The following is a 230,686-nucleotide window of genomic DNA, read 5'->3' as shown; positions in this document are numbered from 1 at the left end:
CACCTTTACCTGGACCTCTGCCCAGGGAGTTGTTGTTGAAAAGATCTTCACGTTTTCGGCAGACAGCTACCTCATCGGGTTTGACCTTGTGCTGAAAAACAGTTCAGGTATGCCCATGAAGGATTCTTTCATGGTCGAAATTCCCGGCATCATTGATGAAAAAAACGCCCGTTTCTCGTTTGAAGGCCCCACAACGCTCATCAACGATAAATTAGAAGAAATCAAAGCCAAAAAGATAGCGGAGAAAGACACCTACGAGGGACAGATTCAGTGGGCGGGCTATACCGACCGTTACTTCATGTCCTGCCTGATTCCCCAAGCCCCCACCGAGGCAAAGGTGAAACTGTCATTTGACAGCCCCGTTGTAACAACCCGCTATGTCCAGTCCATGGAACGCCTTGACCCTGGAAAACAGGTCACCTACTCGTTCTCTCTTTTCATGGGGCCCAAGAGCCTAAAGCTCCTGAGCAGCTATGGCAACAACCTCAAAAAGGCGATCAATTTCGGCTGGTTCGACATCCTGGCCAAGCCCTGCCTCATGGGTATGAACCTCATCCACGGGCTTATTCCCAACTACGGCATCGCCATCATGCTCTTAACCCTGCTCATAAAGCTGATCTTCTGGCCCCTTGGCACAAAGAGTTATCGATCCATGAACGACATGAAAAAACTCCAGCCCCTGATGATGGAAATGCGGGAGAAGTACAAGGGTGACAAGCAGCGCATGAACCAGGAAGTGATGGGACTGTACAAGACCTATAAGGTCAACCCCATGAGCGGCTGTCTGCCCATGATCGTCCAGATGCCCATCTTTTTTGCCCTGTACCGGATGCTCTACCAGGCCATTGAGCTTCGACATGCTCCGTTCATGTGGTGGATCAACGACCTTTCAGCCCCGGACCGGCTATTTCATTTTGATTTTGCCATTCCCTTTATGCAGGCACCCTATGGCATACCCGTGCTGACCATCATCATGGGTGCAACCATGTTTCTCCAGCAGAAGATGTCTCCATCCACGGGCGATCCCACCCAGGCAAAAATGATGATGCTCATGCCCCTGTTCATGACCTTCATCTTCATCAACTTCCCTGCTGGACTTGTTCTTTACTGGCTTGTCAATAATGTGCTCTCAATCGGACAGCAGTATTACATTCAAAAGAAATTTGCGTAACCCCTTGGAGGTAGAATGAAACAGACACAGGAATTTGAAGGAAAGAATGTTGAACAGGCCATTGAAAACGCCTGCAAATCCTTGAATGTGACCAAAAAAAAACTATCCTATGACGTAATATCCTCAGGCTCCTCCGGTATTTTCGGCATAGTGGGTGTCAAAAAAGCCAAAATTCGCGTTTCCCTGCCCGACAAAAAGGGTGGGTCAACCGGGGTTGGCTGGGATTCTTTTGAGGGTGATGACCTCGAGGGGGTGATGTCCATTGTGGATGAAGCCTTTGCTGAGACACCAGCAGCACCGGCTGAAAAACCAGCCGAAAAGCCCCAGCAGCCCCCCCGGAAAAAGCCTCAGAAAAGCCGGTCCGTGAAAGCCGCCCCACCGGAAGAGGAAAAAGGTGTGCAGTCTCTGCCTGAAGAATCCGATGCCGTTGAAGCCGCACCCCCTGCAGAAGAAAAGGTTCAGCCGCCAAAAAAAGAAAAAGCCCGACCCCAGAAAGCCAGGAAACCCCGGGCTCCCAAACCTGCCACGGAAGATCTCCCAAAGATAAACACCGAGACGGAAACGGATGAACCTGAAACGGAAGACAACGATTTTAACGAAGATTTTGACGAAGAAATCGACGACCGGGATGAAGGATATCCCCCCAAATACAAGGATGAAATCCCGGTTGACGTATCAGAAGCGTCCACTGCCCTTGGCGTTGAGACCCTCCAGCGGATGGTTGATCTCATCACCACGGACTCAACGGTTGTTGCCACCACCGACCAGGACCGACTGCTCTTGAGGGTTGAAGGCGGCAATTCCGGTGTTCTCATAGGCAGAAGGGGCCAGACCCTTGAGGCAATGCAGTTTCTTACGGACAAAATCATCAACCGCAAGAGCGAATCCAGGGTGAGACTCAAGGTCGACATTGAGGGGTACATGGAGACCCGCAAAGCCAACCTCCAGAGCCTTGCCCACAAAATGGCGGACAAGGCAAAGAAAACAGGCAAACCCGCGACCATTAACCAGATGACAGCCCAGGACCGGCGTATTGTTCACATTGCCCTCAAGGACGACACCCGGGTCAGAACCCAGAGCATGGGTGACGGCTACTACAGACGGCTGGTAATCTTCCCGAAAAAAGGGACCTTTAAGAAACGGCGGCCCCCCAGAAAACAACCATGAAACCGGATACCATAGCCGCCATTGCGACCCCGCCGGGAAGGGGCGGGATCGGAATCATCCGGATATCGGGTCCGAAAGCTCTGGGCCTTGTGCCCCGGTTTTTCGGAACAACCCCCGTGGGTCCGTCACCTGATCTCACCCTGGTCTCCCACACCATGGTTCACGGCTATATTTTTGACATCAAAACCGGCTATGTCATTGACGAGGTGCTCCTGGTCACCATGGAGGCACCCAGGTCCTACACAGCCGAAGATGTTGTCGAAATCCAGTCCCATGCCGGTCACCTTGCCATGGCCACCATTCTTGACCAGGTCGTGTCAGCCGGCGCCAGGATTGCCGAACCCGGTGAGTTTACAAAACGGGCTTTTTTAAACGGCCGCATTGACCTTACCCAGGCCGAGGCCGTGGCTGACATCATTAATGCCAGGACCGCCGGCGCCCTTAAAATTGCCGCAGCCCAGGGAACGGGGGAATTAAAGGATGCCATCCATGGAGCAAGGGAAATCCTCATCGAACTTCTCGCCCTTCTGGAAGCAGCCATTGACTTTCCCGATGAAACCCAGGATCTGGTTCCCAGTGACCAGGGAATCGTCCGGGTAAAACAGGTGTTGACCGCCTGTGAAAAGTTCATTCAAACCTACGAAGAGGCCCACTTTCTAAGGGACGGCATTAAGCTTGCCATCTGCGGACCGCCCAACGTGGGAAAATCGAGCCTGATGAACCGACTCCTTCAAAAAGAGCGGTCCATTGTCACTGAACTTCCCGGAACCACCCGGGATCTCATTGAAGAGACCCTCAACATCAATGGCATCACCTTTCTTGTCTCGGACACGGCAGGTATGCACCAGACCGATGATCTGGTGGAAAGAATCGGCATTGAACGGGCCAAAAAACACATTGCCGCTTCAGACCTGATCCTGTTCATGAAGGGCGCAGACAAGGAAATTTCCGAAAGCGAGCTTCAGTCCATTGTTCCCAAGGATAAAAAGGTGATCCTGGTCATCAACAAGATCGATCTAATTGAGGGAAAAACAGCAGGCAGTGCAGGGGTTGAAAAAAGCCTTCCCCCTACCCTTGCCCAACTTCCCCAGGTGAGGATTTCCGCCCTTAAGAACACGGGAATTGATCATCTTCGCAAAACCATCACCAGACTCTCCATGGAAAACATTGGAGAGGCCTCGTCGGTGGTGCCCAACCTGAGACACAGAACGGCCCTTAAACGGGCCATCAAGAGCTTGAAAACCGCAGAAGCAGGCTTTTTGAACGGCCAGAATGAAGAAACCCTCGCCCTTGACATCAGAAGGGCCGCCGATCTCCTGGGTGAGATCACCGGCAACACCGCGGGCATCGACATCCTTGACACCATCTTCAGCAACTTCTGCATAGGAAAATAGAGGAAAAAGACATGGCTATTGATTTTAAAGAGCATTTTGAACGATATGAAGAACTGGTCGCAACCGTTGACAAAATTTTTGCACAGGTAAAAGAACAATTTCCCAAGGAGGTTTTCTGCAGGGAGCGTTGCAGCGACTGCTGCTACGCCATGTTTGACCTGTCGATCATCGAGGCTATATACATAAACCACAAATTCAGGGAAAAGTTCAAGGGTACCGAAAAGAGCGCCCTGATCGATGAGGCGGCAAAGACCGACCGAGCCATTGTAAAGATCAAAAGGGATGCCTACAAGGAGTTCAAGAGTGGAAAAAACGAGGTGGACATCCTTGGCAAAATATCCATGGAGAGAGTTCGCTGTCCCCTTCTGGGTGCCAACAACATGTGCATCCTCTACGAGTCAAGGCCCATCACCTGCAGGCTTTACGGCATTCCCACCTCAAGCGCCGGCATGAGCCATATCTGCGGCAGAACCAACTTCAAGGAAGGGGAAAAATATCCCACCGTAAACATGGACGCTCTCTATTCAAAACTCCAGCTCATTTCAGCTGAAATGACCCGGGCCATCAAATCCGAAAACATCAAAATGTGTGAAATGCTTGTTCCGGTTTCCATGGCCCTGATCACGGATTTTGATGAAGAATACCTTGGGGTGAAAAAAAATGGATAACTTCACCCCTGAAGAGATAGAGGCAAGAAAAAAATTCATCTATGACACCATGGGCAAGCGAGGCAAGCGGCAGATCGACAAAATCGGCTATGAAAACTGGGACCCCACCCAGACCCCCAAGGACCCCATCGAGATCCGCAGGGACGGCACCAAACGGACCTCCCAGCAGCTCATCCAGGAGTTCCTCCAGCAGGCAAGCCACGACGATTATTCCAACTCCTTTGCCCAGGGTGCCTTTGAGATGTGCCTTGGCATCATCAACAAGGAGGACAAGATCCGGGGCATGTACGAGTTTGCCCAGTGGTACACGGAACTGCTGAAAAAAGAGGGCCATGACCCGGTCTTTTGACTCCTGTAATGACCCCTGTGTCATGCAAAGGGCAAAACAGATAGCAACCGAGTCGGAATTCAGAATTACCCCCAGGGATTTTACCCGCCGCCTTTCCACGGATACGGGCATCACCCCTGGGCAGGCAAAAAAGGTTCTCAAACATCTGGTTTCCACCAACGAACTGACCTACTCCTACAACTTTGGAGCCACCCATGTGGAACCCTCGTTTGCAAAGCCAGTAAAGGTCACTGCCCACTTTGTCCTGAGCCCATGGGAAACTGAAAATCACTCGCCCCCAGACCAAGACACCCTGGTGGAGATCGTTATTGCACCCGGCATCTCGTTTGGGTCGGGCAGTCACCCCACAACCAGACTCTGCCTTGAAGCCATTGACCATGCGCTTTTGAGTTCCCCCAATGCCAGCCCTTCCGGCAGGGCGGCAGATGTGGGCACAGGATCAGGGGTCCTTGCCCTTGCCCTGGTAAAGGCAGGATGCCATTCCTGTCTTGCCCTTGATACGGATTTAAACTGTGTGTCTGAAGCCCTTAACAACGTGACCCTGAACCACCTTGATGACAAAATAACGGTAACCCCCGAACTTCTTAATGGTTCCCATGGCAACTTCAGCATCATTGCTGCCAACCTGAGATTTCCCACCCTGAAAGATCTTGCCGGCCTTTTTCTCACCATCACTGACCCCCATGCCCTCCTGATCCTATCGGGCGTCAGAGCCACGGAGCTTGACGATCTCATCCACCACTACGGTGACCAGGGCTTCACTGCCACCTGGACCAACAGCGAAAAAAACTGGTCGGCCGCTGTCTTTAAAAAGACATGGAAGCCCTGACCCAATATGGCCTTGCAGGGCTTTTTATTGCTTCATTCCTTGCGGCAACAATTTTACCCATGGGTTCTGAAGTGGTGCTGGTGGTGCTCATTGCCGGCGGTCAGGATCCAATCCTTTCTCTGATCGTTGCCACCACGGGCAATGTGCTGGGCGCTGTTGTGAACTACCTCATGGGTTTTTGGGGTGGCAGGTTTTCCATGGAAAAAATTTTCCACACCTCGGAACAAGCCTTTGAAAGGGCAACCCGCCGGTTTAAACGCTACGGCCCCGCCACCCTGCTCTTTTCCTGGGTGCCTGTGATCGGCGATCCCCTGACCGTTGTTGCAGGGGCACTCAAGATCAATTTCACACTGTTCCTTGTCATTGTGACCACTGGAAAAGCCCTTCGCTATCTTGCCATTGCCGTCGCCCTGGCTAGCCCATTCAAATAGGCGTTGACTTAAAAGAATACGAGGATAGTTTCTCCTTGCAAAGTACCAGAACAATCAATATAAAATCCATGTCAGGAATAAACGTTATTCCCCTTTTTACGGGGAATTATTGACAAAACCCTTTTGGCCATGCAGATAAAGAGTCCCCATGATAAACGATTATTTTCTTGACCCTGGTGCCATGCCGCACCATTTTAGATTGCCAGTTCCTCTGAGTTCAGCACCGACCACCCTCTTTTTTTTCCAATCAGTAAAAATACTGCGTTGGCCCTGATATCCGCATAAAGTTTTTTTGACCCGATTAGATTTTGTATAAGTTTTTCTGGAATACACCGCCTGTTTATATGGTATTGCTTAACCTGTGGCAGTCTTTTATCATCAATCTGAATTTTTCATACCGCAGATCCAAATTATTAATCTCTATTTTCCCAATCATGCTTTTCCCCCTATGCTCTATAGCTATGCTCCATATTTTTGAACCTGGCCATAACAAAAACACCCAAAACATAGATTGCAGGCCAGTGTGAAAAACATATTCCCTTCGCTGGTTTCTGCAACGAGAAGGTGAGAGAGAAGAGAACTTGACATAAGCTCTTCCTTTCTCTTCAGAACTGCTTTTATTAATAAGTCCAGCCCCCGAACAGTTGCTGTTCCCGTTGGATGGGCGGATCCAAAAGATCCAGGGGCTGGTCTGCATGGGTTGCCGCAACGTCAGCATGTTTTTGTTGGATGGGGTATGATTTTCCGCTCTATGTTTATATTTTTCATCACATTATTGCATTTTTTCAACAAATATTTTATCCTTTATTCCCAACCAGACGTTAATGATACATTTATCTTCATCGTAGAGTTAACTATGCCCCAGCCAACAACACATAAACTCGGAATCTATCAGCCGCGTAATCCTAAGGCAAGCGCATATTACAAGTGTGTTGAGAGTCATTTTGAAGAACTGGAACGGGCATGGGATGACATGTATGCTTCCCGGTATGGTTTCTGGCGGACATACGTCATGACTGTGATTTTCAAATACCTTGACTGTGGTGATCTTCATATGGGGTTTGCCAGGGTCCGTTGTGAAGAATGTGGCCACGAGTATCTTCTGGCGTTTTCTTGTAAGCGCCGCCAATTTTGTCCATCTTGCCATCAGAAAAGGGTTGTAGAATATAGCGAATGGCTGTTTACCAATGTCTTGAAAGATGTTCCCCACCGGCAATGGGCCCGTTTTATATAATTTGGCAGCATCCCCAAACGATTACGGATCTATTTTCTCTATGACCGCAAATTATTGGCAAAACTCAGCATCTGTGGATGGAAGGTGCTCAGTGCCTATCTAAAATCAGCTGTTCCATATGATGGTGCTGTTCCCGGAGCCAGCATTGCTGTGCAAACTTACGGTGATTTTCAAAATTTCAATCCACATCTCCACGCCATAGTTTCTGACGGCTGTTTTATAGACGACGACAGTTTCCGAATGGCACCAGCATTCATGCTTAAAAACCTGGAAGAGGCCTTTCAGTATGAAGTATTGAAAATGCTCAAAAAAGAGGGAAAAATAAATGATGCTGTTATCGAAAACATGCTTTCCTGGCATCATACTGGTTTCCATGTATATATTGGTGACCGGATTTATCCAGAGAATAAAGCTGGTCTTGGTAATCTGGCTAATTACATTATCCGAGCCTGTTTCTCCCAGGAAAGAATGATCTATATTCCAGCAGAAAAATCAACAGACGGTATTGCCAAAGTGATTTATACCTCTAAGGACAGAAAGTCCCGGAAAATTTTCAATGCTCTGGACTGGTTGGCTCAACTGGTGACTCACATTCCCAATAGATACGAACAAACGGTTCGCTACTACGGTTTCTATTCAAACAAATCAAGAGGTTTAAGAAAAAAGGTTGATGCTGATGATAATATCCCGGCTATTGTGCCCAATGCGATCTCTTCCAAAGAATTTCGGCAAAATTGGGCTCGGTTACTTCAGAAAGTGTATGAATTTGATCCTTTAATTTGCCCAAAATGTCAGGGGCCTATGAGAATCATCAGCTTTGTTGAAGAAATCGAAATTATAGAAATAATTTTACGACACCTTGGGCTTTGGGATATACGCAATCATGACCCACCACAGCCTGATCCGGTTTATAGCTCTGAATTGATTTACGATGATTCAGACTCCCAGGTTCCAGCCTTTGACTATTAGAGCTGATTTTTAATGAAATTGAAATTTGGAATTACTGGTGAATTATGCCCAAAATCATCAGAAATTTGATGATTTTTGATCTTTTTCAATAAAATTCAGACTATTTTCATCCCTCCACTTAATGCCTATTTTTTATTTCAGGAATGTTTTGACCCAACCGGGTACTGGCACAACATGTTGTGCCAGTACCCGGTTGGGTGCATATCTCAACCTTTTAATAATTTTTCATACTTTTCTTGACTAAAAGCATCTTCCTATCTGTAACGATTTGGGGGTAAGGCGTTAGACTATTCGTATCTTAACAGTCGGTTAGTTGATATTCTTCTCATCCTGAATGGTGGAGATAACGTCACCACCATTCACCAGCTAAATAAAATGAGCCCCAGTCGCGATATTGAGGAAAGACTTTACGAGTGACCACCTGCGCCCCGTAGAAGGCGTCGCAACGGTTATAGCCGTTGGAAAGCTGCGTATAAAACGTAGTGAAAAAAACTTCTGATGCTCTTGATTCAACAGGCCACAAGGTGCCGACGACAGCAGCAACACCTGCACTGAACAGTGAAGTTATCATGCCACGCAAATTGTCTGCACGGTCAATACGCCCAAGCGCAGTTTCGCACGCACCGAGAGAGACGATCTCCAGACTGCGAAGATCCGTTTGTAGTATTTCATAGGCATACAGGCGGCCGTTTTCCTCATCCTCCACAGGATGGAGGACCAGCATTTGAAATGCCGGGGCATCAACATCCATCGCACCATGAGTGGCAATGTGCGTGTATCTGCTACTCTGCAAAGTATCGATGACCTTGGTCTTGGTGCATTGAGCATCAAGCAGTGGAACAGTATTCAGCACCTCGGCAACTGCACGAGCTTCTGCGACAGCCTCCGGAATAGCCTGCCAGCCTCCTGCTTCACCGACAAAGCCAATCCCGACAGATGCAGAGATCTCAGGATTCGCCGATCCAATGTGAGATCGTCTTGCAGTGGAAATTAAGGCAAGATTTGGCAGGTAAGTGACAGCGAAACTGTCAATAATAGGGGCACCTCCCACGCTGAACAAATGAAATGGCAGAAAATGAAGGGCGTCATGCGGTGCGACAATAAGGTGATTTTTTCCTTTTAATAATAACGACCCAAGCGTCTTTTCCGTTACTGCATAGAATGAGCTGAGGCCCTGCTGCAAAATAGCCCCCGCGCAAAGCCCCACATCGTTATCTCCCGGATCTTCCAGCAGAGCACTGCGCAGTTCGCCGACCTTGCAACCAAGCTGGGCGCGAACGGCGGTTCGTTCTCCGTCGAACCAGGATGTCTCGTCCTGCAAATCCTCGTGGACATGAACATGAGCTATCGCTTCCTCGCGGGTAACAGCGAGGCAGTAAACTGCATCCCGGCCGTCGGAAGACTTACCCAGGTAGACGATCAGCAGTGCCGATCTCGAGTCAAGTCGCTGTTGAATTTGAGGGAGTGCAACCGGGGTGGAGCAGGTCGGAGGCATGTGGGAAGCCATACTATCAAAGATTTTTCCATCAAAGGTCATTTTCAGATTTGCAAATCTCTCCCACGACTGATCCCCGTCGTAATAATCGCCCCTTATGTAACTCGACAACCACAACTCAAAGGAGGCATCACCACTGGTGAATTGTCCCTGGTATTTCTGATCGGCATGGAGTGCTTTTCGAGCTTCATCAACCTTTGCGAGGATTTTTCTGGATTCCGGTGTATCGCCTGTAACCACAGCGGAAGGTGATGTCAGAATCGCCGCGGAGCGCCTACCTTTGGCAATCTGCCAGACCAGCGTGAGAAGAGCGTTATCTCTTTCAAAGAAGACCAGCGTAAGATGATGACAGATCGACCTTAACACCGCCTGGCCTGGATATCCCATTGCCAGCTCCGCCTGTAAGGACTTGGTGACCAGAGCACTGAGTATGGCTTCTGAACTTTCTGAATCATGGACAGCAGCTATATCTTCCAACCGTTTCAGCAGGTCAAAAGCATGTTCCGAAAGCCCTGCTTCAAGCATGAATGCAAGTGCATTTCCATAAGCCGCGGCAGCGCAAGCCAACTTTGCCGGCATCGCCTTCATGGAGTTGCTGCCGATACCCAGCCACAGGTGCGCCTTGAGATACAACATTACTTTCAGAAAACGCTGATGCAGACCCGGGGCAAGCTCCAGACTGCGATCAAACATTGCAAGACCGGAAAGTTCATCGTCGGATCTCATGGAATCCGAAGCCAAACCAATGAGACACATGGCACGGACTTCAATGCTCTCGTCCATATTCAGCACACGCTCTACTGAGTGTATTCGCTCATTCGTATTCACTCCTGCACGTTTAGCAACCATCACAAACAAACTGAAAACTTGATTGTAGAATTTGCTTCTGTGTACTTCCACCGGTTCTTCCACCATGAGCTCATAGCCCTCTTCGGCTGTTTTCAATGCTGCTTGCGGATCGTAAAATCGCTGGAAATCGAGGAGTGGAATGACAATTTCAAAGGCTTTACTTTTCCCGAACTTTGCAATCCAGGCAGATAATGGTATGGAAAAGATCTCCTCTGCCTTTTTCGAATCAATCTCAAAATTCTGTCTCAAACCAGAAACGGCAAGGGCAAGCCAGCGGGCAGGGTCCTGCATGGGATCGAGAGTATTAAGGGCATCTGCCAGAAGCGATGCGTCAAAATCACCCTGTTGCAAGCCTTCTAACCAGCTCTTTGCCTGGTAAAGAGCCTTCATGCTGTCACTCAGCTGATTCCCTTCAGCCAGCTGTACCGCATTCTCCAAGAAATCCTGGGCAAGGACAAGGGCCTCCTCAATATTCGGAAGCCCTTCAATTGAGTCGGGACCGATTTCCTGAGCAGTACGGGCAAGCCACCTATGGTGCTCTATTTCACGATTTTCAAAAGTACGATGCGCTGTGAACGGGTCCAGATTGAGAACACCCAGGTCATGAAACGTCTCAGCCAGGAGGGTTTTCTCCCTGACGGGGTCGATTGTTTCCAACAACCAGTCACCTCCGTTCATAGCGTCGACATAGGCACGGCCTAACGCCATATGGAAGAGAACACAAGCAACGGTCACAATGCCTTCCTTTTCCGCCCGAATACGAGCCATCCGGGCTTCAGGTCCGGTGACGGCCCGGGCTGCGGCCAGCAGGATCCGGTGCTGCATCAATCCTTCGCGCCATCGGCCCCTGAGCGCATTTCGGGCGGCATGAAAACCGAAGGCATGCGCGTATACGGATGTTAAATGACTTGTGACCTCTTGGGAAGCGGCAATTTCCAACGCCCTGTCCAGACGAATCTCACCTGTTGCAGCAGCCTCATAGATTTTCTCCAGAGGGCCGTCACCGAGTGGATAATCACAAAAACTGGTTTTGGAATTCGACATTACCATTCCTCTCCGCCGAGTTTGATCAGGATGTTATGAGCTCATGTTTTCCATTGCGGACAGAACCAAACCTCTTATGTATGGGTTATTAAGCCCTTTCAACATATTGTTTTAGCCTGAGTCGAGTCACTTTCAGGTTAATAATTAATCTGTCGACAGAGTTGCATATGGATTCCCGTAGACAGTGTACGCAAGCCAGGTCGCCTCTCCTTCCTGTTTCGCTGCCAGGCGGGCGGCAGTCGCCGCTTTGCCGAGGTTGTCGTTCTTGAGCAATCTCTTATACAGCATCTCCGTGAACTTGCTTGCCGGCAAATCACCTACGGACCAGAGAGTCGCAACTAACATTCCGGCTCCCTGCTTGAGAAAAGCCCTGGAGAAACCGCCAATGCTGGTCATCTTGTAGCCAGCGCGACCAGCCTGGCAGGCATTCAATGTCACTATCGGCCGGCAGCCATTGTCGGCAACGATTCCTGAGAGTTGTTCTATGACAGAAACCCGCAACTTCTCCGTCACATAGTTGGCACCTTCGATGCGACCCTGCAGGAGGAGTTCAGCACGGTTGATATCCACTGAAGATGCGAAGCCATGGCAGGCGAAATGGAGCAGGTCGAACCCATCTTTTGACTCCAGAAATTTCCGCACCGGCGCGATATGGGGTTCAACCAGAGTGGCCTTGAAAGAACTTTCAAGAAAATCCACCTCCTTCTCGGCTTCATCAAGCTGGTATTCAGGATGGGGATAATATGGAATAACATAATGACAGCGGCCCTCCCGGGCTCGAAGCTGAACGGGCGGCCAACCGACATTATGCAGCCAGCGAATCAAACCGAATTCTCCCAAAAAACGTGTTTCGGGCGGAAGACCGCTTTTGGGCGGTTTAAAATGCACAAGCTCCCAGGGGATAAAAGGTTCCTCGGCCAGTACCATTATATTGTCAATCTGATCACGATATTCCCATAAGGTGTCCTGCAATTCCTCGGGAAACAGCTCGTCCCATAGCCCCGCCCCCACCTCCCGAAGCTCCTGTTGAAACTGTTCGTAATCCTCTTTATTGCTCAGATAGCGCTGTTCTATATCTTCATATATTTCGGCAATAAAGTCGCTGCGATCACCTTTGAATGGTTTCGATTCCCAGCTCCCGAGTACCCCGAGGTCGGGAGCCCTGAGAATGAACTGGTAGAGCCATTTTCCCCCGCGTTCGAGCTCGAAAATGCTCAATTCATGCTCTGGCTGCGGCCCCGGCTCCTCCTCGATTACCGTTGCCTCCTGCGGTCGACGGACAGGCGGACGTGTCCGAGCCGCGATAATAGTGGTCTTGAGAGAAAGATTTACCAGGGGCCTTACACCCTGCCTGACCCTCACGAGTATTTCTCCCTCCCCTGCGTCGGTAGCCTTGACATCAAAAATCAACTGTTCCGGCTGCATGTCCTCAGGGACGTCAATTTCAACGCGAGTTTCCCCGGCTGCCATGAAATTTTTCTTTGGAATCAGCTCAACCGTCAATTTGCGATCAGTCTTTACGGAAATCTCTCCCTGTGCCGCCACTGCTTTCGTTGCCCCGATAATTTCCCGCGACAGGGTGACATCTAAAGATGTAACCTCCCCAATCACTACCTCATCATCCATTTCCGCCAAGGCGTGGCAGGTCACTGCAGGAGGTAAAACTGGTGTCGGCTCGGAGATGATAGCTCCCGCATGTCCACTCGAATGGCCCCTTGTTCTTCTCACAGATACGCCATCTGAACGATCAAATGCAAAGTCAACTGGTAGGGAGACCGAGTCAATCAAATTTCTAAAGAGAGGCGGCTTGCTGTGAACAAACCTTGGCATGACCCGCCGGGCTACAACCAGGCCTTTGTCATCGATCGGAGAGCTGACTTGGTCAGCCAGTAGAACCAGATCATCAACCGACGTTGCCAAGACCTCTGATTCCGCGACACCGATCACCCTGCCGTCTTCCAACCCGATTACTCGCTTGCTGCAGGAACGTTGGGCGCCTTCATGAGATGGAGGCAAAGCATCAACAGGGCCCTCTGCCGAAGCCTCTGTTTCATGCAACCCTAGCGAATCCATCAGAATCGCCTCCGGCTGCTGGGAGGCCAGTTCGATCACTTCCTCCGCTGCAAAAGCGTAATGAAGTATTTGCTCATCCCACTGCCGCTCAATTACAACATAGCTTGGAATATTACTCTGGATCCGTTCGAGGGTATCCATACCTGAGTCTTCTGCTAGGGCCACCAATACATCGTGATCCAGACGGGCAAGGGTCTTTTCAGGTATTGCGACACCTCCCGCCTTGACACCCCTGATTCTGGCCGGGCTCGCAACTTGCGGAAATTCCAGGTCAAACCAGCGTGCCAACGCGTTCGTAACCTGCGGCTGCAAAAAGTAGTTGGTATGGAAGACGATGCCGTTTTGCCCAAAATCCAGTGAATCTTTGATGTAACGGCCAGACTGAGCATCAATATGTTTCATCGAACTGAGATTGACCACCAGGTCATTTGATGTTCCCATCAGCTGATCGACAACACCATCGGCAAGTGCGAGGAGCAACTGTCGCGGCAGCTCCTTGAGATTTTCCAGCGCGCTTTTGGCATCAAAGTCGGAGGTGACAGCGTAATACCTGCTCTCTATTGCGGTTGGCTGGCCAGGCTGGCTCTGATTTAACTGATGAATGAAATCCCCATCTGGTTCCATTGCGGCCAACCCAGGAACAGCCTTTTCCGTAATAGCTTCATCGACCAGGATTTTTGCAAGCGAACCGACACTCTTCAGCACCCCTCCCATCAGTTGTGCAGCAAACGTGGCCTGAGGAAACATTGCAATTGCCCGGCATGCACCCACGGCCAGATTTGTGTATAAATTGATCAGTGATTTCCAGTTGTCTGGCTCCGCCAGTTCAGTTCCCCCATTAACGGCACCAACGAACACCACCCGCTCAATCTGTATCGGTATGGTTGCAGCCGGTAAGAGATATTCAATTAGGCTGCGAACCGTAATGCCACCTCGACTGTGGCAGACTACGTCGATTTTCGCAGGTTGCAGCCAGGTTCTTGATTCGAGCCCCTGTAGTAGCGCGGTTGCGTTTGCGAGAGGATCGACACATAGGGTCTGGTGGTCAAAACCTATAACGGTGTCGTAATTGGCACGGGTAGCCTGCAAAAAACTGCGTCCCCAGGGCGTTGCCCCCAAAGCACCAAATCCACCTGTCGTGTTGCTGAATGTTCCATGGACAAAGAGAAGGATGCGTGCAGCACGGTGTTCCGGCAATTCAACAGTTGACAGATCAGGTAATTCCGGCCACTCCAAGGGATTGTCGCTATCTAATGCGACCCATCCTGTGCGCACTTTGCGTTCCAGGAACGCCGCACCGTGTTTCAGTAGAAACCGTCCCGCATACTTGAAAACAAAAGCCTGGACATTTTCCACAATCAAGTCGCCCAGCCAGCCACGCTTTTTCTTGCCCCCTGTGGAGGAAGTTCCAAGAGACAGCTGAAAAGTTACTGTTCGAGCGCCCCTTTTGCTACTGTGGTGACTAATTTTCGGTTCCGTCCCAGATAGAGGTGGTTCTACCCCGTCAAAATGCCAAGTGTAAAATCCATCCTGTTCAAGCAGGACCACCGCATTTTCATTGGTGTCCAGATCGACTTCAATTGTCGCATTATGCGAAGTGAATTTGCCGAATCTCCTTTTTACTGGCTGAGAAACTGGCGAAGTCGCAATGGGTACAGTACCAACCAGAGTCATATCCTGGTCAACGAGGGAATCGATGATTCCACTCGTCTCCTGATCGTCCATTGTATTCGCAGCACCAGGAAGAGGGACCACACCCGGTGTACGTTGCCTAACCCCTCGCCTTCCTTTCTTGCCAGGCTTTTTTTCTGAGAGGGTCAGTCCTTCCGATAAAGTAACACATAATCCTGATGGAAGTTTAATTGGACCACTCATAAGCTTTCCTCCTATTAGAGGAATTTAATATTTATGTCTTGGTTCAACGAGAATTGGAGTCTTCCACTAATTAGTGTTTGACCGAAAACTTCAAAACCCTTGTCTTTAGCGGTTTTATGAGCCACCGCATGAGTTAAAGTTCTTACTAAAACACAATTTTAACTTGACTTTTACTCGTTTATACTTTACAGTAAGCTACTTGAATAAATGAATTTAATTGAAGATATTACTAATTAATAAATATCTTGCTATTCTAATGTTTGCAAAACTTCGAGGTTCCTTTGCGTAAAATTTTCGATCCACAACTGACATTCGGACAAACTCCAATCGAGGATATCAAAATTGATATGAGATCCAGGGATGAGATCCCCAAGCTTCTTTTGGGTCTTAAACACATCTATTGTGACAAAGAACTTCGCCAAGCAGTTTTTGACATCCTTGAAACCGTGACTCCGGAAAGGGTAAATTCCAAAAACGGCCATCCCGGAATGGATTTATGGAAAATTCTTGTAATGGGAACCATTCGACTCAACTGCAACTGGGATTATGACAAACTTCAAGAAATTGCCAACAACCATAAAACCATGCGACAAATGCTCGGGCACGGGATGATGGACGATGACAAAACATACCCGCTTCAGACTTTGAAGGATAACGTCTCACTTTTAACCCCGGAAGTCCTTGATAAAATAAATACTCTGGTTGTCAAAGAAGGTCATAAACTCCTGGTAAAAAAAAAGACCAGACGTTGATGGGACGCTGTGATTCCTTTGTTCTTGAGACGGATGTACACTACCCTACCGATATCAACCTATTGTTCGACGCAGTCCGAAAAATGATTCAAATTGCCGCCATGATCAGCCAGGGACTGGGGATGACCCTTTGGCGACAGTACGATTATAATATACGCTCGTTTAAAAAACTCTATCGCATCGCCCAAAAACTAAAGCATTCCACTTCAAAGGATGAAAAGAAAAAGGCCCAACGGAAGCAGTTAATCATTGAAGCCCACGCCAATTATATCGAATCTGCAGAGAATTTTGTCAAAACGGCAAATTCTACCATCGAACACATTGTTTCAAACGATCCAGCCTGTCTGGCAAGGATAGAAGAGCTGAAAACGTATATCGATCATGCCAATCGGCAGGATTAGACAGCGTGTTATAAAGGGTAAAAAAATTCCGCATAATGAAAAGGTCCTCTCACTTTTTGAACCCCATACGGAATGGATCTCCAAAGGGAAAGCCGGTGTTCCCCAGGAATTGGGGCTGCGGGTTTGCATCCTGGAAGATCAATATGGCCTAATTCTGCACCACCAGGTTATGGAAAAAGAAACTGACGACAAGGTGGCAGTTGCCATGGTCGATGCCGCTCAAAGCAAGTTCCCAAACCTCAAAGGGTGCAGTTTTGACAAAGGTTTTTACAATCCTGGAAACAAGAAGGCTTTGAAAGACAATCTCACCCTTCTGGTGCTTCCAAAAAAAGGGAAGCGAAACAAAGCTGAATTTGAAGAAGAAACAGCCGAGGAATTCCGCCGATCCAAAAGAAAACACTCGGCAGTTGAGTCCGCCATCAACGGGTTGGAAAACCATGGTCTGGACCGATGCCCGGATCATGGTATTCATGGTTTTAAGCGGTATGTCAGTTTGTCGGTTCTGGCAAGGAACCTCCAGATTATCGGGCACCATATTCAACAAAAGAAGCTAAAACGAATTCAACGTAAATCCGGCTAAACCAAAACTGCAGAGAAAGAGGACAATTTGAATAAAAAAGAATAGTTACGTCCAAAATAAGTTTAAATTGTCAAAGATCATCAAAAAAGAACCACACCTCGCATAAAACTTTGATGAAGTGAACATCAAGGATTTATGAGGACACCCGAAGGCCTCTCAAAGGGGTTTTCGGTCAGACACTAATTAAATTAACATACTCGAGCGGAGGTAAGCAACATGAAAAGGAAGAGAAAAAGCTACACCCCGGAAAAAAAGTAACCATTCTGAAACGGCATTTGGTTAACAAGTTTGCGGTATCGGATCTGTGTGATAAATACAAATTGCAACCAACCGTGTTTTACCGGTGGCAGAAAGAGTTTTTTGAGAATGGAGCGTCGGCCTTTACCCGAGATACGATGCGACAAAAGAGCGAGGAGAATGATCGGATAAAGATGCATTCTGGCAGTATCAAGTAACTATCAGATAGGCTCGATGACGATATTTCCAGAGAGAAGGACTTGTCTGTTTTCACGGAATTATATGAGAATGGAGTAGTTGCAAACCATAGATTACCAAAGATCATCTTTCACAGCGGTAACGCACACCAACCTGAGACGCTACTGTTCTTAAAGCTATAACTTGCCTCAGAAACCTAATAATAATAACTCAACTTTCTGAGAAGTAAATTCATCTCTATTCCCCTTCCAATAGGGGCGTTTGCCGATTGGAAAGGCCGAAATATACAAGTGCTTCACCCATTATCAGGTCGAGCATGGAATTTATGATCTTCTCAGACAAGTTATGAACCTTTCGTAACGTAGCCATGGCTAATTGCATTATCCTCGTTAGTGCATCAAGGAAAGTTATGTTGGCCAATTCTTCATTGCAGGCTCTGAATAAATCTCCAAATGATCGTTGATCAACGCTTTTCCTTTGGAACAGACTCAGAATATTGTATCTGGCCATTACCAGGGAAGTGTGTCCGATCAAACCATCATAGTTCCGGATTTGGATCTCTTTAACCAGTTTTAGATGCTGTTTGCACATTTTAAAAAATACTTCGATATCCCAGCGTTTACCGTACAGCCTTATTATTTCATCATCTGCTTGTTAAGATGCGAATACTCTAACGCCTACCCCCCAAATCGTTCGCAAAATACTATAACGCTATGATTAGGGCAGCCCGCCGCAAATACCCCGCCAAATAGAAAATAAATCATACCCCGCTTACCCCGCCGCTTTTACGACAAAATCAATTTTTAGGGCTATATTTTCATCCAGATTTAAATTTGGAGAAAATATAATGGCAAAAAGTTCAAGTGGAAAACGCCCCTGCTGTATTTGCCGCAAATGGTTTAAGCCGGATGTCCGCCAAAAAGGACGACAGACAACATGTGGAAGGTCTGCCTGCAAAACTGAACAGCACCGAAGAAACTGTCAAAAATGGAACAAAAAAAACGGTGAATATTTTAAAAATAACTATCTGGGTAAAAAATTAGAAAAGATTGAGGAAGAATCTTCTAAGGAATTTAAATCCAGCATACCTCCCCATGAACACCCCCCGCCCAACTGCCTGGCAAAGCCCGTATTGCCATATGAAATTTTAGAAAACGAGTATGGAACAAGAAATATGATCGTCATCCAATATGTAGCTTGGCAGATTCTGAATCAGTCATACGATTCAAAAACTGCGTTCAGATAGGGGGGGGGTGTTTATGGATAAAAACCTCGACTAATCGAATCGGAGTTTCAAGACGCATCATAGACTTAACCAACTGTAATTCATTGATATCCCAACAAAGTAATCGACTTAGGGTTTTAAGACGCATCATTAACCTAAACCTCTGTAAATAAAGGAGATACGAACAGACTAATACATAAGGGTGTTTAAGACACAACAGACAAGGATGGGGCTATTATAGTAGTTTAAAAATAGGATTTTTACACCTTGCCTTGAGCTTAAGGCAAAGTGCCTTGATAACCCCGACAAATGTGAGGACTCATGCCAAAAAAATTTTCATCCCAAGAGTTGTTTGAATTAAGAAATTTTATCCCTGTGGAGATGTTGATAAGGGAGCAACTGGAAATGCCATCAAAAATCAGTGAAGGCTTTTTCCGTTTTCTGTGCCCGATCTGTAATGAATTCCAGACAGCCATAAACCCAGCCACCAACCTGGCCCGGTGCTTTCGATGTGAAAAAAACTTCAACACCATCGATCTTGTGATGACTGTTCAGAGAATCGGGTTTAAAGAGAGCGTTCTGTTCTTAAAACGCCTGATGGTCAAAGTTCCGAATCAGAACAAAGATGCCAGACAGGGGTTGCAAAATTTTATCGGAGGCATCGGCCAGACCATGCCGGGAGGATTAGGATAATGGAACAGGATCGGTTGACCCGTCTGGAGAATCTTATTGCCCGTAATCAGAGTCGTTTCCATGAAATAGGCAAAGCTCTGAAAGAGATAAAAGATACCCGGCTGTATAAACTCAATCTTTTCAGTAGTTTTGAAACTTATGCCAGAGTGCGCTGGGATATGGGCAGAGCCCAAGCTTATCGCCTGATAGAATCCTATAAGGTTATCAACAATCTGTCTCCAATTGGAGACATTCTTCCCAACAATGAATCCCAGGTGCGCCCCCTGGCCCCATTGGATCCCATCGAACAGCGTAAAATATGGAAGGCATTTTTAAAAACCGCCATGGAGATAACCGCACCAAACATCAAACAGTTCATTGATTCCGCAAAAGAAAACGACACCGGCAGTAAAGACGAACCTGTGGATTTAACCGATCAGGTCAGCAAAGCCTATATGGATGCTGTCCAGGCAATGCTTGACCAGGTTCGACTGGCCCAACAGGATCACTGGCAAAAGACATCTCGCCAGGCTGGGCTATTGTGGAACCGGGTCATTCGGGAAAAAATATTGACAAGGGAGAACGGCAATGGACACGGATAACCTGAAGGTCATACCTACTCTGACGCTTGATGACCGTTTCAATCTTTTGCTCCATAAAAAGATCATGAACAAAAAAGGCTCGGCCAAACGAGCAAGTAAAAAATATTACAAAGATCAATATCAAAAAACCGGCATTATTCCGGGGCCACTCCTACTTGTGGAAAAGAAGGTTATGGAAGGCCGCAAGTGCAGTGGACGTCCCCGTTCTTTCTCCGAACAGGTCCGCAGACGTTTTATAGAAATGGTAAAAGAGTCGTGTGATCCGTCAAGCCAACGGTTCATCTTTATTACCCATAAGGCAAGAACCATTAAAAATTATCACCACTGGCTTGAGAAAGAGTTCAAAAAGAGGATCTCCATCCATGCCCTCAGGCACTGTGTTTACCGTGAAAACCTCAAATCATATTTGAATAAACCAGATTTCGAGGACGATATTCCGGTCAAAAATAGTTTTAAACCAGAACCGGTGTTTGATCTGATCCAGATGGATGGCTGTATTTTTAGATATTTTAAGATCAGAAACGACAAGGGTCATTGGCAAAAGCCCCAGGTCATAGAATTTTATGATACGGGCTCTCGTTATATGTTTGTCCTGGATGCGTATTTTTCCGAAAGCAGTTGGAACTCCGTGAACCTGTTCACCAAATTTTTACTGGATAGGCCATTTCCCCAAAAAAAGATTCGTATCCGGCCGGATAATGCCAAGGGCTTTTTAAATCTTAAGCGCCCCATCAACGACTTGAATTTGAAACATTCCACCCCGAACGGGTTTTATATGGAACCTGATTTCTCAAGGATCCATGCTCCCAAGGATAAGGCTCACCTGGAATCATCCCACCGCAGCCTTCATAATTTTGAAATCCGAATCATCAAGGCGTTTGAAAAAAGGATCGTAAAGACAGAGCCCGGGTACATCTTCAAAAAAGGAAAACAAGAAAAAATCACCGTTACCCTCCTTGATATAAATTTGGATGAGTTAAAAACAAGCTCACTTATGGAGGAATATCGCCATGAACACAACTGTACACGCCACTATTTCTCTGAAAAAGGAAAAGTCAGTGCCTGGGTGCCGGATAAAAAGCTCACAGACTTTTTTAAAACATTTACCAGCACACTGACCTTTTGTACTGATCAGGTCAAGGAGCACATGAAATATGGATTTAGAAAAACAAAAGCCACGGTATCAAAGCAGAAGACCATCAGATTTGAAAATCAGGATTACTATGTGACCATGGGTGCAGACAAGTTCAGCTCCCATAAAAGTACACCCGTTCAGATATCCAGATACAATGACAAGCTTTTCCTTTTTGAGCCCAGGGAGGATGGTATTTTTTGGGGAGAAGCCCTTGCCCGAAAGCCCTTTGAAAAGCCGTTAAAAGTATTGACCATATTGCCGGACAAAAATGAGCTGGATCAGATCATCGCCTTTTTGGAGCACAACAGCATGGTCGTCGATCGGCCCCTCCTGATTAAAAATTATAAAAAAGGTCTTTCCATGCCCATGGCAAAGCAAATCCTTCAGCATAACCAGAAAAGATACACCACCTATATAAAAAAGATGCAGCAACCCACGAATATAAAAGGGGCAGTGCTGTTCAATGCTTTTATTCTCGATTGTGAAAGCCATTATCGAAGAATCCATGTGGCACCGTATGCGTTTTCTGGAGAAATATGACATGAAACGAAAAGAAGATTTTATAAATGACAAACGCCGCATTTCTTATCTGGGGGCCACATATAACCGAATCTATCGTAGGCAGAGCGTCTTGATCGAGGGTGATTATGGCGTGGGTAAAACCCGTTTCTTGAAATTGCTGCAACCGAAAAAACTTCATGCCGTCTGGGTGGAGTCACTGTTCAACATACATGAAACCCTGGCATCGATTTTAAAGAAGCTAAATTACGACACAATCGCCACCTACCGGCGAACCCCTCAATATTTGGAAATGATATGCAGTCTGTCCAACTGCTTTATTTTAATCGACGAGGCAAACGATCTTGATCCCCGGGTCTGGCCCTACCTCAAAAGGGTTATCGATGCCGGTGTTCCCATTGTATTTGCAGGATTACCAAAGGTGAGGACCTTTTTAACCCGCGAGCATCCAGACATCCTCAGCCGCTTGAAAACGCTTATTCTATACCCGATTGTGGTAGAAGATTTCATTGTCGAGTACAAGGATATTGAACAGGAGGCCATTGAACAGATTTATATGACGACCAAAGGCGATATGAGAAAATTCAGAGAAATTTGTACAGACTGCAGGGACAGAGCAAAGGAGTTGAAATACACCTTTGTTGACATCAATCTTGCCTTGGAATTTCTCTCTGATCTTCCTCCTCAATAACGAACATAAGGCACATGGAAAAATTTCACCAAGAAATAATGTGAGGCCAGAAAGGACTGATTTTGCTGTTCTAAAACTTTAGATCGTCCAGATTAGATACCTCGGACAAGATAATTAAATCAGGATAGACCATTACGCTTTTTTAGCGAATGGTCTATTTTTGTTTACAACTTCTCAAACTTCATTGACTGATTTTTGAAATACACATTCCGTGCAACACTGCTATAAAATAGCATTAACCTACTGTAAAAAATGATATTTATTTGAAGCGTTAGAGTATTTTGCGAAAACACGATTAGGGCCAATGCTATGCAAGTAGCTGATTATAAATGTTATTGAGGCCTTTTTTATAAAAACAGGGCAGATAAAAAGCGTTAGAGTATTTGCATCTTATCATCTGCTATGGTAATATCTGTTGATAAAAAGGCGAGCCATCCTCGTTTTTTATCACAGGGGACAAATATGACTCTGGCTTTGTTCCCGTCAGGTAACCGAACAAGGACACTGGCCTTAACTTTGGCCTTCCCTCTTTTTTTCTTTAATTTTCCATAAAGGTCACTTAACCTGAGTCTCTTTCCATTGTACTCGTAAAACCATTTTGGATGATCCTTAAGCATGCAGATAATGTGGATATGCTTGCGAAGGCTCGAAATCACCGAAGGCATTGAAAACCAACTATCCATTACAAGATACTTCGCCCTGATACCAGTCTTGAGGGCCTTTTTTACCATTGGTTCCAGATGCATTGTGGATTTTGTTATCGCTTCTTTGCGGCGTTGATAACCGCACGTTCTTTTATCAATATCTGGATTGATTTCATTGTATCGATTCTTTTTGTTTGCTGATGATAACAAGGCAAAATCAATCCCGAGAAAACTGTTACCATCTGACCAGCCAAGAGTAAGCAGCCTGAAGCCTTTTAGATATTTGTGAGTTGCATGATCATATACACGGGAAAGAAGTTCCACTTTTTTGGAACGGCTTCTGTCGTATGGCGAGTCATCAAAGATAAGAACCTCTTCAGAAGAATTATCCAGAAGACCCTTAATTATACAATAAATTCGGCTGCTAAGAAGAGTTGTAAACCGTCTCCAGTTATAGGTGGGCGAATTTAAAAAGTCATACACGGCATCTTTTCCGACTCCCACTTTTTTATTCCGCACTACGCCTTGGAAGAAGTTTTTGCCAATAAACGCCAGATTGAAAACGATAGTGAACAATTCCAGGGGAGAAGCACCTTTGGTTTTGACTATACCTGAATTGTTGAGCATGCTTCCAACTTTTAATTTGGAAAAATAGTTACCAAAAATTCCGAGCTTTTCAGGATTTATGGTTTGATTTTGATATTCTGTCGAGGTAATATGCATTTTGATGAGATTCCTATCTTTGATTGTTGTTTTTTAGGGGTAAAGAACACGTATCATAGGTAGTGAATCTCGTCAATATTAATAGTTATTTCAAATTGTTGTATTTTTAAAATTTAGAGTGACTAAACTCCGAAAGTTGAGATAATAATAAAAGGTGCTATTGACCTTTATGAAAGCCCAAATAACCTAACAAGAAAGAATCATCCCACAATCCGAGATTATTCCAGAGAATCAACCGTTATAGTTGCTCCATTTATACGATACTCGATAGTCTTTTTCTTTCGAATCTGATGACACTACGAATTAGCTCAAATAGCTCTGTGTAAAGTGACTCATTTATCGATGTGATCCATGAGAAGGCCGGCACCATTGTTGTGGCAACGGGCCTTGAACCCTATGACCCCCGGGCCATGGACGAGTACGGCTACACCCGGTTTGAGAATGTGGTGACAAGCGTTGAGTTTGAGCGCCTTGTCAATGCCGGCGGCCCCACCCGGGGAGAGCTTGTGCGTCCCACTGACAGAACCCTGCCAAAGGAGATCGGGTTTGTCCAGTGCGTGGGGTCCCGTTCCCGGCGAAGGGGTGGGGAGCACTGCTCGAACATCTGCTGCATGAACACCATCAAGAGTACCCTCATCCTCAAGGAGCATTATCCGGATATGGATATCAAGGTGTTCTACATGGATATCCGGGCCTTTGGAAAGGGGTTTGAGGCGCTCTACAACCGAAGCCACAAGCTTGGGGTCAAGTATTTGAGGGGCCTTCCCGGTTCTGTTGAGGAGCTTAGCAACGGATCCTTGCGGGTGGCCGTTGAGAACATGGCAACGGCTCGGGTGGAATTCCACGACCTTGGCATGCTTGTCCTGGCCCTGGGCCTGAATTCGGCCAGGTGCACCCAGCAACTCCAGGAGATCCTCGGTCTCCAGCTCACCCCGGACGGATTTTACCTTGAGGCCCACCCAAAGCTTTTGCCCCTACAATGCCATCACCGTGGATGTCAAGAAAAAAACTCCGGCCATTGTCAACACGGCGGCCTGTGCCGGGTGCGGCACCTGCGGGGCCGAATGCCGGGCAGATGCTATTGTCCTGAACCATTTCACCGACGCCCAGATCAACGCCCAGACCGATGCCATGCTCGATATCCGGCCTGCAGAAAAGATTGTTGTGTTTGCCTGCAACTGGTGCTCCTATGCCGGGGCTGATTTTGCAGGGGTGTCCCGACTACAGTATCCCCCCAATGGCCGGCTGATCCGCACCATGTGCTCGGGCCGGGTGGACGAGAAATTCATCTGGCGGGCCTTTGAACATGGTGCCCCCGTGGTGCTGGTGAGTGGCTGCCACATCGGGGATTGCCACTACATTGATGCCAACCACTGGACCGTCAAACGGGTGGAGCGGATTCATAAGAAAATGGTAAAAAAGGGCATTCGCCCCGAGCGGCTCCAGCTCTCGTGGATCAGTGCGGCCGAAGGGGTGAGGTTCGCAAAGGTATGGAACAGCTTCGCCAAAACTGGTCGGCCGCTGTCTTCAAAAAGACATGGAAGCCCTGACCCAGTACGGCCTTGCAGGACTTTTTATTGCTTCATTTCTTGCGGCCACAATTTTACCCATGGGTTCTGAAGTTGTACTGGGGGTGCTCATTGCCGGCGGTCAGGATCCAATTCTTTCTCTGATCGTTGCCACCACGGGCAATGTGCTGGGCGCTGTTGTGAACTATTTCATGGGTTTTTGGGGCGGAAAATTTTCCACACCTCGGAACAAGCCTTTGAAAGGGCAACCCGCCGGTTCAAACGCTATGGCCCCGCCACCCTGCTCTTTTCCTGGGTGCCTGTAATCGGCGATCCCCTGACCGTTGTTGCAGGGGCACTCAAGATCAATTTCACACTGTTCCTTGTCCTTGTGACCACTGGAAAGGCCCTTCGTTATCTCGCCATTGCTGCCGCCCTGGTTAGCCCATTCAAATAGACATTAACTTGAAAGAATATCAATGCTACATGATAATCATTACCATTAGAAAACGCCCCAACGCCTGGCCATCGTTAAAATTCTTGCCGTAAGTAACGGCCATCCAAGTGTTGAAGATATCCATGATCGGTTTAAACCTGACTTTCCGACAATGAGTCTTGCCACGGTATACCGAAATATTGTACAGATGGGCACTGATCCCTTTGCACGCATGGCCATGGACGACGAGGAAACCGTCGCACTCATCGCTGGCGGACACACCTTTGGCAAGTGCCATGGCGCAGGGGATGTCGCCCTGATCGGTCCTGAACCCGAGGCCGCCGGCCTCGAAGAACAGGGCCTGGGCCTCGGCATCCACCTTCCGCGGCTCAGACAAGCGCGGCAGGGCAAACAGTGCACGCATCCGTCTTGCACCCCAGAAGGATTGGACAGTCAGCCAGCCCGAGCAACTTGCAACGGTACTCCAGACCCTTGAAGGAATCCAAAAGGCGTTCAACAGCGCCCAGGCAGGCAAAACAAGGGTTTCCCTGGCAGATTTGATTGTCCTGGACGGATGCGCCGGTGTCGAACAGGCATCCCAGGACGAAAAAGCGCTACCTGAAAGTTTCAGGTACTATTTGGATATTGATCTTTATGATCTTGGGTTTCGCTCATTTTTGTACGCCTAATTTTTTTTTCCGACCACGAAGGAAAGGTCATAGGTTTTTTCTGGCAAATCCAGAAGCGTTAAGATTCTTTTCTGTAAAGCCGTCAATTCTTCAACCACGACACCGGAAATTTTTTCTCCCTTTTCTTCGATCAAAAGGTGAAGGCTGTCAAATTGTGAAAGCAATCGTTCTGCAGTGGGGCGTTTTGTCTTCATTTTTGGATTTCCGGGAACAAGCCCTGCAATAGGTTCATCTGCTTTGGATAACTCCCTGCGGACGACAAATTCCATCAGGGTCAATGCCTGAAGGGCAATGGTCAACATTACCATCAAGCCTTTGATTCTTTTCTGCAGACGTAAAAATAAAGGCAGTACAGGGATATGCCCTTTTTTTAGTCGATGGAAACCCCGTTCTACAAGCCACTCATCCCTGTAGTATTGTGTGCTTTGGTTAAGCGTCATACTGTTTTCGTCAACATTGGTTGCAAAGATCCGCCAACCAGCCAACGCTTTGAATTCTTCAATCGCCTCTTCATTTCGATTTACCATTAAGTCCAAATTCAGGACTTCCACCATTTTGAAAGGGGTGTTTGGCCCTGGGCGTCCTCTACCAATATATTTTTTCTGCAAGGTTACGGAGTCGTTGATTTCAAGATGAAAATAGGCCTCAACGTTACATGCCTGCAATATCTTTTCGGCTTTGAGCTTAAAAGAATCTACGGAGTCGTTGGTCTTTGCCTTAAGTTTAGCCAATTTGCTTTCGGCTTTGTCCAAACGATCTTGAAACGATTTTTTCCGACGCTGCGCATGGCTATTACTCAGGCTAACCATCCATCTTTCCTGCCATCGATGAACTGTTCCGCTTTCGAGCTGTTTTTCCATTTGCTGATTCACGACAAATCCCTTGCCTACCACCCGTTCGTTTTGGTCTTCATCTTTTGGGAGCAACACAATCTCTTGAAAGGCTTGCCCAGGGTTCAAAACCAACTCTTTGATAAGACGGGGAATCTCACCGGTCATTGGTAATGGAAAAAGGTAATATCCTTTTTCATGATCTATTGCAGCACGGGTTTCAAGGGCGGCTGCCTTGCAATCTGCAATATACAAAAAATCAGGGTTGCCGATGGTTTTCACCATACGCTGCCAGGCTGGGAAATAGCAGGGGTCATCAGCACGGTTCCCCGGAAGAGTTTCGCTTAAAATGGGAACCCCAGACGGGTCCAATGTTGCAAGGCCTTGTTTGAATTGAAGAAGATCTGGCCGATGATCTTTGCTGTGACCAAATTCCAAGATACCGTTCTTTCTGCTCTCTGGGTCATGGTACACATTGAAAGCCGTGGTGTCATAGCGAACAATTTTTGTCGGTAACTGGTAAGCACAGATAATGCCTTGCCCCATCTGAATCTGAAACTCTGATATGTATTCGTCGTTTTCTCCAAACACCTGTGCAAGTTTCCCCAGGCGGTCGTCTGTGGCATCTTTTTCACCCACGTTCCAGCCTGTCACACGTTCTATAACTGTTTTATGTTGATTTGCCCAGGATTCCACCCCGTAAAAATGATGGGTCAAGGAATGCAACACATAGGTTACGAACAAAACCGTCAACTGACCATAGCTGAGACCGATCCAGTTACCATGAGCAATAAAAATACTGTCAATTGTTTTTTGAACGTTCATCTTTTCAAGGGTTGCGATGATAAGCGGTATCGTATCGATTCTCTCAATTTTTGGGGCCATCATAAACCTCCAGGTAATGGGTTTTATGATGACCATGACACGGCTGGCCTTAATTGTCCAGTGCAAAGAGCCTCGTTAATTCAAATACCTCTAAAAAATAAGCGAAAGGTCAGTATGATGATATTGATTAATGAATAAAGTACCGAACTCACGTATAGGATACTTTCACCCCATACGCTCCAAATCAGATCCTTCTTTTACTGAAAGGAATTCAAACATGGCCTGTCAATTAAGTGAAATAAACATCCCCTCATCCACCCCCGGGGTGGACCTGTTTGCCAAGGCAAACCCGGTGACGTCACCCCGGGCTGCCGTCCTCATCGTTCATGGCCTGGCCGAGCATCTGGGACGCTACGACCATGTGGTGGATCAACTCAACAACTTCGGCTACACCGTCTACCGTTTCGACAACCAGGGACATGGCCGCTCTGGTGGTGAACAGGGATTCATAGACGATTTTAACCAATTCATTGATGATGCAGATATCCTGGTGGAAAGAATCATACGGGAGAATCCAGGGATTCCAGTCTTCATGCTCGGCCACAGCATGGGAGGATTTATCACTGCCGCCTATGGGGTTAAATACCCGGGTAAACTGACAGGTCAGATACTTTCAGGAGCGGCTGTCACTGTGTTGCCCCTGTTTAAACCTTTCCAGGAGATCGACTTTGAAACCGAGCCCCGGAACAAGGTTCCCAATGAGCTGTCCGTCTTGATCTGTCGGGACAAGTCCGTGGTCGAGGCCTATGACAATGATCCCCTGGTGCTAAAGGAAACCTGCCAGAAACTCCTGGGCGAAGTTTTTATCAACGGAGCCACCTGGCTGACCCAGGCCCTGGCCGGCTACCAGTATCCCTGCCTGATCCTCCACGGCGGCGACGACCGGATTGTAACACCGGAGGCATCCCAATACATGTACAACACCATTTTATCAACGGACAAGACACTCACCCTGTACAAAGGATTTTTCCACGAAATTCTAAACGAACCGGGAAATGCAAAAGTAATTGAGGATATCCATCAATGGATTGACCAGCGCATTCAATAGATCCGACCAAGGCCCAAAAGGCCAAGCACCCGGGCAGGGCTGCCCGTTCCCCCGTTCAGGGGCAGTCCCCCGATCACAAGCATCGCACCCACAGCGGGCAAACCATCAAGGCCTGCCAGGCATTCAAGGACAATCTTGTCTGCCCTGAAGATGGCACCACTTGCCTTGAATGCCCCGTCATTGCCCGGGTCAATGCCGTGGGTATCTGTGCCAAGGCCTGCAATCTTTCTCTCCTCGACCAAATGGATCACCGCATCCCTGCCAAAACCCGGCCAATGCATGGTATTTTCCCGATCCAGACCAAAAAACGAGCAGGAATCATTCCAGCGTTCCTGCCAGCCGGTAAAGAGAACCACCAGGCTACCCAGGGGAATTTCCCCGTACACAGCTTCCCAGGCCGTCACATCCTCAACTGTAAGACAATAATCCCTGTCCTGGCAGGTTTTGGCGCGGATATCCATGACCACGGCCGGAACCACCAGCTCTTGCGGGGTGAACATTCCAGCATGGCGGCCGCCTGGAACAAAGGTGTTGGGGGTTGACCAGTGGGTTCCACTGTGTTCTCCCACAGCCAGACTATGGGTCAGATACCCATCCTTTTCGTAGGATGCCCGGGCAGCAAGCTTGAATTCAGAATCCCCCGGCCAGATGGGAATATTTTCATCCAGGGGATGGGTCAAATCCACGACCTTTAGACCGGCATTTCCCCCCCTGAAAATATGTTTGAGAGATGTTTTCACTAGGCCTCTTTTACCCCTGCCGAATAAATTAAGGCAAACGGGTCACTGGATCATCGAGTTGCTAAGAATCCTGGTAGGCCCGGCATGGACATTCGGGTTAAAAAAACCCTAGGGTTAATCGTATTAACAAGGTTACCGTTAACACAAATACAGGCCGGAAACAATCAAAACCCTGTGGCGGTTATTTCTGCCGGTGTTGCAATCAAAGGGTACAGATCAGAGAGTTTCTCCTTGCAAAGTCCCAGAACAAACAATATAAAACCCATGTCAGGAAGAAACGTTATTCCCCTTTTTTACGGGGGATTATTGACAAAACCCTTTTGGCCATGCAGAGAAAGAGACTCCATGATAAACGATTACATGATTTATGTAACTATAGCGATTACAATAACCGCGATACCGGGCCCTGCCGTTGTCTTGACCATAAAGAACAGTATGAGATACGGATATAAAATCGCCATTTTAAATATCCTTGGCAATTTCATGGCCATGGTAATATTAGCAACCCTGTCTGCCGTTGGTCTGGGAGCGATCATACTTGCCTCTTCATCCTTGTTTTCTGCATTAAAAGTGCTGGGTTGCATTTATCTTGTCTATTTAGGCATTAAAGTGTGGAGAACACCCCATACAGATAAAAACATCCAACCCCAAAGTAAACGAAGGCAGACAAGGGCCCTTTTATCCGTGTTTAAGGAGGGGTTCGGGGTCGGCATCTCCAACCCCAAGGCCATAGCCTTCTTTACCGCGCTTTTCCCTCAATTCATCGACCCCGCAAGGTCGTTTATTCCCCAGTTTTTAATCTTGATATTGACCATCGAAGGAATCTCCTTTCTTGTATTATCAAGCTATGCGCTCTTATCCGCTGTTGCTTCACCCTATTTATCCCAGAAAAAACCAATGACTTTTTTCAATAAATTAACCGGCGCAGCCTTTATTGCATTTGGTCTTGCCTTGATATACGAAGATTGAAACCCAGGGGGTAAACCCGTTACCCCCCCCCACCAACGGAAATGGTTTTGGGCAACCTAACGTCAGCCATGGAGGAAAAACACCGTGGACTTTCAGCAAAAAGATTTAAGGGATTTAAGACGAGCAAAGGCCCTGCTTGAAAACCCGGGCATTGCGGCAAAACTTACAAATCTGATCGGCATACCCATTGAAAAGGGATTCAAAATGCTGCCTGCCAATTGGCATGCAAAAATTGGAGAGATCGCCCAGGTGGCATTGACTAAAGCGGCCCATGCAGCTATTTTCACAATGAAAAACACTCCGGGTGAAGCCTCCTCAGATTTCTGGCATAAATTTGCAGTCGCAGCAACAGGGGGGGTTGGCGGTTTTTTCGGATTGCCGGCAATGTCCATGGAATTGCCTGTTTCAACGACAATAATGCTGCGATCCATAGCGGATATTGCCCGAAGTGAACAGGAAGACATCGCCTCAGAGGCAGCAAGACTTGCATGCATAGAAGTTTTTGCTTTAGGCGGCCCAACCTCAAACGATGACGCCTCTGAATCAGGTTATTTTGCAGTTCGAGCCGCTTTGGCCCAATCAATCACAAGGGCAACTGAATATATAGCGGAAAAAGGCGTGGTTGAAGAGGGTGCCCCAGCCCTTGTCAGGCTTATCATCCTGGTGGCCCAGCGTTTCAGCATTCAGGTTTCAGAAAAGGCCGCCGCCCAGGCGATCCCGGCAATCGGTGCTGCCGGAGGTTCCATTATCAACACCTTGTTCATTGATCATTTTCAAGATATAGCCCGTGGCCATTTTATCGTACGAAGGCTTGAAAGAAAATATGGTGCTGAAATGGTGGCGACCGCCTATAGAAATCGATGTAAATAGACATGCATACCACCTAAAAGTTCCAAGGGCCCTTTGGCCGGATATGCTGCTGTAGTCGTCTACTGCAACTTTCAGGTACTAAAGAACTTCGCGAACCGGGCCCATCAATTTCAGGTCAGGATTGGGACAAAATTTTATTTGACTTTCCATTTTTATATTACTATACCCGAATATGCAGAAAAAAATTAAGGTCCGAATACCTGCAAAAATTTTCTATTTTAAGGACTTGAATCTCAATATAATCGGCACGGCCGGAACGAGGTATGGCTCAGGCCTCAACGAATTTTGAAACACCATCATTGACAATGCTTTGGCGAGTGTTTCATATGAAGCATATAAACATAAAATCGATGGCAATTAGTATTATGAAATACTTTCAGGTATCGATTCTGTTCTCTTTATAAATAGTCACATTTAATTTTTTAAAGGAGATTCATTATGTCAGATTTTTACATTAATATGTTTTTGGATGACGAAAAACTCAAAAAATTTGAAGCTGCTGGATTGACCGACCTCGTTCAAGAAATAGATGGAAAAAAAGCAGCCCAGGTCGGCATGACCAAGAAAGACCAGAAAAAATTAATAAAAGGCTTTGAAGGCTTAACTTTTGACGCGAACAATGCTTGCGTACTTCCTGAAGAAGGTGAGAAGACCTTAATGAATATTATATTGGACATGCAATCCTTGGATGTTATGAAATTTGCAATTACAAAGCTGTACAATCCTCTGGCGGGAAGGGGTATTTCCGGAAGGGGCATGAGTGGGCGTTAACGACTTATAACCACTCAAAATTCAGCCCCCTGTGATCGCCACAATGTTCCCCATTTTTACGAAATTTTCTTTAAATTATGGGGCGGCCATGGTAGTTTAAAATAAAATCCCTTTCAGGAGGCAAGCATGTCCGAAAACGTCAAACAGATCCTGGAACGGCTTCAACCAGATGCCTACGTGGATAGATATGGTCAGGTTTATACGGACACTGGCGATTTCATGCGGATTACCGGTGGGGATATAATTGTCCTGGGCAATGAACATTACCTGGTACTGCGGGACGAAGTGGAGCGCAGCTTCGGAATTGAAGATCCGAAATTCTGGGTCAAACGATGCCGTCACCTTGAATCTGGGAAGCGTCAAATTCTCAAGCTTGTTTTCCATGAAACATTTTCTCGCCAGCTGGGGGAAATAAAGATTACGTGTTACCGAAGCCCGCGAAAGGAGGCCCGTATCCTTGATCTTGTGCGGGAAGACTTTCGATTCATGCAGGGGTTTTCGACACAGGATGCTGCAGGTAATAACGTCCGGGTGCTGGATGTCATAAGGGGCAAACGACTTGATCAATGGATACACGAACTCGATCTGGACCATGAAACATATTTTCACCAGTACCTGCCCCAGATTCTGCCCAAATTTATTGTTGCCTGTGAGGCAATAGAATCTTTGCATGCCAGGGGGGAAAAACACGGAGACATCCGGCGGGATCATCTCTGGGTGGAAAGGAGTACAGGAAATTATGTCTGGATTGATTTTGACTATACCTTCAGCTTCCAGGAAAACCCTTTTGGGCTGGATATTTTTGGTCTGGGAGGGTTACTTTTATATATAGTTGGAAAGGGATTTTACTCCCAACTGGACATTGCAAATCTATGCGCCGATGGCAAAAAAGCCCCTGAATTTAATGGGGGTGATTTTTTGCTGGTCTTTAAAAACAGACTGGCCAATCTGCAGAAAATATTTCCCTACATCCCTGAATCGTTAAACTGGGTACTTATGCATTTTTCAGGCAGTACAACGGTTTATTATGAAACAGTGGACGAATTTTTAAGGGATCTGCGTCCTTGCCTGCAGCAAATGTCCTGATACGCCAGACTTTAACATATGCTATCCGTTACGCTGGCAGCAGGGCAGCAAACATTTTCCAGGAGGATAGATATGGGTATCAACAAAATTCTCGTTGCCATTGATGGGTCTCAAAATTCACGACGCACCATTGATTATGTGGCAGCTATCATAAAGGACTGCCCGTGGTTTACGGTGAAGTTGCTGTACATTGAGCAGTCGCCTGACCGCGATTTTTTCCCCGATGACGATGCCTGGAAACAAGCGTGTGTCAAACGGCGACAGGAGATGCATGCGTTTCTATCTGAAAGTCAACAGATGCTCATACAAAAGGGCGTTGCACCAGAAAATGTGCAAACAGATTATATTGAAAGCTGCCACTCACCCCTGGGGGAGACACCCCGTTACTGCAGCCAGGGAAACAGTATTGCCCTGGATATCCTGAACATTGTAAAGCAAGAAGGGTTCAAAACCGTGGCAATCGGCCGCCGGGGCGTATCCAAGGCAGAAGAGTTCATGTTCGGCAGTGTTTCCAACAAAATTATCCATGCAGGTAGGGACTTTACCCTCTGGGTGATACAATAGGACAGGTGTATCGCCAGCAAAAGGCATCTTTCAAACATTTTTTATTGAACGACCCCGGTAAACAAAGTTAACCGCACAGGTCGGAATTTTTCAATCACTGCAGAATGCTTGAAAAAAACATGATGCTGTAATGGTAAATAGGATTTAACGCTCCCCCCTTTTGTAGGGCTCACCAAGCATCTCAGGGGCGTTGAGTTTTTTGTTGCCCGTGAGGCTCATGGCCAGAAGAATCAAAAGTGTGGCAAGGTAGGGCAGCATGGCCAGAAAATTGGGCGATATGCCAAGGGGCTGGAGCAGGTACTGGAGAACAAAGATACCGCCGAACAAAAAGGCGCCAAGGATGGCCCGGCCCGGGTTCCACAGGGAAAAGATGGTAAGGGCTATGACGATCCAGCCCCTGCCGGCCGTCATCCCCTCAATCCAGGATTTGGAGTAGGAGGTGGACAGATGGGCCCCTGCCATGGCGGAGAAACCGCCGCCGATGATAACGCACATGTATCGGACAAGGGTGACGTTCACCCCCTGGGTTTCCGTTGCCCTGGGGTTTTCCCCGGTGGATCGGACCTTGATGCCAAGGCTGGTTCTTTCAAGGAAAAACCAGGCGCCAAAGGCAAGCAGAATTGCCATATAAAAAAATGGGGTCTGGTCAAAAAAGATGGGGCCAATCACAGGGATGTCCGACAGATAGGGAATGGCAAAGTCGTTCATCTTGATCTCAAGGGGTTTGCCCACATAGGGTTTTCCCAGCATGCCCGAAAGACCAAGACCGATCATGGTCAAGGCAAGGCCCGACACCACCTGATTGGCCTGGAGAGTAACCGACGCAAAGGCGTGGATTACCGATACCAGCATACCGGCCGCAATGGCGGCCATGAGTCCCAGCCAGGGATTCCCCGTAGTATAGGTGACGATAAAGGCCACCACTGCCCCCACACTCATCACCCCCTCAACCCCAAGGTTGAGAATCCCCGAACGTTCGCAGATCACCTCACCCACCGTCCCCAGAAGCAGGGGGGTTCCAGCTACCATGGTTCTCTCAACCACTGATATAATTACATCTTGCATCTATCTATCCCATTTTACGGTAATTTTGTTCTTGAAAAAAAAGTCGCCCATGATCAGGCAGACCAAAAGAATGCCGTTGACAATCTGAACCGTTGCCGCAGGCAGTCCAAGGGAGATCTGTATGGCGTCGCCCCCCACCAGGATTCCGGCAAAGAAAAGCCCGGATACAATGGCGTAGAGAGGATTGAGCTTGGCAAGCCAGGCCACGATAATGGCGGTGAACCCATACCCCGAAGAGATGGCAGCAGGATAGGTGAGATAGTGATGAATACCGGCCACTTCACCGACTCCTGCAAGCCCTGCCATACCGCCGCTCACGGCCATAACAATCAGCGAAGTTTTAAAAAAATTGATCCCGGCATATCGCCCGGCATCTGGATTTTCTCCGATCACCCTTACCTCATAACCGAACCGGGTCTTGAAGACAGCGATCCAGAGAATAACGGCAAAAGCCAGGGCCAGAATCAGGGTGACATAGTGGATTCTTGAACCGGGAATAACCCCAAGAATGGCCGATTCAGAAAGATTATCCGTGCCGGGAAACCCGAACCTTGATTTTCCCTTCCACGGCCCCACAATGAGCAGGGTGACAAGCTCAGCGCAGATATAGTTGAGCATCAGGGTGGAGATCACCTCATTGATGGAAAACCGAATCTTCAGAATGGCTGGAATCAATCCCCACAGCGCACCACCAACAAATCCTGCTGCAAACATCAGGGGAATGATCACAAACGAAGGCAGGTGGGGCCCCCAGGCAAGACCGACCCAGGTGCTTAAAATGGCACCCATGAGAAGCTGGCCCTCGGCCCCGATGTTCCAGAACCTTGCCCGGAAAGCAAGGGTCAACCCCCCGCCGATAATGACCAGGGGAATGGCTTTGGTAACCGTCTCCTTGAACCCATACATGGAACCAAAGGAACCAAGAAAGATCTTTGAAATGGCAAAAAAAGGATTGACCCCACAGGCAACAAACACAAGGCCGATGGCACAGAGTCCTGCCACAAGGGAGACGATGTTGGTCAACAAAGACCGTAAACCGGTGGTGGTTTCCCTGTCACTGACTTTTATTCTTAACATAAAGTTTTATCCTGAACGCTCAATTGGAGCTGCCGTGGCAATTGTTGATCAAATTCTCATGGATCCGGCCATCATGAGCCCGATGTCGGCAAGCCTTGGGTCGCCGGAATCAAGAACAGCCGTGAACTCACCATCAAAAATAACGGCAATCCTGTCGCACAGCTTCATAACCTCCTCAAGATCTTCTGAAAAAAGAAGAATGGCTCCCCCCTCCCGCCGCCGGGTCAAAAGCTCTTCCCGGAGGTACTCAGTGGCGCCCACGTCAAGGCCGTAGGTTGGATGGGAGGCCACAAGCAGCGGGGGTTTTTCACTGATCTCACGACCCAGAATCAGCTTCTGGATGTTGCCACCGGAAAGATTCTTGGTCTGGACATCAATGGAGTGGGTGGAAACCCTGTAGCTTTCCACAAGGGATCGCGCATGGTCCCGGATCTGGCTGTATTCAAGGAAAATTCGTGTGGAGAATTTATCCAAATGATGCTGCTTGAGGATGGCGTTATCGTAGACAAAAAGCCCAGGGGCAATGCCGAAGCGAATCCGCTCTTCGGGAATGTGGGCAAGGCCTGCATCATAAATGCGCCTCGGGGACATATTTGTGATGTCGACCCCCTTGACCAGCACCCGGCCAGACTCAATGGTCCGGATACCGGTAATGGCCTCGGCAAGCTCCCTTTGACCGTTTCCGGCAACGCCTGCCACACCGAAAATCTCGTTGGCGTACACCTCAAAACCCAAGTTCTTAACGACAAGGGGTCCCTTGTCCCCTTTGACACAGATATCTTCAACCTTGAGGATGGTATCGCCCCTTGGCAGGGGTTCTCTTTCCACATTGAAAAAAACCTCCCTGCCGATCATCATCCGGGCAAGCGAACGTTTGTCCGTGGAGGCCGTGTCTGCACTGCCGATAACCCTGCCCTTCTGGATCACCGTAACCCGGTCACAGATCTCCATGATCTCGTCAAGCTTATGGGAGATGATGATCACCATGTGACCCTGGGCCTTCATATTCTTCAGAAACTGGAAAAGATCGTCGATTTCCTGGGGAGTGAGCACAGAGGTGGGCTCGTCCAGGATGAGAAGGTCTGCCCCGTTTAACAATGCCTTGATGATCTCCACCCGCTGCTGCTCACCGGCGGAGAGCTGCCAAATTTTCTTGGTGGGGTCAATGGCAAAATTAAACTTTTCGGCAAAGGCAACCACCTGTTCCCGGATTCTGATCTTTGGAAAAAAAAACGGGGTTTTTTCATACCCAAGGGCAATGTTTTCAAGCACCGAGTGGTTCTGAATGAGCATGAAATGCTGGTGCACCATGCCGATTCCCTGGTGGATTGAATCCAGGGGGGAGCTGAGTTTCACCACCCGTTCGTTGATCAGGATCTCACCCCCATCCGGCTGGTACAATCCGTAGAGGATGTTCATCAACGTGGTTTTTCCGGCCCCGTTTTCACCAAGGAGCCCAAGGATCTCACCTGTCTCCACGGTAAGGCTGATGCCCTGGTTAGCCGGAATGCCTTGAAATGACTTACAGATATCCCTCATTTCAAGTTTTTTGATCTTTCTCATATGACTCCTGGGACAAAGGGGCTGAACGCATGTCTCAGCCCGTGGCCCTTTTTATATGAAACTCGTGCCATTCCACCGACCGGAGGCAGGTATTACCCTCCGCTCATTCTCGCAGCCCGTCCTGGGCTGCTCCGAGGGAAACGGCAGCTCTTTCAGCATCCATGCTGACCGCTGCCGTTTGATCCGCTTCGGGTAAAACCTCCCCCCGGTCGCCTCTGCTGTCGAAGATTCAAGCTTCAAATTTCGTTGTGGCCGGGACAGACACCCTGCTCCGGCCATGCCGGTTATTTGGGAATGGCACTTTTAACGTTGTCCACAAAATACATGATGCTGAGTATGTCGTCCTTGGAAGCCCGCTCTCCTTTCTTGACCTTGAGCACTCCTGTGTTGTCCGTAATCGGCCCGTCATAGGGATCAAACACCTCCACACCCTCTTTCATCTGGGCGTACCGTTTCAGGACAAGATCGTACACAGACAATTTGCCAAGATCCTCGGTGGTCACCTGGATGGCCTTGAGTTCTTCCACAAATTTGGGGTTGATGATTTCGGTCTTGCTGCCACCAAGGATGGCGGCATCTTCACCGGCAAGCCACCAGACATCCTCGTTGGTCCAGGTATTTTTGTAGATGTCCTTGAGGATCTTCACATACATGCCGCCCCAGTTCATGAGCTGGCCAGACACAACAGAATCCTTGCCATAGGGCTGCATGGGGCTGTAGTGACTGAAGGTATAAATCTGCTGTCCCTTTTCCGTGTGGTCCTGGCCTACCTCGATCACGGCCGGTGTGTCCTCTGTAAAGGCCAGGGTGTCACACCCTTCTCCGATGAGGGATTCTGCAGCCTCCTTGGCCTTGTCAGGTCCATACCAGGCATAGGTCCAGCGCACGTCCACCTGGGCCTTGGGATTCACCGCCTTGATACCCAGGGCATAGGCGTTGATGTGACGCACAAGCTCTGGAATGGGGAAGGCACCCACATAACCGATCTTGTTGGTCTTGGTCAGGGCGCCGGCCATGAGGCCGTTGAGATAATAAATCTGGTAAAGGTCGCCGAAATAGGTGCCCACGTTGTCGGCCCGTTTAAACCCGGAACAGTGCATGAAGGTCTTGTTGGGATATTTCTTCCCGGCCTTGATTGTATCGTCCATGTACCCGAAGCTTGTGGTGAAGACCACATCACACTTTTCTTCCTGGATCAACCGGTCGATGATCCTGGCGGAATCCGACTCGGACACAGACTCGATGTAGGTGGTCTCAAGCCAGGGAAGCTCTTGTTCAGCAAACAGCCGCCCCTCGTCATGGCCATAGGTAAACCCATAATCCCCAACAGGCCCCACATAGACAAATCCTGCCTTGATCTTCTTTTCGTTGGCAACTGCAACCCCGGAAAGAAGGGCAAGAGAACAACACAACACCAGCAAACGCTTGGCTAAATGCATTTTGTACACCCCTTTCTTATTTCGATTTAATGAACTTCCTTAGATGTAATAAATTTTCTTTAATACGATATTATACCGGTTTCCGTCAACCATTAATGATCTGAAATTGTGAGAACAACGCAAGCTGCTCCCATCCAACCCCCGGCCTGTTCATGTGCAGGGGTTCCATAGAAATCGATTATTTTTTTATCGACAAATCCTGCAATGTATGATTACTTGATGAATTCGCTTTGCAAAAATCTATCAAAAAAATGAAAGAAATGGGGAAACAATGTCTCAAGAATTGGAACTTCTGAAAAAAAACACTATTTTCAGCTCCCTTGAACCGGCCGATCTTAAACATCTGGGATCACTAATGGAGCCCTTTGACGTCCAAGAGGGAGAAACCCTTGCAAACAGGGGAGAGGAAGCTGCCCGGTTTTTTATCCTGGCTTCAGGCACCCTCCTCGTTGCCATGGATGGGGGCAAAGCCCTTGTTATGGAGCATCCCGGTGATTTCATCGCCATGGAGATCCTCTCATCCAAAGGAAAATACACAAGCACTGTCAAGGCCCTGGAACAGGGTCTGGTGTTTGCCATACAACGAAATGATTTCATTGCCCTGATCCAGGAAGATTCCCCCATGGCCGACCAGATCATGTATCAGTGGAGAATCTTTCTTGAAGATACGGCGCCGTTTGTGGAGCAGGAAGAGGCAACCGGGTTTGAGTATCATTATTAGACGGAGGTTAAGATCTTGTACGGTATAGAAGCTATTGCGGCAAACAACGGATGGGCGATCTCTGTGGTGGGCATATCCATCGTCTTTACAGGCCTTGTACTCCTTGCCCTGTCCATTTCCCGGATACATAAACTCCTGGGCATCTGGGACAACCGGGGCAATATCCAGTTGTTCAAAAAAAAGCCCCCCAAGACCACGGAACCATTGCCCCCACCCTTTACTGAACGAGAAAAGGGATCGGCACGCCAGTTTCATCTTTTGATCCAGACCATGGACGATCATTTCTCCCTTCAGCAACTTCTCCATCTGGCAGAAATCAGCGGCCTTGAACGTCCCCATTCTAACCTGAGCAGACTGATTAAAACCAAAATCATCACGCCAGACCTTCACGGTCTTTATCTTTTTGACAAAGAGACGTTCAACAGGTTCATATTCTGATCCAAGCAACCAAAAGATAGGAACAAATAGAGGAAGACATATGGAGACTCTTTTTTTAGATTTTTTTCACAACACAGGTTTCTTTTTGTGTGACTACCGCAACCTGATCATGATCATAGTGGGAATGATTTTCATCTATCTTGGTATTGCAAAGGATTATGAACCTTTGCTGCTGGTTCCCATCGGGTTCGGCATGCTTATGGGAAATATTCCCGTATTCAAAGGTTTAGGACTTGGCATCTATGAAACAAACAGTGTGCTTCACTATCTCTACTTTGGTGTCACCCAGGGGGTCTACCCGCCCCTGATCTTCCTTGGCATCGGTGCCATGACCGATTTTTCCACTTTACTGGCTCGGCCGGTGCTCATGCTCCTCGGTGCCGCGGCCCAGACAGGTATCTTCATCACCTTTCTCGGGGCGCTGGCCCTGGGTTTTGAACCCAACGAGGCGGCATCCATCGGTATTATCGGCGGTGCAAACGGACCCACGGCCATCTTTCTCACGGCAAAACTTGCCCCCACACTCATCGGGCCCATTGCCGTTGCCGCCTACTCATACATGGCCCTTGTTCCCGTAATCCAGCCGCCGATCATGAGGCTTCTGACCACCAGGAAAGAGCGACTCATCCGCATGGAAGAGCCCCGGGAAGTGACCAAACGGGAACGAATTCTCTTTCCCATCATCGCCTTTCTGCTCTGCTGCTTTCTGGCCCCTGCGGCCCTGCCCCTCCTGGGGATGCTCTGCTTCGGAAACCTGTTAAAGGAAGCCGTTGTGACCGAAAGGCTTGCCGTGACGGCCAGGACAGCCATTATTGACTCGGTAACCATCCTGCTTGGTGTAACCGTGGGTGCCAGCACCCAGGGCGACGTCTTTCTCACCACCAAATCCGTGGGTATCTTTTTCCTTGGTGCCCTCTCGTTCTGCATTGCAACTGCATGCGGGCTTCTCTTTGCAAAATTCATGAACCTGTTTCTCAAGGAAAAAATAAACCCCCTTCTGGGTGCCGCAGGCGTATCCGCCGTACCCGATTCCGCCAGGGTGGTTCAAATCGTGGGTCAGAGGGAGGATCCCACAAATTTCCTGCTCATGCACGCCATGGCACCAAACATATCCGGGGTCATCGGTTCTGCCATTGCAGCAGGCGTTCTCTGGAGCTTCATGTCCTGACATAAACATACACGGAGGATTACCATGCTTGAAACTCAAATTGAGGATCAGACGCTCATTGCAACGCTGGTCAACGGCAAAACCAACGCCATCACCCGGAAGACCCTGGACCGGCTCAAGGCCGCCGTGGAACAGGTCAAAACCGACGAAACCATCAAGGGTCTTGTCCTCACGGGCAGCGGGCGGTTCTTTTCCAGCGGATTTGATCTCAACACCTTTATGGGGTTTGAGACGCTGGACCAGGCCGTTAAATTTATCACCTATGCCGACGAGGTCCTTCTGGACCTGTTTCTCTGCCCCAAACCTGTGGTATGCGCCATGAACGGCCATTCAGCCGCAGGCGGACTGATCCTGGCCATGGCTTCGGATTACAGAATCATCACTGACCATCCTAAAATCAAGGTCGGCATGTCAGAAATCAAGATCGGGGTTCCCCTTTCCCCTGCCCAGAGTGCTGTCATGCGGTTTGGACTGGACAGTGACAAGCGGTTCAGGGATGTCATGTACTTTGGCGAGATGATCGATGTAAAAACAGCCCTGGACCGGGAAATGGTTGATAAAATTGTACCGGCAGACGAACTGATTAAAACAGCCAAAGCCATTGTCTCCCTGTGGATCGACACCCCGGCACGCCCCTTCTGCCGTCTCAAGGAAGAGCTTAGAATGGAGACGGGTAGTCATATCAGAGCAAGACTTGAAGACACGGGCTGGCACCATGCCCTGGACTGCTTTTCAAAAAAAGAAGTCCGGGATACCCTGGCCTTTGTCCAGTCTACCATGGAATAACCGGCATGGCCGGAGCAGGGTATCTGCCCTGGCCAAACCCCTGCTTTGCAACGCCTGCTGAAAGATCCCCCCCTTGCCATATTCAGTATCGGACCTATAATAGATAGTATTGTCTCCTGGAAACCGATGGCCGGTCTCCAGCCGAAAAACCAGAAACAAAACTGGAAATGTGGAGAATGCCTTTTTTAATGTTAGACAACGATATAACTCCCAGACACCACACAGACAAAGAGTTGTTTGCCCTTGGTCGCCAGCTTACCATAGAATATTACGATTGTGCCCCGGGTGCACTGCTGGATCCCGTTGAAATTGAAACCGCCTTTTTAAAGGCTGCCGATGAGAGCCATGCAACGGTGATCACTTCCTCGTTTCACAAATTTGAACCCCAGGGCGTCAGCGGAGTCGTCATCATTGCTGAATCCCACTTCACCGTCCATGCCTGGCCCGAGCACAATTATGCAGCCGTGGACATCTTTACCTGCGGCGACAGCATTGACATCAAACGAGCCGTGGATTCGCTTACCCTTTCCCTTGGTTCAGCCCATGTGGTTGTCTCGTCCGACCGAAACCGGGGACTCATCCCCTATGGACCCAGAAAAAAAACCGTGGATAAAATAATTGACACACCGGGTCTCTACCCCATCTCATGGAAACAGGAGGTCGAACAAAAGGCTCCCTGGGGGGTTCTCACCTCGGTGGATCTATACGAATGCGATCCAGACCTGCTTGAAGATGAAACCCGCATCAGCCAATTTGTCCATGACATGTGCAACCTCATGGCACCGGACAGCCCAGACGGTGATTGCGGCGTCACTTTTTTTGGCAAGGAAACCGATGTTTCCGGATTCACCATGACCCTTCCCAAGTCAACGGCCCTGGTTTCAGGCATTATTTCCAGGGCGTCCAGCGCAGCCTACATCGATCTGTTCTCCTGCAACTTCTATGAGCCCCGCCAGGTTGCCGAAGCCTCCCTTGCCTGGTTCAAGGCCTCAAACTACAAGCTGCACCTTGCCCTGCGGCAATAATTTTTCTTTCTGGAGCATGACGCCATGAATACGATAATGAACGGATGGTTTTCCGAAATCTGCCCCATGTGGCGGGGTATGGCCCTTTCCGTTGAAATTGAGGAAACCCTCTACTCTGCTGCAAGCAAGTTTCAGCAAATAGACCTGTACATGACTAAAACCTATGGAAAAATGCTTGTACTGGACAACATCATCCAACTCACGGAAAGGGATGAATTTGCCTACCATGAGATGATGGCCCATGTTCCCCTGTTCGCCCATCCAAACCCGGAAAAGGTGCTCGTGATAGGGGGTGGCGACGGCGGCATACTCAGGGAAGTTGCCCGCCATGAATGTGTCCGACAGATTGATTTTTGCGAGATTGATCCCGATGTAATCGCCGTTGCCAAACGTTTTTTACCAACCACGGCAAAGGGATTTGACGACCCACGGGTGACGGTTCACATTGGAGACGGCAACGCCTTTGTCAACGCCCGAAAAAAAAGTTACGACGTCATCATTGTTGACTCCTCAGACCCCATCGGTCCTGGCAAAGCCTTGTTTGAACTGCCGTTTTACAAGGCTCTCAAGGCTGCACTCAAAGACGGCGGCGTTGTTGCAACCCAGGGGGAATCATTTTTTATTCACACTGAGTGCGTCGACAACCTCACGGACATCACCCAACAGCTCTTTCCGGTCCAGGCTTACGCATACATGCTGGTCCCCTCCTATCCGGGCGGCCATCTCGGCATCTGCCTTGCCTCCCTTGGACCAAAATTGACGGTACCCGCAAGGCCCATCCCACAGGAAATTCAGCAGATGCTTGACTACTATTCACCGGAAATCCATCAAGCATCGTTTGTTCTGCCCCACTTCATGACCAAACGTTCCAAAGAACCATTTGCACCACCCCGGACAAAACAAGCCCCTGACGGACAGGAGTCCCCAGTTGAGATAAGAATCGTCCAGAGCGCCCCCCCCCTTGAGATCATGGCCCTTTACAAGGATGCCGGATGGTGGAAACAAGCCTATGACAGCGACACCTCGTTTCTGGACACCCTAGTCCAGAGTTCAGCCTGTTTTGCCGCAGCCTTTGACCATGGCACCATGGTCGGCATGGGCCGTGCCCTTTCCGACGGGATGAGCGATGCCTATATCCAGGACATGGTGGTTCTCAAACAATATCAACGACAGGGTATCGGCCAACGCATTGTCCGTGCACTCGTGGATCGTCTGACAGAACAAGGGGTTGACTGGATTGGCCTCATCTCCACCCCGGGCAACCAGAGTTTTTACAAGGGCATGGGATTTAAACCCATGGAGAACCACACCCCCTTTGAATTCAAAGGATAACCGGACCGAATTGACCATGGCACAGAATCTTTATCAGGAACAACCACTTCCTTCTTTCAAATCCGTTGAACTCCAGGACAGGAATACCATAACCAGCTATACCCATGCATTTGGCCCAATGAGCTGTGAGTACAGCTTTGCGAACCTGTTCGCCTGGAGAAATATCTATGACATTTCCTGGACCCTTGTCCACGAACGACTTGTCATCCACGATGGGGTAGAAGGATACACCCTCATGCCCATTGGACCGTCCATGGCGCCCACCGAACTTGTCGAGCTGTCCCTGTCCCTTGTTGCAGCCGGAATGCCCGGCGACATATCACTTGTACCGGCAGAGTATGTCATGGCCCATCCCGAGTTAAACCGCGACTACACCCTTGTTGAGGACCGAGATTTTGACGACTACCTCTACACGACAATGGCCCTTGCAGAACTCAAGGGAAGAAAACTGCACAAAAAGCGCAACCTTGTATCCCAGTTCAACAGGCAATATCCCGATGCCCGGATCAAGACGTTGACACCGCCGGTGAGAGCCCTTTGCCTTGACCTTGCTGAACATCTTTACCAGGCGAATGCCACCATCACCCGCACTGTTTCAGAAGAGCACCGGGCAATGAACGAGGCGTTCAACTATTTTGATGCCCTTGGCCTTGGGGGAATCGCCATCCTTGTCCAAGGCGCTGTCAGGGCCTTTGCCGTGTTCAGCCCCCTGAATGACACCACCTACGACATTCACTTTGAAAAATCAGACCATGAGTTCAAGGGTGTGTCCCAGGCCATCAACCATGCTACCGCCGTCCATCTCAAAGAAAAATGCCGCCTGATCAACCGGGAGCAGGACATGGGCATTCCAGGGCTCAGGCGGGCAAAGCTCTCCTATGGGCCCCAGAGGCTTGTCACAACCCTTACCTTAAAGCTGAAGCAAACCGGGGAGGCCCAACAACCAACGCCTGACCCCCGTTAAACATAGGCCAAAAGCCCTGGCCTGAAATGTTCAAATTCAGCAGCTCCCGCCAGGGCATCCTGTTTGTCCATGGGGGCATCCATGGTGGTTTCACCGATAAATCGATCAAAAAACGGCCCGATCATAGCGGGGGTTAGAATAACCTCCCCAGGTTGAATCTGACGTTCAATGAACACCTTTTGCCTGGGGTTGAGTCGAATCTCCTGAAAGGGGTGTCGATAGGAGATGGCCTGCCTGAGGCTGGTGTTCACATACCGCACTGCCAGACTTAAACCGGAAAAATCCAGGTATTCCCAAAGGACTGACGAGAACAAAAGCCGGTCCCTGTTCTGGGACACCTGCCAGAGCTGCGGGTCACAACCGGCCAGGATCAACCGTTGATCCATGTTTGCGATGGCCTCGCTTGTACCCAAAAGGGCCATGGAGCGGAGATAACCTGTCCGGGTCACATCCTCATACCCCTTTTTAACCATCAAGGCGTTTCGCCTGCGGCTGCCTGCCCCCTGGAACTGGTGCCGGTAGATAAACGAACAGTAATTCACAGGAAGACTGATCCTGTGCTCAAGGGTATAGGCCATGATCTCAAGGGCGGCAAGCTCGGTTTCAAGTACGGCCACACCCGGTCCGTGGACAAAGGTGTAGTTCCTCTGGATAAATTTCTCCCGGTTGAAACCGGTGCAGCGCAGCTGGTGAAGGTTGAGAAAGTTCACCCCCATGGCGTCAAGGTCCCTGACCACCCTTTTCAGGGTTTCAACATCTTCTGGCACCGCCGGGATCTCCACGGTCACCCGGGGAATGATGCCAACGGCCATCCTTACCTTTTCAAGGTTGTAACGGACAGCGCCAATGTCAAAACGGATCTCGTCAAGTCCCTCGTCCCTCAGAATTTTCAGCTTATCTTCGGTAATGAGGATGCCGTTGGTGTACATCCAGATGTACAGGGAGTTTCCGCTGCGGTGCCGCAGGGTCTTTAAAAAACGAACCACCCGGTCAAACGAGAGGGTGGGCTCTCCGCCGCTGAAACTAACCCCCTTTATGTCAAAGGCTGACACATAATCCGCATAGGCTTCAGGCGCATTGAATTCAAGGTTGCCCGTGCCGGGAATCGACCTATGTTTCTGGGCCGACGGACAGTAAAAACAGCTGGCATTGCACAGATTATTGACAAAAAGACAGGACCATGCCCCTTCGCCACAGAGTCGGCACCCCGGGGAAAGCTCACCGGTATGGGGTTTTGTCTGGGCAAACCGCCATTGGGCACGGTCACCGGTCCTGAAGATCGAATCAAGGATTTGCTCCCGTTTTCCTTTGGCCGCAACGGCTTGATCACGGGTCAGCCAGCGCATGGCATCATAGGTGTCCCCGCATTCCCGGCGATTTTTTTCGATAAACATGGATGGATCAAATTTCATGGTGTACCTTGTGGATTAAAGATTCAGGCAAAAGCGCATATGTCAAATCATACAACCTGTAACCCTTGGGGAGGAATGGGTACAAGTTTGCTCTGCTAACAGTTCCATGAAAAAAACGCAATCAAAAATCAGGGGTCCCTGCTGCCTGCAAACACTTGTGTTGAAAATTCAGTCAATTGGGGATATGATCATGGAAAATTATCCTCCAAAAAGCAGGAACCACCTAGAGGGAAACGCTGATATGGAAACGCTGATATGGAAACGCTGATATGGAAACGCTGATATGGAAACGCTGAAAATCGACAGGTTTGAATTCCTGGCAGCCCCATGGCCCATGGACACAGACAAACAGACCCTCATCCTTGTCCATGGGGCAGGTATGAACTGCCATTCCTGGGAGCCCCAGGTAGCAGGCCTCTCACCCCATTTCAACACCCTGGCCCTGAACCTTCCCGGCCGTGGCACCTCCCTTGGGAAGGCAAATGCATCCATTGAACAGAATGTGGACTTCCTTGTTGAGTTCATAGACAAAAACCAGATTAAGATGCCCATTGTCTGCGGCATCTCCATGGGCGGCGCCGTGGTACTCTCCCTGCTTGCCCGAAACCTCGACAACATCAAATCCGGTATTGTCATAAATTCCGGGGCAAGGCTGCGGGTCAACACCATGCTCTTGAAATCCATCCAAAAGAATTACACCCGATATCTCAGCACCCTGGGTCAGTTTGCCCTGTCACCGAAAAACAACTCGCCTGAACTCATTGACGCCCTTGGTCCAACCATGGTCCAGGACCCTGGGACAACCCTCAAAGACTTCATGGCATGCAACAGCTTTAACCTGATGGACGATCTCCATCGCATCACCAGGCCGGTCCTTATTTTAACGGCATCCGACGATGTCCTCACCCCGGCAAAATATGGAGAGCATCTGGAATCAACCATTACCGATGCCCGGCGCCACAGCATTGCAGATGCAGGGCATCTTTCTCCCATGGAACGCCCAGACGCCGTAAACCAGGAAATTAAAAGGTTCATCAATCACCCATGAAAAAACCCACTAAAACCAAAAGCCTGGTAATGACTGCCATTGCAGCAATGGTGGTCTGTTTTTATCTTTTTGATCTTAAAGCATATGTTTCCCTCGATTTCATGCGCGAAAGCCTTAATGCCTTCCAGGCCTATTACGTCAACCACCGGGTTGCAACCATAATGGCCTACATGGCGGTCTACATAGCCATGGCAGCCCTGTCCCTGCCCGGGGCCGTCATGCTCACCCTGCTGGGCGGCGCTTTGTTCGGCACCCTCCTGGGAACGGTTCTGGTGTCGTTTGCCAGCACCATCGGCGCAACCCTTGCGTTCCTGGTCTCACGATTTCTGTTCCGGGAGGCCGTACAGCGACGATTCAAGGAAAAACTTGACGCCATCAACCGAGGGGTGGAACAAGACGGCGGTTTTTATCTGTTCACCCTTCGCCTGGTACCTGTTTTTCCCTTTTTCATCATCAACCTTGTCATGGGCGTGACACCGATTTCTCTGCCCCTCTATTACGGTGCAAGCCAGATCGGAATGCTGCCGGCAACCTTTGTTTATGTCAATGCAGGCACCCAGCTTGCCGGGCTTGAATCCATCCAGGGCATTCTATCGTTCAACCTCCTGGCAGCCTTTGCCCTGCTCGGCATCTTACCCCTGGTTGCCAAAAAAGTCACAGCCATGGTCCAGGCAAGAAAACAGCTGGCCCCATACCCACGGCCCAAACAATTCATGTACAACCTTGTGGTGATCGGGGCAGGATCTGCAGGGCTTGTATCCTCGTACATTGCCGCAACGGTCAGGGCTAAAGTGGCCCTGGTCGAGGCGGACAAAATGGGCGGAGACTGCCTGAACACGGGATGTGTCCCCAGCAAAGCACTCATCCGAAGCGCAAAAATAATGGCCCAGGCAGCAAGGGCCCAGACCTACGGTTTTGAAAAGGCAGACATCACCTTTGACTTTTCCAAGGTCATGGAACGGGTCCATGATATCATCAGAACCGTTGAACCCCACGATTCTGTGGAACGCTACACCCAGCTTGGCGTGACATGCATCAAGGGAAGGGCCAGGGTGATCTCACCCTGGGAGGTTGAGGTCAATGGCTCCCGTCTCACCACAAGAAGCATTGTCATTGCAACGGGAGCCCGGCCCATGGTGCCGGATATCCCAGGGCTTTCAACCGTTGACTATCTCACATCGGACACAGTCTGGCAGCTCACAACCCTTCCCAGACGACTCCTGGTCCTCGGCGGCGGCCCCATTGGATGCGAACTCTCCCAGGCATTTGCCCGGCTTGGCTCAACCGTGACCCTGGTCCAGAGGGGCCCCCGGATACTCAACCGGGAAGATCCCGAGGTGTCTGAACTGATCAGGCAGACATTTAAACACGAAGGTGTTCAGGTACTCACAGACCATTCAGCCAGAGAAATCATCCACACAGACCAGGGATCTGTCCTGGTCTGCGACCATGGAGGTGTGGACAAAAAAATTGAGTTTGACACCATTCTCATTGCCCTGGGACGGGTAGCCAATACCCAGGGAATGGGCCTTAAAACCCTTGGGCTGGAGATGTCAGACACAGGAAAAATCAAGGCCGGAAATTTCATGGAAACCAATTTTCCCAATATCTTTTGCGCCGGTGACGTGGCAGGCCCCTATCAGTTTACCCATGTTGCGGCCCATCAGTCCTGGTATGCAACCGTCAATGCCCTGTTTGGGATGTTCAAACGATTCCGGGTGGATTACAGCGTTATCCCCTGGGCCACCTACACAGACCCTGAGGTGGCCCGGGTGGGCTTGAATGAAAACGAGGCAAAGCAACGAAAAATCGACCATGAGGTCACTGTTTACAAAATCGAAGATCTGGACAGGGCCATCACCGATTCCGAGGCCCGGGGATTTGTAAAGGTCATCACACCCCCTGGCAAGGACAGGATTCTGGGCGTCACCATTGTGGGCAGTCATGCTGGTGACACCATTGCCGAGTTTGTTCTGGCCATGCGACACGGTCTCGGGCTCAACAAAATTCTTGGAACTATCCACATCTACCCGACCATGGCCGAAGCCAACAAATATGCGGCAGGCCAGTGGAAAAAGGCCCATGCACCCGAAAAAATCCTTGCCTGGGTCAGGCGGCTCCATGATTTTTTGCGCACCTGAGTCTGCAATCTTTTGATATTAATGTTTGACGAATTAAACTTTCGCAGATACAAATAGGAGTATTGCTGGCAATAATATTTTATCAACCTAGATGTTTCTTTAACGTACGACAAAAGGAGACGGTCAATGAAAGTTAAGGTTACTGAACAGTGCATGGGCGACAGACACTGCAACGAACTCTGTGCAGAGGTGTTTGAGTATGATGAGGATCAGCTTCGTTCCACGGTTAAATTTGACGTAATCCCAAAACATCTGGAAGGGATTGTTCGCCAGGCGGCTGCTGAGTGCGGGGCCGACGCCATTGAAATCATAGAAGATTAAATCGGAGACACCCATGGTCGCATTTCGGGAAAGCAAAACAGCAAAAAATCTGCTTATCTCGTTCTCTTTGGAAACCCAGGCCCGAACCCGGTATAATTTTTTTGCAGACCGGGCCCGGACTGACGGGTACATCCAGATCGCCAGGATATTTGATGAAACAGCCGGGCAGGAGTGTGAACACGCCCTGCGTTTTTTTAAATTTTTCAACGGTGGAGATCTTGAAATCACATGGACCTTTCCAGCTGGGGTAATCGAGGATACCCGATCAAACCTCTTGTCTGCGGCAGTTCTTGAGCACCTTGTTCACACGAGCATGTACCCGGAATTTGCAAAAACAGCTGAGGACGAAGGTTTCCAGCGGGCCGCAGACACCCTGAACGCAATCAGCGTAGCCGAAAGGCAGCATGAAAAGATCTATCGCGGACTTGCCGCAAACCTTGCACGGGATCAGGCATTCAAACGTCCTGAACAAAAGAAATGGCGATGTTTGAGCTGCGGCTACATCCACCTAGGAGAAGAGGCACCGGACAAATGTCCTGCCTGCGTCAAGCCCGTTGGATATTTTGAACTCGTGTGCGAGAACTGGTAAATTAGGAGAAAAAATGAAAATAGTCAAAATAGTGATTATGGGCCTTGCCATGGTGGTATCAATTGCCGTGATCGGGGTTACTGCAAACACCATGGGAGCTGATAAATTTGCCCTGGACGGCGGTGGCAAGGGAGAGATTGATTTCCCCCACAAACTTCACCAGGAGACCCTGGGCGACTGCAAGGCCTGCCATGACGTTTTTCCCAAGGAACTTGGGGTCATTAAAAAAATGAAAACCCAGAAGACCTTGAAACGGAAACAGGTCATGAACGACACATGCATCGCCTGTCACAAGGCGTACAAGGCTGAAGGTAAGAAATTCGGCCCCATACGCTGCAACGAATGCCACAAAAGATAAGTTAAACAAATGAAAGGGGACAGATAATTGATCTGTCCCTGATCAATTAAATGCAACCATGTCTTTGCCCTCCTCATCCCAGAGTTTAACCCGGAGGCAGGCAAGACTTTTCATCATGGTTATCGGCTCTTTAGCCTGCAGGGCAGGAACAGAACCATAGCATTGCTTCAGGTTATAGTTTGGAATTCTGGGACTCAGGTGATGAATATGGTGATACCCGATGCTGCCTGACAACCAGTTCAAGATTGCCGGTAATTTATAGAATGAACTCCCCTGCATGGCCGCATCCAGAGGCGTCCAATCTCGCTTCCGGGCCCAGTAATTTCCCTTGAACTGGTGCTGGACGTAAAACAGCCAGATACCGCCTATTCCGGCAATCCACAGCACGGGGATCTGGATCATGAGATAGGTTTTCCAGCCCATCACCGCCCAGGCCCCACCCCCCACGGCAAGGATAAGAAGATCGGTCAGAATAACGCTCCTGAGCGCTCTGGCCCCTCCCCCCCGGGTGGGAAACCTGTTGCCCACAAGAAAACTCAACAGAGAACCAGCCACCATCAGCACAAGGGGATTGCGGTAAATCCTGTACTGGAGCCGAACAAGGGTGGATGCAGATTCATATTCCCTGACGGTCATGGTCCAGATATCGCCAAGCCCCCGGGCATCCAGATTTGCACAAGTTCCATGGTGACGAAGATGGCTGTAACGCCAGTCTTCATAGGCGGTGAACACCAAGACCCCCAGAAAATGCCCCCAAAAAGTATTGGCCCCCTTTGAGGCAAAAAAAGATCCATGGACACAGTCGTGGAACAAAATAAAAATCCGAACCAGAAACCCTGCAGCAACAACACCCAGGGCCAGGGTCAACAGATAAGAATACCCCTGTTGAATGGATTGAATCATCAAATACCACAACGAGAAATAGGGGATAATCGTTGAGATTAACTGCCATACTGTTTTTTTCTTGTCGCAATTGCGAAAAGCCTTGAGAAGTGGAAACCAGTCCGGCCAGACTCGACCGGATGGTGCTTTATTCCCATGGCTGTCAATAACTTCAGAAACAACCATTTTGGATCCCTCCGTTCTTTATTGTTTAAACGATCAGGCTATGGCTATCTGGGTCATGATTCTATCAGGTCATGGCCCTATCAGGGAAAATGCCGTTTCAAGATCGTTCATAATATCATCGGGGTGTTCAAGACCGATGCTGATGCGAACCAGGCCTGGGCTAATGCCGGCCGCCTTGAGTTCTTCGTTGGAATAAGTGGCGTGGGTCATTGTGGCCGGATGCTGAATCAGGGTTTCACAGTCCCCGAGACTCACGGCAAGAGTGCACAGGTTCACATTGTCCATAACGATTTTTCCCGCCTCAAGTCCCCCTTTTAGATCAAATCCCAGGATGCCGCTGAACTGTTTCATCTGTTTTTTTGCAAGCAGATGTTCGGGATGGGAGGCAAGCCCCGGATAGTACACCCGGTTAATCCGGGGATGTTTTTCAAGCCAGGATGCCACCTTTAAGGCGGTGGTGCTGTGGCGGTCCATTCGAATGGCAAGGGTTTTCAAACCCCTTAAAATCAGCCAGGCATTAAACGGGCTCATGCTCGGCCCGAAATGGTCCATGTAGTCTGCTTTAATCTGCTGGATCCACTTTTTTCCCCCCACAACAATCCCACCGATGATGTCGCCGTGGCCCCCAAGATATTTGGTAGCCGAATGAACCACAATCTCGGCTCCCAGGGCAAGGGGCTTCTGAAGATAGGGGCTTGCAAAGGTATTGTCCACCACAAGGGGAATGCCGTGCTGATCGGCAAGGTAGGCCCACAGCTCAATATTGATCACGTCAAGGGTCGGATTGGCCGGCGTCTCCATGAACAAAAAACGAGTCTGCCTGTCAATAAGAGCATCGACCCGGCCCAGGGTGTTGGCGTTACAGGGGGCTATGAACCGTGGCTCCATGTGATAGGTCCGCAGATGATTGTTGAAAAGGGCAAAGGTGCCACCATATACAGCGTTGCAGGCGACAAAATTATCACCCGGGCCTGCCAGGGCCATGGCGGTCCCTGCAATGGCTGCCATGCCGGACGCCGTTGCAACGGCGGCCTCACCCCCCTCTAAAAGGGCCAGTTTTTCCTGAAAAAGATCCACGGTTGGATTTCCTATCCGGGTATAAACGTATCCCCCTGCACTTCCGTCAAACACCCCTGCCCCATGGTCTGAATCCTCGAACCTGAAGGTGGATGTCATGTGGATGGGAGGTACCAGGTCCATGGTTGTGGTGTGGGAATGTTCAATGCCGTGGACAATGTGGGTCTCTTCTGAATATAGATGCTTTTTCTTTGACATAAGCCTCTCCTTTACTGTTGATTTAATGGAGACGTTACATCTTGTACCACTATCCGGAATTTTAAGGCTCAATGTCAATGAAAATTTTCAGCTTGATATGGAATCTGCAACGGTGGTATGTTTAAATTTTTTTGGGGAAGCCACAAATACCTTGGTTGATTACCCAGCTCATTATCATTTTTTCACAACAGGGGAAACAAAATAAACCCTCCCCGGACAAAGGAACTCTAATGAATGAATGCTCCCAGGGAAACGTGCTCGACGAACTTCTGACTCTGCTTGATCTCGAACCCATTGAACAAAACATATTTCGTGGGCAGAGCCAGGATCTTGGATTTGGCAATGTCTTTGGGGGCCAGGTACTTGGCCAATCCCTTTCAGCGGCCTCAAAAACCGTTGATCCTCTTTTCCAGGCCCACAGCATGCATGGGTATTTCATGCGGCCCGGGGATGCCACAAAACCCATTGTTTATACGGTGGACTGCATCAGGGACGGAAAAAGCTTTACCACACGAAGGGTGGTGGCCGTTCAAAACGGGCGGGCCATTTTCTCCATGTCCGCCTCTTTTCACAAGGAAGAAGCAGGCTTTGACCACCAGGAGACCATGCCCGATATTCCAGGACCCGACGGAATAGAGCCTGAGCTTGAAATGGCCAAACGGCTGGCCAAAACATCGCCGCCCAGACTGTTTGACCGGTTGCTTTGTGAAAAACCCATAGAAATCAGGGTGGTCAATCCCGTGAACCCCTTTGATCCCAAGATCATGCCCCCGGAGAAATTTGTCTGGTTCAGGGCCATCTCAACCATGCCCGAAGACATTGCAACCCACCGGTACATGCTGGCCTATGCCTCGGATTTCCACCTGGTATCAACCTCACTCTACCCCCATGGAAAGTCATTCTGGACAACGGACATGCAGGTGGCAAGCCTTGATCACGCCATATGGTTCCACAGATCATTCAGGATGGACGACTGGCTCCTCTACGTGATGAAGAGCCCCAGTGCCTGCAAGGGGCGGGGAATGAACATCGGCAAGGTGTTCACCCGGGACGGACACCTTGTTGCCACGGTGGCCCAGGAAGGACTGATACGCCGGATTAAACCTTGAACCGGCTTAACATCTCCGTAAGACCGGCTGCGAAATCGGTGAGTTTCATTGCATTGTCACTGACCTGACGACTGCTGTTTGTGACATCCTGAACATTCACGTTTACGCCGGCAACATCCACTGCCATCCGGGCAGAAGTCCGGGAAGACTCTGTAATGGTTTTGTTGGTGTCATTGACACTCTGGACAGCTTCGGCAATATTCTGTGCAATCTGGCTTGAGGTAACGGTCTGCTCCTCAATGGCATCGGAAATCGCCGATACAATCTCATCCACCTCCCTGATCACATTGGAGATCTCTCCTATTTCCGTGACTCCTCCCCTTGTTGATTGTTGAATTCTGGTGATTTTTTCCGCAATGTCACGGGCCGCCGCATCCGTCTGCCCGGCCAGGGCCTTAATTTCGGTTGCCACCACGGCAAAACCCTTACCGGCAGACCCTGCACGGGCCGCCTCAATGGTGGCATTCAGGGCCAAAAGGTTGGTCTGACCGGAAATCTCGGAAATCACCTCGGTCACCTGCCCTATTTCCTCTGCCTCGGTGCCAAGGGCATGAATCTTCAAAGAGGCACTTTCAGCCGCTTCCACGGCGGACCGGGTAATCGTTCTTGCTTTCCCTGTATTTTTTGCAATCTCATTGACCGTGGCGTCCATCTCCGCCATGGCGGCAGTAAGGATGGAAAGGTTGGTGGAAGACTGTGTTGCACACGATGAAATGGACGAAATACCCTCGTTCATGATTCTTGATCCAGTTGCCACGGACTCGGATTTTTTGGATAGATCTTCCGCACCAATCTTGAGTCTATCGGAAATAATAGAGAGATTTGAAACGGTTTCATTCAGGGTGAATACCCCTGTTGAAATATCCTTGAAAATACCGGAAAGGCCAGCTACCATATGGTTCATGGCAGCAGCCATGTCACCGATCTCATCTTTCTGCCTGATTTCAAGAACATTTGTAAGATCACCCCCGGCAATGGTCTGAGTAAACTGAGCAGCTTTTTTCACGGGACCTGAAACCTTTCCCGAAATAATGAGACCAAGAAAAAAAGCAACAGCTATTCCTCCAAGGGTTGCAGCCAGCAACAACGTCGCGGCCCTGGCCCTTTCCTTTTCAGCCCCCCTTTCAGCCCTATAAATCACCTTCCGGGCCGTGGTGATAACCTGATCCAACTGCCCGGAAAGTGTCTCTCCCATGGCGATAATTCGTTCGTCAATGGTATCGAGCAGTTCATAATCATAGGGTTCTGCCGATAACTGCTTCAACATCTGTTCATAGGCCACCTTAAATCCGGAACGAAAATTTTGTTCATGGAACACCCCTGCCTCAGTCACAATGGTACGCAACCCCGTATCTGTTGCCGGAAAAATAATTCCTGTTTCTAATTCAGCCCCCTGGAGAATGGCATTTTTATAAAGATCAAACCGCGCGAAATTGGCCTCATGCTCCTTCCACATGGCATCAAGCTCATCGGTATCAAGGGCTGCCATCATTTTCATGACAACAATGGTATCCTGGGCAACGGTAAGCTTCATATTCAGGCAGGACGCTATGAGGGGTGAGGATTCAATAACAACCCTGAACTTGTCTCCCAGGTTTTTCATGCCGCTGTAACTGACAAGGCTGACAAAGGCCGTAATAAATGCAATCACCATGAATCCAGCCATCTGTTTAGCCCTGATCGTATTGAATCTGTGCATCTACCCTCCTTAATATTATCAGTCCGTTACGGATCAATCCCTGATGATGATAATTCTCTACCCAGAACCTTGTTGGAAAGTCAAGAAAAGGGGCGATTTCCAATCTGGCAGGGCAACTAAAGGGCTATAAACATTACAAAAGAGGTGCAAACAGACGTGCCAGGGAGTTTCTCAACTGGCTGGGTCGGCTGATCTTGTCGTAATCTGCCCGGGTGAACTCCCGGCAGAACTCAAGGTCCTGGTGGAACATTGCAACGATCTTGCCCGCCAATATTTCATCATACATCAGCGCATTAATCTCATAGTTGAGCTGAAAACTGCGGATGTCCATATTGGCCGTTCCAACTGAACAGCACTTGTCATCCACCACAATGGTTTTGGCGTGCATGAACCCCCGGGTGTAATAAAAAAACCGAACCCCGGCCGTAAGAAGATCCCCGATAAAAGTCAGGGCTGCCCAGTAGGGAAGTCGTTTGTCAAGCAGGCCCGTCAAAATTATCCTCACGTCAATACCGCCCAGGGCGGCTGTTTGAAGTGCCATGACAATGCTGGCATCTGGAATAAAATAGGGCGTATGGATGTATATGGAATGCTCGGCTGAAGAGATGAGCAAAAAATAGAGCTGCTGGATCGACTCCCATGCGGAATCCGGACCTGAGGTTGTAATCTGAACATGGACCGGCTCTCCCTCCATGGTGTCAAAGGCGGTATCGCTCTCCATGGTGAGCTCTTCCCGGGTCGTGTTAAACCAGCTGACGTTGAATACCTCCTGAAGGACCGCCACAGCCTCCCCCTGTATCCTCAAGTGGGTGTCCCGCCAGTGGGGAAATCGTCTGCCCCCGTCAATATATTCTTCGCCCATGTTCATCCCACCAAGATAGCCGGTGGTCCCATCAATGACCACTATTTTTCGATGATTCCGGTAATTCAACGTATGAATCCGCAAGGGGGACGCAAAATTAAAATAGGGGTAAATTTTTATTCCCATGGCCCTGAGTTTCCGACGGTACCTGCTGTTAAGGTAATTTCCGATAACATCATAGAGGATACGCACCTCAACCCCCTGGGCTACCCGTTCTTCGAGTACCTGGACCACCTTTTGGGAAAGATAATCGTTTTTCCAGATAAAGTATTCCATGTGGATATACCTTTGGGCCTTTTCCAGGTCTTCCAGGAGTTGATCGAATTTATCCCGGCCGTTAAAAAAAACCTGAACCTTATTTTTCGAGGAGAGGATCGAATCGGAATTTCTATACATCAGGCGGATTATTTTTTTTTCCACAGGAGTGACATACCGGCCCAACAGCACATCCATCACCCATTTCTGCCGCTCGACCATGGCCCGTCCCTGCCCGGCAAGACGACCTTCAAGATTCTGTCGCAACAGGGTTTTCCGAACCTTTTTGCGCATCCCCCGACCAAACAGAAAGTAAAACACAATACCCACAAAAGGAAAAACCAGAAACACCAGAAGCCAGGAAAGGGTGGTTGCCGTTTCCCTGTTGTCCAGCAGCAGATAAAAAATGGTAATAAAAATATACACATACAGCAGGACGAGCAGCACAGCTCTCCAGTCGGCCATATGTCTATGCCTGATCTTTCAGGGAGAAATCACAAATTAACGGCAGATGATCCGACAGCCTGACCCTGGGCACATCAAGGTCATGGATGATGATTTCGGGGCTGTGGAGGATGAAATCAAGCTCCATCCGCGGCACCCTGCTGGGAAAGGTTCTAAGCCTGCCGGTATTGGCACTTTTAAGGCTGGTGGCCTCAAGAAAGGGGGCAAGTTCCCTCTGCCCCAGGAAGCTGTTAAAATCGCCGGCCACAATCACTGGTTTTTTCTGGCCATGGATGAGCACCTGGAGCTCCCTGAGTTGATTCTGCCTGTGGGCGTATTTGATGGAAAGATGAACCAGGAACACCACACAGGTATCGAGTTCCACCTCCATGACAAGACGCTTCACGCCCTGGTCAAAATACAGAAATTTTTGACTCAGGATACCGTTCTTTGAAAGAAAGGCATTGCCCTGCCATCTTACAATGGGCAGATGTTTTGAAAAAAGGGGTCGGGTATACTTGCTCTCAAACAGAAAAGAGTGGCCGAGGACACCGGCAAGCTGACTCGCCTGGTTAACCCCCCGGGATCGTCTGGAACCGCCGTCCACCTCAATGAGTCCCACAATATCCGGATCAAGGGATTCAATGAAATCGGTAATTGAACCAAAATGACGGTCTGTCCTGCGGGTGTAACCCCTATAGGGAAACGGCGTGTGAAACCGCCACCCTGAACCTGTGCCATACCGGATATTGTACAGTACGAATCTATATTTTTTTGACATATCTCCAGGTGTTTCTAAAAATCAGTTTTGTCAGGACGATCAAACATCATGGGAGGGCGCCCCTGTCTTCGCCTGACCCAGTCCAATGCCTTTCTCAAGCCTTTCACCATTAAGAGTCGACGTTGAAGGCGTCTCTTTCCTGGAAAACTCATGATAAGAAGCCCGACAAGAATTGTCAACAGGCCCTGTCCCGGGGTGACCAGCATGACCATGCCAGCCGCCACAAAAACAAACCCCAGGCCATTTCTTACGACCAGCATCAACAGGCTGACATGGCGCGGTCTGCTCCGAATGAAATAATCGGCCGGCATTTTGCCGATAATCCATGGCACCGCCACAAGGGATCCGAAAAAGGTCACAAGGGAAACGCCGGACATGACCATGAACAAAACCGAATGCCCGGCCATGGCCACTACCACCTGGTCCATGAACATCTAATTATTATTCCCCTCCCCCTATCCGATGATCGAATGGAGCACCTCATAATGGTTAAAGGGCGGCATGACACAGGCGCCAGCAAAGGATTCCCTGGCAATGGTGAGCATTTTTGAGGCATTGGAAGCCCCTTCAGCCACGGTATCTTCAGCCAAGGCCATGGCAGAACGAACCGATTCAGGCACGGCAATTCCGGCCACCCGATCATGGAGGAAAACGGCATGTTTCAAGGTCCTCAGGGGAAGGATCCCCAGAATGACCGGAATGCCCAGCCCTTGGGTTGCAACGGCAATGCGCTCGGCAGAAGCCCTGTCATACACAGGCTGGGTCACCACAAACCCGGCGCCTGCGTCAACCTTTTTCCTGAGCCTGTCAACGGCCAGGTCAAACCCGTTGATTTCAGGATGGCTGTCAAATACAACCCCGGTGTCCATGCCGGACTGAACGGCCATGGCGGCCAGCTGAAAAACGTTAAGGTCGGAAACCGTGGAGGTTATCTTCCTCTCCTTTTTAGCTACCATGTCTCCGGTGGCAGCCAGTACGGTATCAATGCCAAGGGCCTTTGCCCCCCACAGCTGGCCCTGGAGGCTGAGACGGTTATGATCCCGGGTTGTGCAGTGGAGAATGCTGGGTTTACCCGTGCGTCCCTGGATGAGCGAACACATGGCCATGGCACACATGCACGGCTTTGCAACGGGATTGGTGGCAACGCTGAATCCGTCAAATCCAAGGCCTGAAATGGAGACAAGCTGTTCCAGCAGGGGCTCTGGATCAAAACCTGCCGGGGGAACCACCTCCACTGTTATCTTGAATCCATCTTTGGCTGTCATGAAACGTTTTTCCATGCTATCCTCCATTTTTATATGAACTATCCACAGAAACATTGCAAATGCCCATCAACTCAAGACAAAATCTTATCATATTGTGAGCCATGGAAAAATACAACTCCTATGAAAAATTAAGCCAAGACCAGGTAGAGGGAAAGGATTACCGCATTCGTATCCACCAGGGGAAAACCTTGACAGCCGTCATGGCCCCCCATGGCGGGGGAATTGAACCGGGAACCACTGAAATTGCCGAGGCAATTGCAGCAGGCGACCATACCTTTTACACCTTCAGCGGCATCAAACCCAGCGGCAACCAGGTGCTGCACATCACGAGCTGCAATTTTGACGAACCACGGGCAGTCGCCATTGCCCAACAGGCCCAGACCCTTATAACCATCCACGGGTGCCGGGAAAATGAAAAAATAATTTTTCTGGGCGGCCGGGACAGAGCCCTTTTGGCGAACCTGGAACGGCAACTCGTCAAAGCAGGCTTCAATGCAAACGCATTCAGCCGCTTTCCCGCCGTCAGCCCCCGGAACATCTGCAATCGAAATCGCCGAAACAGGGGTGTTCAGTTCGAAATCTCCCTGGGGCTTCGCCGAACCATGTTCAAAAAAATTTCACGACTTTTTCGTAAAAAAACAACCCCGGTCTTTGACCTGTTTGTCAGGACGATAAGGACCTGCCTGAATCACCATCAGGATCACCATCTGTATCTTTCGGCCCCAGCAAACCACAACCCGGAAAAAGCGATATCAGCAAAGGTTAAGCCGATCCATTAAGCGTTCCAGAGCCTCAATGGGTATGGACTCGACCACGGCCTTACCGATACCCGCAAGCAGCACAAAATTGATGGATTCACCCTGGCGTTTTTTATCCCGCCGCATGGCGTCCATCACCTTGCCCCGGTCAATTGTAAACCGAGTGGGAAGGTGGAGATTGCCAACAAGATTTTCAATGCGCTGGGCCGCTTCAGCGTTTAAATAACCCTGTTCAACAGAAAGGGCCGCAGCCACCACCATGCCAGCAGCCACAGCCTCACCATGGGGAATCTTGAGAATTTTCTCAAAGGCATGGCCAAAGGTATGGCCAAAGTTCAACTTACGGCGCTCCCCGTGCTCGTGTTCATCCCGGTTGACAATGGCGGATTTGATCAGGACAGAATCATGCACCATGCGCTCCACAGCACCGGGGTCAAGTCCCAGAACAGCTTCACGTGAGGTTTCAAGGAATTCAAACAACGCCATATCCTCAATGCAGGCATGCTTTATAATCTCACCCAGTCCACTGGCGATCTCTCGTTGTGGAAGGGTTTTCAACAGCGCCATGTCGCAGACAACAAATTCAGGCTGATTAAACACCCCAACCATGTTTTTATATCCTGAGAAATTGACACCGTTTTTACCGCCCACACTGGCATCAACCTGGGAAAGCAGGGTAGTCGAAACAAAGCCAAACCTAAGACCCCTTAGATAGGTTGAAGCCACAAAGCCCGTGATGTCGCAGACAATGCCCCCGCCAATGCCCACAATGAATCCCGAACGGTCCACCTCAAGTTCCACCAGGCGTTGAAAAATAGTCTGAACCGTTTCAAGGGTTTTTATGGCCTCACCCCGTCCGATCTCGATCACCGGACAGGCGGGAAATTGATCACCGTACAGGGAGCGAACCTGGGAATCGGTGATGATGATGGTTTGTTCAGGAATATAGGCCCCGAGGTTTTCAAGGCGCTCGCCAATGGCAAGGCAGGAACTGCCGTTACGCCCTGTGATATCAATTTTTTTCATCAAAGGTCTCCAAAAGGATTGAAATTTATATTCCCACGCCTCAACCGTTCGTCTGTTTCAGCTGTTCATGGGCAAACAGGATGAGTTCTTCTGTGGTCGCCCATGAGATGCACTCGTCGGTCACCGACACCCCGTAGGCAAGCGCCTCAGGATCAGATGCACAGCTCTGGCTGCCTTCGTTGAGATTGCTTTCAAGCATCATTCCCACCAGGGAGTCATTGCCGCCCAGTCGCTGGTTCAGCACATCCTTCCATACCACGGCCTGGCCTTCAAATTTTTTCCGGGAATTGGCATGGGAGCAGTCCACCACGATGGCCTGGGGAAGTTTTCTTGCCTTGAGCTGGGTCAGGGCCTCGCCAATGCTGACACAGTCGTAGTTGGGTCGTTCCCCTCCCCTTAACACAATATGGACCCCGGGGTTGCCCTTGGTTTTAATGATGCTGGCCCGGCCCTCGGGATCAATACCGAGAAAACTCTGGGGTGATCTTGACGCCACCATGGCGTTAAAGGCATTGACAAGACCACCGTCCGTGCAGTTTTTGAATCCAACGGGCATGGAAAGCCCCGAAGCCATCTCCCGGTGGGTCTGGGATTCGGTGGTTCTTGCGCCAATGGCGGCCCAGCTGACAAGGCCTGCAACATACTGGGGGGTAATGTGATCCAGCATCTCGGTCCCTGCAGGCAGCCCCATGCCTGTTATGTCCAGGAGCAGCTTGCGGGCCCTTCTCAGCCCGGTAATCATATCACAGGAGCCATCCATGTTGGGGTCATTGATCAACCCCTTCCAGCCCACAGTGGTTCGTGGTTTTTCAAAATAGACCCGCATGACAAGATAAATCTGATCTGAAACCTTTTCGCTCAGCCGTTTAAGTTTGTCAGCGTACTCCAGGGCCGCTGTCTCATCGTGGATCGAGCAGGGTCCTGTCACCACCAGAAGTCGGGGATCCTCCCTGTTGAGTATCCTGCTGATGGTTGCACGGCTTTCAACCACTGTTGCCGTAGACGCATCCGTCATAGGCAGTTCTTCTTTAAGGTGGTCAGGGGAAATCAGGGGTTCAAAGGATAAAACGTTTACATCATGGGTCTGTGGCATGGTACGGTCTCCTGTCAAAGGTTAAGTTTAAAAGGGCCGTGGAGCAGGAGCTTCTCCACGGCCTGAAACAAAAAAGCCGTGGGAGTTATGCCCACGGCTTTGATCGCTTTGTTCAATTAAAAGAGTTCAGCGCACCCCGGGCAGACCTGAGCTATAAAAATAAAACCAATAATAGTCTACAAAAAAGTGAGCCACGGAATTCTTCCTGTCGTTTATATTAATGCCTGTACTCGGGGATCTTCCAAATTCTCTTCCATGATCCCTACATGAGGCGTTTGATGATGTCAAGGCCTTTTTTTTAACAATTTTAATTTTGGAAATCAGCATGGGATGGAACAAGGGGATACCGATTGCCCCAATAGAGCAAACCAAATTCATATAACCCACATGTCCTGCGGACACAACGAAATATGAAACACGATGATACAGGGCAGGCGATAGTACCATTCCGCCCCCTTTGGTTACCCTGACCGGAACGGTAAACGTCGGAGGGCTTTTTGCCCTTCCAGACTAAAGCGCAGGAACTGCGGGCTAAAGTCCTCAAACAGCCTGCGCTTCTTAACGCCTGGAAAGGCAAAAAACCTACCCCCTTTGGTTTACAATGTTCCGGTCAGGGAAACCAAAGAGGGCTCGAAAGTCGAGACTTTCATAATGATGTTTCGACATGAGTTTCTTATAAACCGGCACAGCCGGAACGATGAATCTGCTCTGGCCTCAACGAATTTTGAAACACCTTCATTGACAATGCTTTGGTGGGTGTTTCATATAACCCACATGTCCTAGCGGACACAACGAAGCATGAAACTCGATAGCAGTAGGTAGGTGGGAACGGGTGTTACCCTGAACGGGTTAAATGGCAACGGTGGGCATGGACGCCCAAGGAGTTGCCATTTTCCTCGGAGCAGCCCACGGACGGGCTGCGAGAATGAGAGAAGGGTAACACCCGTTTCCGCCTACCGGTTTGGATACAGGGCAGGCGATAGTACCATTCCGCCCCTTTGGTTACCCTGACCGGAACGGTAAACGTCGGGGGGATTTCTGCCCTTCCAGACTAAAGCGCAGGAACTGCGGGCTAAAGTCCTCAAACAGCCTGCGCTTTTTAACGCCTGGAAGGACAAAAATCCTATCCCCTTTGGTTTACAATGTTCCGATCAGGGAAACCAAAGAGGGCTCGAAAGTCGAGACTTTCATAATGATGTTTCGACATGAGTTTCTTATAAACCGGCACAGCCGGAACGATGAATCTGCTCTGGCCTCAACGAATTTTGAAACACCTTCATTGACAATGCTTTGGTGGGTGTTTCATATAAAAACCGGCACGGCCGGAACGATGGATGACATCCAGTCACGGTCCTGGTTCAGCCAACGGTCAAGGACGGTCCCATGGCGGAACGATGAATTTACACAGACCAGCCCTGGAGGGGCCAAAAGAAACCATTGAGATTACAGATGGTTTTATGATATATTTTTAATCTTTATTTCACAGGCAACCATTGCCGGCCGTCTTCAGTAACGCATGGGCCGGTTTAATAGCTATAATTAGGAGAACAAGTGCATGGGCCGTTTTGAGGAATTTGAGCTCCCCATCAGAAAAATCCGCAACCATCCATTAACCTTTGAGACCCTCATTCCACGAGATTGCAGTCTTTTCCAGGATGTGCGGCGTTACCAGAGCGTGACATCACACCTGGACGTCCGGGTTATCAATGTTGACGGCATCATCACCCTGGAACCGGACATGGCACCGGTTCCAATGTCCAAACTCACCCCGGTTGAAAAAAAAGAATTCGTTGACTACCTCAAGATCCGGGTGACCCGGGGGGACAATATCGGCTCCTTCTGGGCCTTTTTCAGACCCCAGGATAAAAAAGGTCCCGTTATTGCCTATGGTGCAAACATCGTCCACAGGGATGCGGGTACAGGTCAGGAAAGGGCCCGGGCACTTTTAACCCTGCTCCAGGGAAATAAAATCAAAGCCAGGAACCTCAAACAGATTCTGACCGTCCTGGCAACGGTGGCTGTTGTGGCGGCGGCCGGGCTGGGTGTATACAAATACCTCTATCTTGAAAAAAGATTTCCCTTTAAACCCATGGAATTTGCCCTTGACTCGCCTGAAATGTCATTTTACAGGACCGTGTTCCCCCAGGTTTTTGCGTGGAAGAACGATGAGAGACCCTTTACCAAAAAAATAGCCGACGACCTGCTGCGCCCCGAATATGTCACCCAGCTCCTGGCATCCATGGACCAGAAATTTTACCAGGAGGACAAGGCCGAGGACAACAACAGGGCCTATCGGCTTGCCCTGTTTGCCTATTTTAATTACAACCGGGACGTGGCAGCAGCCATGGAACGTTATGATCTAAAGCTTAAAGGGACCCAGTTTGAGATGCTCGCCCGCATCTATTCATGCAAACAGTCTGGATACTCGAGCAATATTTTCTACTTCAAGGTGGGGGATCTTGATCTCAAGCACGCTGAAATCTCTAAATTCCTGACAACAAACATGGTCACCTACCGGGACTACATCAAGCTGCGTGACACCAATGAATTTTCAGACCTCCTGGAAAAGGACGGGATAAGCTACAAGCTGAAAAATTTCCTTGAGGACGTCTACACCTTTACCCCCCTGAGGATCGCAACCCCCCTCAAGGACATGAGCTGGTACCTTCTGACCCGGGCGGAGGATGGCGGCCAGCTTGATTTTGCAGCATTTCTCAGGCAGGACAAGGCTACCATGATACCCCAGCAGCTGGGTGAAATGCTCCTCAACGGCAAACTGCCAAAGGATATCACCTGGTTCGGTCTTACCGAGGCCCAGGCCGCCGAGTTAAAGTTGTCAGACGCCTCCCTGACCTATTTCACAAAGACCATGGGTCAAACACTGAAACTTGAAGTGCTTAAAAATAAAATATCCAGCCTTGGCCTCAAGCCTGTCTCAAAACCAATGCCCGTCACCGTCCACCGTGAACTGCTCATGGGAGATTCAAAGGGGAAATACGGCATCCAGTGTTATGACCCCATCACAAGCCTGGTCCTTTCCAATCTGATCTCTAAATCCTCGTTTGAACGGAACAACAACCTGTCACTCAAGCGCGACCCCATCCAGGTTAACACCACCCTGGTCCAGCTTTCCAAGGATGATAGTTTCTCCACCCAGTCCATTAACATCACTCCTGGAAAATATGGAATCATCAAGCTGTTTGAACCCCAGGACAGCTTCCGGGGGAAATTAAACGACGGTCAGGCAGTAACTTTTGAAAAAGCCACGGTCAATCTTTTTAATCCCTTTTCATTTATGGTATTTAAAGACAGCATTACCTTCAGCTTTAAACACGACATCACGGACATGGAAATTGATCTGGGCAAGGATCAGCTTAAGATCATTAAATCCAGTGACGGGAATTATCAGATTGTCCAAATAAATTAGAAGAATCAAGGAGTACCCAATTAATCTCATGAACGCCGATCAAAATCGTTTAAAGGAGCTATACCAGGAAATCGAGTCCCTGGTTCATAAACTGTCCAGGGTGCCTGAAAACCACCTGGAAAAAACCAGGGAGATCGTGGCGCTTTGCCGTGGGGCCCTCAAAACAGTTCCGTCGGTGGACACCCCCGTGTACATCCACGTTACAGGTACAGACAAATCCTTTAAGACAAGCTTTCTGCTGGACCTTTTCGACAATGATGAACTCAGATCGCTCTTTTCCGTCAAGATGCGTAACACCTCTGAAAACACAGCCGTTCCCTGCCTTGTGACCCCCTCTTCCCAGGTGGACGGCGTGGTCATCAGCCAGTTATGCATCTCAACCGGTGCCATCATGCGCCAGAACCTCAACCAGAAACAGTTTAACCGCCTCTATGACCTCTCCAACGGTGCAGAACCCGACGACTATCTCCTCCAGGTCGAGGTGCCTGCCCGGGAAACCCCCATGACGATTCCCGTCATTGAATACCCCGGTATCAAAGAGGGCGCCGATGCCATGGACCGGCAGAAGAAACTCCACCAGACCTTCCAGGCCAACATGCTGGCAACCCTTGTGAAATTTCCCGGCATTCTCGTTGCCTGCTTTCAGCACAAAATCGCCATTCCCCCGGGCCACCCCATGGACGCCATCCTGAAAAAATATGGAACAGTTCTCAAAACCAGCTATGCCCACCACAAGCTCCCCCTGGTGCTCTCCATGCAGGGAGAAAGCGCCATTGCAAGCTATTGTGGAAATACCAATGTGGAAAACGATATTGCCGGAGACTTTAAGAGTTACAGGGATTTTGAAACCATTGTCCAGCTGGTCAACCCCTGCAACCAGGACTACCCCGTCACCTTTGGCGACCAAGGTCCCCATGTGGATGTCTGGATACGAAACCTCTCCCGATACCAGAACCTGGAAGAGATCAAAGAGCAGGTAACTGTTGACGGAGGAATCGCCTGGTCCAGGCACCTGCTCAAGGCGCTGTGCACCTCACCCCACATCCAGGAAGCCCTGAACAACCTGTTCTTAAAACCCTGGATCCTAGAGGCTTCGGCCATCCATGCCAGGGCCATGGACTGCTTCCATGACATCTCAAACTATGACGAGGTCGAAGAGATCAAAGAACGGATACGCCAGGCCATCCTCAACGACACCTACCAAAGCCTGCGGCAATTTTTCAAGTCGGAACTGGGTTATGCCCATGAAGGCATCATTTCAAACCACGACGAATTCTGGACAACCATATTCTCCCAGTACCTGGAGCAGTTTTTCCGGGAATCGGGCCGAAGCAAGGCCATTGCCGGAATCATCTGGGAAACCCTGCGCCAGCGCCTTGACCCCGACAACAAGGGTTTTCTGGGCACACGGGAGGCGGATCTTCCCTATATCATCATGAACATGGCAGAACTCTATGTGCCCAATGCACTACTCAGGGGGGACTATACCCTCATGGAAAGAAAGATGGAAGAAAAGACCATGGAAGAAGAGAACCTGGCGGAGGTAACCCATGCTGTTTAATTTATTCAAACGAAAAAAACCCGTGATTGACCCGTTCAACATTGAACTTGAAGACGATGACAAGCTTTACTACGAAACCATTGCCGGCAGGACCCCAAGGGACATAAAAAACCATGAGGAGTATATCCTGTTCATCGACTTCGGCTCCTACCGCACCTCGGTGCTCTGCTGGCCGTGCAGCTTTGGCCGGGACAAAATCACCGACTCCTGGCAATATGTGGTCCACTGCAACAACGGACTCCACGAAGGATTTCCATCGGCATTCATCAATCCCCCGTCCGGAGACGAACGCGATTTTGCCTTTATTTCAAACATGGGCGAAGAAAACGTAAGTTCAAGCCAGATCGTTAAAAGCGCCAAGTATGTGTTTGCCAGCAAGTTTGCCGCCTACAAAGGAAATGTGCCCCAGTTCAAACTATACATCCGCAAGGTCCTGGAAGAGAGTTTCAGATACATTACCGAGCCAAAGGAAGGCAGGCCCTGGAACGGACCTGCCGTGCCCATTATCACGGAAATCCGTGTCACGGTGCCGGATCTGTTCATTGAAAACCTCAGAAACGGCTACCGGGAAAACATCTATTCCGTATGCATGGACCTTGCCAACCATAAAAAATGGAACCAGCTATTTCCGGGCAACCTGCGCAACCTCAGAAAAACCTTTGTCAACATCTCAGCCGATGAAAACGGTGCCTGCGAACTGTACTTTCTCAACCTCATCAAGCATATGCCCTTTTGGGAACTTTCCAGCGACAAGGACCGCATCCCGGATTTAAAAGAGGTGGAGTTCCTCTTTTCCCAGGACCGGCTGAGACACCAGGACAAAAAGGACCTTAACTTTGTGGTGTGCCACATTGACATCGGCGGGCTCACAACCGATGCCAGCGTCCTTTTGATCAACTCCTACCAGGATTCCGACCTTGGCATCACAACAGCCCTGAAACGCAAAGAGTCTTTTTCAGAAAAAAAGGCCGGTGAATACTTTGCCGAACTCTATGCTGCAAATAGATTGCCCGAGGACGAGGACCCGTGGTGGGAATCAGAAAGGTTCATCGCAAAGGATTTTTCACGGTTCCTTGAAATCCTGTTCGGCAAGCAGGCAGCCCTTTTAACTGAATGGCGACGAGAAAAAAAGCTGGACGGCATCTATTTTCTCATTTCCGGACGGCCCACCAAGGCTAAACTTTTACAAACCACCATCCAGCGCCACATTCTCAAGGAATTCAACAAGAACGAGATGCTCCTTCTGCCGGAACACTGCCTGTTCATGGCAGACTACCACCATGTGGGCAAGAACCCGGATGGTGAACGGTACGCCAAAAAGATCGAGCATTTTGAAAAACTCATCACCCTTCTGGGCAATGTCTACACCCTGTACGACGGGTATGAAATCGACTTCGAAGACCACAAATACTATATTTCCCTGGATGTGGACACCCGGTCCACCAGACAGATGGAGGTGGTGCCGGGCAAAATTTACAACCTGGAAGAATTTGAAAACTACCAGAAGGCGGCCCAGCGGAACAACGTCAACCACCTTGCCTTTACCCGTATTCCGGCAGGGGAGAACAGCACCCGGTTCCTGACGGTCAAAAAAATTGCAAGGCAGACAGCCTACCCTGTTATCAAAGTTGCCGAAGCAAAGGATTATGACGCCCAGTCCTGGATCATGCCCTCCCTTGTGATCACCAACCTTGAACAGAACGAACAGGCCTTTGACCTTGCCTGGTCGTCCCACATATAAGGTTTGCATTGCCAACGGCTCTGGAAGGCTGAGAATCTAATCTTCCCCCTTGTAACGGAAAGGAGTAAAATCAAGAATGACCGAACGATCTGATAAAAAGGACAAAAAGCCACCCCAAAATATGCCCCCTGAAAACCTGCTGGAAATTTTGAACAGCACCCTGGGTGGATTCAACCTGGCCATGGGGCTTTATTTTACAGAGGCCACCCTGACCCGGCTGGTGGCCAGGGTGCCGGTCACCGACACCCTTTACCAGCCCTATGGCCTTGTCCACGGTGGGGTTTACGCCGCCATGATCGAATCCTTGTGCAGCTCAGGGGCTGCCCTCAATGTCTTTGACCAGGGTAAAAGCGCTGTGGGCATTGAAAATTCCACCTCGTTTCTAAGGGCCGTGCGATCGGGGGTGCTGACATGCACGGCCACCCCCCTGGTCATGGGACGGCGCTCCCATGTGTGGGAGGCATCGGTCTGCGACGACCAGGGACGGCTAGTGGCAACTGGCCGAGTCCGACTGATGATCCTTGAAAAAGGATCCCAGGCCGCAGGGGCAAAGGTTGAACTCGCGCCTGACCATGGGGGGTGACACAGACAGTTACCCCCCCAGGGAGGCCCCATGGGATTTACGGCCTATAATAATCTTTTTTTTCAACTCTCAGGCCTGGACCTTTAACGATAAAGTCTTCATCCCAGTCTCTGTTTAACAGCTTTTCAATCAAGACAAGGCTGCCGTCAATCGTTTTACAGGAAAGCCCAAGCACATCCTGGATTTCAGAGATATCTTCGTCTATTTCCTCAAGGCGGTAAGCCCCTGTGTCTATGATGTCAATATTGCGGTATCCCCTGTAAATTCTCCGGTACAGGTCTTTGCCCTGATCATCTCCGTATTTTTCCTTCAAGGATCTGATGTTGAGTCCTTCCATTTGATTGAAGGTTCTTATCCATCCCCTGGTTAAAAAAACAGCCATGTCCCTTTCATTCACATGGCTTCTGGAACAGTTTCCACCAAGTAGGATGGAAATGCAGTCTTCAGCCCTTGGCAGTATTAAAGAGGATGATTTAGTTTCAAGGTTCTCTGTTCCGCCGCCGCAGAAACCATAGACGAGAATTATATCTTCATATAGACCGTCGTGCTTGTTTATTTCTATTTGAAGATTCTCACGCAGATTTTTAGGTGAGGTATGAAGCCCGCCGTTCATCCACACAAGATCCATTTGTATCCCCGTATGCTGGATGAGCTTTTCAAGTTCTTCCCTTAGTGTTTCACATGCTATGAGTATTGATTTTTTCATTATTCCTCTCTTTGCTGCACCCACGGGCACTCAAGACAAAAGCCCACAGTGAGTAACCAAATATATTCCCTCAACATAAAGGGGTCAAAACAATTCCAACACAGTTCAAGCCCACAGACAGCCACTGCACTATCACTCAGCCATCAAAAGCCAGATACCTGCCACGGCAACCAGGGCACCTGCAAAGGCCCGCACTGAGACCCGTTCCTTGTGGAGATAAATGGAAAAGGGAATGATGCACACGGGGGTCATGGACAAAAAGGTTGACGCCACACCGGTTGACAGGTAATGAAGGGTCATAAGGGAAAGGGAAACCCCGAGGAAGGGACCGACAAATGCGCCTGTGGCGGTATAGACAAGGGCCCGGGTGTTTTTTACTGCCTGAAAGACCCGGCCCCATTGTCCTCTTAAGGTAAAGAACACAACAAAACAGACAAATGCGGCAATGGCCCGGATCTGGGTAGAGGCAAAGGCGTCCAGATATCCGGTATCCGTCTGCATGCCGGTTTTGCTCATGACATACCCACAGGCCTGGCCGAACATTCCGCCGACCCCGAACATGACACCCTTGAGGGTCACAACCCTTTGGTGCAATGAATTACCGGTAATACCCGACGGTTGTTTTTCAAGGATGACAAGGCCCACACCCGAAAGGGTAATGACCATTCCCACCCATTGATGGATCACATAGGTTTCATCCAGGAAGGCCCATCCAATAAGGGCTGACACAGGGGCGGCAAGGCTGAATATGAGCATGGACATTCTGGGACCGATTTCAACCAGAGCCTTGAAAAGAAAGATATCCCCGATAAAGAAGCCGATGATGCCGGACAGGCCCAGAAAAAACCAGGATCGCAGGGGAAAATCAAGGGGAATCAACGTGTTGTTTTTAAAAAACAGGAGCAGGCTGAAAAGAACCAGGGCCGTGACAATCCGGATGATATTAACCGGTGTGGCCCCCACCCGTTTGGATGCCGCTTCAAAAAACTGAACACTGATGGTCCAGCATAATACAGTACTGATGGCAATAAGCTCTCCGGTATAGGGCATGGACTTTTCCTGTGGTGTAAAATAAAAGGCATAGGTAGATGAGATACGGCCAAATTACAAGGAAAAAATAATGAACCCCACGAACAATAGTATGAACCCGTCGCTGATAAAAACAGATATTGATCTTTATGCGGGCCAGGAAAAACTCAGGGGGCAACGCCTTGACATGGCATCGGCCACCCCCCAGACATCGACCCTGGTTTTTCTCCATGAGGGACTGGGCAGCATTGCCCAGTGGAAGGCGTTTCCCGCAGCCCTGTGCAAGGCAACAGGCTGCCCTGGTTTTTTATACGAACGGCGTGGCTATGGCATTGGGGCCCCTCCCCCAGACCCGGATTCACACCAGTGGCCCATGGATTACCTTGAACAGGAGGCCCGGATACTGGATGGAATCCTGGAACAATGCCAGGTGGAACATCCTGTTTTGATCGGCCACAGCGACGGGGGCACCATTGCCCTTCTCTATGCGGCAACCCATTCCACAAAGCTCAGGGGCGTAATTACAGAGGCAGCACACATCTTTGTTGAAGACGTGACCGTCAAAGGGATCCAGCGGGTGGTGCAGATATATGAAACCCTGGACCTGAAGGCAAAACTTGCCAGGTACCATGGAGAAAGAACCGACTTCGTCTTCCAGCGCTGGGCCGACCGATGGCTTGCCCCCCTGTTCAGATCCTGGAATGTGGAAAAACACCTTGCCGCCATCACCTGCCCCCTTCTCGTGATCCAGGGGGAAAAGGATGAATATGCAACCCTTGCCCAGGTTGACGGCATCAAGAACGGGGTTTCCGGGCCTGTTGAGATAAATATCGTGGAAGAATGCATGCACGTTCCCCACCTCCAGGCAAAAAAAAAGGTACTCAAGGTAATGGCACGGTTTATCGCCTCCCTGGGCCCTGACCGGTTTTAACTATTTTTTCTTAAACCGGGTTCGCCACCCGCCTATGGGCGTATTGATAGGCTTTAACACATGGCTCATATCCCGTGCCGGTTCCACAATGTAAAATACATGCTCGTCTATTTTTTTTGCCTCGGCCAGGATCCATTTTAAATCCCGGCGGCTGCATGCAAGGTAAAGTTCGCTGATGGGCCCCTTCATTCCCTCACCCGTATACACGGTTACGGGCTGGCCCTTTGCCCTTAGAAATTCAGCCATGGCAGTGCCGGCATTTCGTGTGAGCAACTTCAAGATAACGATGCCAAAGGCCAGTTTACGTTCAACAACAATGCCGAGCACATTGCCCGTTGCATACCCAAAGGCATAAAACGCAATCAGGATGGGTCGATCATTGAGCTGGTTGATAACAGTGCTTGCCACCAGTATCCAGATGGTGATTTCAAACAGCGCCAGCACAAAGGAGATGGCTGTTCTCCCCTGAACAGTCATGATCGTTCGAACGGTCCCGATCGAGACATCGCATATTCTTGCAAAGAACACGAACAACCCTGTCAAAAAGATACTGGATTCCATATTATTTCCAAAAGTTACAATTCAATCACATGGTCGGACGGCTAAGACAGATCACAAAGTAGTCGTTTGCCGCATAAAAGGCAATTGAAATATCCCTCTGACCCGGGGCCTGCCATGTAAACCCATGACACCAGCATGGAACAGTCCAGTGTTCAATAATTTTTTTTCTGTTATCTTATTCACATAATTGAGTAATTTTTTACACAATTTATAAATTCAACCGTGGGAAAGATCTGTTTCCCATCAAATTTTTAAAAGCATAATAAGCATGAATTTCAAATAGATATAAAATTCAAACAAATAAAAACACAGGGTTGTACGCTTTATGCATTCTTTCTAATTTACGTAACGTAGACAAAGGAGACAGGCACCATGACACCCGGTTTAAAACAGATTTTAATTCTAATTGTGACCATATTGTTAATCGTTCCGGTAATGACTGGCTTTTCCCAGGCGTCCCAGGCAGAAAGAACAGATACACCCCTGTCTGCGACCGTCGGCACAGACAAGGCAGAAACACCCACCGCCATGATCATTATCGGCATCAGCCTTATTCTCGTTGCAGGCATAATGAGAAAAAAACTGAACGGGAACATAACGTCAAACACCGCCATATCAGGGTCAAAGCATTTATCAGGTTATGTAAGGCCCCTGTTATCCCGTTTAAACACCATTTTTTTCCTTTAATTTATACAGATAAAATCCATTACACACACCCCTTTAAGCGAGACCGACCAGCTTAGGGACTCAGAAATAAATAATTCCTCAATCTTGCTTGTCTTTCAGCTCGTCTTCTGCGTTGCATCAAAGGGCACATATTTCAATATGCTCCCTTTGATACGCCTTGAATACGAGCTGAAATCCTGCACCATATTTGTGGAATTATTTACATCTGAGCCCCTTAAAGGGGTGATTTTTTTTGCTCAACCCTGGGAATAGACGATTCGATCGGCTGAAAAATGCTTCTGGATCCGATTTTCCTGCTCAAGTAAATGCAGATGGGAGATGGCCTCGCCCGTGGCAAACCACTTCTGGGCAATGGGAAAATCTTCCCAGGAGGCGGCCCGGATCTCCCAGGTCATCTGGGAGGCAGTGCCATAGGCGTCAAAACTGCCCTTTGAAAGAATGGTTTCAACCTCTTCAAGGCGCCTCTGGTGATGGATCTTGAGCTCGTCTATTCTCTTCTTAAGATCGGTAAAAAGCGTTCTGTGACCGGGCACCACGAGATCCACCGGAAGATTGTACACCTTGTCAAGGCTGCAAAGATAATCCTTTAACAGATTTTCATCCTCCTCCCAGCACTGGATGTTGGGGGTGATGTCCCCCAGGACATGATCTCCAGCAATGAAGATTTTATTTTCCGGCTCATAGAGACAGATGTGCCCGAGGGTGTGGCCCGGGGTTTCAATCGCGCGAAGGGTGTAATCACCCACACGGATCTCGTAATCGTCGTGGATCACCTGCATGGCAGGCTTCCACATGGAACCGTGCTTGAACCCGGGATGATTCTCCAGGGCAGCGCGAAGCTGTTCTGCCGGAAACCCGTTGACCTTTGCGGCCTCAAGCATGGGCTCCCACCCCTCCCAGGATTCCATGAGTTCAGCCTCGGGCCGGTTGAAATAAATCCGGGAATCAGGGGTGATCAAGCGGTGGAGCAGACCAAAATGATCAGCATGGAAATGGGTGATAAAAAAATCGGTCCTGTTCAGATCAATGCCAAGCTCGGTCAACCCACTGGTCATGGCGGCAAAACAGCTGTCATGGTTCAGGCCCGTATCAATGACAAGATTTCTATCCTTGCCCTTAAAAACAACTGAGTTGAGGGATTTAAGCGGTGTTTCCGGCAAAGGGATTTTGATGCAGAAAATATTGTTTGCGAGTTTCTTGATCATTTTAAAATGTCCCGGCTGTTTTGGCAGTTGAATTCATATTAAATCAGCATGGCCGGAGCATGGTATCTGCCCTGGCCACAACGAATGATGAAACACCTCTGTTTGCATGCTTCGTGGGTTTTTCATATAACCGGCATGGCCGGAGCGAGGTATGGCTCCGGCCTCAACGAATTTTGAAACACCTTCATTGACAATGCTTTGGCGAGTGTTTCATATAAAAAAAATCCGTGGTTTTCTTTTCATGTTGACAAAGCCCAATCACCGATATTATTTATACGGAAAATGTATAATTATCAAACAGAAAATATGAATTTTACGGCGTCCTGGTGGTGGCATCCCTTTTTTGCAAGCGCTGCCCGCATACTGTTTTCTGTCTGACGGTTGACAAAAAAAAGTTTAAACAACCCATGGAAAAAGTTTACGTAATCCATGATATTATCGGGTGAATTCAACCAGCACCGGAAAATGATCCGATGGAAAATGCCCTGAAAACCTTTCCCTGACGATCTTCTGGTTCAACGGGGTGATACCGCCCCGGTATAGAATCCAGTCAATATGCCCTCCCCTGTCCTTGCCAGTAAAGCCGTGGAAGGTATAGGCGTGGGCATTTTCAAAGGCATCCTCAAATCCGTTGTCCAGGAATACCCTGTGGGCTGCTCCCCCGGGGATCGAATTAAAATCACCTGTAATAACCGTGGGCAAATCAGTCAAACTCCCAGGAGAGAATTCAGACAAAAAATCCACAACCAGCCCGGCACTCAGGGCCTGCACCGTCTCTGCAAAATCAAAGTGGGTGTTTGCCATGACAACGGCCATGTCCCCCTGCTCAAACTGCCCCAGGGTACATTGTCTAGGCCAGCGGCTGCCATCCAACCGGCTCTCCTTTTGGGGCGTTCGACTCAGAAACAAGTGGTTCGCCGCCTTGCAGGTCCACTGCTTCCGGTAAAAAATCAAATTGTTCTGCCATAACTCAGGAGACGTATCCCTGCGGCCGATAAAGCCGTACCCGTCCAGCAACCGGCAGAGAAAGTCGGCCTGGAAATTGTTCACCTCCTGGAATCCGACGAAATCAGGCTGATAGTGCTCAAACAAAAGGGGGTAACCCTTTTTCCGATTTTCCCAGCAATCAGGGCCATCGTCGGCCAGGCCAAATCGAAGATTAAAAGTCATTACTGAAAAAGAACCGGGATCTGTCATGTCTGTCTCCTTGGATTAAAATCACGGGGCTTTTGCATACAACCTTGACAAACAACCCCTTTTTTCCCTATATATATACATATTTGCAACCAAAGGCACACAGCAAAGGCTGGGGTATGAAATCAATAGACATGGGCTCAATCGGCAAAAATTTATCCCTGCTGGTACTGATTGCTGTCCTGCCGGCCCTGGCGATTATTCTGTATACGGGTGTGGAACAGCGACTGCATGCCATTGGGAATACCAGGGAGCAGGTACTTCTTGTCACCCACACAATGGCCGAAATTCAGACCGACATTGACAGATCTGCCCAGCAGATCCTTTCCACCCTGGCCATGCTTCCACAGGTCAACAGCCTTGACATCAAAAGCTGCAATACGATTTTCAAGGCCGTGCTCGGGCAGAATCCAAACCTCCAGAACATTACCTTGACCAACACCCAGGGGGAGGTCCTGGCATCGGGCCTCTCGTTTAACTACTCAAACCTGAAAGACCGTAAACATTTCCAACAGGCCCTTGAACGAAAAAAATTCAGCATGGGAGAATATATTCTCTCCCGGGTGGGCAAAAAAACGCCGGCCATTGCCTTTGCCTATCCGGTACTCGACAACGGCGGCAATCCCACGGCCATTTTGACCACGTCAATCTCCCTGGCCCGGTTTTCCAGCTTCTATGACGATCTTGAGCTGGATGAAGACACATTTATCTCCATAACCGACCATCGAGGCGTCAGGCTGCTCTACTACCCCCCCAGGGAAGAGACAAACCCCGTGGGCAAGTCAATACAGGCAGCGGCCTGGAAGGCATGCAGCCGGGCACTTACACCCGGCATATTCATGGAAAAAGGGTCAGACGGGGTACGCCGGATTTTTGCCTACCGACCGGTTCAGCTATCGTCTGAAGCCACACCTGAATTTTACATGTGGACGGGCATCCCAGAAGCCAAAGTCCTTGGGCCGGCCAACGCCATTCTGGCAAGGAACCTGCTGCTCATGCTGGTGGCTGCCGCAAGTGCACTTCTGGTTTCCTGGATCATGGGCAAAAAAGCCCTGATTACACCCATAAAGGAATTGGTCGCGATGGCAGGTAAATTTGCCAAAGGAGATCTTGAAATACCGGAAAAACCAGCCTTTAAATCAGGTGAACTTGGTACATTGACCCAGGCACTCCACGATATGGCAGCAAGCCTTGCAATAAACCGGAAAAGCCTGGAGCAGAATGAAACACGACTGCGCCTTTTAATGGACAGCCTGGATGCCGTTGTGTATGTCAAAGACATGGACACCCATGACGTTTTGTTCATCAACCAATACGGCAAAAAACAGATCGGCGACATCACCGGCACAACCTGCTGGCAGACCATGCAGAAAGACCAGAATGGCCCCTGTTCCTTCTGCACCGACAAATACCTTTTAGACGACCAGGGCGACCCCCAGGGGATATATACCTGGGAATTTCAAAATACAATCACGGGTCGCTGGTATTACATAAGGGACCGGGCCATCAAATGGATAGACGGTCGCCTGGTCCGACTGGAAATCGCAACGGACATTACAGAAAAAAAAGAAACCGATGCCAAAATAGCCGAAGAAAGAGAACGACTGGCAGTGACCCTGAGAAGCATTGGCGACGGGGTCATTACCACGGATACCCAGAGCCGGATTTGTCTCATGAACACAGTTGCCGAAACCCTTACCGGCTGGAGCACCACCCAGGCAGCCGGGCGGTCATTGACAGAAATTTTCAACATTGTCGACATGACAACCGATCAGGCCTGTAAAAACCCCGTTGAAAAGGTTCTGGCCTCGGGAGAAACGATTAACATGGCATCCCCCATGACCTTGATTTCAAAAAACGGGGACAGGAAACACATTGCCGACAGTGCTTCCCCAATCCTGGACATGCAGGGCAATGTCACTGGCGTTGTTCTAGTTTTCAGGGATGTCACCGAGCAGCTTTGTACGGAACAGGAACTGCGGAAAATCACAAAACTCGAATCAATCGGCGTTCTTGCCGGGGGAATAGCCCATGATTACAACAATATTCTGTCAGCTATCATCGGCAATATCCAGCTCACCCTAATGGATTCAAACCTGACGGACAGAACACAAAGATTTATCAAACAAGCCCTGGATGCATCCCTGCGTGCAAAAAATCTGACCATCCAACTGCTCACCTTTTCAAAGGGCGGTCGACCTGTCAAAAAGACCGCATCCCTTGTCCGCTTGATCAGGGATTTTGTTGATTCGACCTGCCGGGCCAGTAACATCGCCTGTCACTGTTCCTTTCCAGATGACCTCTGGCCTGTGGAAATTGACAGGAGCCAGATGGGCCAGGTGGTCCAGAAGTTGATTCAAAATGCCTGCAATGCCATGCCCAACGGCGGCACCATTGAGGTGTCATGCCAGAATGTGAGGTCCAGCCCAACGAAACACCCGGACATTGCCCCCGCCTCCAACCGGGTGGAGATGAGCATAAAAGATACAGGCGTAGGAATTGCAGAAAATTTACTCGACAAAATATTTGACCCCTATTTTTCAACAAATCAGCCGGGAAGAGGTCTTGGACTTGCCATATGTCATTCCATCGTGACCCAGCACAACGGACAGATCTCCGTGAAATCCACCCCGGGAAAAGGATCAACCTTTACCGTTCATCTTCCCGCCTCAACACAGAGGTCAGAATCCACCACCCAAAGGAAAAAAAGCGTTCAGGAGGCAAGAAAATTGCGGATATTGATAATGGACGATGAAGAAATGTTGCGGGATCTTACCAGGGCAATGCTAACCGACCTGGGACACGACACCTTTCTTGCCAAAGACGGCGTGGAAGCCATTGAAGTTTATAAAAAAGCCATGGACAACAACACCCCCATTGATCTGACCATCATGGACCTGACCATTCCCGGAGGCATGGGAGGAAAAGAAGCCGTACAAAAGCTGCTGAAGATCAATCCAAAGGCAAAGGTCATTGTTTCCAGCGGTTATTCAAACGATCCGGTAATGGCAGACTTCAAGGCCCATGGTTTTTGCGCGACCCTTTCAAAACCAAGCCGGCTCGCTGATTTCACAGATCTCATCAACCGATTCACGGATCAGGATTTAACCATTTAAAATAGTGGGCCTTTGGTGAAACGCGGAAGAGGGTCTAAAAGGCGAGCATTTTTATTGTGGCCGGATCAGATAGCCTGCTCCGGCCATTCTGGCTACTACAACTTTTCGGCCAGGACCTTTCCATACTGCTGGCAGGCCTTTGTACCTTCATCTGTCTTCATCATCGCTTCAGTTAAGTTTAGGGGGCCAAGATCCACCATATCCATTTTAAATACATATAGCATGGTATCAAAAATCATGGGAGCTGACTCACCGCTATGGGTATGGGAACCAAAGGCTCCTCCAATTTTACCCGTTAGATTGGCCTTTTCAGCCAGAAAGAGAAACTGTTTCATGCCGGAGGTCATATCCTTGTGGTAGGTGGGACATCCAAAGATAAATCCATCAAAACCGGACAAAGCCTTTTCATTTTTAATGGCCGAAGTTTTCATCAACGTCGCTTCATGCCCACCCATACGAATCCCTTCAGCCAGATAATTTGCCATTTTTTCGGTAACACCGGTTCTGCTTACATAGGCGATCATTACTTTTTTCATGTCTTCCCCTTTTAAATTTTAATGTTGCAGATAGTGATAGATTGATTTGGATATCCCCAATTCCATAATTCCATGGGGTCTGTTTTTACACAATCCTTTAATATAGCAAAATGAATGCCATTTTTTAATATTTCAGAGACCACAAACCAAAAAAAAGACAACCATGCCATAAACAACCAATAATATAGGGTTTTTCGCAACAGACGATTCTACGATAATAATTTTCGTTTTCTTACCAAGGATAAATTCAGATGCCCACAGACAGATCTGTATCATACAGGCAAACAAAAGTGTCTCACAAGAACAAAAGGGTTTGATCAGAATCTGTGTCAACAGCCGTGAACCACGGGCTTAAGTCATCTGCTTTATCCCGTTGATTAAATCCCGGGCCGTTAGAGCGGCATCACCCAGCACCATGATGGTTTTCGGATTTTGATACAGACTGTTTTCAACCCCGGAATACCCCGGCTTTTCATCAAAATTACAGACGATGATCTGTTTGGCATCCTGGGCCATGAGTATGGGCATTCCCGAGAGAGGCGTTCCTTCAACCGCCATGGCCGTGGGATTTACCACGTCGCAGGCACCAAAGACAATGGCGACATCTGTCTGTAAAAATTCAGAATTGATCTCGTCCATCTCATAAAGCTTGCCATAATCGACCTCTGCTTCAGCCAGGAGCACATTCATATGGCCAGGCATTCGACCGGCCACGGGATGGATGGCAAATTTCACCTCCTTGCCCATACCTTCGAGCAGGGATGCAAGCTCAACTACCTTGAACTGGGCCTGGGCCATGGCCATGCCATACCCGGGAATCACAATGATTTTTTCTGCAGCCACCAGGGCAGCCAGGGCTTTGTCCAGAAGATTGTCTATATCAGCCAAGCCTGGAACCGGGTCTGCAGCAGTTCGGAGTTCTGAAATACTGTCCTGGGAAAGACTCGCCTGGGAAAGACGCCCATTGATCTCTTTCAGAGTCTTTCGGGCATCTCCGAAAAGCATCGTCGTACGGCTATCAAGATACAGGGGGTTGGCAACACCGGAATAGCCGGGTTTATCGTCCAGATTACAGCACACCACATGTTTTGATTCCTGGACAAGCAAAACAGGCATCCCTGAAATGGGTGAATCGTCCACGGCCATGGCCGCAGGATTCACCACATCACTGGCCCCGATCACAAGGGCAAGGTCTGTCTGGCTGAATTCAGTGTTGATGGCATCCATTTCATAGAGCAAATCATAGTCAACGCCTGCCTCGGCCAGCAGCACATTCATGTGACCGGGCATTCGACCAGCCACGGGATGGATGGCAAACTTCACCTGCTTGCCCATGGAAAGCAGGTGTTTTAAAAATTCAAGCACTTCAAACTGAGCCTGGGCCACGGCCATGCCATACCCCGGCACAATGATTATCCTGCGGGCGTTTCCAGCAATTTCAACAACCCTTTGCAGCGTATTTTCCGAATCTGAATTTTGGTCCGCCCCTTTGGCTGTTTCCCCGCCCTGGTCTGTTTCATCCATGGTCACAGCCGCTTGTTCAGGTTCAGCCAGGGGCTCAGGCTGCAAAACCGGCCGAACCTTTTCAACCGGAACAAAAATCCGGAACAGACTGCGGTTCATGGCCCTGCACATGACATGGGTCAATATCGACCCCGAGGCACCCACCATTGCCCCGCAGGAGATGAGCAATTTGCTCCCAATTATCATGCCGCAGAATGCCGCTGCCATGCCAGTCATTGCATTTAACAAAGAGATGAGAACGGGCATATCAGCCCCGCCAATGCGAATGGAAAAAAGAACACCAAACAGAACCGACAGCATAATAATTGCCAGATAGCAAACCACCCGACCGCCTGCAGGAACATACAAGGCCGCAACCATGAATAAAACAATGGCGGCAAAATTCACCATGACAAGCCAGGTATGACGAAAAAAAACCCTGGGTTTCTGAGCCAGGGTGTTGGACAACTTTCCACAGGCGACCATGCTGCCGCTGAAGGTTACAGCTCCAATGGCAAGCCCCAGAACACCTGAAACCCCATTGATCATTTCAAGATGAATCCCTGTCCGCATGAGTTCGACAAACGAGATACAAAAGGAAGCTGCCCCTCCAGCACCGTTTTGAAATGCAACCATGGCGGGAATCTGAATCATGGTGATCCGCCTTGCAACCCAGTATCCAAGACCAGAGCCCACCACAAGGGTCGCCGTCACAACATGGAGATGGTAAATACCGTTGCGATAAAGCACAAGACCAGCCCCAAGGGTAAGGGCAAAGGCCGCCGTAAGGTTACCCAGTTTTGCCCAATGGGGCCAGCGGAAAAGCCAAATGCCCAGGATAAGGATTCCAATCACTAAAAAATCAAGGAACAGGTTCAGGCATTCGTAAGTTTCACCCATGGCGATCAACCCTCCCCTCTTTTTTCTTGAACAGCCTTAACATCCGGTCCGTAATGGCAAAACCGCCCACAAGGTTGAAGGCGGCCATGACAAACGCAACACCACCAATGACCTGCTCTGTGCCCGTTGATTTAACGGAAAATAAAATCAAGGCCCCCAGAATGGTTACGGCGGAGATGGCGTTTGTCATGGACATGAGGGGCGTATGAAGCAGTGTGGGAACTCTGGAGATGAGAAAATATCCGACGACAAAGGAAAAAAGAAAAACCCCCAGCATCAATAAAAGGTTGATCATTGGTTTAATCTCCACAAACAGTTGATTATGACTTAGTGGCTAACCGAAAACCTGTGTTTGGATGGCTCGAAGAGGAGCTATGCTCACAAACTTGCCCAGATGCAAGGCGCAAGCAAAGCTGAAACCGGAGCGTACTGTAGTACGTGAGGATTTCAGGTTTGTGCAGCAACGCGGCATATGGGTGAGTTTTCGTTCAAAAACTATGCTAGACCCATGGCCTTGAGGGTCCCCCTATGAAAGAGTTTGCCTTTATGGGTAACCAGGGCACCCTTGACGATCTCATCGGTCATATCAAACTCTGACCCTACCCCTTTGAACAGGTTTTCGACAAAATAGTAGAGGTTATTGGCGTAGAGCCAGGACGAATGAACGGGCAACGACCCCGGAATATTCTTGATGCCGCAGATGTAGACACCATTATGGTAAGACTCTTTTCCAGGAACGGTCGCGGCGCAGTTTCCCCCCTGGTCAATGGAGACATCAACGATAACAGATCCGGGCTTCATGGATTCAACCATTTCCCGGGTGATAATATGCTGGGCAACCTCCCCTGGAACAAGGGCGCTTAAAATAATGATATCTGATTCCGCCACCAGGGGGGCCAGCTGTGTACGTTCCTTTTCAAGCCACTCCTGGGGCAGCGCCTTTGCATACCCGCCCTGACCGATGGCAAGTTCAGGGGGCACATCAAACCCCACGGCCTTGATGCCCAGGCTTTCGGCCTCTTGCCTGGCATCTGGGCGGATATCAACGGCCTTGACCACTCCTCCCAGCCTCTTTCCCGTTGCAATGGCCTGGAGACCGACAACACCCGTACCGATAACCAGAATATTGGCCGGCTTTATCATGCCAATGGAGGTTCCGATCATAGGAATGAATTTTGGAAAATTGGCTGCTGCAATGATGATGGCCTTGTATCCTGTGATTGCGCTCATGGATGTCAACGGGTCCATGCGTTGTGCCCTTGAAATCCTGGGGATGCCGTCCATGGTAAAAGCTGTGACTCCACGGGCCTGGAGTTTTTTCACATCCCCATGATTTGAAGGGGCTGCTGGATGCAGAAAGGTAATCAATATCTGATTTTCCCTGAGCATGTCGATTTCATGCCGGTTAAAGGTTTCGTTGAACAGAGGCTCTTTGACTTTTAAAATAATATCCGCCCTGGCAAACACCTCGGCAGCATCAGCAACAATTTCCGCCCCTGCCTGCTGGTAGGTATCATCATGGGCAAAAGCACCCATACCGGCTTTTGTTTCCACCAGTACATCAAAACCAAGCCCCTTGAATTTCCCAATGGTTTCCGGAAGTGCCGCCACCCTGTTTTCCTTGGCCATTATCTCTTTTGGTATTCCGATCAGCATATTGTACCTCCCTGTCATTTTTTTAACCCCGGTTAATAGCCTGCCTGATCCCGGCCACTGAATTTTGCAACGCATGGTGGAACTTAGGTGGTTCCGGAGAGGCGAGCAAGGCCTCCATTTCAACGATGATTTCACGAACAAACGATTGTAAGATATCCAGGTCAAATTGCCTGTTATCAATGATTTTCAGTATCAGCTGTTCAATTGCGTCTGCAGCAAGGATCCTGACATCATAATATAGATCATTGCGTTTTATTAACAAAAGAATCTCCCGGGCCAGATCAAGATCTGGATTTTTCACAAAGGCCAGGGACTCGATGGCAGCTTCGCGCAGACGCCAGTTCTGGTCAAACCTGAGCAGGCGAATCAATTGCTCCTGCCATTGATCAAGGGCCCCACCTTGTGTCAGCAGATCAAGTTTTTCCAGCACTACTCCCCAGTCGTTTAAGTTTCCAAAACCGTTGCTTGTCATCGTTTTCTCCAACTTGTTATGGCGTTAAACACAATCCGTCCCGGGCCCTTTCCACACCCTGGACCTGGGAACCGTTAACAGCAATGGTTATGCCAGGGAACCCGGCAAAGCATAACCTACTTAACTTAAAAGAAATATAACAAACAAGGAAGATCCAACGAGCCCATAAGAACCGATGCAGAATGCAACAAGTGTTGCACTCTGCATCGTAAAAAAGGAAAATGGATTTTGAAACCCGGGGGCGAATCTTTAAGTCGTTATAAAACTTGAATCCCATCGGCCATACGATTTAAATTTGATTTCCTGCTTTACAAATAATTATCCCTGTCCATGAAAACAATTTGGACTGAAATAAGAATACAACCGATATTGTTGTGAATCTTTATATGAAACACTCACCGAAGCATTGTAAACAGAGGCGTTTCATCATTCGTTGTGGCCGGTGAAGATACCTCGCTCCGGCCGTGCCGGTTATTTAAAATGACAGCCAGGTATTGGATAACTATTATTGAGTTTATTTGTCGCTATAAATGTCAAAGTCCGGATAATATTTTTGGGCACATTCCGGGCAGATACCGTGGCTAAATTCGGCTTCAGAACGATCATGAACATAATCGGCAACATCATGCCACTTGCCATCATCATCTCGTATTTTTTTACAATGACTGCAAATTGGCAAAAATCCGCTTAGGGTTTTTACATTTTCCAACGCTTTCTGCAATTCTGTAATCAGTCGTTCTCGGTCTGTCTCAGTCTTTTTACGTTCAGCAATTTCAACCTGCAACTGTTTATTTACACTTGTTAACTCACTGGTTCGTTCTTGTACTCGATGCTCCAAAGTTTCAAGGGTCTTGCTCAATTGCCAGGCCATTTGATTAAATGAATTTGTCAGTGACCTGACCTCTTTAAAACGAGTATTGTTCTCAATTTTCTCCCACCGGCCCAGACTCATCTCTTGAGTCGCTCGATTAAGTTGCAAAATCGGATGGGTTATTTTTCGTGTTATCACTATCCCCAAAATCAAGGTTCCTGCTAATATAATCAAGCTTACTAATATTGTGGCCCGAGTATTAGCTTCTACTGCCCCCATCAAATTTGATTCTGAAATAGCAATGCCAATGAGCCAATCTAAACCATATTCATCAGCAAAAGGAGTAACGCTCAAAAAATATCTCTGTCCCTCAACTTCAAGTTCCATCTGCTGTTTACTTGAAATCTGATCAATATTGGTAAATTGACGGTTTAGATAATTCGCTGTTTCAGAAATTAAAGGACTTGTACTGTCCATGGCTGACACCCTTTCCAACAGAACTTCCGACCCGCTCCTCTTTTCATGTAATAGCGGCTCTGACACAGATGACGCCACCAATAAGCCAGTCCGCTCAAGGATGAAGATTTGTCCGGTATTTATCGTCCTGATATTTTGTAAAAATTGTCCAATATACTCCAACGATAATGATGAGAGTTGCACCCCCAACAACTCCCTGGTGTTATTGTAAACCGGCAGCACCGCTGAGATGCCAATATTGCTTTGTGTGGCCCACACATAAATGGGACTCCAGGTTGGACCATTTGCCTCAACTGCAACTTGATACCAACTACGTTCCTGTGGCTGATAATCAGGCACAACCGTGACAATTTCAGTGAGTTCTCCCTGTTCATTCAACAGGTAAACCCGATAATCGTTGTTCAGACTCTTATCAACAATGCCACTTTCAAAGCTTCCGTCGCTTCGACGTCCCGCACCCGTGAATTCACCTATTTCCGACCCAAAGGCACAAGTCGTTACCGAATCAAAGGCTTGAATTTGATTAAGAAAATGTGTTCGCTGACTAGTTAAATCTCGTGGATCCACCAGACCACTCCGGATTGCATCAGCATTAATTTGATTGAGGGCCTGAGGCTTGGCTAAAAAATCATTGAGGGCGTTCTCAACACTAGATTGAATCGAATTTTGCATTTGATTAGCCAATTTTTTGGCGGCTTGCTGTCCATTACGAAAAGAGATATAGCCAATCAGGCTTGTTGTTACTACAATAAGAATAACGAACATTAAGATCAACGTGGTCCCAAAACTGATTTTTTTTTCTTCTATGTGTAACAAATATTATCCTCCCTTCCTCAGTCATCATCCACTATATTAAGCTCACAAGCTTGTCTGTGTGCAGCGGGCTGTTAACAGGCAAGAGAAAAATGGGGGTGCCCATCATCAACTTACCGCTGTAATTTTTGCTGTACTTTGCCGGTCACAACTAAATTGGAAATATGGTTGATAGGTTAATTTCAATTTTATACAAATCTGGAAACTCAACCATACTTACATCAAGGGCAATCACCTTCCATTAAAATTTTAATGATGTATTATCATGACATCCCCAATCCACCACCTAAAAAAAAGAAAAACCCCGTTTCGCTTGATGGTTCAAGCAGATAGAGTCTTTGTACGAACAGAAAACTATCATCAACGGGGTGAAACAAGTTATGACACAAGGCGTGCTTCCATTCAAGTATGAAGGAGAAAAAACTTAGACCGGCATGACCGCATTGGCTGGCCTGCCCGTCTATCTCGACTTGGCCAAAGTAATCGGATTGTCCAAATCCATCCAAAAACATCTGAAGGTAAGAGAGAACTCACAAGAATAGACCGACCCCCAGATGGTTTTGTCTTTGGTGCAGCTCAATCTGGTCTGTTGCGGGTGGGTTCTCCCCCTGACAGCTTTAGAAGAACCAGTTTGGGAAGTGTCTTACAAAACCACTCAAACTGCTCCGTCAACATGTCATCGATCTGGCGGTCTTTGTCCTAGCAGACGTTGCAGTGCATATTACAGCGCACAGTGACATCCATCTGAATCGATGGTTAGGTTTTTTTATCATACAGACCCCAGCCTTCCCATGATTTGGGAACAACAAAGTTAGTTTTGAGAAGTATATTAAGTCGAGTGAATTTCACTTGTCTTTCTCTAGGTTTTTTTAAACTATTGATTGTATCGATTGGTTTGAGTTATGTAAGAAAAAACCGATTGGAATGGCTTATAAAAAGGTTGGAGGCTTTCTTTTGTCGCTATATTCGGGTATAGAAAGAGCGTGCGAGTTAAATGAATTCAGGTTGGAGCGTTTTCTGTAAACTGTTCTGTGGTGTTCGTCGACACGGGCAGCGCGTTGGTTATCCATCCCAAATTTTCCAAGAGTTGAAAGATCGGGAGGCTGAGTTTCAAATGTTTGGAAACGCCCGGACATCCCCTCGGCGGCGTCAACTACCGGTTCGAGGAAGAAGCGGTCTGTTTCACAGGCGACACGCTGCTTAAAGGTGGAACGTCCCGCTCCAGCCGCGAAAAAAAAGCCCCCGAATCATTTTTAGAGGGGTATACAAAAACAGACTGTGGATTTGGGACATCCGAAACTATTCCATCTAATCAACCATTGTGATAACGATATAATTTTTCATATTAACCGGCACGGCCGGATTGAGCTATGGCTCCGGCCTCAACGAATTTTGAAACACCTTCATTGATAATGCTTTGGCGAGTGTTTCATATAAAAAAAAGAAAAGGAAAGTTTATGAAAATTGTTTTTCTATATGAACATCCTACCTGGTCTAATACCTTGATTGAAACATTTCGATCCAATGGTATTGATTTGGAATTGATCAATGTTGCAGACCTTTCTTTTCATACGGCCAAAGGGCGCCCTGATTTTGATTTCGCTGTCAATCGCATTAATATGATGCCGTCTTCTGGAAGAAATTCATCAATCGTTTTTCACACGCTTCATTACCTGAGTTGGTTGGAAAGCATGGGGGTAATTATTGTCAACGGCAGTCAGGCACACTTTGCCGGTGCCTCTAAAGCGCTTCAAAACGGACTGTTCACAAAACTGGCTCTCCATTGCCCGCAAGCTGTTGCTGTCTATCAGGCTCAAGATGTTTTAAAAGCCGCTAAAACAATAGGGTTCCCTCTTATTATCAAACCAAACATCGGTGGTTCCGGAAACGGAATTACCCGATATAACTCCTATCATGAACTGGAAACCGCTGTTAAATCCAATAAAGTCGATCTGGGTATTGATGGAACTGGCCTGGTTCAGGAATATATTCATTCCGATGGATACGTCTACCGGGTTGAAATTCTTGGTGAGCGCCTATTCTACAGCATCAAGCAAAAAATGATGGCGCACACCTTTAACTATTGTGCTGCAGACGGTTGTTCGGTGTCTCAGACGCCAGAGAATAACGATTCCTCTTTTGAATATTGTGCTCTGAACCAGGGAAACCGTATTCAGCCGTTTGAAGCCGATGAAAAAATTGTTGCACAGGTAATATCCATTATACACAACGCTGGTGCTGATCTTGGTGGTGTCGAATACCTGATGGATACCAAAACTGGCAAGCCCTGTTTTTATGATTTCAATCCCTACTCAAATTTTGTCTCTAATGGCCAGGCTTTGCTTGGTTTTTCACCGGAGCAGCGATTTGTTGACTATATAAAAGACATCTACTCCAGACGAATATCCAATTGAGCATCTTACCAAGTTCAAACGGGCAAACCGATTAACGCTCTCAGCCCGTATCGAACCATGGGAACCCTGCTCTGCACAAATTGATCATCATAACGATGACGGTTTGCAAAAGGTCCCTGGCAGCGGTGGCAAGTCCATTTAAAAAGGCTGAATCCGGGAATATATAAAAAAATTGTATTATCTTTTTTGTACTTAAACGTTGCTTTTTTTTATGAAGGATTTTATAAAACCCCTTTTACAAGCGTTTAAATAGCATAAAAAAGTAGGAGGATTTCAGCAACACAGGCATATTATGAGATTAGTTTCTAACCCCGGAGAAATAATTCAAATCGATACCGACCCAATCGGAGTAGGCGTCGAGCGAGTCTGTTATGTGCACCCCTACGACTCAAACAACATCATTAAAATCTCCAGAAAAAAAACGCTTCAAACAACCCGAGAGATCAAATATTACACAAAACTGATCAAACGGAAAAATGTTTCATTTGATCATTTGCCAAATTTTTATGGCACGGTCAAAACCAACCTGGGAGATGGTTTTGTAGTGGAACTGATCCGAGACTATGACGGCGAAATTTCAAAGTCATTAAATTGGCAATTAAAAAATGGTTTGCCTTTGACTGCCCTGCCTGACTATCTCGATGAATTGAAAAATTATTTTCTCAACAATCTGATTATATTCAATTATGATATGAGAGCGAATAATTTATTGTTTCAGAAAACATCAGAAAACAACGCCAGGCTGGTCCTGATTGACGGATTGGGCGATGTTGTATACATAAAATGGCTAAATATGTTCCCGTCTCATGTGAGGGAAAAAATACATAGGCGATTTGAACGGTTTACCCGAAAATTGTATTCCGCGTTCTCGTAAAATCAGTAATTTGTTTGGATCAGGACAGTGTTTGGTCAACCACTACATAGGTTTTACGCTACTTCCTGGCAAGAGAATCCAACAGCCCATGACTATCTGACTTGAGAAATAACATTTCCTCATGAAAAGGCACATCCGGTAGTATATTTTTTAACTGGACAGAGAGTCATATTTCCGTTATGGAACAATAGCGGAGGGGAATGAAATGAAACCAGTCAAGCAGCAAACCTTTTGTGGTCGAACGTTCACCGGTGAAGAGATCTCGTTGATTCAGGAAATCGTTGACACCTGTGATGGAATCAGCCGAACGGAGTTGGCACATACCGTATGCGAACTGCTGGAATGGAAAAGGCCCAGCGATCGGCTGAAAGCCCGGGAATGTACCGAGTTTCTGGAATCGCTGGAATCCAAAGGCATACTGGATCTTCCAGAGAAACAAAAAAAAGGTCAAAACAATTCCCAGAAGATTGTTCCTGAAATCCCATCTCTGCAACCCTTCAGCACCCTCAGTGGCAGCGTGGAAGAATTCACACCCCTTGAAGTACAGCGGGTTCAAAATCGAGACCAGAGGGATCTGTTCAAGGAACTCATGGGGCGCTATCACTATCTGGGATATGCCATGCCCTTTGGCGCAAGATTACAATACCTGGTTTATGTAAACCGGCCCCGTCGAGAGGTGGTGGGTTGTATTCAGTTTTCAAGCCCTGCCTGGCGCATGCGTGCCCGGGATGAATGGATCGGATGGACAGAGGCAAGGCGTAAAGTTGCCTTACAGCAGGTGGTGAACAACAGCCGTTTTCTGGTGCTGGCACGAATCCAGAATTTAGCAAGCATGATTCTTTCGTGTACCCTTCGGGAGCTTAAGGTCGATTGGGAGCGGCAATATGGTCTTCAACCGATGCTGGTGGAGACTTTGGTGGACCAGGAACGTTTTCACGGTGGGTGTTATCGGGCATCCAACTGGACGGAATTGGGAAAAACCTCGGGTCGAGGACGCATGGACAGGGCCAACAAGTGCCATGGTGCCCATGTGAAAACAATATTGGTGTATCCCCTGGTAAAAAATGCAGCTCACCAGCTCAGGGGAGGCAAAGGATGAGTATGAACCAAGCATCGACCCAGTCGTTGTGAAGATGATGTCTGTGGTTTTGATGGCATTGATCGACCCAATGTGAGACCCCATGATCAAAAAAGAGAAACAGTGTTTGCCACAGGGGTTATCAAGGGGGCCTGCCGCCATCTTGTAAAGGATCATATGGAGATAACTGGAACAAAATGGCGGCGGACCAGCGCCAAAGCTTTACTGCGCCCGCGTGCCCTGCGGAAGAGTCCTCCTGTTACTATCAAAAAAACACCCACCTGTAATTGCGACAAAATTGCGTCATTCATAGCGTAAGGCATCGATGGGATTTAGATTGGCGGCTTTACGCGCCGGATAAAAACCAAAAAACACCCCAACGGCTCCGGTAAAAAGAACGGTTATCAGAATAACTGTGGGGTTTACCACCGCGCTAACCCCCAGCAATTTGCCAACACCCCAAGCTGCACTTAAGCCGGATAAAATACCGATCAAGCCTCCAAGCAGGCTGAGGATGGCGGCTTCGATAAGAAATTGAGCCAAAACATCAAGGGGTCGGGCGCCAATGGCGAGACGAATGCCAATCTCCCGGGTGCGCTCGGTGACGGAGACCAGCATGATATTCATGATACCGATCCCTCCCACAAGCAAGGAAACTCCAGCGATGGAGCTGAGCAGCAGGGTCAGGGTGCCAGTTACGCGGGTGGCTATTTCGACAATTTCGGTCTGGTCACGGATAATGAAATCATCCTCAGCATCGGCGGCGAGTCGGTGCTCAGAACGCAGCAGGGTTGTCAGCTCCTCCTTGGCCGCGTCCATGGCTTCGGAGCTGATGGCGCTTGCCGATATATCGTGAATCGTCTTGCCGTTACTCAGGCGATATAGCACAGTGTTGTCGGGAGCGAAGATGATATCGTCCTGATCGTTGCCCATGGACGATTGCCCCTTTTCGGCCATCACGCCGATCACTTTAAAGGGCACATTGCGGATGCGTAGACGCGCCCCGACGGGGTTCTGGTCTGGGAACAGTTCATCGGCAACTGTCTTACCTAGTACCGCGACCTTGGCCCGTGTTTTACTATCCCGAACGGTGAAGAAGGACCCGTTTTCCATCTCATAATTACGGATCGACAGGTAGTTGGGGGCAACACCGGTGATCGTCGTGCTCCAGTTGTTGCTTCCGGCGATCACCTGCCCGGTGGCGCGAACTTCTGCGGAGACCCAGCGCAGCCGAGTCGCATATTTCTCCAACCGGACGACATCATCCATTGTCAGGCTCGGCCGCGATCCGGCGCCACCACTCACGCCACCTGAGTCCACGCTACCCGGTCGGACCATCAGCAGGTTGGTTCCCAAGGAGGCGACTTCCCCTTCGATATCTGCCTGGGACCCCTCGCCCAGGGCGACCATGGTAATCACCGAGGCGACGCCAATGATAATGCCGAGCATGGTCAGCAAGCTGCGCATTTTATTGCGGGCAATGCTCTTCAGTGCGACCAGGATCAACTTATGCCACCGCATCAGACACCTCCCCATGCAGCTCTACCAGGTCGGTCTGAGCATTGCGTGGCTGAGGGTTGATTTCATCGCACAACAGCACACCGTCACGCAGTTCGATCAGACGCCCGGCATATTTGGCGACCTCTGCTTCATGGGTGACCACCACCAGCGTCAAACCGTCGCGATTCAGCTTTTGAAACAGGGCCAGAATTTCCAGGGTCGTGCGACTGTCAAGATTACCGGTCGGTTCATCGGCAAGGATAATCGGCGGGTCAGTGACCAGCGCACGGGCAATAGCGACGCGCTGCTGCTGCCCGCCGGAAAGCTGGTTCGGCTCATGGTCGAGGCGCTCACCCAGACCGACACGCTGCAACGCTTGGATGGAGCGCGCTTGAGGATCGGCGACCGAACGGTGACGATCGTAGAGCAACGGCAGTTCGACATTCTCCAGGGCCGTGGTGCGTGGCAGCAGGTTAAAGCCCTGAAAAACAAAACCGATCTTGGTATTGCGCAGGTCGGCCAGCTGCTTCCGATTCAGGGTCTCGACCGACATGCCATCAAAGCGATAGTTGCCACTGGTCGGAGTGTCGAGACAACCAAGGATATTCATCATCGTCGATTTACCGCTGCCCGAGCTGCCCATGATGGCGACAAATTCGCCCCGGCCGATCTCCAGCGAGAGGTCATCCAGTGCCCTGACCTCAACCTCCCCCAAGGAAAAAACCTTGCAAATGTGACTGAGATTGATCTGTGCGTCACTCATGGTCGCGGCCCTCCACCAGATCCCTGCTCCGGGCCACCTCCGCCACCCGACGGTCCTCTCTGCCCCTGGTTCATAAAATTGAACAGAGAGAATCCCTTTTCTTCAGCATCTTCTCCCTCCTGTTTCATGCCAATGGCAACCTGCATTCCGGCAGCCAGTTCGCCTTCGGTGATCTCGGTCAACAGTCCGTCGCTCTCTCCCGCAGAGATCTGGATCGGCTGCAAGTGGCCATCGGCCTGCCGGCTGAAAACCTGGCTGCCGTCGTTACTATCGCGATTTGGATCGGGTGTGAAATTGAGCGCGGCGACCGGAACCAGCAGGGCGTTTTCAGACTGGTAAACAACAAAGTCGACGGTTGCCGTCATACCCGGCATCAACCGCCCTGATTCGTTGGTTGCATCGACGATCACCGTGTAGGTCACGACGTTGTCCACTGTTTCCGGCTGCAACCTGATTTGGCGTACACTGCCGATGAAGTTTTGGTCAAAATAGCTTTGTACCGTGAACCGTACCGATTGCCCCTGGCGGATCTGACCGATATCGGTTTCATCGACCTGGGTCTCGATCTGCATGCGTGACAAATCCTCAGCGATCAAAAACAGGGTCGGGGTGCTCAGGCTGGCCGCAACCGTTTGCCCGGCATCAACACTACGATCAATAACCGTGCCGTCGATGGGTGAACGAATCACCGTATGCTCTAAATCGATCTGGGCCTGCTCCAGGCTGGCCTCGGCTGATTGCAGGGAGGCTTTTGTCGTATCGACTGCCGTTGTTATGGGAAGAAATTCCTGTTCTGAGATGTAGCCCTTATCAAAGAGCGGAGCGTTCCGACGGAACTCGTCCTCTGCTTGTTTTAATTCTGCCTGGGCTTTGAGTACGTCTGCCTTGGCTTTATTGACCGAGGCGGTGAACGATGATTGATCCAGTCTTGCCAGCACCTGACCTTTTTTGACCTGGTCATTATAATCGACCAGCAGTTGCTCAATTGTCCCCGAAACCTGAGTGCCTATTTCCACCGTTTCCACGGCAGCCAGGGTACCAGTGCTGGTTACGAGGACCTCAAGCTTTCCCCTATTTACCTGTGCAAACTTGAATGATGGTTTTGTCCTTGATGACTCCTGGTGCATCCAGGCCCACCAGACAAGAATCGTCAGGGATAAAACCCCGATTAACACGATAACGGATTTGATAGTTCTTGAGGTTTTTCGTTTTGCAATCATTCTAACTTTTCTCCAATTCAAAAGCAGCGAACAGCGGTTTCATGTTTCCAAGATAGTAGGCAAGAGCAACCTCTTGGGTAATCAAGTTGTATTTGACCTCTATCTGGTCAAACGCCGCGGTAACGTATCCAGTTCGTGCCTGGATGAGCTCCACCAGGGTTGAAGCGCCCACTCGGTAACGCTCTTCATAGGATTGAAGCGATTGGCGAGCAAAGATCAGTTTGCTTTGGACAACCTCGACCTGTTGCTGCGTGGTTCGATACTCTTGGATTGCCTGTTCTATTTCGAGGCCGGCTTGCAGCTTTTTTTGCTTGAGCGTTAACTGTTCATTGCGCTGCTCTATGCCCGCCATGGCAATTTCATTGCGGGCCAGATGACGGTCGAAGATGGGAATAGTCAATGAAATACCAACGGTTGCATCGAGACTGTCATCCTTTAGTTGCTCTGAGAATGTTTCATCACCCAAACTGTTGTAACCGGAACTCAATTTGGCAAAGAGATCAAGCTTTGGCAGTTGGCCGGCCCTGGCTTGAAGAATCTGCTGACCAGCGGCTTCAATCTGGTATTGTTGGGCTTTGATATCAGCCCGTTCGTTCAATGCCGCGACACTCAGCCTTTCAATGTCTTCATCCGTCAGCACCATTGACCAACTGTCAAAATCGAGGCCAGCGGCCCGATAATCGATCATCGGATTCATTCCCATGGTCTGCATCAGCAATAACTTATTATCGTTGAGGCTCTGCTGTGCCTCAATCAGCTCCAGCTGGGCCTGCTTGGTTTCCGCCTGTTGTTGATAGAGGTCGCTTAAAGCCAGCCGCCCGGCCTGTTGAAAGGTTTCAATCTGCTCCAGTAGTTTACGGTTCTCCTCCAAATTGTCCTCTTTAACCTGGATCAAAGCCTGACTGGTGAGAACCTGCACGAATTTGGAAAAGGTCTCAAAGACCAACGACTGTTGCTCACGGGTCAAGTTTTCCTGCACAGCATTCAACTCAAGTTCAGCGTTTTTCAACCCGGCACTGTCAGCAAACCCGTTGAACAGATTCAGCGTTGAGGTCAATTCCGTAGAGAGAAACCAATCCTCTTGAGCAGAATTTTGTCCAGCTACCGCGGCATTCACGTCTGGATAAAAATCTGCCCGTTGTTGAAAAACAGAAATTTCGCTGGTTTCTACCGTATTCACTTGCTGAGCTAAGCCGGGGTTGTTCTTCAATGCGATGCGCACCGCCTGTTTAAGAGCAAGAACCGGCCCAGCTTGATCCTCGCAGTTCCCCTGGCATGGCAACGCCAAAACAATGAAAATGATAAAAATTACCGAGCAGATTCGAAAATACATAGTTTGTGACTTATCTTGCTTATCCATAAATTAAAATGCCAATTTGAAAGATGAATACGCTTCTCTCCCTGAGTGACTCGGGAACTGTTCGTCCAATTGGCTGATTCAATTGTCGCTTGCACTGTTGATCATCATGACCTCCAAACAATAGTTAGGGACTCGGAAACAAATAATTACTCCATCTTGCTTGTCTTTCAGCTCGTTTTCTGCGTTGCATCAAAGCGCACATATTTCAATATGCTCCCTTTGACACGCCTTGAACACGAGGAGTGGGGGTGCGTTTGGTTTAGGACCTTCGAGAAGACTGTCTGTTGATGGAAATTCCGCCAGTCTCCGACTAGCGCCACTGTGTAACTCCTAGCTTTTGGGCATCAGCTTTTGATCCTGTCGTTCATCTGGCCGAGGCGGGTGGCGAGGATTGAAAACGTCTCGGATGAGCGCCTGAAATTTTTCAACCTGCTCGGGTTTAAAAAGGTCCTTCAGGGCCAGAACGTTCTGAAAACGAAGATATTCCAGCTCTGTGTGTTTATCCCCGATCACTTCCCCCAGATGCTTTACTCTCTCCATATCAATGGGTGAGAGGAAAGCAGCTTCCATAATTGCTTTTTTCAAGTCAGCGATGTCATCCTCTACAATTTTCATCTTGCCTTGATAGCGTCTGCGCAAATCATCAACTTTCTGGGCCTGAATGTCCGTAAGGTTCAACTCTTCCTGCAAAAAGCGATGCGCCGGTTCAGCACCGGGAGAGGGCCCGAAGAACTGCCAGCCCATTATTCCAAGCCCTGCCACATTAACGATGATCAAGAGCACGATTCCCCAGTTGAGAAGTCTATTTTTAGTAAAAATGGTCATGGTTCCATATCCCCTGATGTTCAATTGCAGATGTCATCTTGTAATGCCCATAAGTTACAAGATGAAGGCGACATCTCCAGTTTCTCTGGTCAATATATATTCCTCTGCAAATGCTGTCTGGTTGCTTTCACGCTGTTCAGCCAAGGTATGGACGGTAAAGATCCCCGCTGCCAAATTAAAGCCCAACAAAAGCAGTAAAACTGCAGGACGGAGGTCGCGCATGTGAAAGCGCAGAAAAGCAGAACCTGCTTTATTTTCTTCGTATTCCCTGATTCGCACCTCTAGGTGAGCATGCAAAAATGGATGCACGTCAATATCTTCAAGCTCAGCCAGTCGACCAAGAGTGGCGTTTACTTTTTGTTCAATCTTCTTTGCTTCATACATTTCCTGTTGCTCCTTTCACCAATTCCATCTATCAACCTTAGACAACACATGTCAGCAAGAACTTGCGCCATAAATCAAAAATATTATTTATGCGCTCCATAGTAATGGAAAAGTTTTTTCTGCAGGTTTTTCCGCGCCCGAAAAATTAACGATTCCACAGATGAAATCGTCGTATCCATTATGGCGGCAATTTCGGCATACTTTACCCCATCGTATTGACTAAGAGTAAAGGCGATCTTTTGATTTTTCGGCAGCGAGTCAAGTGCCTGTTGTAGTACCTGAAACTCTTCTTGTTGTTCAAGTTCCTTTTCTGGAGTTGTCACAGATGCGCTTTCGAGCCCCGCTTCCTCCTTAAAGGTCAACATGTCACGAACCTGCTCGAAACGGGCTTTACGCTTTCTTTTTTTCACAAAATTTAACGATCGTGTTACTGCGATTCGATATACCCAGGTAGATAATTTTGCCTCTTGTCGAAAAGACCCTAGAGACTTATAGACTGCCATGAAAACGTCTTGGGTGACGTCCCGTGCGTCCTCTCGATCGCTCAGAAAGCGATAACAGATATTTGTAACCCTGTGCTTATACTGATCGACCAATTGTGTAAAGGCGTCGGCATCTCCACGTTGAAAACGTTGCAGTAAGTCGTTGTCTTTCATTCAATTAACAATCGATAATCTGTGATACATAAGAGCCGCACCCTTTTAATTTAACTTTAAACGATTCATGATGCGCCACAGGGTTGATCGATCAATACCCAGGAGTTTTGACGCCTGCGTCTTGTTGTGATTGGTCATCTCGAGTATCCGGACGATGTGTCTTCTGCTCACCGCCTCCAGGGAGGTCGTCTCCATGGAGAATGGGGATGGATCCAAAACCGTGCAGGGTTCGATCACAACCTGGGGAAGGCTGTCAGGGGTAATCTCCTGGGTGAGTTCAAAAAGAGTTGCCCGTTCAATTATATTTTCAAGTTCCCTGACATTGCCCGGCCAGGAGTAATTTTCCAGCAGTCGAAGTGCCCTGGGGGCAATTCCACGGATGTTCTTATTGTTCTGTGCGGCATACTTGGTTAAGAAATGAGCGGCCAGCAGGCCGATATCCTCCTTACGTTGGCGCAGGGGCGGCAAATCAATCGTAACCACATTCAACCGATAGTAAAGATCCTTGCGAAAACCACCTTGTTCGACCATGGCCTCAAGATTTTTATTTGTTGCGGCAATGATCCTTACGGAGACGATTTTACGCTGAAAAGAGCCCACCGGCTGAATTTCCCCTTTTTCCAATGCCCTTAGAAAGGTCTGCTGAAGCCCCTGCCCCACATCCCCGATCTCGTCAAGGAAAAGGGTCCCTCCGTCTGCTGCCTCAAACAGCCCTCTCTTGTCTGCCACAGCACCGGTAAACGCCCCTTTCACATGTCCAAACAGCTCGCTTGCCATAAGGTCTTCATTGAGTGCCGCACAGTTGACCGGCAGATAGGGCTTTAACGCCCGGGCACTGTTAAAATGAATGGCCCTTGCAACCAGTTCTTTGCCCGTGCCCGTCTCTCCCCTGATCAGCACGGTGCTCCTTGACTCCTTGACCCTGTTGATGGTTTTAAAGACCCCCATCATTGATTCACTGGTGCCGACAATATTCTCAAAAGTGTATTTTTTCTCAAGCTGCTGCTGCAAACGAAGGTTGTCCAGAAACAACCCTCGTTTTTCCAGGGTTTTTTCCACCACAAGCCGTAGTTCCTCCATGTCAAAGGGCTTCAGGATATAGTCTTCAGCACCCTGTTTCATGGCTGAGACAGCCGTGTCAACCGTACCGTATGCCGTAATGATAACAAAAAGAATGGTGCGGTCATACTGCTTGATGGCCTTTAAAACCTCCATGCCATCCATACCCGGAAGTTTCAGGTCAGATACGACCAGATCAAAACGGGTCTGCCGGATTCTTTCCAGGGCTTTTTCCCCGGAATCGACACTTTCAACAGCATACCCTTTTTTTGAAAGAATATGGAGCAACGCCTGGTTCATTCTCTGATCATCTTCAACAATTAATATCGTGTATTTACCCATGGGGCTCCTGTTTTACTCTGCCTGTTCAGTGGGCAATTCCACCGTAAAAACCGTTCCAGGGGTGCTGGATTCATTTCCTGTTGAACTGATGACCCGAATATTTCCCCCAAGTTTCCTGACCATTTCATGGCTGACAAACAACCCGAGACCGGTTCCCTTGCCCCGTTGTTTGGTTGTAAAAAAAGGGGTAAAGACCTTGGCCCGCTCCTCCTTTGGAATCCCGGGTCCGGAATCGGCAATTTCGATTTTTATGATCCTTAAAACCTTCACATGGCGGGTCTTTAACTTTAACACGCCACCCTGGGGCATGGCCTCAATGGCATTTGCAACAAGATTTGTCAAAATGGATTGAAGAGTGCTGGCATCGACCCGGGCTTTGGGCATTTTTTCTTCCAGGACTGTTTGAACGTCTATCTTACCGGACACACAATGGGGACCTGCGATGCCCATTAGTTTGGTCAGGGTTTTATTGACATCGGCAACCTGGGCGTCATTTGTGGAGTGACGGGAAAAATCAAGGAGATTTCTTATGATTTTACTGCCCTGGTGGATTTCCTCAACCACCGTGGAAAGCCTTGCCTGGATATCCTCTGTTTCGCACCCCGCCTCATTGAGCTCTTCGCTTGCAATCTGGGTGTAGAGCAGTGCATTGGCAAGGGGAGTATTCAACTCATGGGCAAGTCCCGATGTCAAAAGGCCAAGGGAGGCTAACTTTTCCTTTTGTATCACCTGGAACTCCAGCTCTTTTTCGTATCGATACTTAGATTTTAAAATATTAACAATAAGGGTTGAGATGATAAAGGCGAGGCAAAAAACAATCAATGCCGTGAACAGACCATAACCAACGGCCTCCCTACCTAACGCATTGATACGATTGAGAATTTCCGCCATATCCTGATCGGCAATGACATACCAGGGAAACCCGTCAACCTTCTGGTATGCCTGCAATACCCGCTCTTCCCGATAATCGGTTGTTTCATAAATTCCATGGGGTGCCTGCCCTGGGATGGCGGCCATTGAAATGGAATCCCTGAGGGCTACAGCCCCAAATCTAGACGAGGATAAAAACCTGCCGTGTTCATCTACCAGATAAACCTCCCCTGTCACTTCGATGTTGCTTTTTCTCAACAGCGCCCCCATGGGTCTGAAATCAACAAGGGCACATAAATGGCCGCAATCTTCCCTTGATCTGACGTTCAAGGATGTGCAGATCTTCAACACGGGAATCTCCTCCTGGTCAGTGGACATCATGGTCACTTTACCAAGGGTTGTTCCCGGTCCTGGGCTGCTATTTTCTTCCAGGGCATCCACCGACCCACAATCAAAGGAAGAACCGAGGCTTGTGAACACCCTGCGTCCAGACAGGTCCAGCCCGGAAAAGGCAATAAAGGGGCTGTAGTCCTCGGCCATCTGTTCAAAATGGTCCTGGAGCATGGTGACGTTTAAGCCAAAGAGACAGACAATATTAGAAAGGACATTCATGTCATTGACCCTTTCCACCATGAATCCATTTATTGCCTCTGCATTTCTTTTGGCAAACCCCTTTAAATAAACGGACGATTTTTCCTTGATCATGGTTTCACCCTGGGAAATCATCTTGTAACCAAGGACAGCCATGGGCACCAGGGAAACAAGCATGAATGCGGCGATCAGGAGCATCCTGAGTCTTTCAAAATTCACTGTTCATCCCCTTCCCCCTTTACCAGGTCATCAGGTATGCTGTTCAACCCATTGTCACTCTCAATACCATATGAACGTTTTAAATGGCAAACTTTGCTGGAACAGTGCTGCCGTGGAAGAGGCACATCAGCCCTTTTTTTTAACATCAAAATATATTGACACACTGTTTTGCATATGAAAGGTTAATTCAAATTTAAATATTTCATTCTCCTTATGAAACATTTTCGACAGAGCCATGGGATCTTTTTTATCACTTCTTTATTGAAACTTGAGGTTATGGACAGACTAAGCCAGGCACTTAATAAAAATGTCAAAATAATGAAATCCAGGGTAAGCCATTATGCCATACTTGGTGTTATTATTGCTTTTATTGCAATTATCCTGGCCACCCTGCTCTCCAGCCATTTTCAATATGGCGAAATCAATTTAACTACCATTTTGGAATCACAGAAAAACAATGTAACGCTCTGGTTCATGGATGCCATGCCCTTTGTCTTTGCCTTCTGGGGTCAATATACAAGTTCCATCATGGCCTATGAGGCCAGCACTATGATCATGGACCAGACCGCAGATTTAAGGGACCTGACCGTTGCCCTTGAATACAAAGCAGCACATGACGCCACCCATGATATTGTAACGGATCTTCCCAACCGAATACTCCTGCTGGACCGTCTTGAACAGGCCATCCAGGCAGCCAGACGCCAAAAATCTACCCTGGCACTTTTAATTTTTGGTTTTGATAATTTTAAAGAGATCCATGACACCCTTGGACATTTCAGCAGCGATCGACTTTTAAAACAAATCGTATCCAGACTACAGGGTGTCCTAAGAAAATCAGACACCCTTGCCAGAATGGGCAGTGATGAATTCGCCATTCTGTTACCCATGGTGGAAAATAAAGAAGCGATCATCAACATCATTGGAAAAATCCAAAAAACATTCATAGAACCCTTTTCCATTGAAGGACTGGGACTTGAAGTTCAGGCCTGCATCGGAATTGCCATGTTTCCCCAACACGGCAAAGATGTGGATACCATTCTTCAACGAACCCATGTGGCGCTCTGTGCGGCGAAACAGGATATAAAAAAATACACCATTTATTCCAATGGCCTGGACAAACACAATCCCCATCACCTCACCATGGTGGGGGAACTGCGACAGGCCATTGAAAATGATGAACTGGTTCTCCATTTTCAACCCAAAATCAATATACAGACACGCAGCATCAGCGGCGTTGAAGCCCTGGTTCGCTGGCAGCATCCTGAACATGGTTTTCTGCCGCCGGATGATTTTATCCCCATGGCCGAACGGACCGGGCTTATCAAGCCGCTTTCCATCTGGGTGTTGAACCATGCCCTGAGCCAGGGCGAAAAATGGCACCAGCAAAATTTCAAACTGAGCATTGCCATAAACCTGAGCCCGGCAACCTTTTTGGACCCGGAATTACCGAATCTCATCATCGGGATGCTTTCCCTTTATGACATTCCGCCAAATTTTGTTACCCTTGAAATCACGGAAGGGTCCATGATAAAGAATCCTGACCTGGCAATGGAAATCCTGGAAAGGCTCACAAGCAAGGGGATCAAAATATCAATAGATGATTTTGGTACTGGCTACTCTTCCCTGGTCTATCTGAAAAAAATGCCGGCAAGTGAAGTTAAAATTGACAAGTCATTTGTCACGGACATGTTGAAAAATGATAATGATGCTGTCATCGTCAAATCCATCATCGACCTTGGTCATAATCTAGGCCTCAAGGTCGTGGCAGAGGGCGTGGAGGACAAACAAACAGCAAATTATCTAAAAACACTTGGATGCGACCTGCTCCAGGGCTATTATTTCAGCAAACCATTGAGCAGTGATGATTTTTTAAACTGGCTGCCCAAGAATTAAAAAAACGTCTACTGCAATCCAGTAACTTTGGCGGGGGCCCGAATGTCCAGACATGGCATGCACTTCGACGGCATGACACCTAAAAGTTGAATCCTTTGTTTTGAGTTTTGAAAGATACCTTGTTATAATACCACATCGACATATTTCCATTTTAACTCACTTTTCCGTGAACTGACCTTCTGGCATTCAAAGCAATGGCCTCGGATACCCTGATCCGGTCAGATAAAAGTCTCCAATAGCAATAGTCGCTTGCTAAAGTTTTTTTCCCCGTCCTTTTTTAAACTGCGAATACGACGGGAAAGTACGTAAGCGGTTAAGTTCTTGATTTCTACCCATGGTACGATTAAAAATCGGCTGTTACACGCCAACTGATTTTAAAAAACTTTGCGTTGAAATTCTTCCATACGCCCATTATCCCCTTATAGCTTACTTCTCAGCAGAAGTTTATTAAAAAAATACCGCTGTAGTATTAATGCACGCCAAGCATGCAAGAACCTAACTGGACATTGCTGATAAAAAATAGGTGGTGGATTTGGGTTGACAATCATGAGCGAGACAGATATTTATATATAAGTTACTAACTTATTGCTCGTTAAAGAACATCCCCCTTTTCCCTGTGCTTCACGAGTATCAACTTTTTGATCTCATCTCCGTAAATTCACAGCACTTTTTATTTTCACACCTTGAGCTGTTAACACATTGGGCCACCGAATTCTTTTTAGCCGTGATAACCCCTCTATTCTGTAGGGTGTCTTTTTTAGCGATTTTAAGAAGCCAGGTGATTGTGGGGAATTCATGATTGATAACCATCAATCCTGGAGAGGAGGTGATGCGATAGGTTGATAAATATAAAGTTCATATGGGCCAGAGTATTGTAGGAGGCGTTTTTCGCTGAGTTGAGACTTCTTCATATGATATCCTTTTTAATTCTCCTGCAAAAATGTAGTTAGCGGTGGAGATGGACACCGACGGTAGATTTCAGCTCAATTCCAGGCGTTAGAATAGGGCTGTTGATCACCCAAATCAAACGGGAGATGACTCCCGGCCAAAAAATAAAGGAGGATATAATGCCAATACCCTACACTGGTGAAGAATTCACGTTTTATAATCCAGATGGCTCAGAGGTGCGCGTTCGCGGCTGGGGGGATCAGTTTTTCGCTGTCTTTGAGACACTGGAGGGTTACACCGTTGTCAAGGATCCAAAGTCAGGCTTTTATCACTATGCAGAATTATCCCCTGACAAAAGCACACTCCTGCCTGGCCGAATTCGCGTTGGTGATGTCCCACCAGAGCAGCTTAGCCTGCCGCAGCATTTACAAATTGATCGCCAGGCTGCTAAAAAGCAGGCAAGAGCTGCTGAAGAAGAGGCTGGTGTTCGTCCTCGATGGATGCAGCGCAGAGATGAGCACCAACAAAAAAAAGCGAGGATGGCACCTTCGCCAGACGACGAGGACCCGTCTCCTGCCACTGTGGGCAATTACGTGGGCCTGTGTCTGCTCATTCAATTTCCAGATGTCCCCGGCACAATTGATTCAGGTAAAATAGACAATTTCTGTAATCAAACAGAATATTCGGAATTTGGCAACAATGGTTCTGTCCGCGATTATTTTTATGATATCTCAGATGGAAAGTTGACCTACATGAACCGAGTTACAGCCTACTATACTGCAAACCACAACCGCTCACACTATACGAACCCCGCAATTTCTTTTGGTATGCGGGCACGGGAATTGATAATTGAGGCTCTGAACGATCTGAAAAACAAAGGTTTTAATTTTAGCCAACTGACCGCAGATGGAAGCGGCTATGTCCGTGCCCTGAATATTTTTTACGCAGGAGCAAGGGTCAACAACTGGTCAGAGGGCCTTTGGCCACACTCTTGGGCGTTAGCATCTCCGTATACGGCCAGCAGCAACAGAAAATTTTCCGATTACCAGATCACCAATATCGGTAGTCAACTCACCCTGCGTACGTTCTGTCATGAAAATGGACATATGATATGTGATTTTCCAGATCTCTATGATTACGGAGGGCAATCATCGGGGGTCGGGAATTTCTGCTTGATGTGCTCCGGTGGCTCAAATGTCAATCCGACACAAGTATGTGCCTATCTCAAATATGATGCAGGATGGGCTTCAAAGCTCACTAATTTGGGCCCTGGCATGTCCGTTAACGTATCCTCCGGCAAAAACGATTTTCTGATTTTAAAAAAGAGTAACCAGACTGAATATTTTATCATTGAAAATCGTCGGCAGAACAAGCGAGATACTGCCCTGCCGGATGAAGGGCTTGCAATCTGGCATGTTGACGAACTAGGGAGCAACGACAATGAGCAGATGACCTTGGCAAAACATTATAAATGTTCTTTAGAACAGGCTGACGGGCGACTTGACCTTGAGAGAAGAGCAAACAACGGGGACAGTACCGACCTTTTTGGAGCGCCTGATTACAGAAAGTTTGGGTTTTCAACGACGCCGAACAGTAAATGGTGGGATGGCTCCGCATCGGGATTGGAGATAACCAATATTTCCGCCCCCGGGGTCACGATAACCGTCAAGACGCAGGCACTTTGGCAAAACAACAGGGAAGTCCTGCGCACCCACGCCAAAAATAGCACGAAATCAGCCTGGGCATATTTCAAAGGTGATAGTGCCTGGAATCAAGTCAGTGCCAGTACCACGGACGGGTGTACCAATTTGTTTTTTACCTTATGTGAAGGCCTGGCAAACAATCGTAAAGTCGATGTATTGATCAAAGACGGAAAGATAATCCAAGCGACCTTAAAATAATTTATAATTTACCGGTGGGAGGTAACAAATATGTGGCATAACAATAAAGCAGTCGTCAGAACACATGTAAAGAATGGCAGCCAACAGGCATGGGCAATCGTACAGGGAGTAAGTAGTGGTTGGCTGAGAATCAAACCGGCCGTAGCCGATGGTGTGAGCAATCTCAACACGATATTAAGCGTTGCTCTTGCCAATAATCGCAAGGTTGATGTGTATGTTGTAGGAAATGAAATTTCCCAAGCGACCTTACGATAGCCTTGACATCCGATGATATACAACACGCAGAAAACAGGGCTGTTGCCTATGGGCAATTCAGCTCAAACCTGCAGAGGAGGTGTACAGTGATCCCTGAGATAACCATCAAGATTTCATTCAATAACCAGACGGAAGAACCTGTTGATGTCGGAGGTGCAACCTTTACGGCTATTGACATTTTGCCGCCAGAGTTGCCCCAGGAAGCGGTAGAACCTAACATTCCGCCTTTTCCGGAAATGGATGAAAGTTCAATAGAAGAATCATTGACGATTGATCTATTGCCACCGGAAAACCTCTATGAGGAAGAGGACGTTATTGCACTGCCTTCTGACCCTGATGCAGGGGACCACTCACCATAAATAGGTGTGGCGTAATAGCGTAATAATGTAGTAGGCGATTCCTGTATCTTTAGATGACTGTGGGAATCGCCGCTAACATTTCTACTTTTGTTGCTGATTCTTTGTAAAGCACGGTTTCTGTGTAATGCGTATTTTGAGGTCAAACGGCATTCAAATTAATTAAAGATTGACAATAGTCCACATGTAAACATCTATGGTTTATGTGTGGACTATTTTTTTGGGATCGATTTTTTTTAAAGGTAAGAAACGTGTCTGAAAATACCCGCCTAACTGACAAACGGACTTTTTATAAACTCAACATGTCCCAGCGTGTTTTGCTGAAATATGTCGATCGTGAAATAACAAACAGGCTTGGTGTTTCGGTCTTTCAGACAGCTGTCCTGTTTTATCTATTGAAACACGATGGATGTCTTTTTAAAGGATTTAAGCAGAGCGTTTTTCCAGAATAAATCAGCTACCACAACGCTTGTAATACAAACCATAGAAGGGAGTTTGTTATAAAGGGTGTTAAAACCGGTTTAAAAATCATGCGCGCTATAAAACCCATCTCCCGGAAGCTTATGGACTCACCCCTCCTGTCGGATAAAGGACTTGCTCCGAACCAGGAGCCAGAGACTGCCACAAACAGCGCCCACAATGATCTGCATGAGGCCCAGACTTGAAATCAGGTCACCAGTTTCAAGGGAGATGATAAACATGCCGATACTGCCCATGAACAGCCCCATAAAATTAATCAGGGCGGCCGCAGCACCGGTATCCGTCTGCTGCTGGAACAACAGCATATTGGCCGTCGGGGGACGCAGCAGGCTAAGGGAAACCGTGGCCGCAAGCATGGTCAGCGCAAAAAAGACCGAAGAGGAACTGCCGGCCACGTCAAGCAAAATCCCGCAGACGATCAAGAATGCAAAACACCCTGTAATGATATTGCCTGGAGAAAACCGGCGTGACAGCTTGAGGTATAGCAGGGGACCAGCCAGTGCCCCCAGAGCGTTAAAGGCAAAATAGAAACTGTAGAGCGTCTCTGTCATCCCAAAAACCTGGATATACACAAAAGAGGAGGCCGCAATAAAAGCCATCAAAGGCAGGGGGGCCATGGAAAAGACCCCCAGCAAAACCGAAAATCCGGGATTTTTCAAGACCACTGCCAAACGCCCAAGGGATTGGATAAAAGAACCTGAATAACGTTTTTGAAGGGTCTCATCCAGGAGCAGGGAAAGAAAAAACGCAACGATTCCCACGCCAGCCAGCACCCAGAAAATCGCATTCCAGGACATGAATTTCATCAAGGCTGCCCCCATTACCGGTGCCACCACCGGCGCCACCACCACCATGGACATGACCACGGCCAAAACAGATTCCCGTTTACGGCCGGAATACATATCTTTGACCATGGCCGTTACCACAGCCTCTGCAGCCCCGCCCCCAAAGGCCTGAACCACTCTGGCCAGGATAAGCTGCCCGATGTTGACGGAAAGGGCACATCCAATACTGCCAAACACATAAAGGCCAAGGCCTATCAAAAGAATCGGTTTCCTGCCGTACTTTTCACTCACAGCCCCCCAAATCAGGATGCCCAGGCCAAAAAAGATCAAAAACAGACTCAAGCTCAAATTGATAAGGCTCTGACTGGTCTGCATCACATGCATCACACGGGGAAGGGCCGGCAGATAAAGGTCTGTGGATAAAGGAGGAAAGGCACTGAGCAGGGCCAGCATGACCATAAGCGTACGGTCGCCAAAAACGCTTTGTTTCTTTTTCATTTTGATAACGCTCAATATTCAATATACATTTCAATGATGTGCTTGATCGGATTGAATTTATTCCTGGAAAACCCGGTTAAAGGGAACCATTACGTCTGCTGTTTGATCCTTTTAGGTGTGATATAAAAGTCAGACCCCTTTTTTGTATTGGGTGCAGGTCGTTGGATAAAGGTTCTGTTTGAGTTTCTCTTTTGAACCTGGGGAACCCCTTAAAAAGTTTTCAAAAAGATTGATCAGGCCGAATTTATCTGTCTGAATTTTGGTTTCGGTTTCTATATCCCTTAAATCAATAAAAAAACTGGAAAAGAGACCAGGTATGTCGGTGAGAATATCTGTATTGAGAAAATTGTTCCAGTGATAGATGGAATGATAATTTCCCTTTGTTTTTTTTATAAAGAGCGGATTGTTCTTTAAATTTGTCAGGGTTGAAGATCTGTGGCAGCTTTGAATGCAGTCTTCATCAATGCAGTCTTTTTCACATCCAATAACTTGGCGAATCAGGCATTGTCTACTGGTCATAAGTAAAATCGGGTGATAGATGCTATAATAGAGCTTGAAATCTTCAGGCGGAATCATGCCTCTGATCTGAAATCTGCTCAGTTCATTTGAGATAAAAGAGCCATGGCAGTTAAACCGTTCTTTTAAACATAAAAGGCTAAAGGAATTGGCAATATTAAGATAGGGCCCTGCTATCCAGGAGATTCCTTTTTTACAGGCCTCATGGGCGATTCCAGTATTGTTCGTCACGATCAACCGGGGATGCAGCTGGTCAAGAAACGTCACCGCAGCCGCGTAATCGTCTCCGATTAAGATGGAAGGAATCCAGGGGATCAATTTCCTGTTTTTTAGAAAAAGGTCCATGCATGTTGCCTGTTCTTTTTTGAAACCATTGGGCAGTTGAAAATAAATGTCGGCTGAGGTCTCATTGGAAAGTGAAATATCCTCTTTGGATGATATGAGTACTGCCAGTGTGGGATTTTCTAATTTAGGTTGTTTTTTTAAAAAAGGCACCGCAATGGGCTCAATCCTGTGCCTTGAACCATTCAGTATGAATAAAATTTCTTTCTTCATTGAAGAGAACCCATTAAAAGATATGAAAAGATCCCTTTCAAGACCTGCTGTGTCCAAGTCCTCAATGTAATATTCCGTATCGTTTATGGCGCTCAGGCGTACTAATAAATCATCGTGATCCAGGGTTTTAAAGTCACTCTTCTTTTTTTTATGGTTTTTTTCCAAAACAACGGCTTCATGTTCTGGATGGGAATCAGGCCTTCCCAGGTTGGTTTTTGCAGCATTTACAAGATCGCTTTTTGAAAGAACCTCAAAGGAAGTTTCGGGTGTTCTGACAGATATTTTTAAAGGGGTACCCCGTCTTCCGGAAACCGTCAGGGTTAAAGGTGCCTTTGAGATGATTACAGAATTGATCTCATTGTTCACAACGGTTTTTATTTCTGTTTTTTCTTCAAAAATATCTTTCTGACCTTTTACCCTTTTTCTATCTTTGGAAAGATTATTGACTTCAATCAGATGTTTGATGGAATTATCACGGGGGTTATCAATGAACATTGACTTATTAATAGATCCCCTTAAATAGTCGTCTGAAAAATCACGGTTAAACACCTTGTAAAAATCACTGGTGTCATCACTGATTTTGTCTTGGGTGTAAAAGCGATGGAGTTGTTTTCTCCAGGAATTGACCACCGTATATACATAGTCAGATTTCTTTATCCGTCCCTCAATCTTCAATGATGCAACCCCTGCATCGTATATCTGCCTCAGGTCCAGGTATGCACAATTGTCTTTGAGATTAAGGGGAAATTTTTTACCCTGGGGAGTGGTTATATATCGGTCTCTACAGGGTTGGCTGCATCTGCCACGATTCCCGGAATTTCCTCCCATCACAGAACTCATATAACACATACCTGAAAAGGAGATACATTGGGATCCGTGGACAAAGACTTCGGTCAGGACATTCTGTTCATTGGCCTTGGTGGCCAACGCCTTGATCTCCTTTAAATTTAACTCCCTGGAAAGATTGACCCGGGCTGCAGTGAGGCTGCTTAAAAAAGAAATCTGGCCTTCATTGTGGGTTGTCAACTGGGTGGAGGCATGGATTTCAAGCGTTTTAAAATAGGTTGACAAAAGATATAATAATCCCAGATCCTGGACAATGACCCCATCTATTGAAGTGTTTACAAGTTTGTTCAGCAAATTTATGAGAAGGGGAATTTCACTACCCACCACCATGATATTAATGGTAAGAAATACTTTGCAGGTATTCCGATGGGCAAAATTTAATATCCCGTTGAGATCCTCAAAATTAATATTGGTCGCACGACCCCTTGCATTGAATTTATTCAGACCACAGTATACGGCATCAGCCCCTGCTGTTATTGCCGCTTTTATTGAATCCATGTCTCCACCGGGTGCCAGCAGCTCCATTTTTCTGTTCATGGGATGAAGTTCGTTTTGATTATCACACAAGGATATTACGGGGTTTGAATGGATAGAAATGGTATCATACTCCTGTTCTTTTTGCCCATGCAGGGCACTTATGGAAAAAGGGGACCATACCATGAAAACACATCATATTCCAGCCTGGGTTCAGTTTTTCTCTATACTTGAAAACATCCTCCCCTCCGGGCAGGCCCTGCCCGGAAACGGCAATAAAGGGGTTGTAGTCGCCTGCCGAAAATGCCCGGCAACGCAGCAGATCCGGTCAAATAGCGCTCACCCAGGGTTTCTGGTTTTTAGATTTGAAATCAGGAACAATATGTTGTCCCGGTACCCGTCAGGGGTCATATTCCCAGGCTTTAATAATTCTTCATACTCTTCTTGACAAAAAACGTCTTCAGGCCCTAATATGCCATATGAATTGCTTACGACTTTGCAAATGCCCAGAGATCAGATTTTCAAAAAATTATTTACACCAAAGTCGGAACAATGTACCCTGAGCCATAATCAGAATCTTCAACGAATTAAAAATCAATTCAGAACAGCTTGTCCAGCAAAGCCAGGCAAAGCTGAAAAATATGTCATATTGTGCCTGCTTTGCATGGCACAAGGGTTTCCGGCTTTGAAAAAGGTGTTATAGGCGCTTGCAGCACGTTCAAGAAATTGACGGACCATGGGTCGTCAGAATAAAATAATTGAACGCACATATGAGAAAATGATCAAAAACCAATGTAACACAGAGGAGAAGAAATCATGAAAAAAGCTTTGATTTTATTAATGATAATCGGTCTTGTGGTTTTTACAGGATGTGGCAAGGACGATAAGGGCGAAGAATCTTCCGCAGCCATTGAAGAAAAAGCCGGCCAAACAGTTGAATCCGTTATGGAGAAAACCGGACAGGCAGTCGAAACAGTAAAGGAAAAGACAGAACAATCAGTGGAAACAGTGGAAGGGAAGACTGAAGACGTTGTAGAAGCAGCGAAAGAGAAAGCTGAAGATGCGATGGAAGCTGCGAAAGAGAAAACTGAAGATGCGATGGAAGCTGCAAAAGAAAAGACTGAAGATGCTGTCGAAACTGCAAAGGATAAGACAGGTCAGGCAGTTGACGCTGTAAAAAATAAAACAGGCCAGATGGTCGAAACCGCAAAGGAAAAGGTCAGCGACTAAAGGACCGAACCTGTTAAAAACTGAAGATTGAGAATCTTAAAGGCAGTGTTAAACAATAACACTGCCTTTTTTGCTTCAAACGGTCTCAAGAATCTGATAAATTTATTTCAAGCATCAATTTTTCAAAAAAAGAACCGCCCCTGCCCCACATCTGTCTGATCAGACAGTCTTACTCCAAAAGAACTGTTATATGGAAAGCTGTATCTAAGGTTGGTATTATCTGCTTTTTCACACATTACACGCCATTTCTCCCCACAATGTTTTGCTATGATAGCGTTGGTTGTTGAAACAAGGCATGGTGACATAGGGCAAGTCAACACCCGAATGAAATTGTTAAAAACTTAATTCAGGAGAAGTAAAAATGATCAACAATACGCGTAAATTCATGGCGATGACCGTGGTGGGCGTCTTTACCATTTTTTTTATGGCGATGGCCGTGGTGGGAATCTATAACACCTTAAATATGTGTGTAGGAGAAGCCTTTGTAGGGCATCAGGGGCCCCCACCCGAAGCCGATACCATCTGCGAGGGAAAATCCGTCGCAGATGCGGCTGGATTTGAAAGTCCCCACGGGAATAGGGTGACCGGAACCTGTGTAGCCGACGTTGACCGTCTGTTCCTTTGTCCAGATAATCTGCCCAATGGCTAAAGGCCAGTCAATCCAAAGTTACAACAATTACCACATTCTGGATAGAAATGATGGTAACGATAAAAAACAAAGGGAAAAAAACAAAAAAGATGATCAAATGGACTTGTTTAAAAAAAAACGGGTAGTCATTCAAAAGAAATAAGGTTACAAGCCAAGTTGAGATGAGTTGAGTTGTTATGAGATGTCTGATTTCCAAAATTTTTAACTTTTTCAACACCCTTTAAACGTTTTGGTTCCATTCTCTTTCGAGAGTGTATAAAAATTTTCAATCCTTGTTGTCGTGGATCAGGCATTCCAGGATATTGACGGAGCCTGACCCCGGTATTGTGACGAGTTTCAATCCTTGTTGTCGTGGATCAGGCATTCCAGGGATGCTCCGGTTGCTGGCCTGGTTCCGTCATAAAATCGTTTCAATCCTTGTTGTCGTGGATCAGGCATTCCAGGTTTCATCTTTAAGGGCTGACAGCTCCCTGTATACATGTTTCAATCCTTGTTGTCGTGGATCAGGCATTCCAGGCTTGGTGGGTATGCCAAAGGCGGTGTGATAGATCGATGTTTCAATCCTTGTTGTCGTGGATCAGGCATTCCAGGATACCATCCAGATCGTCAGCTTGAGACTCATACTGTTTCAATCCTTGTTGTCGTGGATCAGGCATTCCAGGCTGACGCTTTAACGGGTATTGATGTTCAGGTTTCTGGGTTTCAATCCTTGTTGTCGTGGATCAGGCATTCCAGGATTTCAGTAACTTACCCACAACCCACACCACCAAAAGTTTCAATCCTTGTTGTCGTGGATCAGGCATTCCAGGCCACAACGTCAACTCTGCCCAAAGCGCCCCACAGTGTTTCAATCCTTGTTGTCGTGGATCAGGCATTCCAGGCTGCGTCTATCACTGAGTTTGGCATTGGAGTTTTGACGTTTCAATCCTTGTTGTCGTGGATCAGGCATTCCAGGCATTGATCAGCCCCGGCTGACCCGACACAGCAAAAGTTTCAATCCTTGTTGTCGTGGATCAGGCATTCCAGGATTGATCAGCCCCGGCTGACCCGACACAGCAAAAGTTTCAATCCTTGTTGTCGTGGATCAGGCATTCCAGGAATCCTTGGCGTGACGGCCACGCCGCAGAGGTCGGAGTTTCAATCCTTGTTGTCGTGGATCAGGCATTCCAGGGTATTTGCTCGGGATGTTTGATTCTCTGCGCATAAAGTTTCAATCCTTGTTGTCGTGGATCAGGCATTCCAGGCCAGATATTTCTCCTGCTCATCAGTCAGTGGCGAGTTTCAATCCTTGTTGTCGTGGATCAGGCATTCCAGGTGGCCACCCGCCAGCAGCGCCTTGCGATCCAGCGCCAGGGTTTCAATCCTTGTTGTCGTGGATCAGGCATTCCAGGATCGTTCTGTCTCCTTGGTTCGTGTCAGACTTTCCCAGTTTCAATCCTTGTTGTCGTGGATCAGGCATTCCAGGCATTGATCAGCCCCGGCTGACCCGACACAGCAAAAGTTTCAATCCTTGTTGTCGTGGATCAGGCATTCCAGGAATAGAAGCATCTTTTGGGGGAATGTGGCTCAAAAGTTTCAATCCTTGTTGTCGTGGATCAGGCATTCCAGGAATTCCATCCGTTTGCGTCATTCCGTGAAAGAAATTGTTTCAATCCTTGTTGTCGTGGATCAGGCATTCCAGGAGGAGGTTACTATTTGAATATGAAAAAAATACAGAGTTTCAATCCTTGTTGTCGTGGATCAGGCATTCCAGGGGTGATTGAGCTTGCAGAGAACAGTCCCCACCCCAGGGGTTTCAATCCTTGTTGTCGTGGATCAGGCATTCCAGGTCGTAGACCTCGACGGGATTCGCACCAAGTTTAAAAGTTTCAATCCTTGTTGTCGTGGATCAGGCATTCCAGGTCAGAGCCGACAGAATCGCAGCCGTTGTTGAGGCCGGTTTCAATCCTTGTTGTCGTGGATCAGGCATTCCAGGAAGCGTCGGAAACCAACCCGGCACCGACAATAATCACTTGTTTCAATCCTTGTTGTCGTGGATCAGGCATTCCAGGTGGCTCAAAATAACAGGCAAAGAAGGGGATGCATAGTTTCAATCCTTGTTGTCGTGGATCAGGCATTCCAGGGGCTGAAACCGTCTGCTCAAACCCTGTTTCATTTCTGAGTTTCAATCCTTGTTGTCGTGGATCAGGCATTCCAGGGGGAGTGGAGAATTACGAGCCCGGCACTTATACCCTTGTTTCAATCCTTGTTGTCGTGGATCAGGCATTCCAGGATCTGGACGGTTGTGTTTGATCTGGTGGATGTGTTTAGTTTCAATCCTTGTTGTCGTGGATCAGGCATTCCAGGCATAGTATCGCCGTTTTTCTGATTCGGTGTTGTTGGTTTCAATCCTTGTTGTCGTGGATCAGGCATTCCAGGGAGGAGCGCTTTCATATCTTCGCAATCTCGTTTTTGGTTTCAATCCTTGTTGTCGTGGATCAGGCATTCCAGGCCCATTTTTTTTGTCAATCAAATTGATTATGGTTTGTTTCAATCCTTGTTGTCGTGGATCAGGCATTCCAGGTGCCCTGCCCTGGTTCGCCGGGGTGGGGTTTTTTTTGTTTCAATCCTTGTTGTCGTGGATCAGGCATTCCAGGTCATATATTGCATTGAAGAGTGTCAGAGACTTTTCGAGTTTCAATCCTTGTTGTCGTGGATCAGGCATTCCAGGAAAGAATGTGGTTCCTAAGTCTATTTTGTCGTCAAGTTTCAATCCTTGTTGTCGTGGATCAGGCATTCCAGGAAAGAATGTGGTTCCTAAGTCTATTTTGTCGTCAAGTTTCAATCCTTGTTGTCGTGGATCAGGCATTCCAGGTTACCGTCAACAGCTTTACCGATTGAATCACCAACGGTTTCAATCCTTGTTGTCGTGGATCAGGCATTCCAGGACGATGACCGATGTCTCTACTACTGTGATTGATTCTTTGTTTCAATCCTTGTTGTCGTGGATCAGGCATTCCAGGCCCTTTAATGACGCAAGACATGCAGTCAATTATATGATGTTTCAATCCTTGTTGTCGTGGATCAGGCATTCCAGGCCTAGCACCATTATTGGCAGCAGTGATATAAGTAGTTTCAATCCTTGTTGTCGTGGATCAGGCATTCCAGGCATATTGACGGACCCTGCCCCCGGTATGGTTACAAGTTTCAATCCTTGTTGTCGTGGATCAGGCATTCCAGGATCAATGGGGCTTTCGCTGCATCCTCTGTACAATAAGTTTCAATCCTTGTTGTCGTGGATCAGGCATTCCAGGATAAAATAGAACCTGCCCCTCAGCCGGAGTCATCTGTTTCAATCCTTGTTGTCGTGGATCAGGCATTCCAGGATATATGATAGCTCGGCAATGGTTTTCTGATCGCTGGTTTCAATCCTTGTTGTCGTGGATCAGGCATTCCAGGTATAGGAATAGGCCACAATCTAACCGACAATGGATGTTTCAATCCTTGTTGTCGTGGATCAGGCATTCCAGGAAACGGGCTGAGGTCGAGCTTGAAAGGGCAAAATGTTTCAATCCTTGTTGTCGTGGATCAGGCATTCCAGGCATCCATTTCAAACGCCTCTTCGAGCTCGCGTTTGAGTTTCAATCCTTGTTGTCGTGGATCAGGCATTCCAGGACAAGCCACTGCATCCCCATTGGCATAAGTTGTGCTGTTTCAATCCTTGTTGTCGTGGATCAGGCATTCCAGGATTTTCGGTCAGCAGGTAATAGGATGCGTGAGAAGTTTCAATCCTTGTTGTCGTGGATCAGGCATTCCAGGTCAAAGTCTTCATACCCACATAATGGGCAATAGATAGTTTCAATCCTTGTTGTCGTGGATCAGGCATTCCAGGGGACACAGGTATCAGTATTAAAGCGTGATGACGGATGTTTCAATCCTTGTTGTCGTGGATCAGGCATTCCAGGTTTAGAGTCCATATGGACGCAGATAAGTTCGATTGTTTCAATCCTTGTTGTCGTGGATCAGGCATTCCAGGAGCCAGGGCCGCACGCAACCCGGAAGATATCCCAGGGTTTCAATCCTTGTTGTCGTGGATCAGGCATTCCAGGAAACCGGGCACCCTTTGCAGTCTTCCCAAGACCTAGTTTCAATCCTTGTTGTCGTGGATCAGGCATTCCAGGAAACAGACAACAATCCTGAGATATCAGCTTGTCCTGGTTTCAATCCTTGTTGTCGTGGATCAGGCATTCCAGGTCCGTAACCCCCTCCCACCCGGTAATGGTGTAATCGAGTTTCAATCCTTGTTGTCGTGGATCAGGCATTCCAGGCAAGGGGTTTTACAAGGGTTTTGGTAATGGGATCAAGTTTCAATCCTTGTTGTCGTGGATCAGGCATTCCAGGCCGCAAGCAAGATGGAGGAAGATATAGACTGTGCCTGTTTCAATCCTTGTTGTCGTGGATCAGGCATTCCAGGTACTTCTATAGATCCATGCGATTCATTGACAATCATGTTTCAATCCTTGTTGTCGTGGATCAGGCATTCCAGGATTGCTGCGGATAGGTCGTCCCCGTACTGGGCAATCGGTTTCAATCCTTGTTGTCGTGGATCAGGCATTCCAGGTTGTTTTATTTTCTCCTTTTTCGTTTTGCGGACGGCGTTTCAATCCTTGTTGTCGTGGATCAGGCATTCCAGGCAATTTTGGAGTCTGGTAGAACAAAATTAAACCAAGTTTCAATCCTTGTTGTCGTGGATCAGGCATTCCAGGCATCTCTTTAAGCAGGTTGACTCCGGTTTCACGGTGTTTCAATCCTTGTTGTCGTGGATCAGGCATTCCAGGCGTCCCGCGCCATCCTCAACATAGGATGATGAAAAAGTTTCAATCCTTGTTGTCGTGGATCAGGCATTCCAGGACTTCTTTTGCATCTTCTGGAGCATCTGGAAGTTCGTTTCAATCCTTGTTGTCGTGGATCAGGCATTCCAGGGGACGCACAGCAGGCCGTCACCACATATAATATTTGTTTCAATCCTTGTTGTCGTGGATCAGGCATTCCAGGCCCCAATCTCGCTAAAGGATACCGAGCACGTTATGGTTTCAATCCTTGTTGTCGTGGATCAGGCATTCCAGGCACCCCGCAACGACAACGCAATCGCAACCCTTATGGTTTCAATCCTTGTTGTCGTGGATCAGGCATTCCAGGTGGAGAGATCCCCCGGAAGAATGCTAAGTCTACGACGTTTCAATCCTTGTTGTCGTGGATCAGGCATTCCAGGTTTGGCCGTGCAATTGGGTGGTGTGCTCTCTTTTGTGTTTCAATCCTTGTTGTCGTGGATCAGGCATTCCAGGCCAGCCGCCCTGGTTTCAATCAGGCTGCCGTCTTTGTTTCAATCCTTGTTGTCGTGGATCAGGCATTCCAGGAAAAGCGCCATCTGCATTACCGCCTGATTCCCTAGTTTCAATCCTTGTTGTCGTGGATCAGGCATTCCAGGACAAATGTCGGTTTTATTGAGTTTCAGCAATTCAAGTTTCAATCCTTGTTGTCGTGGATCAGGCATTCCAGGTTCCATAGATTTCCATGGAGTTGGCCCCGCTGGAAAGTTTCAATCCTTGTTGTCGTGGATCAGGCATTCCAGGTAAAATATCTGCTCCGGCATCCAATGCGGTCTGGGGTTTCAATCCTTGTTGTCGTGGATCAGGCATTCCAGGAAACCTTCACTCGTTTGCTCAGTCTGCTGATTCAAGTTTCAATCCTTGTTGTCGTGGATCAGGCATTCCAGGCCACACCGATGAACAGAGACCACTGCCCACTCGGGTTTCAATCCTTGTTGTCGTGGATCAGGCATTCCAGGCGCCTGGTCAAACCCGATTGACGACACCCAAAGTTGTTTCAATCCTTGTTGTCGTGGATCAGGCATTCCAGGGGGTACTTTTCACGATGATGACGGTGATGGTTTACTGTTTCAATCCTTGTTGTCGTGGATCAGGCATTCCAGGTTTGATGGGGTCCGCTATGCTTTCAATTACAACGTGTTTCAATCCTTGTTGTCGTGGATCAGGCATTCCAGGTTCTTTTCTCCGAACCACCGGTGAGCCTCGTCCACACGTTTCAATCCTTGTTGTCGTGGATCAGGCATTCCAGGATTTGATGGGGTCCGCTATGCTTTCAATTACAACGTGTTTCAATCCTTGTTGTCGTGGATCAGGCATTCCAGGAAGTATATCTGATTGTTCTTATTATGGCGGTCTTTAGTTTCAATCCTTGTTGTCGTGGATCAGGCATTCCAGGAATAAAAATGGCTGTTGCAGGGATAGGAGCAAAATGTTTCAATCCTTGTTGTCGTGGATCAGGCATTCCAGGTTCATTTTGCGGACGTTTTGCGGACGCTTTCACCTTAGTTTCAATCCTTGTTGTCGTGGATCAGGCATTCCAGGTGTTTTTTCGTCCTCAGTTTCAGTCGATCAGCCTCACGTTTCAATCCTTGTTGTCGTGGATCAGGCATTCCAGGTTGACGTTGCGGAACAACTCGGCTTTGAACTCCTTGGTTTCAATCCTTGTTGTCGTGGATCAGGCATTCCAGGCATCAGAAAACCCGACATCTATTCCCTGTGAGGAGTTTCAATCCTTGTTGTCGTGGATCAGGCATTCCAGGTTCATCCTGTTATATCTATCTTTAATAACAAATGTTTATACAAATTTTCAAAGAGCAATTTTTTATCTATTAGAATATAATGCATACAGGTATTCCACATTTATCACCCACCAATAGGACCTAAACGAATTGATTTTATATCTTATTTTATTAAAAACAAACAATAAAGAAATATTTTCAGACTACGAAAACGCATAATATTCACTGTTCTATCCTATAATGGACATACTACAATTTCACACACATATTTTATTAAAGGTACAATCTGAACATCGCTTTTGGGAAGCTGTTTTTTTAGGAAAAAATCCTGATTTGATAATATGCAAAACGTTTTCAATCATACTTTTTATTTCAGCTCTGTCTTTATCGGTAAAATCAAATTCAATCAACTTGTTTTTTGACCTTGTATAAACGATAAACGCTTTCCGGGATTTACGTTTATAATTATCTTCAATCAGCAAGGTATAACAAATAGCCTGAATCTTATGCGTTCTATAATTAATTTCTTTATATTGTGAATACTTATAATCAAGAGAGGCCATTGTCCCGTCGGAAAAGGTTAAAACTTCATCAACGATCCCTCGAAGATGATACCGATCCGAAGCTAGATAAACTTCTGACTGTTTTTCAATAATACCAAGTTTTTTCCTAAGATACTCTTTGTTTGCAGCGGCTTTCTCACGGTGAATATTTCGTCCCTTGACCACCTTAAAACGGTTGCCTTCTCTCTGTGGAATGTCTAAAGAGAACATAAAATAAATAAAACGAGGACAAAAGGTATATTCAATAAGTATGGAAGGCGTTATCAAAAGTTCTCTTAAGTTCTGGGGTAAACAATCTTTCATTTTTCTAAAATTCTTTATTTTTAAAAATGGATATCAAGGCTCTTTTCTCCCAACCAACCCTTATTAATAGAATACCTTTTTTTATCTCCAATAAATTCATGTGGGCAGACTTGTATTTCAACGTTTTTATAAAAATCTTTCAAATCAACGACTTCATCTCTGGAAACGTTGATGACATATTGGGATATTTCTTTAAAAACACCTTTTAATCTGCTTCTGTAGTTCATTTTTTCTTCAAGGGAGATACCTGGATGTTTTAGCGCTTCATAAAGGCTCTCTATTTTATAATAAAACTGACTGTACAAACCAACTTCAACTTCAATAAAGACTGAACTAAGGTTTGGAATCTCTTTCATATAATTGTCTATAAAAAGATTGTGTACCGTTTGAAATTTCAACTCCTTCATGGGGGATAACAAAATAGGATCTGGAGGGGTTCTTTCTATTGCCATTTGAAAATATTTTTTAAGAATCGGCAGGATTTCATTTTCTTCCATTTGAGACTGAAACAATTCAGAAACTTCTTTTTTTAATAAATCATTCCCATGGTATGGGCTGAAACCGATCTTATTTGTGACCTGAAGCACTGCGCCAGTTTTTGTCCCTTCTCTGTTAACACGGCCAGCGGTTTGGATCATACTGTAAAGAGGTGCAAACTCTCTGATACCAAAATCAAAATCAAGATCAACACCAGCCTCCACGACCTGGGTCGAAACAAGTAGCGTTTTCTGGTTGTTTTTCAATCTATTTCTGATATTTCTTATAATCTCAGATCTATGTTTTGGAATGAAATTGGTATTGAGAAAAAACAGCTCTGAAGAGTCGATAGAATGTTCCAATTCATTATACGTTTCTAAGGATAATTTCTTAGTATTTAAAACACATAACAGAGAATTGACGTTTTCATAATTTATCGTTATCGCCGACCAAAGGGACTCTGGCGTATTGATATCAGTGTCAATCTTTAATGAATATCTATTGTTGAAATCCATTGAAAAATATCGGTTATCAAGAAGCTCTGCTATCTTTTCAGATGGTATAAAATTCTTGATTGCCGGAATCGTTGCGGACATAATAACAAAATCGATATTAAAATGTTCTGAAAGATAGAGAATTGTCTTGATCAGATCCTGGATTAAAATTCGTGGGACAGCTTGAATTTCATCCAGGATGACAACTGAATCCCGAAGTGTCCAGAATTTTATGAGATCCCTGTTTTTGTTGGAATAAAATGCATTGAACAGCTGATTGAATGTCGTCACGATAACCTTGTCTGAAGACCATGACATGGCTATGAAATCATTTTGCTGACGGCCCAAAGAGTTCGTCTCTTTTTTTTCATCTCCTTCCGAGCTGCCATAACTCTTGGAGCGTGTCAGGTGATGAAACTTAAGCAAATCATCATCATTGATGACCAGACCATATTCTTCATATGTTTGATCAATGATGGAGGTCATGGGCAAAGCATTTATAATTCTCTTTTTGTTTTTATCCCGACAGATTTCAAGGGCAAGGTGCAGAGCAGAAAAGGTTTTCCCAATACCGGTGGGAGCTTCTATAATGTATATCTTTTTATCCCTGTTCTCTCTGTAGTTATCCAAAATTTCATTACGTGCCTGATTTCTTATGGATGCCATCTTATTTTTTTTCGACTCGATCAGTTTGATGAGGCGTGAAAGATACTCTTCCCAGCAGGTCTCATTTTTTTCAGAAAAAGACTCTTTAAAAATGGCTTCGTATTTATCTGAAAAGATTAACCTGGAAAAAACATCTTTCACAAGAAAATAGTTTTGGATCAAGTTTAACTTATTCTCCCTGACAATATCATCCAGATCAAAACCATCACAGAGATTTCTCATATCAATATCCGACAAAATTGATGCCCTATCACAAATCACCCTTATTTTCTCTTCAAGGCCGGGATCCTTTTCCAGCAGGTCCTCACTGAATGCCAGTTTATAGTAGAGAAAGTCATGGACATCTTCAAGGTCTCCATGGTGCTTCAGAATGGAAAAAAAGACAGCAAAGGTTTGCGGCGTCAGCTGACAGTTTACAAACCAAAGATATATTAATGCACTCTCCAGAGCATGGGTCGTACCTTTTTTATGATCAGGATCATTCAGATAGTTCTGAAATTCATCCGAAAGCTTTCCCAAATCATGAAACATTGCAGCCTTCCGATGGGTATCATCATCAAAAGAGGCTGCAATATTCGACAAGTGCCGCTGCAGGGGGTAGTCCGGGTGGGAGCTATAGTGTTCATCAATATTAAACGAACTCACAATAATAGCTCCTCACCTTGGTCACGATTGCATGGACTTGTGTCTTGCCTGACAAGGTGATCTGTTTGTCACAAAGGATGAAATTCTTATAATCCCGATACTCTCTTTGGCCAACGGCCTTTGTTGCCATGTAAACATTTGTATATTTTTTCCCCTCTTCAAAGACGATTTTCGAAGGGTTTAGAGTAAAAGAATCCAGACGCTCTGACTCCTCCAGGGACCATTCACAATCGACATAGGTGTAATTTGCAGAAAATTCACTGTTTCCCATGTAAAGACTGAATTCTGAAAAATGATTTTCAAGGGAGTGCAGAATCTCTTTCTCATATTTAAAATCATGGATAAAAACCAGATACTCCGGCGCAACTAACAACTCCCTGAATATCGGTTTAGGGGACGTGAAGCTCTCATTAAAAACCTTACTGCAACTTGCTGAGGCTTTTTCCAAGGTCATTGATTCCGATTCAATCTTCCCACCTATACTTCCCAGGAGCTTTTCCTCTTTTTTGGTAAGATCAGATTCCTCTTCCAGTTGCTCTTTTTCAAAGAGAAGGTCTTTTTGCTTTTTACCGCTTTCAAGATATTTTTTTATGGCATTGAACTTTTTTTCAGATCCTTTTGTGTAATTAGCCACATAGTTCTGGACAAAGCTCTTTTTCCTCACCGGCTTTTCAAGCACAAGGGAGTATCTGAAATTAAAAAATTCCGGGTCGTTCAAATAATCATTATAGTCAATGCCCAGAATTGCGGCAAGCATCCCTCCCACAGTTGTCTTAGGAGGGATAGGGAATGTCATATTCTGGGTAATTGTCAAGGGATCCCTGAACACTCCAAATTGACTCCATAATTTAAAACAGAACATAGGCACCTTATTTGTTAATTTTCGTTACCAAGGGATGCAAATTCCACCTCATCAATTATTTTAACGCTGTTTATCTTCTCAAGCTCGGTCCTATATCTTTGCAAAGAGTCATCGCAGACCACATGGACAGTATCGATAAAACGATCAGCCTTGTTAATTGCAGAAATCAGGTTTGTAAAATCAATATCTATTTCATCAAGCCCCCGGATCATCTCGCTCTCTTCGTTTCTTACTTTTACAAGCTCGTTGATGAGTCCAATGAAATAGCTGCTGTTCTCCTTGTAAACAATCCTGATAAGAAGCCTTGATTTCTGGCCCTGCTTGCTCCTCGTATTGATCAATTTTGTTCCAAACCAGAGGGAGTCGAGCATCTCTCTTACATCTTCTTCGCTGGTGTTTGCCCTCACTGCCTGCAACCTGTTGATAGTTCCATACATCGCAAAAAGTCCATATGGGATATAGTTGTCTGCACGAAAAGTTTTTGTATATTTAGCCTCCCCATCTTTGCCTTTTGTTGCAAAGCCTCCCGTCCCTGGCTTGAGAACCGTTTCTGTTTTATTTAAAGATTTTGTCCAGGAAAACTGCACAGGTCCGACCAGCTGGATATTGCTTTTGGGAGCTACCCCGCCAAAGAGCCGGTTATCGATGCATGTTAAAAAAACGGGTAAGTCCTCTTTCAGATCACTCTGGTCCTTTATCTGCTTAAACCTATCTTCAGCGTTTTGGCCTCTTTGAACGATCTCTTCGTTGTTTATATAAATCAACTTTTTTTTTCTATACTGAAGATCATCCCGTATAGTTCTCTTGACCCGGACATCGCTGACAATAGCCTTTTCATCAACATCATCGAACCTAGGGGCATTGTCACTGGCCATATCACCATTGGGATTGCACATGGTTGCATCCCAGATAAAAAGAATCTCACTGTGTCTGGCTAAATTTTCCATTTATTGCTCCTTTTCGGTTATATTTTTGTTTTGCACTTCGTTTGCCTGTTCTTCCTTTGAAAATTTTCCATAATCGTCAAATCCTGCAACAAAGGCATAGGATATTTTTGAGCTTGACAGGCCGCCAGCCTTGGATTCAGGAGTTTCATGAGCAAGCCTGCGGACTTCAGAATCGTTCCTCAGATTAAGTTTAAGTTTCTGCTCGAAACGAAAAGCCATTTCAAAGATCCTGTCAAGATTTCTATAATTTATGATCTGACCGGAGAGCCAGTTTTTAAAGGTCGTATTTTTCCTACTGACCGATGAATAAAAAGAGCTATTTATTACGGCCTTGGCATAGGCTCCAATGAAATAGGCCTTTTGAATTGCAGGTTTTCCATAAAAACCGATGTTGTCTGTCTTGTTTCTACAGAGAAACAACTCATTAAAGGATCGTTTTATATCCGACATGGCATCACTCCTTGATTTTATTGATTACATTTAAGAAATCGATCATCTTTTTTTCATGGAAGGTATAGGTTTCAGGATAGTTGATCCAATCCTTTACCCCGTTATTGATCCTTTTTTTATGGCCATAATCATACTCCCTGTGGAATTCAAATCGCTGCAAAAGATCTTCCATTGCTATTTTTTCATCGGTCAAAAGGAGACGTGCAAGATGCAGGCGCTCCTGTAATATCCTATTTTTATTTTTCAAATAGGATTTATTTACCACAAAATAGAGTTCATCCCTGTTGAAATAATTCTTAAGGTGGGTTTTTTCACGATCTTTCATGTCAGAAAAGGTGTTATCTTCAATCCTGTATTGTTTATCCTTCATGGTATCAACAAGATGGGCAAGCCTGCTTGGAATCACATCCTCAATGGAGCCCTTAACTTCAAAAGAGAGGTTGGTTCTGTTTATCGCAGTAAAAACAAAATCAAGGGTGACGAAATTTTTCAAATCCCCGAGATGATTTGCCTGTTCGTTGAACTCAGTTATAATCCCTGTATCAACAGCCCCTATTTTCCCCATTACCGCCTTATACTCTTTATCCAGCCTGTCAAAGGCAACACCCAGTTCTGTATTTTTCTTTTGCTTAGCTCTCTTTTTCTTAAGCTTCTCCAGGTCTGCTTTCAGTTTTTTTTCTTCATTTCTGAGATCCTTCAACTGACCGGACTTGCTACCAGTTGCCTGGTTGGCCCGGACCAGTCGTTTCAGAACAGTTCCATAAATTTTCCTGTCATTAAAAAGAAGATTCGGGATAATGACGTACTCCAAACCCTTATAAAAGAAGACCAGTTTGTCGAGGATGTAAATCCAGGCGAACTTAATATTTCTTGCGCTCTCAAGGGAGAGGGGGAGATTTTCCCGAACTCGAAAATTGAGGGAGTCGTGGTACTGATCATAGGAAAAAATCCTGATTTCAGGTCTGTACCCTACAAGGGATTCCTCGTTTATAAAGGCATCATAGCCTGGTCCCGCCTCCTTGAGCTTGGTTACTGGTTCGTTATACCAGTTGTTCCAAATTTCCGGCATCATTTCAAAAAAAGTTCTACGATTAATGGAAATCCAGAACCAGTACTCTCCCCCCTTGATCTCCCCCAGAGATTTAAGGGCTTTGTGGTCTGGATTATCATTAAAAAAATCGAAAACCGCTTGTGACAGAATTCGGTTCTCTTCATTGGCAAAACAGAGAACACTGCTTTTTATGGTGTTTACAAGCAGGGAGAGTTTATCCCTGATCGTATTCTTCTCCGTTAGTTGCAGCTGCAGGTTTGGATAGAGATAGTAGATTCCGTTTCCCGCGCCTCCTATTTTTTTGGTAAAGAACATCTTTGTTTTCGAGATGGCCTCCGGCCTTATCTCTAGGGAAACGATTTGATTTCCTTTAATGGTGAAATCAAGGTTCACATAGGAGGGCACAACCCCATTGCTGAGACTGCCGTCTGTTTGAATGACCTCTTTAATATCTTCCTCACAAAGCACACTTCCGATTTTCCATAATTTATGGGCCAGACTCATATTTGACACCTCATCCTATAGTAATTTTTTAATGGTTCCAAATCCCCTTGAAACGGACTTACCAAGCCCTGCATAATCGGGAACCATAAAGTTGGTTTTAAAAATCCCCTTAAAACCTACCATGGAAGTCCCCTTCAGGGTTACTTTGGTCTGTTTGAGCTGAAGGGCGGTTCTGATCCTTTGATCAGGTTCAAGGCGGACATCAAGATATTTGGCCATGGAGAGGATGTTTCCGGTGAGTATCCGCTTCAGAAGTTCATTCTTCTCCTTCTTCTCCTTCAGGGAGGCATAGGTTCTGTGGTTCATCTGGTTAAGTCCTATCCAGGGAGAGAGGAACTCGTACATATACGTATCAGTTGAAAACCCGAATTCACAGCTTTGAACTGCAAGATCCTTTTCTGCCACCGGGATCGTCCTGCCGTCGATGACAATCTCATCCGTTGCCATAAAAATATCTGCAAAAACCTGAACGGCCCTGTCAGTCAAAGCAATTATGGCAGGAATGTTGTCAATGAGCTTGAACTGAATCAAGGGGTACCTGTATATGGGCCTGCCAGAGCCTGCATCGTGGTTGTGGATGAGATCATGCTCCCTGAACATATTGCCGATATATCCCCTGAACTTATGGATCTCGGAAGTGTTAAGCCTGATGTTATTGAAATAGAGAATCGAACGTTTCATCGTTAACATTCCTTGCTAAAAAAACTGTGACAAAATCTCATCATTGACCATCTTCCTATCAAACCCCTGCCCCAGAACCCGAACCTTCTGAAAATCTTCCTGGCAAAAGGGAAAAAGGTAGACACTGTCCGTTTCAGGATTGATCACCCCATCGCAGATCTCACCAAGCTCATCGAACCGGTTGCTGTCGAGTCTGCCAAGGAAAACGCTCTTCTGAACCCTGATGAGTCCTGTTTTTTTAAACTCTTTTGCCAGAAAGTTACGGGTTTTATCTTCTGTGATATCGTAGATTATCCACGCAAGAGTGCTCATAGTTTCTCCCTAAAACTCCGTAATGGAAAGCCAGTCAGGCTTTTTCATCTTGTCATCATCGATCATATAATTGGCAAGTCTGTGGGCCTCATGGTGCAAAATATGTCGGCGTTTCACGTTTTTCCTGCGGTACCTGACCTTTTCCTCCAGATGTTTGTCCATGGCTTCTACCACTACAGGTTTTCCATTTTTATTAAGGGAGACTGAATGTTCGTACATGTCAAAATAGTCGTCCTTCATCTTCCTACCGGTAAAAAGATAAACAGCCGTGGTTTCGGCAAAAATCCTGAAGGGTTCTATCAGGTCAAACACCAGGGATTTTTTATTGTAATTGTCCGTGTGAAGAAACCCGATGAAAGGGTCCAGTCCAGCAATGATACATGCCTTTTCCACCTTTCCATAGAGCATGCCATAGCAGTAGTTTAAAACGGCATTGAACGGATCCTTTGCCGGTCGCCTGGATCGACCCTTAAACCTGTATTTTTCCGGCATTGCCCTGGCAAGCACCTTGAAATAAGCCCTTGCCGAGGTCCCTTCAAGCCCCATGATGGTATTTCGAAGATCAATGACATTTTCGCCGTCTGTTACCTCAAGGGTCTGAAGAATTTTCTCAATGGCCAGAATGGTGTCTATAAAGCGATGCTCCTTACCCGGCCTTGCATTTTTCAGGGTTTTTAAAAACTTTACCTGATTCCCTATCTTGTTTTTGATCAAATCCTTAACAATCATAAGACCGCTGTCATTTTGATCCATTTCAAGCTGCTTCCTTCGGATAAGAGCCGTGCTCCCCATCTTTGCAAACCAGATGCGGCCAGTGGGATCCCCAAAGGCATCCAGAAAGACCATATCTATATTGTTTTCAAGGGCAAGGTTGATAGCTTGGGTGGTAATCATTGCCTGATTTGTTATGACAAAGGACTCGACCTTCCTGGGGGAAAGATCGAGGCTTCTATCCTGATTCTTGAGCCTGAAAATCTCATTCTTCTGGGTAAGATAGGTTCCTGGAGAATGTATGTATACCTGCATAGTTAATTTCCCAGCCTTGTTAACGATATCCCTATTCTAAACACCCAAGTATGACAAAATATGTCCACTCAGCATTTTTTATTTTAGATAGCCTTCCATTACTTTTTTCAATTCAAGAACGACTTCATCTTTTAATGTTTCTGGCTCTATAACCCTGGAATGAATACCAAACGACATGACCCAGCGTTTTACGTCCTCCTGTCCAAATGTGGTCATCTCAAAGAGGATACCGCCATCGTTCAGGTCCGTTATTACCTGATTCTCACACCAGGTTCTTTCCATGATATACCGTGCCTGACTTGGAGAGAACCAAAGTTTAACATGGATCTCAGGACCACGAATCAAACCAAACGGCCTGTTAATAAAAGAAACAGGGTCAAAATCCCGGGGATATTCAAATTTTTGTCCCATTGGTTCAACATTCTGGAAACGCTCCACGGCAAGAGTTCTGTAGTCAGTTTGCCTCCTTTTTCTCACCAAGGCGTACAATCCCCCCCTGCTCTTAAAAAAATGAAGCGGATCTATCTCCATTATCCGAATTTCATCATCCCGAAACACATGGTAGGCGACACGGCAACTCTCATTATTAGCCATGGCATTAAACAAAGTTTCGATGATGTCCTCCTTGCCGATGTAACTCTTTTGATATGTTTCCTTTGTGATGAAAACCTTTCTGAGAGCACTGATATGCGTCTCTGCCTTCTGTGGGATATAGGTGGAAACCTTCTGGAATGCGGATTTGACATACCTTTCTATCTCAGTGCCGTCAAAGAGCCCAGCTTGACTTTTCAAAAAATAAAGAGCCACAAGTTCAGCGTAGGAAAATTTCAGATCTGGAATTGAAAAATTATTGATATGATGGAGCCCATCAGGAATGACCCGCCATATTTTTTCCTTTCCGCTGGAGGCATTTTCATCATAAACGGGAAAACCGTATGCCTCGAGTCTTTCAATGATGCGATAGGCGGATCTTGGGGAAATATTCAAGCAAAGCGAAATCTCTTTTTTGGTTGTTCCCTGGGGGCGTGACATGAGGTCAAGAGTCCTCAGGATCTGAAATATGGTTTTACCAATCATGTGCGAAACAACTCCCAATATCGGGCAGACCATCTTTTTTTCGTCTCATCCCAGAAGCTTACAATCGTGGGCCAGCCCTGTTATCCCTTACTAATCAGCGATAAATAGCGCAACCCCTATTTTTTGAAATAAACAGTGTCCGTCCGGATTTTTAAACAGCGTTCCCAAAGTCAAACCCCTTGACACAGGGGTTGTTTACTGCAATAACATTTGAATAAAAGCTGTAAAACTTAATCAAAAGATATTGGATTCAAAAGGGTCGGTTTCAATCAGTTAACCGATGTTTATTTACAATAAAAAAGGTCGATTAAGGAGGAGTGTTTAATGAAATCAGTTAAATTTGTTGGTGTTCTACTGATGGCAGCCCTGTTCTTAACTGCAGGAATGGCAACAGCCGATACCCTGGAAGATGTCAAGGCAAAGGGATTTATCCAGGCAGGTGTTAACGGGGATCTGTTCGGGTTTGGAAAGCCGGACGAAAAAGGGGTTTGGCGAGGCCTTGATGTTGATACTGCAAGGGCCGTTGCTGCAGCCGTTTTTGGAGATGCCAACAAGGTAAAATTCACCCCGCTGACCGCAAAAACCCGGTTCACAGCCCTTCAGTCCGGTGAGATTGACGTTCTTACCCGGAACTGTACCCAGACACTGACCCGGGACACCGACCTCGGCCTTGATTTTGCCTAGGTGAACTACTACGACGGCCAGGGATTTCTCATTTCCAAGAAACTCGGTGTCAAGGATGCCAAGGAACTTGACGGGGCCACAGTATGCGTTCTTCCCGGAACCACCACAGAACAAAATGTTGCTGATTATTTTCGCGCCAACGGCATGAAGATGAACCCTGTTGTTATTGAAAACACGGCAGAACTTGCCAAGGCTTTTTTTGCAGGCCGCTGCGATTGCCTTACCTCGGATGCTTCACAGCTTGCCGGCACAAGGGCCGTTGCGCCCAACCCCGATGATTACATCATCCTTCCCACCATCATTTCCAAAGAGCCACTGGCTCCTGCTGTCCGCCACGGTGACAACAAGTGGAAGGACGTTGTCAACTACTCCGTTCTTGCCATGATCAATGCTGAAGAACTCGGCATCACCTCCAAGAACGTTGATGAAAAACTCAAGAGCACGGATCCTAAGGTTCAACGGTTCCTGGGTGTCTCTCCAGGCAATGGAAAGGCCCTTGGACTTGATGAGAAATTTGCCTACAATATCGTCAAACAGGTGGGTAACTATGGTGAAATGTTTGAAAGAAACGTTGGCATGGACACCCCATTGAAAATTGAGCGCGGTCTGAACGCTCTCTGGACAAACGGTGGTCTCATGTACTCGGCTCCTTTTAAATAATCCACGCACCAGGAATAAAAAAACCGTATGATCGCAGTGCCCGGGACCAGCAACTTGCAGGTCCCGGGTTCTGCATAGCGAAAGGGTCCCATGGAAGCAAACTCCCCAGAAAAAATTCCGTTTTTCCGCGATCCGGAAAAACTTTCGATTTTATACCAATTCCTCAGTATTGTAGCCGTAGGGCTTGTGAGCTATTACCTGGTATCCAACACCCTTGCCAACCTTGAACGACAATCCATTTCAACCGGCTTTGGATTCTTTGAAAGGGAGGCCTCCTTTGAGATTGGCGAATCCCTGATCAAATATTCTGCTGCCGACTCCTATGGGCGAGCCCTTGCTGTCGGATTTCTCAACACCTTGATCGTATCGTTCATCGGTATCATTCTAACGGTAATCCTCGGCACGATTCTCGGCATTGCGCGCCTGTCATCAAACTGGCTGGTATCAAGACTATCAGCGATTTATATTGAAGTGTTTCAGGATATCCCCATCCTGCTTCAACTTTTTTTCTGGTACGCCTTCTTCTATGAAATGCTGCCCTCCCCACGCCAGGCCCTGAACCCTTTTTCAGGCCTGTTTCTCTGCAACCGAGGGCTTGTTTTCGGCATTCCGGAATGGCACCCAGCCTTTAAATTCATGGCTGCTGCCCTGGTTCTTGGCATTGTCATCGCCCTTGTCCTTAAACGATGGGCAAAGGCAAGACAGGAGCGTACCGGCCAGATCTTTCCGATCCTTAAGGTCTCCGCTCTCCTTATCATCGGACTGCCCCTGGTGGTCTGGCTGATGACCGGCATGCCCACCAGAATGAATGTTCCCACCCTCCAGGGATTTAACTTCAAGGGCGGCTTGAGCATCAGCCCGGAATTTACAGCCCTGCTTCTGGGTCTTGTACTCTATACGGCAGCCTTTGTTGCCGAAGTTGTCCGGGCCGGAATCCAGTCAGTAAGCAAGGGACAGACCGAGGCGGCCCTGTCCATCGGCCTCAAGCCGACCCACGTGCTTAATCTTGTCATCCTTCCCCAGGCCCTGAGGGTCATCATTCCGCCCCTGACAAGCCAGCTGCTCAACCTGACAAAGAACTCTTCCCTGGCCGTTGCCATCGGGTATCCTGATTTTGTATCCGTTGCTGGAACAACCATCAACCAGACCGGGCAGGCCATTGAAGGGGTTGCCATGATCATGATTGTCTACCTGGTATTCAGCCTGTCGACATCGGCGTTCATGAACTGGTATAATAAGCGGATAGCGCTTGTGGAACGATAATTGAGGACGGACAAATAGGGCTAAAATCAAATGAATGAGATCAATACCAAATCACCGGCTTCCACCGTCAAACCCCCCATCACCAACATCGGGGTTATCGGCTGGGTCCGGGCAAATCTTTTTAACGGAGTGCTCAACTCCATTTTAACCCTGGTGGTCCTGGCCCTGCTGTGGCTCACGGTACCGCCATTTATCAAGTGGGCCTTCATCGACAGTCTGTGGACATCTACGGGTGCCGAATGCCAGGCCATTGACGGGGCCTGCTGGTCGATCATCCCGGCAAACCTGAGATTCATTATTTTTGGTTTCTACCCCCATGACCTTCAGTGGCGGCCCCTTGCCGCGATGGTTCTTCTGGTTGCTCTGCTCTTTTACAGCCAGGATCGGCAGCACTGGAAAAAACACCTGATTTACGCCTGGGCCATCGGGCTGTTCACCATGGGATTGCTCTTAAAGGGAGGCATCCTCGGGTTTGAATCCGTTGAAAGCAACAAGTGGGGCGGACTTCCCCTGACGCTGCTTCTGTCCGTGTTCGGCCTGACCGCTGCCTATCCCTTTGGTGTTTTCCTGGCCCTTGGCCGCCAGTCGAGAATGCCCGTAATCAAAGCATTTTCCGTGGTATACATCGAACTGATCCGGGGAGTCCCCCTGATCAGCCTGCTGTTCATGTCGTCCGTGGTTTTCCCCCTGCTTCTGCCCGAAGGGGTGACCCTGAATAAAATCCTGCGGGCCCAGGTGGCCATTATCATGTTCACCGCCGCCTACATTGCAGAGGTGGTCCGCGGCGGTCTCCAGGGCATGAACCGCGGCCAGTACGAGGCGGCCGAATCCCTGGGACTGAACTATTTTCAGACCATGCGGCTGATCATCCTGCCCCAGGCCCTCAAGATTGTGATTCCACCGTCGGTGAGCATATTGATCTCTGCCTTTAAGGACACCTCCCTGGTTGTGATCATTGCCCTCTACGATCTGTTAAAGACCACCCAGACCACCCTGTCCCATCCCCAGTGGATGGGCTTTTCGGCCGAGGCCTATATTTTTGTGGCCCTGATTTATTTTGTCTGCTGTTTTTTCATGTCAAACTACAGCCGACGCCTTGAACGGGAGTTGGACACGGGACTGTAACCCTGTAAACCCATTGCCATGCACCATACAACAATCCAGGAAGAATCTAAGATGAATAAGATCCAGCCAGCAAATTCAGAAACGGACGATACACCCATCATTGTAATCAAAAACATGCACAAATGGTACGGCGAGTTCCATGTGCTCAAGGATATAAACCTGACGGTGGGTAAAAAAGAGCGAATTGTCATCTGCGGTCCGTCGGGATCGGGAAAATCCACCCTGATCCGGTGCATCAACCGCCTTGAAGAGCACCAGAAGGGAACCATTGAAGTCGACGGCATGACCCTGACCAATGACATCAAAAACATTGAAAAGATCAGGGCAGAAGTGGGCATGGTGTTCCAGCACTTTAATCTTTTCCCCCATCTGACCATACTTGAAAACCTGACCCTTGGGCCCATCTGGGTGCGAAAAACGCCCAAAAAAGAGGCTGAGGAGACGGCCATGTTTTACCTGGAAAAGGTGAGGATAGCCGAACAGGCAAAAAAATTCCCAGGCCAGCTCTCCGGGGGTCAGCAGCAGCGGGTGGCCATTGCCCGAAGCCTCTGCATGAAGCCCAATGTCATGCTGTTTGACGAACCCACCTCGGCCCTTGACCCTGAAATGGTCAAGGAGGTGCTGGACGTCATGATCAGCCTTGCCACTGACGGCATGACCATGATCGTTGTCAGCCATGAAATGGGTTTTGCCAAAAGTGTGGCCCACCGGGTGCTGTTCATGGATTCAGGCCAGATACTTGAACAGAACAACCCTGAAGAATTTTTTAACAACCCCCAGAATGAACGAACCAAACTCTTCCTAAGCCAGATCCTGGATTGATGCTATCCATTCAGAATAATTGAAGCGTCCACGGCAACGGGCATACCATCCATGGGGATCAGGGGATTGATATCAATCTCCCTGATTCTCTTGTTTTCAAGTCCCAACTGACCCACCCGGACCAGAATCTGGGCAAGAGCCCTCCGGTCAACACCAACCCCTCCCCGGAAACCATCAAGCAGTTTGCAGGATTTCATCCGAGCTATCAAGGCCAGGGCTTCGCCCTCGGTAAGGGGGGCCACGCCAAAAACCGTATCACCCAGAACCTCGGCAAGCACACCTCCCATGCCACACATGACACAGACCCCGAACTGGGGATCCCGAATCATGCCGACGATGAGCTCAAGCGCCTGGGGAACCTGCTGCTGAACAAGGACCGTTCCCCGGCCATCCATGGCAGTTAAAAGCTCGGCGTACACAACCTCAACCTCCTGGGCGGATTTGACGCCCAGGCGGACAAGGCCCGCCTCTGTCTTGTGAACCATTCCCCGAAAAATCCCCTTCATGACAACGGGAAACCCATGGGATTGGGCTGCCGCTAGAGCCTCTCGTTCGTTCAGGGCCATTGTTTCGTTGACCACGGGGATCCCCCGGGCCTTGAGAATCGCCTTGGACCGGTTTTCATCGAGCACACCGGTTTGATTATCTAAAGATATTGGCATAATTGCCGGTACCGGATCTGGATTCAAGGTTTCCAGGGTATCATGGACAGGAACGTCCGCCCATGGATGATGCTCCATGAATGCAGCAAGACATTCCACGGCACGATGGATTTCACGAAAGACCGGAAGCCCAAGCTGCTGGGCCTTGATCTGAAATTCGTGAACGGCGTGCCGTTCACCGGTCAACCAGCAGACAAGGGGTTTTCCAACCGATTTTGCAGCCGAGACCATGAAATCCATGTCCGGCTCAAGGGCGAATCCCCCCACAAAATTGTGGACAAAGACCGCATCCACATGGGGATCTTGGCATACGGCCTCAAGGCAGGCGTTATAAACAGATTTAGCTCCGTGGATGATCACCCCGGGCCAGAGGTCAACAGGATTGGCTGCGGGCATCCAGTCGGGAAAGACCTGCTGAATGCGTTCACAGCTCTCCGGGGAAAGGTCGGCCAGTTCAAGTCCGGCATCTTCAAAAAAATCCGTTGAAACAATACCGGCACCCCCACTGTAGGTCAGGACGGCCAGCCGTTTGTTCCGGGACGGCTTAAGGGCGGTAAACGCACCAAAAGTCCGGCAGATGTCCATCATCTGGTTAAAATCAGTGGCTGCCACAACATTGCACTGGGCAAGGGCACCGCTCACCACAGCCCCGTTGCCTGCAAGGCTTGCCGTATGGCTCATGGCGGCCCGGGCACCCTTTTCACTCCTGCCCCCCTTGAGCAACACAATGGGCTTGGTCGATTTCCGGCACAGGTCCATGAACCTCGGTCCGTCGACAATGGACTCCAGGTAAAGACCTATGACGGCGGTATCATCGTCCGCCATAAGGTATTCAAGGATATCACTCTCATCCACATCCATCTTGTTGCCGATGGAGCAGGATTTGCTGATCCCGATACCACCCCGGGTCATGACATCTATGAGAAAGGCTCCTGCCAGCATACCGCTCTGCACGATCAACGAAACGTTTCCAGGTGTCATTCCCGCATCCCAGATAACGGTTTCCACCGTTGAAAAAACCCGTTTATTAACGGCATCCACAAGCCCCATGCAGTTGGGGCCCCACAGGCGGATTCCTGTTTCCGAAGCGATCCGGACAAGTTGATCTTGAAGCTTACGCCCCTGTTCGCCGGCCTCTGAAAATCCAGCCGACTGGATCATGGCCCCGGCAATGCCACGATGGGCACAGGCCTGTATGGTCGGAACAACCAGGCTGGAAGAGACAAACACAACGGCAAGATCAACGGGGTCTGGGACATCAGAAACATCCCTGTAGCAGGTCAGCCCCTCTATTTGTTCATACCTTGGATTGACGGGGTATATTTTTCCGTCATACCCGTTGAGCATATTTTTAATGATGAGATTACCGCCCTTACCAGGAGAAGGTGTTGCGCCGACCACGGCAATCCCCCTGGGCTTGAAGAAAAATTCCATGTAAAATCTCCTGTTTCACTGATCAGATTTAGGATGTAAATAGTGCATATCGTGTTTTGAGCAGGGGCACAACTTAAAAAGGCCAGCCCAAGGGTTTTGGCCGGCCTTTTTAAGAAAAGGAGAAAAAAGATGAAATTAACTGTTTTGTTAATCTGGTTCTAAGTATTAGCAAAGAGCCTGCCAACACATAAAATATTTTAATAAAATCTTAACCAAAATGCATAATACACTGTAATAAATGGATATTTTTTATTCAATCCGACCAAGCCCATAAACAATCCAGGCCATGGAGACCCTGCCAGCGTCCTTGAAAGTTTATTTTTTTGAACCGCTCCCAGGCTAATTTTACCAAACAAAACCGCAACCACCTGTAATTAAATGATAAAATCCGTATATCCATAGGTTTAAAATTATGAACCACAGGCTTTCCCTTTACAAACAAGACCATGATTGATAAGAAATCGTTGAAAATTCACTGCAAAAAGGAGATTCTGCAAAAAATGACCCCGGGTATCAAAAGCGCCAAAAAGGCCGGGATAAAGTATGAGATTCTCACCTATGACCACGATCCCAGGACCACGGCCTATGGAGAGGAAGCCGCTGAAAAACTGGGCCTGGACCCGGAAAGGGTCTTTAAAACCCTGGTGGCTGAGGTGGATGGATCAACCCTTGTGGTCTGCGTAATTCCTGTTTCACGCATGCTTGACCTGAAGATGGTTGCCAAGACCCTGAAAGCCAAACGGGCCGTGATGGCCGACAAAAACAATGTCCAGCGTACCACCGGTTATGTTCTTGGCGGGGTCAGCCCCCTGGGACAAAAAAAAAGGCTTCAGACCCTTGTGGACAGTTCAGCCCTTGACCATGAATCCATCCTTGTCAGCGCCGGTCGCCGGGGAATGGATATTGCCCTTGCCCCCCGGGATCTGGCCAAGCTGACCACCGGCACATTTGTTGACATTGCAAGGTGATTATCGTCTCTTTTTTTTAAGCCCCAGGCGCCGCATGCGCGAGGCAAAGGTCGACCGGTTCAGGCCCGAATCCCTGGCCGCCCAGGTGACATTCCAGGCGTTTCTTTCAAGGAGATAAAGGGCATAGGCCCGTTCCACCTCAAGCCAGGTATAGTCCCCAAAATCAATGCCCGGAGTTTGGGCCCCATCAACGGGCGAACTTGTCGGGAAAACAGGGAATTCATCGCCTCGGCCATTGGCAGAGCCCCTGTCAAAATTCAGGGGAATGGCATCGGGATCAATGGTGTCGTCATCGGTTACCACCGTCAGGTATTTGATAAGATTTTCAAGTTCCCGGATGTTGCCCGGCCAGGACCAGGCCGTGAGCCTTCGCATGGCAACAGCACCTACCCGTTTTGGCGGAACCTTGGCCTTTGCGGCCTCCCTTGCAAGAAAATGTTTAATCAGGAGGGGAACATCCTCCCTGCGGTTTCGAAGGGGCGGCAAATCAATGGGCAGAACGGCCAGGCGATAGAAAAGATCCTGGCGAAAAGTATTTTCGGCAACCATTTTTTTAATGTCCCTGTGGGTGGCTGAGATGATTCTTACATCCACATGAATCACACTTGTGGATCCAAGGGGTTTGACCTCATTGTTCTGGAGAACCCTTAGAATGCTTGCCTGGATATTCATGGGCATATCACCGATCTCATCCAGAAAAACAGTCCCCCCGTCGGCCGCTTCAAACAACCCCTTTTTATCCCGGACAGCACCGGAAAAGGCCCCTTTCTTATACCCGAAAAGCTCACTTTCAAGCAGGGTTTCAGGAATTGAGCTGCAATTTTGAACCAGGAAAGGCATGCCCCGTCGAAGGCCCGTGTGGTGGAGCTGTTCGGCCACGAGCTCCTTACCCGTGCCGCTCTCCCCCGTGATCAGCACATGGAAATCAGATGCGGCATAGCTTTTTACAAGGGCCATAACCTCAGCCAATACCCTGCTCTGACCAATAATGGGTGCCCCTTCCTGGTACTCCTTGAGGGCTGTTTTAAGACTTTCGGCCTCTTCCATCTTTTCCCTATACAGCACGGCATTGCCAAGGGCCATGGATCCGATATCCACCAGGTTCTGGAGGTGTTCAAGGTACTCCTTATCAAGGTTGATCAGGTGCTTGTCCGGGGTGGTGTCGATGATCTGAACAGCCCCGTAAACAGAGCGATCCTTCAAAAACAGGGGAAAGCAGAGGATCAGGCTGCTCTTTACCCTGAGATTCTCTTCCAGGTCCTTAAAATGTCGGTCATCGTTTCTGGGGTCAGATACCGCCATTTGTTGATTTTCGATCACCCAGCCGACAATGCTTGAATGGCGGGTGCTGATGGAAACCCCCTTAATGCGCTCCTGTTCCGACCCAAGGGCTTCGATGCAGTGGTAGCTGTTGTCTCGCTTAATCCAGATGGATCCCCTGTGGACATTTTGAAGCTTTAAAAGGGCTTTGAGAAATTTTTCCTGGAGAATCTCAGGTTCCAGCTCTCCTGCAAAGGACTTGAACAGATCAAATGACGCTGCTTCCATTTTTCCACCAAAATAAACATGTTAAATAAAACCAATTAGACAAAATAAAACACCCATCCATCAGATACCAACATTACCCGGTCAGCCAAAACGGTGTTCTAATCGCTATACTAAGCATAATACGCCAGTATATCAACCATTTTGTCCGTTTGGCACAAATAGTGAAAGATAATCAAATGCGGGGCCACCAGAAAAGAGCAACAAGGAAAACCTGCCCCCATTAAAAGGAATATTTCAATGGAACATAAAATAGTCATCGACAATCTTGACACGGCAACCCTCATCTGCCCCGGGTGTAACCGGAAAAGAACCCTGCTGCTCACCCAGTACAAAATAGAAAAACCCGTCACCCGCATAAGATACCGGTGCGGATGCAAAGAAACCTTTTACGCCGTGCTGGAACGCAAGGGCCAAACTGCCAGGGAGATGAACCTTGTGGGAACCTGCACCAGCAGAGAAGAGAAACATTGGAGTGGTCGAATGACTGTCAAACGGCTCAACGCCAAGGGCGTCACCCTCATGCTCAACATCCGGCAAAAAATCATGGCCGGAAACAAGCTTCTGCTTGAATTTGTCCTGGACGATGCAAAGCAGTCCATCGTAAAAAAACAGGTGGTCGTAACAGCCACGGACGGATCCTATGTCAGCGCCGTTTTTCTGTCCCAGGAGCACTTTGACAACCTTGGACCCTACCTTTTTTTCAACAAACTCCTGGGCTGAAGCAAAAAATTTCCGGATAGGCTCGTTTGAACAAGGCTCGCATAAACCGCCCCTAACTCGTGGTTGACCGAAAACCCGTGTTTGGACCAAAAATTGCCCATATGCAAGGCGCAAAAATTTCTGAAACCGGAGCGTACTACTGTACGTGAGGATTTCAGAAATTTGCAGCAACGCCGCAAATGGGTGAGTTTTCGTTCAAACACTAACTCATGGAATAGGGGTCCACATCAATTCCAACAGTAACCTCCCTGTTGGCAAAAACCTTTTTCTCGGCCAGCATGGCCCGGACAAGCCTGTTCAACAGGGTTGCCCGGGGACTTTTCAACAGGATCTGCCACCGGTAGCGCATGGCGATCTTTGGAATACCCGCCTCAATAGGGCCGAGGATCTGAACCAGATGACCATTTTCACGGTCCTGGTCAACCAGGCGCTTGCACTCTTCGCCCACAAAGAGGGCATGTACCTTAACCTTGTCCTTATCGAGTCCCGAAATTTTCAGCTGAATAATCCTGGAGACCGGTGGATAGCCAAGCCCCTTTCTAAAAGGGATTTCCTTATGGTAGAATTCGACAAAGTCCTGATTTTTGGACGCCTCAATGCTGAAATGTTCAGGATTGTAGGTCTGCATGACCACCCGCCCCTTTCGATCCCCCCGCCCGGCCCTTCCCGCCACCTGGGCCAGGAGCTGAAAGGTCCTCTCTCCTGCCCTGAAATCGGGAAAATTAAGCGAAAGATCTGCACAGATCACCCCCACCAGGGTGATAAACGGAAAATCATGGCCCTTGGCAAGCATCTGGGTGCCGATGATTATATCCACGGTTCGATGCTTCACCTTTTTCAGAATGGAAACCATGGCCCCCTTTTTAGAGCCAGTATCCTGGTCAAGCCTTGCCACCCTTGCGTCCGGAAAAAGAACCTGAAGCATGTTTTCAATACGCTCGGTGCCAAACCCCAGGGGTTTGATCCGTCGGGCATTACAATTGGGACAGGGCTGATTCATGGACATGGAAAATCCGCACAAATGGCAGCGGAATTCGTTTGTGTCCATGTGCAGTGTCATGGTCAGATCGCAAAATTTGCACTTCACCGGCTCATTACACGCCTGGCACACGGGATAGGTGGCAAACCCCCGACGGTTCAGAAAAATCAGGGCCTGCTCTCCACGCTCAAGGCAATGGCCGATCCCCCTTGAAAGTTCGGGAGTAATGATCCGCTCTATACCCCTGAAGTCCTTGTAGCGCTTGAGGTCCACAAGCTCTATCTCAGGCAGGGGATGGCAGTTGACCCGTTTTGTCAGCTTGAGTTCCTTGAATCTTCCCTCGCACACATTGTAATAGGATTGCACAGACGGGGTTGCCGACCCCAGGACCACAGGGATGTTCTCAATTTTGGCCCGAACCACGGCAATGTCCCGGGCGTTGTAGCGAAGGCCGGTCTCCTGCTTGTAGGAGGTATCGTGCTCCTCATCCACAATGATGATACCCAGATTGTTGATGGGAGCAAACACCGACGACCGAACCCCGATGACAATGACGGCATCCCCGGTCATGATCCGGTTCCACTGGTCAAGGCGTTCCCCCATGGTCAGGCCACTGTGGAGCACAGCGATCTTTTTGCCAAATCTTGCCCGAAAACGCCGTTCGGTCTGGGAAATCAGGGAAATCTCCGGCACAAGCACCAGGGCACCCTGCCCCCTGTCCATGGCCTCGGTCACAAGGCGCAGGTAGACCTCGGTCTTGCCACTGCCCGTAACACCCGAAAGCAGATACCGGGAAAATCCCTTGTCCATCTCCGAGATCACCTGGTTCACAACCCCTGCCTGCTCGTCCATCAACTCAGGGGGCACGTCGGGATCCACCGGGTCCCCCAGGGGGTCCCTGAACACCTGACGCTCGATGACTTCAAGGTAGCCTGCCCCGGCAAGAATCTTCACAAGCTTCGGGGCCGTGGGCACCTCCTGCTTGAGAAGGGTCAGGGAGATTTCGCCCTTTTCACGGACAATCTCCAGGATCTGCCTGCGTTTGGCAGACATCCGCTCCATGGGCTCCCCCTGTCCGGTGGGCAGGATAAATTTCTCAGTCTTCATCTGGATCTGATCTTTTTTCAACCGTGCCGCCTGCTGGATCACACCCTTCTGGATCAATCGCCTGACAAGGGCCGAAACAGATGGGTTCTTACCCCGTCCCACAAGACTCTTCACCGAGACAGATCCTTTTTTTTTCAACAGATCCACAACGGCCTGTTCTCTGGGCGAGAGATCAGGCAGGTCAGGCAGGTCAGGCAGGTTTCCAGGTTTTTCAACAAGGGAGAGAAACGAAACGTCATACCGGTTCAGCCCCTTTGGAAGTGCAGCCTTGATCACCTCACCCAGGGGATGGATGTAGTAGTCAGACACCCATCTGAACAATTCGATCATGGCCGGAGGAAAAAGGGGGGCCTCATCCAGAAGTCCCTGGATGGGTTTTGCCTTAAATTCAGTGTTTTCATGGCCCGGGCCAAGGACATAGCCCGTAACCCTTCTATTCCCAAAGGGAACCAGCACCCGCATACCCGGAATTGCCTCGGCAGCAAGATCCAAAGGAAGGGTATAGGTAAAAGTGCCATGGACAGGAAGGGCAACGGCAATCTCGATAAAATTCTGATTTTCCATTCACCCCTTTCACCACAAAACCATAAAAAGATCAACCGCGCACTCATTTTTCTTGACTATAGGATCTGTTTTTTCCTATGTTTAAGGGATTTATCAATCAATCGCAAATAATTTATAGACCAAGGAGGAATAATGGCTGTTTACGTGGAAGACCACCCACTCATAAAGCACAAACTCGGATTGATGCGCCAGAAGGACATTTCCACAAAGGATTTCAGGGATCTGGCATCCGAAGTGGCAGGACTGCTCACCTATGAAGCAACCCAGGATATGGAAACAGAGGTCGCAACCATAGACGGCTGGGCAGGACCTGTTCAGGTCGAAAGAATCAAGGGTAAAAAAATCACCATTGTGCCCATCCTCAGGGCAGGGCTTGGCATGATGGACGGGGTGATCAACCTGATCCCGTCGGCAAAGGTGAGCGTTGTGGGATTTTACAGAGACGAAAAGACCCTTCAGCCAGTTCAGTACTATGTCAAGACAGCAAGCGCCATGGACGAACGTATTGCTCTGATCCTGGATCCCATGCTGGCAACCGGCGGCACCCTCCTTGCCACCATTGAACTGCTCAAGGCGTCCGGCTGCACCAGAATCAAGGGACTCTTCCTGGTTGCAGCCCCGGAAGGGATAGAAAAAATCCAGAAGGCCCATCCCGATGTGGACATTTATGTGGCGGCCATTGATGAACGCCTCAACGAAGTCGGTTACATCCTTCCTGGGCTGGGTGATGCCGGGGACAAAATATTTGGCACCAAATAATCATTTAACCATCAAATAAAGGAAGAGGACAAGAACACATGTCGGAAAGCAGCCATTCATCAACAGACTACAATTTCCAGATCAAGGACGCCCTGCTGGGAGCCCAGATGCTTTTTGTGGCATTTGGCGCCCTGGTACTGGTCCCCCTTCTCACCGGCCTCAACCCCAATGTGGCACTTTTCACCGCAGGTGCTGGCACCCTTATTTTTCAGGTAATCACCCGGGGAAAAGTCCCCATCTTTCTTGCCTCGTCCTTTGCCTTTATTCCACCGATCATGTATGGGGTCAAAACCTGGGGAATTCCCGGCACCATGTGCGGACTTTGCGCGGCAGGCGTTGTTTATGTCCTGTTAAGCCTTCTCATCCGGTGGCAGGGAAGTGGCATCGTCAAACGGGTACTGCCCCCCATTGTCACAGGTCCTGTCATCATGGTCATCGGCCTCATCCTTGCCCCTGTGGCAGTGAACATGGCCATGGGCAAAACAGGCGATGGAGCGTTTGTTCTTTTTCCCGAACGAACGGCCATGATCATCTCTCTGTCGGCCCTTACGGCAACGGTTCTGGCATCCCTCTTTGGCAAAGGATTCATCAAGCTCATTCCCATCCTATGCGGTATTATTGTGGGTTACATCCTGTCATTGATTTTTGGAATCGTTGATTTTTCAACTGTTTCTTCAGCACCCTGGATTGCCATGCCCCATTTTACCCTGCCGGAATGGAACCTTCAGGCTATTTTTTACATCGTACCCATTGCCATTGCCCCTGCCATTGAACACTTTGGTGATGTGCTTGCCATCGGCAGCGTCACGGGCAAGGATTATGTCAAGGATCCCGGCATCCAGAACACCATGCTCGGCGACGGCATTGCAACAAGCCTTGCCTCGTTTCTGGGCGGACCGCCCAACACCACCTATTCCGAGGTGACCGGCGCCATTGCCCTGACCCGGGTGTTTAACCCCGCCATCATGACCTGGGCGGCCATTGCAGCTATACTTCTTGCATTTGTCAACAAATTCGGCACCTTTCTCCAGACCATCCCAGCACCGGTGATGGGCGGTATCATGCTGCTGCTCTTTGGTGCCATCATGGTGGTCGGCCTCAACACCCTTGTAAAATCAGGTCAAGACCTTACCGAGGCAAGGAACCTAACCATCGTGGGACTCATCCTTGTCTTCGGCATTGGAGGAATGAGTTTTTCCGCAGGAGAATTCACCCTCCAGGGCATCGGCCTTGCCGGCATCATCGGCGTTGCCATGAACCTCATACTACCCGAATAACCGCCATGGCCGGAGCAGGGTATCTGCTCCGGTCACACCACATCATCCCCGATAGCGCATGGCAAGTCCCTTGAGAAAATTTCTCAAAAACTGATCCCCGCACTCCTTGTAGTTCTTGTGACCCGGTTTGCGAAACAGTGCGGAAAGCATTGCTTTTGAGACATCCTTGCCGGCAAGCTTGAACACGGCCATCATATCCTCCTCCTTGAAGTTAAGGGCGATCCTCAGCTTCTTCAGGATGATATTGTTGGTCAGGAACTCGGGAGACTGCAGGACAGCCCCTTGGGAGCCACTTTTCTCTCCACGCTCATGGACAATCAGCCCATTCAGAAACGCCGTCATGGAGGAATCATCAAGGAGCTCAAAGCCCTGCTCATCCTCCTTTTTAAGCATTGCCCCGATTTGATCCCGGTCAACGGTCTCTCCTGCCAGCCCGAAAATCGCAACCAGCTTTGATTCGCTTATGTCCATGGCATACCGGAACATTCGTAAAATATCATTGTTTGTCATGTTTTTACCCTTACATAAAAATCCATAAAATCCATAGTGCTCCCCAAGAGCATATCAAAATGTCTGTTTCAGCTCCAGCAATTATAAATATGTCCACGGGATGCCCCCAACCGTGGACATCAGGGGAGGAATAGCTTGACACAGGAGGCAATTTGTTTAAAAAGAGGGGAAACATTTATAATTGATACCCCCTAACCCAAAGAGAAAACCGTGACACACCCTACCGCCCCTCCCTCCGTGGGTGAAGTGGCCTTCAAATACGGCACCATAAACAAGCAGCAGTTGGACCGGCTTCTTGAACTTCAGGGTGAAACAGGAGGTTCCTTTGCAGCACTCATGCACCAGGAACAAATGGCCACACCCTACCAGATAAACCTCATTGAACTGCTACAGGAATTTCTCGTTCTAAGGCAGCAGGGGGAAAAATTCGGCCAGATTGCAGTCAAAAGAGGGTTTGCAACAAAACAACAGGTGGATCTGGCCCTTAAAAAACAGCTCAAACAGTTCCGGGAAGAAAAAAGCAGACGAATGATCGGGGATATTCTTGTTGAATCCGGCGTCATCACTGCTGGGCAAAGACAAATCATTGCCGAAGAGCAACGGCAGATCGAAGGTGACAATCCAGTGCCCCAACAGGGCAGGGACAGTCTGGGAAAAATGGCCCTTACCCATGAAGAGCGTCGTTTTCTCATGATCAGAAACCAGGACAAAACCTTTGCCGCCACAGTTATCCAAAAAGGGTTTGCAACAAAGCAACAGGTGGATCGGGCCATGGAGACCCAGATCAAGGCGTTCAAACGGCACAGGGCCGTGACCCTTCTTGGGGACGTCATGGTAACGGAGGGCTTTTTGACCCCTGGGCAGTGCAACCTCATCCTTGCCGACCAGAAAAGTTTAAACGTTCCTGATGATCAATCAGAAGACATGAACCCATCGGAAAATAAAATCAATATCACCCTGTCACCGGATGCCATGGAGGCCTGGGCCGAGATACCAGAGCCAGGGATATCACCCGCCACCCTGACAATACTCAAGGCAGCCATGGAGACAAAAGGGATAAGCCACGGAATCCTCAGGGCAGAAACCCTCCAGTGTTGCCTGGACAAAGGCCTGCCACGCTTCATCCTGGCCAGGGGGAATCTTCCAGTTGTTCCAGGGACAACAAGGGTAAAATATCTCTTTGATGTGGACGCAAAAGAACCCATCCGGGTGAAACGGGGTGATCTCCTTGCAGAACTTGAAAAAATTGAGCAGGCCGTCCCCGGGATTGATGTTTTCGGTAATACCCGGGGAAAAGCGCTTCCCCACAGAACAGAGCCCTCTGTTTTTAACTGCGGCAAGGGGGTAAGGCTGGCAAGGGATTGCACCCGGGTCTTTGCAGCCGGCAGCGGCACGCCGTTTGTGTCTTTGCTGGGACAACTCCATGTATTTCCAGCCGTCAATGTCCTGGACGATGCTGACATGAAATTCGGCGCCATCGAAACCCATGCGGCCCTGACTGTTTCAGGGATTCTCACCGGAGCGTACCCTGTAAAGGCGGGAACGGTAAAAGCCCGGGAAATCAGGGATACCCGCCTTGAAAGCCTTGGCGACATCACTGTTTCCATCGGCATCACCAATGCCGTCATCAAAACCCAGGGCAATGTCCGTGCAAGGTACATACACAACTCCACCATCGAGGCCTTTGGAGATGTTATTGTGGACCATGAGATCCTTGATTCCACCATTACCATCAGCGGGCGCTGCCTGGCTCTGAAAAGCCGGATCATCGCCTCCACGGTATCGGCAAAAGGAGGCGTATCAGCCCTGGGTGTGGGAAGCGATGTGACTGAACCCTGCCATATCAGTGCAGCCAGAGAAGAGCACCTGATCCTGGCCCTTGAAAGGATTGAAGAGGATGTTGACCTGGCCGGGCAGGAACTTCGCAACCTTGAAAAAAACATCAAGGATCTGGGGAAAAGCATCGACCAGGTCTTTAAAAAAATGGTCCGCCTAAAGCGGCTCTATGACGCCGCAAAGGCTGAAAAAGCCCGGCATCAAACCGAACCAAAAGATCAGAGCACAAGGACGGCTGTTCTGGTAGCGGCCCTTGACAAAAAGCTTACATCGGCCATTAATGCTCTGAAAAATCTTAACCATCGCAAACGAACCATGGCGCAGGCCCTGGAAAACCTGAACAAACACGAGCCTGCCACAAGGCAAAGGAGTGAATCCAGAGTCCAGGCCCTTGAGCGAAATCGATTTCAGCTCCTGGAGTGGAACCGGCAAAGCCTGGGCCTTGCACAAATCATTGTCAACGGCCCCATGGCCGAGGGTACCCGCCTTTCAGGGCCATTCAGTTCCACCATCGTCATGCAGACCTGTTGCCGGGCAACATTCACGGAAACCCCCAAGCACGGGACCTTGGAAAAATTTGAGATGGTCTGTAAAGAAACCAATCCCGCCAAAACCTGATCACGGTTTAAAATCTGCCCGGGCAACAAGGGTGTGAACCGCTCCGGAAGACTTGAGGACACTCTGAACAAGATCAATAGAGCGACACTCAAAGGATGCTGAACTGTGGTTCCCAAAGGCATCCATCACATCCGCAATCTGCTGGTGATCCACGGCTTTCCTGAACCGGGCCAGGGTGAAGTGGGGGAAGAACCGTTTCTTTGACAGGGGAATACCGGCCTGGCCCAGATTAGATTCAAGCACCTGATAGATCTCTGACAGATCCCGGTTTTCCCAACCCGCTCCTGCCCATAAAACCCTTGCCTTCCGGGTTGAGGGAAAGACCCCCACCCCCTGCACCTTTAATTTAAACCGATGATGGGCTGCCGCCGTTGTTTGAACGGCCCGGATAATGGACTCCAGATTTTCCGTTGGGGTCTCTCCAATAAATTTCAACGTCAGATGCATGGCCTCCATACGGGACCAGGAGGCCTTGAAACCCCTGTTCTTCAAGGATTTCTGCATCTGTTCAAGAAAATCAACCACCGCCCTTGGCAGGGACAGGGCAACAAACAAACGTCGGGGTGTGTGGTTATCCATGGTGTTCACAGGTTATTCCCTCGCATATTACCCCTTGTTTTTTATCGATCACAAGGTTAATATCAGATCAGTTTGAGATGAATTAAATCAACCCTGCAATGGAAAAGCAATGGGAAAAAGACCCCGTATCCAACAGTTTGCCCCCTATGAAATCTGGGGAAGGGAGATTGAGGCCGATGCCATACGTCAGATGGACAACGCCTGTACCCTCCCCATATCCATCCAGGGGGCACTCATGCCCGATGCCCACATGGGTTATGGACTTCCCATTGGCGGAGTCCTGGCCGTAAAGGATGCCGTCATTCCCTATGCCGTAGGTGTGGACATCGCCTGCCGGGTAAAGATGAGTGTCCTGGATCTGGCATTTGACAGATTCGAGGCCCTACAGGAACCCTTTAGGGCAGCCCTGGAGCAGGGGACAAGATTTGGGATGGGAGAATCGTTTAAACGACCCCATAACCACCGGGTCATGGATGAAGACTGGACGTTCTGCCCAACTGTGAAAGGGCTGAAAGACAAGGCCTGGCAGCAGCTTGGCACCAGTGGGTCGGGCAACCACTTTGCCGAATTTGGACTTCTGACCCTATCTGCAGCAGAGATGGGGCTTGAACCCGGCAACTATCTGGCACTTTTGACCCACAGCGGAAGCAGGGGAGCGGGGGCGGCCATTGCCAAACACTACAGCACGCTTGCCCGCCGCCTCCATCCTGAACTTCCCAAACATCTAAGCGACCTTGCCTGGCTCGACCTTGATCGGTCAGAAGGGCTTGAATACTGGAAGGCAATGGAACTCATGGGCAGATATTCGTCTGCGAACCATGATATCATCCACCAAAGTGTATTGAGCCATCTGGGGGCGGTTTCGGTCCTGACCCTGGAAAATCACCATAACTTTGCGTGGAAAATGCAGTGTGGGGATGAGGAGGTGATTGTTCACCGAAAAGGAGCGACTCCCGCAGACAGGGGAGTCCTAGGCGTTATTCCGGGATCCATGGCCACCCCCGGTTTTGTTGTGAGGGGACTTGGAAACACCCGGGCCTTAAATTCCGCAGCCCATGGGGCAGGAAGGAAGATGAGCCGCAATGCGGCAATAAAGCAGTTTAGCAGAAAGGATCTGAACCGATTCCTAGAAAAAAAAGGTGTCACCCTGGTTTCAGCGGGACTGGATGAAGTGCCCATGGCATACAAGGACATCCTGGATATCATGGCCCAGCAGAAAGATCTTGTGGAAACCATTGCCCGGTTTGATCCAAAGCTTGTCAAAATGGCCGAACCCGACGGAAAAGGACGAAGAAAACAGAAGCGATAATGTTTAAGTTAAAAAAGATTCAAGGAGAAATCATGTCAAAAATATTGAGAATAAACACAACAGATAAAACATATACATTTGAAGAAACACCTGCCGATCTGGCCGGCCTCGGAGGCCGGGCATTGACGTCAAGAATGGTGCTCAACGAGGTGCCTGCCACCTGTCATGCCCTGGGAAAATTCAACAAACTTGTGATTGCTCCTGGCCTTTTATCAGGATCTCCTGCAGCCAACTCGGGCAGGCTTTCAGCCGGTGCCAAATCCCCCCTGACAGGCGGCATCAAGGAGAGCAATTCAGGCGGCCTTGTCTCTCAAAAACTTGCAAAGCTTGGCATCAGTGCGGTTGTGCTGGAGGGCAAACCTGAAGACAAAAAGTTCTCAATGGTCATCATTAAAAATGACGGTGTTGAGATTGTCCCGGCCGACGAATACGTGGGGATCGGCACCTACAACACCATGGAGAAGCTCTGGGATCGATTCGGCAAACGAACCGGTGTCATGTGCATCGGCCAGGCAGGCGAACAGCGCCTCCAGGCCGCAAGCATCCACGTGGCCGATCCCAAGGGAACACCGGGCCGGGCACTGGGCAGGGGTGGTCTGGGTGCAGTCATGGGTTCCAAGGGGGTCAAGGCCATCATCGTGGATGACAAGGGTGCTCCCCGGCTGACCCTGGCCGATCCAGAGGCGTTCAAGGTAGCCAACAAACGCTGGGTCGAAATGCTCACCTCCCACCCCGTTTGCGGTGAAGGCCTTCCGGCCCTTGGCACGGCAGTTCTGGTGAATGTTATCAACGAAGCCGGGGCCATGCCCACAAAGAACTTCAGAACAGGCCGGTTTGAGCACGCCCAGGATATCAGCGGCGAAAAAATGGCTGAAAACATCGAGGCCAGGGGCGGTGTCATTTCCGAAGGCTGCCACCCGGGCTGCGTCATGAAATGCTCCCAGGCATACTATGACAAGGAAGGAAAATACCTCACCTCCGGGTTTGAATACGAGACCCTCTGGGCCTTTGGTTCCCATTGCCTGATCAAAGACCTTGACGACATTGCCATGATGGACAGGCTCTGCGACGACTTTGGCATCGACACCATTGACACGGGCGTTGCCATCGGCATGGCCATGGAAGCCGGCCTCATTGAATGGGGAGACAGCAAGGCAGCCATTGAACTGGTCAAAGAGGTTGGCAAGGGAACACCCATGGGTAAAATTCTTGGCAATGGAACCGCCTTTACGGCCGACGCCCTGGGTGTTGACAGGATTCCCGTAGTCAAACGACAGGCCTTTCCCGCCTATGACCCAAGATCGGTCAAGGGTGTCGGCGTCACCTATGCCACTACCCCCATGGGCGCAGACCACACCGCAGGCTATGGCGTCACGGCAAACATCCTGGCCGTTGGCGGCACCGTGGATCCCCTGAAGAAAGAGGGCAACATTGCACTCTCCCAGAACCTCCAGATTGCCACGGCAGCCATTGATGCAGCAGGTCTATGCCTGTTTGTGGCCTTTGCTGTCCTTGACAATGAGGATGGGGTCCAGACCATTGTAAATCTGCTCAACGCCCAGTACGGGATGTCCCTCACCCCTGACGATGTGGTCAGCCTCGGTAAATCCATCCTCAACGATGAAAAGGAATTCAACCGAAGGGCAGGCTTTACAAAGGCCGATGACCAGCTCCCTGAAATGTTCAAAGAGAGCTTCCCGCCCCACAACACCACCTGGGACTTTTCCACGGACGAGCTCCAGGAGACCCTTAACTTCTAAAAAAAGGTTTGACCGCCGGGGGCAGGTATGACATCTGTCCCCGGCAATTTTTAAGAAGACATCCAGGACGCGTTTCCCCAGAACCATCTTTAGATGACACCTAAAAGGTGCAACTCTTAGATGACAACCACTGCAAAATGCTGCTTGAGGTCTGTCTCATTCACTGCCAAAAGCACCCGCCGAAACAACGGCCCTGTCTGGATAGGCCACGCCCAGGGCTTCCAGGGCTGCCTTGCCCCTTACCGTAAGATCCGTTGTGAACCTGAACTGATCCCGTGGATCCACGGGATACGCCTTCAGCCGGTACTGGGTTGCCCATGGTTTTTCCAGGGCAACCACACTTATGGGCTTTTCCACCTGGAGATAGGAACTGGTCAAAGCCGTATCCTGGAGGGCCTGGATCACAAGTTTCGAATCATGGCGGGGATTGAGATAAAAAGCAGCCGCGCACTGGAGGTTGCGGGAGCCGCCATTGGCATTAAACAGTTTACTGGCCCAGAGCTTCAGGTGGGGGACGACCACCACCGTGTCGTCGGGGGTGACAATCTCAAACGAACGCATGCCGATGGCACGCACTTCACCCTGGGCCTCCTCGATGGACACCCAGTCTCCGAGGCGGTAGGGTGCCTCATAAAGGGTCACAATCCCAGCAATAAGGCTGCTGACATAGTCTTTAAAGGCAAAACCAAGGGCCAGGCCAAAGGCACCCAGGAGGGCAAAAATATTTTCAGCCGTGGGTTCGATTGCCATGGAAATAATCATCCACACGGTCAGCACAATGACGATCAACCGCACAACAGGCACCGAGGCAAGGATATACAAACGGTAACGACCGGAAAATCTTCCAGCCAGCCAGGGTGCGATTCGCTGGGACAGGGTAATTACAAGAAAGGCGATCCCGATAACCACGCCTCCCTTGATGAAAATCATGCCGTTCAAATGGGTGAATATATGCATATCTGGATTCCCTTAAAATGAGTCGGTCAGATACCCCTCGCCGTGGAGATATTTTCTCACCATGGGGTACCCCCCGGGAGAGACGATCCACAGACCGTCAGCCTTCTCGATCAGGCCGGCATCCTTCAGCGCCCAGACAGCCCTTGTGACCCCATGGGTGGAAAAAGGCAGAATTTCGGCCAGGGCCTCCTGGCTGAGGCCGTTGTGGAGCAGCAGGGTGTGCAGAATAATCGATGTCTCAGAACTGACCGGAGCAGTCAGGGACGGGTGGGTCAATTTATCCCACGGCAGTACCCACAGGGTTGTTTCCAGTCCCTGGCAGGTATTCACCGGGGCCTCGTCACCCGCTGCCCTGTCCGGTTCCTGCCTGAGGGCCTTTCGCCAAAGGCTGATGGCAATTCCGGGAATTCCAAAGGTGTGGGCCGCCAGCTGATTCATGAAGGCACCGGCCTGGCCCCCTTCCCTGTCCGCGGGAAATACAGGCTCACCATTATGGGTATGGCAAAAAACAACCGGTCGATTGCATCCGGTCAGGGCCTGTTGATAAAACCACCTGGAAAGCCGCTGGTCGTCAAAGGGCTGGGCCACCAGTGCCGGGGGAAGGCGGCCGGGCAGTACATGTTTCAAGTAGGCAAGGGCCCAGCTGTCACACCCGATAACGCCGGGCCCCATGGCCCGTGTGTTGATCATTTCAAACAGCTGACGCACAAGGGCCAGACCATGGACATGGCGCAGATAGCAACGTTCCAGGGCCGGAAGAACCCAGAGGGTGTCGCAGGTTTCAATCTGTTTGAGCCAGTTGTTGTCCTGGGAGAGAATCTGTTCCGTGGTGGGTTGATCAATGGTCTGCCAATGGGCGGATTCGGAAAGAATCTTAAGGGTTTGTTCGTTGCCCCCGTGGGGAAGTCCAACCACCAGAAAACAGGTGGTTTGATCGGTTTTTTTGTCAAACAGTCCATCCAAAGCCAACAGTTCTTCCAGTTGAACCTTTAAAACTGCGGCCGGCAACTGCCAGTCTATATCGGGCGCTATCCTTTCAGTCAGGGCCCCAGGGATCTGCTCAAGGGCTAACTCTTTTTTCCCGGCCACTTCATCTTTTGTTCTATTCCCCCTGAGGCGTTGCCATAGCCCCTTGATGCCACCCTTGATGGAACTCGACACGGTTGTCTGGGGCAGTGCAAGGTCCGACAGCTGCACATAACGCCAGAACTGCAGCGCCGAATCTACTTTTTCCATGACTTCACCTGAACGAACAAAGTTACCCCCCCCTTTTTCACTGATCACCCACACGACAAAAGAACAGATCTGAGATTGACTTTCTTGTTGTTAATTCCAAGCTTTCTTCTGATGTTCTCCCGGTGAAATCCCACGGTTCTCGGAGCAATAGTGAGAATGAGGGCGATCTCCTTGTTGGTTCGGCCCTCCCTTACCAGGTGGGCGATCTGAATCTCCATGGGCGTAAAGCTTTCATCCATGGCGTTCATGTCCGCCACAAACGGCCTTACAATCTCAAGGAGGTTTGACTCCAGAATACCAACCAGGGTTTTCTGGTCCTGCTGCAGCGGGCCATGTTTCAATTTGTCGACATAGGGAAGGATCAACCGCCGTATTGAGGCGTGAACTGTATTTTCAACCTCGTTCCTGATCTGATTCATCTTTTCCATGAGGGTCGTCATGGCGGAATTGGCCTGGGACAGTTCCTGCCGGCAGCAATGCAATGCCTCGTTTTGCTGTGCCACCTCCATCTGAAGCGTTCGGAGTTCATGGATCAGGCGGAACACCCCTTCAACCGCCGGGGAATCGGAAGGAAAATCATGGAGATTGATCAACGATTCCACCTGAATACGCAATTGATCAAATTTTTCCAATGCAATTTTTTTTGAATTCATGCTTCCACCCCATCTGTCGTCCCGGAATGCCAGGCCGGATGCTGGATATGGAATCAATCAAAAACCAAATACAGGTCCATGTCAAGGAGGTTATGACAATCTGCTTATTTTAAGCAGGACCGCTGCCGTGTCAAGCATCCGGTTGGCATAGCCCCACTCGTTGTCAAACCATGTCAGAATTTTAACAAGCCTCCCACCGCTGACCCGGGTTTGACAGCCATCCACCACCGAAGATCTTGAATCATGGTTGAAATCACAGGAGGCAAGGGGCTCTTCCGTATAACCAAGAATACCTGACAACCGACCCAATGTCGCCTGGTTCAAAATCTGATTGACCTCAGCCACACGGGTCTGTTTCGACATGACCATGGTGATGTCAAGGGCAGATACATTTATGGTCGGAACCCGCATGGATACCGCCTCAAACCGCCCGGAAAGCTCGGGGAGGATGCGATCGATCCCCCTGGCAAGCCCGGTATCAACGGGAATAATCGACTGCCCGGCACACCGGGTGCGCCGAAGGTCATGGTGGTGGTAGGCATCGATCACGGGCTGGTCGTTCATAATAGAATGAATCGTGGTGATGATTCCCGATTCAATGCCAATGGCCTGGTTCAGCACCTTGAGCACGGGAACACCGGCATTGGTGGTACACGAGGCGTTGGAGATCACCCGGTGATGGGGTTCCAGGGTGTGGTCGTTGATGCCGTAGACAATGGTGGCATCCACATCCTCCTCGGCGGGCTGGGAAAAGACAACATGCTTTGCTCCGGCCCTTAAATGTTCCTCTGCCCTGTGCCTTTCGGTAAATGAGCCTGTACACTCAAGCACCACGTCCACCCCAAGTGCCCCCCAGGGCAGACGCTCAATATCAGGTTCATGGGTCAGACGGACAAGGGTGTTGTTCACATGGAGGTCGTTGCCTGAAATACCGACCTCGCCCGGAAACCGACCATGGGTGGTGTCGTACTTTGTCAGGTGGGCCATGGTTACCGCATCGGAGAGTTCATTGATAGCCACAATCTCAAGGGACCTGAAGTGATGGGACTCGTAAAGGGCCCTAAGGACGGAACGTCCGATTCGCCCATACCCGTTTATAGCAACTCTGTAACCCATATGTCTTGTGTATTCTCCAAACCGATCGTTAAAATGGGTCAAATACCACACATTCCTAAAATTGTCACGGAGCGATATAAAATCAATTATAGTTATGGACGTCAGCATGGGGCGTCAGTCGGTGTCCGTTTGCTGAACATTAAGAAACAAAGGGGATCAGATTTTCGGGCAAGGCAAGCCCAATGGGACGCAAACTGTCTGAGGGAGCGCAGCGACCGAGTTTTTGCGGCTTGGGTTTGCCTTGTTCGAAAATCCCCCGGCTTTCTTGGTTCAGTGAACGGACACCGACTGACGCATACCGTTTAAAACTGTAATCAAAATTGCTGTGTAAAATCCGTCTTTGCTTTACAAGGGGTCAACCTTCAGAGTATATAGCCTCAATATGGATACCACCAAAACAGCAGCAGAGATCTGTACAGCCGGTGAAACCCGGTCAAACGATGCCCCCCTGGGGGTTTTTGATTCGGGTGTGGGGGGCGTATCCGTTCTGAAATGGATCCGCCAGCTGCTTCCCCAGGAGGACCTCATCTACGTGGCTGACAAGGGGTACGCCCCCTATGGTAACAAGTCTTCGGACTATGTCCGGGACAGAGCCGCCCACATCACCCGCTTTCTTCTGGAAAAAAGGGTCAAGGCCGTTGTGGTGGCCTGCAACACGGCAACGGTTACTGCCATCACCACCCTGCGATCCATGTTTAAGGTCCCGTTTATCGGTATTGAACCCGGTGTCCGCCCGGCCCTCAACGCCACCCGTTCCGGTGTGATCGGCGTTCTTGCCACCACAGAAACCCTGAGAAGTACTTCGTTCAACGCCTTGATCCAACGCTTCTGCAAGGATATCAGGGTGGAGGTCCAGGAGTGTCCAGGACTCATGGAACAGGTCGAATCCATGGCCTTTACCACCCCGGAAACCCGAAAGCTTCTGGAACGCTATCTGGTTCCCCTGCTTGAAAAGGGTGCGGACACCATTGTTCTTGGGTGTACCCACTACCCCTTTCTTGTTCCCCTTGTCCGGGAAATGGCAGGCCAGGAAATCAGGATAATTGAGACCGGCGAGGCGGTATCCCGCCAGGTGATGCGCATTCTTACCACAATGGATCTTCTAACCACCAGGACAGAACCCGGTTCTACCTCATTCTGGACCAGCGGCGATTGCTGCATCGAAACGGTTATCTCCCAGCTGTGGGGGCAAGCCGTCACAGTGGCCCCCCTTCCCGACAGAACGAGTGTTTGAACGGCTCGAAGAGGAGCTATCCAAACACGGATTTTCGGTCGAACACTATCTACGGTAAAAATTCATTGTGAAGATGAAGACTTGCCTATCGCCCGGAGGGAAGGTATAAGGGGATTCTTTGCAGAACATTAAATCAAAGGGAACTCTGCCATGACCTACCTGAAACTACTCTTAACGGCCATATTCTGGGGCGGCACATTTATTGCCGGAAAATTCCTTGCAGGCGACGTCAACCCTCTGGATGCGGCATTTGTCCGTTTTGCCATTGCCTCGATTTTCCTGCTTGTGATTACAAGAAAACTCGAGGGAAGGCTTCCACGCATACAGGCAAAATTGATCCTTCCCCTGATTCTTCTGGGCGCCACAGGGGTCTTTGCCTACAATATCCTGTTTTTCTCAGCCTTCCACCACATAAATGCAGGCAAGGCCGCCCTGATCATCGCCACCAACCCCATCCTCATCAGCCTGCTGTCGGCCCTTTTGTTCAAAGAGCGGCTGGATCTGATCAAGGGTGCGGGTATTATCATGTCTGTCACCGGCGCCATGGTTGTCATCTCCAACGGCCACCTCACCGACCTTGTCAGCTATGAAATCGGCAGGGGTGAACTTCTGATCTACGGCTGTGTGGCAAGCTGGGTGGCCTACTCGCTGATTGGAAAATCAGTCATGGGAAGCCTATCCCCCCTTGCCTCCGTATGCTATTCGTCCGTGATCGGCACCGTTTTCCTGGGTATTGTCTCGATCTTCAAAGGAGACCTTACCACCATGGGGGCCTGGTCAATCATCGACTGGTTCAGCCTCTTCTACCTGGGGTTCTTTGGTACCGTACTCGGCTTTCTATGGTACTACGAGGGCATCAGGGAGATCGGTCCCATGAAGGCCAGCGTATTTATCAATTTTGTGCCCATCTCGGCCATTCTATTTGCCTGGCTCATCCTGGGCGAACCCGTGACCGCATCACTTCTCGTGGGTGCCGCGCTTGTGGTCTCAGGCGTCTATTCCACCAACGCCTCAGGAATCATCAAACGTTATCTCACGGCCAAAGGATAGACAGGATCAATCCCCATCAAATGCCACAATGGAAAAGATACTGTGGCCGTTAAGCCGGGATCGGCCCTTAAGGTCGGGAAGTTCAACAACAAAAGCACACTCGACAATATGGCCGCCGATTTTTTCCACCAGCTTGACTGTTGCCCCGATGGTGCCGCCTGTGGCGATGAGGTCGTCCATGATAATCACCCGCTCTCCTTTTTTGATGGCATCCTCATGGATCTCCAGGGTGTCTTTACCATATTCAAGGCTATAGGATTCACTGATGGTTTTATAGGGAAGCTTTCCTTTTTTTCTGACCGGCACAAATCCCACATGGAGCTGGTGGGCCAGGATGGCCCCGAATACAAACCCCCTGGCGTCAATGCCCACCACCTTGTCTATGGCCATGTTTTTATAGCGGTCAAAAAAAATATCCGTGGTTTTCCTGTTAATGTCCGGGTCCTGCATGAGAGTCGTAATGTCCCTGAAGGTAACACCCTTTATGGGCCATCCCGGTATTGATCGTATGCTGTTCTTTATGATGTCCATCTGTTCCACCTGGTTTGTTCTCGGTTTAAACCGCATTTTTAAAATTATTTCAACGCTGCGACAGCCGCAATTAAAAGCGCCTTGACCCGCTCTGCATTATTGTTGAACACCTTCAGGACCTCCTCCCAGGAAACGGGCGCCTCATCCTCATTCCAGCAGTCATAGTCCGTTGACATGGCCACCACCCCATAGGGGATAGCTGCTTCACGGGCAAGAGCCGCCTCCGGAGCAATGGACATATTGATCACATCCCCCCCCCACAGCCGGAACATTTTTGATTCGGCCCTTGTGGAAAATCGGGGTCCCTCAATGGTCACCACCGTTCCCCTCTGGTGGACCCTGGCCTTCTGTGCAACGGCGGTATCAAACAACAGCTGCCTCAAATCCGGGTCAAAGGGATCGGCCATGGGCGCATGAACCATGCCATTTTCAAACGAGTCGTGGAAGGTATTTTTCCGCAGCCGGGTAAAATCGATGAACTGGTCCAGGATCACAAGATCCCCCCGGTGAATCTCCTGTTTCAGGCTGCCACAGGCTGTGGTTGCAAGGATGGCCGTTACTCCCAGGTCCTTGAGAGCCATGATATTTGCCCGGTTATTAACCTGACTTGGAGTGATGCAGTGCCCATGGCCATGGCGTGCAAGGATTACCACCTCCACCCCCTTGATCCTTCCGCAGGTAAGTGGAGACGAAGGATCTCCATAGGGGGTTTTCACCGTTATTCTTGTTGCGTCATCAACGATTTCAGGGTCATCCATTCCAGACCCGCCAATGATTCCGACCTTTACCATAAACCCTTCTCCCGGCATGAAATTCGTATTGAGCCCCCCGTGTTCTGCAAACAAGGCGCTTGGCATTTCCCGCTCTCTTTTCTACCTATAAGTTTTAGGTTCTATAGAAAGGGCTCCCCCCTGTCAAGGCAAGAGTGATGCAATATTATCGTTGACCATGGGGGCCACAATGGTATGATGACCGACAAATTTCAGCCCATGGAGGAGATAAAAATGCTTGTGGACAACCAACAGATGCGGCCCATATGGTTTGATGGGGAAAAAAAAATTGCACGGGTGATCGACCAGCGGATGCTGCCCCACAAACTGGTCATAGCCGATCTCAACACCGTGGACGATGTGATCTACGCCATCCAGGAGATGTTTGTCCGGGGAGCACCCCTGATCGGTGCCACAGGCGCCTTTGGTGTGTACACAGCGCTTCTCCAGAACCAGACGTGCACCAGTGAAGATCTGGTCCGTGAATGTAACCGCCTCAAGTCAGCCCGCCCCACTGCCGTAAACCTTGCATGGGGGGTTGACCGTGTCCTTGAAGCCTGCCTTAATGTCAACGTCCCGGCCGACCGCCTTAACGCCGCCAGAAACGAGGCCCTGGCCATTGTTGAAGACGAAGCGGAAAACTGCCGGCAAATCGGCCTTCACGGACTCTCCATCATCCAGGAGATCAGCCGGAAGAAAGGGGGCGCACCTGTCAATATCCTGACACACTGCAATGCAGGCTGGCTTGCCTGCATCGAATATGGAACCGCCACCGCCCCCATGTACACGGCCTTTGATCAGAAAATCGACATTCATGTATGGGTTGACGAAACCCGACCCCTGAACCAGGGATCAAGGCTCACGGCCTGGGAACTTGGCAAGCACGGCATCAACCACACCATTATCACGGACAATGCCGGGGGCCATCTCATGCAGCACGGCATGGTGGACCTTGTGATCGTGGGCACGGACAGAACCACCCGGAGCGGGGATGTTGCCAACAAGATCGGCACCTACCTCAAGGCCCTTGCGGCAAAGGACAACAACCTGCCCTTTTACGTGGCCCTGCCATCGTCCACCATCGACTGGGAGATTGACAACGGCATCACAGACATTCCCATTGAAGAGCGGGACCCGGAAGAAATTCAGTATGTCCAGGGCCTTGACCAGGCCGGCAACCTTGTGAAAGTTCTGGTGCCGCCTTTATCGAGCCCTGCCGCTAACCACGCCTTTGACGTGACACCGGCACGGCTTGTCACGGGCCTGATCACGGAACGGGGAATCTGCCGGGCCACCCGGGAGGATATCCTGGCCCTTTTTCCGGAGAAAAGAGCAACTAAATAGGGCACAGGAATGGTCAAAGCGTTCCGGTTCATTTTATCCTTGACATATACGGGGAAAAATCGTTTAAAACTTCCATGTTAAGTGAAACAGAAAAAAAAGTTATTTCAGCCCTCCAGGGAAACATTCCTGTGTGTGAACGCCCTTATCTGGCCCTTGCCCAGACCCTCGGCATGTCCGAGGAAGAGGTAATCGCAACGGTAAAGGCCCTCCATGACCGGGGCGTGATCCGCCGGTTCGGTGCCACCCTTAAACACCAGAAATCAGGCTATAAGGCCAATGCCATGGTGGCCTGGAAGGTGTCTGAAGAACGGATCGAAGCAGTTGGACCTGCCATGGCCGCCTTTGACGAGGTGACCCACTGCTATCGAAGGGACCCGTCAGGCACCTGGCCCTACAATCTCTACACCATGGTCCATGCTTCGGATGAAGCCACCTGCCACGCCATTGCCAAAAGAATATCCGTGGCTGTCGGTGTCACAGATTACACCCTGCTGTTCAGTAAACAGGAACTGAAAAAGACCTCCATGCAGTACTTTGACTGAGCCGACACACAATCCTCCCCATGTCCTCTGCGTCAACCCATGGATCCACGACTTTGCCGCCTTTGATTTCTGGGCAAAACCCCTGGGACTCCTCACCCTTGCCGCCATCCTGAGGCAGAACAACGTCCGGGTAACCTTCATGGATTGCCTGGATCGATTCCATCCCATGGCAGGGCCAGGAACAAGGGTTTTTCCTGACGGACGGGGTCCCTACCGGAAAACCGAAATCCCAAAACCCGATATCCTCAAGGAACGAGCCCCGGGCCGATATTCCCGGTATGGCATAGATCCTGAATGGTTCCGGACAGATCTAAGACAGATGGACCCACCGGATCTTGTTTTTGTCACCTCCCTCATGACCTACTGGGCTGGCGGCGTCAGGGAAACCATTGCAGCAATTAAAGAGATTTTTCCCGGCATCCCAGTGGTTCTCGGGGGTATCTACGCCACCCTCCTCACCGACCACGCCGTCAAACATTCCCTTGCCGACGAGGTGGTACCGGGCAACGGTGAAAACAAAATCCAGGAAATCGTTTACCGGCATACGGGTTTTTCATTTACCCCCCGCCTGGATCCGAAAGATCTTGATACCCTTCCCCTGCCAGCCCTGGACCTTATTACAAACCTGACCCATGCACCCATCCTCACCACCAGGGGATGCCCCTTTGCCTGCGAATACTGCGCCTCATCCTACCTTGAGCCCCGATTCCGAAGAAGGTCACCGGAATCGGTCTTCCAGGAAATCTGTCATTGGCATAACCAGAGGGGGGTCAAAAACTTTGCCTTTTACGATGACGCTCTGCTCATAGATGCCAGAAACCATGCTGTTCCCCTCTTTAAAGCCATCATCGAGGCAAACCTGAATCTTGCCTTTCACACCCCCAATGCCCTGCACATCCGTGAAATCACAGAACAGACGGCCACACTGATGTTCAAGGCAGGATTCAAGACCATACGCCTGGGACTTGAAACCACCGACTTCTCCCGGGAGCGACGCCTTGACTGCAAGGTCAACGCCCATGAGTTCCACCATGCCGTCACCCTGCTCAAGGACGCCGGATTCAGCCGGGATCAGATCGGGGCCTATCTCCTGTGTGGATTGCCCGATCAGGAAATAGAGGCGGTTGAAAGTTCGATTCTTGAGGTAAAAAAAAGCGGCATTACACCCGTGCTAGCCTATTACACACCCATTCCCCACACCCCCATGTGGGAACGGGCAAAAAAAGCTTCCCGGTTTGACCTGGACCTGGATCCAATCTTTTCAAACAATGCCCTGTTTCCCTGCCTGGGAAAAACCATTTCCATGAAAACTATTTCACAATTGAAAAAACTGACAAAATAAACTATAGAGTGCAGGGTTTTAATAAAAACCCAACCGAAATCTAACAGTAATCTAACAGATGCTAAAAAGGTGACATCGTGGATCTATTGGATATTTTCATTCAGACCATCGGCGGCCTCGGACTTTTCATTCTCGGGATGAAGATGATGACCGAAGGGCTTGAAATGACAGCCGGCCCCAGGATCAAACGAATACTCGGTGCTATTTCATCCAACCGGTTCATGGGCTGCGCCACCGGAGCCGGGGTCACGGCGGTGATCCAGTCCTCATCGGCCACCACCGTAATGCTCATCGGCTTTGTGGGTGCCGGCATCATGACCCTGGAACAGGCCGTGGGTGTCATCCTCGGTGCCAACGTGGGTACCACGGTCACGGCCCAGATGATCGCCTTTAAGCTCACCAGCCTTGCCCTTCCGGCCATTGCCATTGGCGTTCCCATGAAATTTTTCTCCAAACGACGACGTAACCGCCATATTGGTGAAATCATCCTGGGCTTTGGCCTTCTCTTCTACGGAATGACCGTAATGAATCACGGCCTTGCACCCATAAAGAACGACCCTGAGTTCATTGCCTTTTTCACCAGATTTTCCACAGACACCTACCCAGGCATTCTCCTGTGTGTTGCCATGGGAGCCCTTGTGACCATCATGGTCCAGTCATCATCGGCCACAGTGGGCCTGACCATGACCCTGGCCGCCCAGGGACTGATCACGTTTCCAACAGCCATGGCCCTGGTCCTTGGTGAAAACATCGGAACGACCATAACAGCTGAAATCGCAACCATCGGCTCCACCAGCCTGAGCGCCCATCGAACGGCCCGGGCACACACCCTGTTTAACGTACTGGGTGTCTCCATGATCGTGCTGATGTTTCCCTGGTTTGTGAAAATCGTCACGGCCACAACTTTGATGATGGGGGCCGACCCGGTGACGGATACAGTCAACGGAGAGTTTCTCAACGTAGGTCGGTACATTGCCAACGGCCACACCATCTTCAATGTCATGAATGCCCTGTTTTTCCTTATTTTTCTTCCCCAGCTCATCAAGGTGGCCATTTTTCTCTCCCCTCGGGAAAAGAAAAAAGAACGCTACCACATGCCCTCTTTTGACGCCCGGTTCATTGACAGCACCATTGGTGCCCTTGCCAAGGTAAGGGGAGAGGTGGTGCAAATGGCCAAATTCACCCACCGAAGTCTTACGAACACCTGCGAGTGCCTTATTGTCCGGGACGATGACAGGCTTGCTGAAAGGGAGGCCATCGAAGAACACATTGATGACATGCAAAAGGTGATCATCAAATACCTTACCTCAATCTACCAGGGTGAAGTCAACGAGACTGAAGCCAATGAAATCTCTGAAATGATGCGCATCACCAACAACATCGAAAGAATCGGAGACTCCATGGAGAACATCTCCAAGATCCTTGAAAAAATCTATGAAAATAACTATATTATCAGTGATGACGCCGTGGGCAACCTTGTTCGCATCTCAAGCGAGGTCGAGCAGTTTTTCAACTTTGTGATCAAGGAGATGGGCGAACGTACCCCGGGATTCATGGCGATGGCCAAGGCCAAGGAAGATCTTATCGACAGTTTGAGGGAAAAAATGCGTCAGGACCACATTGATCGCCTCAGAACCGATTCCTGCTCCGTTGACGTGGGGGTTCTCTTTATTGCCCTACTCTCCAACTTTGAAAAGATGGGCGACTATTGTTTTAACATCGCCACCAGCATAGACAGCATACAATAAAACGGATACCATGACACATGATTGTTTTTGACCTTCAATGCATTAACGGCCACACCTTTGAAGGATGGTTTGATGACGGACAGACTTTTGAGATCCAGCAGGAGCAGGGAAAAATCCTCTGTCCTGTCTGTGAAACAAGCGTTGTCACCCGGAAACTTTCGCCCATTGCCGTGCGAACCTCCCAGGGGGCTGCAGCCCAGTCAAGGGCCAGGGAGGAGGCAGCCGTCGACCTTGCGGCCAAGGTATCGGCCTTCATAGAAAAAAATTTTGAAAACGTGGGCCAGAACTTTACCAGGGAAGCCCTTAAGATGCATTATGGTGCATCAGAACCCAAAAACATCATGGGGACCACAACGGCCGAAGATGACAAGGTCCTTGAAAAGGAAGGTATTAACGTTATCAAACTCCCCCTGCCGCCCAAACCCGAAGAAAACCTTAATTGATCCACATGGAGGAGCCTCATGGGGCCTTTTCAAAGCATCACCCTCGCCGTCATTTCATCCTTTTTGATCATGGGATGCAATACCCTTGATCTGACAGTCAACTTCAAGGACATCCAGGGACTTACGCCGGGTGCCCCTGTAATCCTGGACCATACCACCATTGGTCGGGTCAAGGAGATACTGCCCCTCAAAAACGGTATCTATCCCACAGCCATTGAGATAGACGCTGATTTTAAGCCCCTGTTGACCGAGCATTCAACCTTTACCCTGATTCCGGAATACCCGGACAAGAACTCAGAAACCGCCCCCCGGACCGTTGTCATGGTGGCCAAAAGCATATCCGGTGGCGCCCCCCTGGGGAACGGTGCCGTTGTGTCGGGTTCAGAGTCCCCTGGGATACCCGAGATATCAAACATGTTGAAACATTTTGCCACAGGGTTTGAATCCCTTAAGGAACGAATCGGCAAAATTCCGGAAAGTCAAGAGTTCAAGGAATTTGAACAATCAATCGACGCCCTTACCCAACGCATGAAGGAATCGGGCAAAGAGGCACAGGATCGCATCAAAAACGACATTCTTCCAAAACTTGAACAGGAATTTGAACGGATGAAAAAAAGGTTTCTGGACCAGCAGGACGAAACCCGGGACAAAGACCGGGACCCCCTGCAGGAACTCGAACCCCTGGAAAAAAAGCTCAACGACCTCAAAGAAATTTAGCCTTATTTTTCCTTTTCGATCAGCCCTTTGACAAACCACCGCTGCATAAAAAGAACAACCAGAACCGGCGGCAGCATGACCAGCACGGCAGCTCCAAGGGCCACATTCCACTCAGGAAGATCGTCGGCCTGGGGAATGAGATTCTGGAGACCAATAACCGCCGTTGTCATCTTGGGATTTGTGGTGATCAACAACGGCCACAGATACTGATTATACCCGTATACAAACTCGATGACCACCAGGGCTGCGATGTTGGTCTTTGACAGGGGAAAAAGAATCTTTCGAAAAAAGGTCATGGGCGATGCCCCGTCCATCTTGGCCGCCTCGCAGAGTTCCTCTGGAACGGTCAAAAAGAACTGGCGAAACAGGAAGGTGCAGGTGGCCGATGCCACAAGGGGAAGAATAAGGCCCTGGTAACTGTCCAGAAGCGACCAGTTGAGCAGCACCTCCACATCATGGCCGGAAATCCAGGAAAGAAGACCGTCAATGTGCAGAAAATCCCACACCGGCTGGAGCGGACCAAGAACGTTGGCTGCAATCTCGTAGGTGGGCAAAATCCTCACTTCCACGGGCAGCATGAGCGTACAGAATACCGAGGCAAAGGCAACCGCCCTGAAGCGGTAGTCAAAGTAAACAATGGAAAAAGCGCCGATCATGGAGATGGCGATCTTTCCAACGGTGATCCCCGAGGCCATGACAATCGAATTGAGTATCTGGTTGCCAAGATCCCCCCGGGTCCAGGCCTGGTGCATGTTGACAAAGAACTGATCCCCGGGAATCAGCGGCATGGGCACCTGGGAGACAACATCCAGGGGAAGGGTTGCGGCGATCAGGCTGTAGAGAATGGGAAATCCCACGATAAATATGCCGACCATGAGGAAGACATAGGTAAAAATATCTAAAAGGGGCGTTTTTTCAACCATAATAGTTATCCGGTATATTGTACTTTCTTTTCAACAAATCGAAACTGCAGAAAGGTGATCAAAATAATCAGAGTCATGAGAACAACACTCTGGGCCGATGACGAACCAAGGTTCAAGCCGACAAATCCGTCCTGGTAGACCTTGTAAACCAGGATGTTGGTCGACCCTCCGGGTCCACCCTGGGTAACAGTGTGGATGACTCCAAAGGTCTCAAAAAACGAGTAGATGATATTCATGACCGACAAAAAGAAAAAAGTGGGGGAAAGCAGCGGAAAAGTGATGGTCCAGAACCGTCGAAACGGGCTTGCACCGTCAATGGCCGCAGCTTCAATGAGAGATTTTGGAATGGCCTGCATGCCTGCCAGAAAAAAGACAAAATTGTAGGAGATCTGCTTCCAGGCCGCAGCCATGGTGATCATGACCATGGCGTCTGCTCCGTTGAGAACCGGATTCCACTCAACACCCAGCCAGCGCTTGATGCCCAGGGCCACCACCCCATAGGACGGATGAAGCAAAAACAGCCACATGATTCCTGAAATGGCCGGTGCCACGGCATAGGGCCAGATGAGCATGGTCCTCACCAACGCCTTTGCCTTAAGGGCGCGGCTGGCCATGGTGGCAATAAACAACCCCAGGAAGATGGAAACCGTTGCCACCATAAGGCTGAAGGTAAAGGTGATGAAAATGGATCGAAGGTAAAGGGGATCGGTGAACAGCTCGATATAGTTGTAAAACCATACAAACCGGCTCTGCATACCAAAGGGGTCGCTCAGGTGGAACGACTGGATCAGCCCCTGGAGTGCCGGCCAGTAGAAAAAGGTCAGCGTGATGATCAACTGGGGTAAAATCAAGAGGTAGGGCAGATATGATGATTTAAAAAAAGATCGTTTAATCATGGATGCAAGACAACCCAAAACCCCCTGCCCCCCAACCGGGAAGAACAGGGCGTTTTGGGTTGATCCTTATTTATTTTCGCTATTTATAGGTTTTTTCAAAGGTTCTCAGCTGTTCGTTACCCCGGGCAACAGCATCATCCATGCCCTGTTGGGGTGTCTTGTCGCCGTTCCACACCTTTTCAAGTTCCTCGTTGATGATATTTCGAATCTGAACAAAATAGCCAATGCGAAGCCCCCTTGAGATTTCCGTGGGTATGGCCCGGTTGAGCTGGGTGATACCCACCTCCTGGAGGGGGTTCTCCTTGTAAAAGCCCTTGGTCTTAAGGTCATTGTAGGCGTCAAGGGTAATGGGGAAATACCCGGTTTCCTTGTGCCAGTACTCCTGCATATCGTTGGCTGCAAGGAACTTCAGAAAGGCTGCAACACCCTTGTACTCCTTTTTGGAGTGGCCTTTAAGCACCCACAGGGAGGCGCCGCCGATGATGCTGTTCTGGGGATTTTCCATCCATGCTTCCACGGGAAGGGGTGCTGCATCCCACCGGAAATCCTTTACCGAAGATTGAAGTTTGGCTATGCCTGAAATGCTGTCCATGTAAATAGCGGCATTCTGGGCAAGGAACTCGGACTTGGGCCCCTGGTATTTCTGTCCGCCGTACATGAAACGATTGTCGTCAGCCCATCCCTTAAGGCGCTCAATGTGATGGACAACCTTGGGGTTGTTGATCAAAAGTTCACAGTCAAGGCCCTTGTAGCCATTGGCCTGACTGGCAAAGGCAAGGTTATGGATGGCGCTGTAGTTTTCCACCTGGGTCCAGGACTGCCAAGCGGTTACCATTCCAGCAGGGGCAACGCCCGAGTCTACGATTTTTTTGGTGATAGCCCCAAGCTCGTCCCAGGAAATGGGCTTTGTCTTGGAAAGAACCGGAATTCCGGCCTTTTCAAACATATCCACATTGTAATACATGATGGGCGTGGACGAATTAAAGGGCATGGACATGAGCTTACCATCGGCGTTCATATAATAGGAGAGCACGGCCTGGAGGTAATTTGACCAGTCGATATCGTAGCCGGTATCCTTCATCAGCTTATAAACCGGATAAACAGCACCTGAGAGCATCATGGTCTGGGTTCCCACCTCAAACACCTGGAGAATGTGGGGTTGTTTTTTAGCCCTGAAAGCGGCAACGCCTGCATTCATGGTCTCGTCATAATTTCCCTTGTTGGTTCCAACAACCTTGTACTCTGTCTGGGAAGCGTTGAACTTCTCGATCATGGTATCAACGGTTTTGCCCCGGGCACTTCTCATGGCGTGCCACCAGTTGATGGTGACAGGTTCTGCAAATACGCCGGCCGGCAAGGCCAGACACAGCGAAACAATAGCATAGATTAACACTTTCCGCAGTTTCATACTATTTTCCTCCTCATTAAAAATTTAAGTTCCTTATTCTATATTCATTAGAGTCTTAAAAACCGTGATCACAGGTATGAGCAGCATCCCTCCCGGCCCAATAAACCGCGACGATATCTATGACAGAATTAATCGGTAATGACAATAGAGTCAAGTTAAAGTTTGATAAAAAAGTCATGGTATAATTTGCGTTTTTTATGGTTTTATGGTTTTTAGAACCATTGTACACTAAAAAAACAAACCATCATGACAGGATGTGGAATGGCTCAACTAAAATTTAACAATGTTGTCAAACGTTATGGAAAAACAGAGGTGGTCCACGGAATCACACTTGATGTCAAGGACAAGGAATTCCTTGTCTTGGTGGGCCCGTCAGGCTGCGGGAAATCCACCCTGCTGAGAATGATTGCAGGTCTTGAAGAGATCAGTGAAGGTACGATTTCCATAGACGACAAGGAGATCAACGATGTGGCCCCCAAGGACAGGGGGCTTGCCATGGTGTTCCAGAACTATGCCCTTTACCCCCACATGAATGTGTTCAACAACATGTCATTCGGCCTCAAGATTTCCAAAACCCCCAAGGCCGAGATTCAGCAGAGAGTGGAAGAGGTGGCCGCAATCCTGGGACTTGAAGACCTGCTGTTCAGAAAGCCCCACGAACTGTCTGGAGGGCAGCGCCAACGGGTGGCCATGGGAAGGGCAATGGTGAGAAAACCTGCCATGTTCCTGTTTGACGAGCCCCTGTCCAACCTGGACGCAAAGCTCAGAATTCAGATGAGGGCCGAGATAAAGCTGCTGCACCAGCGGGTGGATTCGACCATCGTCTACGTGACCCATGACCAGGTCGAAGCCATGACCCTGGCTGACAGAATCGTTGTATTGAAAAACGGTTATATCGAGCAGGTAGGAACTCCCATCGAGCTGTTCTCCAATCCGGTCAACACCTTTGTGGCCGGTTTCATCGGCACGCCGCCCATGAACCTCATTGACTGTGCCATCAAAAAACAGGGAGACCAGACATTCCTGCATTTTCCCGGAGGCCTTGAAATTCCTGTCCCCCCCAAAAACGGCACGGATCTCAAGGATGGCCAACCCGTTGTCATGGGCCTGAGGACTGAAGAGATGATGCCGGCGGACATGAATGAATCCCTTGCAGATGCTTGGAAGTTCGACGGTGTTGTTCTGGTGGTCGAACCCCTTGGCAACGAGACCCACCTCCATATGGATATTAAGGGCATCCGGATTATTGCAAGGAGCGAGGGCCGACGGATCCACCGGCCAAAAGAGGAACTCAAACTTGCCTTGAACCTGAACCAACTCCACATATTTGATGCCGAAACCACCCGGGTGATCTATTAAACGGGACGGCCAGGGTGCAATATCTGCCCTGGCCGTAACGAATATGGAAACTTAATTCTCCTGGTTGGCCTCAAGGATCGGCAGGATCTCATTTAGTACCCTGTCGGCATCCCCGGCAGCAAGACTGCATCCGCCGGCCCCTGCATGGCCCCCTCCCCCGTAGTTTGAAAGAAGTTTTCCCACATTCACCCGGCATTCAGGATTAAAGATCGAATGACCAATGCTGAGAAGAACAACATTTTTATCATGGTCGGCATACCTGATCTTTACGCTTGCATGGGTTTCAGGAAAAAGAGAGTAGGTTAAAAACCGGTTGCCCGACGGCACCTTTTCCATGGAACGAAAGTCTGCAACGCTGATGGTATTGCCATGGACAACCGTGTACTGCTTCAAGATGTCAACGTAGCGAAGATTCTCTTCGACAACGGCGTTGCACCGTAGCTTCACCTCTTTGTCCGACATAACCTCTGCCATGGTGTGGGTTCTTAAAAGGGCAACCAGCCTTTCCCAGAACGGGGGGTCGGTCTGATCCCGGTTTTTAACGGCCATGGAGAGCAGGATGTAGGGGTAGACCTCGGGCCGGAGCACCTGGTCCTCGTTAAGGTCTGCCGCATCAATGATATCGGTCCAATGGATCAGTTCGTCAAAATTCTTTGCCAGACGATCGGACGCTTTGTAGTATTTATAGGCAACGCCTGCGGCGGACGGGGCGATTTCAAAGGCACCCTCTATTTTTTTCCCCTGTTCATTAAATTCGCCGGGTACATTGGAAAAATGGTGATCAAACCAGACCGAACATCGGGGATCATAGGGAAGGTTTGCCATGATATCCCCCTTCCGGATTTCAGCCTCCCGGTTCTGGACCTGGCTGGGTTCGATCCACAGGGTAGGACTGTCAATGGCTTCGGCCTCGTGGATCAGCACGGCACAGACAATTCCATCAAAATCGGGTCTTGTTACTATTCTCATGGGTGCTCACACTTTTATGATTTTAAGGGTTTTAAACAGGGTCACAACAGGCAGTGGCAACCCTGCCGGAAATCTAATTTTTACCATACCTGCCCGGGTTTAACAAGAAGAACCCGTTGCTCCAAATCCGCCGTTAAAGAGACCCGCCCCTGGCAACCCTCCAGGCCCGACCCGTCGAGAAATCCATATCTGGTTGACCATCATCCAAGGAACGATTATGATGAACCCAACTTTCGGGATTGGCTGCTTAAATGGGATCATCAAAGTTGAAGTCCGAAAGTTGAGTGATTAATAATCATATTGGCTGACGGGTTGATGGAACCGTTAATTTGTCCGACAGACAGAGAACCCTACATTACCAGGTAAAACGACAAAATGCTCACCAGCACCAAGAGAACTCCATTCACAGAAAAAGTTTGCCGGACCCTTGAAGTTCATGGGATGGTAACCCCGGGTGACAGCATTCTCCTGGGCGTCTCAGGCGGGCCGGATTCCGTGGCCCTTGCCATCGCCCTTGTCCTGCTCAGGAAAGACCTGGGAATCACCCTTGGTATTGCCCACATCAACCACCTTTTAAGGGACAAGGAGTCGGACAGGGATGAAGCCTTTGTCCAGGAACTTGCCAGGTCCCTGGAGCTGCCCTTTCACCCCCTGAAGATCGACGTGGCAACACTTGCCAGGGAAAGGCAAATCTCCCTTGAAGAAACGGCAAGGGAAGTTCGATACGCTTTTTTCACCGACCTGTGCCGGCACAACGGGTATACCCGAACAGCGGTCGGCCACACCCTTGACGACAATGCAGAGCTGGTTCTCATGAACCTGTTAAGGGGCAGCGGCCCCAGGGGGCTTGCCGGGATTCCTCCGGTCCGGGACCACTGGATCATCCGGCCCCTCATCGGTCATACCAAGGGGGAGATCCTCGCCTTTCTCAGGGAAAAGGCCCAGGCATATGTGGTGGATTCAACAAACCTTGAAACCGTGTTCCTGAGAAACCGAATCAGAAACGAGCTGCTTCCTCTTCTCAGAAAGGAGTACAACCCCAGAATCACGGAAAATCTCAACCGTGTGAGCCGGATCATGGGTGAGGAAGACAGCTGGATGGACAACGAAGCCGGGGCTGTTTTCAAAACGATACGCTTAGAAAAGAAAGGTCCTGGGGTCAGCCTCTGCCTGGACGGCTTCAATGGTCTTCTTCCAGCACTCAAACGTCGGATTGTCAGAAAGGCGATCCAGGCAGTCAAAGGAGACCTGAAACGGATTACCCTGCCCCACGTTGACGCCGTTGCAGCCCTTGCCGCTGCAACCTCTCCGGGCAGGAGCCTGGATCTTCCCGGCCGGGTCCGCATCTTCAAACAAAGTCAGACCCTTTGTTTCAAAAAAGAACCCCTTCCCCTGCGGGAAATCGGAAAAGCCATGAAAAGAGAAAAACACTCCAGGAACACGAAGAAAGTTTTTCTTGCCTAATCACAATTCATGGTTAATATTTGAACGATGTATTTTTTAACCAAATTTAATCTATCAGAAAGGAAAAGACCTTGAATCAGTTTTATAAAAACCTCTCCCTGTGGCTGGTCATCGTGCTGATGATGGTGATGCTCTATAATATCTTTAACCAGCAGAACATGGTAGACACCACCATCGACTATTCAGACTTCCTCGCCATGGTTGATAACGGGCGGATAAAAAGTGTCGTGATCCAGGGCCAGGATATCTACCTGACGGACAACACCGGTGCAAGGTTTTCCACCTTTGCCCCAAAGGACAGCGATCTCATCAGCACCCTGAGAAAGAGTGGAACGGCTATCAAGGTTAAACCGCCCACGGAATCTTCATGGTTCATGTCCATTATCATCTCCTGGCTTCCCATGATCGTTCTCATTGGTGTGTGGATCTTTTTCATGCGGCAGATGCAGGGCGGCGGCGGCGGCGGTAAAGCCATGTCCTTTGGCAAAAGCCGGGCCCGACTCATGTCCGACAAGGGAGAAAAAGTTACCTTTGAAAATGTGGCAGGTATTGACGAGGCAAAGGAAGAGCTCACCGAGGTGGTTGACTTTCTAAGGGAACCGAGCAAGTACACAAGACTCGGAGGCCGAATTCCCAAGGGCGTGCTGCTTGTGGGTGCCCCTGGAACGGGAAAGACCCTTCTCTCCCGGGCCGTTGCAGGCGAGGCAGGTGTTCCTTTTTACACCATTTCAGGATCTGATTTTGTGGAGATGTTTGTGGGAGTCGGTGCCTCAAGGGTGAGGGATCTCTTTGCCCAGGGCAAAAAAAACGCCCCCTGCATCATATTCATTGACGAGATCGATGCCGTGGGCCGCCAGAGGGGTGCTGGCATGGGCGGAGGCCACGACGAAAGAGAGCAGACCCTGAACCAGCTCCTGGTTGAAATGGATGGGTTTGAATCCAACGAAGGGGTGATCCTCATGGCCGCAACCAACCGGGCCGACGTGCTTGACCCGGCCCTGCTCAGACCCGGCCGGTTTGACCGCCAGGTCTATGTGGATCTGCCAGATATCAAGGGCAGGGAAGGTATTCTCAAGGTTCACATGAAAAAAACCCCCCTTGCGGATGAAGTCAACCCACTTAACCTTGCCAAGGGAACCCCTGGATTTTCCGGAGCCGACCTTGAAAACCTGGTCAACGAAGCTGCCCTGCTTGCAGCCAAAAGAGACCACGACAAACTTGACATGATGGATTTTGAAGATGCCAAGGACAAGGTTTACATGGGACTTGAACGAAAATCCAAGGTCATCCGGGAGGACGAGAAAAAAACAACGGCCTACCACGAGGCAGGCCATGCCCTAGTGGCAAGACTCCTGCCCGGCACCGATGCTGTGAACAAGGTCACCATCATCCCCAGGGGACGGGCCGCAGGTGTCACCTGGTTTCTGCCCGAAGAGAGGGATTTCAAGTATAAGGATCAGCTGGAAAGTGAACTTGCCGTGGCCTTTGGCGGAAGGGTCGCAGAAGAAATCATCTTCAAGCGCATCTCAACCGGGGCCTCCAACGATATCAAGCAGGCAACAACACTTGCCAACAAGATGGTGAGGACCTGGGGAATGAGCGACGAGCTTGCCCCCCTTGCCTATGACAAGGGAGATGAACACATCTTCATCGGCCGTGACATGGGCCAGGCAAGGGAATACTCCGAGGAAACAGCAAGAAAAATAGACGCTGAAGTGGCGACCATTATCAGGAGAAGCTATGACAGGGCAAAAGAGGTCCTTGTGGAAAACATTGAACTTCTCCACAAATTGACCGGTCTTCTCCTGGAAAAGGAAACCGTCATGGGCGAAGAACTTGATGAGCTGATTCACTCCATGAAACCTGATTTCAGCCCGTCCTCAAAAAAGTCCACGACACCGATGCCCGAAAAAGCCAAGAAGGATTCACACGAAGAACCGGCACAGCCCGACAATCAGGACCAGGCAACCGGCAAGACAGACCCAGACAACGAGGATCTTCCGAAAACAGACCCATCCGAACAAGAGCCCCCTGAAGTTGTGCCTGACAACGAGCCTGAAAAGGATATGAAAAACAATGATTAGTGCCATGGCGTGGAAGGGATTTAAACTTGATCTTAATGACAACCCCTGTATCATGGGTATCCTCAATACCACGCCTGATTCGTTTTCCGACGGTGGCCGCTACCTCAAATTTGACAGGGCCGTGGACCAGGGCATGGCCCTGGTTGAGGCAGGGGCAGACATTATAGACATCGGCGGGGAATCTTCCCGCCCTTTTGCTACACCTGTGACGGTCCAGGAAGAGTTGGACCGGGTCATTCCCGTAATCGAAGCCCTTTCAACCAGAATTAAGGTGCCCATCTCCATTGACACGGTCAAGGCCCGGGTGGCACGGGAGGCTGTCCAGGCCGGAGCGGCCATCATCAACGACATTTCAGCCATGGAACACGACCCTGACATGGCGTCTGTGGTTTTTGACGCACAAGTCCCGGTCATTCTCATGCACATGCGGGGCACCCCTGAAACCATGCAGATCAAGCCCACCTATGAAGATCTTATGGGGGAAATCACCACCTATCTTGGTAACAGAATCAAGGTTGCCCTTGACGCCGGCATCCGACAGGACAGAATCATTCTTGATCCGGGTATCGGGTTTGGTAAAACACTTGCCCACAACCTTCTGCTCATTCGACACATCGATAGAATCAAGGCCCTTGGCTATCCCGTGCTCATGGGACCCTCCAGAAAATCCTTTGTTCAAAAAATTCTCACACAGGAACTGGGCAGGACCATCAAAGCCGACGACCCTGAGGCGGAACAGGGGACCATGGCAGCTTCCATTGCCTGCCTCATGAACGGTGCCGACATCGTCCGGGTGCATGATGTCAAAACCTTTGCGCCCATGGCCCGAATCACTGGGGCCATCCTGGGACACAACCGCCGGCAAAAGTGTTGATGACCACCACCAATGCCCCCAGGGGATGGATTCCAAATCGGTCCCCAATGCTCACCATTGCAGCGCTCCTGATGCTGCTCTTTTCCTGCTCCCAGGAACCTGTGGAAACCACCCTGCTCCTCCCCCTGGGCTTTTCCTCCCTTCCGGCCAATCTTGTCAAGATTCCCTCCCACCTCACCAATCTTGAAATCAGGATCAAAGGACCGGCCAGGCTGATCAAAAAAGCCGGCCAGGAGGATATGAGCTACCTTGTGGATCTGTTCACGGATCTTGCCCTGGATCCTGCAGGGATGGCCTCCACAATCAAACCAGGATCCTACACCATCCCCATCATGGAGGAAAGAATCCCCCTGAACCCGAAGATTACCATCCTTAAAATCGTACCCACCTTTGTCACGGTTCAGCTGGAGGAAAAAATGGTAAAACGGCTGCCGGTCCATGTTCCCTACGCAGGTGAGGCAGCGCCAGGATTTACAGCCCTTGATGCGGCAACAGATCCCGGAGTGGTGGAAGTAACAGGCCCGCAATCCACCCTTGAACCGCTGATGTTCATCATGACAAAACCCGTTGACATCACCAATGCAAAGGAAGGTTTTAAAAAAAACCTGCCCCTGGACCTTTCCCCGTCAACAAGCGTTGATCCATCAACCGCCATTGTTGTTGCCGATATCCCCATTGTTGAAACCATTACCACCCAAAACTTTAAAAACCTTACAGTTGCCACAATAAACAGCACAAACCCCACAAGCGTGATTCCCCCAACCATGGAAATAAAGGTCAAAGGGCCGGTCAACACCCTTAAAAAAGATGGCATAAAAGAGGCGTTTAAGATATACATCGATCTGGAGGGCCTGGCCCCCGGGGTTTACGTTCGACGGGCAGCCATAACCCTTCCCGTGGGCCTGATGCTTGCCGACACAAAACCTGAACTTTTCACAGTAACCATCAAGTAAGGAAAAACCATGCTGCTGGTAATCGATGTGGGGAACACCAATACAGTCCTGGGCGTATTCAACGGTAACACCCTGATCCAGGACTGGCGGATCAGAACCATCCGGGAATCCACGGTTGACGAATTCAACCTCCTTGCAAAGGCCCTTTTTGTGGATAAGAAAATCGACCTTTCAACCATCAAACGCACGGTGATATCGTCGGTTGTACCACCCATCAACAGTATCCTGGACACCTTTTGCACGCGCTATCTCAACCAGAAACCCCTGTGGATTGATCCAGCTTCCGTTAAAAACCTCATGCCCATCTGCTACAGCAACCCGGCCGAAGTCGGGGCGGACAGAATCGTCAATGCCGTGGCTGCATTTGAGCGTTATAAAACCAGCATGATCATCATTGATTTTGGAACGGCCACCACCTTTGATGCCATATCAGCAAAGGGGGAATACCTGGGCGGTGCCATTACACCGGGTGTGATGATCTCGGCCGAGGCTCTTTTCCAGAGGGCATCCAAACTGCCCCGGGTGGAAATATTCAGACGACCACAGAACGTAATCGGCAAGAACACCATTGACAGCATCAAATCAGGAATCATCTACGGCAATGGGGCACTGGTGGACGGCATGGTGAAAAGGATGTCAAAGGAGATGGGGACAACCCCAAAGGTCATTGCCACGGGAGGGCTGGCAGTCCTTATTGCAGACGCCTCTGAAACCATTGAAATCGTGGATAATGCCCTGACCCTGGAGGGGCTGAGGATCATTGCAGACCAGCCTGTTTTCTCTGAGGGTCAACGCTGATCTTCCGCTGAATCAAACGGGATAAAAAGGGCATGGGCTCCGTTTTCAAACCGCGACTGAACCGGATATTTTCCCTTTTCAAATACCTTTAACATGGACTGGTTGGAGGCAAGAACATCAGCCGTCATCCCCCTGGCACCCCGCTGCCTGGCAAGCCTTGCCAGCATACCGTAGAGATGGGTTGCGATACCCAGTCCCTGGAACTTTTCATCCACGACAAAGGCCACATCCACAAGGGGTTTATCCTTGTGGCGGGCGTACCTTGCCTCGGCAATAATCCGGCCCTGGCCAGGGGGGCCAACCAGTCCCACAATGGAAATAACGTTGCGGTAGTCCACATTGACGTACTCCTGGGTTTTTTCGTGGGGCATGGTCTTGATGGGGGTGAAATAGCGGTAATAAATGGCCCGGTCTGAAAACCGATAAAACAGTCGCCTCATGCCCTCTTCATCCGAAGGCTTGATGGCACGGAATCTCACCTCGGTATTGTTCTTAAAGGTGTGGCGCTCTGCGATGTGGTCAGGGTAAAGCCGGGAGCTTTCATGGATAAATATCTGGTCTGGGTAGAGGAGATTAATTTTCTTTGCCCCTGCAACCAGGGCTTCACGGTCATCGGGGTGGGCAATCTCAATGAGGGCCTGGGCCCGCTCGCGCATGGTTCGGCCGGACAGGGCAGCTATGCCGTATTCTGTTGCCACCATACCCACGGAATCAGGAAAATTGATCTGATTGGCAACCCCCTCAATGTTGATGCGAATATTAGCCTCACCCGAAAGATTGCGACTGGGCAGGGCAAAGATGTTGAACCCTCCCTTGGAAATCTCGGCCCCGTTGAAAAAGTCCATGACCTGGCCTGGACCCGAGGTAACGTTTCCCTTGCCCATGTGCATGGAGATACGGCTTGAAAGGTCCACCTTTCTTGCCGGGATAATGGCTATAAATCGTTTATTGCGGCCAATCTCCATGGGGTTGAACACCTGACCCACGCCCTGGAACTCGATCAGGGGATTTCGATCAAGCCAAGCCATGAGCGCCTTTGAACCCATGGCGTAGGAGGCAAGGGTCTTACCCCGATAACTCTCCTTATACCGGTTGGTCACAGCCCCGCTGTTCATCAGTTCCATTACGGCATCCGTGACAAAGGGAGTGTGAATCCCGAGATCGCGTTTTGATGCAAGGTGTCGCGGCAGGGCCTGGAACAGGGGTCCAAAGCTGAAGGCAAGGCAGGATCCGTCTTCAATGACCGACGCCACATTGGCGGCAACCCTGTCATGGACATCGTCCACGGGCCAGCTTGGAAAATAAAACATGGGTTCGCGGCTTTCCACAAAAAAATCAAACTCGTCAACCGAAACAAAGGTGTCACCAAAGGTACAGGGAACATCCGGGTTGATTTCACCGATGACAAGGGTTGCCTGGGCCATGGCCTGGCGGGCCACATCAACGGCAATGCCAAGGGAGCAGCGGCCGTTCCCATCGGGGGGAGTGACCTGGATCAGGGCCGCATCCACGGGAATCTGGTAATCGTTGATCAGCGAAGGGATATTAGAGAACCGGCTGGGAATAAGGTCCACCCTTCCCGCATTGATCGCCTCACTTGCCACCCATCCGGAAAAAAAGGTTTTCAGCCTTGAGCGATTCGAGCGAAGGCCCTCAATGGAGATTGCGTCCCCGAAACTAACGATTTGAATCAGGGTGAGATCGGCCAGGTTTGCCTCGCTGGATCCCATCAGGGTCTTGACAAGGGTTCTTGGCTCTGCCGCCCCCGTTCCAAGGAAGACATTCATGCCCGGTTCGATCTTTGACAGGGCCCTTTCCGGAGAAACCCGCTTTTTTTCCCACGGTTGACTCACGGCTCAGCCCTTTCCCGTTTTCTTGAGAGAATCCTTGAAAACAGCATAAAACTGCTCATTCTCCTTGATTGCCCGATCGATTATTTTATCCACCTTGTTAAGGCTGGAATGATTGACCACAAGATTGACGCTCTGGTGAAGGGCGGCCATGCTGTCCATGGTGCGATACCTTTCGGAGACAAGGATTACAAATATTTTCCGTCTGGAAGCCATTTCAAGTTGACAAAGGGTGCTGAGCACTCCGGGAACACCGGGACGATCAAAGCCATCGTCCACCACCACAATATCAAACAGGTGATACCTCATATTCAAAAGGGCATGTTCCACATCTTTTGCCTGTTTGACCACATGGCCCATGGTCTCCAATGCTTGGGAAACAACAGCGGCCCCACTGCCCATGCAGACAAGGGATGTCTGTTTGTTGCTATCCACAAAGTCAAAGGGCTTATCTGCTGCATCGTAGGTCCGGGTCGGGGCCATGGACGGCCCTGAAGAATCCGCTGATGGGGAAATCTGAATCCGTTGCTTGCATTTAGGGCAGAGAAACGATGCCCGTTTACCCCTAGGCACTTTGTGATCGGGAATGGAAAGTTTTGTGTGGCACTGGTTACAGACGATATCCATCATGTCCTCTCATATCCATGGTCTATCTCAAGGGATTTGATTTCCGTGGTTGCCTCACCCCGTGAACTTTTAATGAAGTCAAGTCCACGACCTACACTGGACCGTCTTGAAGAATAGGCCAGGGCAACCTCTTCTGTAATTTTTCCCTGTTCATACAGGGAAATAATGAACTCATCAAAGGTAGTCATACCAAAGGCCTTACCCGCTTTCATGATTTCGTAAAAGGTTTTGCCTTCGGACTCACCATTGAGAATGGAATCTTTAACCCTTAAACTGACACTCATAATTTCAAAGGCCGCCACACGACCGCCCCCTGTCCGGGGTAACAGCCGCTGGGACACCACCCAGCGGATGGTGTCGGCAAGGCGGATGCGGATCTGCCGTTCCTCCTCCGTCGAAAACATGCCGATGATGCGGTTGATGGTCTGCCCGGCATCCACCGTGTGGAGCGTGGAAAGGACCAGATGGCCTGTTTCTGCAGCGGAAAGGCCAATCTCCACTGTTTCCCGATCCCGCATCTCTCCCACCAGAATCACCTTGGGTGCCTGGCGAAGGGCTGCCCTGAGGCCCGAAGCAAAGGAATCAAAGTCAGACCCGAGTTCACGCTGGTTAAAGGTCGCCTGCTTCTGGCTGTGCTGGTACTCAATGGGATCTTCCAGGGTGATCACATGGACGGATTTGGTCTCATTGATTTCATCCAGAAGAGCTGCAAGGGAGGTGGACTTTCCACTGCCTGTGGCGCCCGTGACAAAAATAATTCCGTTTTTTTCAAGGGACATCTTATGAAAGGAGCGGGGCAGATCCAGTTCATTGATGGTGGGAATGGTGGTATCCAGTTTTCTTAAAACAATGGCGTAATTGCCAGACCGGGAAAAGATGTTGACCCGAAACCTTGCCCGATCCCCAAGGGCATAGGAGAGATCACACGATCCCTCTTTTAAAAGAATCTCGGTGAGCCTGCGGTCCTGATTGATGAGGTGCAGGGCAAAAACTTCGGTCTGAAACGGTGTGAGGACCTTAAAACCAGGTTCTATTTCCACCGGGACAAGCTCTCCAGCGGTTTCCACCTGAAAGGGTTTCCCAGGGGTCAGGTTCAGGTCTGACACATTTTTATTGCTTTCCAGCATCCGTTCAAGGATATGATCGATCTCTTGTTTGTACATATCACCCTCCTTAACATGGTCCCATTAATCAGGCTTCGGTAAAATCTGCGGGAGCTGTCTTGAGGAAGGGCCTGAACAGCGATTTGTTGTTGGCCTTTCCATAGGCCTCGTCCGGGCTGATCCATCCTTTTTTGTAGAGCTGCATGATGGCATCATCAAGGAGCTGCATACCATACTGCTTACCCGTCTGGATCATGGAAGGAATCTGGTGGGTCTTTGCCTCCCGGATGAGATTTCGAACGGCAGGGGTTGCCACAAGAATCTCCATGGCGGCACAACGGCCCTTTTTGTCAATCCGCTTGAACAGGGTCTGGGCAACAACGGCCCGGATGCCGTCGGCAAGGGTGGATCGAATCTGGGCCTGCTGGGTTGCAGGAAACACCTCGATAACCCTGTCAACGGTCTTTGCCGCACTGGAGGTATGGAGGGTCCCAAAAACAAGATGGCCGGTGGAGGCGGCTTCAATGGCAAGGGAAATGGTTTCAAGATCCCTTAGCTCACCAACCAGGATAATGTCGGGATCCTCACGAAGGGCACCTCGTAAGGCCGAACTAAAAGTCTTGGTATGAAGCCCCACCTCCCTGTGGTTGACGATGCATCCCTGACTTTTATGGACAAACTCGATGGGATCTTCTACGGTGATGATGTGATCCCTTCTGATCCGATTTGCCTGGTCAATAATGGCGGCAAGGGTGGTTGACTTTCCACTGCCAGTGGGGCCGGTCACCAGCACAAGCCCCCTTGGAAGGGAGGCAAGCTTGGAAATGACCGAAGGCAGCCCGAGCTGCTCTGATGTGAGGATTTCAGAGGGAATTTCCCGGAACACGGCTCCGATGCCGTACTTCTGCATGAAATAGTTGGCCCTGTAACGGGCAAGCCCTGGAATTTCATAACCAAAGTCAACATCTCCAGTCTCCTCAAACACCTTGATCTTTTCCTCGGGGGTGATCTCGTAAAGAAGGCCTCTTAACTCATCGTTGGTCAAGAGGTTGTACTTGATCCGTTCAATATCACCGTGAAGCCTCAGCGCAGGCGGCTGACCCGCCACAAGGTGCAAATCTGAAGCGCCCTGGTCGTGCATGAGTTTGAAAAATGCATCGATTTTTGCCATGGATCATATCTCTCTTATTTTAAGTCTATCCCAGGTTGCAATCTACTTCATGCCTGCTTGATAAATCTAAGATTCACATCTGTGGCTTCGGATTCTTTACTCTCCTGTTTACTCATCTCCAGAAGTTTGGCGTGGGATTCTATCACTGATCCAATCTGAACCTCAATCTGCATGCGCTGGCGTTTAAGCTCCGTGATATCGCTGTGGAGCTGTGACAGACGCTGATGGGCACGGTTGAGTATCTTTTCTGCCTCGACCTCAGCATTGGCAATGACAAGCTCTGCGGATTTTCTAGCGTTGAGCTTCATCTGATCAAGCACCTTCTGGGACTGGATCATCACCCTTTTCAGAGACATTTCACGCTTCTGGTATCCCTGGTTTTCAAGATCCAGCCTGTGCCTTTCTTCTTTGATCGTGGAAATTTCCCGATTTAGCCTGGTAACTTCATGGGCCACCTCCTCAAGGAAACCGTCCACCTCGTGGACATCAAACCCCCTGAACCGGGTGTTGAACTCTTTTTGTTTAATGACGGCCGGCGTTATCCCCATTCAACCACCTCTTTTAATTTTAAGACAAGTTGAGGGCCAGTGTGTTAAGGCTTCCAACAACAAAGGTCTGAAGAAAAATAACGATCAGAATGGCAATGATCGGTGAGATATCAAGGCCACCGAGGTCAAAGGGTACTCTTCGTCGAATCTGGTAAAGAACGGGTTCAGTGACATTGGTGATGAATCTGACGATGTTGTTGTAGGGGTCTGGATTGACCCAGGAAAGCACGGCCCTGGCAATGATGATCCACATGAAAAGACTCAGTCCCCAGTCGAGGACCACGGCTATTGCCCTAAAAAAATTTCCCATAATAAACATTTATATAACAATCTCCAAAAAAAACCTAGGGTTTAAATTAACAATACGAAAAAAATATGGGGCCTGTCGGACTAAAAGTCAAGATTTTTTGTCCGGAAACAGGGGCTTTTACCCCGGAAAAGAGCTTGACAAACCAAAACTGATCATCTAGGAATGGTTTAACCATTACAATAGCAAATCTTGGGAAAAAATGTCAGCAAAAAAAGGGCCTTATTTTCAAAAGGCAAAAAAGAACAGGGTGTTCCAGGACGTGGTTAATCAAATCCAGGAGGCCATCATTGACCGAAAGCTGGCCCCAGGTGATATTCTACCGCCGGAACGACAGCTCAGAGAGAGCTTTAATATCAGCAGGGGAACCCTGAGGGAGGCGCTGCGGGTCCTTGAACAAAAAGGGCTTATTGAGATCCGGGTGGGTACGACAGGTGGTTCCATTGTTCGCCAGGCAGGTATGGAACAGCTCACAGAAACCTTTACCCTTCTCATCCGGTCGGGTAGCCTGTCCGTAATGGATGTGGGCCAGTTTCGAACAGGGGTGGAGGGAAAAACAGCAGCCCTGGCAGCCCAAAGGGCCTCGGCCCGGGAGATCAAAATCCTTGAGACCATGCTCAAAAAGGCGGAGCAGCTGAATGCCAGGGGCAGCGATGGGTGGGAGGAGTTCCTCGACATCGACCAGGAGATTCACAAAGAACTTGCAAAAATATCAAAAAATTCATTATACATTCTTGTGAGTGAAATGGTCCATGACAATATCCGTCAGTACTACGACAAATTCCTGGAAAATGTCCAGGGCAGGATGGCGGAAAATTTAAAGGACCTTGAGGAGATGGTATTGGCTGTAAAAAACCATCAACCCCTTGAGGCTGAACGAGTTGCGGAAAATCATGTGCACAAGTTCATCGTCCATATGAAGGAAAAAGAGGCTTTGCTTGCGAATCGTCAGCCAAAGGCGACCGCTAAACCATAACTTGACTTTAACAGGAGAAAGAAGATGAACAAAGTTTTCAGATTGTTTTTTGCATTGTTGTTCTGTTTAGCCCTTTCAGGTACCCAGGCCGATGCATCTGAGACCATCAAGATCGGCGTCCAGGCCCCCACCACTGGTCAATACGCAAATGAAGGCCAGGGGATTGATCAGGGCGTACGCCTCATTGCCGAGCAGGTCAATGCCAAGGGGGGTATCCTTGGACGACAGATTGAAATCTTCACCTGCGACGATGAAGGTACGGCAATGAAGGCTGCCATCTGCGCCAAGGATCTTGTAAACAAAGACGTCATCGCAGTCATCGGGTCCTACACCTCCACCTGTGCCGAAGCTGCCCAGGCTACCTATTATCGGGAAGGGATTCTCCAGACAACCGACGGTACGAGTGACGCCCTTACCGAGCACGGCTACTGGACCTTTTTCCGAAATTCCTTTCCCAACTCTGCCGAGGCAACCTATACGGCCAACTACTTTATCAATGTGAAGAAATACAAAAAAATCGCCATTGTATCTGACTTCTCCTCTTACTCAACGGGCCTTGGCGACTCCGTAATTGGTGAAATCAAGAAACTTGGCGGCAACATCGTATACCAGGGAAAGATCAAAGCCGGTGAGCAGAACTATACACCCGTCCTCACCAACATCAAATCCACCCATCCGGATGTCATCTACTTCAGCGGTTACTACAACGAGGCAGGACTGCTCAGGTCACAGCAGATGCAGCTAGGGGTCATGGCCGATTTCTACGGTTCCAACGCCTGTGACAACCCCGACTACATCAAGCTTGCAGGAAAATATGCCGAGGGGTCGTATCTGATCAACGTCCCCTCCCCCGAACTTCTTCCCTATGACCTTGCCATCAATTTCCTCAAGGATTACAAGGCCAAGTACAAGATGGACCCCCCAAGCATCTGGACCCTTTTAAACATTGACGGCATGCGGGCCATCCTCCACGCCATTGAAGAAACCGGCACCACAGACACCAAAAAACTTGCCGAATACCTCCACACCCTCAAGGATTATCCCGGCATCACCGGCCCCATTGAGTGGGCACCCGACGGAAACAGGGTGGGAAGCGCCCATCAGACCTATGAGTACCAGGCAGACGGTTCCAAAAAGGTCATCTACCCGATTGTCAAATAACCGTTAATCATCCAACAGTGGTCGGCCTGAAAATCGTTCGGGTCGACCCTGGCCAATCATCCGGATCGATTCATAGGGGTCAATAATATGGACATTTTTTTTCAACAGCTGGTCAATGGTCTAACCATTGGCTCCATCTTTGCCCTGGTGGCCCTGGGATACACCATGGTGTACGGCATCATGAAACTGATCAACTTTGCCCACGGCGATCTTGTGGCCATGGCATCCTTTGTGGGGCTGACCGTGTACGACCAGTTCCTTGGCAAAACCACAAACTCCATCCTGGCCGTCATCATCATCTTTGCCGTAACCGGTACCATCATCGCAATGGCGGGCATCGTTCTTGAACGGGTGGCCTATCGTCCCCTTAGAAAGGCACCGCGCCTGTCCGCGGTTGTATCTGCCCTGGGCGCCAGCCTGGTAATCCAGAACGGCATCATGCTCATCTGGGGGCCCAGAATGCGGTTTTTTCCGGCAGACATCCTGCCGGCAATCACCTGGAACATCGGCGGCGTCTATATCAGCTTTATCCAGGTGGTAATTCTGGTGATTTCTCTCCTGATCATGGTCGGCCTCATTTTCTTCATCGACAAGACAAGGGTAGGAGCGGCCATCCGAGCCACCTCCATTGACCATGACGCCTCAAGGCTCATGGGAATAGATGTCAACGGCATCATCACCCTCATCTTTGTGATCGGCACCTTCCTCGGAGCCGTGGGCGGCCTGTTCATCGGACTCTACTACCGGGGTATCAACTTTAACATGGGATGGAACTACGGACTTTACGCCTTTGTTGCTGCCATTATCGGCGGCATCGGCAACATCCCCGGTGCCATGGTCGGCGGCATGCTGCTCGGCATCTTCAAGGCCTTTATTGCAGGCTACGTGTCAAGCACCTGGGCAGATGCCTTTACTTTTACCCTTTTGATCGCCATCCTTGTTGTGAAACCCACGGGTATCATGGGTGAACGCGTAGCGGAGAAGGTATGATGAAATTTAACAGCAAAACCATTGGATACGTGATTTTCATTATTGCCATGCTGCTCTTTCCCGCCCTTGCCGACTCCAAGTGGCTGGCAATCGGATCCACCTTTCTGATCTTTTCAGTGGTGGGCTTGAGTGAAGACATCATCCTTGGCAAAGGAGGAATGTTCAACATGGGCCATGCCCTGTTCTTCGGCATCGGGGCCTACACCGCGGCCATTGCAAACAAAAGTTTCGGCATCCCCATCCTCTACTCGATTCCCCTTGCCATTATCATTCCTGCCCTATGCGGCATAGTGCTTGCCGGACCCATCATCCACCTCAGGGGCGACTACCTGCTGGTGGCCACCATTGGATTCAACATCGTCTTTCTCCAGCTTGTGGAAAACAACATCTTCGGTATCACCGGTGGACCCAACGGCATCTTCGGTCTGGACACCCCCTCTTTTCTCGGCATGGACCTGGCTTCTCCCACGGCCATCTACTACCTGGGAGTGGGGGTGCTGATCCTCACCTTTTTCATCATGGCAAACCTTGACCGAAGCAAGGCTGGCCGGGCCCTGCACTACCTGCGGCTGGACGAACTTGCCGCCAACAGCATCGGCATCAACACCAGGGGATACAAACTGTTTGCCTTTGGACTGGGCGCCGGCATTGCAGGCCTTGCGGGAGTGCTCCTGGCCATCCAGTACTCGGCCGTAAGCCCGGAGGCGTTCAACTTCATGCAGTCGGTTCTCTTTTTTTCCATCGTCCTTGTGGGTGGCTCCTCGCTGCCAGGGATTCTCATGGGAACCTTTGTGATGTTTGTCCTTCCCGAGATTTTCCGGGATTTTGCCACCTGGAGATACTTTATCTTTGGCTTTGCCATGATATTTGCAATGATCCTGAGACCCGAAGGAATATTTCCGGCCCGGTTTGGCAAGATACCTGAATACTTCAAACGAGGATGAGAAATGGCGCTTCTTGAATTAAAAAATATGACCAAACGGTTCGGGGGCCTCACTGCAGTGGACAACCTCAACCTTACGGTCCAAAGAAATCAGATCTACGGCATCATCGGGCCCAACGGGGCGGGCAAAACAACGGCATTCAACTGCATCACCGGCATCCATCCCCCTGAAGAAGGAGATGTCTTCTGGCAGGGAAAAAAGATCACCGGTGCGCCACCCCACAGGGTTGCAGCCATGGGAATTGTAAGAACTTTCCAGACCATTCGGCTCTTTTCCGAAATGAGCGTGGCTGAAAATGTCATGTCAGGACGCCACTTCAGGAGCACCCAGCGTTTCTGGCACGGCATCTGCCACACCCCAGGTTCACTAAAGGACGAGCGGACCAACTGGCTCAAGGTCAAAGAGGTTCTCGAATTTTTCAAAATCGACAACCTTGCCGCAGAATCCGTGGGAAACCTTGCCTACGGCATCCAGAGAAAGGTTGAGATGGCAAGGGCCCTTGCAAGCGAACCCGAACTTCTCATCCTTGACGAACCCGCAGCCGGGCTCAACGACAGCGAAACCATGGAACTTGTGGACACCATTTATACAATCAGAGACCAGGGAGTCACCATCCTTTTGATCGAGCACAACATGGACCTTGTCATGACACTGACCGACTATATTACCGTAATAAACTTTGGTAGCCCCATTGCCGAAGGCATTCCCGATGAGATACAGTCCAATCCCCTGGTAATTGAAGCCTACCTTGGCAGCGAGGATGACGACGATGAATGATATCATGTTTGAAGTAAAAGACCTCAGGGTCTCCTACGGCAGCATTGCCGCCATCAAAGGAATCTCCCTGAAGGTTAGAAAAGGGGAAATCGTAACCATCCTGGGTGCCAATGGTGCGGGAAAAACCACCACCCTCAGAACCATCAGCCGCCTCCATGACCCCACATCCGGATCAATCCTGTTTAAGGGGGGTGACATCACCCGAACCCCGGCCCATGACATTGTCTCCATGGGCATCAGCCATTCCCCCGAAGGCCGGAGGATATTCGGTATCCTCACCGTGGAAGAGAACCTCATCCTGGGCAGTTACACCCAGAAAAAAACAGATAAAAAGATCCTTGCCTGGGTCTATGACCTTTTTCCCAGACTTGCCGAAAGAAAACGGCAGCTTGCCGGCACGCTGTCCGGGGGAGAGCAGCAGATGCTGGCCATTGCCAGGGCCTTGATGTCAAAACCTGAAATGCTGCTCCTGGATGAACCAAGCCTGGGACTTGCACCCATTCTGGTCAAGGCAATTTTCAAAACCATCAGGGAAATCAGCCAGACCGGTGTGACCGTGCTCCTGGTGGAACAGAACGCCAAGGCAGCCCTCAAACTTGCCAACCGGGCCTATGTGCTTGAGGTGGGCAACCTGGTTCTGAGCGGCACATCCGAAGAACTTCTGGCTTCTGAAAAGATCCAGGAAGCTTACCTGGGCAAAAAAAGATAAGTCATAACAGATGATTGACGAACAACCGGGGAGGCAACTCCCCTTTATAAAGGCGTATTTTATAAAAGGTCGAACCATTGACTTTCATCTAACAACAACCGGCAGGTAGAACAATGACACAACGAAGAATCACCAGCCATCCTGTTCTGGATATTCCCCAGGCACAGGAGGTGTCGTTCCAGTGGAACGGCAGACCACTCACAGGCAAACAGGGAGAGATGATTTCGTCAGCCCTGTTTGCCAATGATATCAATACTTTTGGTCATCATCACAAGGACAAGAGCCCCCAGGGCATGTACTGCGCCAACGGACAGTGCTCCCAGTGCCTTGTCATTGTCGACGGATTCCCGGTAAAATCGTGCATGACCCCCCTTGAACAGGGCATGGACGTCAAAAGCGTGGAAGGGCTTCCCGAACTTCCCGGGGATGACAGCCCCCAGGACTTTGAAGATATCGAGGACCTGACCGTTGAGGTGCTGATCATCGGCGGCGGTCCTGCAGGGCTCTCTGCCGCCATCGAACTTGGCCGACTTGGGATCGAAACCCTGATCATTGACGACAAGGATAGGCTTGGGGGAAAGCTGGTTCTCCAGACCCACAAATTCTTTGGATCCGTCGAAGACTCGTGGGCCGGCACCCGGGGATTTGAAATCGGCCATATCCTTGAACAAAAACTCAAGGAGTTCCCCACGGTTGAAACGAGGCTTGAAACGACAGCGGTGGGGGTTTTTTCCGACGGCATTGTGGGGGCTGTCCAGAAAAATCATTATATCAAAATCAAGCCCCAAAAAATGCTGGTGGCCACCGGCGCAAGGGAAAGAATGCTGGCGTTTCCCGGTAACACTCTGCCCGGTGTTTATGGTGCAGGCGCTTTCCAGACCCTTGTAAACCGGGACCTTATCAAGGCAGCAGACCGGGTTCTCATCATCGGCGGTGGCAATGTGGGCATCATTGCAGGCTACCACGCCATCCAGGCAGGCATTGAGGTGGTTGCCGTGATTGAAGGACTTGACCAGGTGGGCGGATACAAGGTCCATGCAGACAAGCTCATTCGCCTGGGGGTTCCCATCTACACCACCCACACGGTGGTATCAGCCAATGGAAGGGACCGGGTGGAAACCGTCACCATTGCCGAACGCGACGAACGATGGAAACCGGTTCCGGGAACGGAAAAGACCTTTAAGGTTGACACGGTGCTGGTTGCCGTAGGACTTGCCAAGGTCGACGAGTTCTTTTTAAAGGCCAAAGCCTGGGGCATGGACGTGTTTGCCGCAGGAGACGCTGAAGAGATTGCAGAGGCATCTGCTGCCATGTTCACCGGAAAAATCCAGGGGGTAAAAATCGCACAATCCCTTGGAAAATTTGACCAGGAGATTCCAGACGAGTGGATCAAAAAGGCTCAGATTCTAAAATCAAGGCCTGGAAAAGCCATTGAACGGCCTGTTCCGACCATTGAAACTGGGGTGCTGCCCATTTTTCACTGCACCCAGGAAATTCCCTGCAATCCCTGCACCTCGGTGTGCAGCGAGAACATCATTCAAACGGAAAATAATCTCATCACGGGCCTTCCAACCCTTACGGACCCCTCCCTCTGCAAGGGGTGCATGAACTGTGTTGCCGTCTGCCCTGGACTTGCCGCAACCCTGGTGGACTATCGAAAAGACCCGGAACAACCCCTGGTCACCCTGCCCTATGAGATATCAAGGGACCTTGTCAAAAAGGGAAATACCGTCACCGTCACAGATGTTAATGGAGCCCCCCTGGCCCGGGTGGATGTGCAACGGGTGCTGAGCAAAAAAGAGTTTCCCGGCACCCTGCTGGTCCAGGTGAAACTCGACAAAGAAACAGCCAAACGAGCCGTGGGAATTGTTGTTCAGGAAAAGGTGATTCTGCCCGAAGAGGTGCCGGATACCACCGGCATTCCGGACGATGCCGTCATATGCCGGTGCGAGCGGGTAACGGCGGGTGAGATCCGATCGGCCATCCGAAACGGAGTAAGGGACATGAATGAACTCAAGGCAATCAACCGGACCGGCATGGGGGCCTGCGGTTCAAAAACCTGCAGGCCCATGGTGTGGGGGATTTTCAGGGACGAGGGTGTGGATCTCAAACAGACCACGGACAGAATTGACCGGCCCCTTTTTGTGGAGGTTCCCCTGGGCACCTTTGCCGGGGTAAAAGGAGGTAATGATGACTAAGGCCTATGATGCAATTGTGGTGGGTGCAGGCTCAGCAGGAGTTCCCACGGCCCTTGCCCTTGGGCAAAAAGGGGTAAAAACCCTTGTGATCGACAGTCATCCTTCCCCAGGTCAGGGACAGAACAAGCACGCCATCGGCGGCATCCGTGCAACCCACTCAGATCCGGGAAAAATCATCGTCGGTATGCGATCATTAAAAATTCTTTCCACCTGGCAGGAAACCCATGGAGATGACATTGAATGGCTCCGGGGCGGTTATCTTTTCCCGGTCTACAGAGACAAAGAAGAGGCGATCCTCAAGGGATTTCTGCCCGTCCAGAAGCAGTACGGCCTCAAAATTGACTATGTGGATGCTGACAAAATCGTGGAGATCGTTCCAGGGATCACAAGGCAGGGCCTCATGGGTGGCACCTTTTCCCCAGACGACGGTTCTGCCTCACCCCTGCTTGCCAACAACGCCTTTTACCGCCATGCCCTTGGAACAAAGAAGGTGGATTTTCACTTCAAGGAACAGGTAACCGGCATTACAACGGACAACGCAAAGGTCACAGGTGTCACAACGGACAGTGCAACCTATTCGGCTCCGGTGGTGATCGATGCAGCAGGCCCTTTTTCAAGGGATCTTGGCAAATTTGCCGGGGTTGACATCCCCGTATTCCCCGACTGCCACGAAGGGGCCATCACCGAACCTGTGGCTTCATTTTTCGAGGCCATGGTTGTAGATTTGCGACCCGCACCCGGCTCTAAAAACTACTATTTTTACCAGAGCCGTCACGGCCAGATCGTTTTCTGCATCACCCCGGACCCGTCCATCCTGGGCACGGACACAAGGGAGACATCCGTGTTCCTTCCCCAGGTGGCAAAGCGAATGGTGGAACTCATGCCAAGGCTCAAAAACATCCGGGTGCGACGGGTTTGGCGGGGGCTGTATCCCATGACCCCGGACGGATCCCCCCTTGCCGGGTGGAACCAGGAAATCGAAGGCCTTGCCCATGTCACAGGCATGTGCGGACAGGGATTCATGCTCGGTCCGGGCATGGGTGAAATCATGGCAAGGCTTATCACGGACGAATTAACGGACAATGACGCCCTTGTACTGGATGAATTTTCCCTGTATCGTGAATTTGGCGGTACAGAAGGACTGCAATGACATTTAAGGAGAAAATATGAACCCCTTTACCCTGAAAGAGATCGCAGCGATTTCCTATAAAAGAGCCGACGTTGTCTGTGGCTATACGGACAAATCCCTTCATATCAATATGTCGGACAGCACCATTGCCATCAACGACATTGACGCAAAGACAAAACAGACCTTCATCGGCGGCAAGGGCTACGACCTGTGGCTCATGTGGAATGCCGTAACAGGCACTACCAAATGGAACGACCCGGAAAATGCCATCTGCATCGCCTCAGGCCCCCTTGGAGGCACCCCCGGATACCCGGGCGGGGGAAAAAGTATTGTCACCACCATCTCACCGACGACCGGTGCCCCCATGGATTCCAACGTGGGCGGCTACTTTGGACCCTACAAGAAGTTTTCAGGCTTTGATGTCATTGAAATCACGGGCAAGGCCGATTGTGAAACCATTATCCTGATTGACGGCATTGAAGAAAAAATTAAGATCTTTGAAGTCCAGGGACTCACCGACGACTCCTATGCACTGTCCGAGGCCCTGACCAACTACTTTGATCCGGATAAACCGGTTAACATCTCCGTCGTATCCACTGGAACGGCGGCAAAGCACAGCCTGCTGGGCTGCCTTAACTTCACCTGGTTTGACGCCAAACGGAAACGGGTGAGATACAAACAGGCCGGCAGGGGTGGCATTGGAACGGTACTTGCCGACAAAAAAGTCAAGGCCGTGGTGGCCCGGTGGGGCACCATTTCGCTGTCCAGCAACCGCCCCGCAGACAAGGAGGCCTTGAAAAAGGTGACCAAACTCCACGCCCGGGAGATTGCCACCCTTGATCCCAAGCAAAACCGCATGGCCCTGGTGGGTACCACCCACCTTGTACCCATCATGAACGACCACGATTGCCTGCCCGTAAGAAACTTCAGGTACGGATTCCATCCAGAGGGAAAAAACATAGGTGAAGAGGTGTACGAACACATCTTTGACAAGGGGTTTGACGGCTGCTGGCGGGGCTGTACCGTGGCTTGTGCCCACGGGGTCAAGGATTTCACCCCCTTTACCGGACCCTACAGAGGGAAAAAGGTCTTTGTGGACGGCCCTGAGTATGAAACCATTGCAGGGTGTGGATCAAACCTTGGTATTTTTGATCCTTTTTTCATCCTGGAGGTGAACTTTTACTGTGACACCTACGGCCTTGACACCATCTCCATCGGAACAGGCATTGCCTTTGTCATGGAGTGCTTTGAAATGGGGCTGATCAATGAAACCCACACCGGGGGCATGGATTTAAGTTTTGGCAACCGGGTCAATGCCCTTGAACTGATCCACCAGATGGCCAGGGGAGAAGGGTTCGGCATGATTCTGGGCCAGGGCATCCGCCGGATGAAGACGATCTTTGCACGGGACTTTGGCGCTGACATGGCCATCATGCAGGACATCGGCATGGAATCCAAGGGACTCGAGTTTTCCGAATACATGACCAAAGAATCCCTGGCCCAGCAGGGCGGGTACGGCCTTGCCTTAAAGGGCCCCCAGCACGACGAGGCCTGGCTCATCTTCCTTGACATGGTGCACAACTTCATGCCCACCTTTGAGAACAAGGCCGAGGCCCTGCACTGGTTTCCCATGTTCCGCACCTGGTTTGGTCTTTGCGGACTGTGCAAACTGCCCTGGAACGACATTGTACCAGAGGACAACAAGAGCACAAAGGAACCGGCCAAAGTAGTCAAGCATGTGGGGTGGTACGCCGATTTCTTCACGGCCGTCACGGGCAGACACTCAACCCCCGAGGACCTCATTTCCATGAGTGAAGGCGTATACAACTTCCAGCGAATTTTCAACCTTAAGATGGGTTACGGCACCAGGGAACACGACAGCCTGCCCTACCGATCCATGGGACCGGTCACCCGGGACGAGTATGAATCCAGGAGCGAACGGTATGATAAGGATCTTGTGGAAAACCACAACATTGACATATCTGCCATGACCGTGGAAGAAAAGATGGCCGTCCTGAGGCAGAAACGGGAGGCGAACTACGAAAAACTCATCGACGCCGTGTATGAGCGCCGGGGCTGGACCCAAAATGGCATTCCGACCCTTGCCACGGTGAAGCGGCTGGGAATCGACTTCCCTGAAGTGGTTGCCCTGCTTGCCACCAACGGAATCAACAGTTGATCACAGTGGATGACAAAAAGATCGAGTGGTTCGACGGGATGAGCGTTGCCGATATGCTTGAGGACATGGAACACACCGAATTTTGTGCAGCGGTCAGACTCAACAGCCGCATTGTTTCAAGCCCCAACTTTTCAGCCACCCGGATACCGGACCACTCGATCATCCAGACGCTGCCGCTGATTGCCGGCGGCTGAATCGGCTTTTGCCCCTTGCACATGAACAACCTTTCACCCAGACACGGTTTTTCGGTCAGCCAATAATTATGGCCACATCCCAGGCAGCAACCACTTATTTCATAACGGCCAACGAACAACAAAAATAGTACCATGCCGCCCCCTCGGGTTACCCTGACCGGAACGGTAAACGTCGGGGGGATTTTTGCCCTTCCAGACTAAAGCGCAGGAACTGCGGGCTAAAGTCCTCAAACAGCCTGCGCTTCTTAACGCCTGGAAGGGCAAAAATCCTACCCCCTTTGGTTTACAATGTTCCGGTCAGGGAAACCAAAGGGGGCTCGAAAATCGAAATTTTCACAATGATGTTTCGACAGGAGTTTCTTATAACCGGCATGGCCGGAGCGGGGTATGGGCTCTCGGACACAACGAAGCATGAAACTCGAAAACAGTAGGTAGGCGAGAACGGGTGTTGCCCTGAACGGGTTAAATGGCAACGGTGGGCATGGACGCCCAAGGAGTTGCCATTTTCCTCGGAGCAGCCCACGGACGGGCTGCGAGAATGAGAGAAGGGTAACACCCGTTTCCGGCTGCCACTTAGAGATGCAGCCACGATTAGAACGGAGGAGATAAATACAAATCAAGTTTACCCCTTGGATAAAAATGTGTTATTAAAGAGAGGTTCTTCTTTTAACAATCCTGGATTGCACACAGGCGGAAACATGTTGACATATTCTGACCAGACTCTCTGCATTGAAGCCCTTTCAAGGGCAGTCATGGAATCTGAACATCCCCCATGTCCCAGGAACGAGGGCTTCAAACCCGCCAGCGTCATGGCCCTGATGGCGTTTGAAGCGGCCCCTAATCTTATTTTCATCCAGAAGGCCGACAACAAGGGGTATCCCTGGCGCAATCAAATGGCCCTTCCAGGCGGTCACTGGGACCCCGGAGATACAAGCAGAAAAGAGACGGCCCTCAGGGAACTCAAAGAAGAGATGGGAATCTCAAGGGGCCATGTGTCAACCATTGGCTCCCTGGGACATTTCCAAACCATCAACAACAGGGACATTGAGGCGTTTGTGGGACTATGGGACCAGGAGCAGGAGATCTCGTTTGATCGTGCCGAGATCCAGCGGGTGTTTCACATTCCCCTTGCCCACCTTTTTTCCGTGCACATGGAAAAGGGGTTCTGCAAAAGATTGCCCGGCATAGAAGAGCTGACCTATCCGTTTGAAGATGTTGTTATATGGGGGGTGACGGCAAAGATCATCCACCACTTCATAGAGATCGTCAGAAAAACGGTGAATCCTCTCTATTTCGATGAACAAGCCGGAAACCTGTCTTAACCATAACAAATGCTGCCAGGCTTGCAAGGGTGACGGGAAACCAGACATAGGCTTCATAGTCGCTGTTCGTCAACGCAACCCAGATGCCGACCCCGGCAAAGAGGATAACCAGTCCCAGGAAAACGAGCATTCCACGACAGGCGGCGTTGGAATCATACCAGGGGGTGATGACGCTTCTGTAGACGGAATTCTGGTCAAGCTTCACAGGCAACCCCTCTTTATTTTCTCCGCCCCAACTGCCGGTACTTTCCAGCCCAGGACACAATATATTGAACTAATCACTTGACACACTCCCCTATATTGGGTAAAGTCCCGGAATCCTAAAGGGGACGACATTTTTCATTTCCCATAAAATATACGATATTTAATAGTACAAAAACATACCAATTTCAAGGGGCTATTCATGTTTGAAACAATAAATAAACGGGACGGAAGGGTTGCGCAATTTGATTCATCAAAAATCGTTGACGCCATTGCAAAGGCAGGAAAGGCAACTGGTGAATTTGATGAAAGAGAGGCAAAAAAGCTCACCCTCAAAGTGATAACCCTTGCAAGGAATCTCCGTCTGGGAAAATGCCCCGAAGTTGAAGAGATCCAGGACATCGTGGAACGAATCCTCTTGGATTCTCCCTTTTATAAGACGGCCAAGGCCTACATCATCTACCGGGAGCAGCGCAACCAGATCCGGAGAATCACCATCGAAGAAAATGTGGGGCTGATGGATTCCTACATCCAACGGATGGACTGGAAGGTCAAAGAAAATTCAAACATGAGTTACTCCCTCCAGGGCCTGAACAACTTTATCTCATCGGACATCACTTCCGAATACTGGCTCAACCGAATCTATCCGCCCGAGGTGAGGGATTCCCACAACAACGGTGACCTCCACATCCATGACCTGAGCCTTTTATCGGTCTACTGCGTGGGCTGGGATCTCCAGGATCTGCTCATGGAAGGCTTCAAGGGCGTTGCCGGCAAGGTGGAAAGCTCACCCCCCAAACATTTCAGGACAGCCCTGGGCCAGATGGTCAATTTCTTCTACACCCTCCAGGGCGAGGCAGCAGGGGCCCAGGCCATGAGCAACTTCGACACCCTGCTGGCCCCCTTTGTACGGGCAGACAAACTTGGCTATAAAGAAGTAAGGCAGGCCCTCCAGGAGTTTGTATTCAACATCAACATTCCCACCCGGGTGGGTTTTCAGACCCCGTTTACGAACATCACCATGGATCTTGTGGTGCCGGGGATTCTCAAGGATTCACCGGTTATCATCGGCGGTAAATACCAGGAAACCACCTATGCCGAGTACCAGGATGAGATGGACACCATCAACAACGCCTTTGCCGAGGTGATGATGGATGGGGATGCCAAGGGCAGGGTCTTTACCTTTCCCATTCCCACCTACAACATCACTGAAGATTTCAACTGGAACAACCCCAACCTTGAGAATGTCTGGAAAATGACCGGAAAATATGGCATTCCCTACTTTTCAAACTTTGTCAACTCAGACATGAGTCCAGACGATGCCCGCTCCATGTGCTGCCGCCTGAGGCTGGACAACCGTGAGCTCAAAAAACGGGGAGGCGGACTATTCGGGGCAAACCCCCTGACCGGCTCCATCGGCGTTGTCACCCTGAACCTGCCCCGGATCGGGTTTATTGCAGAAACGGAAACCGACTTTTTCACCCGAATTGATCGCCTGATCTCAATTGCAGGCCAGTCCCTGACCATCAAACGCAAGGTGCTCGAACGGTTCACAGAGGGCAACCTCTACCCCTACTCCAAGTTCTACCTTAGAAAAATCAAGGAGAACGCGGGCTGTTACTGGCAGAACCATTTCTCCACCATCGGCATCCTTGGCATGAACGAAGCGTGCATCAACTTCCTGGGCCAGGGAATCGCCACAAAACAGGGTCAGGCCTTTTCCATCCGGGTAATGGACCATATCAGGACACGCATCGAAGAACTCCAGGCAGAAACAGGGGAGATCTTCAATCTTGAAGCTACCCCTGCCGAGGGAACCACCTACCGGTTTGCCATGAAGGACAAACAGATGTTTCCGGACATCATCTGCGCCAATGAGGACGAGTTCAGCCAGGGCAAAGACCCCTTTTACACTAACTCAACCCAGCTGCCCGTGAATTTCACCGACGACCTTTTTGAAGCCTTGGACCTTCAGGATGAACTCCAGACCCGCTACACCGGCGGAACTGTTCTCCACCTTTTTCTGGGTGAAGAGGTGACTGACATCGAAGTGGTCAAAGCCATGGTCAAAAAAGTCTCGGGCAACTACCGCCTGCCCTACTTCACCCTCACCCCTACCTTCAGCGTCTGCCCCTCCCATGGCTATATTTCAGGCGAACATCCAACCTGTGAACAATGCGGGGATGAAACCGAAGTATACTCACGGGTTGTCGGCTATCTCAGACCCGTCAAGCAGTGGAACAACGGTAAGCAGACCGAATTTTGCATGCGCAAAAACTTTAAGGTAGCCTAGTCCATGAAAATCGGCGGTTTCCAGAAAAATTCCATGATAGACTTTCCAGGCCTTGTTGCGTCGGTGGTATTTACGACCGGCTGCAACTTTGTCTGCCCCTATTGCCACAACCCAGACCTTGTCGACCAGGCAAAGTCCAGGGAAATTAAACCCATTGGCAAAGAGGAAATTTTTGCCTTTCTTAACAAGCGCCAGGGGCTCATTGATGGTGTTGTGATCACCGGCGGAGAACCAACCCTCCAGCCTGATCTTGCACAATTTATCAGAGATATCAAGGCGCTTGGCTTCCGTGTAAAGCTTGACACCAACGGCAGCCGTCCTGAAATCATAAAAAGCCTTTTAGAAAAGGGGCTTGTGGATTATATCGCCATGGACATCAAGAGCAACCTTGATGGGTATTACCTTGCCGCAGGCAGACGGTTTGACGTAAAAACCGTTTCAGCAGCCATCAAAATCATCATGGCCCAGGCCCCGGCCTATGAATTCAGGACCACCTGCGTGAAACCGCTGATAGACCAGCAAAAAATGGAGGATATCGGCGCCATGATCAAGGGGGCCAAACACTATTTCCTCCAGCCCTGCTCAAGGAATGTGGCCATGCTCAACCCCTCTTTCTTTGAACCGGAAGACCGATTTTTCTCCAACGAAGAAATGCTCGCCCTTAAAGCCACGGTCTCCCCCTGGGTAAACAATTGTTCCATACGACACTGAGAGAAAAAGATGAAGACAGAAAACCCCCCAGCCAGCCTGGTATGGCGGCAGATTGACCTTGATGCCATTGCCCACAATCTAAAAACCCTCAGGGCGCTGACAAAGGCGCACACTGCCGTTATGGCCGTTGTCAAGGCCGATGCCTATGGCCACGGCGCTGTAAGGGTGGCGAAAAAAGCCCTTGAAAGCGGAGTCACCCACCTGGGTGTTGCCAGGCTCCATGAGGCCCTTGAACTCAGGAACGCTGGCATCAACGCCCCCATCCTTGTATTTGGGTATATCCCGGAAAGCGATGTGGACACACTCATTGCCCTTGAAGTCAGCCCCACGGTGTTTGACCTTGAAACAGCCTGTATGCTCTCTGAACGAGCAGTGGCCAAAGGGACCCACATCAAAATTCACCTCAAGGTGGACACGGGCATGGGCAGACTCGGAATTTTACCCGATTCAAGAAGACCATCTTCAGAAAAAAAAGGTGCCCTTGCTGAAGTTTTAACCATCTCAGCCCTTCCCGGCCTTAAAATAGAGGGCATTTACACTCACTTTGCTGCGGCAGACACCCTGGACAAGGGCTATGCAGAGTACCAGCACCAGACCTTCATGGCCTTCATTGAAGGGTTGAAACACCTGGGCATCGAAATCCCGCTGGTACACTCTGCAAACAGCGCCGCCCTCATCGATCTTCCAGAGGCCCACTTCAACATGGTCAGGGCCGGAATCGCCATGTACGGGCTTGCCCCGTCTGGAGAGGTCGACATCCGATCCCTGGACCTCAGGCCTGCCATGGAGATCCACAGCATTATCACCTCGGTTAAAAAAGTTCCCAAATCGTTCAAGGTGAGCTACGGCATGACCTATGAAACCGAAAAAGAGACCGTCATCGCAGCCGTTCCCATCGGTTATGCTGACGGGTTTTCCAGGCTTTTCTCGTCCAGGGGAGAGATGATTGTTCGGGGTAGAAAAGCCCCCATCGCCGGAAGGGTCTGTATGGATCAAACCCTCATTGACGTGGGAGAGATTCCCGGAGTCAAGCCCGGGGACGAGGTGGTTATCCTCGGCACCCAGGCGAATCAACGTATCACGGCCGATGAAATGGCTGAGACCATCGGCACCATCAACTATGAGGTGATTTCATCCCTCACGGCAAGGGTGCCAAAGATTTATTCAGAATAAACCATACGGCCGGACATGGAAAGGTCATAGCCCCCGAGGTTTGCTGCGGAATCCTTGAAAAACGGCTCTTTCAGAGTACCTAGAAAAAGCTGAACCCCCTGGTCAAAAAACCGCTCCTTGGTAATCAAAAGATCAAACCGCTCCCAGCAGATGGGGATAAACCCAAGACCGAGCCGGTTGGCCACGGGCCGGATCCCCGGCCCGGCATCTGCGATTCCCTCAAGGATGGCAAGGCCGATATCCATATGCTTGGCAAGGACATTGTCATACCCTTTGATTGCCTCGGGCTTGATCCCGGCCTTTTTCAACTCCCGGTCAAAAAGCGTTCGGGTGCCTGTACCAAGGATGCGGTTCACCACGGTAACCTTACTGTTTGCCAGGTCTTCAACCGATTTGATGTCAAGGGGGTTGTTCTTGCCCACGAGTATCCCCTGCTCGCGCATGCAGAAGTTGACCACCGCAGGCATACGCTCCATCTCCTTGAGGATGTAGGGGAAGTTATACTCGTCCCCTTCGCCTGAGATCAAATGGCTGGATGCAATGTGGCAAAGATTCTGGCGAAGGGCCCGAAGGCCACCCATGCTGCCTGTAAATCCGAACATGGCCATGTGATCGGGAAACCGGGTGTTAAAGGTTGAGATAGTCCTGTCAAGGAGCAAATCATTGCTGCCGGCAATCAGCACCAGACCATGATAGGGAGGAAGCTTTGTAGCGGGTTCAGGATAATTCACCGTGCCGGCTTCGATCCACTGCTTCACAAGATCCAGGGGGAACAGCCACTTGCCCGTCACCTTGGTGGCAGGAAGCCCCTTGTCCGATATCAGGGTGTACACCATTTTCTCGTTGACATTGAGAAATTTTGCCACCTCTTTTGTTGAAAGCAGATCACCCATTCTCCTCCTCCTTAACCTTTGACAATTTGTTTGATGTTCATCAGGGTAGACAGCACCTGATCCGGCGTCATGGAACCGCAGGGGACAGTGACGTCGGCATATTTTTGATAAAGCGGTATTCTTTCACGGTAGAGATCGGCAACGCTCTGACCCCTGGATCGAACCACACCCCTTGAATCCAGGGAGGAAAGGCGTGTTTCCAATGCATCAAGCCCAGTTTCAAGGTAAACAAGGACACCGGTTCCTCCAAGGGCCGCCATGGCCTGGCCCGAATAGACTGCACTGCCCCCCGTTGCAATGACTGAGTCAGTCACCCCAAGCGAGCAAAGGCAGCGCTCTTCCAGCTCCAGAAAGCGGTCAATGCCCCTCTGTGCAATAATTTCAGGCAAAAGTTTTTTCTCCCGAGCCTGGATCACAAGGTCGGTGTCCATGAATGAAAGCCCCAACTTTTTTGCCAGAAGGACCCCAATGGTGCTTTTACCCGCGGCTGGCATGCCGATAAGAACAATGTTTGTTTTTCTCTTCATATCCATTTATAAAAATCCTATTGTTGTTTAGCCTGCATATCATACTTGAACGTAAATCACCATGCCATGGTGTTGTGTCTTGACTTTATCGCCCATGAAAACTATTAGTAAAGATTAAATATAAACAGGAACCCAGAATGAGACCCCTAACAATTGCAATCGTAGGAAAATCAAGATCAGGCAAGACCACCCTGCTTGAAAAAATAATCCCCATACTCAAAAGCCGAGGCCACAAAATAGGCGTTGTCAAACATGCCCACAGGGGGTTTGACATGGACAAAACAGGCAAGGACTCCTGGCGCCATAAAAAGGCCGGGGCCGCTTCCACCCTGGTGGTGTCCGACAAGGCCATTGCCCTTGTCAAGGACATAGAAGCCCCCTCCCTCAAGGATGTCGTTCACTATCTTTCAGACATGGATCTTATCATTGTGGAGGGGTTCAAACACGAACGAATCCCGAAAATAGAGATCTTCAGAACGGCTGGCGGCCATGAGAACCCTCTTTTCATAGAAGATCCCAACCTTGTGGCCTTTATCACCGACGCAAGCCTCAGGCCCCCTGTGCCGACCTTTGACATCAACGATGCCGAAGCCGTTGCCCTTTTTATTGAAACCACCTTTATCCACGATCAACCCCAGCATTAGGTGACAGATGAAAACCCAAGCCCTTGACACCCTTAAACAGCAATTTTCCGACTATGCAGCCACCTTTATCGATCCGGGTGTGGATGATGGCCCCCATGTTCTCAAACGAAACCACACCCTGAGGGTATGCAGGGAGATCGTCGACATTGGCGAGGCACTCGGACTGTCCGGACCCGATCTTATCCTTGCCCAGGCCATTGCCCTGCTCCACGACATTGGGCGATTCGAGCAGTTCAAACGCTACAACACCTTTCTTGACGCTGTATCAGCAAACCATGCGGCCCTGGGTGTTGAGGTTATTGAAGCCCTGAGACTCCTTGATCCCCTCACGCCTGAAGAAAGGGAACTCATCATTGATGCCGTAAGGTTCCACAATGCAGCCGACCTTCCCGGGGACAGGGATAAAAGGACTCTTTTTTTCATGGGGTTAATAAGGGATGCGGACAAGCTCGACATCTGGCAGGTAGTCATAGACCACTACCTGAACCATGGAAAAAAGACCGATAAATTCATCGAACTCGGACTTGAAGACAGGGGCGGATACTCACCTGAGGCGTTCCAGGCCCTGTTCCAGAGACGCTTTGTAAGAAGCGCGGCAGTTAAGCAGCTCAACGATTTCAAGTTGATGCAGATCTCCTGGGTCTTTGACCTCAATTTTACACCAACTATTGATAGGGTAAAAGACAGGCATTATATCGAAAAAATAGCCTCAACCATGCCCCAATGTCCGGATCTTTCAACGGCCCTTGACCACGTTTTTAACCACATGGACACCCATACCCATGACACATACACACTATGCTAGAACATCGTTTTTTCTCATGCTCTTTATTTTTACTCTCTCGGCAGCGGTCTGGGCAATTGAGGAAAACGACTGCATAACGGTCCATAAAAACGGCAGTATCAACTGGACCACGGGCACAGTTCAAGCAACGGGCAAGGCTGCTCCCTCTGAAAATCCCTTGAACGATTCTCCGGACGCCATCCTCATACAGGCAACCCTTGATGCCCGGCAGAACCTGATTCATATACTCATGGAAATCGCCTTTGATACGTCAGACAGGGACAATTTCTTGCCCGGTGATCCAATCATTGCAGGCATTGAAAAGCAGGCCATGGATGCCACATTGACTCACCAGCACTACACCTCGGACCGGGCCATGGCCGTGACCATTGAAACCACGATTTTTGGCGGATTTCTCCAGCTCGTACTGCCCGAAGACATTCAGGAGATCATTGGCCTGAAAATCATCCCCCAGAAGGATAAGTATCATCGTGGGGCCAGGGTCAGGCACGAACCCTACACGGGCCTGATCCTGGATGCCAGGGGAATAGATTTCAAACCGACAATCACCCCTTCCGTTGTCAGTGAACAGGGAGAGGAAATTTACAGTGCCAGGTTCATCAGCAGGGAATATGCGGTTCAGGCAGGTGTGTGCCGGTTTTCCTGCACTCTTGACCCTGTAATGAACAGCCGACGAACGGGTTCCAACCCCCTTGTCATTCGCGGCCTGAGAAAAGGGGGCGAAACGAACCACACCATCGTCATATCCAGATCAGATGCCGTCACCATTGAACGAACAGCCGAGCGGCATCTTTTCATGCGCAAGTGCCAGGTGGTTATTGTTCTGGATCAATAACCTGATTGTCAATCAGCCGTGTGGTGCCAACCTGAACGGCCAGAGCCAGAAGTACAGGCGATGTAATGGTATCTACCGCCTCAAGGGTCAAAGGATCACACAGGCAGACATAATCAACCTGGGTCCCCTGATGGCCCAGTATAAATTTTTCAACCGCTGCAATTATGGGTCGACATCGGGTTTCACCAGCCTGTACCATCTCCGCTGCAAGGGCAAGGGAACAAGAAAGACTCAGGGCAGAATTTCGTTCATCCGCGGAAAGATAAAGATTTCTTGAACTCATGGCAAGGCCGTCAGCCTCCCTTACAATGGGACACCCCATGATCCTGATATTAAAGTTAAGATCCTTGACCAGCCGACGAATCACCTGGAGTTGCTGAAAATCCTTGGACCCAAAAACGGCAACATCCGGTCCAACGATGTTAAAGAGTTTGGTAACGACGGTTGCAACCCCCTGGAAATGAACCGGCCGACTGAGGCCGCAAAGGTGCAGGGGAAGTTGGCTGAGGGTCACAGCGGTCTGAAAGCCCGGGGGATAAAGTTCTTCAGGTCCAGGGGCAAAGACAACGGCAGCCCCCTTTAACTCGGCCAGTTTAAAATCCCTGTCATGATCCGTTGGATAGGCATCAAGATCCTCGTTGGCACCAAACTGAATCGGGTTGACAAAAAGGCTGACCACAAGGTGGTCCGCCTGGGTTCTACCCGCATCCATCAGACTTAAATGTCCATCGTGAAAATATCCCATGGTGGGAACCAGACAGATGGTTTTGCCCTGCTTACGAACCCGTTCAGACCACTGCTGCATCTGCCCTGTTGTCTTTATTATATCCATTGTTCTGCTCGTCCTTTATTGCTTGTCCCATATCAACGATTCGCCAGGATCTCTTCCAACCCCGTTCCGTCGTTCTATACACATCATTGTAGATTTTTATACAAATAAATTTGACACAGGTGCCAATTATCGATATGGAATTCTAATTGCACAAACCAGTTAAAAACTCAAGGAGTTTCAATGGAAACAGCACTGCCGACAAGGAAAGAGGCCTTTGATCTTTTAAAGGAATTCAACACATCCGACAGCCTCATTCGCCATGGACTTGCCGTGGAAGGCGTCATGGGCCATTTTGCAGACAAATTCGGCAAAGACAGGGAAAAATGGCAGATCATTGGCTTGGTTCACGATCTTGATTACGAACGCTACCCGGACCAGCACTGCAAAAAAACAAGGGAGATTCTCATGGCCCGCAACTGGCCGGAAGCATATATCAGGGCGATTGAGAGCCATGGCTGGGGGTTGTGCTCGGATGTAAAACCTGAATCCCTACTTGAAAAGACCCTCTATGCCGTTGATGAATTGACGGGGCTTATTACAAGCACCTGCCTTGTGAGACCGTCAAGAAGCGTTCTTGACCTCAAGGCCAAATCAGTCACTAAAAAATGGAAGGACAAAAGCTTTGCCGCAGGCGTTGACAGGTCAGTAATCCAAAAGGGTGCTGAAATGCTCCAGATGGACAGGGGCGAACTGATCTCAGAGACCATCCTTGGCATGCAGGCGGTTGCCGAGGCCATTGGACTTAAGGGCAATTTATAGCAGCGTCATAAACCTGTCACGGGTCCGGCAACTTTTACCCAGTCTACCCGGCCCATAGACACACCCGACAAACGATAACAAACTGATTTAATTGATATAAACAAAATTAAAACCCCTTTGGCATTGTTATTGCCTTCTTATCCTTTCAATGTTCACTCTCTTTGAAAGGATTTAAGATGAAAGGTTCTCTAAACAGGCTTTCCAACAAGGTTTCAGCGGTTTTTTCAACGCTTTTCAGTGCAGCGGGCAGACAATCCGACCACAGGCGTTTAACCCAGTATATTGTGACCTTGAACCAAAAACAAAATCCCAGAGAAATCATATCTGAAGTATCCCTGTGCTTCAAAGACATCTTGAACTACAGGCTGTTTGCCTTTGTTATTAGAACAGACAGGGGAATTGACGTATGGCTCGACCCCAGAATGTACAAGAAGTCCCTTGAATCAGTGATCATCAACGATTTTGACATCACTGACAACTCAAACATCAATTACCTGAACCATACGTTTCACCCGGACGATAAGGAGTCAGAATGCAGCCTCAAAAATCTTACCTCCTATGATTTGATCGAGGAGAACTGCCGGGCGAAGATCTACATGCTTCCCAATCAAACCCTGCTCAACTACCACGACGAGATCGTCAATATCATCCTCAAAAGTACAGGCATTGCCATCTCACGCCAGATGAACATTGCAAGGCTCACCGATGCCGCAAGCCTTGATCCTCTTACAGGATGTTACAATAGACGCGAATTTCAAAACCAGATCCAGCGAAGCGTCAGTGATGCAACCCGCCACAAAAAACCCCTGAGTATCTTCATGTTTGATATTGACCACTTCAAGAGAGTCAACGATACCCATGGCCACCCCGCTGGAGACGAGGTATTAAAAGAGATTTCCCGCCTGGTAGCTGACAACATAAGGCGGGGCGACACCCTTGCCCGCTATGGCGGAGAGGAATTTATTGCAATCCTGCCGGAAACAGCAAAGCACAAAGCCATTGAACTTGCCGACAGACTCAGGCTGAAAATCCAATCAAAAGAGATCAAAACAGACAGCGGAAATATAAAAGTGACAGCAAGCTTCGGCATTGCTGAACTTCATCCACATGCGGACAGTTCAAGGCTGGTCAAGGATGCAGACGAAATGCTCTATAAGTCAAAGTTGAGCGGTAGAAACAGGGTCATGCCGGGCCTGATCAAGATCGCCCCCCCGAAAAAGGCTGTAAAAATAAGGCACTAGGCAATATTTGCCGACATCAAAAGTCCTGTCACATTTTAAGCAGGACCTGCACTCCTCCAGGTCTAAATCCGTGTCATCTCCTCGAGCAAGGGACGAATTCTTTGCCTGTGCTCAGGGGGTACCATGAACCCCTTTGCCTCCTGGTTCTTGATGGTGACAGAAAGGCCCTCCGTCTCGTCTCCGGACAACGCAAGAAACATGTCGGAAAGATTTCCATACACACCGCAGCAATCCATATGTTCAATGTACTGCATGAAAACATTGTTGACGGTAAGGGTAAATTCAGAAAGGGTGGCCACCCCGGTATGGGAACAGTCGTCCGTGGAAACAAGGATTCTGCATCCAAAGGGCCTTACTGGATAGATGGTGCACACCTGGTCCAACAATAAAGGGCAAGTACCCCATCGGGGATCATTTTCCTCGTCCGGGACCTGACGGCCCGCCATACAGGCCCTGGCAAAACCGTTCAGGGTTATTTTCGGCTGGAACCGTTTTCTGGAAAAATTATTTCTGACCCGCTCCACAATGGCCTCTGTCCCTTCCGGCCCCAGGTGGCACCGGATATAATCGACTTCAAGGGTTGTGAGGGTTACATTGCAGGTGCAGCAGGTAGAACAACCCCTGTGACAGAAAAATTCTTTGGGGCCCATGAACCGGTCATAGAGGGCGTAAAGCCGGCTCAACCGCTCCAGACGTTCATCCGCTCTTTCCATTGTTCCTCCCTGGGATTAACCATTGTTTGATCTGCCTTTTACCACAATGGGTGGAAAAGAAAAAGCCCTGTTCTTTTGCATTGACACCGCACTGTTTTTTATATACCAAATCAAAGGGATATTTGTCTGCCCTTGCCATAAACCAGAGCCAAAGGAGTTGGTGCTTCTCAGCCAAATTTTGATGACCGAACACGCAAACCGTGGAAACCAAACAGATAAGAGATACGCCCCGCGCCAATACCTTGACAAATTTCACAGCGTTGAACTTTTCATCACGGACCTGCCCTACAGCTATCAGTTTAAACTCAGGGACCGCTCGGAAGCGGGCTTGTGTGTTCTGGTCCAGGAGAACTCTGAGATAATGAACCACCTCCACCTGGGGGACGTCCTGGAGATAAAGTACTGCCCCAGGGACAAATCAGACCCGGCCGTAAAACTCAGTACCCGGATCAGACACATCACAAAAACCCCGAAAGGCAATTCAAACCGTCATTACTATGTGGGACTCATGATAGTGGACTCCCCGCCCTGCTGAACCCAAACCTTCGACACCTTGTTCTTGACGTTGAATCAGGCTTTTCATACAGGAGCAGCACAGGAGTAAAAGATGGAACAGCACCCCGTTATGGAATATCCGGGATCAGCCTTTTTCAAAGATCTGTGGGAATACGTTGACGATGCCTGGCAGCGAGGGGTCCTGTTCATGGACACCTTGAGAAAAAGGGGAAACATCTACAACGAGCACCTGGCACAGGGCAACCCGCCGGTCCTTACCTTTGACTATAAAATCGTCATGGATGGACGCAATTTTGAAAAGCCCGTCAATTTCACCCTTGCCAGGATCATCAACCGCAGACACCAGCCTGTTTTCAAGGCAAACGATGACAAAGAACGAAGGGCTGTTCAAGTTGACCAAGAAACCCGGACCTCCACCTCCATACGCCGTCCCATTGTCATCCTGGATCCCAGGGCTGGTCACGGGCCCGGCATCGGCGGCTCTAAGCGAGACTCGGAGATCGGTATCGCCCTGACCCTGGGCCATCCCGTCTATTTCATCCTTTTTTTCCCCGAGCCTGAGCCGGGTCAAACCCTGGCCGATGTCCAGCGTACCCAGGTCAGATTCCTCCAGGAAATCAACCGGCTTCACCCGGATGCGGAAAAACCGGCCCTGATCGGCAACTGCCAGGGCGGATGGGCCGCAGCCCTTATCGGGGCCGATCGGCCGGACCTCACAGGTCCCCTTGTTTTCAACGGTTCTCCCCTCTCCTATTGGGCGGGCGTTGAAGGGAAAAACCCCATGCGCTACAAGGGAGGACTCACCGGCGGCACCTGGATGACGTCACTTTTCAGCGATCTCGGGAATGGAAAATTTGACGGGGCAAACCTTGTGGCAGGATTTGAAGACCTGAATCCGGCCAACTCCCTGTGGACAAAGCAGTACAATGTCTATGCCAGAATCGACACAGAAGAGCACCGCTACCTTGAATTCGAACGATGGTGGAACGGTTATTACTATATGACTGCCGAGGAGATCCACTTTATCGTGTCCAACCTCTTTGTGGGCAACCGGCTTGAACAGGGACTGCTGGAACTGGATGAACGAACACGGATCGATCTTAAAAACATTGAAGATCCAGTTCTTGTGTTTGCATCAAGTGGGGATAACATCACCCCTCCCCAGCAGGCCCTTAACTGGATCATCAAGGTATGGGGCTCGGTTGATGGACTCAAAACCCATGGACAGGTGGTTGTCTACCTTCTCCACAAGACCATCGGTCACCTGGGTATCTTTGTTTCAGGCAAGGTCTCTAAAAAAGAACACATGGAGATCATCAGCAGCATTGATCTCATGGAATACCTTTCACCAGGCCTTTACGAAATGGTTATCAGGGACGATGCGGACCCGGCTGAAACCGAGGCGTACACGGTCAAGTTTGAAGAACGCACCATGGACGACATCCTTGCCCTGGATGATGGCGCGTTGAACGAAGGAGATTTTCGTGCCGTTTCAGCGGCGTCCAACTTTAACGACACCATGTACAGGACCTTTGTGAGCCCCTGGGTAAAAGCGTTCACAACGCCTTTTTCCGCAGAATTGATCAGACAGTCCAACCCCCTTCGCTGGTCTCGCTACGCCTTTTCAGACAACAACCCCTGGATGCTCCCGTTTAAACGTTTAGCACCAATTATCAAGGAAAACCGAAGAAAAGTTACTCCGGACAACCCGTTTTCAGACCTGGAAACAAGCAGTGCCAAAGCCGTGGGAGATCTGCTCCACACCTATAGTGATCTCAGGGACGATGCACAGGAGCTTTGTTTCAGGACCATCTATGGCAACCGCCTGGTACAAGATTCGTTTAAATACCGCATGGACGAGATCACTGAACAAGAAAAAAATCTCAAACGAACCATGGAAAAAAAGCAACAGATCGAAACGGAACAGAGAATGAAGGCTGCCATGGAGAGCGGCGGATTCATCAAGGGACTGCTTCGAATGATGGCGGCCTTGATGGGGGCAGACCACGCCATCGACCAGGAGGAGCTTCGATATATCAGGCAGCTGGTCACCTTCCACAACATCATGACCCGGACCACGGAAGCGTCACTCAAAAGGAAAATGCAGGAGCAGGTGAAACTACTTCAGTTTGATGAGCAAAGGGCCATTTCAGCCATCCCCAAACTGATCCGCGGGGCTGAGAACCGGCTGACCGCCATTCAAATCGCTGAAGCCCTGGTCCATGCAGACCCTGTTGCCACAAAAAAGGAAACCCGGTTCATGGACCAGATAAGGGAGATGCTCGACGATAAAAAGACCTTGGCTTAGGAGAATCAGACGCTTATAAGGGCTCCGGGCATATCCGGTCTTGCCACTTCAACCGTTACACACGAGGCGTTCAGGGCCTGGTGCATGGCCTGGAGTGCCTTTTCAGGCGTATTGTTCTGCTCACTCAGATGGGCCAGGATCACATGGGCAAGGGCCTGGGTTCTGACTTCGGCAACAAGGGATGCAGCCTCCTGGTTAGACAGGTGTCCGGTACGGCCTTTTACCCGCTGCTTCAGGTACCAGGGGTATGGACCCTGATCAAGCATCCCGGGATCATGGTTTGCCTCCACATAGAGAAGAGAACAATCATGGAGGTGCTGTTTCACAAGATGGGTGGCAATGCCGAGATCCGTTGCAATGCCAAGCTTCACCCTGTCGAATTCCACCGTCATTCCCAGGGGATCAACGGCATCGTGGGAAATGGAAAAGGGGGTTATTTCAAGATCGTTTATGTGAAACGCACTTCCACACTCAAACAGGGTGATGCGATCCACACGGCCGAGCTTTTTGGCCGCTGCTGCGTAAGTTTTTGAATTGATATAAATAGGAAGGTTATAGCGACGGCTCAACACACCGGCAGCCTGGATGTGATCCGTGTGCTCATGGGTCACCACCACGGCTGAAAGGTCTTCCGGAAGAAGATTTCTTGATCCCATGCGACGTTCAAGTTCAACACCAGAAAGCCCTGCATCCACCAGGATAGATGTGGATCCTCCCGACACAAAAACAGAGTTCCCCCTGCTGCCACTTGCCAGGGGGCAGATGGATAAGCAGGGGGAATCCACTATTTTTCTTCTTCCTCAAGAGCCTTACAAGAGAGACGAATCTTTCCGTCCCGGGTGATTTCAAGCACCTTGACCCGGATGACCTCACCCTCCTTGACCACATCGGTCACCTTCTTGACCCTGTGGTTGGCGAGCTCAGAAATATGAACCAGGCCGTCGGTTCCGGTCTTGATCCTCACAAAGGCACCGAAATCGGTTGTTTTCACCACTTCACCTTCATAAATACCCCCGATTTCGGGATCCATACCGATGTCGGAAACAATCTTTGCCGCAGCTTCACCATCTTCCTGATTCTCGGCGGCAATCTTGATCAGACCTGAGTCATCCACCTCGATGTTGGTGTTGGTATCGGCCTGGATAGATCGAATCATCTTACCTCCAGGGCCAATGATTTCCCTGATCTTATCCGGGTTAATCTTGACGGTAATAATCTTTGGCGCATAGGGAGACATCTTGTCCCTGTGGATCTCAAGGGTAGCCAGCATCCGCTTGAGGATATGAAGCCTTCCGATCCTGGCCTGGTCAAGGGCCTTGACAAGAACAGCCTTGGGAAGTTCCCTGATCTTGATGTCCATCTGAAGGGCCGTAATGCCCTGTTCAGTTCCAGCCACCTTAAAGTCCATGTCTCCAAAATGATCTTCATCCCCAAGGATATCGGTGAGGACAACGGTGTTGTCAGCATCGGAAACAAGTCCCATGGCAATACCGGACACAGGGGCTGCAATGGGCACACCACCGTCCATGAGAGCCAGGGTCCCGGCGCACACGGTTCCCATGGAGGAGCTGCCGTTGGACTCCATCACCTCGCCCACAAGTCGGATGGTATACTCAAAATCGGCCTGGTCTGGAAGAACCCTTGCAAGGGCGCGATGGGCAAGATTACCATGGCCCACATCCCTGCGACTCGGTCCGCCTGCACGCCTGCACTCACCAACGGAAAAGGGAGGGAAATTATAATGGAGCATGAAATTCCGGGTTTCGTTTCCATTCAGGGTTTCGATTCTCTGCTCGTCTGGTCCGGATCCCAGGGTAAGCACCCCGAGGACCTGCGTCTCTCCCCTTGTGAACAGGGCTGAACCATGGGGCCTTGGCAGGACGCCAACCTCACAGGTGATCTCCCTTACCTCGTCAAAGGCACGTCCATCAATTCTCTGGTTTTCGGTCAGAACGATTTTCCTTGAAACCTTTTTGACCAGATCTCCGAACATGGACTTAATCTCATTGATTCTGTCGGCAAAAGCCTCCCCAAGGGTCTCGATCACCTCGGTCCTGACATCGTCAAGGGCTTTGACCCGTTCAAATTTACCCTGGGTCTGTACGGCCGTATGAATTTTGTCCTGGGCAAGTTCAACAACCTTTGCCATCAGTTCTTCATCAACCAAAGGAGGTGTATAGGCCCGTTTTTCCTTTCCAAGGGCCTTTTTAAGATCTTCCTGGAGCTGGATCAGGGGCTGCATGGCTTGATGGCCAAAAAAGATCGCTTCGAGCATATCAGCCTCGGAAACAACGTCGGCACCGCCTTCGACCATGACAACACCGGTCTTGGACCCTGCAACCACAAGCTCAATATCGCTGTTTTCCATCTCCTGAACCGTGGGATTGGCAATAAACTTGCCGTCTATACGACCAACCCGGAGGCCTGCAATGGGTCCTGCAAAGGGGATGTCTGACATCTGAAGTGCGGCCGAAGCACCCACAAGGGCAAGTACATCAGGATCATTTTCCTTGTCCGTGGAGATAACCGTCGCAATTACCTGGATCTCACTTGCCCAGCCTTTTTCAAACAAAGGACGGATGGGCCGGTCAATGAGCCTTGCTGTCAAGGTTTCCTTTTCACTGGGCCTTCCGATTTCCCGCCTGAAATAGTTGCCTGGAATTCTACCGGCAGCATAAATTTTTTCCTGATATTCGACGGTAAGGGGAAGAAAAGAGACGCTATCCCTTGCCTCTTTGGCCGCAACAGCTGTGACCAGGACGATGGTTTCTCCGTACTGAACAATAACCGACCCGGAGGCCTGTTTTGCTATTTTTCCGGCACGAAGACTGAATTCTTTACCGTTAAGTTCGGTTTTAAATACCTGTTCCATAATTTTTCCTGTAATATAGGCGGCTCAGAAAGCATCTTCATACAGAATAAACCCGCACCTCCAGCATAAAAATCAAATCGGTTTTTATGCTGCATATGCGAACTTATTCAGGTATCTGCCAAAGAGTTGCCGCCTGTGGGTTAAATGGAACCGGCCCCCCCGAATGGAAGGCCGGTTCGTTGAATCTATCGCCTCAAACCGAGTCTTTCGATGAGTGAACGATATCTTTCAATGTCTTTTTTTCTGAGATAATCAAGAAGACTGCGACGCCTTCCAACAAGAATAAGAAGCCCTCTTCTTGAATGGTGATCTTTCTTATGCACTTTCACATGCTCAGTAAGATAACTGATTCGATGGGTTAAGAGCGCAACCTGGACTTCAGGGGATCCTGTGTCCGAGTCGTGGAGCTTAAAATTTGCAATCATCTCATCTTTGTTCTCTGCCAGTAATACCACGGTAATTCTCCTTAATTTGGAATAAACAAATAAAGTCCCCCGTTCTCATGGGACGTTAACTTAAGAATGGTTATCCAATATTCCATTCAGACAACCAAGTTGCATGGAGGGCAATCAGCGAATACTCCCCAAACGGTGCTATGTTAAATGCTAACGGTTAAAAACGCAACAATAATTATATTTATCAAGGGTGGGGTCATACTCGACCACGGCTGCAAGGGCACCATGGGGATCAAGGATTTGGACAAACAACGATCGGGGGTCCTCGGGGGGAGCCATCAATTTTTCAAGACCGATATCCTGGCCAAACCCCACTCTTTTGACCATCTGCATATCTGCTGCAAAAGAGGGCATGAACGAGAGGACCTCGTGCATGGGAACGATACGTGACAATGGCTCATCCTTGTCCATGGCTTCCAAATCGGACAGGGGAACGGCATTGTCCACGGAGAATCCGCAGGATTCGGTTCTTCTAAGCTCAACCAGGTGGGCACCGCAGCCAAGGGCGGATCCGATATCCCGGGCAAGGCTTCTGATATAGGTTCCAGTGGAAGAGTGAACCTTAATGGTCACATGGGGAAGATCAATTGCTTCAACGGAGGCGGAAAAAATCTCTATCTGCCTCAAGGGCTTTTGCACAGGCCTGCCCTGGCGCGCCAATCGGTAAAGGGGCTGTCCTTCATGCTTAAGGGCTGAATACACGGGAGGTTGCTGCATCTGGACACCCACAAAGGTATTGACCACCCTGATGATTTGATCGGGGGTAATGGCAGCGACAGTAGTGGGGTTGGCCGGTTGTTCCTTAACCCCAGTGCAATCAAGGGTATCTGTCTCAACCCCCAGGCAGAGAGTGGCGGTATATCGTTTTGGACCACCAAGCAAAAATCTGGAAATCCTTGTCCCGCTGTTGATTCCGCACAGCATCAAGCCTGTCGCAAAGGGATCCAGGGTTCCGGTATGACCGGCTTTTTTTACATTCAAGCACCGCTTTACCCGTGAAACCAACCTGGCCGAGGATATCCCCCCAGGCTTGTCAACGGCAAGAATTCCGCTGTTCATTATTCTGAATCGTCGCCCTTTAAAACAGATTTAAGCAGTTGATCCATGTGAGTACCACGGTCAAAGGATTGGTCATGGATGAACTTGAGCTCCGGCATGTAACGAAGGCCCAACTGTGATGCCACATGGCGCTTGATAAATCCATGGGAACTTTTAAGCCCCTGGGTTGCTTCTTCGACCCTGGCTTCATCGCCGAACACGGAAAAATAAACATAGGCGATTCTCAGATCCGAGGTAAGCCGAACACTGCTGATGGTGACAAGTTCAATCCTGGGATCCTGGACCTTTTTCTTGATTAAGTCCGAAAGAATTTCCTGGATTCTTGCTGCAACTCTTTCGGATCTTGGATATGGCTTCATTCCTTTATCTGCTCCACCTGGGCCTTTCTTTCTTCAATCTCATAGCACTCGAAAATATCACCGATCTTGATGTCGTTGTAGCGCTCAATGCCGATACCGCACTCGTACCCGTGGGCAACCTCCTTCACATCATCCTTAAAGCGCCTGAGGGAAGACAGGGTTGAATCACACTTCACCACTCCATCCCGGAGGAGGCGGACCTTGAAACCCCGGGCAATCTTTCCTTCGAGAACGAAAGATCCACCAATGGTCAAGCCCTTGTGGGGAATAACAAAGGTATCGCGAACTTCGGCCCTTCCAATGATGACCTCGTGGAAGGTTGAGGGCATGAGCCCGGTTATGGCAGCCTTGATATCGTTGATCACGTTATAGATAATATCATAAAAACGCATATCCACGTTCTCATCCTTGGCCATGCTGCGGACCTTGGGAGTCGGCCGCACGTTAAATCCGATGATGATGGCGTCGGAAACAGCGGCAAGGGAAACATCTGACTCATTGATGGCGCCGGTACCAGAATGGACAATGGTGATATCCACCTCATCCTGGGCAAGCTTCATAATCGAATCGTTGAGGGCCTCCAGACTTCCATGGACATCGGCCTTGATAATGAGCTTAAGCTCTTTTATCTCGTCTGCACCCATGCTCTCGAAAAGTTTTTCAAGATTTGCCCGGCTCCTCTTGGCAAGGACCTTGGCCCGCTGTTTCTGCATCCTTGAATCACTGACCTGCTTGGCATCCTTTTCAGAATCAAGGGCGACAAACTCATCGCCGGCTTCGGGTACACCGCTCAACCCGACAATCTCAACCGGGGTGCTGGGCCCTGCAAACTCAACATCATCACCCATGTCGTCAATCATCACGCGGATCTTACCGGAGTAAAGACCGCACACAACAGGCTGTCCAGCCTTCAAGGTTCCCTGGTTGACCAGAATCGTAGCAACCGGTCCCCTTCCTGCGTCCAGCCTGGCCTCAACTACATGGCCCGTGGCCGGGCTATCTGGATTAGCCTTAAGTTCCAGCACTTCAGACTGAAGAAGAATCATTTCAAGCAGGCCGTCAATACCCTTGCCTGTCTTTGCTGAAACCTTGGCAAAAATGACGTCCCCACCCCAATCCTCGGCCAGGAGTCCGTGCTCGGACAGCTCACGCATGACCTTGTCGGGATCAGCACCAGGTTTGTCCATCTTGTTTACAGCAACCACGACGGGAACATTTGCCGCCTTTGAATGGTTGATGGCCTCAATCGTCTGGGGCATGACACCGTCATCGGCTGCAACCACAAGGACAACGAGGTCAGTAACCTGGGCGCCCCTGGAGCGCATGGAGGTAAAGGCCGCATGACCGGGTGTGTCAAGGAAGGTAATGGTACCTTTTTTTGTCTTTACCCGGTAGGCCCCGATATGCTGGGTGATGCCGCCGGCCTCACCTGTAGCCACCTTGGACTTTCGGATAACATCCAGAAGGGAGGTCTTACCGTGGTCGACATGACCCATGATGGTCACAACTGGCGGCCTGGAAACTAGCTTGTCCGGATCAATCTCGGCCTCCTGGACCTGGAGGACGATATCCTCTTCAACGGACGCTTTTTCCACCTCATAATCAAACTCGGCGGCCACAAGGCATGCCGTGTCAAAATCAATGGTTTGATTTACCGTCGCCATAACACCCATACCCATGAGTTTTACGATCATCTCATTGGCCTTGATGCCCATTCGTTTTGCAAGCTCAGAGAGTTCAATGACCTCGTCAATCTTGATACGCCGTTTGATGGCCTTTGGAACGGTAATCTGAGTCTTCATGGTCTTGGTTTTTTTGACCCTGCCGTCTTTTCTGCGACCCTTTTTGCCTGACCGACCCTTTTCGTAAAGATCCTTTCCCTCAACAACGGATTTTCTCTTTCTGGGGGCACCTTTGGGAGCAAACTCAACGCCAGGTCCACCCACGCCCTTCTTCTTCCACTCTTTTTTCTTACTCCGCTTGACCTCCCCATCACCTTCGCCAGGCAATACAACGGCATCTCTGCCCGTGTCCGGCCTATGGGCCTGGGCCCTGGCAGGCCCCTTGTCTGCCGGTTTGGGATGGACCTTCGGCCGCTGGGGGGAAGTCGGGGCCTGGGTTGCCTCGGTTTTAACCTTATTTCGTGAACGAACGGAAATGGGAACAGCCATTTTAATTATCTTAGCCGGTTCAGAACGTTTTTGAACCTTTTTCTTTTTCCGTTTTTTGTCCTTTGCCTCGGCCGTGTCTAGGTTTTTATCGTCATCATCTACAGCAACGGACCGGACTTCTTTACGAGCATGATTATCTTCCAGGATAGTATCCTCTTGTTTGATTGTTGGCTCTTTTTCTAAAGCCTTTTCATCTGTTTCAGATTTTTCTTCCAAAGCGCCATCGGGCTTGGAATCTCCAGAATTCAGCTCAACATTTTTGGTCGGGAGCGGGTTCACTTCATCCTCGGACACGTTTACAGCCTTGGACGTTTCTTTGACCTTGGGTGCTTCTTTAGCCGCAGGTACTTCCTTGGCCGCAGGTACTTCCTTGGCCTTGGTGGGTTCTTCTTTAGCTGGAGTGTCAGGTCTAAGAATGACCCTGGCAGGAGAACTCTTTGGCTTGGTGACTTTTTTAGGCTTTAATTCAGTTGCCTTGACCACCGGGTCCTCAGGGGTTGGCCGGTTGGTCGAATCAGTCTGCGCCTTTAGGGGAATTTTCGATTTCACAGGTGCAGGGGTTGACGTTTCGGTCATTTCATCTCCTGTTACCGGGCCTGGGGTTGTGATCTTTTCTTCAGCAGCCCCATTGCTCCCAGCAGCTTCATCATCCGGGAGCTCAGTGACAGAAGGCTCTGGTTTGGGGGGCCTTCTCCTTCGAATAACCGAAGACTTCACCCGGGTATCCGCCTGTTTGTTCTTCATGCCGTGCAGGCTCTCTCGAACCCTTGCCTCTGTATCGTCTTCCAGAGAACTCATATGGCTTTTCGCTTCTATGTTCATAGCCTTAAGCTTTGTCAACAGTGCTTTGTTCGTCATATTAAGCTTTTTGGCCAGCTCATAAACCCTGATTTTTGCCATTGGTTCCCCCCAAATATAAATCATATTCTGTTTGTTAAAAACCGTCATCTAACTGGCCACACCATCAAAACGGGTGGGCCAAGGTAAATGCCGGCATTATATAGTTATCGTATCATAATGTCTACTCGCCCAATTCCAGATCTTTGCCAGGGACTTCACCCTGAACTTCAGACGATTTTTTTTCAGCAGACAATGTGTCTTCAGACGAGTCCTGGACAATTTCCGAAGCCTGATCATCGTGCAAAGGAGCACCTTGACCCACTTCATTCTCCCGAGCCTCAGGTTCATTCTCCTGAACTTCAGAATCACCGTCCTCAACTTGAGAGGTATGATCCGCTTCAAGCATTTTTTTTGCCCTGAGGACAAGGGCCTCAACATCTGACTCGGAAAGATCCGTCACGGATATCAGATCCCCTGGATTCGCCAGGGAGACATCTTTAAAGGAACTGAACCCTCCCTTGAACAGCTTTTCAGCAAGGGCAAGGGAAACACCCGGAATCGACATCAACGAGTCGTATCCCTGTTTGAGTTCGCTGCTGTACTCATCCTCACTCATCACCTCAAGATGCCAGCCTGTCAATCGACACGCCAGACGGACATTCTGGCCGTTCTTTCCGATGGCAATGGAAAGAAAGTCATCCGGGACGATCACCTCCATACTTCGGTTGTCTTCGTCAATGATGACCCTTGCAATTTCAGCAGGTGCCAGGGCATTGCACACAAACTTGGCCACATCGGGATTCCATGGGACAATATCAACCTTCTCTCCCCGAAGCTCCTGAACGATGCTCTGAACCCGGTTGCCCTTCATGCCGACACAGGCGCCGACCGGATCGACATCTGAGTCAGTGGAACTGACAGCAATCTTGGAACGGACACCGGCCTCACGGGCTGTGCCCCGGATGGTAACAATACCCTCTGCGATTTCCGGAACCTCAGTGGCAAAAAGTTTTGCAACAAATTCCGGATGGGTTCTTGAAAGAATAACCTGGGAACCCCTTGCCTCTTCGAGCACATCCAGGATGTAGGCCCGTATACGATCTCCCCGCCGGTAACTCTCCCTGGGCATCTGCTCCCTGGAAGTCAGGACAGCTTCTGCCTGCCCCAGATTAACGATAATGTTTCCCCGGTCAATGCGCTGAACAATGCCATTGATGATCTCACCCTTTTTATGGATAAAATTCTCATATACGGCATTTCTTTCGGCCTCTTTCATCTTCTGGATGATGACCTGTTTGGCGCTCTGGGCTGCAATCCTGCCGAATTCGGAAGTGTCCACCTTAATTCCCAGGCTGTCTCCTATCTCACAGGCCGGATCATACTGCTGACCGTCTTTCAGGGTCAGCTCGATATCAGGGTCATTGACCTCCAGCACAACCTCCTTAAACTGAAAGACTTCAACCTCACCACTTTTTTCCTCATAGTGAACTTCAATGTCAGCCCGGGTTCCCAGTTTTTTCTTGGCGGCCGATTCAACAGCCTCCTTGATGGTCGAGATAAGGACCTCGATATTTATGCCCTTTTCCCGACTTACCTGCTCAATAACCCTTTTAATATCTGTAATAAGCATCCGCGTTCTCCATGTGGCTAAGCAAGTCTTGATTTACTGATCTGTTCAAAGTGAAAGACAACAGGCTCGTTGTTAACGACAACTTCCACACACCCGTCCTGGACTTTGCTCAGGATCCCCGTAAACTTGAGGCGTCCCCCAATGGGTTCGACTGCCTCAACCTTCACTCGACTCCCCAGGAATCTTTCAAAATCAGCCAATTTTTTCAATGGCCTTTTTGCACCTGGAGATGATATTTCAAGACGATAGGCACTGATCTCTTCAAGTTCAACGTCAATGATGTCTCCCAGGTGCCGGGTCATATGGACACAGTCATCAAGGGTGATACCGCCTGGTTTGTCCAGATAGATTCGAACAATCATCCCGCCCTGGTCAGATACGCATTCCACATGGACAAGTTCAAACCCCTCTGCAATACACAGGGGTTCTGCAATCGACTCTATTGCAGTGACAATTGGATTTGTTTCTCTTTTCTGTGTTTTCATGAAACCCCTGTTGTCAACCCCCCATCCAGCCAGGTTAAAAACCTGCCCCTAAAAAATAGAAAAACGGGCAAATGCCCGTTCCCTGATGCAAACCAACTCTTAAGTCCTTACCCGATCTTAAACACATGATCTTACGTTAAAAGGCTTGGATCTAAAAACTCATCAATTAAATAAAATGGAACGTAAAGGTTAGTCCTTCATCTGCCCAAAAGTATTACCAAATCATCAATGGAGCGGGCAACGAGGTTCGAACTCGCGACCCCAAGCTTGGGAAGCTTGTACTCTACCAACTGAGCTATACCCGCATATTAATTTTGTGAGCCTAACATAAAGCCGTGCCCATGTCAACCAAAAACCATCAGGATGGGAGGTCTGCCTTGAAGGTCTCAATCAAATGCTTTGAAATACGTTCGTGCAGTCCCTTGATTTTTTTCTCCTTTAAGGTCTTGTCCAACGACCGGTACACAACCCTCAAGGAAATAGACCGTTTGCCCTCAGCAAGTGGTTTGCCCGCATAGACATCAAACAAAAATGCATCTTCAACAAGAGATTCTTTCTGAACAAAAGCGGCTGCCTCATCCATGATATCTGCGGCTGCCAGATCCCCATCAATAATCAAGGTGATATCCCTTGAAATGGCCGGAAACTTTGGCAGCGGTTTTGAAACAATGGCTTCCGGCGCTGAAACAAGAAGTCCTTCCAGGTCCAGCTCAAAGACAAATGCCGTCTGCTTAAGCCCGAAATTCTTTAAAACATCCGGAGCGACCTCACCCACAACCCCGAGCAAGCGACCGTTTGCTTCGATACAGGCACCGTTACCCACCCTCAAATACGGCTGGTCCTGCCGGGTTGCCCGACTAAAACGAACCCCTTTGATTCCCAGGTCCGACAACAAACCTTCAACAACCCCTTTGATGTCAAAGAAGTCGACTTCGACGGCTTTGGCGTGCCAGGAAGGAACAACCCTTGATCCGGTCAAAATAGCAGACAGGCACTCAACCTCCCGGGGCTGAACCCCGTGGCCCTCTGCAATAAAGGTGTTTCCCACTTCAAAAAGGCGCAGGGTCTCGACCTGCTGGGCATGGTTACGCCGCATATTTTCAAAAAGCCAGGGCAAAAGGGTTGAGCGCATGACAGCCATTTCTTCAGAGATGGGATTAAGAAGACGTTCAACCGAACGCCTTGAATCGTTTTCATCAAGTTTGAGGCGATCTACAGATTCTGCACTGGTAAAACTATAGTTGACCGCTTCACTGAAACCAAACCCAACCATGCAATCCCTGACCTTTTCCCGGAAGGCTATCCTAGGAGACAACTGACGGCCTGAAGGAGCTACGGCTGGAAAGCTGGTTTGAATATTGTCATATCCCCAGAGCCTTGCCACCTCCTCGGAAAGATCCTCGGGCCTTGTGACATCAACCCTGAAAGATGGAACCGCAACGGATAGAACACCCTCGGCCTGATCCTCAACCCTGAATTCTACGGATTCAAGCAGCGTCTTGATCTGATCGGTACCAAGGTCCGTCCCCAACCGCCGGTTGAGCTGCTCAACGTTCAGTGAAATCTGGACAGGGGAACTTTTCAGGGGGTTTACATCAATGACACCCTTGGCCAAGGCACCCCCTGAAACAGCCGCCATGAGCACTGCAGCCCGCTCAAGCACTGCCCGGGTGGCAACGGGATCCACACCCCTTTCAAACCTGTGGGAGGCGTCGGTGGCAATGCCTGTACGCTTGGCGGTCTTGCGTATGGATACAGGATTAAAATAGGCGCTCTCCAGCAGAACACGGGTGGTTGTCGGCAGAATCTCAGAATTTTGTCCACCCATAACACCTGCCAGGGCCACGGGGGCCTCTCCATCGCAAATCATCAGCATGTCAGGTTCAAGGGTGTGTTCCTTGCCGTCCAGGGTGGTGAATTTTGATGACCCTCCTGCCGCCCTCACCTCTATGCGACCCTGGGCCAGGAAATCGAAATCAAAGGCATGGAGGGGTTGCCCGGTCTCCATCATCACGTAGTTGGTAACATCCACAACATTATTGATAGGGGTCAGGCCCACAGCTTCAAGACGCTGCTGAAGCCAGAAGGGAGAAGGACCCACGGTAACATCAACCAGAAGTGCGGCACAATAGCGGGGACAGAGCTCAGGATCAAGGATATCAACCCGCACCAGATCGTCAATGGAAACAGAAGCCGGTTTACTTTCATCTGTTACGGGAAGAATTGTCCCAGGAACATTCAAACGAACAGGCGGATCCTGGAATGCTGCAGCCTCCCTGGCCACACCAATCACACTGAGACAGTCGGGCCTGTTGGGCGTAAGATCAATCTCGAACACGGCATCGGCAAGGGCCAGGGCATCAACCAGGGGTGTTCCCGGTTCCAGGGAAGCGTCAAGGTCCATCAACCCGGATGCGTCCGAGTCCAGCCTGAGTTCGGATGCGCTACAGAGCATGCCTTCGGAAACCTCTCCCCTGAGCTTGCCCTTCTTGATTTTAAAATCACCCGGCAGAACAGCACCGACCATGGCACAGGGAACAACCATCCCCTCCCGGACGTTGGGCGCACCACAAACAATGTTCAACAAAGTATCACCCACATTGACCCGGCAACAGTGGAGATGATCGGACCCGGGATGCTCTATGACCGCTTCAACCCTGGCCACGACAACCCTGTCAAGGTAATCAAATCTACTGACGACCGACTCAACCTCAAGGCCTGCCATTGTGAGCTTTGCAGCCATTTCTTCAGGCGCAGATTCAATTGCCGCATATTCCTTTAACCAGCTTAAACTGACTTTCATATTAAAACTGCCTTAAAAAGCGCATATCGTTTTCAAAAAATTTTCTGAGATCGTCAATCCCGTATTTCAGCATTGCAAGACGCTCGATCCCCATTCCAAAGGCAAACCCCGTATAAACACTGGTATCATAACCCACGTTTTCAAACACAGCAGGATGAACCATTCCAGCCCCAAGGACCTCAAGCCAGCCGGTCCAGGAACAGATGCGGCAGCCCTTACCCTTGCACATGACACAGCGGATGTCCACCTCGGCGCTTGGCTCGGTAAACGGAAAGAAGCTGGGCCTGAACCTGAGGGAAGTCTCCTTGTCAAAAATCTGATGAATCAGGGTTGAAAGCGTCCCCTTGAGGTCGCCAAACGAAATGTTTTTATCGACCATCAACCCTTCCACCTGGTGAAACATGGGGGTATGGGTCAAATCGGAATCACACCGATAGACCTTACCCGGGGCAATCATCCTAACGGGAGGATCCACCTTTTCCATTACCCGCGGCTGGTTCGGAGAGGTGTGGGTCCGGAGAAGGATGGAGTCTGAAACATAAAAGGTGTCCTGCATATCCCGTGCAGGGTGGTACTTCGGGATGTTCAGGGCTTCAAAATTGTAGTAATCGGTCTCGACCTCAGGTCCCTCTACAATGTCAAACCCCAACCTCAGAAAAATATCTGAAATCTCTTTGGTGATCCGGGTGACAGGATGTATCGTTCCCCTCAGTTGGGGCCTGCCAGGCAGGGTAATGTCAATGGATGATATAGCCCCGTCATCCGTAGAAAAGCGGTCGAGGGCCTGTTTAAAGGCAGCATCAAGCTTTATCTTGAGAATGTTGGCAGCCTTGCCTGCCATTGGCCGTTCATCATCGTCAAGCTTTGAAATATTCCTCAAAAAAGTGGTTAATTCACCCTTTCGACCCAGATAGCGGGTGGAGAGGGCCTCCACCTCGGCTATTCCCAACACCTTGTCCAGCGCTTCAAGGGCGTTGTTTTCAATTTCCTGTATTGTTTTTCCCACAGCTGTCTCCACCCTTTTTCCCCAGCCTATAGCTGGGCTGCGGCCTTTAAGGCGATCTGGGAAAAACCTGCAGGATCAGACACTGCAAGATCGGCCAGAACCTTTCGATCAAGTTCCACCTTGGCAAGCTTCAGGCCATGAATGAGCTTACTGTAGGAAATATTATTCATTTTTGACGCAGCATTGATCCTTGCAATCCACAGCTTGCGGAAATCACGTTTTTTAGCCCTGCGGTCCCGGTAGGCATAACCCAGTGCCTTGTCAACGGCATCTGCTGCTGTACGGTAAAGTTTACTGCGACTGCCCCTGAAACCCTTGGCCAGCTTGAGTACCTTGTTCCTGCGCCTTCTTGCTTTAAAACCTCTTTTTACTCTCATTTCTAAATGCTCCTTGATTCCGTGGTCTAGCCGTTGGGCAACAGACGTTTAACTTCCTTTAAATCACTGGCACCAATAATCTGATCCAGCCTGAGGGACCGTTTTCTCTTGGTTGTCTTTTTTGTCAGAATGTGGCTTGCATTTGCCTTTCTGAACTTGTACTTTCCAGAGCCTGTTTTTTTAAATCGCTTTGCAGCGGCTCTGTTTGTCTTTATTTTCGGCATTCCTATCTCTCCTGGTTTTGTATTACTCCAAAAAAACACAATGGTACAGCCTTCCCTTAAGGGGCGGATGCACCACCTGTCATATCTTTTCAGCAGCGCTATAACGGGGCACACAGGATCCTGGCTTACCAAAATCCCGGTTCAAACAAATCAAACCATCCCCGGCCATTGAGCCTTAGGACAACATAGCCCGGCCTACTTGGGCGACAGTACCATTGTCATGGTTCGGCCTTCAAACTTGGGGAACTGCTCAACCTGGGCAAATTCAGAAGTCATCTCTGCAACCCGCTCCAGGACATCCCTTGCCTGCTGGGAAAGGGTAATTTCCCGTCCCCGGAAGACCAAGGTGACTTTGACCTTGTCCCTGTTGTTAATGAACTTTTGAATATGTTTGACCTTGGTTTCAAGGTCATGGGAATCGGTTCCCGGCCTGACCTTTATTTCCTTGATCTGGAAGCCCTTCTGTTTTTTTCTGGCCTCCTGATGTTTTTTGGTCAACTCGTACTTGTATCGACCATAGTCCATAATTTTACAGACAGGCGGTTGTGCATTGGGTGACACCTCAACAAGGTCCATATGACTTTCCCTTGCCTTTTGAAGCGCCTCCTCGATGGGCATGACGCCGATCTGTTCACCATCAGCGCCCACAACTCTGACCTCAGGAGCCCTGATATCCCTATTTACACTTGTCCTGTCCTGGCTTCTCTGTCTAGCTATTCCGCACCTCCTGCGATTTAATTTACTTTGCCCAGCACCGCTAAAACCATACAGCAACTTGCGATATTATCTATACTCGCCTAGAATTGCAAGCTTTATTTAACCATCCCCCCCGCCTGTGAGAGGGTATACCGCTCAAGTAGACTGTTCTTCCAGTATAAATTATTCTCTTTTTGAAAAAATTTCACAAAAAGGTCAAGACTTTTTTTTCTGAGCACCCCCGGAAAAACCTTGATCCCGCAGGTTTTATAAAGCGGTGGCAACTGCCCAAGGTCGCAGCAGGTCCCACCTCCCATGGGATCCTCATAAGCATATACAATTTTTTTTATGCCTGAAAGAATAATGGCTGAAAAACACATCAGACAAGGTTCCATGGTGGAAAAAATAACAGCCCCGGCCGGATCAAATCCCAAGGGCAGGCCCTCCAACTCTTTCAACGCCCGCATTTCAGCATGGTCAATTTCACTTGGACGGCCCGTCAAAGCCCCTGTCCCGACCCTGTGACCCTGGGCCACCACCCGACCGTCACAGACAATGACCGCACCCACGGGAAACTCCCCTTGATCAAAGGCCTTTTGGGCAGACGCCAGGGCCAGTTCCATATAATATGCATCATTTAAGGTTTCGATCATCCCCTCCATAGTTGAATCATGGTTTCAAACAACTTCCCTGGAAAAATACCTTTACAAAATTTAGACAATATGCACAATTGTTTTATATGAAATATATGAGACTCCCACCGAAGCATCACCTGCAAAGAAGTTTCAAATTTCGTTGCGGACGGGTCAGTGACACTGCTCCAGCCATGCCGGTTATTAAATCCGTTTATTTAAACCATCTGTGAAGGACACATGAAAGTTGCAATAACGCCCAAGGCGGAAAACCTGGAGACCGGCGGCGCACAAGCCTCAAAGAGAAGTGTTTCCATTCGGGAAGAATTTGAGGTCAGGGAACAGGCGTTTCTTTCAGAATTTGCCTGTTCAAGTCTGAAATCAACAGGCCGCATCAGGACGGAAACACCCTGCGGCATCAGGACCCCGTTTCAGCTTGACCGGGACAGGATTGTCTATTCAAACGCTTTTCGACGCATGAAACACAAAACCCAGGTATTTCTATCCCCCCTGGGAGACCACTACCGAACCCGGCTGACCCACACCCTTGAAGTGTCTGAAATTGCCAGAAACATCGCCCGGGCCATGCGACTAAACGAAGATTTGACCGAAGCCATCTCCCTGGGGCATGATCTGGGACACCCCCCGTTTGGCCATGGCGGTGAAGCAGCACTAAAAGAAATATTCTCTCCGGGTTTCTCCCATCAGCAGCAGGGACTCCGGGTGGTTGACATTCTGGAAAACAGGGGACGGGGCCTGAACCTGACCTGGGAGGTAAGGGATGGCATTCTCAAACATTCCAAGGGGTTCGGAAAAATAATGCCCACAACCCCTGGTGAAGTCGCCGCGACTGCAGAGGGCAAAATTGTCAGGATTGCAGACATTATGGCCTACCTGAACCACGACCTGGACGATGCCTTGAGGAGCCGCGTCATCAGCCTGAACGAGGTGCCCAGAATCTGCACTGAACGGCTGGGAGACACACACTCCAAACGGGCAAAGACCATGATTCAGGAGATCGTTTACAGTAGCGGACCTGAAAATGGAGAACTAAAGCTCACCATGGGCGAGGATATTTTCTCAGCCATGACCGCCCTGCGCCAATTCCTCTACCACAACGTCTACCGGTCCCCATCCGTTCACAGGGAGTTCATCAAAGCCAAAAAAGTTATCAAAGAGCTTTACAGGCACTTAATGAACAATGTTGATGACCTCCAGCAGGAACTCTCAAAAATGGAGATGGCCCCCTGGAACCCTGAAAGCGACCCCCTGGAACGCTCTGTGTGTGACCTTATTGCCAGCATGACCGACAGGTACGCCCTGAACCTCTACGCAAAACTCTTTTTTCCCAAGGCCCTTTTTTAACCCATTCAGACCCATCACATAGGAACAACGCCATGATCAGCCCAACTGACACCCCTTTTTTTAAACGCCTCACAGCCCTCTACGCCCGCATGGATGAGGCCTGGAAAACGGCCGCGGCCCATTATGGATTTGTCTGCAGGGGGTGCCCGGAAAATTGCTGTGAAACCGAATTTTACCACCACACCCATATTGAAAGAAACTATCTTCTCTCCGGGCTGGCAACCCTTGCCCTTCCAATGGTCGAGACCATCCAGGCAAAGGCTGTGGACGTCTGCAAGGCCAGGGCAGCGACTGAAGTGACCGGGGAACCCCTTCGGGTCATGTGCCCCCTCAACAGCGACGGCCTGTGCCAGCTCTACAGATTCCGGCCCATGATCTGCCGGCTCCACGGCATCCCCCACGAATTAACAAGACCCGGGGCTATACCCTCACGGCAGCCAGGATGCAGGGCCGGGGGGCATCTTTTTGACTCTGCAAGCTATCACCAATTTGACCGGACACCCTTTTACACGGAAATGGCTCAGATCGAAATGGACTACAGACGGGCAACGAACAACCAGACACGGCTCAAGTTGACCATTGCCGAGATGGTACTACCCCGTTAAATCCAGAGTCCCGCCACACTCATCTTGACGCCCTGCTTGACACAAGGAAAGAACCAGAATTACACCACCCCCTGGGGCATGGGCGGAACAGGGTCATTGCCAAGAACAAACCCGCCGTCCAGTCGAATCACGGAACCTGTCATATAAGGCGCATCCCGGACAACAAAGAGCAGGGCCTTGACCGCATCGTCGATCTGACCGGTTCGACCCACCAGGGTACGGGCCACGATGGCCCGTTTTTCATCATCGGTCAACACCTCTTCCCACCCACGGGTTCCCTGGGCATGCCGGGTTTCAAACACACCCAGCATGATCTCGTTGACCCGGACATTGGGCGCACCCATGCGGGCCCAGGTTTCGGTCAAAGCAGAAACCCCGCGATTGGCGGCTGCATATCCATCATTGAAAAGGGGTGCTGCACACCCGGATCTTCCCACAACAGCGGCTATGGAAGAAAAATTGACAACCACCCCGTCCCTGGAGCGTTTCAGCAGGGGAAAAACAGCATCAAACACCCAGCGTTTGGCCCTGAGGGTGGTTGCCATTTCAAGGTCCCATTGTTCCCTGACGTAGCGCCCATGAACGGCAGGCCATCCCCCGCGCTCAATATTGTTCACAAGGATATCCAGCCGCCCGAATCGATCCTCAATGGTGCGGGCAAGACCTGCAACCCCATCAGGATCAAGCAAATTAACATCAACAATCTCAAATTCAACCCCGGTCTCCCGGAACTGGCGTTCCATCTCTTCAAAGCTGTCCAGCCAGTCATGGCGGGTCAACACAAGACGAACCCCCTCCCTTGCCAGGGCAAGCCCGACCCCCCGACCGAGTCCTTTTACAGCACCCAGCACAAGGGCAACCTTTGAATTCATCGACACCCCTTTTGCCTGCATCACCCCTCCTTTCGCCCCCATGACTGGTTATCGACCCAGATTCAGGGCAGCGCCAAAAAGGGTGTGACCGATCCAGGCAAGGCCAAAATCAAGCAGGGCGACATCATCCACCCTCAGGCGATCAAGGAGCGCACCAGGGACATCAAGACCGACCAAAAGGTCATCTTCAAAAATGCGTTTCCGAAAGGTATCAAGGTCGTAACAGGCCAGGTAAAACCTGTCAGCATCCACTGGGTCAAGCCGTCCGGGCATGATCCTGTTTTTCAGGCTCATTGTCTCCATAAGGCGATCGTTCATCTGGTTGTGAAGGGTCACATCCTGACCAGCCAGCCACTCCCGGACGGTCTGGCCGCTTTTCCTGCCGAACCCCTTGCAGTGGGGTTCTTCGATCAAGGCAAAAAACTCGGTGATTTCGCCAGTCTGCCTGGATCGTGACACGGCCCGGGCCAGGGGATACATCCGGCACGAAGCGGGCCTGTCCGGATAGACAGAGCAACCGTCCCGGGTCACCAGGGGACAGCGGTGACCGGTGGCAGGGTCAGGCTTGAACGTCACCACGGGCAACCCCGACTCTGGACCCATATGGGACGAGGTGTATTTTTTCAAAAAAACATCAGAGGTAAGGTTGAGATTAGTTTTCAACCGGAGAATATCATAGGGGGTCAATGCCTGGTTAAGATCCCTGCAGCACTCGTTGAAACAGGGGACTCCGGGGGAGCATTCAAAGGTCATTGCATCATCCAGGTCAACCGGAATCATATCTTCGCTCATGGTCAATTATCCTTAATAAACTTTATAGTTGGTTTTCAGACATTCTCGATTTTTACTATATATTGTAGAGATCTGCAAGCCAATAGGGCATATATTGACAATTTATTCGGGTTTAAAAACCAGGATTCCCACCATAAAAATCCTGTGGCAAAAACTCTTGACAAGGTGCATTAACGGGTGCTACTTTCCAAACATTTAATTAGACCCGGGCTGACATTCATAAATCTCAGCAACAGCATGCTTTCCCCGGGCAAGTACACACCGGATGACCGAGGTCGAAGTATAGCGACCTATATTTTTGTATATTAGGGCGGCACCGTAAGAGATGTCGCAGTTTCATTAACAGCAGTTGCTGGAGTTCAAAAAGATTTCAGCACATAATGTAAGGGAGGTATTATAAATGCCATCTTTTGTAATCGCAGAAAAGTGCGACGGCTGCAAGGGTGGGGACAAGACAGCATGCATGTACATCTGTCCCAATGACCTTATGGTTCTTGATCCCAACGCAATGAAAGCATACAACCAGGAGCCAGATCAGTGCTGGGAGTGCTACTCCTGCGTAAAGATCTGTCCGTCCCAGGCAATCGAAGTCAGGGGTTACTCTGACTTTGTACCCATGGGAGCAAGCGTAGTTCCCATGATGGGCACCGAGGACATCATGTGGACCTGCAAATTCAGAAACGGTGTTGTAAAACGCTTCAAGTTCCCGATCAGAACCACCCCCGAAGGCCAGGCTAACGCCTATGCAGATCTTAAGGGTAAAGATCTTAACAGTGGGCTTCTCTCCACACAGGAAGCAGACGGCATGGTACTTACCACTCCCCAGGAGCTGGCATAGTTAACCTGTTATCCATTTTGAACTAGATTAAATCACTATTACTTTGGAGGTATATAATGGCATTACCTAACAAGCCTGTTGGAGAGCTAAAGGCAGTAAGGGATCCGGAAGTTGACAAGAGGGATGTTGACGTTCTGATCATCGGCGGCGGTATGGCTGCCTGTGGAACAGCATTTGAGATCAAAAAATGGGCATCAGACGACACAAAGATCCTTCTTTGCGACAAAGCAGCCCTTGAGAGATCCGGCGCTGTAGCCCAGGGCCTTTCTGCAATCAACACCTACATAGGCGAAAACAAGATTGAAGACTATGTCCGCATGGTCAGAAACGACCTCATGGGAATCGTACGTGAGGATTTGATCTACGATCTTGGCCGCCATGTTGATGACTCTGTTCATCTGTTTGAAGAGTGGGGACTCCCCGTCTGGAAAAAGACAGAAGACAACAAGAACATGGACGGTAAGAAAGGCCAGAAACTCGGAACCCTCAAGGGTGGAGCTACTCCTGTTCGTACAGGTAAATGGCAGATCATGATCAATGGTGAGTCCTACAAGAGAATCGTTGCCGAGGCCGGAAAGCTTGCCCTTGGTGAGGATAACATCCTTGAAAGATGCTTCATCGTTGAAATCCTCAACGACAAAAACGATCCCACAAGGGTCGCTGGAGCCGTTGGTTTCTCACTTCGTGAGAACAAGGTCTACATCATCAACGCCAAGGTTATCATGTGCGCCTGCGGTGGTGCTGTAAACGTATATCAGCCCCGTTCGGTTGGTGAGGGAAAAGGCCGTGCCTGGTATCCCATCTGGAACGCAGGTTCCACCTACACCATGGCCCTTCGTGCCGGTGCTGAGCTCTCCATGATGGAGAACCGTTTCACCCCCGCACGTTTCAAGGATGGATACGGACCTGTTGGTGCATGGTTCCTTCTTTTCAAGGCCCAGACAGTTAACGGTCTTGGCGAGAACTATGCTGCAAGTGATGCAGCCAAGGAAGAGCTTGCTAAATACGCTCCCTATGGAACAGCAGCCATCACACCAACCTGTCTTCGTAACCATTTGATGATGAAAGAGTACAAAGAGGGCCGCGGGCCCATCATCATGAAAACCTCAGCTGCTCTTGCAAAACTTGGCGAGACCATGAGCAAGAAAGAGCTCAAGCACCTTGAGTCAGAAGCTTGGGAAGATTTCCTTGACATGTCCGTAGGTCAGGCAGGTCTCTGGTGCGCAACTGATACAGAGCCTGAGAAAAAAGACTCTGAGATCATGCCCACCGAACCGTACCTCCTCGGATCCCACTCTGGATGCTGCGGTATCTGGTGTTCAGGTCCGGAAGAGGACTGGGTCCCTGCAGAGTACAAATGGGGCTACAACAGAATGACGACAGTCAGGGGTCTTTTCACCGCTGGTGATGGCGTTGGCTGCTCAGGTCACAAGTTCTCCTCAGGATCCCATGCAGAGGGACGTATTGTTGCCAAGTCCATGATCCAGTACCTTAAAGCCGAAGGCGATAAGGTAACAGGCATCAAAGAGACAGATCAAGAGCTTGTTGACTTTGTTTACAAACCTGTTCGTAACTACCTTGACCACTGTGCATATTCAACATCACAGGATGTTAACCCCAACTACTGCAAACCTGCCGGTATGGCCATGCGTCTGATGAAGATGACCAATGAGTACGGTGGAGGAACAGCCACATACTACATGACAGGTGGCAAGGCCCTTGAGATCCTCATGGAAAACTTCCAGTACTTTAAGGAAGATCTTGAGAAAATTGCAGCCGGTGATCTCCATGAGCTCCTCAGGGCTTGGGAAATCAACCATCGTCTCTACACCGTTCAGGCACATACCCGTCACATCCAGTTCCGTGAGGAGTCAAGATATCCCGGCTTCTACTACAGGGGTGACTTCATGGGCC

199 protein-coding genes, 1 tRNA gene, 5 pseudogenes and 1 CRISPR repeat array (2 of these 206 cut by a window edge) are annotated in these 230,686 nt (G+C 49.4%); of the genes and pseudogenes, 110 read left to right on the top strand and 95 right to left on the bottom strand.

The features are described from left to right. The 9 genes from yidC to HRM2_RS03200 form a co-directional block, all read left to right on the top strand. Nucleotides 1–1,171, top strand: partial view of a membrane protein insertase YidC gene (gene yidC, locus HRM2_RS03235; RefSeq protein WP_012663029.1) — the 3' portion only. The gene continues 503 nt to the left of window position 1, outside the view; only the last 1,171 of its 1,674 coding nucleotides appear in the window; the start codon falls outside the window, past its left edge; the stop codon is at nt 1,169–1,171. A 15-nt stretch (nt 1,172–1,186) separates the two neighbouring features. Beyond that, a complete protein-coding gene (gene jag / locus HRM2_RS03230; protein ID WP_012663028.1) occupies nt 1,187–2,338 on the top strand; it encodes an RNA-binding cell elongation regulator Jag/EloR in 1,152 nt (383 codons plus the stop codon). Continuing rightward, nucleotides 2,335–3,732 (top strand): tRNA uridine-5-carboxymethylaminomethyl(34) synthesis GTPase MnmE, encoded by a 1,398-nt coding sequence (mnmE, locus tag HRM2_RS03225; RefSeq protein WP_012663027.1) that lies wholly within the window; start codon nt 2,335–2,337, stop codon nt 3,730–3,732. The genes jag and mnmE overlap by 4 nt, the downstream gene beginning before the upstream one ends. An 11-nt stretch (nt 3,733–3,743) precedes the next feature. Beyond that, nucleotides 3,744–4,400 (top strand): YkgJ family cysteine cluster protein, encoded by a 657-nt coding sequence (locus HRM2_RS03220; protein WP_012663026.1) that lies wholly within the window; start codon nt 3,744–3,746, stop codon nt 4,398–4,400. Then, entirely contained in the window at nt 4,393–4,749 is a 357-nt protein-coding gene (locus HRM2_RS03215) for a hypothetical protein (RefSeq protein ID WP_012663025.1), read from the top strand. The genes HRM2_RS03220 and HRM2_RS03215 overlap by 8 nt, the downstream gene beginning before the upstream one ends. Next, entirely contained in the window at nt 4,733–5,578 is an 846-nt protein-coding gene (locus tag HRM2_RS03210; protein ID WP_012663024.1) for a 50S ribosomal protein L11 methyltransferase, read from the top strand. The genes HRM2_RS03215 and HRM2_RS03210 overlap by 17 nt, the downstream gene beginning before the upstream one ends. Further along, the gene (locus HRM2_RS03205; RefSeq protein ID WP_012663023.1) at nt 5,566–6,009 is read left to right on the top strand and encodes a YqaA family protein; all 444 of its coding nucleotides are present in this window, start codon (nt 5,566–5,568) and stop codon (nt 6,007–6,009) included. Before HRM2_RS03210 ends, HRM2_RS03205 begins: the two co-directional genes overlap by 13 nt. Before the next feature lie 973 nt (nt 6,010–6,982). Further along, nucleotides 6,983–7,243: a transposase zinc-binding domain-containing protein gene (locus tag HRM2_RS28430; RefSeq protein WP_456297565.1), complete on the top strand. Its 261-nt coding sequence runs from the start codon at nt 6,983–6,985 to the stop codon at nt 7,241–7,243. Nucleotides 7,244–7,297: 54 nt separating this feature from the next. Beyond that, a complete protein-coding gene (locus tag HRM2_RS03200) occupies nt 7,298–8,212 on the top strand; it encodes a transposase (protein WP_232364183.1) in 915 nt (304 codons plus the stop codon). Nucleotides 8,213–8,561: 349 nt separating this feature from the next. On the opposite strand, the gene HRM2_RS03195 is transcribed toward HRM2_RS03200, so the two are convergent. After that, nucleotides 8,562–11,600, bottom strand: coding sequence for a CHAT domain-containing protein (locus tag HRM2_RS03195; protein WP_012663020.1), 3,039 nt, complete (start codon nt 11,598–11,600; stop codon nt 8,562–8,564). A gap of 144 nt (nt 11,601–11,744) precedes the next feature. Next, nucleotides 11,745–15,548, bottom strand: coding sequence for a DUF7379 domain-containing protein (locus HRM2_RS24910; RefSeq protein ID WP_012663019.1), 3,804 nt, complete (start codon nt 15,546–15,548; stop codon nt 11,745–11,747). A gap of 281 nt (nt 15,549–15,829) precedes the next feature. Between HRM2_RS24910 and HRM2_RS03180 the strand changes: the two are divergent. Further along, nucleotides 15,830–17,281, top strand: a pseudogene (locus HRM2_RS03180) (ISNCY family transposase). Between the two features lie 131 nt (nt 17,282–17,412). Then, a complete protein-coding gene (locus HRM2_RS28260) occupies nt 17,413–17,736 on the top strand; it encodes a transposase (RefSeq protein ID WP_408605349.1) in 324 nt (107 codons plus the stop codon). A gap of 217 nt (nt 17,737–17,953) precedes the next feature. Here HRM2_RS28260 and HRM2_RS28425 read toward each other — a convergent pair. Further along, a pseudogene (locus tag HRM2_RS28425) lies at nt 17,954–18,367 on the bottom strand (IS4 family transposase); the annotation flags it as partial. 196 nt (nt 18,368–18,563) lie between these two features. Here HRM2_RS28425 and HRM2_RS03170 point away from each other — a divergent pair. The 5 genes from HRM2_RS03170 (at nt 18,564) to HRM2_RS03150 (ending at nt 22,560) form a co-directional block, all read left to right on the top strand. After that, a complete protein-coding gene (locus HRM2_RS03170; RefSeq protein ID WP_012663014.1) occupies nt 18,564–18,962 on the top strand; it encodes a hypothetical protein in 399 nt (132 codons plus the stop codon). Nucleotides 18,963–19,262: 300 nt separating this feature from the next. Then, complete coding sequence (locus tag HRM2_RS03165; protein ID WP_012663013.1) at nt 19,263–19,634, top strand: CHC2 zinc finger domain-containing protein; 372 nt, start codon at nt 19,263–19,265, stop codon at nt 19,632–19,634. Then, nucleotides 19,634–20,215, top strand: a complete 582-nt coding sequence (locus tag HRM2_RS03160; protein ID WP_012663012.1) for a hypothetical protein — start codon at nt 19,634–19,636, stop codon at nt 20,213–20,215. Before HRM2_RS03165 ends, HRM2_RS03160 begins: the two co-directional genes overlap by 1 nt. Beyond that, complete coding sequence (locus HRM2_RS03155; protein WP_012663011.1) at nt 20,202–21,890, top strand: integrase; 1,689 nt, start codon at nt 20,202–20,204, stop codon at nt 21,888–21,890. Before HRM2_RS03160 ends, HRM2_RS03155 begins: the two co-directional genes overlap by 14 nt. Nucleotide 21,891: 1 nt before the next feature. Continuing rightward, the gene (locus tag HRM2_RS03150; RefSeq protein WP_041273016.1) at nt 21,892–22,560 is read left to right on the top strand and encodes an ATP-binding protein; all 669 of its coding nucleotides are present in this window, start codon (nt 21,892–21,894) and stop codon (nt 22,558–22,560) included. Between the two features lie 386 nt (nt 22,561–22,946). Here HRM2_RS03150 and HRM2_RS03145 read toward each other — a convergent pair. Further along, nucleotides 22,947–23,927 (bottom strand): annotated as a pseudogene (locus tag HRM2_RS03145) (IS4 family transposase); the annotation flags it as partial. Nucleotides 23,928–24,271: 344 nt separating this feature from the next. Between HRM2_RS03145 and HRM2_RS03140 the strand changes: the two are divergent. The 5 genes from HRM2_RS03140 (at nt 24,272) to HRM2_RS27525 (ending at nt 26,560) form a co-directional block, all read left to right on the top strand. Then, nucleotides 24,272–25,129: a CoB--CoM heterodisulfide reductase iron-sulfur subunit A family protein gene (locus HRM2_RS03140; RefSeq protein WP_012663008.1), complete on the top strand. Its 858-nt coding sequence runs from the start codon at nt 24,272–24,274 to the stop codon at nt 25,127–25,129. After that, nucleotides 25,059–25,547: a hydrogenase iron-sulfur subunit gene (locus HRM2_RS28255; RefSeq protein WP_408605341.1), complete on the top strand. Its 489-nt coding sequence runs from the start codon at nt 25,059–25,061 to the stop codon at nt 25,545–25,547. The genes HRM2_RS03140 and HRM2_RS28255 overlap by 71 nt, the downstream gene beginning before the upstream one ends. 108 nt (nt 25,548–25,655) lie before the next feature. Continuing rightward, a complete protein-coding gene (locus HRM2_RS27530; RefSeq protein WP_232364182.1) occupies nt 25,656–25,892 on the top strand; it encodes a YqaA family protein in 237 nt (78 codons plus the stop codon). 64 nt (nt 25,893–25,956) lie between these two features. Further along, nucleotides 25,957–26,367, top strand: coding sequence for a peroxidase family protein (locus HRM2_RS27315; protein WP_332306313.1), 411 nt, complete (start codon nt 25,957–25,959; stop codon nt 26,365–26,367). Beyond that, the gene (locus tag HRM2_RS27525; RefSeq protein ID WP_232364275.1) at nt 26,294–26,560 is read left to right on the top strand and encodes a peroxidase family protein; all 267 of its coding nucleotides are present in this window, start codon (nt 26,294–26,296) and stop codon (nt 26,558–26,560) included. Before HRM2_RS27315 ends, HRM2_RS27525 begins: the two co-directional genes overlap by 74 nt. On the opposite strand, the gene HRM2_RS03125 is transcribed toward HRM2_RS27525, so the two are convergent. Continuing rightward, the gene (locus tag HRM2_RS03125) at nt 26,557–28,275 is read right to left on the bottom strand and encodes an IS1634 family transposase (RefSeq protein ID WP_012662549.1); all 1,719 of its coding nucleotides are present in this window, start codon (nt 28,273–28,275) and stop codon (nt 26,557–26,559) included. The genes HRM2_RS27525 and HRM2_RS03125 overlap by 4 nt on opposite strands. A 217-nt stretch (nt 28,276–28,492) precedes the next feature. Between HRM2_RS03125 and HRM2_RS03120 the strand changes: the two genes are divergently transcribed. Beyond that, nucleotides 28,493–29,323: an alpha/beta hydrolase gene (locus tag HRM2_RS03120; protein ID WP_012663004.1), complete on the top strand. Its 831-nt coding sequence runs from the start codon at nt 28,493–28,495 to the stop codon at nt 29,321–29,323. Here HRM2_RS03120 and HRM2_RS03115 read toward each other — a convergent pair. Further along, a complete protein-coding gene (locus tag HRM2_RS03115) occupies nt 29,317–30,063 on the bottom strand; it encodes a cyclase family protein (protein ID WP_012663003.1) in 747 nt (248 codons plus the stop codon). The genes HRM2_RS03120 and HRM2_RS03115 overlap by 7 nt on opposite strands. A gap of 345 nt (nt 30,064–30,408) precedes the next feature. On the opposite strand from HRM2_RS03115, the gene HRM2_RS03110 reads away from it, so the two are divergent. The 5 genes from HRM2_RS03110 to HRM2_RS03090 all read left to right on the top strand — a co-directional run bounded on the left by HRM2_RS03110 (nt 30,409) and on the right by HRM2_RS03090 (nt 34,323). Continuing rightward, nucleotides 30,409–31,032, top strand: coding sequence for a LysE family translocator (locus HRM2_RS03110; protein ID WP_049770517.1), 624 nt, complete (start codon nt 30,409–30,411; stop codon nt 31,030–31,032). An 84-nt stretch (nt 31,033–31,116) separates the two neighbouring features. Beyond that, the gene (locus HRM2_RS03105; protein ID WP_012663001.1) at nt 31,117–31,902 is read left to right on the top strand and encodes an EcsC family protein; all 786 of its coding nucleotides are present in this window, start codon (nt 31,117–31,119) and stop codon (nt 31,900–31,902) included. A gap of 438 nt (nt 31,903–32,340) precedes the next feature. Then, a complete protein-coding gene (locus HRM2_RS03100; protein WP_012663000.1) occupies nt 32,341–32,673 on the top strand; it encodes a DUF6955 family protein in 333 nt (110 codons plus the stop codon). 126 nt (nt 32,674–32,799) lie between these two features. Further along, nucleotides 32,800–33,759 carry a hypothetical protein gene (locus HRM2_RS03095; protein ID WP_012662999.1) on the top strand — a complete coding sequence of 320 codons (960 nt, stop codon included), beginning with the start codon at nt 32,800–32,802 and terminating at the stop codon, nt 33,757–33,759. Between the two features lie 72 nt (nt 33,760–33,831). Then, entirely contained in the window at nt 33,832–34,323 is a 492-nt protein-coding gene (locus HRM2_RS03090; protein ID WP_012662998.1) for a universal stress protein, read from the top strand. A gap of 144 nt (nt 34,324–34,467) precedes the next feature. Here HRM2_RS03090 and HRM2_RS03085 read toward each other — a convergent pair whose 3' ends face one another. The 4 genes from HRM2_RS03085 to HRM2_RS03070 all read right to left on the bottom strand — a co-directional run bounded on the left by HRM2_RS03085 (nt 34,468) and on the right by HRM2_RS03070 (nt 39,467). After that, nucleotides 34,468–35,388, bottom strand: a complete 921-nt coding sequence (locus HRM2_RS03085; protein WP_012662997.1) for an ABC transporter permease — start codon at nt 35,386–35,388, stop codon at nt 34,468–34,470. Continuing rightward, nucleotides 35,389–36,465 carry an ABC transporter permease gene (locus HRM2_RS03080; RefSeq protein WP_012662996.1) on the bottom strand — a complete coding sequence of 359 codons (1,077 nt, stop codon included), beginning with the start codon at nt 36,463–36,465 and terminating at the stop codon, nt 35,389–35,391. Nucleotides 36,466–36,513: 48 nt separating this feature from the next. Further along, a complete protein-coding gene (locus HRM2_RS03075; RefSeq protein ID WP_012662995.1) occupies nt 36,514–38,028 on the bottom strand; it encodes an ABC transporter ATP-binding protein in 1,515 nt (504 codons plus the stop codon). 284 nt (nt 38,029–38,312) lie between these two features. After that, nucleotides 38,313–39,467, bottom strand: a complete 1,155-nt coding sequence (locus HRM2_RS03070) for a BMP family ABC transporter substrate-binding protein (RefSeq protein ID WP_012662994.1) — start codon at nt 39,465–39,467, stop codon at nt 38,313–38,315. Between the two features lie 271 nt (nt 39,468–39,738). Between HRM2_RS03070 and HRM2_RS03065 the strand changes: the two genes are divergently transcribed. The 7 genes from HRM2_RS03065 to HRM2_RS03035 all read left to right on the top strand — a co-directional run bounded on the left by HRM2_RS03065 (nt 39,739) and on the right by HRM2_RS03035 (nt 45,901). Beyond that, nucleotides 39,739–40,188: a cyclic nucleotide-binding domain-containing protein gene (locus tag HRM2_RS03065; RefSeq protein WP_012662993.1), complete on the top strand. Its 450-nt coding sequence runs from the start codon at nt 39,739–39,741 to the stop codon at nt 40,186–40,188. Between the two features lie 15 nt (nt 40,189–40,203). Beyond that, entirely contained in the window at nt 40,204–40,626 is a 423-nt protein-coding gene (locus HRM2_RS03060) for an OadG family protein (protein ID WP_012662992.1), read from the top strand. A gap of 40 nt (nt 40,627–40,666) precedes the next feature. Next, nucleotides 40,667–41,794, top strand: a complete 1,128-nt coding sequence (locus tag HRM2_RS03055) for a sodium ion-translocating decarboxylase subunit beta (protein WP_012662991.1) — start codon at nt 40,667–40,669, stop codon at nt 41,792–41,794. Between the two features lie 24 nt (nt 41,795–41,818). Continuing rightward, nucleotides 41,819–42,580: an enoyl-CoA hydratase/isomerase family protein gene (locus tag HRM2_RS03050; RefSeq protein ID WP_012662990.1), complete on the top strand. Its 762-nt coding sequence runs from the start codon at nt 41,819–41,821 to the stop codon at nt 42,578–42,580. A 188-nt stretch (nt 42,581–42,768) separates the two neighbouring features. After that, nucleotides 42,769–43,605 (top strand): adenosylmethionine decarboxylase, encoded by an 837-nt coding sequence (gene speD, locus HRM2_RS28025; protein WP_041273599.1) that lies wholly within the window; start codon nt 42,769–42,771, stop codon nt 43,603–43,605. 24 nt (nt 43,606–43,629) lie between these two features. Then, nucleotides 43,630–44,937, top strand: a complete 1,308-nt coding sequence (gene speE, locus HRM2_RS27510) for a spermidine synthase (RefSeq protein WP_012662988.1) — start codon at nt 43,630–43,632, stop codon at nt 44,935–44,937. 16 nt (nt 44,938–44,953) lie between these two features. Next, nucleotides 44,954–45,901 carry a DUF2156 domain-containing protein gene (locus tag HRM2_RS03035; RefSeq protein WP_232364181.1) on the top strand — a complete coding sequence of 316 codons (948 nt, stop codon included), beginning with the start codon at nt 44,954–44,956 and terminating at the stop codon, nt 45,899–45,901. Here the strand turns inward: HRM2_RS03035 and HRM2_RS03030 are convergent. Then, nucleotides 45,898–47,295 (bottom strand): radical SAM protein, encoded by a 1,398-nt coding sequence (locus HRM2_RS03030; protein ID WP_232364180.1) that lies wholly within the window; start codon nt 47,293–47,295, stop codon nt 45,898–45,900. The two genes, HRM2_RS03035 and HRM2_RS03030, sit on opposite strands and share 4 nt — an antisense overlap. A gap of 301 nt (nt 47,296–47,596) precedes the next feature. On the opposite strand from HRM2_RS03030, the gene HRM2_RS24895 reads away from it, so the two are divergent. From HRM2_RS24895 to HRM2_RS03005, 5 genes are all read left to right on the top strand, one after another. Continuing rightward, nucleotides 47,597–48,361, top strand: coding sequence for an alpha/beta fold hydrolase (locus HRM2_RS24895; protein WP_012662985.1), 765 nt, complete (start codon nt 47,597–47,599; stop codon nt 48,359–48,361). Continuing rightward, entirely contained in the window at nt 48,358–50,502 is a 2,145-nt protein-coding gene (locus HRM2_RS03020) for an FAD-dependent oxidoreductase (RefSeq protein ID WP_012662984.1), read from the top strand. The genes HRM2_RS24895 and HRM2_RS03020 overlap by 4 nt, the downstream gene beginning before the upstream one ends. A 126-nt stretch (nt 50,503–50,628) precedes the next feature. Further along, nucleotides 50,629–50,823, top strand: coding sequence for a ferredoxin (locus tag HRM2_RS03015; RefSeq protein ID WP_012662983.1), 195 nt, complete (start codon nt 50,629–50,631; stop codon nt 50,821–50,823). Nucleotides 50,824–50,836: 13 nt separating this feature from the next. Continuing rightward, nucleotides 50,837–51,412: a rubrerythrin gene (gene rbr / locus HRM2_RS03010; protein ID WP_012662982.1), complete on the top strand. Its 576-nt coding sequence runs from the start codon at nt 50,837–50,839 to the stop codon at nt 51,410–51,412. 13 nt (nt 51,413–51,425) lie between these two features. After that, nucleotides 51,426–51,770 carry a cytochrome c3 family protein gene (locus HRM2_RS03005; protein ID WP_012662981.1) on the top strand — a complete coding sequence of 115 codons (345 nt, stop codon included), beginning with the start codon at nt 51,426–51,428 and terminating at the stop codon, nt 51,768–51,770. A gap of 42 nt (nt 51,771–51,812) precedes the next feature. Here the strand turns inward: HRM2_RS03005 and HRM2_RS03000 are convergent, their stop codons facing one another. Next, nucleotides 51,813–52,838 carry a fatty acid desaturase gene (locus HRM2_RS03000; RefSeq protein ID WP_012662980.1) on the bottom strand — a complete coding sequence of 342 codons (1,026 nt, stop codon included), beginning with the start codon at nt 52,836–52,838 and terminating at the stop codon, nt 51,813–51,815. A gap of 69 nt (nt 52,839–52,907) precedes the next feature. After that, on the bottom strand, nt 52,908–54,113 hold the full coding sequence (locus tag HRM2_RS02995; RefSeq protein ID WP_012662979.1) for a trans-sulfuration enzyme family protein: 1,206 nt from the start codon (nt 54,111–54,113) through the stop codon (nt 52,908–52,910). Between the two features lie 25 nt (nt 54,114–54,138). Here HRM2_RS02995 and HRM2_RS27505 point away from each other — a divergent pair, with 25 nt between their 5' ends. Beyond that, a complete protein-coding gene (locus HRM2_RS27505) occupies nt 54,139–54,318 on the top strand; it encodes a hypothetical protein (protein ID WP_232364179.1) in 180 nt (59 codons plus the stop codon). Nucleotides 54,319–54,343: 25 nt separating this feature from the next. Continuing rightward, nucleotides 54,344–55,222: an acyl-CoA thioesterase II gene (gene tesB, locus HRM2_RS02990; RefSeq protein WP_012662978.1), complete on the top strand. Its 879-nt coding sequence runs from the start codon at nt 54,344–54,346 to the stop codon at nt 55,220–55,222. Here tesB and HRM2_RS24890 read toward each other — a convergent pair. The 5 genes from HRM2_RS24890 to HRM2_RS02965 form a co-directional block, all read right to left on the bottom strand. After that, on the bottom strand, nt 55,212–56,921 hold the full coding sequence (locus HRM2_RS24890; RefSeq protein WP_012662977.1) for a methyl-accepting chemotaxis protein: 1,710 nt from the start codon (nt 56,919–56,921) through the stop codon (nt 55,212–55,214). The genes tesB and HRM2_RS24890 overlap by 11 nt on opposite strands. A 133-nt stretch (nt 56,922–57,054) precedes the next feature. Next, complete coding sequence (gene cls, locus HRM2_RS02980) at nt 57,055–58,503, bottom strand: cardiolipin synthase (protein ID WP_012662976.1); 1,449 nt, start codon at nt 58,501–58,503, stop codon at nt 57,055–57,057. Nucleotides 58,504–58,507: 4 nt separating this feature from the next. Further along, entirely contained in the window at nt 58,508–59,263 is a 756-nt protein-coding gene (locus tag HRM2_RS02975) for an endonuclease/exonuclease/phosphatase family protein (RefSeq protein ID WP_012662975.1), read from the bottom strand. Nucleotides 59,264–59,277: 14 nt separating this feature from the next. Next, the gene (locus HRM2_RS02970) at nt 59,278–59,697 is read right to left on the bottom strand and encodes a PGPGW domain-containing protein (protein ID WP_232364178.1); all 420 of its coding nucleotides are present in this window, start codon (nt 59,695–59,697) and stop codon (nt 59,278–59,280) included. A 21-nt stretch (nt 59,698–59,718) separates the two neighbouring features. Beyond that, the gene (locus HRM2_RS02965; RefSeq protein ID WP_012662973.1) at nt 59,719–60,543 is read right to left on the bottom strand and encodes a methylenetetrahydrofolate reductase; all 825 of its coding nucleotides are present in this window, start codon (nt 60,541–60,543) and stop codon (nt 59,719–59,721) included. A gap of 86 nt (nt 60,544–60,629) precedes the next feature. Here HRM2_RS02965 and HRM2_RS02960 point away from each other — a divergent pair, with 86 nt between their 5' ends. Further along, a complete protein-coding gene (locus HRM2_RS02960; protein ID WP_012662972.1) occupies nt 60,630–61,307 on the top strand; it encodes a poly-gamma-glutamate hydrolase family protein in 678 nt (225 codons plus the stop codon). Here HRM2_RS02960 and aroB read toward each other — a convergent pair. Together aroB and HRM2_RS02950 are read right to left on the bottom strand one after the other, a co-directional pair. Next, a complete protein-coding gene (gene aroB, locus HRM2_RS02955; protein WP_012662971.1) occupies nt 61,281–62,312 on the bottom strand; it encodes a 3-dehydroquinate synthase in 1,032 nt (343 codons plus the stop codon). The two genes, HRM2_RS02960 and aroB, sit on opposite strands and share 27 nt — an antisense overlap. A gap of 40 nt (nt 62,313–62,352) precedes the next feature. Next, on the bottom strand, nt 62,353–63,405 hold the full coding sequence (locus tag HRM2_RS02950; RefSeq protein WP_012662970.1) for a 3-deoxy-7-phosphoheptulonate synthase: 1,053 nt from the start codon (nt 63,403–63,405) through the stop codon (nt 62,353–62,355). Nucleotides 63,406–64,960: 1,555 nt separating this feature from the next. Here HRM2_RS02950 and HRM2_RS02935 point away from each other — a divergent pair. The 4 genes from HRM2_RS02935 to HRM2_RS02920 all read left to right on the top strand — a co-directional run bounded on the left by HRM2_RS02935 (nt 64,961) and on the right by HRM2_RS02920 (nt 70,717). Then, complete coding sequence (locus HRM2_RS02935; protein ID WP_012662968.1) at nt 64,961–66,832, top strand: hypothetical protein; 1,872 nt, start codon at nt 64,961–64,963, stop codon at nt 66,830–66,832. Nucleotides 66,833–66,860: 28 nt separating this feature from the next. Continuing rightward, entirely contained in the window at nt 66,861–68,393 is a 1,533-nt protein-coding gene (locus HRM2_RS02930) for a hypothetical protein (RefSeq protein ID WP_012662967.1), read from the top strand. Beyond that, nucleotides 68,383–70,134 carry a hypothetical protein gene (locus HRM2_RS02925; RefSeq protein WP_012662966.1) on the top strand — a complete coding sequence of 584 codons (1,752 nt, stop codon included), beginning with the start codon at nt 68,383–68,385 and terminating at the stop codon, nt 70,132–70,134. Before HRM2_RS02930 ends, HRM2_RS02925 begins: the two co-directional genes overlap by 11 nt. Nucleotides 70,135–70,210: 76 nt before the next feature. After that, nucleotides 70,211–70,717 carry a PaaI family thioesterase gene (locus tag HRM2_RS02920; RefSeq protein WP_012662965.1) on the top strand — a complete coding sequence of 169 codons (507 nt, stop codon included), beginning with the start codon at nt 70,211–70,213 and terminating at the stop codon, nt 70,715–70,717. Nucleotides 70,718–70,754: 37 nt separating this feature from the next. Here the strand turns inward: HRM2_RS02920 and HRM2_RS02915 are convergent, their stop codons facing one another. Both HRM2_RS02915 and HRM2_RS02910 read right to left on the bottom strand, forming a co-directional pair. Next, nucleotides 70,755–71,447 carry a DUF1638 domain-containing protein gene (locus tag HRM2_RS02915; RefSeq protein ID WP_148214552.1) on the bottom strand — a complete coding sequence of 231 codons (693 nt, stop codon included), beginning with the start codon at nt 71,445–71,447 and terminating at the stop codon, nt 70,755–70,757. Between the two features lie 108 nt (nt 71,448–71,555). Then, nucleotides 71,556–72,473, bottom strand: coding sequence for a DMT family transporter (locus HRM2_RS02910; RefSeq protein ID WP_012662963.1), 918 nt, complete (start codon nt 72,471–72,473; stop codon nt 71,556–71,558). A 70-nt stretch (nt 72,474–72,543) separates the two neighbouring features. Between HRM2_RS02910 and HRM2_RS02905 the strand changes: the two genes are divergently transcribed. Continuing rightward, nucleotides 72,544–73,383, top strand: coding sequence for an alpha/beta fold hydrolase (locus HRM2_RS02905; protein WP_012662962.1), 840 nt, complete (start codon nt 72,544–72,546; stop codon nt 73,381–73,383). On the opposite strand, the gene HRM2_RS02900 is transcribed toward HRM2_RS02905, so the two are convergent. After that, nucleotides 73,384–73,944 (bottom strand): DUF2179 domain-containing protein, encoded by a 561-nt coding sequence (locus HRM2_RS02900; protein ID WP_041273011.1) that lies wholly within the window; start codon nt 73,942–73,944, stop codon nt 73,384–73,386. Nucleotides 73,945–74,316: 372 nt separating this feature from the next. Here HRM2_RS02900 and HRM2_RS02895 point away from each other — a divergent pair, with 372 nt between their 5' ends. Further along, nucleotides 74,317–74,631 (top strand): hypothetical protein, encoded by a 315-nt coding sequence (locus tag HRM2_RS02895; protein WP_041273010.1) that lies wholly within the window; start codon nt 74,317–74,319, stop codon nt 74,629–74,631. 236 nt (nt 74,632–74,867) lie between these two features. On the opposite strand, the gene HRM2_RS02890 is transcribed toward HRM2_RS02895, so the two are convergent. After that, a complete protein-coding gene (locus tag HRM2_RS02890) occupies nt 74,868–75,836 on the bottom strand; it encodes an MBL fold metallo-hydrolase (protein WP_012662960.1) in 969 nt (322 codons plus the stop codon). Between the two features lie 435 nt (nt 75,837–76,271). Next, complete coding sequence (locus tag HRM2_RS02885) at nt 76,272–77,033, bottom strand: endonuclease/exonuclease/phosphatase family protein (RefSeq protein WP_012662958.1); 762 nt, start codon at nt 77,031–77,033, stop codon at nt 76,272–76,274. 116 nt (nt 77,034–77,149) lie between these two features. Here HRM2_RS02885 and HRM2_RS24885 point away from each other — a divergent pair, with 116 nt between their 5' ends. Beyond that, nucleotides 77,150–80,146, top strand: a complete 2,997-nt coding sequence (locus HRM2_RS24885; RefSeq protein WP_012662957.1) for an ATP-binding protein — start codon at nt 77,150–77,152, stop codon at nt 80,144–80,146. 95 nt (nt 80,147–80,241) lie between these two features. Here the strand turns inward: HRM2_RS24885 and HRM2_RS02875 are convergent, their stop codons facing one another. From HRM2_RS02875 to HRM2_RS02850, 6 genes are all read right to left on the bottom strand, one after another. Then, entirely contained in the window at nt 80,242–80,682 is a 441-nt protein-coding gene (locus tag HRM2_RS02875; RefSeq protein WP_012662956.1) for a flavodoxin domain-containing protein, read from the bottom strand. Between the two features lie 351 nt (nt 80,683–81,033). After that, on the bottom strand, nt 81,034–83,085 hold the full coding sequence (locus HRM2_RS02870; protein ID WP_012662955.1) for an NAD(P)(+) transhydrogenase (Re/Si-specific) subunit beta: 2,052 nt from the start codon (nt 83,083–83,085) through the stop codon (nt 81,034–81,036). Continuing rightward, nucleotides 83,078–83,380 carry an NAD(P) transhydrogenase subunit alpha gene (locus HRM2_RS02865; protein ID WP_012662954.1) on the bottom strand — a complete coding sequence of 101 codons (303 nt, stop codon included), beginning with the start codon at nt 83,378–83,380 and terminating at the stop codon, nt 83,078–83,080. Before HRM2_RS02865 ends, HRM2_RS02870 begins: the two co-directional genes overlap by 8 nt. 200 nt (nt 83,381–83,580) lie before the next feature. Next, on the bottom strand, nt 83,581–84,741 hold the full coding sequence (locus tag HRM2_RS02860; protein WP_041273009.1) for an NAD(P) transhydrogenase subunit alpha: 1,161 nt from the start codon (nt 84,739–84,741) through the stop codon (nt 83,581–83,583). 22 nt (nt 84,742–84,763) lie between these two features. Next, nucleotides 84,764–85,213 carry a hypothetical protein gene (locus HRM2_RS02855; protein WP_012662952.1) on the bottom strand — a complete coding sequence of 150 codons (450 nt, stop codon included), beginning with the start codon at nt 85,211–85,213 and terminating at the stop codon, nt 84,764–84,766. 514 nt (nt 85,214–85,727) lie between these two features. Continuing rightward, the gene (locus HRM2_RS02850) at nt 85,728–87,317 is read right to left on the bottom strand and encodes a cache domain-containing protein (RefSeq protein WP_041273008.1); all 1,590 of its coding nucleotides are present in this window, start codon (nt 87,315–87,317) and stop codon (nt 85,728–85,730) included. A 431-nt stretch (nt 87,318–87,748) separates the two neighbouring features. On the opposite strand from HRM2_RS02850, the pseudogene HRM2_RS26470 reads away from it, so the two are divergent. The 4 genes and pseudogenes from HRM2_RS26470 to HRM2_RS02835 form a co-directional block, all read left to right on the top strand. Beyond that, a pseudogene (locus HRM2_RS26470) lies at nt 87,749–87,937 on the top strand (IS1380 family transposase); the annotation flags it as partial. Nucleotides 87,938–88,771: 834 nt separating this feature from the next. Beyond that, entirely contained in the window at nt 88,772–89,728 is a 957-nt protein-coding gene (locus tag HRM2_RS02845) for an ATP-grasp domain-containing protein (RefSeq protein WP_012662949.1), read from the top strand. 292 nt (nt 89,729–90,020) lie between these two features. Continuing rightward, nucleotides 90,021–90,602, top strand: coding sequence for a YrbL family protein (locus HRM2_RS02840; protein ID WP_012662948.1), 582 nt, complete (start codon nt 90,021–90,023; stop codon nt 90,600–90,602). A gap of 205 nt (nt 90,603–90,807) precedes the next feature. After that, nucleotides 90,808–91,701 (top strand): DUF4338 domain-containing protein, encoded by an 894-nt coding sequence (locus tag HRM2_RS02835; protein WP_012662947.1) that lies wholly within the window; start codon nt 90,808–90,810, stop codon nt 91,699–91,701. Between the two features lie 282 nt (nt 91,702–91,983). On the opposite strand, the gene HRM2_RS02830 is transcribed toward HRM2_RS02835, so the two are convergent. The 9 genes from HRM2_RS02830 to HRM2_RS02790 all read right to left on the bottom strand — a co-directional run bounded on the left by HRM2_RS02830 (nt 91,984) and on the right by HRM2_RS02790 (nt 101,469). Then, complete coding sequence (locus HRM2_RS02830) at nt 91,984–93,201, bottom strand: ABC transporter permease (RefSeq protein WP_012662946.1); 1,218 nt, start codon at nt 93,199–93,201, stop codon at nt 91,984–91,986. Then, nucleotides 93,188–93,943, bottom strand: a complete 756-nt coding sequence (locus HRM2_RS02825) for an ABC transporter ATP-binding protein (protein WP_012662945.1) — start codon at nt 93,941–93,943, stop codon at nt 93,188–93,190. Before HRM2_RS02825 ends, HRM2_RS02830 begins: the two co-directional genes overlap by 14 nt. Then, complete coding sequence (locus tag HRM2_RS02820; RefSeq protein WP_012662944.1) at nt 93,940–95,163, bottom strand: efflux RND transporter periplasmic adaptor subunit; 1,224 nt, start codon at nt 95,161–95,163, stop codon at nt 93,940–93,942. Before HRM2_RS02820 ends, HRM2_RS02825 begins: the two co-directional genes overlap by 4 nt. Nucleotide 95,164: 1 nt before the next feature. Then, a complete protein-coding gene (locus tag HRM2_RS02815) occupies nt 95,165–96,523 on the bottom strand; it encodes a TolC family protein (protein ID WP_012662943.1) in 1,359 nt (452 codons plus the stop codon). Nucleotides 96,524–96,853: 330 nt separating this feature from the next. Next, nucleotides 96,854–97,300, bottom strand: a complete 447-nt coding sequence (locus HRM2_RS02810; RefSeq protein ID WP_187149324.1) for a Spy/CpxP family protein refolding chaperone — start codon at nt 97,298–97,300, stop codon at nt 96,854–96,856. Nucleotides 97,301–97,402: 102 nt separating this feature from the next. Further along, on the bottom strand, nt 97,403–97,732 hold the full coding sequence (locus HRM2_RS02805; RefSeq protein WP_012662941.1) for a hypothetical protein: 330 nt from the start codon (nt 97,730–97,732) through the stop codon (nt 97,403–97,405). 83 nt (nt 97,733–97,815) lie between these two features. Beyond that, nucleotides 97,816–98,388, bottom strand: coding sequence for an RNA polymerase sigma factor (locus HRM2_RS02800; RefSeq protein WP_012662940.1), 573 nt, complete (start codon nt 98,386–98,388; stop codon nt 97,816–97,818). A gap of 45 nt (nt 98,389–98,433) precedes the next feature. Continuing rightward, nucleotides 98,434–99,789 (bottom strand): sigma-54-dependent transcriptional regulator, encoded by a 1,356-nt coding sequence (locus tag HRM2_RS02795; RefSeq protein ID WP_012662939.1) that lies wholly within the window; start codon nt 99,787–99,789, stop codon nt 98,434–98,436. Nucleotides 99,790–99,801: 12 nt separating this feature from the next. Beyond that, entirely contained in the window at nt 99,802–101,469 is a 1,668-nt protein-coding gene (locus tag HRM2_RS02790) for a sensor histidine kinase (RefSeq protein ID WP_012662938.1), read from the bottom strand. A 213-nt stretch (nt 101,470–101,682) separates the two neighbouring features. Here HRM2_RS02790 and HRM2_RS02785 point away from each other — a divergent pair, with 213 nt between their 5' ends. The 4 genes from HRM2_RS02785 to HRM2_RS02770 all read left to right on the top strand — a co-directional run bounded on the left by HRM2_RS02785 (nt 101,683) and on the right by HRM2_RS02770 (nt 106,765). Beyond that, nucleotides 101,683–103,362, top strand: a complete 1,680-nt coding sequence (locus HRM2_RS02785; protein ID WP_012662937.1) for a putative bifunctional diguanylate cyclase/phosphodiesterase — start codon at nt 101,683–101,685, stop codon at nt 103,360–103,362. Nucleotides 103,363–104,429: 1,067 nt separating this feature from the next. Next, nucleotides 104,430–106,151 carry a M6 family metalloprotease domain-containing protein gene (locus tag HRM2_RS02780; RefSeq protein ID WP_012662936.1) on the top strand — a complete coding sequence of 574 codons (1,722 nt, stop codon included), beginning with the start codon at nt 104,430–104,432 and terminating at the stop codon, nt 106,149–106,151. Nucleotides 106,152–106,181: 30 nt separating this feature from the next. After that, on the top strand, nt 106,182–106,406 hold the full coding sequence (locus HRM2_RS27500) for a hypothetical protein (RefSeq protein ID WP_041273007.1): 225 nt from the start codon (nt 106,182–106,184) through the stop codon (nt 106,404–106,406). Between the two features lie 2 nt (nt 106,407–106,408). After that, nucleotides 106,409–106,765, top strand: a complete 357-nt coding sequence (locus HRM2_RS02770; RefSeq protein WP_232364177.1) for a hypothetical protein — start codon at nt 106,409–106,411, stop codon at nt 106,763–106,765. 566 nt (nt 106,766–107,331) lie between these two features. Here HRM2_RS02770 and HRM2_RS02760 read toward each other — a convergent pair. Continuing rightward, entirely contained in the window at nt 107,332–108,525 is a 1,194-nt protein-coding gene (locus HRM2_RS02760) for a Bcr/CflA family efflux MFS transporter (RefSeq protein ID WP_012662934.1), read from the bottom strand. A gap of 129 nt (nt 108,526–108,654) precedes the next feature. Next, nucleotides 108,655–110,979 carry a peptidase U32 family protein gene (locus HRM2_RS02755; RefSeq protein ID WP_041273585.1) on the bottom strand — a complete coding sequence of 775 codons (2,325 nt, stop codon included), beginning with the start codon at nt 110,977–110,979 and terminating at the stop codon, nt 108,655–108,657. A gap of 753 nt (nt 110,980–111,732) precedes the next feature. Between HRM2_RS02755 and HRM2_RS24880 the strand changes: the two genes are divergently transcribed. Continuing rightward, nucleotides 111,733–112,146, top strand: a complete 414-nt coding sequence (locus tag HRM2_RS24880; RefSeq protein WP_012662932.1) for a prolipoprotein diacylglyceryl transferase — start codon at nt 111,733–111,735, stop codon at nt 112,144–112,146. A 361-nt stretch (nt 112,147–112,507) separates the two neighbouring features. Beyond that, nucleotides 112,508–112,795 carry a hypothetical protein gene (locus HRM2_RS02740; RefSeq protein WP_012662931.1) on the top strand — a complete coding sequence of 96 codons (288 nt, stop codon included), beginning with the start codon at nt 112,508–112,510 and terminating at the stop codon, nt 112,793–112,795. A 262-nt stretch (nt 112,796–113,057) separates the two neighbouring features. Beyond that, a CRISPR array of direct repeats spans nt 113,058–119,423; the repeat unit is 37 nt; unit sequence GTTTCAATCCTTGTTGTCGTGGATCAGGCATTCCAGG. A gap of 236 nt (nt 119,424–119,659) precedes the next feature. On the opposite strand, the gene cas4 is transcribed toward HRM2_RS02740, so the two are convergent. From cas4 to HRM2_RS02690, 10 genes are all read right to left on the bottom strand, one after another. Continuing rightward, nucleotides 119,660–120,268 carry a CRISPR-associated protein Cas4 gene (gene cas4 / locus HRM2_RS02735; protein WP_012662916.1) on the bottom strand — a complete coding sequence of 203 codons (609 nt, stop codon included), beginning with the start codon at nt 120,266–120,268 and terminating at the stop codon, nt 119,660–119,662. Nucleotides 120,269–120,288: 20 nt separating this feature from the next. Beyond that, complete coding sequence (locus tag HRM2_RS02730; protein WP_012662915.1) at nt 120,289–122,550, bottom strand: CRISPR-associated helicase/endonuclease Cas3; 2,262 nt, start codon at nt 122,548–122,550, stop codon at nt 120,289–120,291. Next, entirely contained in the window at nt 122,537–123,412 is an 876-nt protein-coding gene (cas5, locus tag HRM2_RS24875; protein ID WP_083776501.1) for a CRISPR-associated protein Cas5, read from the bottom strand. The genes HRM2_RS02730 and cas5 overlap by 14 nt, the downstream gene beginning before the upstream one ends. 14 nt (nt 123,413–123,426) lie before the next feature. Next, nucleotides 123,427–124,359, bottom strand: a complete 933-nt coding sequence (cas7b, locus tag HRM2_RS02720) for a type I-B CRISPR-associated protein Cas7/Csh2 (RefSeq protein WP_012662913.1) — start codon at nt 124,357–124,359, stop codon at nt 123,427–123,429. Continuing rightward, nucleotides 124,360–124,809, bottom strand: a complete 450-nt coding sequence (locus tag HRM2_RS02715; RefSeq protein ID WP_012662912.1) for a hypothetical protein — start codon at nt 124,807–124,809, stop codon at nt 124,360–124,362. A 4-nt stretch (nt 124,810–124,813) separates the two neighbouring features. Continuing rightward, complete coding sequence (locus tag HRM2_RS02710; RefSeq protein ID WP_012662911.1) at nt 124,814–126,364, bottom strand: TM1802 family CRISPR-associated protein; 1,551 nt, start codon at nt 126,362–126,364, stop codon at nt 124,814–124,816. A gap of 15 nt (nt 126,365–126,379) precedes the next feature. Next, complete coding sequence (locus tag HRM2_RS02705) at nt 126,380–127,045, bottom strand: CRISPR-associated endonuclease Cas6 (protein ID WP_012662910.1); 666 nt, start codon at nt 127,043–127,045, stop codon at nt 126,380–126,382. Nucleotides 127,046–127,060: 15 nt separating this feature from the next. Next, nucleotides 127,061–127,357 (bottom strand): CRISPR-associated endonuclease Cas2, encoded by a 297-nt coding sequence (gene cas2, locus HRM2_RS02700; RefSeq protein ID WP_012662909.1) that lies wholly within the window; start codon nt 127,355–127,357, stop codon nt 127,061–127,063. 9 nt (nt 127,358–127,366) lie between these two features. Then, on the bottom strand, nt 127,367–128,383 hold the full coding sequence (cas1, locus tag HRM2_RS02695; protein WP_012662908.1) for a CRISPR-associated endonuclease Cas1: 1,017 nt from the start codon (nt 128,381–128,383) through the stop codon (nt 127,367–127,369). A gap of 78 nt (nt 128,384–128,461) precedes the next feature. Continuing rightward, nucleotides 128,462–129,460: a helix-turn-helix transcriptional regulator gene (locus HRM2_RS02690; RefSeq protein ID WP_012662907.1), complete on the bottom strand. Its 999-nt coding sequence runs from the start codon at nt 129,458–129,460 to the stop codon at nt 128,462–128,464. Nucleotides 129,461–129,784: 324 nt separating this feature from the next. Between HRM2_RS02690 and HRM2_RS28250 the strand changes: the two genes are divergently transcribed. The 5 genes from HRM2_RS28250 to HRM2_RS02670 all read left to right on the top strand — a co-directional run bounded on the left by HRM2_RS28250 (nt 129,785) and on the right by HRM2_RS02670 (nt 134,014). Further along, nucleotides 129,785–130,144 (top strand): transporter substrate-binding domain-containing protein, encoded by a 360-nt coding sequence (locus HRM2_RS28250; RefSeq protein ID WP_012662906.1) that lies wholly within the window; start codon nt 129,785–129,787, stop codon nt 130,142–130,144. After that, complete coding sequence (locus HRM2_RS28245) at nt 130,145–130,804, top strand: type 2 periplasmic-binding domain-containing protein (protein WP_012662905.1); 660 nt, start codon at nt 130,145–130,147, stop codon at nt 130,802–130,804. It begins immediately after the preceding gene. Nucleotides 130,805–130,894: 90 nt separating this feature from the next. Then, nucleotides 130,895–132,067, top strand: coding sequence for an amino acid ABC transporter permease (locus HRM2_RS02680; protein WP_012662904.1), 1,173 nt, complete (start codon nt 130,895–130,897; stop codon nt 132,065–132,067). A 30-nt stretch (nt 132,068–132,097) separates the two neighbouring features. Next, nucleotides 132,098–133,192, top strand: coding sequence for an amino acid ABC transporter permease (locus tag HRM2_RS02675; RefSeq protein ID WP_012662903.1), 1,095 nt, complete (start codon nt 132,098–132,100; stop codon nt 133,190–133,192). A gap of 51 nt (nt 133,193–133,243) precedes the next feature. Then, nucleotides 133,244–134,014 carry an amino acid ABC transporter ATP-binding protein gene (locus HRM2_RS02670; protein ID WP_012662902.1) on the top strand — a complete coding sequence of 257 codons (771 nt, stop codon included), beginning with the start codon at nt 133,244–133,246 and terminating at the stop codon, nt 134,012–134,014. A gap of 2 nt (nt 134,015–134,016) precedes the next feature. Here HRM2_RS02670 and HRM2_RS02665 read toward each other — a convergent pair whose 3' ends face one another. Beyond that, complete coding sequence (locus tag HRM2_RS02665) at nt 134,017–136,110, bottom strand: acetate--CoA ligase family protein (RefSeq protein WP_012662901.1); 2,094 nt, start codon at nt 136,108–136,110, stop codon at nt 134,017–134,019. A 446-nt stretch (nt 136,111–136,556) separates the two neighbouring features. Between HRM2_RS02665 and ybaK the strand changes: the two genes are divergently transcribed. Next, nucleotides 136,557–137,078: a Cys-tRNA(Pro) deacylase gene (gene ybaK, locus HRM2_RS02660; protein WP_232364176.1), complete on the top strand. Its 522-nt coding sequence runs from the start codon at nt 136,557–136,559 to the stop codon at nt 137,076–137,078. Here ybaK and HRM2_RS02655 read toward each other — a convergent pair whose 3' ends face one another. Further along, nucleotides 137,079–138,626, bottom strand: coding sequence for a sigma-54-dependent Fis family transcriptional regulator (locus tag HRM2_RS02655; protein ID WP_012662899.1), 1,548 nt, complete (start codon nt 138,624–138,626; stop codon nt 137,079–137,081). A gap of 237 nt (nt 138,627–138,863) precedes the next feature. On the opposite strand from HRM2_RS02655, the gene HRM2_RS02650 reads away from it, so the two are divergent. Then, a complete protein-coding gene (locus HRM2_RS02650; RefSeq protein ID WP_041273004.1) occupies nt 138,864–139,346 on the top strand; it encodes a hypothetical protein in 483 nt (160 codons plus the stop codon). Nucleotides 139,347–139,548: 202 nt separating this feature from the next. Here the strand turns inward: HRM2_RS02650 and priA are convergent, their stop codons facing one another. Then, nucleotides 139,549–141,996, bottom strand: a complete 2,448-nt coding sequence (gene priA, locus HRM2_RS02645; protein WP_012662897.1) for a replication restart helicase PriA — start codon at nt 141,994–141,996, stop codon at nt 139,549–139,551. Between the two features lie 132 nt (nt 141,997–142,128). On the opposite strand from priA, the gene upp reads away from it, so the two are divergent. Both upp and HRM2_RS02635 read left to right on the top strand, forming a co-directional pair. Then, the gene (gene upp / locus HRM2_RS02640; RefSeq protein ID WP_012662896.1) at nt 142,129–142,755 is read left to right on the top strand and encodes a uracil phosphoribosyltransferase; all 627 of its coding nucleotides are present in this window, start codon (nt 142,129–142,131) and stop codon (nt 142,753–142,755) included. A gap of 38 nt (nt 142,756–142,793) precedes the next feature. Beyond that, complete coding sequence (locus tag HRM2_RS02635) at nt 142,794–144,032, top strand: uracil-xanthine permease family protein (RefSeq protein ID WP_012662895.1); 1,239 nt, start codon at nt 142,794–142,796, stop codon at nt 144,030–144,032. Between the two features lie 42 nt (nt 144,033–144,074). On the opposite strand, the gene HRM2_RS02630 is transcribed toward HRM2_RS02635, so the two are convergent. Continuing rightward, nucleotides 144,075–144,542 carry a YehS family protein gene (locus HRM2_RS02630; RefSeq protein ID WP_012662894.1) on the bottom strand — a complete coding sequence of 156 codons (468 nt, stop codon included), beginning with the start codon at nt 144,540–144,542 and terminating at the stop codon, nt 144,075–144,077. A 210-nt stretch (nt 144,543–144,752) separates the two neighbouring features. Here HRM2_RS02630 and HRM2_RS02625 point away from each other — a divergent pair, with 210 nt between their 5' ends. After that, nucleotides 144,753–146,996 (top strand): FapA family protein, encoded by a 2,244-nt coding sequence (locus HRM2_RS02625; RefSeq protein WP_148214549.1) that lies wholly within the window; start codon nt 144,753–144,755, stop codon nt 146,994–146,996. Here the strand turns inward: HRM2_RS02625 and thpR are convergent, their stop codons facing one another. Continuing rightward, nucleotides 146,997–147,575, bottom strand: coding sequence for an RNA 2',3'-cyclic phosphodiesterase (thpR, locus tag HRM2_RS02620; protein WP_041273002.1), 579 nt, complete (start codon nt 147,573–147,575; stop codon nt 146,997–146,999). Nucleotides 147,576–147,684: 109 nt separating this feature from the next. Here thpR and HRM2_RS02615 point away from each other — a divergent pair, with 109 nt between their 5' ends. Together HRM2_RS02615 and HRM2_RS02610 are read left to right on the top strand one after the other, a co-directional pair. Continuing rightward, nucleotides 147,685–148,884, top strand: a complete 1,200-nt coding sequence (locus tag HRM2_RS02615) for an RtcB family protein (protein ID WP_012662891.1) — start codon at nt 147,685–147,687, stop codon at nt 148,882–148,884. Nucleotides 148,885–148,916: 32 nt separating this feature from the next. Beyond that, the gene (locus HRM2_RS02610; RefSeq protein ID WP_012662890.1) at nt 148,917–150,644 is read left to right on the top strand and encodes an aldehyde ferredoxin oxidoreductase family protein; all 1,728 of its coding nucleotides are present in this window, start codon (nt 148,917–148,919) and stop codon (nt 150,642–150,644) included. A gap of 156 nt (nt 150,645–150,800) precedes the next feature. Here the strand turns inward: HRM2_RS02610 and HRM2_RS02605 are convergent, their stop codons facing one another. The 4 genes from HRM2_RS02605 to gap form a co-directional block, all read right to left on the bottom strand. Beyond that, nucleotides 150,801–151,601 carry a mechanosensitive ion channel family protein gene (locus HRM2_RS02605; RefSeq protein WP_012662889.1) on the bottom strand — a complete coding sequence of 267 codons (801 nt, stop codon included), beginning with the start codon at nt 151,599–151,601 and terminating at the stop codon, nt 150,801–150,803. A 12-nt stretch (nt 151,602–151,613) separates the two neighbouring features. After that, nucleotides 151,614–152,837 (bottom strand): MarR family transcriptional regulator, encoded by a 1,224-nt coding sequence (locus HRM2_RS02600; RefSeq protein WP_012662888.1) that lies wholly within the window; start codon nt 152,835–152,837, stop codon nt 151,614–151,616. 44 nt (nt 152,838–152,881) lie between these two features. Next, nucleotides 152,882–153,490, bottom strand: coding sequence for a helix-turn-helix transcriptional regulator (locus HRM2_RS02595; protein ID WP_012662887.1), 609 nt, complete (start codon nt 153,488–153,490; stop codon nt 152,882–152,884). 90 nt (nt 153,491–153,580) lie between these two features. Further along, nucleotides 153,581–154,606, bottom strand: coding sequence for a type I glyceraldehyde-3-phosphate dehydrogenase (gene gap, locus HRM2_RS02590; protein ID WP_041273001.1), 1,026 nt, complete (start codon nt 154,604–154,606; stop codon nt 153,581–153,583). 382 nt (nt 154,607–154,988) lie between these two features. Between gap and murI the strand changes: the two genes are divergently transcribed. Continuing rightward, the gene (gene murI, locus HRM2_RS02585) at nt 154,989–155,840 is read left to right on the top strand and encodes a glutamate racemase (protein ID WP_012662885.1); all 852 of its coding nucleotides are present in this window, start codon (nt 154,989–154,991) and stop codon (nt 155,838–155,840) included. A gap of 150 nt (nt 155,841–155,990) precedes the next feature. Next, entirely contained in the window at nt 155,991–156,890 is a 900-nt protein-coding gene (locus tag HRM2_RS02580; RefSeq protein WP_012662884.1) for a DMT family transporter, read from the top strand. A 6-nt stretch (nt 156,891–156,896) separates the two neighbouring features. Here the strand turns inward: HRM2_RS02580 and HRM2_RS02575 are convergent, their stop codons facing one another. Together HRM2_RS02575 and mtnP are read right to left on the bottom strand one after the other, a co-directional pair. Beyond that, nucleotides 156,897–157,457 (bottom strand): adenine phosphoribosyltransferase, encoded by a 561-nt coding sequence (locus HRM2_RS02575; RefSeq protein WP_012662883.1) that lies wholly within the window; start codon nt 157,455–157,457, stop codon nt 156,897–156,899. Between the two features lie 8 nt (nt 157,458–157,465). After that, nucleotides 157,466–158,212, bottom strand: coding sequence for an S-methyl-5'-thioadenosine phosphorylase (gene mtnP, locus HRM2_RS02570; protein WP_012662882.1), 747 nt, complete (start codon nt 158,210–158,212; stop codon nt 157,466–157,468). Between the two features lie 213 nt (nt 158,213–158,425). Between mtnP and mtnA the strand changes: the two genes are divergently transcribed. From mtnA to HRM2_RS02540, 6 genes are all read left to right on the top strand, one after another. Beyond that, on the top strand, nt 158,426–159,535 hold the full coding sequence (gene mtnA, locus HRM2_RS02565; protein ID WP_041273578.1) for an S-methyl-5-thioribose-1-phosphate isomerase: 1,110 nt from the start codon (nt 158,426–158,428) through the stop codon (nt 159,533–159,535). Between the two features lie 74 nt (nt 159,536–159,609). Then, nucleotides 159,610–160,077 carry a siroheme decarboxylase subunit beta gene (gene ahbB / locus HRM2_RS02560; protein WP_012662880.1) on the top strand — a complete coding sequence of 156 codons (468 nt, stop codon included), beginning with the start codon at nt 159,610–159,612 and terminating at the stop codon, nt 160,075–160,077. Further along, entirely contained in the window at nt 160,070–161,419 is a 1,350-nt protein-coding gene (locus HRM2_RS02555; RefSeq protein ID WP_012662879.1) for a B12-binding domain-containing radical SAM protein, read from the top strand. The genes ahbB and HRM2_RS02555 overlap by 8 nt, the downstream gene beginning before the upstream one ends. A 77-nt stretch (nt 161,420–161,496) precedes the next feature. Continuing rightward, on the top strand, nt 161,497–163,167 hold the full coding sequence (locus HRM2_RS02550; RefSeq protein ID WP_012662878.1) for a Na/Pi cotransporter family protein: 1,671 nt from the start codon (nt 161,497–161,499) through the stop codon (nt 163,165–163,167). 17 nt (nt 163,168–163,184) lie between these two features. Further along, the gene (locus HRM2_RS02545; protein ID WP_012662877.1) at nt 163,185–163,610 is read left to right on the top strand and encodes a DUF1178 family protein; all 426 of its coding nucleotides are present in this window, start codon (nt 163,185–163,187) and stop codon (nt 163,608–163,610) included. Between the two features lie 18 nt (nt 163,611–163,628). Further along, nucleotides 163,629–164,327 (top strand): MlaD family protein, encoded by a 699-nt coding sequence (locus HRM2_RS02540; RefSeq protein ID WP_012662876.1) that lies wholly within the window; start codon nt 163,629–163,631, stop codon nt 164,325–164,327. 2 nt (nt 164,328–164,329) lie between these two features. On the opposite strand, the gene HRM2_RS02535 is transcribed toward HRM2_RS02540, so the two are convergent. From HRM2_RS02535 to ugpB, 3 genes are all read right to left on the bottom strand, one after another. Next, entirely contained in the window at nt 164,330–165,250 is a 921-nt protein-coding gene (locus HRM2_RS02535) for an ABC transporter permease subunit (protein ID WP_012662875.1), read from the bottom strand. 5 nt (nt 165,251–165,255) lie between these two features. Then, nucleotides 165,256–166,146 (bottom strand): ABC transporter permease subunit, encoded by an 891-nt coding sequence (locus tag HRM2_RS02530; protein ID WP_012662874.1) that lies wholly within the window; start codon nt 166,144–166,146, stop codon nt 165,256–165,258. A gap of 79 nt (nt 166,147–166,225) precedes the next feature. Beyond that, on the bottom strand, nt 166,226–167,554 hold the full coding sequence (gene ugpB, locus HRM2_RS02525) for a sn-glycerol-3-phosphate ABC transporter substrate-binding protein UgpB (RefSeq protein ID WP_012662873.1): 1,329 nt from the start codon (nt 167,552–167,554) through the stop codon (nt 166,226–166,228). Between the two features lie 261 nt (nt 167,555–167,815). Between ugpB and HRM2_RS02520 the strand changes: the two genes are divergently transcribed. After that, a complete protein-coding gene (locus tag HRM2_RS02520) occupies nt 167,816–168,913 on the top strand; it encodes an ABC transporter ATP-binding protein (RefSeq protein ID WP_012662872.1) in 1,098 nt (365 codons plus the stop codon). A 51-nt stretch (nt 168,914–168,964) separates the two neighbouring features. On the opposite strand, the gene HRM2_RS02515 is transcribed toward HRM2_RS02520, so the two are convergent. Further along, the gene (locus HRM2_RS02515) at nt 168,965–169,882 is read right to left on the bottom strand and encodes a hypothetical protein (protein ID WP_012662871.1); all 918 of its coding nucleotides are present in this window, start codon (nt 169,880–169,882) and stop codon (nt 168,965–168,967) included. A gap of 375 nt (nt 169,883–170,257) precedes the next feature. Here HRM2_RS02515 and tilS point away from each other — a divergent pair, with 375 nt between their 5' ends. The 5 genes from tilS (at nt 170,258) to HRM2_RS02490 (ending at nt 176,055) form a co-directional block, all read left to right on the top strand. After that, nucleotides 170,258–171,346: a tRNA lysidine(34) synthetase TilS gene (tilS, locus tag HRM2_RS02510; RefSeq protein ID WP_012662870.1), complete on the top strand. Its 1,089-nt coding sequence runs from the start codon at nt 170,258–170,260 to the stop codon at nt 171,344–171,346. A 71-nt stretch (nt 171,347–171,417) separates the two neighbouring features. Next, nucleotides 171,418–173,430: an ATP-dependent zinc metalloprotease FtsH gene (gene ftsH / locus HRM2_RS02505; RefSeq protein WP_012662869.1), complete on the top strand. Its 2,013-nt coding sequence runs from the start codon at nt 171,418–171,420 to the stop codon at nt 173,428–173,430. Further along, complete coding sequence (gene folP, locus HRM2_RS02500) at nt 173,423–174,304, top strand: dihydropteroate synthase (RefSeq protein ID WP_012662868.1); 882 nt, start codon at nt 173,423–173,425, stop codon at nt 174,302–174,304. The genes ftsH and folP overlap by 8 nt, the downstream gene beginning before the upstream one ends. Further along, nucleotides 174,304–175,257, top strand: a complete 954-nt coding sequence (locus HRM2_RS02495) for a CdaR family protein (protein WP_012662867.1) — start codon at nt 174,304–174,306, stop codon at nt 175,255–175,257. Before folP ends, HRM2_RS02495 begins: the two co-directional genes overlap by 1 nt. Nucleotides 175,258–175,266: 9 nt before the next feature. Next, the gene (locus HRM2_RS02490; protein ID WP_012662866.1) at nt 175,267–176,055 is read left to right on the top strand and encodes a type III pantothenate kinase; all 789 of its coding nucleotides are present in this window, start codon (nt 175,267–175,269) and stop codon (nt 176,053–176,055) included. Here the strand turns inward: HRM2_RS02490 and HRM2_RS02485 are convergent. Genes HRM2_RS02485 through HRM2_RS02460 form a run of 6 tightly spaced genes read right to left on the bottom strand, consistent with a single transcriptional unit; the run spans nt 176,046 to nt 181,673 of the window. Then, a complete protein-coding gene (locus HRM2_RS02485) occupies nt 176,046–177,908 on the bottom strand; it encodes a bifunctional acetyl-CoA hydrolase/transferase family protein/GNAT family N-acetyltransferase (RefSeq protein WP_012662865.1) in 1,863 nt (620 codons plus the stop codon). The two genes, HRM2_RS02490 and HRM2_RS02485, sit on opposite strands and share 10 nt — an antisense overlap. A gap of 3 nt (nt 177,909–177,911) precedes the next feature. After that, nucleotides 177,912–178,535 (bottom strand): zinc-ribbon domain-containing protein, encoded by a 624-nt coding sequence (locus HRM2_RS02480; RefSeq protein WP_041272999.1) that lies wholly within the window; start codon nt 178,533–178,535, stop codon nt 177,912–177,914. Then, nucleotides 178,532–179,695 (bottom strand): type IV pilus twitching motility protein PilT, encoded by a 1,164-nt coding sequence (locus tag HRM2_RS02475; RefSeq protein WP_012662863.1) that lies wholly within the window; start codon nt 179,693–179,695, stop codon nt 178,532–178,534. The genes HRM2_RS02480 and HRM2_RS02475 overlap by 4 nt, the downstream gene beginning before the upstream one ends. Before the next feature lie 28 nt (nt 179,696–179,723). Beyond that, nucleotides 179,724–180,806 carry a type IV pilus twitching motility protein PilT gene (locus HRM2_RS02470; protein ID WP_012662862.1) on the bottom strand — a complete coding sequence of 361 codons (1,083 nt, stop codon included), beginning with the start codon at nt 180,804–180,806 and terminating at the stop codon, nt 179,724–179,726. Nucleotides 180,807–180,853: 47 nt separating this feature from the next. Beyond that, complete coding sequence (locus HRM2_RS02465; protein WP_012662861.1) at nt 180,854–181,354, bottom strand: DivIVA domain-containing protein; 501 nt, start codon at nt 181,352–181,354, stop codon at nt 180,854–180,856. A 19-nt stretch (nt 181,355–181,373) separates the two neighbouring features. After that, nucleotides 181,374–181,673, bottom strand: coding sequence for a YggT family protein (locus HRM2_RS02460; protein ID WP_012662860.1), 300 nt, complete (start codon nt 181,671–181,673; stop codon nt 181,374–181,376). Between the two features lie 190 nt (nt 181,674–181,863). Between HRM2_RS02460 and HRM2_RS02455 the strand changes: the two genes are divergently transcribed. The 11 genes and pseudogenes from HRM2_RS02455 to HRM2_RS02405 all read left to right on the top strand — a co-directional run bounded on the left by HRM2_RS02455 (nt 181,864) and on the right by HRM2_RS02405 (nt 194,240). Beyond that, nucleotides 181,864–182,637, top strand: a complete 774-nt coding sequence (locus HRM2_RS02455; protein WP_012662859.1) for a FadR/GntR family transcriptional regulator — start codon at nt 181,864–181,866, stop codon at nt 182,635–182,637. 24 nt (nt 182,638–182,661) lie between these two features. Continuing rightward, nucleotides 182,662–183,798: a branched-chain amino acid ABC transporter substrate-binding protein gene (locus tag HRM2_RS02450; RefSeq protein ID WP_012662858.1), complete on the top strand. Its 1,137-nt coding sequence runs from the start codon at nt 182,662–182,664 to the stop codon at nt 183,796–183,798. 87 nt (nt 183,799–183,885) lie between these two features. After that, complete coding sequence (locus HRM2_RS02445; protein ID WP_012662857.1) at nt 183,886–184,788, top strand: branched-chain amino acid ABC transporter permease; 903 nt, start codon at nt 183,886–183,888, stop codon at nt 184,786–184,788. Continuing rightward, nucleotides 184,785–185,732: a branched-chain amino acid ABC transporter permease gene (locus HRM2_RS02440; RefSeq protein WP_012662856.1), complete on the top strand. Its 948-nt coding sequence runs from the start codon at nt 184,785–184,787 to the stop codon at nt 185,730–185,732. Before HRM2_RS02445 ends, HRM2_RS02440 begins: the two co-directional genes overlap by 4 nt. Nucleotides 185,733–185,735: 3 nt before the next feature. Next, entirely contained in the window at nt 185,736–186,509 is a 774-nt protein-coding gene (locus tag HRM2_RS02435) for an ABC transporter ATP-binding protein (RefSeq protein WP_012662855.1), read from the top strand. Next, nucleotides 186,493–186,993 (top strand): annotated as a pseudogene (locus HRM2_RS02430) (ABC transporter ATP-binding protein); the annotation flags it as partial. The gene HRM2_RS02435 and the pseudogene HRM2_RS02430, both read left to right, overlap by 17 nt. Before the next feature lie 338 nt (nt 186,994–187,331). After that, entirely contained in the window at nt 187,332–189,416 is a 2,085-nt protein-coding gene (locus HRM2_RS02425; RefSeq protein WP_012662853.1) for an FAD-dependent oxidoreductase, read from the top strand. Further along, a complete protein-coding gene (locus tag HRM2_RS02420; RefSeq protein WP_202944682.1) occupies nt 189,406–190,566 on the top strand; it encodes an NAD(P)/FAD-dependent oxidoreductase in 1,161 nt (386 codons plus the stop codon). Before HRM2_RS02425 ends, HRM2_RS02420 begins: the two co-directional genes overlap by 11 nt. Nucleotides 190,567–190,582: 16 nt before the next feature. Beyond that, nucleotides 190,583–192,724, top strand: coding sequence for an aldehyde ferredoxin oxidoreductase family protein (locus HRM2_RS02415; RefSeq protein ID WP_012662851.1), 2,142 nt, complete (start codon nt 190,583–190,585; stop codon nt 192,722–192,724). A gap of 5 nt (nt 192,725–192,729) precedes the next feature. Next, complete coding sequence (locus HRM2_RS02410) at nt 192,730–192,918, top strand: ubiquitin family protein (protein WP_232364272.1); 189 nt, start codon at nt 192,730–192,732, stop codon at nt 192,916–192,918. 698 nt (nt 192,919–193,616) lie between these two features. Continuing rightward, nucleotides 193,617–194,240, top strand: coding sequence for an NUDIX hydrolase (locus HRM2_RS02405; protein WP_148214547.1), 624 nt, complete (start codon nt 193,617–193,619; stop codon nt 194,238–194,240). Here HRM2_RS02405 and HRM2_RS02400 read toward each other — a convergent pair. Further along, complete coding sequence (locus tag HRM2_RS02400; protein ID WP_148214546.1) at nt 194,185–194,445, bottom strand: hypothetical protein; 261 nt, start codon at nt 194,443–194,445, stop codon at nt 194,185–194,187. The genes HRM2_RS02405 and HRM2_RS02400 overlap by 56 nt on opposite strands. Nucleotides 194,446–194,643: 198 nt before the next feature. Here HRM2_RS02400 and HRM2_RS02395 point away from each other — a divergent pair, with 198 nt between their 5' ends. The 3 genes from HRM2_RS02395 to alr are packed head-to-tail and all read left to right on the top strand — an operon-like array spanning nt 194,644 to nt 198,618. Then, complete coding sequence (locus HRM2_RS02395; protein WP_012662848.1) at nt 194,644–196,734, top strand: ribonucleoside triphosphate reductase; 2,091 nt, start codon at nt 194,644–194,646, stop codon at nt 196,732–196,734. A 3-nt stretch (nt 196,735–196,737) separates the two neighbouring features. Further along, a complete protein-coding gene (locus HRM2_RS02390; protein ID WP_012662847.1) occupies nt 196,738–197,445 on the top strand; it encodes an anaerobic ribonucleoside-triphosphate reductase activating protein in 708 nt (235 codons plus the stop codon). Between the two features lie 9 nt (nt 197,446–197,454). Then, on the top strand, nt 197,455–198,618 hold the full coding sequence (gene alr / locus HRM2_RS02385) for an alanine racemase (protein WP_012662846.1): 1,164 nt from the start codon (nt 197,455–197,457) through the stop codon (nt 198,616–198,618). On the opposite strand, the gene HRM2_RS02380 is transcribed toward alr, so the two are convergent. Together HRM2_RS02380 and HRM2_RS02375 are read right to left on the bottom strand one after the other, a co-directional pair. Further along, nucleotides 198,606–199,511 (bottom strand): helix-turn-helix transcriptional regulator, encoded by a 906-nt coding sequence (locus tag HRM2_RS02380; protein WP_012662845.1) that lies wholly within the window; start codon nt 199,509–199,511, stop codon nt 198,606–198,608. The two genes, alr and HRM2_RS02380, sit on opposite strands and share 13 nt — an antisense overlap. Nucleotides 199,512–199,522: 11 nt before the next feature. After that, on the bottom strand, nt 199,523–200,038 hold the full coding sequence (locus HRM2_RS02375; protein WP_148214545.1) for a shikimate kinase: 516 nt from the start codon (nt 200,036–200,038) through the stop codon (nt 199,523–199,525). Between the two features lie 137 nt (nt 200,039–200,175). On the opposite strand from HRM2_RS02375, the gene mobB reads away from it, so the two are divergent. From mobB to HRM2_RS02360, 3 genes are read left to right on the top strand one after another with little or no spacing between them, the layout of a single operon-like run. Beyond that, the gene (mobB, locus tag HRM2_RS02370) at nt 200,176–200,682 is read left to right on the top strand and encodes a molybdopterin-guanine dinucleotide biosynthesis protein B (RefSeq protein WP_012662843.1); all 507 of its coding nucleotides are present in this window, start codon (nt 200,176–200,178) and stop codon (nt 200,680–200,682) included. Between the two features lie 7 nt (nt 200,683–200,689). Further along, complete coding sequence (locus HRM2_RS02365; RefSeq protein WP_012662842.1) at nt 200,690–201,487, top strand: HD domain-containing protein; 798 nt, start codon at nt 200,690–200,692, stop codon at nt 201,485–201,487. Continuing rightward, complete coding sequence (locus HRM2_RS02360; RefSeq protein ID WP_012662841.1) at nt 201,465–202,322, top strand: hypothetical protein; 858 nt, start codon at nt 201,465–201,467, stop codon at nt 202,320–202,322. Before HRM2_RS02365 ends, HRM2_RS02360 begins: the two co-directional genes overlap by 23 nt. On the opposite strand, the gene panC is transcribed toward HRM2_RS02360, so the two are convergent. Then, on the bottom strand, nt 202,303–203,154 hold the full coding sequence (gene panC, locus HRM2_RS02355; RefSeq protein ID WP_012662840.1) for a pantoate--beta-alanine ligase: 852 nt from the start codon (nt 203,152–203,154) through the stop codon (nt 202,303–202,305). The genes HRM2_RS02360 and panC overlap by 20 nt on opposite strands. A 180-nt stretch (nt 203,155–203,334) precedes the next feature. Between panC and HRM2_RS02350 the strand changes: the two genes are divergently transcribed. Next, nucleotides 203,335–203,913, top strand: coding sequence for an HD domain-containing protein (locus HRM2_RS02350; protein ID WP_012662839.1), 579 nt, complete (start codon nt 203,335–203,337; stop codon nt 203,911–203,913). A 176-nt stretch (nt 203,914–204,089) separates the two neighbouring features. Next, nucleotides 204,090–205,154 (top strand): GGDEF domain-containing protein, encoded by a 1,065-nt coding sequence (locus tag HRM2_RS02345; RefSeq protein WP_012662838.1) that lies wholly within the window; start codon nt 204,090–204,092, stop codon nt 205,152–205,154. A gap of 62 nt (nt 205,155–205,216) precedes the next feature. Here the strand turns inward: HRM2_RS02345 and HRM2_RS02340 are convergent, their stop codons facing one another. After that, nucleotides 205,217–205,867 (bottom strand): hypothetical protein, encoded by a 651-nt coding sequence (locus tag HRM2_RS02340; RefSeq protein ID WP_012662837.1) that lies wholly within the window; start codon nt 205,865–205,867, stop codon nt 205,217–205,219. Nucleotides 205,868–206,027: 160 nt separating this feature from the next. Here HRM2_RS02340 and HRM2_RS02335 point away from each other — a divergent pair, with 160 nt between their 5' ends. Together HRM2_RS02335 and HRM2_RS02330 are read left to right on the top strand one after the other, a co-directional pair. Continuing rightward, entirely contained in the window at nt 206,028–206,402 is a 375-nt protein-coding gene (locus HRM2_RS02335) for a hypothetical protein (RefSeq protein WP_148214544.1), read from the top strand. 72 nt (nt 206,403–206,474) lie between these two features. Beyond that, nucleotides 206,475–208,691: a DUF3141 domain-containing protein gene (locus HRM2_RS02330; RefSeq protein ID WP_012662835.1), complete on the top strand. Its 2,217-nt coding sequence runs from the start codon at nt 206,475–206,477 to the stop codon at nt 208,689–208,691. Between the two features lie 5 nt (nt 208,692–208,696). Here the strand turns inward: HRM2_RS02330 and HRM2_RS02325 are convergent, their stop codons facing one another. From HRM2_RS02325 to HRM2_RS02255, 15 genes are all read right to left on the bottom strand, one after another. Continuing rightward, complete coding sequence (locus HRM2_RS02325) at nt 208,697–209,476, bottom strand: MBL fold metallo-hydrolase (protein WP_187149323.1); 780 nt, start codon at nt 209,474–209,476, stop codon at nt 208,697–208,699. Next, a complete protein-coding gene (locus HRM2_RS02320; protein ID WP_012662833.1) occupies nt 209,476–211,563 on the bottom strand; it encodes a polyribonucleotide nucleotidyltransferase in 2,088 nt (695 codons plus the stop codon). The genes HRM2_RS02325 and HRM2_RS02320 overlap by 1 nt, the downstream gene beginning before the upstream one ends. Nucleotides 211,564–211,748: 185 nt before the next feature. Beyond that, nucleotides 211,749–212,018 carry a 30S ribosomal protein S15 gene (gene rpsO / locus HRM2_RS02315; protein WP_012662832.1) on the bottom strand — a complete coding sequence of 90 codons (270 nt, stop codon included), beginning with the start codon at nt 212,016–212,018 and terminating at the stop codon, nt 211,749–211,751. 150 nt (nt 212,019–212,168) lie between these two features. After that, the gene (gene truB, locus HRM2_RS02310) at nt 212,169–213,077 is read right to left on the bottom strand and encodes a tRNA pseudouridine(55) synthase TruB (protein ID WP_012662831.1); all 909 of its coding nucleotides are present in this window, start codon (nt 213,075–213,077) and stop codon (nt 212,169–212,171) included. Further along, nucleotides 213,077–213,436 (bottom strand): 30S ribosome-binding factor RbfA, encoded by a 360-nt coding sequence (rbfA, locus tag HRM2_RS02305; protein ID WP_012662830.1) that lies wholly within the window; start codon nt 213,434–213,436, stop codon nt 213,077–213,079. The genes truB and rbfA overlap by 1 nt, the downstream gene beginning before the upstream one ends. Next, nucleotides 213,433–216,507, bottom strand: a complete 3,075-nt coding sequence (gene infB / locus HRM2_RS02300; RefSeq protein WP_012662829.1) for a translation initiation factor IF-2 — start codon at nt 216,505–216,507, stop codon at nt 213,433–213,435. Before infB ends, rbfA begins: the two co-directional genes overlap by 4 nt. A gap of 121 nt (nt 216,508–216,628) precedes the next feature. Then, the gene (nusA, locus tag HRM2_RS02295; RefSeq protein ID WP_012662828.1) at nt 216,629–218,077 is read right to left on the bottom strand and encodes a transcription termination factor NusA; all 1,449 of its coding nucleotides are present in this window, start codon (nt 218,075–218,077) and stop codon (nt 216,629–216,631) included. A 17-nt stretch (nt 218,078–218,094) separates the two neighbouring features. Then, on the bottom strand, nt 218,095–218,562 hold the full coding sequence (locus HRM2_RS02290) for a ribosome maturation factor RimP (RefSeq protein WP_012662827.1): 468 nt from the start codon (nt 218,560–218,562) through the stop codon (nt 218,095–218,097). A 229-nt stretch (nt 218,563–218,791) separates the two neighbouring features. Beyond that, nucleotides 218,792–218,867: transfer RNA gene (locus tag HRM2_RS02285), tRNA-Gly, on the bottom strand. 53 nt (nt 218,868–218,920) lie between these two features. Next, nucleotides 218,921–221,365: a phenylalanine--tRNA ligase subunit beta gene (gene pheT / locus HRM2_RS02280; RefSeq protein ID WP_012662826.1), complete on the bottom strand. Its 2,445-nt coding sequence runs from the start codon at nt 221,363–221,365 to the stop codon at nt 218,921–218,923. A gap of 1 nt (nt 221,366) precedes the next feature. Next, nucleotides 221,367–222,371 carry a phenylalanine--tRNA ligase subunit alpha gene (gene pheS, locus HRM2_RS02275; protein WP_148214543.1) on the bottom strand — a complete coding sequence of 335 codons (1,005 nt, stop codon included), beginning with the start codon at nt 222,369–222,371 and terminating at the stop codon, nt 221,367–221,369. Nucleotides 222,372–222,397: 26 nt separating this feature from the next. Next, on the bottom strand, nt 222,398–222,748 hold the full coding sequence (rplT, locus tag HRM2_RS02270; protein WP_012662824.1) for a 50S ribosomal protein L20: 351 nt from the start codon (nt 222,746–222,748) through the stop codon (nt 222,398–222,400). A gap of 26 nt (nt 222,749–222,774) precedes the next feature. Beyond that, a complete protein-coding gene (gene rpmI / locus HRM2_RS02265) occupies nt 222,775–222,972 on the bottom strand; it encodes a 50S ribosomal protein L35 (protein WP_012662823.1) in 198 nt (65 codons plus the stop codon). Between the two features lie 195 nt (nt 222,973–223,167). Next, nucleotides 223,168–223,746, bottom strand: a complete 579-nt coding sequence (gene infC, locus HRM2_RS02260) for a translation initiation factor IF-3 (protein WP_012662822.1) — start codon at nt 223,744–223,746, stop codon at nt 223,168–223,170. A 38-nt stretch (nt 223,747–223,784) separates the two neighbouring features. Next, nucleotides 223,785–224,321: a nucleoside deaminase gene (locus tag HRM2_RS02255; RefSeq protein ID WP_041272996.1), complete on the bottom strand. Its 537-nt coding sequence runs from the start codon at nt 224,319–224,321 to the stop codon at nt 223,785–223,787. 219 nt (nt 224,322–224,540) lie between these two features. On the opposite strand from HRM2_RS02255, the gene HRM2_RS02250 reads away from it, so the two are divergent. Both HRM2_RS02250 and HRM2_RS02245 read left to right on the top strand, forming a co-directional pair. Continuing rightward, entirely contained in the window at nt 224,541–225,665 is a 1,125-nt protein-coding gene (locus tag HRM2_RS02250) for a deoxyguanosinetriphosphate triphosphohydrolase (RefSeq protein WP_012662820.1), read from the top strand. A 32-nt stretch (nt 225,666–225,697) separates the two neighbouring features. Beyond that, entirely contained in the window at nt 225,698–226,270 is a 573-nt protein-coding gene (locus tag HRM2_RS02245; RefSeq protein ID WP_012662819.1) for a hypothetical protein, read from the top strand. Between the two features lie 59 nt (nt 226,271–226,329). On the opposite strand, the gene HRM2_RS02240 is transcribed toward HRM2_RS02245, so the two are convergent. Both HRM2_RS02240 and HRM2_RS02235 read right to left on the bottom strand, forming a co-directional pair. Next, nucleotides 226,330–227,163 (bottom strand): SDR family NAD(P)-dependent oxidoreductase, encoded by an 834-nt coding sequence (locus HRM2_RS02240; protein ID WP_232364174.1) that lies wholly within the window; start codon nt 227,161–227,163, stop codon nt 226,330–226,332. A 27-nt stretch (nt 227,164–227,190) separates the two neighbouring features. Next, nucleotides 227,191–227,934 carry a YkgJ family cysteine cluster protein gene (locus tag HRM2_RS02235; protein WP_012662817.1) on the bottom strand — a complete coding sequence of 248 codons (744 nt, stop codon included), beginning with the start codon at nt 227,932–227,934 and terminating at the stop codon, nt 227,191–227,193. Nucleotides 227,935–228,334: 400 nt separating this feature from the next. Here HRM2_RS02235 and aprB point away from each other — a divergent pair, with 400 nt between their 5' ends. Further along, nucleotides 228,335–228,772: an adenylyl-sulfate reductase subunit beta gene (gene aprB / locus HRM2_RS02230; RefSeq protein ID WP_012662816.1), complete on the top strand. Its 438-nt coding sequence runs from the start codon at nt 228,335–228,337 to the stop codon at nt 228,770–228,772. A 56-nt stretch (nt 228,773–228,828) separates the two neighbouring features. Further along, nucleotides 228,829–230,686, top strand: partial view of an adenylyl-sulfate reductase subunit alpha gene (aprA, locus tag HRM2_RS02225; RefSeq protein ID WP_012662815.1) — the 5' portion only. The gene runs 104 nt beyond the window's last position; 1,858 of the gene's 1,962 nt are visible here — the first part of the coding sequence; its start codon is at nt 228,829–228,831; the stop codon falls past the right edge of the window.

The organism is Desulforapulum autotrophicum HRM2 (assembly GCF_000020365.1).
Lineage (GTDB): Bacteria > Desulfobacterota > Desulfobacteria > Desulfobacterales > Desulfobacteraceae > Desulforapulum > Desulforapulum autotrophicum.
The sequence above is the reverse complement of the archived record's forward strand: the minus strand, read 5'-3'. Positions and strand labels throughout refer to the sequence as shown.

What these genes read in the sequence shown, in the direction of transcription:
- HRM2_RS02715 (WP_012662912.1), bottom strand. Translation starts at nt 124,809, where the DNA reads ATGTCGGATATAAAACGATCCTTTAATGAGTTGTTTCTCTGTAGAAAC.
- HRM2_RS03220 (WP_012663026.1), top strand. Translation starts at nt 3,744, where the DNA reads ATGGCTATTGATTTTAAAGAGCATTTTGAACGATATGAAGAACTGGTC.
- HRM2_RS03050 (WP_012662990.1), top strand. Translation starts at nt 41,819, where the DNA reads ATGCTTGAAACTCAAATTGAGGATCAGACGCTCATTGCAACGCTGGTC.
- HRM2_RS02630 (WP_012662894.1), bottom strand. Translation starts at nt 144,542, where the DNA reads ATGACAAACAATGATATTTTACGAATGTTCCGGTATGCCATGGACATA.
- HRM2_RS02635 (WP_012662895.1), top strand. Translation starts at nt 142,794, where the DNA reads ATGTCGGAAAGCAGCCATTCATCAACAGACTACAATTTCCAGATCAAG.
- HRM2_RS02890 (WP_012662960.1), bottom strand. Translation starts at nt 75,836, where the DNA reads ATGATCAAGAAACTCGCAAACAATATTTTCTGCATCAAAATCCCTTTG.
- HRM2_RS02255 (WP_041272996.1), bottom strand. Translation starts at nt 224,321, where the DNA reads ATGATCGAAACCTTAAATGATGCATATTATATGGAACTGGCCCTGGCG.
- HRM2_RS03090 (WP_012662998.1), top strand. Translation starts at nt 33,832, where the DNA reads ATGGGTATCAACAAAATTCTCGTTGCCATTGATGGGTCTCAAAATTCA.
- panC (WP_012662840.1), bottom strand. Translation starts at nt 203,154, where the DNA reads ATGGATATAATAAAGACAACAGGGCAGATGCAGCAGTGGTCTGAACGG.
- HRM2_RS02245 (WP_012662819.1), top strand. Translation starts at nt 225,698, where the DNA reads ATGATCAGCCCAACTGACACCCCTTTTTTTAAACGCCTCACAGCCCTC.
- cas1 (WP_012662908.1), bottom strand. Translation starts at nt 128,383, where the DNA reads ATGCAGGTATACATACATTCTCCAGGAACCTATCTTACCCAGAAGAAT.
- pheT (WP_012662826.1), bottom strand. Translation starts at nt 221,365, where the DNA reads ATGAAAGTCAGTTTAAGCTGGTTAAAGGAATATGCGGCAATTGAATCT.
- HRM2_RS24910 (WP_012663019.1), bottom strand. Translation starts at nt 15,548, where the DNA reads ATGAGTGGTCCAATTAAACTTCCATCAGGATTATGTGTTACTTTATCG.
- HRM2_RS02705 (WP_012662910.1), bottom strand. Translation starts at nt 127,045, where the DNA reads ATGAAACGTTCGATTCTCTATTTCAATAACATCAGGCTTAACACTTCC.
- rplT (WP_012662824.1), bottom strand. Translation starts at nt 222,748, where the DNA reads ATGAGAGTAAAAAGAGGTTTTAAAGCAAGAAGGCGCAGGAACAAGGTA.
- HRM2_RS03070 (WP_012662994.1), bottom strand. Translation starts at nt 39,467, where the DNA reads ATGCATTTAGCCAAGCGTTTGCTGGTGTTGTGTTGTTCTCTTGCCCTT.
- HRM2_RS02600 (WP_012662888.1), bottom strand. Translation starts at nt 152,837, where the DNA reads ATGGAAAAAGTAGATTCGGCGCTGCAGTTCTGGCGTTATGTGCAGCTG.
- HRM2_RS02595 (WP_012662887.1), bottom strand. Translation starts at nt 153,490, where the DNA reads ATGAATTCAAAAAAAATTGCATTGGAAAAATTTGATCAATTGCGTATT.
- HRM2_RS02780 (WP_012662936.1), top strand. Translation starts at nt 104,430, where the DNA reads ATGCCAATACCCTACACTGGTGAAGAATTCACGTTTTATAATCCAGAT.
- mtnP (WP_012662882.1), bottom strand. Translation starts at nt 158,212, where the DNA reads ATGGTAAAGGTCGGAATCATTGGCGGGTCTGGAATGGATGACCCTGAA.
- HRM2_RS02930 (WP_012662967.1), top strand. Translation starts at nt 66,861, where the DNA reads ATGAACGCCGATCAAAATCGTTTAAAGGAGCTATACCAGGAAATCGAG.
- HRM2_RS02935 (WP_012662968.1), top strand. Translation starts at nt 64,961, where the DNA reads ATGGGCCGTTTTGAGGAATTTGAGCTCCCCATCAGAAAAATCCGCAAC.
- HRM2_RS02740 (WP_012662931.1), top strand. Translation starts at nt 112,508, where the DNA reads ATGATCAACAATACGCGTAAATTCATGGCGATGACCGTGGTGGGCGTC.
- HRM2_RS03080 (WP_012662996.1), bottom strand. Translation starts at nt 36,465, where the DNA reads ATGTTAAGAATAAAAGTCAGTGACAGGGAAACCACCACCGGTTTACGG.
- HRM2_RS02375 (WP_148214545.1), bottom strand. Translation starts at nt 200,038, where the DNA reads ATGAAGAGAAAAACAAACATTGTTCTTATCGGCATGCCAGCCGCGGGT.
- HRM2_RS02875 (WP_012662956.1), bottom strand. Translation starts at nt 80,682, where the DNA reads ATGAAAAAAGTAATGATCGCCTATGTAAGCAGAACCGGTGTTACCGAA.
- HRM2_RS02530 (WP_012662874.1), bottom strand. Translation starts at nt 166,146, where the DNA reads ATGATTAAACGATCTTTTTTTAAATCATCATATCTGCCCTACCTCTTG.
- HRM2_RS02670 (WP_012662902.1), top strand. Translation starts at nt 133,244, where the DNA reads ATGAATAAGATCCAGCCAGCAAATTCAGAAACGGACGATACACCCATC.
- aprB (WP_012662816.1), top strand. Translation starts at nt 228,335, where the DNA reads ATGCCATCTTTTGTAATCGCAGAAAAGTGCGACGGCTGCAAGGGTGGG.
- HRM2_RS02240 (WP_232364174.1), bottom strand. Translation starts at nt 227,163, where the DNA reads ATGCAGGCAAAAGGGGTGTCGATGAATTCAAAGGTTGCCCTTGTGCTG.
- HRM2_RS02830 (WP_012662946.1), bottom strand. Translation starts at nt 93,201, where the DNA reads ATGCGGTGGCATAAGTTGATCCTGGTCGCACTGAAGAGCATTGCCCGC.
- cas2 (WP_012662909.1), bottom strand. Translation starts at nt 127,357, where the DNA reads ATGAGCACTCTTGCGTGGATAATCTACGATATCACAGAAGATAAAACC.
- HRM2_RS02950 (WP_012662970.1), bottom strand. Translation starts at nt 63,405, where the DNA reads ATGCCACAGACCCATGATGTAAACGTTTTATCCTTTGAACCCCTGATT.
- HRM2_RS02610 (WP_012662890.1), top strand. Translation starts at nt 148,917, where the DNA reads ATGTCAAAAATATTGAGAATAAACACAACAGATAAAACATATACATTT.
- HRM2_RS02350 (WP_012662839.1), top strand. Translation starts at nt 203,335, where the DNA reads ATGGAAACAGCACTGCCGACAAGGAAAGAGGCCTTTGATCTTTTAAAG.
- HRM2_RS02835 (WP_012662947.1), top strand. Translation starts at nt 90,808, where the DNA reads ATGAAACCAGTCAAGCAGCAAACCTTTTGTGGTCGAACGTTCACCGGT.
- HRM2_RS02605 (WP_012662889.1), bottom strand. Translation starts at nt 151,601, where the DNA reads ATGCATATATTCACCCATTTGAACGGCATGATTTTCATCAAGGGAGGC.
- HRM2_RS02440 (WP_012662856.1), top strand. Translation starts at nt 184,785, where the DNA reads ATGATGAAATTTAACAGCAAAACCATTGGATACGTGATTTTCATTATT.
- cls (WP_012662976.1), bottom strand. Translation starts at nt 58,503, where the DNA reads ATGGCCGACTGGAGAGCTGTGCTGCTCGTCCTGCTGTATGTGTATATT.
- speE (WP_012662988.1), top strand. Translation starts at nt 43,630, where the DNA reads ATGAATACGATAATGAACGGATGGTTTTCCGAAATCTGCCCCATGTGG.
- HRM2_RS02535 (WP_012662875.1), bottom strand. Translation starts at nt 165,250, where the DNA reads ATGGTTGAAAAAACGCCCCTTTTAGATATTTTTACCTATGTCTTCCTC.
- rbfA (WP_012662830.1), bottom strand. Translation starts at nt 213,436, where the DNA reads ATGAAGCCATATCCAAGATCCGAAAGAGTTGCAGCAAGAATCCAGGAA.
- HRM2_RS02825 (WP_012662945.1), bottom strand. Translation starts at nt 93,943, where the DNA reads ATGAGTGACGCACAGATCAATCTCAGTCACATTTGCAAGGTTTTTTCC.
- HRM2_RS02870 (WP_012662955.1), bottom strand. Translation starts at nt 83,085, where the DNA reads ATGGGTGAAACTTACGAATGCCTGAACCTGTTCCTTGATTTTTTAGTG.
- HRM2_RS02490 (WP_012662866.1), top strand. Translation starts at nt 175,267, where the DNA reads ATGCTGCTGGTAATCGATGTGGGGAACACCAATACAGTCCTGGGCGTA.
- infB (WP_012662829.1), bottom strand. Translation starts at nt 216,507, where the DNA reads ATGGCAAAAATCAGGGTTTATGAGCTGGCCAAAAAGCTTAATATGACG.
- murI (WP_012662885.1), top strand. Translation starts at nt 154,989, where the DNA reads ATGGATACCACCAAAACAGCAGCAGAGATCTGTACAGCCGGTGAAACC.
- HRM2_RS02885 (WP_012662958.1), bottom strand. Translation starts at nt 77,033, where the DNA reads ATGACAGATCCCGGTTCTTTTTCAGTAATGACTTTTAATCTTCGATTT.
- HRM2_RS02405 (WP_148214547.1), top strand. Translation starts at nt 193,617, where the DNA reads ATGTTGACATATTCTGACCAGACTCTCTGCATTGAAGCCCTTTCAAGG.
- HRM2_RS02345 (WP_012662838.1), top strand. Translation starts at nt 204,090, where the DNA reads ATGAAAGGTTCTCTAAACAGGCTTTCCAACAAGGTTTCAGCGGTTTTT.
- HRM2_RS02395 (WP_012662848.1), top strand. Translation starts at nt 194,644, where the DNA reads ATGTTTGAAACAATAAATAAACGGGACGGAAGGGTTGCGCAATTTGAT.
- gap (WP_041273001.1), bottom strand. Translation starts at nt 154,606, where the DNA reads ATGGGTTACAGAGTTGCTATAAACGGGTATGGGCGAATCGGACGTTCC.
- HRM2_RS02390 (WP_012662847.1), top strand. Translation starts at nt 196,738, where the DNA reads ATGAAAATCGGCGGTTTCCAGAAAAATTCCATGATAGACTTTCCAGGC.
- HRM2_RS02965 (WP_012662973.1), bottom strand. Translation starts at nt 60,543, where the DNA reads ATGGAAAAACGTTTCATGACAGCCAAAGATGGATTCAAGATAACAGTG.
- HRM2_RS02680 (WP_012662904.1), top strand. Translation starts at nt 130,895, where the DNA reads ATGGAAGCAAACTCCCCAGAAAAAATTCCGTTTTTCCGCGATCCGGAA.
- HRM2_RS03075 (WP_012662995.1), bottom strand. Translation starts at nt 38,028, where the DNA reads ATGAGAAAGATCAAAAAACTTGAAATGAGGGATATCTGTAAGTCATTT.
- priA (WP_012662897.1), bottom strand. Translation starts at nt 141,996, where the DNA reads ATGGAAAATCAGAATTTTATCGAGATTGCCGTTGCCCTTCCTGTCCAT.
- HRM2_RS02970 (WP_232364178.1), bottom strand. Translation starts at nt 59,697, where the DNA reads ATGTTCATGGACCAGGTGGTAGTGGCCATGGCCGGGCATTCGGTTTTG.
- HRM2_RS02925 (WP_012662966.1), top strand. Translation starts at nt 68,383, where the DNA reads ATGCTGTTTAATTTATTCAAACGAAAAAAACCCGTGATTGACCCGTTC.
- tilS (WP_012662870.1), top strand. Translation starts at nt 170,258, where the DNA reads ATGCTCACCAGCACCAAGAGAACTCCATTCACAGAAAAAGTTTGCCGG.
- HRM2_RS28250 (WP_012662906.1), top strand. Translation starts at nt 129,785, where the DNA reads ATGAAATCAGTTAAATTTGTTGGTGTTCTACTGATGGCAGCCCTGTTC.
- HRM2_RS03035 (WP_232364181.1), top strand. Translation starts at nt 44,954, where the DNA reads ATGGCACAGAATCTTTATCAGGAACAACCACTTCCTTCTTTCAAATCC.
- rbr (WP_012662982.1), top strand. Translation starts at nt 50,837, where the DNA reads ATGGTCGCATTTCGGGAAAGCAAAACAGCAAAAAATCTGCTTATCTCG.
- HRM2_RS02920 (WP_012662965.1), top strand. Translation starts at nt 70,211, where the DNA reads ATGACCGAACGATCTGATAAAAAGGACAAAAAGCCACCCCAAAATATG.
- HRM2_RS24885 (WP_012662957.1), top strand. Translation starts at nt 77,150, where the DNA reads ATGAAATCAATAGACATGGGCTCAATCGGCAAAAATTTATCCCTGCTG.
- alr (WP_012662846.1), top strand. Translation starts at nt 197,455, where the DNA reads ATGAAGACAGAAAACCCCCCAGCCAGCCTGGTATGGCGGCAGATTGAC.
- HRM2_RS02435 (WP_012662855.1), top strand. Translation starts at nt 185,736, where the DNA reads ATGGCGCTTCTTGAATTAAAAAATATGACCAAACGGTTCGGGGGCCTC.
- HRM2_RS02360 (WP_012662841.1), top strand. Translation starts at nt 201,465, where the DNA reads ATGACACATACACACTATGCTAGAACATCGTTTTTTCTCATGCTCTTT.
- HRM2_RS03015 (WP_012662983.1), top strand. Translation starts at nt 50,629, where the DNA reads ATGAAAGTTAAGGTTACTGAACAGTGCATGGGCGACAGACACTGCAAC.
- folP (WP_012662868.1), top strand. Translation starts at nt 173,423, where the DNA reads ATGATTAGTGCCATGGCGTGGAAGGGATTTAAACTTGATCTTAATGAC.
- HRM2_RS02495 (WP_012662867.1), top strand. Translation starts at nt 174,304, where the DNA reads ATGACCACCACCAATGCCCCCAGGGGATGGATTCCAAATCGGTCCCCA.
- HRM2_RS28430 (WP_456297565.1), top strand. Translation starts at nt 6,983, where the DNA reads ATGTATGCTTCCCGGTATGGTTTCTGGCGGACATACGTCATGACTGTG.
- HRM2_RS03100 (WP_012663000.1), top strand. Translation starts at nt 32,341, where the DNA reads ATGTCAGATTTTTACATTAATATGTTTTTGGATGACGAAAAACTCAAA.
- HRM2_RS03055 (WP_012662991.1), top strand. Translation starts at nt 40,667, where the DNA reads ATGGAGACTCTTTTTTTAGATTTTTTTCACAACACAGGTTTCTTTTTG.
- HRM2_RS02450 (WP_012662858.1), top strand. Translation starts at nt 182,662, where the DNA reads ATGAACAAAGTTTTCAGATTGTTTTTTGCATTGTTGTTCTGTTTAGCC.
- cas4 (WP_012662916.1), bottom strand. Translation starts at nt 120,268, where the DNA reads ATGAAAGATTGTTTACCCCAGAACTTAAGAGAACTTTTGATAACGCCT.
- HRM2_RS02900 (WP_041273011.1), bottom strand. Translation starts at nt 73,944, where the DNA reads ATGGAATCCAGTATCTTTTTGACAGGGTTGTTCGTGTTCTTTGCAAGA.
- HRM2_RS02855 (WP_012662952.1), bottom strand. Translation starts at nt 85,213, where the DNA reads ATGACAAGCAACGGTTTTGGAAACTTAAACGACTGGGGAGTAGTGCTG.
- HRM2_RS02320 (WP_012662833.1), bottom strand. Translation starts at nt 211,563, where the DNA reads ATGGAACAGGTATTTAAAACCGAACTTAACGGTAAAGAATTCAGTCTT.
- HRM2_RS02820 (WP_012662944.1), bottom strand. Translation starts at nt 95,163, where the DNA reads ATGATTGCAAAACGAAAAACCTCAAGAACTATCAAATCCGTTATCGTG.
- HRM2_RS02865 (WP_012662954.1), bottom strand. Translation starts at nt 83,380, where the DNA reads ATGATCAACCTTTTATTGATGCTGGGGGTTTTTCTTTTTTCCTTTGTC.
- HRM2_RS02235 (WP_012662817.1), bottom strand. Translation starts at nt 227,934, where the DNA reads ATGAGCGAAGATATGATTCCGGTTGACCTGGATGATGCAATGACCTTT.
- HRM2_RS03170 (WP_012663014.1), top strand. Translation starts at nt 18,564, where the DNA reads ATGGCAAAAAGTTCAAGTGGAAAACGCCCCTGCTGTATTTGCCGCAAA.
- HRM2_RS02960 (WP_012662972.1), top strand. Translation starts at nt 60,630, where the DNA reads ATGGAAAAATACAACTCCTATGAAAAATTAAGCCAAGACCAGGTAGAG.
- HRM2_RS02425 (WP_012662853.1), top strand. Translation starts at nt 187,332, where the DNA reads ATGACACAACGAAGAATCACCAGCCATCCTGTTCTGGATATTCCCCAG.
- jag (WP_012663028.1), top strand. Translation starts at nt 1,187, where the DNA reads ATGAAACAGACACAGGAATTTGAAGGAAAGAATGTTGAACAGGCCATT.
- HRM2_RS03155 (WP_012663011.1), top strand. Translation starts at nt 20,202, where the DNA reads ATGGACACGGATAACCTGAAGGTCATACCTACTCTGACGCTTGATGAC.
- HRM2_RS02540 (WP_012662876.1), top strand. Translation starts at nt 163,629, where the DNA reads ATGGGGCCTTTTCAAAGCATCACCCTCGCCGTCATTTCATCCTTTTTG.
- HRM2_RS02330 (WP_012662835.1), top strand. Translation starts at nt 206,475, where the DNA reads ATGGAACAGCACCCCGTTATGGAATATCCGGGATCAGCCTTTTTCAAA.
- HRM2_RS02575 (WP_012662883.1), bottom strand. Translation starts at nt 157,457, where the DNA reads ATGCGGTTTAAACCGAGAACAAACCAGGTGGAACAGATGGACATCATA.
- HRM2_RS02615 (WP_012662891.1), top strand. Translation starts at nt 147,685, where the DNA reads ATGGGAAAAAGACCCCGTATCCAACAGTTTGCCCCCTATGAAATCTGG.
- HRM2_RS02455 (WP_012662859.1), top strand. Translation starts at nt 181,864, where the DNA reads ATGTCAGCAAAAAAAGGGCCTTATTTTCAAAAGGCAAAAAAGAACAGG.
- HRM2_RS24880 (WP_012662932.1), top strand. Translation starts at nt 111,733, where the DNA reads ATGAAAAAAGCTTTGATTTTATTAATGATAATCGGTCTTGTGGTTTTT.
- HRM2_RS02445 (WP_012662857.1), top strand. Translation starts at nt 183,886, where the DNA reads ATGGACATTTTTTTTCAACAGCTGGTCAATGGTCTAACCATTGGCTCC.
- HRM2_RS02650 (WP_041273004.1), top strand. Translation starts at nt 138,864, where the DNA reads ATGGAACATAAAATAGTCATCGACAATCTTGACACGGCAACCCTCATC.
- HRM2_RS02845 (WP_012662949.1), top strand. Translation starts at nt 88,772, where the DNA reads ATGAAAATTGTTTTTCTATATGAACATCCTACCTGGTCTAATACCTTG.
- HRM2_RS03000 (WP_012662980.1), bottom strand. Translation starts at nt 52,838, where the DNA reads ATGGTTGTTTCTGAAGTTATTGACAGCCATGGGAATAAAGCACCATCC.
- HRM2_RS02800 (WP_012662940.1), bottom strand. Translation starts at nt 98,388, where the DNA reads ATGAAAGACAACGACTTACTGCAACGTTTTCAACGTGGAGATGCCGAC.
- upp (WP_012662896.1), top strand. Translation starts at nt 142,129, where the DNA reads ATGGCTGTTTACGTGGAAGACCACCCACTCATAAAGCACAAACTCGGA.
- HRM2_RS03085 (WP_012662997.1), bottom strand. Translation starts at nt 35,388, where the DNA reads ATGCAAGATGTAATTATATCAGTGGTTGAGAGAACCATGGTAGCTGGA.
- HRM2_RS02340 (WP_012662837.1), bottom strand. Translation starts at nt 205,867, where the DNA reads ATGGAAAGAGCGGATGAACGTCTGGAGCGGTTGAGCCGGCTTTACGCC.
- HRM2_RS02465 (WP_012662861.1), bottom strand. Translation starts at nt 181,354, where the DNA reads ATGGGGATAACGCCGGCCGTCATTAAACAAAAAGAGTTCAACACCCGG.
- HRM2_RS02840 (WP_012662948.1), top strand. Translation starts at nt 90,021, where the DNA reads ATGAGATTAGTTTCTAACCCCGGAGAAATAATTCAAATCGATACCGAC.
- HRM2_RS03125 (WP_012662549.1), bottom strand. Translation starts at nt 28,275, where the DNA reads ATGGCCCCAAAAATTGAGAGAATCGATACGATACCGCTTATCATCGCA.
- HRM2_RS02785 (WP_012662937.1), top strand. Translation starts at nt 101,683, where the DNA reads ATGAAACATTTTCGACAGAGCCATGGGATCTTTTTTATCACTTCTTTA.
- HRM2_RS02655 (WP_012662899.1), bottom strand. Translation starts at nt 138,626, where the DNA reads ATGGAAGCAGCGTCATTTGATCTGTTCAAGTCCTTTGCAGGAGAGCTG.
- rpmI (WP_012662823.1), bottom strand. Translation starts at nt 222,972, where the DNA reads ATGCCGAAAATAAAGACAAACAGAGCCGCTGCAAAGCGATTTAAAAAA.
- thpR (WP_041273002.1), bottom strand. Translation starts at nt 147,575, where the DNA reads ATGGATAACCACACACCCCGACGTTTGTTTGTTGCCCTGTCCCTGCCA.
- HRM2_RS02905 (WP_012662962.1), top strand. Translation starts at nt 72,544, where the DNA reads ATGAACCCCACGAACAATAGTATGAACCCGTCGCTGATAAAAACAGAT.
- nusA (WP_012662828.1), bottom strand. Translation starts at nt 218,077, where the DNA reads ATGCTTATTACAGATATTAAAAGGGTTATTGAGCAGGTAAGTCGGGAA.
- HRM2_RS03095 (WP_012662999.1), top strand. Translation starts at nt 32,800, where the DNA reads ATGTCCGAAAACGTCAAACAGATCCTGGAACGGCTTCAACCAGATGCC.
- HRM2_RS02755 (WP_041273585.1), bottom strand. Translation starts at nt 110,979, where the DNA reads ATGAACAGAAAAATGGAGCTGCTGGCACCCGGTGGAGACATGGATTCA.
- HRM2_RS02710 (WP_012662911.1), bottom strand. Translation starts at nt 126,364, where the DNA reads ATGAGTCTGGCCCATAAATTATGGAAAATCGGAAGTGTGCTTTGTGAG.
- ybaK (WP_232364176.1), top strand. Translation starts at nt 136,557, where the DNA reads ATGATTGATAAGAAATCGTTGAAAATTCACTGCAAAAAGGAGATTCTG.
- HRM2_RS03065 (WP_012662993.1), top strand. Translation starts at nt 39,739, where the DNA reads ATGTCTCAAGAATTGGAACTTCTGAAAAAAAACACTATTTTCAGCTCC.
- HRM2_RS03120 (WP_012663004.1), top strand. Translation starts at nt 28,493, where the DNA reads ATGGCCTGTCAATTAAGTGAAATAAACATCCCCTCATCCACCCCCGGG.
- HRM2_RS02520 (WP_012662872.1), top strand. Translation starts at nt 167,816, where the DNA reads ATGGCTCAACTAAAATTTAACAATGTTGTCAAACGTTATGGAAAAACA.
- HRM2_RS02460 (WP_012662860.1), bottom strand. Translation starts at nt 181,673, where the DNA reads ATGTTTATTATGGGAAATTTTTTTAGGGCAATAGCCGTGGTCCTCGAC.
- HRM2_RS27500 (WP_041273007.1), top strand. Translation starts at nt 106,182, where the DNA reads ATGTGGCATAACAATAAAGCAGTCGTCAGAACACATGTAAAGAATGGC.
- HRM2_RS02480 (WP_041272999.1), bottom strand. Translation starts at nt 178,535, where the DNA reads ATGATGGATATCGTCTGTAACCAGTGCCACACAAAACTTTCCATTCCC.
- HRM2_RS03150 (WP_041273016.1), top strand. Translation starts at nt 21,892, where the DNA reads ATGAAACGAAAAGAAGATTTTATAAATGACAAACGCCGCATTTCTTAT.
- HRM2_RS02250 (WP_012662820.1), top strand. Translation starts at nt 224,541, where the DNA reads ATGAAAGTTGCAATAACGCCCAAGGCGGAAAACCTGGAGACCGGCGGC.
- HRM2_RS24890 (WP_012662977.1), bottom strand. Translation starts at nt 56,921, where the DNA reads ATGCACAGATTCAATACGATCAGGGCTAAACAGATGGCTGGATTCATG.
- HRM2_RS03020 (WP_012662984.1), top strand. Translation starts at nt 48,358, where the DNA reads ATGAAAAAACCCACTAAAACCAAAAGCCTGGTAATGACTGCCATTGCA.
- tesB (WP_012662978.1), top strand. Translation starts at nt 54,344, where the DNA reads ATGAATGAATGCTCCCAGGGAAACGTGCTCGACGAACTTCTGACTCTG.
- HRM2_RS02690 (WP_012662907.1), bottom strand. Translation starts at nt 129,460, where the DNA reads ATGATTGGTAAAACCATATTTCAGATCCTGAGGACTCTTGACCTCATG.
- mnmE (WP_012663027.1), top strand. Translation starts at nt 2,335, where the DNA reads ATGAAACCGGATACCATAGCCGCCATTGCGACCCCGCCGGGAAGGGGC.
- truB (WP_012662831.1), bottom strand. Translation starts at nt 213,077, where the DNA reads ATGAACAGCGGAATTCTTGCCGTTGACAAGCCTGGGGGGATATCCTCG.
- HRM2_RS02420 (WP_202944682.1), top strand. Translation starts at nt 189,406, where the DNA reads ATGATGACTAAGGCCTATGATGCAATTGTGGTGGGTGCAGGCTCAGCA.
- HRM2_RS03210 (WP_012663024.1), top strand. Translation starts at nt 4,733, where the DNA reads ATGACCCGGTCTTTTGACTCCTGTAATGACCCCTGTGTCATGCAAAGG.
- HRM2_RS27505 (WP_232364179.1), top strand. Translation starts at nt 54,139, where the DNA reads ATGGAGACGTTACATCTTGTACCACTATCCGGAATTTTAAGGCTCAAT.
- HRM2_RS02860 (WP_041273009.1), bottom strand. Translation starts at nt 84,741, where the DNA reads ATGCTGATCGGAATACCAAAAGAGATAATGGCCAAGGAAAACAGGGTG.
- HRM2_RS02515 (WP_012662871.1), bottom strand. Translation starts at nt 169,882, where the DNA reads ATGAGAATAGTAACAAGACCCGATTTTGATGGAATTGTCTGTGCCGTG.
- HRM2_RS02545 (WP_012662877.1), top strand. Translation starts at nt 163,185, where the DNA reads ATGATTGTTTTTGACCTTCAATGCATTAACGGCCACACCTTTGAAGGA.
- HRM2_RS02910 (WP_012662963.1), bottom strand. Translation starts at nt 72,473, where the DNA reads ATGCCCTATACCGGAGAGCTTATTGCCATCAGTACTGTATTATGCTGG.
- HRM2_RS02665 (WP_012662901.1), bottom strand. Translation starts at nt 136,110, where the DNA reads ATGGAATTTTTCTTCAAGCCCAGGGGGATTGCCGTGGTCGGCGCAACA.
- HRM2_RS02580 (WP_012662884.1), top strand. Translation starts at nt 155,991, where the DNA reads ATGACCTACCTGAAACTACTCTTAACGGCCATATTCTGGGGCGGCACA.
- ahbB (WP_012662880.1), top strand. Translation starts at nt 159,610, where the DNA reads ATGTTAAGTGAAACAGAAAAAAAAGTTATTTCAGCCCTCCAGGGAAAC.
- HRM2_RS02380 (WP_012662845.1), bottom strand. Translation starts at nt 199,511, where the DNA reads ATGGGTGATCTGCTTTCAACAAAAGAGGTGGCAAAATTTCTCAATGTC.
- HRM2_RS02895 (WP_041273010.1), top strand. Translation starts at nt 74,317, where the DNA reads ATGACACCCGGTTTAAAACAGATTTTAATTCTAATTGTGACCATATTG.
- HRM2_RS02365 (WP_012662842.1), top strand. Translation starts at nt 200,690, where the DNA reads ATGAAAACCCAAGCCCTTGACACCCTTAAACAGCAATTTTCCGACTAT.
- HRM2_RS03160 (WP_012663012.1), top strand. Translation starts at nt 19,634, where the DNA reads ATGGAACAGGATCGGTTGACCCGTCTGGAGAATCTTATTGCCCGTAAT.
- speD (WP_041273599.1), top strand. Translation starts at nt 42,769, where the DNA reads ATGTTAGACAACGATATAACTCCCAGACACCACACAGACAAAGAGTTG.
- cas7b (WP_012662913.1), bottom strand. Translation starts at nt 124,359, where the DNA reads ATGGAAAATTTAGCCAGACACAGTGAGATTCTTTTTATCTGGGATGCA.
- HRM2_RS02795 (WP_012662939.1), bottom strand. Translation starts at nt 99,789, where the DNA reads ATGGGTAAATACACGATATTAATTGTTGAAGATGATCAGAGAATGAAC.
- HRM2_RS02995 (WP_012662979.1), bottom strand. Translation starts at nt 54,113, where the DNA reads ATGTCAAAGAAAAAGCATCTATATTCAGAAGAGACCCACATTGTCCAC.
- HRM2_RS02805 (WP_012662941.1), bottom strand. Translation starts at nt 97,732, where the DNA reads ATGTATGAAGCAAAGAAGATTGAACAAAAAGTAAACGCCACTCTTGGT.
- HRM2_RS02290 (WP_012662827.1), bottom strand. Translation starts at nt 218,562, where the DNA reads ATGAAAACACAGAAAAGAGAAACAAATCCAATTGTCACTGCAATAGAG.
- HRM2_RS03110 (WP_049770517.1), top strand. Translation starts at nt 30,409, where the DNA reads ATGATAAACGATTACATGATTTATGTAACTATAGCGATTACAATAACC.
- HRM2_RS02975 (WP_012662975.1), bottom strand. Translation starts at nt 59,263, where the DNA reads ATGTCAAAAAAATATAGATTCGTACTGTACAATATCCGGTATGGCACA.
- HRM2_RS03205 (WP_012663023.1), top strand. Translation starts at nt 5,566, where the DNA reads ATGGAAGCCCTGACCCAATATGGCCTTGCAGGGCTTTTTATTGCTTCA.
- mtnA (WP_041273578.1), top strand. Translation starts at nt 158,426, where the DNA reads ATGCTTGTGGACAACCAACAGATGCGGCCCATATGGTTTGATGGGGAA.
- HRM2_RS03030 (WP_232364180.1), bottom strand. Translation starts at nt 47,295, where the DNA reads ATGTTTATCGAAAAAAATCGCCGGGAATGCGGGGACACCTATGATGCC.
- HRM2_RS02415 (WP_012662851.1), top strand. Translation starts at nt 190,583, where the DNA reads ATGAACCCCTTTACCCTGAAAGAGATCGCAGCGATTTCCTATAAAAGA.
- HRM2_RS28255 (WP_408605341.1), top strand. Translation starts at nt 25,059, where the DNA reads ATGCTCGATATCCGGCCTGCAGAAAAGATTGTTGTGTTTGCCTGCAAC.
- HRM2_RS03195 (WP_012663020.1), bottom strand. Translation starts at nt 11,600, where the DNA reads ATGTCGAATTCCAAAACCAGTTTTTGTGATTATCCACTCGGTGACGGC.
- ugpB (WP_012662873.1), bottom strand. Translation starts at nt 167,554, where the DNA reads ATGAAACTGCGGAAAGTGTTAATCTATGCTATTGTTTCGCTGTGTCTG.
- HRM2_RS02470 (WP_012662862.1), bottom strand. Translation starts at nt 180,806, where the DNA reads ATGGCAAAAATCGATGCATTTTTCAAACTCATGCACGACCAGGGCGCT.
- HRM2_RS24895 (WP_012662985.1), top strand. Translation starts at nt 47,597, where the DNA reads ATGGAAACGCTGAAAATCGACAGGTTTGAATTCCTGGCAGCCCCATGG.
- mobB (WP_012662843.1), top strand. Translation starts at nt 200,176, where the DNA reads ATGAGACCCCTAACAATTGCAATCGTAGGAAAATCAAGATCAGGCAAG.
- HRM2_RS02475 (WP_012662863.1), bottom strand. Translation starts at nt 179,695, where the DNA reads ATGTACAAACAAGAGATCGATCATATCCTTGAACGGATGCTGGAAAGC.
- aroB (WP_012662971.1), bottom strand. Translation starts at nt 62,312, where the DNA reads ATGAAAAAAATTGATATCACAGGGCGTAACGGCAGTTCCTGCCTTGCC.
- HRM2_RS02675 (WP_012662903.1), top strand. Translation starts at nt 132,098, where the DNA reads ATGAATGAGATCAATACCAAATCACCGGCTTCCACCGTCAAACCCCCC.
- HRM2_RS03005 (WP_012662981.1), top strand. Translation starts at nt 51,426, where the DNA reads ATGAAAATAGTCAAAATAGTGATTATGGGCCTTGCCATGGTGGTATCA.
- HRM2_RS02760 (WP_012662934.1), bottom strand. Translation starts at nt 108,525, where the DNA reads ATGAAAAAGAAACAAAGCGTTTTTGGCGACCGTACGCTTATGGTCATG.
- cas5 (WP_083776501.1), bottom strand. Translation starts at nt 123,412, where the DNA reads ATGTTCTGTTTTAAATTATGGAGTCAATTTGGAGTGTTCAGGGATCCC.
- HRM2_RS03215 (WP_012663025.1), top strand. Translation starts at nt 4,393, where the DNA reads ATGGATAACTTCACCCCTGAAGAGATAGAGGCAAGAAAAAAATTCATC.
- HRM2_RS02815 (WP_012662943.1), bottom strand. Translation starts at nt 96,523, where the DNA reads ATGGATAAGCAAGATAAGTCACAAACTATGTATTTTCGAATCTGCTCG.
- HRM2_RS03165 (WP_012663013.1), top strand. Translation starts at nt 19,263, where the DNA reads ATGCCAAAAAAATTTTCATCCCAAGAGTTGTTTGAATTAAGAAATTTT.